Origin of the sequence: Azospirillum palustre, from assembly GCF_002573965.1 — a bacterium.
Taxonomy (GTDB): domain Bacteria; phylum Pseudomonadota; class Alphaproteobacteria; order Azospirillales; family Azospirillaceae; genus Azospirillum; species Azospirillum palustre.
In genome coordinates, this window is the sequence record NZ_PDKW01000043.1 from 1 (window position 1) to 180,366 (window position 180,366).

171 protein-coding genes, 3 tRNA genes and 2 pseudogenes are annotated in these 180,366 nt (G+C 67.3%); 77 read left to right on the plus strand and 99 right to left on the minus strand.

The window, feature by feature from the left end; translation table 11 throughout:
* Positions 1 to 285 precede the first annotated feature (285 nt).
* The 6 genes from CRT60_RS22370 (at position 286) to CRT60_RS22395 (ending at position 6,870) form a co-directional block, all read left to right on the plus strand.
* Positions 286 to 1,542: a helix-turn-helix domain-containing protein gene (locus CRT60_RS22370; protein ID WP_098738798.1), complete on the plus strand. Its 1,257-nt coding sequence runs from the start codon at positions 286 to 288 to the stop codon at positions 1,540 to 1,542.
* 152 nt (positions 1,543 to 1,694) lie between these two features.
* A complete protein-coding gene (ispG, locus tag CRT60_RS22375) occupies positions 1,695 to 2,864 on the plus strand; it encodes a flavodoxin-dependent (E)-4-hydroxy-3-methylbut-2-enyl-diphosphate synthase (RefSeq protein WP_098738799.1) in 1,170 nt (389 codons plus the stop codon).
* A gap of 37 nt (positions 2,865 to 2,901) precedes the next feature.
* On the plus strand, positions 2,902 to 4,233 hold the full coding sequence (hemA, locus tag CRT60_RS22380) for a glutamyl-tRNA reductase (protein ID WP_098738800.1): 1,332 nt from the start codon (positions 2,902 to 2,904) through the stop codon (positions 4,231 to 4,233).
* Complete coding sequence (prfA, locus tag CRT60_RS22385; RefSeq protein ID WP_098738801.1) at positions 4,208 to 5,293, plus strand: peptide chain release factor 1; 1,086 nt, start codon at positions 4,208 to 4,210, stop codon at positions 5,291 to 5,293. The genes hemA and prfA overlap by 26 nt, the downstream gene beginning before the upstream one ends.
* A 4-nt stretch (positions 5,294 to 5,297) precedes the next feature.
* Positions 5,298 to 6,146, plus strand: a complete 849-nt coding sequence (prmC, locus tag CRT60_RS22390) for a peptide chain release factor N(5)-glutamine methyltransferase (RefSeq protein ID WP_098738802.1) — start codon at positions 5,298 to 5,300, stop codon at positions 6,144 to 6,146.
* A gap of 283 nt (positions 6,147 to 6,429) precedes the next feature.
* Positions 6,430 to 6,870, plus strand: a complete 441-nt coding sequence (locus tag CRT60_RS22395; RefSeq protein ID WP_098738803.1) for a DUF4167 domain-containing protein — start codon at positions 6,430 to 6,432, stop codon at positions 6,868 to 6,870.
* 26 nt (positions 6,871 to 6,896) lie between these two features.
* On the opposite strand, the gene CRT60_RS22400 is transcribed toward CRT60_RS22395, so the two are convergent.
* Both CRT60_RS22400 and CRT60_RS22405 read right to left on the minus strand, forming a co-directional pair.
* Entirely contained in the window at positions 6,897 to 7,661 is a 765-nt protein-coding gene (locus tag CRT60_RS22400) for an MOSC domain-containing protein (RefSeq protein ID WP_098738804.1), read from the minus strand.
* A 127-nt stretch (positions 7,662 to 7,788) separates the two neighbouring features.
* Positions 7,789 to 8,340, minus strand: a complete 552-nt coding sequence (locus tag CRT60_RS22405; protein WP_098738805.1) for an NUDIX domain-containing protein — start codon at positions 8,338 to 8,340, stop codon at positions 7,789 to 7,791.
* 306 nt (positions 8,341 to 8,646) lie between these two features.
* Between CRT60_RS22405 and clpB the strand changes: the two genes are divergently transcribed.
* Positions 8,647 to 11,250 carry an ATP-dependent chaperone ClpB gene (clpB, locus tag CRT60_RS22410; RefSeq protein WP_098738806.1) on the plus strand — a complete coding sequence of 868 codons (2,604 nt, stop codon included), beginning with the start codon at positions 8,647 to 8,649 and terminating at the stop codon, positions 11,248 to 11,250.
* Positions 11,251 to 11,292: 42 nt separating this feature from the next.
* On the opposite strand, the gene CRT60_RS22415 is transcribed toward clpB, so the two are convergent.
* Entirely contained in the window at positions 11,293 to 11,928 is a 636-nt protein-coding gene (locus CRT60_RS22415; RefSeq protein ID WP_204562095.1) for a glutathione S-transferase family protein, read from the minus strand.
* Between the two features lie 225 nt (positions 11,929 to 12,153).
* Between CRT60_RS22415 and CRT60_RS22420 the strand changes: the two genes are divergently transcribed.
* Positions 12,154 to 13,536 (plus strand): aspartate aminotransferase family protein, encoded by a 1,383-nt coding sequence (locus CRT60_RS22420; protein WP_098738808.1) that lies wholly within the window; start codon positions 12,154 to 12,156, stop codon positions 13,534 to 13,536.
* A 27-nt stretch (positions 13,537 to 13,563) separates the two neighbouring features.
* On the opposite strand, the gene CRT60_RS22425 is transcribed toward CRT60_RS22420, so the two are convergent.
* Both CRT60_RS22425 and CRT60_RS22430 read right to left on the minus strand, forming a co-directional pair.
* On the minus strand, positions 13,564 to 14,802 hold the full coding sequence (locus CRT60_RS22425) for a class I SAM-dependent methyltransferase (RefSeq protein ID WP_098738809.1): 1,239 nt from the start codon (positions 14,800 to 14,802) through the stop codon (positions 13,564 to 13,566).
* Positions 14,803 to 14,885: 83 nt separating this feature from the next.
* Positions 14,886 to 16,019: an asparaginase gene (locus tag CRT60_RS22430; protein WP_098740978.1), complete on the minus strand. Its 1,134-nt coding sequence runs from the start codon at positions 16,017 to 16,019 to the stop codon at positions 14,886 to 14,888.
* Positions 16,020 to 16,098: 79 nt separating this feature from the next.
* Between CRT60_RS22430 and CRT60_RS22435 the strand changes: the two genes are divergently transcribed.
* Positions 16,099 to 16,683 (plus strand): RNA methyltransferase, encoded by a 585-nt coding sequence (locus CRT60_RS22435; RefSeq protein ID WP_098740977.1) that lies wholly within the window; start codon positions 16,099 to 16,101, stop codon positions 16,681 to 16,683.
* A 23-nt stretch (positions 16,684 to 16,706) separates the two neighbouring features.
* On the opposite strand, the gene CRT60_RS22440 is transcribed toward CRT60_RS22435, so the two are convergent.
* Positions 16,707 to 17,267 (minus strand): class I SAM-dependent methyltransferase, encoded by a 561-nt coding sequence (locus CRT60_RS22440; RefSeq protein ID WP_098738810.1) that lies wholly within the window; start codon positions 17,265 to 17,267, stop codon positions 16,707 to 16,709.
* A gap of 199 nt (positions 17,268 to 17,466) precedes the next feature.
* Between CRT60_RS22440 and CRT60_RS22445 the strand changes: the two genes are divergently transcribed.
* The 5 genes from CRT60_RS22445 to CRT60_RS22465 all read left to right on the plus strand — a co-directional run bounded on the left by CRT60_RS22445 (position 17,467) and on the right by CRT60_RS22465 (position 23,084).
* Positions 17,467 to 18,054 (plus strand): DUF1178 family protein, encoded by a 588-nt coding sequence (locus CRT60_RS22445; protein WP_098738811.1) that lies wholly within the window; start codon positions 17,467 to 17,469, stop codon positions 18,052 to 18,054.
* A gap of 366 nt (positions 18,055 to 18,420) precedes the next feature.
* Positions 18,421 to 18,723: a DUF485 domain-containing protein gene (locus CRT60_RS22450; RefSeq protein WP_098738812.1), complete on the plus strand. Its 303-nt coding sequence runs from the start codon at positions 18,421 to 18,423 to the stop codon at positions 18,721 to 18,723.
* Positions 18,723 to 20,444, plus strand: a complete 1,722-nt coding sequence (locus CRT60_RS22455; RefSeq protein ID WP_098738813.1) for a cation acetate symporter — start codon at positions 18,723 to 18,725, stop codon at positions 20,442 to 20,444. The genes CRT60_RS22450 and CRT60_RS22455 overlap by 1 nt, the downstream gene beginning before the upstream one ends.
* Before the next feature lie 269 nt (positions 20,445 to 20,713).
* Complete coding sequence (locus tag CRT60_RS22460; protein WP_098738814.1) at positions 20,714 to 22,594, plus strand: DUF294 nucleotidyltransferase-like domain-containing protein; 1,881 nt, start codon at positions 20,714 to 20,716, stop codon at positions 22,592 to 22,594.
* A 10-nt stretch (positions 22,595 to 22,604) separates the two neighbouring features.
* Positions 22,605 to 23,084: a 3'-5' exonuclease family protein gene (locus CRT60_RS22465; protein ID WP_098738815.1), complete on the plus strand. Its 480-nt coding sequence runs from the start codon at positions 22,605 to 22,607 to the stop codon at positions 23,082 to 23,084.
* Positions 23,085 to 23,099: 15 nt separating this feature from the next.
* On the opposite strand, the gene CRT60_RS22470 is transcribed toward CRT60_RS22465, so the two are convergent.
* The 4 genes from CRT60_RS22470 to CRT60_RS22485 all read right to left on the minus strand — a co-directional run bounded on the left by CRT60_RS22470 (position 23,100) and on the right by CRT60_RS22485 (position 25,378).
* A complete protein-coding gene (locus tag CRT60_RS22470; RefSeq protein ID WP_098738816.1) occupies positions 23,100 to 23,954 on the minus strand; it encodes a carbon-nitrogen hydrolase family protein in 855 nt (284 codons plus the stop codon).
* Positions 23,951 to 24,214, minus strand: a complete 264-nt coding sequence (grxC, locus tag CRT60_RS22475) for a glutaredoxin 3 (protein ID WP_098738817.1) — start codon at positions 24,212 to 24,214, stop codon at positions 23,951 to 23,953. Before grxC ends, CRT60_RS22470 begins: the two co-directional genes overlap by 4 nt.
* A 117-nt stretch (positions 24,215 to 24,331) precedes the next feature.
* Positions 24,332 to 25,099, minus strand: a complete 768-nt coding sequence (locus tag CRT60_RS22480) for a ComF family protein (RefSeq protein WP_098738818.1) — start codon at positions 25,097 to 25,099, stop codon at positions 24,332 to 24,334.
* 12 nt (positions 25,100 to 25,111) lie between these two features.
* On the minus strand, positions 25,112 to 25,378 hold the full coding sequence (locus tag CRT60_RS22485; RefSeq protein WP_098738819.1) for a flagellar biosynthetic protein FliQ: 267 nt from the start codon (positions 25,376 to 25,378) through the stop codon (positions 25,112 to 25,114).
* Between the two features lie 111 nt (positions 25,379 to 25,489).
* Between CRT60_RS22485 and CRT60_RS22490 the strand changes: the two genes are divergently transcribed.
* Positions 25,490 to 26,401 carry a methyltransferase domain-containing protein gene (locus CRT60_RS22490; RefSeq protein WP_098738820.1) on the plus strand — a complete coding sequence of 304 codons (912 nt, stop codon included), beginning with the start codon at positions 25,490 to 25,492 and terminating at the stop codon, positions 26,399 to 26,401.
* Between the two features lie 19 nt (positions 26,402 to 26,420).
* On the opposite strand, the gene CRT60_RS22495 is transcribed toward CRT60_RS22490, so the two are convergent.
* From CRT60_RS22495 to CRT60_RS22505, 3 genes are all read right to left on the minus strand, one after another.
* Positions 26,421 to 27,191 carry a sulfite exporter TauE/SafE family protein gene (locus CRT60_RS22495; RefSeq protein ID WP_098738821.1) on the minus strand — a complete coding sequence of 257 codons (771 nt, stop codon included), beginning with the start codon at positions 27,189 to 27,191 and terminating at the stop codon, positions 26,421 to 26,423.
* 178 nt (positions 27,192 to 27,369) lie between these two features.
* Positions 27,370 to 28,290 carry a replication protein RepA gene (locus CRT60_RS22500; RefSeq protein WP_098738822.1) on the minus strand — a complete coding sequence of 307 codons (921 nt, stop codon included), beginning with the start codon at positions 28,288 to 28,290 and terminating at the stop codon, positions 27,370 to 27,372.
* Positions 28,291 to 28,620: 330 nt separating this feature from the next.
* The gene (locus tag CRT60_RS22505) at positions 28,621 to 29,460 is read right to left on the minus strand and encodes a universal stress protein (RefSeq protein WP_098738823.1); all 840 of its coding nucleotides are present in this window, start codon (positions 29,458 to 29,460) and stop codon (positions 28,621 to 28,623) included.
* Between the two features lie 521 nt (positions 29,461 to 29,981).
* On the opposite strand from CRT60_RS22505, the gene CRT60_RS22510 reads away from it, so the two are divergent.
* Complete coding sequence (locus CRT60_RS22510) at positions 29,982 to 31,727, plus strand: putative bifunctional diguanylate cyclase/phosphodiesterase (protein WP_098738824.1); 1,746 nt, start codon at positions 29,982 to 29,984, stop codon at positions 31,725 to 31,727.
* Between the two features lie 30 nt (positions 31,728 to 31,757).
* Here CRT60_RS22510 and CRT60_RS22515 read toward each other — a convergent pair whose 3' ends face one another.
* The 6 genes from CRT60_RS22515 to CRT60_RS22540 all read right to left on the minus strand — a co-directional run bounded on the left by CRT60_RS22515 (position 31,758) and on the right by CRT60_RS22540 (position 36,760).
* Positions 31,758 to 32,249, minus strand: a complete 492-nt coding sequence (locus CRT60_RS22515) for a protease complex subunit PrcB family protein (RefSeq protein WP_098738825.1) — start codon at positions 32,247 to 32,249, stop codon at positions 31,758 to 31,760.
* A gap of 7 nt (positions 32,250 to 32,256) precedes the next feature.
* Complete coding sequence (locus CRT60_RS22520; RefSeq protein WP_098738826.1) at positions 32,257 to 33,438, minus strand: M20 aminoacylase family protein; 1,182 nt, start codon at positions 33,436 to 33,438, stop codon at positions 32,257 to 32,259.
* Between the two features lie 81 nt (positions 33,439 to 33,519).
* Positions 33,520 to 34,155, minus strand: coding sequence for a glutathione S-transferase family protein (locus CRT60_RS22525; protein WP_098738827.1), 636 nt, complete (start codon positions 34,153 to 34,155; stop codon positions 33,520 to 33,522).
* A 117-nt stretch (positions 34,156 to 34,272) separates the two neighbouring features.
* A complete protein-coding gene (locus tag CRT60_RS22530) occupies positions 34,273 to 34,527 on the minus strand; it encodes a DUF1272 domain-containing protein (RefSeq protein ID WP_098738828.1) in 255 nt (84 codons plus the stop codon).
* A 131-nt stretch (positions 34,528 to 34,658) separates the two neighbouring features.
* Positions 34,659 to 36,320 carry a response regulator gene (locus CRT60_RS22535; protein ID WP_098738829.1) on the minus strand — a complete coding sequence of 554 codons (1,662 nt, stop codon included), beginning with the start codon at positions 36,318 to 36,320 and terminating at the stop codon, positions 34,659 to 34,661.
* A gap of 65 nt (positions 36,321 to 36,385) precedes the next feature.
* A complete protein-coding gene (locus CRT60_RS22540; protein ID WP_098738830.1) occupies positions 36,386 to 36,760 on the minus strand; it encodes a response regulator in 375 nt (124 codons plus the stop codon).
* Between the two features lie 233 nt (positions 36,761 to 36,993).
* Between CRT60_RS22540 and CRT60_RS22545 the strand changes: the two genes are divergently transcribed.
* From CRT60_RS22545 to CRT60_RS22575, 7 genes are all read left to right on the plus strand, one after another.
* Positions 36,994 to 37,560 carry an invasion associated locus B family protein gene (locus CRT60_RS22545; RefSeq protein ID WP_098738831.1) on the plus strand — a complete coding sequence of 189 codons (567 nt, stop codon included), beginning with the start codon at positions 36,994 to 36,996 and terminating at the stop codon, positions 37,558 to 37,560.
* A 78-nt stretch (positions 37,561 to 37,638) separates the two neighbouring features.
* Positions 37,639 to 38,808 carry a dual-specificity RNA methyltransferase RlmN gene (rlmN, locus tag CRT60_RS22550; RefSeq protein WP_098738832.1) on the plus strand — a complete coding sequence of 390 codons (1,170 nt, stop codon included), beginning with the start codon at positions 37,639 to 37,641 and terminating at the stop codon, positions 38,806 to 38,808.
* Positions 38,809 to 38,880: 72 nt separating this feature from the next.
* Positions 38,881 to 39,174, plus strand: a complete 294-nt coding sequence (locus CRT60_RS22555; RefSeq protein WP_244592703.1) for a hypothetical protein — start codon at positions 38,881 to 38,883, stop codon at positions 39,172 to 39,174.
* Positions 39,175 to 39,450: 276 nt separating this feature from the next.
* Complete coding sequence (gene sdhC, locus CRT60_RS22560; protein WP_098738833.1) at positions 39,451 to 39,840, plus strand: succinate dehydrogenase, cytochrome b556 subunit; 390 nt, start codon at positions 39,451 to 39,453, stop codon at positions 39,838 to 39,840.
* Between the two features lie 11 nt (positions 39,841 to 39,851).
* Positions 39,852 to 40,247, plus strand: coding sequence for a succinate dehydrogenase, hydrophobic membrane anchor protein (gene sdhD, locus CRT60_RS22565; protein WP_098738834.1), 396 nt, complete (start codon positions 39,852 to 39,854; stop codon positions 40,245 to 40,247).
* A gap of 5 nt (positions 40,248 to 40,252) precedes the next feature.
* Positions 40,253 to 42,037 carry a succinate dehydrogenase flavoprotein subunit gene (gene sdhA, locus CRT60_RS22570; RefSeq protein ID WP_098738835.1) on the plus strand — a complete coding sequence of 595 codons (1,785 nt, stop codon included), beginning with the start codon at positions 40,253 to 40,255 and terminating at the stop codon, positions 42,035 to 42,037.
* 26 nt (positions 42,038 to 42,063) lie between these two features.
* Positions 42,064 to 42,840, plus strand: a complete 777-nt coding sequence (locus CRT60_RS22575; RefSeq protein WP_098738836.1) for a succinate dehydrogenase iron-sulfur subunit — start codon at positions 42,064 to 42,066, stop codon at positions 42,838 to 42,840.
* A 66-nt stretch (positions 42,841 to 42,906) separates the two neighbouring features.
* Here the strand turns inward: CRT60_RS22575 and CRT60_RS22580 are convergent, their stop codons facing one another.
* Positions 42,907 to 43,104, minus strand: coding sequence for a hypothetical protein (locus CRT60_RS22580; protein WP_098738837.1), 198 nt, complete (start codon positions 43,102 to 43,104; stop codon positions 42,907 to 42,909).
* 232 nt (positions 43,105 to 43,336) lie between these two features.
* Between CRT60_RS22580 and CRT60_RS22585 the strand changes: the two genes are divergently transcribed.
* Entirely contained in the window at positions 43,337 to 44,185 is an 849-nt protein-coding gene (locus CRT60_RS22585) for a branched-chain amino acid aminotransferase (RefSeq protein WP_098738838.1), read from the plus strand.
* Here the strand turns inward: CRT60_RS22585 and CRT60_RS22590 are convergent.
* A complete protein-coding gene (locus CRT60_RS22590; RefSeq protein WP_098738839.1) occupies positions 44,161 to 44,466 on the minus strand; it encodes a hypothetical protein in 306 nt (101 codons plus the stop codon). The two genes, CRT60_RS22585 and CRT60_RS22590, sit on opposite strands and share 25 nt — an antisense overlap.
* Positions 44,467 to 44,551: 85 nt before the next feature.
* Positions 44,552 to 45,184, minus strand: a complete 633-nt coding sequence (locus CRT60_RS22595; protein ID WP_042701266.1) for a S24 family peptidase — start codon at positions 45,182 to 45,184, stop codon at positions 44,552 to 44,554.
* Positions 45,185 to 45,346: 162 nt separating this feature from the next.
* On the opposite strand from CRT60_RS22595, the gene CRT60_RS22600 reads away from it, so the two are divergent.
* The 6 genes from CRT60_RS22600 to CRT60_RS22625 all read left to right on the plus strand — a co-directional run bounded on the left by CRT60_RS22600 (position 45,347) and on the right by CRT60_RS22625 (position 51,445).
* Positions 45,347 to 45,751 (plus strand): hypothetical protein, encoded by a 405-nt coding sequence (locus CRT60_RS22600; protein WP_098738840.1) that lies wholly within the window; start codon positions 45,347 to 45,349, stop codon positions 45,749 to 45,751.
* Positions 45,748 to 46,146 (plus strand): hypothetical protein, encoded by a 399-nt coding sequence (locus CRT60_RS22605; RefSeq protein WP_098738841.1) that lies wholly within the window; start codon positions 45,748 to 45,750, stop codon positions 46,144 to 46,146. Before CRT60_RS22600 ends, CRT60_RS22605 begins: the two co-directional genes overlap by 4 nt.
* Entirely contained in the window at positions 46,125 to 47,666 is a 1,542-nt protein-coding gene (locus tag CRT60_RS22610) for a portal protein (RefSeq protein ID WP_098738842.1), read from the plus strand. The genes CRT60_RS22605 and CRT60_RS22610 overlap by 22 nt, the downstream gene beginning before the upstream one ends.
* Positions 47,659 to 47,958, plus strand: a complete 300-nt coding sequence (locus tag CRT60_RS22615; RefSeq protein ID WP_244592704.1) for a Bbp19 family protein — start codon at positions 47,659 to 47,661, stop codon at positions 47,956 to 47,958. The genes CRT60_RS22610 and CRT60_RS22615 overlap by 8 nt, the downstream gene beginning before the upstream one ends.
* A gap of 44 nt (positions 47,959 to 48,002) precedes the next feature.
* Positions 48,003 to 48,818, plus strand: coding sequence for a capsid assembly protein (locus CRT60_RS22620; RefSeq protein ID WP_244592705.1), 816 nt, complete (start codon positions 48,003 to 48,005; stop codon positions 48,816 to 48,818).
* A gap of 242 nt (positions 48,819 to 49,060) precedes the next feature.
* Positions 49,061 to 51,445: an EAL domain-containing protein gene (locus tag CRT60_RS22625; protein WP_098738843.1), complete on the plus strand. Its 2,385-nt coding sequence runs from the start codon at positions 49,061 to 49,063 to the stop codon at positions 51,443 to 51,445.
* Here CRT60_RS22625 and CRT60_RS22630 read toward each other — a convergent pair.
* Together CRT60_RS22630 and CRT60_RS22635 are read right to left on the minus strand one after the other, a co-directional pair.
* The gene (locus CRT60_RS22630) at positions 51,431 to 51,961 is read right to left on the minus strand and encodes a metallophosphoesterase family protein (RefSeq protein ID WP_098738844.1); all 531 of its coding nucleotides are present in this window, start codon (positions 51,959 to 51,961) and stop codon (positions 51,431 to 51,433) included. The genes CRT60_RS22625 and CRT60_RS22630 overlap by 15 nt on opposite strands.
* A gap of 77 nt (positions 51,962 to 52,038) precedes the next feature.
* Positions 52,039 to 52,275 (minus strand): DUF4170 domain-containing protein, encoded by a 237-nt coding sequence (locus CRT60_RS22635; protein ID WP_098738845.1) that lies wholly within the window; start codon positions 52,273 to 52,275, stop codon positions 52,039 to 52,041.
* A 238-nt stretch (positions 52,276 to 52,513) separates the two neighbouring features.
* Here CRT60_RS22635 and CRT60_RS22640 point away from each other — a divergent pair, with 238 nt between their 5' ends.
* Positions 52,514 to 53,212, plus strand: coding sequence for a cytochrome b/b6 domain-containing protein (locus CRT60_RS22640; protein ID WP_098740981.1), 699 nt, complete (start codon positions 52,514 to 52,516; stop codon positions 53,210 to 53,212).
* Positions 53,213 to 53,455: 243 nt separating this feature from the next.
* Positions 53,456 to 54,577 carry a cytochrome-c peroxidase gene (locus CRT60_RS22645; RefSeq protein WP_098738846.1) on the plus strand — a complete coding sequence of 374 codons (1,122 nt, stop codon included), beginning with the start codon at positions 53,456 to 53,458 and terminating at the stop codon, positions 54,575 to 54,577.
* A 75-nt stretch (positions 54,578 to 54,652) separates the two neighbouring features.
* On the opposite strand, the gene CRT60_RS22650 is transcribed toward CRT60_RS22645, so the two are convergent.
* Positions 54,653 to 55,090 carry a c-type cytochrome gene (locus tag CRT60_RS22650; RefSeq protein ID WP_098738847.1) on the minus strand — a complete coding sequence of 146 codons (438 nt, stop codon included), beginning with the start codon at positions 55,088 to 55,090 and terminating at the stop codon, positions 54,653 to 54,655.
* A 383-nt stretch (positions 55,091 to 55,473) separates the two neighbouring features.
* Between CRT60_RS22650 and CRT60_RS22655 the strand changes: the two genes are divergently transcribed.
* Positions 55,474 to 56,679, plus strand: coding sequence for an aspartate transaminase (locus CRT60_RS22655; protein WP_098738848.1), 1,206 nt, complete (start codon positions 55,474 to 55,476; stop codon positions 56,677 to 56,679).
* Positions 56,680 to 56,761: 82 nt separating this feature from the next.
* Here CRT60_RS22655 and CRT60_RS22660 read toward each other — a convergent pair whose 3' ends face one another.
* On the minus strand, positions 56,762 to 57,310 hold the full coding sequence (locus CRT60_RS22660) for an NADPH-dependent FMN reductase (RefSeq protein WP_098738849.1): 549 nt from the start codon (positions 57,308 to 57,310) through the stop codon (positions 56,762 to 56,764).
* A 343-nt stretch (positions 57,311 to 57,653) separates the two neighbouring features.
* On the opposite strand from CRT60_RS22660, the gene CRT60_RS22665 reads away from it, so the two are divergent.
* The 3 genes from CRT60_RS22665 to CRT60_RS22675 all read left to right on the plus strand — a co-directional run bounded on the left by CRT60_RS22665 (position 57,654) and on the right by CRT60_RS22675 (position 59,928).
* Positions 57,654 to 57,851, plus strand: coding sequence for a hypothetical protein (locus tag CRT60_RS22665; protein WP_098738850.1), 198 nt, complete (start codon positions 57,654 to 57,656; stop codon positions 57,849 to 57,851).
* Between the two features lie 326 nt (positions 57,852 to 58,177).
* Positions 58,178 to 59,473, plus strand: coding sequence for a tyrosine-type recombinase/integrase (locus tag CRT60_RS22670; RefSeq protein WP_098738851.1), 1,296 nt, complete (start codon positions 58,178 to 58,180; stop codon positions 59,471 to 59,473).
* Complete coding sequence (locus tag CRT60_RS22675) at positions 59,470 to 59,928, plus strand: hypothetical protein (protein WP_143273361.1); 459 nt, start codon at positions 59,470 to 59,472, stop codon at positions 59,926 to 59,928. The genes CRT60_RS22670 and CRT60_RS22675 overlap by 4 nt, the downstream gene beginning before the upstream one ends.
* Before the next feature lie 745 nt (positions 59,929 to 60,673).
* On the opposite strand, the gene CRT60_RS22680 is transcribed toward CRT60_RS22675, so the two are convergent.
* Positions 60,674 to 60,922: a helix-turn-helix domain-containing protein gene (locus CRT60_RS22680; RefSeq protein WP_098738853.1), complete on the minus strand. Its 249-nt coding sequence runs from the start codon at positions 60,920 to 60,922 to the stop codon at positions 60,674 to 60,676.
* 163 nt (positions 60,923 to 61,085) lie between these two features.
* On the opposite strand from CRT60_RS22680, the gene CRT60_RS22685 reads away from it, so the two are divergent.
* Positions 61,086 to 61,859 (plus strand): hypothetical protein, encoded by a 774-nt coding sequence (locus CRT60_RS22685; RefSeq protein ID WP_143273362.1) that lies wholly within the window; start codon positions 61,086 to 61,088, stop codon positions 61,857 to 61,859.
* A 55-nt stretch (positions 61,860 to 61,914) separates the two neighbouring features.
* Here the strand turns inward: CRT60_RS22685 and CRT60_RS22690 are convergent, their stop codons facing one another.
* The 10 genes from CRT60_RS22690 to CRT60_RS22740 all read right to left on the minus strand — a co-directional run bounded on the left by CRT60_RS22690 (position 61,915) and on the right by CRT60_RS22740 (position 70,758).
* Positions 61,915 to 62,211, minus strand: a complete 297-nt coding sequence (locus tag CRT60_RS22690; RefSeq protein ID WP_098738855.1) for a hypothetical protein — start codon at positions 62,209 to 62,211, stop codon at positions 61,915 to 61,917.
* Between the two features lie 438 nt (positions 62,212 to 62,649).
* The gene (locus tag CRT60_RS22695; protein WP_161958114.1) at positions 62,650 to 63,615 is read right to left on the minus strand and encodes a hypothetical protein; all 966 of its coding nucleotides are present in this window, start codon (positions 63,613 to 63,615) and stop codon (positions 62,650 to 62,652) included.
* Positions 63,612 to 63,785, minus strand: a complete 174-nt coding sequence (locus CRT60_RS36700; protein WP_204562096.1) for a hypothetical protein — start codon at positions 63,783 to 63,785, stop codon at positions 63,612 to 63,614. Before CRT60_RS36700 ends, CRT60_RS22695 begins: the two co-directional genes overlap by 4 nt.
* 475 nt (positions 63,786 to 64,260) lie before the next feature.
* Positions 64,261 to 64,803: a recombinase family protein gene (locus CRT60_RS22710; protein WP_098738859.1), complete on the minus strand. Its 543-nt coding sequence runs from the start codon at positions 64,801 to 64,803 to the stop codon at positions 64,261 to 64,263.
* Between the two features lie 779 nt (positions 64,804 to 65,582).
* On the minus strand, positions 65,583 to 66,035 hold the full coding sequence (locus CRT60_RS22720) for a terminase small subunit (RefSeq protein WP_098738861.1): 453 nt from the start codon (positions 66,033 to 66,035) through the stop codon (positions 65,583 to 65,585).
* 340 nt (positions 66,036 to 66,375) lie between these two features.
* Positions 66,376 to 66,672, minus strand: coding sequence for a hypothetical protein (locus CRT60_RS22725; RefSeq protein ID WP_098738862.1), 297 nt, complete (start codon positions 66,670 to 66,672; stop codon positions 66,376 to 66,378).
* Positions 66,669 to 68,879 carry an AAA family ATPase gene (locus CRT60_RS22730; RefSeq protein ID WP_161958115.1) on the minus strand — a complete coding sequence of 737 codons (2,211 nt, stop codon included), beginning with the start codon at positions 68,877 to 68,879 and terminating at the stop codon, positions 66,669 to 66,671. The genes CRT60_RS22725 and CRT60_RS22730 overlap by 4 nt, the downstream gene beginning before the upstream one ends.
* Positions 68,880 to 68,907: 28 nt before the next feature.
* Positions 68,908 to 69,213, minus strand: a complete 306-nt coding sequence (locus CRT60_RS36280; protein WP_161958116.1) for a hypothetical protein — start codon at positions 69,211 to 69,213, stop codon at positions 68,908 to 68,910.
* Between the two features lie 182 nt (positions 69,214 to 69,395).
* Positions 69,396 to 69,623: a helix-turn-helix transcriptional regulator gene (locus tag CRT60_RS22735; protein ID WP_193548458.1), complete on the minus strand. Its 228-nt coding sequence runs from the start codon at positions 69,621 to 69,623 to the stop codon at positions 69,396 to 69,398.
* A gap of 373 nt (positions 69,624 to 69,996) precedes the next feature.
* Positions 69,997 to 70,758: an SDR family NAD(P)-dependent oxidoreductase gene (locus CRT60_RS22740; RefSeq protein ID WP_098738865.1), complete on the minus strand. Its 762-nt coding sequence runs from the start codon at positions 70,756 to 70,758 to the stop codon at positions 69,997 to 69,999.
* A 187-nt stretch (positions 70,759 to 70,945) separates the two neighbouring features.
* On the opposite strand from CRT60_RS22740, the gene CRT60_RS22745 reads away from it, so the two are divergent.
* Entirely contained in the window at positions 70,946 to 71,368 is a 423-nt protein-coding gene (locus CRT60_RS22745; RefSeq protein WP_098738866.1) for a YkvA family protein, read from the plus strand.
* On the opposite strand, the gene CRT60_RS22750 is transcribed toward CRT60_RS22745, so the two are convergent.
* The 7 genes from CRT60_RS22750 to CRT60_RS22780 all read right to left on the minus strand — a co-directional run bounded on the left by CRT60_RS22750 (position 71,365) and on the right by CRT60_RS22780 (position 78,780).
* The gene (locus tag CRT60_RS22750; RefSeq protein ID WP_244592706.1) at positions 71,365 to 72,306 is read right to left on the minus strand and encodes a DMT family transporter; all 942 of its coding nucleotides are present in this window, start codon (positions 72,304 to 72,306) and stop codon (positions 71,365 to 71,367) included. The genes CRT60_RS22745 and CRT60_RS22750 overlap by 4 nt on opposite strands.
* A 246-nt stretch (positions 72,307 to 72,552) precedes the next feature.
* A complete protein-coding gene (locus CRT60_RS22755; RefSeq protein ID WP_098738867.1) occupies positions 72,553 to 74,346 on the minus strand; it encodes a sensor histidine kinase in 1,794 nt (597 codons plus the stop codon).
* 179 nt (positions 74,347 to 74,525) lie between these two features.
* Positions 74,526 to 75,485 (minus strand): bifunctional Delta(1)-pyrroline-2-carboxylate/Delta(1)-piperideine-2-carboxylate reductase, encoded by a 960-nt coding sequence (gene lhpI / locus CRT60_RS22760; RefSeq protein ID WP_098738868.1) that lies wholly within the window; start codon positions 75,483 to 75,485, stop codon positions 74,526 to 74,528.
* A 46-nt stretch (positions 75,486 to 75,531) separates the two neighbouring features.
* A complete protein-coding gene (locus CRT60_RS22765) occupies positions 75,532 to 75,933 on the minus strand; it encodes a lipopolysaccharide assembly protein LapA domain-containing protein (RefSeq protein ID WP_098738869.1) in 402 nt (133 codons plus the stop codon).
* 63 nt (positions 75,934 to 75,996) lie between these two features.
* Positions 75,997 to 76,278, minus strand: coding sequence for an integration host factor subunit beta (gene ihfB, locus CRT60_RS22770; RefSeq protein ID WP_085090428.1), 282 nt, complete (start codon positions 76,276 to 76,278; stop codon positions 75,997 to 75,999).
* A 270-nt stretch (positions 76,279 to 76,548) separates the two neighbouring features.
* The gene (locus CRT60_RS22775) at positions 76,549 to 77,823 is read right to left on the minus strand and encodes a pentapeptide repeat-containing protein (protein WP_098738870.1); all 1,275 of its coding nucleotides are present in this window, start codon (positions 77,821 to 77,823) and stop codon (positions 76,549 to 76,551) included.
* A 6-nt stretch (positions 77,824 to 77,829) separates the two neighbouring features.
* The gene (locus CRT60_RS22780) at positions 77,830 to 78,780 is read right to left on the minus strand and encodes a hypothetical protein (protein WP_098738871.1); all 951 of its coding nucleotides are present in this window, start codon (positions 78,778 to 78,780) and stop codon (positions 77,830 to 77,832) included.
* 280 nt (positions 78,781 to 79,060) lie between these two features.
* Here CRT60_RS22780 and CRT60_RS22785 point away from each other — a divergent pair, with 280 nt between their 5' ends.
* Together CRT60_RS22785 and CRT60_RS22790 are read left to right on the plus strand one after the other, a co-directional pair.
* The gene (locus CRT60_RS22785; protein ID WP_098738872.1) at positions 79,061 to 80,203 is read left to right on the plus strand and encodes a Do family serine endopeptidase; all 1,143 of its coding nucleotides are present in this window, start codon (positions 79,061 to 79,063) and stop codon (positions 80,201 to 80,203) included.
* A gap of 70 nt (positions 80,204 to 80,273) precedes the next feature.
* The gene (locus CRT60_RS22790) at positions 80,274 to 81,056 is read left to right on the plus strand and encodes a hypothetical protein (RefSeq protein WP_098738873.1); all 783 of its coding nucleotides are present in this window, start codon (positions 80,274 to 80,276) and stop codon (positions 81,054 to 81,056) included.
* 53 nt (positions 81,057 to 81,109) lie between these two features.
* On the opposite strand, the gene CRT60_RS22795 is transcribed toward CRT60_RS22790, so the two are convergent.
* Positions 81,110 to 81,361: a hypothetical protein gene (locus CRT60_RS22795; protein WP_098738874.1), complete on the minus strand. Its 252-nt coding sequence runs from the start codon at positions 81,359 to 81,361 to the stop codon at positions 81,110 to 81,112.
* A 556-nt stretch (positions 81,362 to 81,917) separates the two neighbouring features.
* On the opposite strand from CRT60_RS22795, the gene CRT60_RS22800 reads away from it, so the two are divergent.
* Together CRT60_RS22800 and CRT60_RS22805 are read left to right on the plus strand one after the other, a co-directional pair.
* A complete protein-coding gene (locus tag CRT60_RS22800) occupies positions 81,918 to 82,103 on the plus strand; it encodes a hypothetical protein (RefSeq protein ID WP_143273364.1) in 186 nt (61 codons plus the stop codon).
* Between the two features lie 150 nt (positions 82,104 to 82,253).
* Complete coding sequence (locus CRT60_RS22805; RefSeq protein WP_098738876.1) at positions 82,254 to 82,472, plus strand: hypothetical protein; 219 nt, start codon at positions 82,254 to 82,256, stop codon at positions 82,470 to 82,472.
* A gap of 12 nt (positions 82,473 to 82,484) precedes the next feature.
* Here CRT60_RS22805 and mtnA read toward each other — a convergent pair whose 3' ends face one another.
* Positions 82,485 to 83,576 (minus strand): S-methyl-5-thioribose-1-phosphate isomerase, encoded by a 1,092-nt coding sequence (gene mtnA, locus CRT60_RS22810; RefSeq protein WP_098738877.1) that lies wholly within the window; start codon positions 83,574 to 83,576, stop codon positions 82,485 to 82,487.
* A gap of 183 nt (positions 83,577 to 83,759) precedes the next feature.
* Between mtnA and CRT60_RS22815 the strand changes: the two genes are divergently transcribed.
* Positions 83,760 to 85,424, plus strand: coding sequence for a sensor histidine kinase (locus CRT60_RS22815; protein ID WP_098738878.1), 1,665 nt, complete (start codon positions 83,760 to 83,762; stop codon positions 85,422 to 85,424).
* Between the two features lie 99 nt (positions 85,425 to 85,523).
* Here CRT60_RS22815 and CRT60_RS22820 read toward each other — a convergent pair whose 3' ends face one another.
* The 3 genes from CRT60_RS22820 to CRT60_RS22830 all read right to left on the minus strand — a co-directional run bounded on the left by CRT60_RS22820 (position 85,524) and on the right by CRT60_RS22830 (position 88,456).
* The gene (locus tag CRT60_RS22820; protein ID WP_098738879.1) at positions 85,524 to 85,991 is read right to left on the minus strand and encodes a Dps family protein; all 468 of its coding nucleotides are present in this window, start codon (positions 85,989 to 85,991) and stop codon (positions 85,524 to 85,526) included.
* A gap of 198 nt (positions 85,992 to 86,189) precedes the next feature.
* Complete coding sequence (locus CRT60_RS22825) at positions 86,190 to 87,902, minus strand: methyl-accepting chemotaxis protein (protein ID WP_098738880.1); 1,713 nt, start codon at positions 87,900 to 87,902, stop codon at positions 86,190 to 86,192.
* A gap of 65 nt (positions 87,903 to 87,967) precedes the next feature.
* The gene (locus tag CRT60_RS22830) at positions 87,968 to 88,456 is read right to left on the minus strand and encodes a cache domain-containing protein (protein WP_098738881.1); all 489 of its coding nucleotides are present in this window, start codon (positions 88,454 to 88,456) and stop codon (positions 87,968 to 87,970) included.
* A gap of 624 nt (positions 88,457 to 89,080) precedes the next feature.
* Between CRT60_RS22830 and CRT60_RS22835 the strand changes: the two genes are divergently transcribed.
* The gene (locus tag CRT60_RS22835) at positions 89,081 to 91,120 is read left to right on the plus strand and encodes an elongation factor G (RefSeq protein ID WP_098738882.1); all 2,040 of its coding nucleotides are present in this window, start codon (positions 89,081 to 89,083) and stop codon (positions 91,118 to 91,120) included.
* 55 nt (positions 91,121 to 91,175) lie between these two features.
* On the opposite strand, the gene CRT60_RS22840 is transcribed toward CRT60_RS22835, so the two are convergent.
* Both CRT60_RS22840 and CRT60_RS22845 read right to left on the minus strand, forming a co-directional pair.
* The gene (locus CRT60_RS22840; RefSeq protein ID WP_098738883.1) at positions 91,176 to 92,411 is read right to left on the minus strand and encodes an argininosuccinate synthase; all 1,236 of its coding nucleotides are present in this window, start codon (positions 92,409 to 92,411) and stop codon (positions 91,176 to 91,178) included.
* 108 nt (positions 92,412 to 92,519) lie between these two features.
* Positions 92,520 to 93,065, minus strand: a complete 546-nt coding sequence (locus CRT60_RS22845) for an SH3 domain-containing protein (protein WP_244592707.1) — start codon at positions 93,063 to 93,065, stop codon at positions 92,520 to 92,522.
* Between the two features lie 238 nt (positions 93,066 to 93,303).
* Here CRT60_RS22845 and CRT60_RS22850 point away from each other — a divergent pair, with 238 nt between their 5' ends.
* Positions 93,304 to 94,293 carry a 2-hydroxyacid dehydrogenase gene (locus CRT60_RS22850; RefSeq protein ID WP_098738884.1) on the plus strand — a complete coding sequence of 330 codons (990 nt, stop codon included), beginning with the start codon at positions 93,304 to 93,306 and terminating at the stop codon, positions 94,291 to 94,293.
* Positions 94,294 to 94,335: 42 nt separating this feature from the next.
* On the opposite strand, the gene CRT60_RS22855 is transcribed toward CRT60_RS22850, so the two are convergent.
* The 4 genes from CRT60_RS22855 to CRT60_RS22870 form a co-directional block, all read right to left on the minus strand.
* Positions 94,336 to 94,794 (minus strand): MarR family transcriptional regulator, encoded by a 459-nt coding sequence (locus CRT60_RS22855; RefSeq protein ID WP_098738885.1) that lies wholly within the window; start codon positions 94,792 to 94,794, stop codon positions 94,336 to 94,338.
* Between the two features lie 122 nt (positions 94,795 to 94,916).
* Positions 94,917 to 96,464: a lysozyme inhibitor LprI family protein gene (locus CRT60_RS22860; protein ID WP_244592708.1), complete on the minus strand. Its 1,548-nt coding sequence runs from the start codon at positions 96,462 to 96,464 to the stop codon at positions 94,917 to 94,919.
* A 118-nt stretch (positions 96,465 to 96,582) separates the two neighbouring features.
* Positions 96,583 to 97,239, minus strand: coding sequence for a PAQR family membrane homeostasis protein TrhA (gene trhA / locus CRT60_RS22865; RefSeq protein WP_161958117.1), 657 nt, complete (start codon positions 97,237 to 97,239; stop codon positions 96,583 to 96,585).
* Positions 97,240 to 97,412: 173 nt separating this feature from the next.
* A complete protein-coding gene (locus CRT60_RS22870) occupies positions 97,413 to 97,682 on the minus strand; it encodes a ribbon-helix-helix domain-containing protein (protein ID WP_098738887.1) in 270 nt (89 codons plus the stop codon).
* A gap of 152 nt (positions 97,683 to 97,834) precedes the next feature.
* Here CRT60_RS22870 and CRT60_RS22875 point away from each other — a divergent pair, with 152 nt between their 5' ends.
* Both CRT60_RS22875 and CRT60_RS22880 read left to right on the plus strand, forming a co-directional pair.
* Positions 97,835 to 98,026 carry a hypothetical protein gene (locus CRT60_RS22875; protein WP_098738888.1) on the plus strand — a complete coding sequence of 64 codons (192 nt, stop codon included), beginning with the start codon at positions 97,835 to 97,837 and terminating at the stop codon, positions 98,024 to 98,026.
* A 190-nt stretch (positions 98,027 to 98,216) separates the two neighbouring features.
* On the plus strand, positions 98,217 to 98,831 hold the full coding sequence (locus tag CRT60_RS22880) for a Hint domain-containing protein (RefSeq protein ID WP_098738889.1): 615 nt from the start codon (positions 98,217 to 98,219) through the stop codon (positions 98,829 to 98,831).
* A 614-nt stretch (positions 98,832 to 99,445) separates the two neighbouring features.
* On the opposite strand, the gene CRT60_RS22885 is transcribed toward CRT60_RS22880, so the two are convergent.
* The 4 genes from CRT60_RS22885 to CRT60_RS22900 form a co-directional block, all read right to left on the minus strand.
* On the minus strand, positions 99,446 to 100,336 hold the full coding sequence (locus tag CRT60_RS22885; RefSeq protein ID WP_098738890.1) for a LysR family transcriptional regulator: 891 nt from the start codon (positions 100,334 to 100,336) through the stop codon (positions 99,446 to 99,448).
* A gap of 255 nt (positions 100,337 to 100,591) precedes the next feature.
* The gene (locus CRT60_RS22890; RefSeq protein WP_098738891.1) at positions 100,592 to 102,043 is read right to left on the minus strand and encodes a DHA2 family efflux MFS transporter permease subunit; all 1,452 of its coding nucleotides are present in this window, start codon (positions 102,041 to 102,043) and stop codon (positions 100,592 to 100,594) included.
* A 108-nt stretch (positions 102,044 to 102,151) separates the two neighbouring features.
* Positions 102,152 to 102,886, minus strand: coding sequence for an aspartate/glutamate racemase family protein (locus tag CRT60_RS22895; protein ID WP_098738892.1), 735 nt, complete (start codon positions 102,884 to 102,886; stop codon positions 102,152 to 102,154).
* Positions 102,887 to 102,940: 54 nt separating this feature from the next.
* Positions 102,941 to 103,732: an enoyl-CoA hydratase/isomerase family protein gene (locus CRT60_RS22900; protein ID WP_098738893.1), complete on the minus strand. Its 792-nt coding sequence runs from the start codon at positions 103,730 to 103,732 to the stop codon at positions 102,941 to 102,943.
* Positions 103,733 to 103,920: 188 nt separating this feature from the next.
* Between CRT60_RS22900 and CRT60_RS22905 the strand changes: the two genes are divergently transcribed.
* From CRT60_RS22905 to purH, 4 genes are all read left to right on the plus strand, one after another.
* A tRNA-Gly gene (locus CRT60_RS22905) sits at positions 103,921 to 103,995 on the plus strand.
* A gap of 147 nt (positions 103,996 to 104,142) precedes the next feature.
* Complete coding sequence (locus tag CRT60_RS22910; RefSeq protein ID WP_098738894.1) at positions 104,143 to 105,438, plus strand: RsmB/NOP family class I SAM-dependent RNA methyltransferase; 1,296 nt, start codon at positions 104,143 to 104,145, stop codon at positions 105,436 to 105,438.
* 165 nt (positions 105,439 to 105,603) lie between these two features.
* The gene (locus CRT60_RS22915) at positions 105,604 to 107,271 is read left to right on the plus strand and encodes a heparinase II/III family protein (protein WP_098738895.1); all 1,668 of its coding nucleotides are present in this window, start codon (positions 105,604 to 105,606) and stop codon (positions 107,269 to 107,271) included.
* Positions 107,272 to 107,542: 271 nt separating this feature from the next.
* On the plus strand, positions 107,543 to 109,147 hold the full coding sequence (gene purH / locus CRT60_RS22920; protein ID WP_098738896.1) for a bifunctional phosphoribosylaminoimidazolecarboxamide formyltransferase/IMP cyclohydrolase: 1,605 nt from the start codon (positions 107,543 to 107,545) through the stop codon (positions 109,145 to 109,147).
* Positions 109,148 to 109,191: 44 nt separating this feature from the next.
* On the opposite strand, the gene CRT60_RS22925 is transcribed toward purH, so the two are convergent.
* The 5 genes from CRT60_RS22925 to CRT60_RS22945 all read right to left on the minus strand — a co-directional run bounded on the left by CRT60_RS22925 (position 109,192) and on the right by CRT60_RS22945 (position 113,857).
* Complete coding sequence (locus CRT60_RS22925) at positions 109,192 to 110,088, minus strand: RNA polymerase factor sigma-32 (protein ID WP_098738897.1); 897 nt, start codon at positions 110,086 to 110,088, stop codon at positions 109,192 to 109,194.
* Positions 110,089 to 110,388: 300 nt separating this feature from the next.
* Positions 110,389 to 111,384 (minus strand): metallophosphoesterase family protein, encoded by a 996-nt coding sequence (locus CRT60_RS22930; protein ID WP_098738898.1) that lies wholly within the window; start codon positions 111,382 to 111,384, stop codon positions 110,389 to 110,391.
* Between the two features lie 190 nt (positions 111,385 to 111,574).
* Positions 111,575 to 112,075, minus strand: coding sequence for a CarD family transcriptional regulator (locus CRT60_RS22935; RefSeq protein WP_014248912.1), 501 nt, complete (start codon positions 112,073 to 112,075; stop codon positions 111,575 to 111,577).
* 367 nt (positions 112,076 to 112,442) lie between these two features.
* Positions 112,443 to 112,772: a ferredoxin FdxA gene (gene fdxA, locus CRT60_RS22940; protein ID WP_098738899.1), complete on the minus strand. Its 330-nt coding sequence runs from the start codon at positions 112,770 to 112,772 to the stop codon at positions 112,443 to 112,445.
* A 140-nt stretch (positions 112,773 to 112,912) separates the two neighbouring features.
* Complete coding sequence (locus CRT60_RS22945; protein WP_098738900.1) at positions 112,913 to 113,857, minus strand: LysR family transcriptional regulator; 945 nt, start codon at positions 113,855 to 113,857, stop codon at positions 112,913 to 112,915.
* A gap of 195 nt (positions 113,858 to 114,052) precedes the next feature.
* On the opposite strand from CRT60_RS22945, the gene CRT60_RS22950 reads away from it, so the two are divergent.
* On the plus strand, positions 114,053 to 115,270 hold the full coding sequence (locus tag CRT60_RS22950) for a YbfB/YjiJ family MFS transporter (RefSeq protein ID WP_098738901.1): 1,218 nt from the start codon (positions 114,053 to 114,055) through the stop codon (positions 115,268 to 115,270).
* Between the two features lie 152 nt (positions 115,271 to 115,422).
* On the plus strand, positions 115,423 to 115,833 hold the full coding sequence (locus tag CRT60_RS22955) for a CBS domain-containing protein (protein ID WP_109048118.1): 411 nt from the start codon (positions 115,423 to 115,425) through the stop codon (positions 115,831 to 115,833).
* 41 nt (positions 115,834 to 115,874) lie between these two features.
* Here CRT60_RS22955 and CRT60_RS22960 read toward each other — a convergent pair whose 3' ends face one another.
* Positions 115,875 to 116,594 carry a TerC family protein gene (locus tag CRT60_RS22960; protein ID WP_098738903.1) on the minus strand — a complete coding sequence of 240 codons (720 nt, stop codon included), beginning with the start codon at positions 116,592 to 116,594 and terminating at the stop codon, positions 115,875 to 115,877.
* Positions 116,595 to 116,832: 238 nt separating this feature from the next.
* On the minus strand, positions 116,833 to 117,090 hold the full coding sequence (locus CRT60_RS22965; RefSeq protein ID WP_098738904.1) for a hypothetical protein: 258 nt from the start codon (positions 117,088 to 117,090) through the stop codon (positions 116,833 to 116,835).
* 345 nt (positions 117,091 to 117,435) lie between these two features.
* Between CRT60_RS22965 and nhaA the strand changes: the two genes are divergently transcribed.
* The 3 genes from nhaA to hemN all read left to right on the plus strand — a co-directional run bounded on the left by nhaA (position 117,436) and on the right by hemN (position 120,774).
* On the plus strand, positions 117,436 to 118,638 hold the full coding sequence (gene nhaA / locus CRT60_RS22970) for a Na+/H+ antiporter NhaA (protein WP_098738905.1): 1,203 nt from the start codon (positions 117,436 to 117,438) through the stop codon (positions 118,636 to 118,638).
* Positions 118,639 to 118,828: 190 nt separating this feature from the next.
* Entirely contained in the window at positions 118,829 to 119,263 is a 435-nt protein-coding gene (locus CRT60_RS22975; protein ID WP_098738906.1) for a DUF4112 domain-containing protein, read from the plus strand.
* Between the two features lie 83 nt (positions 119,264 to 119,346).
* Positions 119,347 to 120,774, plus strand: a complete 1,428-nt coding sequence (gene hemN, locus CRT60_RS22980) for an oxygen-independent coproporphyrinogen III oxidase (RefSeq protein ID WP_098738907.1) — start codon at positions 119,347 to 119,349, stop codon at positions 120,772 to 120,774.
* Between the two features lie 104 nt (positions 120,775 to 120,878).
* On the opposite strand, the gene CRT60_RS22985 is transcribed toward hemN, so the two are convergent.
* Positions 120,879 to 121,595 carry an EF-hand domain-containing protein gene (locus CRT60_RS22985; protein WP_098738908.1) on the minus strand — a complete coding sequence of 239 codons (717 nt, stop codon included), beginning with the start codon at positions 121,593 to 121,595 and terminating at the stop codon, positions 120,879 to 120,881.
* A gap of 275 nt (positions 121,596 to 121,870) precedes the next feature.
* Between CRT60_RS22985 and CRT60_RS22990 the strand changes: the two genes are divergently transcribed.
* Positions 121,871 to 122,323, plus strand: a complete 453-nt coding sequence (locus tag CRT60_RS22990; protein ID WP_098738909.1) for an SH3 domain-containing protein — start codon at positions 121,871 to 121,873, stop codon at positions 122,321 to 122,323.
* Positions 122,324 to 122,447: 124 nt separating this feature from the next.
* Entirely contained in the window at positions 122,448 to 123,371 is a 924-nt protein-coding gene (locus CRT60_RS22995; RefSeq protein ID WP_098738910.1) for an ImuA family protein, read from the plus strand.
* Here the strand turns inward: CRT60_RS22995 and CRT60_RS23000 are convergent.
* Complete coding sequence (locus CRT60_RS23000; protein ID WP_098738911.1) at positions 123,365 to 123,547, minus strand: hypothetical protein; 183 nt, start codon at positions 123,545 to 123,547, stop codon at positions 123,365 to 123,367. The genes CRT60_RS22995 and CRT60_RS23000 overlap by 7 nt on opposite strands.
* A 360-nt stretch (positions 123,548 to 123,907) precedes the next feature.
* Here CRT60_RS23000 and CRT60_RS23005 point away from each other — a divergent pair, with 360 nt between their 5' ends.
* Together CRT60_RS23005 and CRT60_RS23010 are read left to right on the plus strand one after the other, a co-directional pair.
* A complete protein-coding gene (locus CRT60_RS23005) occupies positions 123,908 to 124,606 on the plus strand; it encodes a tRNA-uridine aminocarboxypropyltransferase (RefSeq protein ID WP_280177240.1) in 699 nt (232 codons plus the stop codon).
* Positions 124,607 to 124,739: 133 nt separating this feature from the next.
* Positions 124,740 to 125,318: a tyrosine phosphatase family protein gene (locus CRT60_RS23010; protein WP_098740985.1), complete on the plus strand. Its 579-nt coding sequence runs from the start codon at positions 124,740 to 124,742 to the stop codon at positions 125,316 to 125,318.
* Positions 125,319 to 125,363: 45 nt separating this feature from the next.
* On the opposite strand, the gene CRT60_RS23015 is transcribed toward CRT60_RS23010, so the two are convergent.
* The 3 genes from CRT60_RS23015 to CRT60_RS23025 all read right to left on the minus strand — a co-directional run bounded on the left by CRT60_RS23015 (position 125,364) and on the right by CRT60_RS23025 (position 127,881).
* Positions 125,364 to 125,996: a 2OG-Fe(II) oxygenase gene (locus tag CRT60_RS23015; RefSeq protein ID WP_098738913.1), complete on the minus strand. Its 633-nt coding sequence runs from the start codon at positions 125,994 to 125,996 to the stop codon at positions 125,364 to 125,366.
* Positions 125,997 to 126,074: 78 nt separating this feature from the next.
* Positions 126,075 to 126,731: a 2OG-Fe(II) oxygenase gene (locus CRT60_RS23020; protein WP_098738914.1), complete on the minus strand. Its 657-nt coding sequence runs from the start codon at positions 126,729 to 126,731 to the stop codon at positions 126,075 to 126,077.
* Positions 126,732 to 126,888: 157 nt separating this feature from the next.
* On the minus strand, positions 126,889 to 127,881 hold the full coding sequence (locus CRT60_RS23025; RefSeq protein WP_098738915.1) for a mitochondrial fission ELM1 family protein: 993 nt from the start codon (positions 127,879 to 127,881) through the stop codon (positions 126,889 to 126,891).
* Between the two features lie 173 nt (positions 127,882 to 128,054).
* Here CRT60_RS23025 and CRT60_RS23030 point away from each other — a divergent pair, with 173 nt between their 5' ends.
* Complete coding sequence (locus CRT60_RS23030; protein WP_098738916.1) at positions 128,055 to 128,615, plus strand: Lrp/AsnC family transcriptional regulator; 561 nt, start codon at positions 128,055 to 128,057, stop codon at positions 128,613 to 128,615.
* 30 nt (positions 128,616 to 128,645) lie between these two features.
* Here CRT60_RS23030 and chrA read toward each other — a convergent pair whose 3' ends face one another.
* The gene (gene chrA, locus CRT60_RS23035) at positions 128,646 to 129,965 is read right to left on the minus strand and encodes a chromate efflux transporter (protein WP_098738917.1); all 1,320 of its coding nucleotides are present in this window, start codon (positions 129,963 to 129,965) and stop codon (positions 128,646 to 128,648) included.
* A 178-nt stretch (positions 129,966 to 130,143) separates the two neighbouring features.
* On the opposite strand from chrA, the gene CRT60_RS23040 reads away from it, so the two are divergent.
* Positions 130,144 to 131,091 (plus strand): dienelactone hydrolase family protein, encoded by a 948-nt coding sequence (locus tag CRT60_RS23040; RefSeq protein WP_167421802.1) that lies wholly within the window; start codon positions 130,144 to 130,146, stop codon positions 131,089 to 131,091.
* Between the two features lie 45 nt (positions 131,092 to 131,136).
* Here CRT60_RS23040 and greA read toward each other — a convergent pair whose 3' ends face one another.
* Together greA and carB are read right to left on the minus strand one after the other, a co-directional pair.
* Positions 131,137 to 131,610 carry a transcription elongation factor GreA gene (gene greA / locus CRT60_RS23045; protein WP_063633617.1) on the minus strand — a complete coding sequence of 158 codons (474 nt, stop codon included), beginning with the start codon at positions 131,608 to 131,610 and terminating at the stop codon, positions 131,137 to 131,139.
* A gap of 96 nt (positions 131,611 to 131,706) precedes the next feature.
* A complete protein-coding gene (gene carB, locus CRT60_RS23050; RefSeq protein ID WP_098738919.1) occupies positions 131,707 to 134,955 on the minus strand; it encodes a carbamoyl-phosphate synthase large subunit in 3,249 nt (1,082 codons plus the stop codon).
* A gap of 261 nt (positions 134,956 to 135,216) precedes the next feature.
* Here carB and CRT60_RS23055 point away from each other — a divergent pair, with 261 nt between their 5' ends.
* The gene (locus CRT60_RS23055) at positions 135,217 to 136,047 is read left to right on the plus strand and encodes a PAS domain-containing protein (protein WP_098738920.1); all 831 of its coding nucleotides are present in this window, start codon (positions 135,217 to 135,219) and stop codon (positions 136,045 to 136,047) included.
* A 10-nt stretch (positions 136,048 to 136,057) separates the two neighbouring features.
* The gene (locus tag CRT60_RS23060; RefSeq protein WP_098738921.1) at positions 136,058 to 136,432 is read left to right on the plus strand and encodes a hypothetical protein; all 375 of its coding nucleotides are present in this window, start codon (positions 136,058 to 136,060) and stop codon (positions 136,430 to 136,432) included.
* A gap of 77 nt (positions 136,433 to 136,509) precedes the next feature.
* Here CRT60_RS23060 and CRT60_RS23065 read toward each other — a convergent pair whose 3' ends face one another.
* The 5 genes from CRT60_RS23065 to CRT60_RS23085 form a co-directional block, all read right to left on the minus strand.
* Positions 136,510 to 137,127 (minus strand): cytochrome c3 family protein, encoded by a 618-nt coding sequence (locus CRT60_RS23065; protein WP_098738922.1) that lies wholly within the window; start codon positions 137,125 to 137,127, stop codon positions 136,510 to 136,512.
* Entirely contained in the window at positions 137,124 to 137,648 is a 525-nt protein-coding gene (locus tag CRT60_RS23070; RefSeq protein WP_167421804.1) for a nitrate reductase cytochrome c-type subunit, read from the minus strand. Before CRT60_RS23070 ends, CRT60_RS23065 begins: the two co-directional genes overlap by 4 nt.
* A gap of 14 nt (positions 137,649 to 137,662) precedes the next feature.
* Positions 137,663 to 140,164 (minus strand): nitrate reductase catalytic subunit NapA, encoded by a 2,502-nt coding sequence (napA, locus tag CRT60_RS23075; protein WP_098738924.1) that lies wholly within the window; start codon positions 140,162 to 140,164, stop codon positions 137,663 to 137,665.
* Between the two features lie 94 nt (positions 140,165 to 140,258).
* Positions 140,259 to 140,525, minus strand: a complete 267-nt coding sequence (locus CRT60_RS23080; RefSeq protein WP_098738925.1) for a chaperone NapD — start codon at positions 140,523 to 140,525, stop codon at positions 140,259 to 140,261.
* A 24-nt stretch (positions 140,526 to 140,549) separates the two neighbouring features.
* The gene (locus CRT60_RS23085) at positions 140,550 to 140,744 is read right to left on the minus strand and encodes a periplasmic nitrate reductase, NapE protein (RefSeq protein ID WP_098738926.1); all 195 of its coding nucleotides are present in this window, start codon (positions 140,742 to 140,744) and stop codon (positions 140,550 to 140,552) included.
* Positions 140,745 to 140,998: 254 nt separating this feature from the next.
* Here CRT60_RS23085 and CRT60_RS23090 point away from each other — a divergent pair, with 254 nt between their 5' ends.
* From CRT60_RS23090 to CRT60_RS23100, 3 genes are all read left to right on the plus strand, one after another.
* Entirely contained in the window at positions 140,999 to 141,742 is a 744-nt protein-coding gene (locus CRT60_RS23090) for an MgtC/SapB family protein (RefSeq protein ID WP_098740986.1), read from the plus strand.
* Positions 141,743 to 141,953: 211 nt separating this feature from the next.
* Complete coding sequence (locus CRT60_RS23095) at positions 141,954 to 143,930, plus strand: sensor histidine kinase (protein WP_280177241.1); 1,977 nt, start codon at positions 141,954 to 141,956, stop codon at positions 143,928 to 143,930.
* A gap of 293 nt (positions 143,931 to 144,223) precedes the next feature.
* Entirely contained in the window at positions 144,224 to 146,161 is a 1,938-nt protein-coding gene (locus CRT60_RS23100) for a sensor histidine kinase (protein WP_244592710.1), read from the plus strand.
* On the opposite strand, the gene CRT60_RS23105 is transcribed toward CRT60_RS23100, so the two are convergent.
* The 5 genes from CRT60_RS23105 to msrA all read right to left on the minus strand — a co-directional run bounded on the left by CRT60_RS23105 (position 146,155) and on the right by msrA (position 150,618).
* Positions 146,155 to 146,781, minus strand: coding sequence for a pyridoxamine 5'-phosphate oxidase family protein (locus CRT60_RS23105; protein ID WP_098738928.1), 627 nt, complete (start codon positions 146,779 to 146,781; stop codon positions 146,155 to 146,157). The two genes, CRT60_RS23100 and CRT60_RS23105, sit on opposite strands and share 7 nt — an antisense overlap.
* Positions 146,778 to 147,278: a DinB family protein gene (locus CRT60_RS23110; protein ID WP_098738929.1), complete on the minus strand. Its 501-nt coding sequence runs from the start codon at positions 147,276 to 147,278 to the stop codon at positions 146,778 to 146,780. Before CRT60_RS23110 ends, CRT60_RS23105 begins: the two co-directional genes overlap by 4 nt.
* A gap of 83 nt (positions 147,279 to 147,361) precedes the next feature.
* A complete protein-coding gene (locus tag CRT60_RS23115; RefSeq protein ID WP_098738930.1) occupies positions 147,362 to 149,293 on the minus strand; it encodes a DNA translocase FtsK in 1,932 nt (643 codons plus the stop codon).
* Complete coding sequence (locus tag CRT60_RS23120; protein ID WP_098738931.1) at positions 149,290 to 149,823, minus strand: PAS domain-containing protein; 534 nt, start codon at positions 149,821 to 149,823, stop codon at positions 149,290 to 149,292. Before CRT60_RS23120 ends, CRT60_RS23115 begins: the two co-directional genes overlap by 4 nt.
* 153 nt (positions 149,824 to 149,976) lie before the next feature.
* Complete coding sequence (msrA, locus tag CRT60_RS23125) at positions 149,977 to 150,618, minus strand: peptide-methionine (S)-S-oxide reductase MsrA (RefSeq protein ID WP_098738932.1); 642 nt, start codon at positions 150,616 to 150,618, stop codon at positions 149,977 to 149,979.
* A gap of 144 nt (positions 150,619 to 150,762) precedes the next feature.
* On the opposite strand from msrA, the gene CRT60_RS23130 reads away from it, so the two are divergent.
* Entirely contained in the window at positions 150,763 to 151,224 is a 462-nt protein-coding gene (locus CRT60_RS23130; protein ID WP_098738933.1) for a hypothetical protein, read from the plus strand.
* 9 nt (positions 151,225 to 151,233) lie between these two features.
* On the opposite strand, the gene CRT60_RS23135 is transcribed toward CRT60_RS23130, so the two are convergent.
* From CRT60_RS23135 to CRT60_RS23170, 8 genes are all read right to left on the minus strand, one after another.
* A complete protein-coding gene (locus CRT60_RS23135; protein ID WP_098738934.1) occupies positions 151,234 to 152,070 on the minus strand; it encodes a TrmH family RNA methyltransferase in 837 nt (278 codons plus the stop codon).
* A gap of 33 nt (positions 152,071 to 152,103) precedes the next feature.
* Positions 152,104 to 152,682, minus strand: coding sequence for a YqaA family protein (locus CRT60_RS23140; RefSeq protein ID WP_085090362.1), 579 nt, complete (start codon positions 152,680 to 152,682; stop codon positions 152,104 to 152,106).
* Positions 152,683 to 152,826: 144 nt separating this feature from the next.
* The gene (locus tag CRT60_RS23145) at positions 152,827 to 153,405 is read right to left on the minus strand and encodes a YgjV family protein (protein ID WP_098738935.1); all 579 of its coding nucleotides are present in this window, start codon (positions 153,403 to 153,405) and stop codon (positions 152,827 to 152,829) included.
* A gap of 251 nt (positions 153,406 to 153,656) precedes the next feature.
* Entirely contained in the window at positions 153,657 to 154,793 is a 1,137-nt protein-coding gene (locus CRT60_RS23150; RefSeq protein WP_098738936.1) for an acyltransferase family protein, read from the minus strand.
* 138 nt (positions 154,794 to 154,931) lie between these two features.
* Positions 154,932 to 155,324, minus strand: a complete 393-nt coding sequence (locus tag CRT60_RS23155) for a winged helix-turn-helix domain-containing protein (RefSeq protein ID WP_098738937.1) — start codon at positions 155,322 to 155,324, stop codon at positions 154,932 to 154,934.
* Between the two features lie 158 nt (positions 155,325 to 155,482).
* Positions 155,483 to 156,493 (minus strand): glucokinase, encoded by a 1,011-nt coding sequence (locus CRT60_RS23160; RefSeq protein WP_098738938.1) that lies wholly within the window; start codon positions 156,491 to 156,493, stop codon positions 155,483 to 155,485.
* 38 nt (positions 156,494 to 156,531) lie between these two features.
* Positions 156,532 to 157,941 carry an alpha,alpha-trehalose-phosphate synthase (UDP-forming) gene (gene otsA / locus CRT60_RS23165; RefSeq protein ID WP_098738939.1) on the minus strand — a complete coding sequence of 470 codons (1,410 nt, stop codon included), beginning with the start codon at positions 157,939 to 157,941 and terminating at the stop codon, positions 156,532 to 156,534.
* A gap of 467 nt (positions 157,942 to 158,408) precedes the next feature.
* Positions 158,409 to 159,350, minus strand: a complete 942-nt coding sequence (locus CRT60_RS23170) for an N-formylglutamate amidohydrolase (RefSeq protein ID WP_098738940.1) — start codon at positions 159,348 to 159,350, stop codon at positions 158,409 to 158,411.
* 206 nt (positions 159,351 to 159,556) lie between these two features.
* On the opposite strand from CRT60_RS23170, the gene CRT60_RS23175 reads away from it, so the two are divergent.
* Positions 159,557 to 159,631, plus strand: a tRNA-Val gene (locus CRT60_RS23175).
* Positions 159,632 to 159,813: 182 nt separating this feature from the next.
* Entirely contained in the window at positions 159,814 to 160,665 is an 852-nt protein-coding gene (locus CRT60_RS23180; protein ID WP_098738941.1) for a transporter substrate-binding domain-containing protein, read from the plus strand.
* A gap of 163 nt (positions 160,666 to 160,828) precedes the next feature.
* On the opposite strand, the gene CRT60_RS23185 is transcribed toward CRT60_RS23180, so the two are convergent.
* Together CRT60_RS23185 and CRT60_RS23190 are read right to left on the minus strand one after the other, a co-directional pair.
* Positions 160,829 to 160,904: transfer RNA gene (locus tag CRT60_RS23185), tRNA-Ala, on the minus strand.
* A 161-nt stretch (positions 160,905 to 161,065) separates the two neighbouring features.
* Positions 161,066 to 161,455, minus strand: a complete 390-nt coding sequence (locus CRT60_RS23190) for a TIGR02300 family protein (RefSeq protein WP_098738942.1) — start codon at positions 161,453 to 161,455, stop codon at positions 161,066 to 161,068.
* Between the two features lie 402 nt (positions 161,456 to 161,857).
* On the opposite strand from CRT60_RS23190, the gene aroA reads away from it, so the two are divergent.
* The 3 genes from aroA to rpsA all read left to right on the plus strand — a co-directional run bounded on the left by aroA (position 161,858) and on the right by rpsA (position 165,807).
* Positions 161,858 to 163,207 carry a 3-phosphoshikimate 1-carboxyvinyltransferase gene (gene aroA / locus CRT60_RS23195; protein WP_098738943.1) on the plus strand — a complete coding sequence of 450 codons (1,350 nt, stop codon included), beginning with the start codon at positions 161,858 to 161,860 and terminating at the stop codon, positions 163,205 to 163,207.
* Between the two features lie 46 nt (positions 163,208 to 163,253).
* Complete coding sequence (cmk, locus tag CRT60_RS23200) at positions 163,254 to 163,910, plus strand: (d)CMP kinase (protein ID WP_161958155.1); 657 nt, start codon at positions 163,254 to 163,256, stop codon at positions 163,908 to 163,910.
* 190 nt (positions 163,911 to 164,100) lie between these two features.
* Positions 164,101 to 165,807 (plus strand): 30S ribosomal protein S1, encoded by a 1,707-nt coding sequence (rpsA, locus tag CRT60_RS23205; RefSeq protein ID WP_042694362.1) that lies wholly within the window; start codon positions 164,101 to 164,103, stop codon positions 165,805 to 165,807.
* A gap of 119 nt (positions 165,808 to 165,926) precedes the next feature.
* Here the strand turns inward: rpsA and CRT60_RS23210 are convergent, their stop codons facing one another.
* Positions 165,927 to 166,382, minus strand: a complete 456-nt coding sequence (locus tag CRT60_RS23210; protein WP_098738945.1) for a PRC-barrel domain-containing protein — start codon at positions 166,380 to 166,382, stop codon at positions 165,927 to 165,929.
* A gap of 766 nt (positions 166,383 to 167,148) precedes the next feature.
* Between CRT60_RS23210 and CRT60_RS23215 the strand changes: the two genes are divergently transcribed.
* The 4 genes from CRT60_RS23215 (at position 167,149) to CRT60_RS35820 (ending at position 177,267) form a co-directional block, all read left to right on the plus strand.
* Positions 167,149 to 170,889, plus strand: coding sequence for a vitamin B12-dependent ribonucleotide reductase (locus tag CRT60_RS23215; RefSeq protein WP_098738946.1), 3,741 nt, complete (start codon positions 167,149 to 167,151; stop codon positions 170,887 to 170,889).
* A 256-nt stretch (positions 170,890 to 171,145) separates the two neighbouring features.
* Positions 171,146 to 173,398 carry a putative bifunctional diguanylate cyclase/phosphodiesterase gene (locus tag CRT60_RS23220; RefSeq protein ID WP_098738947.1) on the plus strand — a complete coding sequence of 751 codons (2,253 nt, stop codon included), beginning with the start codon at positions 171,146 to 171,148 and terminating at the stop codon, positions 173,396 to 173,398.
* A gap of 363 nt (positions 173,399 to 173,761) precedes the next feature.
* Positions 173,762 to 176,455 (plus strand): pyruvate, phosphate dikinase, encoded by a 2,694-nt coding sequence (ppdK, locus tag CRT60_RS23225; protein ID WP_098738948.1) that lies wholly within the window; start codon positions 173,762 to 173,764, stop codon positions 176,453 to 176,455.
* A gap of 527 nt (positions 176,456 to 176,982) precedes the next feature.
* Entirely contained in the window at positions 176,983 to 177,267 is a 285-nt protein-coding gene (locus CRT60_RS35820) for a hypothetical protein (protein WP_143273366.1), read from the plus strand.
* A gap of 184 nt (positions 177,268 to 177,451) precedes the next feature.
* Here CRT60_RS35820 and CRT60_RS37575 read toward each other — a convergent pair whose 3' ends face one another.
* The 4 genes and pseudogenes from CRT60_RS37575 to sucD all read right to left on the minus strand — a co-directional run.
* Positions 177,452 to 177,583: a hypothetical protein gene (locus tag CRT60_RS37575; RefSeq protein WP_280177242.1), complete on the minus strand. Its 132-nt coding sequence runs from the start codon at positions 177,581 to 177,583 to the stop codon at positions 177,452 to 177,454.
* A gap of 237 nt (positions 177,584 to 177,820) precedes the next feature.
* Complete coding sequence (locus tag CRT60_RS23230; protein WP_098738949.1) at positions 177,821 to 179,443, minus strand: calcium-binding protein; 1,623 nt, start codon at positions 179,441 to 179,443, stop codon at positions 177,821 to 177,823.
* A gap of 21 nt (positions 179,444 to 179,464) precedes the next feature.
* Positions 179,465 to 179,578: pseudogene (locus CRT60_RS37815) on the minus strand (hypothetical protein); the annotation flags it as partial.
* A gap of 53 nt (positions 179,579 to 179,631) precedes the next feature.
* Positions 179,632 to 180,360: pseudogene (gene sucD, locus CRT60_RS23235) on the minus strand (succinate--CoA ligase subunit alpha); the annotation flags it as partial.
* Positions 180,361 to 180,366 lie beyond the last annotated feature (6 nt).

Sequence of the window (180,366 nt, forward strand, 5' to 3'; positions counted from 1 at the left end):
CCCGGTAGCTCGTCAGGCTCATAACCTGAAGGCCGCAGGTTCAAATCCTGCCCCCGCAACCAAATCGACAAGAAGCCCGCCCTGCTCACGCAGGGCGGGCTTCTTGCTTTTCGGAGTGGAGCCCCGCACCCACTTGTCACGACCCGCGTTCCCTGACCCGTGGTCATTGCGGTTGCGCCGTGGGGGCGGCATGTCGTACCCATTTCGCAAGTTGCATCCACGCGGATGCCCCCGCTGCGCATGCTTTTCCGGCGTGTGCACAAGCTGCGAGCAGATGGCGAGCCCATGGCCAAGCGCAAGGTTTTCGACGATTTCGATCCGGCTCCGTCCGGTCCCTCCGTCTCCGAGACTCTGCGTGCGACGCGGATGGCGCATGGCTATGACCTGCGCGACGTCGCGACGATGCTGCGCATCCGCTATCCTTACCTGCTGGCGATTGAGGAAGGGCGGTATCAGGAGCTGCCGGGCAGCACCTACGCCATCGGTTTCCTGCGCTCCTATGCCGAGTGCCTGGGTCTCGACCCGGACATGGTCGTCACCCGCTACAAGGAGGAGGCTGCCGGCAGCGTCCGCCGACAGGAATTGTATCTGCCGACTCCGGCGGCCGAAGGGCGGGCATCGGGTGGAACGCTGCTGCTCGGCACGCTGGTGCTCGCCGGCATCGTTTATGGCGGCTGGTACTATCTGTCGGCGACCGACCGGTCAGTGGCGGACCTCGTTCCGACTCTGCCGGACCGTCTGGTCTCGCTGCTGGACGGCGTGCCGGCCAAGCCGGCCGAGCAAGTGGCCGACCAGTCTGCAACGTCCAGCCAGCCCGGCGCTGAACCCGCCGTCCCGGCACCAGCGATCACGACGCCGACCCAGACCACAGCCCAATCTCCGGTGAACACTGCCCCAGCCAGCCCAACCCAGGCTGGATCGACACCCGCGACTTCGGCACCGTCCGCAACACCGTCCACCGCTGGCAAGCCGCCGCAGACTGCCGCGTCTACCGCCACGCCAGCGCCGGCAACTCCGCAGGGTGGTGCGGCCAAGCCGCAGGCAGGGACTGCTGCCGCCGGGCTACCGCCGGCCCAGTCGCCATTGCCCTCCGCCAACGCGCCCGCTGCCAACCAGACGGGTGGGCAGGGCATCGTCAATGTGCCGGCCCCTCCGGCCGAGGACGACGACGAGGCGTCGCCGCAGGATCCGACTCCGCTGAACGCCGCGGTAGCCCCTCCGGCCGCGCCCGCGGTTCCGGCTGCGTCGATCCCGGCCAACGGCAAGGTTTATGGCACTCTGAACACCAATGCGAAGCTGATCCTGAAGGCGACGCAAGAAAGCTGGCTTCAAGTGCGTGATGGCAGTGAGATTGTCTTCACCCGCGTGTTGAAGCCGGGCGACACCTTCCGCGTTCCCGACAAGCCCAACGTGAAGATCCGCACCGGCAACGCTGGCGGTCTGGTGGTGATGGCCGACGGCGGTGAAAGCCCGCCGCTGGGCTCCGTAGGGCAGGTGCTGCGCGACGTCGCCATCGACGGCCATGGGGTCGTGCGGCGCTGAAACCGGTCGGTGCGGGCGTCAGCCATGCGTCCGCGGCGCCCCACCAACCCTATCCCTTGAATCCCCGGCGCCGGAGCGCACTTCTGGCCTGATGCCGGCTGCGCTAGGATGCGGCACCCGGTTCCGTTTTGCTGTCCAGAGGCTGACCTGAGATGACCGTGCGCGCCTACCGCCAGATCCTTCGCCGCAAATCGCGCCAGATTCGCGTCGGCAATGTGCTTGTCGGCGGTGATGCGCCGATCTCGGTCCAGACCATGACCAATACGCCGACCACCGATGTGAAGGCCACGGTGGAGCAGATCCAGGCGGCCGAACGGGTGGGGGCCGACATCGTCCGCGTCTCCTGCCCCGACCGCGACTCGGCTCTGGCGCTCAAGGACATCGTGCGGCAGGTGAAGGTGCCGATCGTGGCCGACATTCATTTCCACTACAAGCGCGCCATCGAGGCGGCGGAGAGCGGAGCCGCCTGCCTGCGGATCAACCCCGGCAACATTGGCTCGGCCGAGCGGGTGCGCGAAGTGGTGAAGGCGGCCAAGGATCATGGTTGTTCGATGCGCATCGGCGTCAATGCCGGCTCGCTGGAGCAGGATCTGCTGGAGAAATATGGCGAGCCCTGTCCGGAGGCGATGGTCGAAAGCGCGCTGAACCACGCGAAGATCCTGGAAGACAATGATTTCCGCGAGTTCAAGATCTCGGTGAAGGCCTCGGATGCCTTCCTGGCCGTCGCCGCCTACCAGGGCTTGGCGGAGGCCTGCGACTATCCTCTGCACATCGGCATCACCGAGGCGGGCGGCCTGCGCGCCGGAACGGTGAAGTCGTCGATTGGGCTGGGCATGCTGCTGTGGTCCGGCATCGGCGACACGCTGCGCGTATCGCTGTCGGCCGATCCGGCGGAAGAGGTCCTGGTCGGCTACGACATCCTGAAGTCTCTGGGGCTGCGCCGGCGCGGCGTGACCGTCATTTCCTGCCCCAGCTGCGCCCGGCAGAATTTCAACGTTATCAAGACGGTGGAGCTGCTGGAGCAGAAGCTGGCCCACATCACCACCCCGCTGACCCTGTCGGTGATCGGCTGCGTCGTGAACGGCCCGGGCGAGGCGCGGGAAACCGACATCGGCCTGACCGGCGGCGGCAACAACACCCATCAGGTTTATCTGTCCGGCGTCACCGACCACCGGCTGAAGGACCAGGACATCGTCCAGCATCTGGTCGGGCTGGTCGAGAAGAAGGCGGCGGAGATCGAGGCGGCGAAGGCCGCCGCGGAGGCTGCCGAAGCCGAAACCACCCGAGAAACCAAGCGAGACGTGGCCCCCGCCGCGGAGTAAGCTGCCCGGAATTCGGGCAGGGACAGCGATCCGCGGCGTGACCACCACCTCCTACCTCGTCATTTGTGCCAGCCACCGGACCTGCTCCGGCGTCGTCCGCGACCGCCTGTCTACCGACGAGGCGGAAGTGGCGGGAATGCTGGAGCGGCTGCGTGCCGTGGGGGTGGGGCAGGCGCTGTGGCTCAGCACCTGCGACCGGGTGGAGGTGCAGGCGGTCCATGAGCGCCCGAACGAGGCGGCCCTGGCGATTGCCGAGGTCATGGCCGACCGCGCCGGCCTGTCGACATCCGATCTGGCGCCGCAGCTTTACACCCGCACCGGCATCGACGCCGTGCGCCACCTGTTCGCTGTGGCCTGCTCGCTCGACAGCCAGATCGTTGGCGAACCCCATATCCTGGGCCAGTTGAAGGCGGCCCACCGCAGCGCTTCCGGTGCGGGGCTGACCGGACCGGAACTGGAAGCGGTTCTGCAGGCCGCCTATGCAGCCGCCAAGCGGGTGCGCAGCGAGACGCCGATCGCGGAGGGCGCCACCTCGCTGGCCGCGGCAGCCATCCAGGTGGCGCGCGACCTGCACGGCGACATCAGGCGCTGCGGCGCTCTGCTGGTGGGAATGGGCGACATGGGCGCCCTGGTTCTGGAGGGGCTACGCGAGGCCGGGCTGCCGCGGCTGACCGTCGCAGCGCCGGTGGATCGGCGGGCGGAAGCGGCGGCGCGGCGGCTCGACGGGCATTTCGCCCCCTGGGCCGATCTGGAGGCGGCGATGACCGGCGCCGATATCCTGGTGACCGCGGCCGGTCTTGGGCGCTATATCCTGACCGCTCCGATGATGGAGGCGGTGTTGAAGCGCCGTCGCCGCCGGCCGGTCTTCGTGGTCGATGCCGCCATTCCGGCCGACGTTGATCCAGCGGTGGCGGGTATGGACGGCGCCTTCGTCTATGACCTGGCCGATCTGGAGCGGGTGGCGCTGCAGGGCCGGGTTGGGCGCGAGGCGGCGACCCAGGCGGCATGGATGATCGTGGACGAGGCGGTTGCCGCTTTCGCCCGCGACCGTGCGGAACGCGCCGCGGTGCCCGCGGTCGCGGCGCTTCGTAGCCATTTCGAAGCGGAGCGGCGGCGCCTGCTGGCCGGGCATGCCGATCTGGATGCGGCGTCGGCGACGCGGCTGCTGGTCAACCGCCTGCTGCACGCCCCATCGGAGGCGCTGCGGGCGCTCGCTGCCGATGGCAGTGGCGAGGGGCTGGCCGAACGGGCGGCGGCGGAACGGCTGATGTTCCGCCTGTTCGGGCTGGATAGGCTGACCGCTGCCGCATTGGAAGAGAACGAACGGGATAAGGACGAGCGACGTGAGCCTGGACGAGAAGTTCGATAAGGTGATGGCCCGGTACGACGAGCTGCGCGACACGCTTGCGGCCGGCCTTGTCGAGTCCGGCGACTTCGCCCGGCTGTCCAAGGAATATGCCGACGTCACCCCGATTGCCGAGGCCATCGCGGAGTTGAAGAAGGGCCGCGCCGAGGCCGCCGATCTGGCGGAAATGATCGCGGCGATGATGGGCGATCCCGGCGCCGACCCCGAGATGAAGGCGATGGCGGAGGAGGAATTCCACGTCCTGACCAAGCGCATCCCGGATTTGGAGCGCAAGGTGCAGATTTCGCTCCTGCCCAAGGACGAGGCGGACGAAAAGAACGCCATCCTGGAGGTGCGGGCGGGGACGGGCGGCGATGAGGCCGCACTGTTCGCCGCCGAGCTGTTCGAGATGTACCGCCGCTATGCCGGCCTGCATGGCTGGCGCTTCGAGGCGATGGACGTCAGCGAGACCGGCATCGGTGGCTACAAGGAGGCCACCGCCAACATCACCGGCCGTGGCGTGTTTGCCCGGCTGAAATTCGAGTCCGGCGTCCACCGCGTCCAGCGCGTGCCGGCAACCGAGGCACAGGGTCGCATTCACACCTCGGCCGCCACCGTCGCCGTGCTGCCGGAGGCGGAGGAGGTGGACATCCACATCGACGAGAAGGATCTGCGGATCGACGTCTTCCGCTCCTCCGGTCCCGGTGGCCAGTCGGTCAACACCACAGACAGCGCCGTGCGCATCACCCACCTGCCGACCGGGCTGGTGGTGAGCCAGCAGGACGAGAAGTCGCAGCACAAGAACAAGGCCAAGGCGCTGAAGGTGCTGCGCGCCCGGCTGTACGACCGCGAGCGGGCGGAGAAGGACGCTGTCCGCGCCGCCGACCGCAAGAACCAGGTGGGCAGCGGCGACCGTTCGGAACGCATCCGCACCTACAATTTCCCCCAGGGGCGGGTGACCGACCATCGCATCAACCTGACGCTCTACAAGATCGACAAGGTGATGGCCGGGGAGGCGCTGGATGAACTGGTCGACGCCCTGATTGCCGAGGACGAGGCTGCCCGGCTGGCGGAGCTGGGGTGATCGCATGAACCTCCGCACCCTGCGTGCCCAGGCCGAGGCGCGGCTGCGCGAGGCCGGCGTCGATACGCCGGAACTCGACGCCCGCTATCTGCTGGAGCATGCGTTGACCCTCACCCGCACCGAATTCGTTACGAAGGCGGAACAGCTTATCCCCGATGCCGATGCTGCCCATGCCCTGGCGTTGGTGGAGCGGCGTGCGGCGCGGGAGCCGGTGGGGCGCATTCTGGGGCACCGGGAGTTCTGGACCATCGATCTCGCCCTCAACCCCGACACGCTGGAACCGCGGCCGGACACCGAGACGGTCGTGGAGGCGGTTCTGGCCGCCATTCCCGACCGGAAGGCTCCGCTGCGCCTGATCGATTTCGGAACCGGAACGGGTTGTATCCTGCTGGCGCTGCTGTCGGAGCTGCCGAATGCCACCGGTGTCGGCGTCGATCTGAGCCCGCTGGCGGTGGAGGCGGCAGCCGGGAACGCCGACCGCAACGGGCTGGCGAAGCGCGCCCGCTTCCAGACCGGCGACTGGGCCAAGGGGATCGAAGAGCGTTTCGACATCGTGGTGTCGAACCCGCCCTACATTCCCAGCGCCGACATTGCCACGCTGGAGCCGGAGGTGCGGGAGCACGACCCGCTTCGCGCGCTGGACGGCGGGCCCGACGGGCTGGAGCCCTACCGCATCCTCGCCGCCGAATTGCCGCGTCTGCTGGTCCCCGGCGGACTGGTCGCGTTCGAAGTCGGGCAGGGCCAGGCGGAAGACGTGGCGGCGCTGGTCGGGGCGCAGGGGTTGGGAGACACCGCGATCCTGTGTGACCTTGGTGGGGTAAAGCGCTGTGTCAGGGCTCGGAAGAGCCTGTGAGGCGGCTGCCCATCCAAAAAAACGGTTGGATCGGCAGGCTTTGGCGGGTAGTGTGCGGTACACGACCGCGAACCTGAGGCCTGCGGAGCAAGAATCTCGGATGGTTTTCTGCCGAGCGCTGACCGCCATGGCCTGCCGCACGCGATGCGGACGCGTCGTTTGAACCCCGTGAGCGACCCATGGAAATCGTCCATGGCGGGCTCGGTGGCCGGGCCGCAAGGCCGGATGGCCGCCGGAGCGTTCCGGGGACTGCGCTTCTCTTGCATGGGGCCTTAAGAGCCGAATGAGACAGGGACCGAACTCCAGGCGTTCGCGTGGTCGTGGCAACAGCGGCGGCGGGGGCAGCGGCGGTGGTGGCGGCGGCGGGGGTGGCAGTGCCGGCCGGCGCCAGAACGTTCCGCTGCGCCACCAGACCTTCGACAGCAACGGCCCCGACGTCCGCATCCGCGGCAATGCGTGGCAGGTGCAGGAAAAGTATCAGGCGCTTGCCCGCGACGCGATGTCGTCCGGTGACCGGGTGCAGGCGGAAAATTACCTGCAGCATGCGGAGCATTACCTCCGCATCATCAACCAGATCCAGGAATCGGAAAACCGCCAGCGCGGTGGGCAGCCCGGCAATGGGCACGGCCACCAGCCGCAGATGTCTTCGCATGGTGGCGACGAGGACGAGCAGCCGGCCGAGGATGAGACCGACGGCGAGGAACGGGCGGCCGTGAACGCCTGATATGTGACGCTTACCTGAGGTGACGTTTATTCGGCCGGCGTGACCGGGTCGCCCACTGCGATCCGGCCGCCGCCGGTCACCCGGGCGCGCAGCAGCATTTGGTTGTGGCCATAGCCGCGTTCCATGATGTTCGTCAGGCTGAGGTCGGCGACGCCGGTATCCGGGTTCACATCGTTCCCGGGCGTGCAGTCGAGCGCCTCCACCACCTCCAGCGTTGCCGCACCGACGGTCAGGGTCCTGCCGACCCAGCCGCGCTCCGCCCAGGGATCGATGCCGTCCACCAGCAGGTTGGCGCGCAGGCGGCGGGGATCGACCGGCTGCTTGGCGATCCGCTCCTCCAGGTCGCGCAGGCTGGCGAGGTTCAGCAGCGTGACCGACGGTTCCTCGCTGTTGCCGAAGCCGCCCTGCTGCGCTTCGATCAGGCGGGGCATGCCGGGGACGATCCCCGCCAGATAGGCGGCGAAAAACTGTTCCAGCAGGTTGCGGCCCATCGGCTGGTCCAGCCGGCCGCGCGACACCTGCCGGCCGCTGCGGCGGATGATCAGCGCCTGCGTCGCCTCGTCGAACTCGCTCTGTAAGGCCGCCAGCTTTTCCGTACGATCCAGCGTGAAGAAATCCGACGGCAGGCGCCAGCCCTCCGTCTCGGTATCCAGCGCGGCCGGGCCGTGCAACAGCCCGTAGCGGCGGTCGAGCGGAATCGCCTGACCAACGGTCAGATCGATGGCGGGAAGATCCTGGCCGCTCATCCCCTTGACGGGATAGCGGCGGATGACGGTCAGTGTGGCGTTCATTGCACTGCACAATGAAAGGGCTGGAGCGTCCCTGTCAACCGATGCGGTGCCTATTTCTCACGCTGCGGCTGGGGTATGGCAGGCCGGATCGCCCGAACTGCCCGCTCCACCCCGTAATCTGGTGCCGCTACCAGCGTTCGGCGACGGGCCGGCGGCCAAGAAATTCCTCCAGCCGCCGTCCGGTGGCCGGCGACAGGTCGGTCGGCAGCCGGTCGAGCGGGAAAAATCGGGTTTCGACGATCTCCACCCCGTCGGCCTTCGGTTTGCCGCTCCAGCCGCGCACGACATAGACTGCCACATGGTCGCTCGCTCCGTTGCGGAAGCGGGCATAGATGGCGAAAGGCTGAGCAGGGCGGTCGGCGATCAACCCGACTTCTTCCCGCACCTCGCGCCGCATAGCGTCGACCAGCGTCTCTCCCCGCCCGACACCGCCTCCGGGCAGGTGCCAGCCATCGACGTAGCTGTGCCGGATCAGCAGGACGCCGGGCGATGCCGGGTCCGCCTCGTCCAGGATTATCGCTCTCACCCCCATGGTCAGCGGCCGTGCCAGCCGATGCCAGACCCCGCGCAGGCTCCAGGCGAGACGAAGCAGCCGGCCCGTCATGCTTCTCGGAATTGGCTGGCCGGCGGATGCCGGTGTCGTGCTGGTCGGGGAACCGGAGGCGGCCAGATCGGTCATGATGAAATCCGGAACGGGGGCCCTTGGAAGGCGGAAAGGCGGGATGGCGGCAGTCTAGCCGCGGCCGGGAGGGATGGTGTAGGGGGCAATCGGCGGGTCGCGTGCTACCTCTTTTTCCCGGTCCTAGCCGGTCTGGAGGAGGCAGGTGTGGCCGCGTTTCTCCACCGATAACCTTTCTACGCAGATGGTCTTGCATGGCCTTCGGCCTTGCCTACATCTTCGGCAGCATCCTTGCGGATCGCACAGTTGCGTGGATCACGTTGACCGGGCTGCCTCGCGGACGGTCGACAGGAGAAGGGGAGCATCATGGATTTCGAGCAATACACCGAGCGCAGCCGCGGGTTCATTCAGGCCGCGCAGACCCTGGCCGTGCGCCGTGGGCATCAGCGCCTGACCCCGGAACATCTGCTGAAGACGCTGCTGGACGACAAGGAAGGGCTTGCCGCCAACCTGATCCGTGCGGCGGGCGGCGATGCCAAGGCGGCCCTGTCGGCGGTTGATGCCGAACTGGACAAGCTGCCGAAGGTCGAGGGCAGCGGCGCCGGCCAGCTCTACCTGACGCCCGAACTCTCCCGCGTCTTCGAACAGGCGGAGAAGGTCGCCGAAAAGGCCGGCGACAGCTTCGTCACCGCCGAACGCATCCTGCTGGCGCTGGCCATGGCCGACGGCACCCCGTCGGGCAAGGCGTTGAAGTCCGCCGGCGTGACGCCGCAGGCGCTGAACACCGCCATCAACGACATTCGCAAGGGCCGCACCGCCGACAGCGCCAGCGCCGAGCAGGGCTATGACGCGCTGAAGAAGTACGCCCGCGACCTGACCGCCGCGGCGCGCGATGGCAAGCTCGATCCGGTCATCGGCCGTGACGAGGAAATCCGCCGCACCATCCAGGTGCTGGCCCGCCGCACCAAGAACAATCCCGTGCTGATCGGCGAGCCTGGCGTCGGCAAGACCGCCATCGTCGAGGGGCTGGCCCAGCGCATCGTCAAGGGCGACGTGCCGGAAGGCCTGAAGAACAAGCAGCTTCTGTCGCTCGACCTCGGCGCGCTGGTGGCGGGCGCCAAGTATCGCGGCGAGTTCGAGGAGCGGCTGAAGGCCGTGCTGTCGGAAATCCAGGCGGCGGCCGGCGAGATCGTCGTCTTCATCGACGAACTGCACACGCTGGTCGGTGCCGGCAAGTCCGACGGCGCGATGGACGCCTCCAACATGCTGAAGCCCGCGCTGGCGCGTGGCGAGCTGCATTGCGTCGGCGCCACCACGCTGGACGAGTTCCGCAAATACATCGAGAAGGACGCGGCGCTGGCGCGGCGTTTCCAGCCGGTCTTCGTGTCGGAGCCGACGGTGGAGGACACCATCTCCATCCTGCGCGGCCTGAAGGAGCGCTATGAGGTCCACCATGGCGTGCGCATCACCGACAGCGCCATCGTGTCGGCGGCGACCCTGTCCAACCGCTACATCACCGACCGCTTCCTGCCAGACAAGGCGATCGACCTGATCGACGAGGCGGCGAGCCGCCTGCGCATGGCGGTGGACAGCAAGCCGGAAGCCATCGACGAACTTGACCGCCGCATCATCCAGCTGAAGATCGAGCGGGAGGCGCTGAAGCGCGAACAGGACTCCGCTTCGCGCGACCGTCTGGTCAATCTGGAGCGGGAGCTTTCGGATCTGGAGCAGGAGTCGGCCGAGCTGACTGCCAAGTGGCAGGCCGAGAAGGACCAGTTGCAGGGCGCGCAGAAGATCAAGGAGGATCTGGAGAAGGCCCGCACCGAACTGGAGACGGCGCAGCGCGACGGCAATTGGGGCCGCGCGGGCGAGCTTGCCTATGGTGTCATTCCCGGTCTGGAGAAGGCCCTGAAGGATGCTGAGGAGCATGCTTCCAGCCGCATGCTGAACGAGGAGGTGCGTGACAGCGACATCGCCGCCGTGGTCAGCCGCTGGACCGGTGTTCCGGTCGACAAGATGCTGGCCGGCGAGCGCGAGAAGCTGCTGGCAATGGAGGACAAGCTGCGCGGCCGGGTCATCGGCCAGGACGAGGCCATCGTCGCCGTGTCCAACGCCGTGCGCCGGGCGCGCGCCGGGTTGCAGGACCCGAACCGTCCCATCGGCTCCTTCCTGTTCCTCGGTCCGACCGGCGTCGGCAAGACCGAGCTGACCAAGGCGCTGGCCGAGTTCCTGTTCGACGACGAGACGGCGATGGTCCGGCTCGACATGTCGGAATATATGGAGAAGCACTCCGTCGCCCGCATGATCGGCGCGCCTCCGGGCTATGTCGGCTATGAGGAAGGCGGGGCGCTGACCGAGGCGGTGCGCCGCCGGCCCTATCAGGTCGTGCTGTTCGACGAGGTGGAGAAGGCCCACCCCGATGTCTTCAACGTGCTGCTCCAGGTGCTGGACGACGGCCGACTGACCGACGGGCAGGGCCGCACGGTCGATTTCCGCAACGTGGTCATCATCATGACCTCCAACCTCGGCTCGCAGGCGCTGGCCGAGCAGGCGGAGGGCGAGGACAGCGCCGCCGTGCGCGACGAGGTGATGGAGGCCGTCCGGGCTCATTTCCGGCCGGAGTTCCTGAACCGCCTGGACGAGATCCTGCTGTTCCACCGGCTCGACCGCCGGCATATGGGCGGCATCGTCAAGATCCAGCTCGGCCGCCTGACGAAGATGCTCGCCGACCGCGAGATCACGCTGACGGTGGACGAGGCCGCGACCGAATGGCTGGCCGAGTCCGGCTACGACCCGGTCTACGGTGCCCGTCCGCTGAAGCGGGTGATCCAGCGTGAGTTGCAGAACCCGCTGGCGACCCTGATCCTCGAAGGCCGCATCAAGGACGGTCAGACGGTGGCGGTCGGTGCCGAAGGCGGCTCCCTGACCATCGATGGCCAGCCGGTGAGTGGGCTGGTTCGCAAGGCGTAAGGGTGAAGGCCCTCTCCCAACCGTGGGAGAGGGCTTTTTGCCTCAGTAAAATGGCGCCTCCAACCCTTCCGCCTCGAAAGCGGCCTTCACCGCCGGACGTTCCAGAACGCGGGCGAGGTAAGGTCCCAGATTTCCCAGCGTGCGTGCCGGGCGTCCCATGAAGCGGGTCCAGCGGCACAGCATGAACAGGTACGGGTCCACGGCGCTGTACGTGTCGCCCAGCAGCCACGTACGCCCTGCAAGCGCGCGGTCAAGCCCATCGAAATGACCGTTCAGCCGGGTTTCGGTCGCCGCCTTGAAGGCGGCCTGCGCTTGCGTGCCCTCGACGTAACGCTCGGGGTAGAAGTACAGCAGCATCTCGGCCTGGACGCTGTTGGTCAGATAGACCAGCCATTTGTAGAACTCCGCCCGCTCGGGCGTGCCGACCGCCGGGGCCAGTTTCGCCTCCGGATGGCTGTCGGCCAGATGCAGGCAGATGGCGGCGGCCTCATACAGCACCAGATCGCCGTCCACCAGCGTCGGCACCCGGCCATGCGGGTTCAGCGCCAGATAGGCGGCACTCTTGTGCTCCGCCTTGTCACGGTCGAGCAGCCGCAGTTCGAAAGGGTCGCCGATCTCGCGCAGCAGGATGTGCGGCGCCATCGCGGCCGTGCTGACCATACCGTAAAGCGTGCGCAAAGCGGCTCCTCCCTCTCGTCGTTCCGGTCAAGCTGTCCCATCCGATTTCACGTCCCGCCAGCGTCTTGCGCGCATGGCACGGATGACGGCGAAGCGGGTTTGTCGAGTGGCGAAACTGTGCGTATGATCGGCGATACTGTTTAACAAATCGAACACCCTGCGGTGAGCCGCTATGGCCATCCGGGGTGAACGAACCCGACAAGACCGAACAGGAAGACCCACTCCATGACCGCTCCGGGCAGCACCGTCGGCAACTCTGCCGCCAGCCGCGACAAGGCCTTCGTCCTCCATCCCTATACCAACCTGCACGCCCATGAGACGCAGGGGCCGATGATCATCGAACGTGGCGAAGGCATCCACGTCTTCGACGATGGCGGCAAGGATTACATCGAGGGCATGGCCAGCCTGTGGTGCGTCTCGCTCGGCTGGGGCGAAGAGCGGCTGGTCCAGGCGGCGACCAAGCAGATGCGGCAGCTGTCCACCTATCACATCTTCGGTCACAAGTCGCACGAGCCCGGCATCGATCTGGCTGAAAAGCTGATCGGTCTGGCGCCGGTGCCGATGTCCAAGGTCTTCTTCGCCAATTCCGGCTCGGAGGCCAACGACACTGCGATCAAGCTGATCTGGTACTACAACAACGCGCTCGGCCGGCCGGAGAAGAAGAAGATCCTGTCGCGTCAGCGTGCCTATCACGGCGTGACGGTGGCGACCGCCAGCCTGACCGGGCTGCCCAACAACCACCGCGACTTCGACCTGCCGATCGCCCGCATCATCCACGGCGATTGCCCGCACCATTACAGGAATGGGCTTGAGGGCGAGAGCGAGGAAGCCTTCGCCACCCGTCTGGCCGAACAGCTGGAGGCGCTGATCCTGGCCGAGGGGCCGGATACCATCGCCGCCATGTTCGCCGAGCCGATCATGGGCGCTGGCGGCGTCGTGGTTCCGCCCGCGACCTACTTCGCCAAGATCCAGGCGGTGTTGAAGAAATACGACATCCTGCTGGTTGCCGACGAGGTGATCTGCGGCTTCGGCCGCACCGGCAATTTCTGGGGCAGTCAGACCGTCGGCATGCAGCCGGACATCCTGACCTGCGCCAAGCAGCTGTCGTCGGGCTATCTGCCGATCTCCGCCGTGATGGTGAGCGACGCCATCTATCGCGCCTGTGTCGACGAAAGCCGGAAGATCGGCACCTTCGGCCATGGCTACACCTACTCCGCCCACCCGGTGGCGGCGGCGGTGGCGCTGGAAACGCTGAACATTTACGAGGAGCGCGACATCGTCGGGCATGTCCGCTCGGTCGCCCCGGCCTTCCAGTCGCGGCTGAAGGCGCTGGCAGACCATCCGCTGGTCGGCGAGGCCCGCGGCATCGGCCTGATCGGTGCGCTGGAACTGGTGGCCGACAAGGCGACCAGGACGCCTTTCGATCCGCCCGGCCGCGCCGGCGCCCTGGTTAACGGCCTGGCCCAGGACAACGGCCTGATCGTCCGTGCCATGGGAGATTCCATCGCGCTCTGTCCGCCGCTGGTGATCTCCGAGGCGGAAATCCACCAGACCTTCGACCGGCTGACCAAGGCGCTCGACGCCGCGGTGCCGGTTCTGCGGGGGTAAGGGCCGGCCGGGGGTGGGGCTTGCGCCCTATCGCCGCCGCAGATGCATCTTGCCCAGGCCGCCCAGCGCGTCGAACAGCTGGCGGAACTGGGTGAGGAACTGCTCCCAGGTGACCTTGGCGGTCGGTTCGATGGCGGCGTGCAGGGCGCCCAGGCTGGTCCTGCCGTCGACCCTGGACAGGATCGGGCCGGCCAGACGGGGCAGGGGAAGCGACACCACGCTGCCCATCAGGTCGAATTCCAGGCTGCCGCCGGGCGGAACCGCCTTCGCCACGGTCTTGCCGTCGATGTCGCGCAGGACCGGGATCACCTCCGGCCCGTCCGGCTGGATGTGGGCGGCCGGCAGATCGGCCGGGCGCAGCAGATAGGCGATGTGCTTGGTGAAGGCGCCGGTGACGCGCTCGGTCCAGGCGGCGCGTTCCAGCATGCCCAGCCCCGCCAACTGCTTCAGGATGCGGGAGTCCTTGACCCACAGCGACGGCTCGTAGCGCAGCGGGTCTATCAGCGTCGCGACGGCGAGCCCGGCGCTGTCCGCCAGTTCGGCCAGCTGCGGCACGCTGTAGGGGCGGTCGCAGCTGTGCAGCAGCAGGTCGTAGAGGTTGGCGTCGGCCAGCCGGTGGTCGCTGATGTGCGGGTTGTTCAGCAGCCAGTTGGTCGGCGGCAGAGCCTGGATCAGCCGGCGGGCCAGCGCCACCTTCTCGGCCGGCGGCAACCCCTCGGTCATGCCGCGCAGCGCCTCCTGCATCGGATAGACGCCGGTGCGGCCGTAGGGGGCGTAGACCATGATGCCGATGCCGCCGCCGGGCGCCAGCGCGCCGGCCAGCGAGCGCAGGCCGGCCGATGGGTCGTCCAGATGGTGCAGCACGCCGCAGCAGTCGATGTAGTCGAACGGCCCGACTTCCGCTGTAATCCCGCCCAGATCCAGCAGCGACCCGCGGTGGAAATCGATGTTGGTCAGGCCGCGCGCCTTGGCCCGCGCCTCGGCGACGGCGCGGCTGGCGTCGGACAGGTCGATGTAGGCGATGCGGCCGGGATTGCCGGCATCGGCCATCTGCTGCGCCAGCATGATGGTGCCGTCCCCCGTGCCACCGCCGGCCACCAGAACCCGCAGCGGCCTGGAATGGTCGATCCGGCCGCCGAAGACATGCTGGACCAGCTCGTCCAGGTGGCTGGGCGAGCCGGTGATCAGCCGTCCGGCCTCGTCGGCCGGATTGCGCGCCGGATAGGGATAGGCTTCATACTGGGCGCGCAGGTCGTCGATGCTCATGGGAACCGCTCAACGGGGGGAAATGGCGCGGCGACCATAGCACCGCATCCGCACCCGCTGCATCCGCCTGATTCGGGCCTTTCTCAGCCCGGCCAGCCCTCTGCCGGCCGCACCTCGCCCACCCGCGTGCCGGCGCGGTTCAGCAGCGGGGCGGTCAGCAGCTGCGGCACACGGGCCCATTGCGCCTCGGTCAGCGCCCGGGTCGAGCGGATCAGGGCGGCCAGCGCCACCTCGCGGGCGCGGGCGGCACCGTCCTCGATCTTCAGGGCGATGCCGATGCCCTGCTCGGGGATCACGGCGCAGCCGACGCCCTCGGCCCCGCCCTTGACCAGCACGGCGCCGCCGGCCGCCTCCATCAGTGCGGTGTCGAAGGTTCCGGTGCCGCCGATCAGGAAGGGGTGCTTGCCCCAGGCAACGGCGATGCGGGTGACGGCATCGGCCCGGGCGTCGGGCAGGTCGACCGGGTCGGCGATGCGGGCCATGGCATAGGCGATGGCGCCCAGCGGCATGCCGATGGTGGGGATGGAACAGCCATCGACGCCCCAGGGCGCGCTGAACAGGTCCTGTCCGGTCATCTGCTCCATCACGCCCAGGATGCGCTGCTGCACCGGGTGTTCGTAGCGGACATAGCCCTTCAGCCGTTCGCCCTTGTGCCTGGCGGTGGTCAGGAAGCCGCTGTGCTTGCCGGAGCAGTTGTTGTGGAAGGCGGTCGGCGCCTCGCCGCGGCGGACCAGATCCTCGGCGGTGGCGGGATCGTAGGGGATCTGCGCGCCGCATTCGTAATCGTCGAGCGTCAGCCCGACCCGTTCGGCCCAGGACCGCACCAGTTCGGTGTGGCGCGCCTCGCCATTGTGGGAGGAGCAGGCGAGCGCCAACTCCTCATCCCCCAGCCCGAACGCGTCGAGCGCGCCGCTTTCCACCAGCGGGATCGCCTGCAGCGACTTGATGGCGGAGCGCGGGTAGACCGGCGCATCGATGTCGCCCCAGCGCGCCAGCACATGGCCGCCGGCATCGACGATGCAGGCGCGGGCGCGGTGGACCGACTCCACCAGGCTGCCGCGCGTCACCTCGACGGTGATCGGGCTTTCCGCCGGGCCGGACAGGTCGGCACGGCCCTCGGCGCTCTCGCCAGGCCGGTGGCCGTCATGGGGGGAATGGCCGTGGTGGTGATCCCCACCGCAGCAGGAGGAATGGTCGTGAGGATTGTCTGGGCTCATGCCGGCAAGCTTGCCTCGGGCGGGCTGCGGCGGCAAGCTCCCGCCCGGTCATATCCTTACCAAGATCAGCGGGCTCTTCATGCGTGGCTATTTCGGAATCGGGGTGGAGCGGATCAGCAAGCCGGGCAATGTCGGCAACCTGATGCGCACCGCCCATGCCTTCGGCGCCTCCTTCTTCTTCGCCATCGATCCGGAGCCGGACCTGCGCGAGACGAAGCTGGTCGATACCTCCGGCGCCACGCTGCACCTGCCGCTCTACATCCACGAGCGGGTGGCCGACTTCACCCTGCCCAGGGACTGCATGCTGGTCGGGGTGGAACTGACCGACGACGCGGTGGAACTGCCCAGCTTCCGCCACCCGTCGCGCGCCGCCTATGTGCTGGGGCCGGAGCGCGACAGCCTGTCGCCCGCCCTGCTGGCGCGCTGCGACCATGTGGTGAAGATCCCGATGTCCTTCTGCATCAATGTCGGCGTCGCCGGGGCGCTGGTGATGTACGACCGCATGATCTCGCTCGGCCGCTTCGCCGAGCGCCCGGTGCGTCCCGGCGGCCCGCTGGAGGGGCCGGCCCAGCACAAGCATGGCAAGCAGATCATGCGCAAGGAGGACCGCCGCCGCCGCATCCGCGGGGAGCAGAAGCCGGTCGCCGACGACAGCGACGAGTGAGTGCGACGGGTAAGGATGCGGGATCAGAGCGGCAGCGGATCGTCCCCGGCGACGGCGCAGATCCGCTGCACCACCGCGGGCTTGGGCACCGACAGCTCGCCCTGTTCGAAGGCCACCACCTGAAGCCTGCCGTGCACTGCCTCCAGCAATTCGCCCCGCCGCAGCAGGAAGTCGGGAGAGGACGGGCGGCCGAAGCGGGCATTGCCGTCGGCGAAGGTCTCGTAGATCAGCAGGCCGCCCGGCTCCAGCGCCGCCAGGATGGCGGGGAAGAGCGGGCGGTGCAGGTAGTTGGTGACGACGATCCCGGCGAAGGTGCCGTCGACCGGCAGGCAGTTGGACGAAATCCCCGAGTCGCTGCTTTCCAGGTCTGCCTGAACGAGGGTGACGTTCGCGCCGTCCTCCAGGTCGGCGACGCCGCCGAGGTCGCGGTCCAGCCCCACCACCGGATGCCCGAGGCGATGGAACAGGCGCAGATGCCGTCCGCCGCCGCAGGCGAGGTCGAGCACCCGCCCGCCCGCCCGCACCAGCGGGGCGAATCGCTCCACCCAGGGGGAGGGCGGCGACAGCGGATGAGGTGTGGGCATGGGGAAATTCCCTTATCCGGACTTTTTTCGATGGTGTCGGGGACGATATCACAGGAGGTATGCGTGCATGGACCGTCCGGCGTTTGACGGCGCGGCCCGGCCGTGCTGAATTAGGGCGATTCCCGAGTCGCGCCGCAACCCGGACCGGCGTGCCCGGACTTGTGTTTCCTGCTGCGGGTCAGTTGGGGCTTGTGGGGATATGATCCTCTTCGCGTTGAGATGCTCGGCCGACCACCAGTTCGAAGCGTGGTTCCGCAATGGTGCCGCCTATGACGAACAGGCGGCGGGCCATCAGATCGCCTGTCCGATCTGCGGCGACACCGTGGTCGGCAAGGCGCCGATGGCCCCGCGCATCGCCAAGGGCGTCGCCAAGGCCGCCGACCGTGCCCGCGAACAGGCCGAGGCCGTCGCGGCGGACGCCCCGTCGACGCCGCCGCCGGCCGCTCCCGCCAATGCGGTGCCGGCCCCCCTTCCGGCGCCGATCCCCGCGCCGGTCCCGCTGCCGAACGCCGCCGACGTGGTCGCAGCCCTGCCGCCGAGCCTGAACGACGCCCAGCGCGAGGCGGTGGCAGAGGTGATGCGGCAGCTGACCGAGGTGCGGCGCAGTGTGGAGAAGAACTGCGACTATGTCGGCGACCGCTTCGCCGAGGAGGCGCGGCGCATCCATTACGGCGAGACCGACCCGCGCGGCATCTATGGCGAGGCGTCTGACGAGGAAGTTTCCGAACTCCACGAGGAAGGTGTGACATTTCACCGCATCCCCTGGATTCCGCGCACCGATTCCTGAAGGGCAGCCGGTCCCGGCAGGGTGGCGCCACTGCGCGGTCCTGCGACTGATCCCCAACGAAACCGTTTGAAAAGCTGACTGTTTGGAAGGCGCGCCCGGCAACGGGGGCGCCTTTCCCGTATGGCGCTACAGCCTTGCCCAGGCTTGATTTTTCGGGGCCGTCCGCCCCCTCGGCGCCCACCCCATCGACCAAGGTAGGGGGTGCGCCAAACAATGATCTGTATCAAACAATTGGGCAGGTCAAGGGCGTACGAATTACGGGAAGAAACCCGGACGCGACCGCCCGGACGGCAAATGCCCGCTGATCCCGAAGACGATGTCTGGATGGATCGCGAAAGATTGCCGGCACTCGATGAGGGGACGCACATGAGTCAAAGCGCACAAAGGATTGTGAACAATCCAAAGTTCCAGGAACTGGTGGCGAAACGGTCCGCTTTCGCCTGGACTTTGTCGATTGCCATGCTGGTCATTTATTTCGGTTTCATCCTGCTGGTGGCGTTCGGGAAGTCGTTCCTGGGCACGCCGATCGGCTCCGGTGTCACGACCTGGGGCATTCCCATCGGCGTCTTCACCATCGTGTCCGCCTTCATCCTGACCGGCATCTACGTGCATCGGGCGAACGGCGAATTCGACGAGCTGAACCGCCAGATCCTGGAGGAGTCGAAGTGATGCGCGCCATCCACTCCCGCATTGCGGCCGGTGCGGCTGCTGCAACCGGGGCGGCGCTTATGCTGCCCACCGGCGCCATGGCCGACGCCATCGGCGGTTCGGTGCAGAAGCAGGCGACCAACTGGTCGGCCATCCTGATGTTCCTGGCCTTCGTGGTATTCACGCTGGGCATCACCTACTGGGCGGCCCGCCGCACCAAGTCGGCCAAGGACTTCTACGCTGCCGGCGGCGGCATCACCGGCTTCCAGAACGGCCTCGCCATCGCCGGCGACTACATGTCGGCCGCGTCCTTCCTGGGCATCGCCGGTCTGGTGTACGCCTCGGGCTTCGACGGCCTGATCTATTCGGTGGGCTGGCTGGTCGGCTGGCCGATCGTGCTGTTCCTGATCGCGGAGCGGCTGCGCAACCTCGGCAAGTATACCTTCGCCGACGTTGCCTCCTACCGCTTCCAGCAGACGCCGATCCGCACCCTGTCGGCTTGCGGCTCGCTGGCCACCGTGACCTTCTACCTGATCGCCCAGATGGTTGGTGCCGGCAAGCTGATCCAGTTGCTGTTCGGTCTCGACTATCTGGTCGCCGTCATCCTCGTCGGCGTCCTGATGATCGGCTACGTCACCTTCGGCGGCATGCTGGCAACCACTTGGGTGCAGATCATCAAGGCGGTGATGCTGCTGTCCGGCGCGTCCTTCATGGCCTTCATGATCCTCGCCAAGTTCGGCTTCAGCCCCGAGGCGATGTTCAAGGCCGCCGTCGAGATCCACCCGAAGGGTCTGGCGATCATGTCGCCCGGCACGCTGGTGTCCGACCCGATCTCGGCGATCTCGCTGGGCATGGCGTTGATGTTCGGCACCGCCGGTCTGCCGCATATCCTGATGCGCTTCTTCACGGTGTCGGATGCCAAGGAAGCCCGCAAGTCGGTCTTCTATGCCACCGGCTTCATCGGCTACTTCTACATCCTGACCTTCATCATCGGCTTCGGCGCGATCCTGATGATCCTGGCTCCCGACGCCAACGGCGCCTACCCGTTCCTGACGGCCGGCCCGGCGGCCGGTGCCAAGGCGGCGATCACGGCGATCATCGGCGGCACCAACATGGCGGCCATCCACACCGCCCATGCGGTCGGCGGCGACCTGTTCTACGGCTTCATCTCGGCGGTCGCCTTCGCCACCATCCTGGCGGTGGTCGCGGGTCTGACCCTGGCCGGCGCCTCGGCGGTCTCCCATGACCTCTACGCCTCGGTCTTCGCCAAAGGCCGTGCCAACGAGGCGGACGAAATCCGCGTGTCGAAGATCACCACGGTCGTCATCGGCATCGTCTCGATCATCCTGGGCGTCGCCTTCGAGAACCAGAACGTCGCCTTCATGGTCGGTCTGGCCTTCGTCATCGCCGCTTCGGCCAACTTCCCGATCCTGCTGATGTCGATGTTCTGGGGCAAGATGACCACCCGTGGCGCCGTGATGGGCGGTGCGCTCGGCCTGATCTCGGCGATCGTCCTGCTGGTCTTGGGGCCGACCGTGTGGAAGGCCGTGCTGGGCAATCCGGCGGCGATCTTCCCCTACGACAACCCCGGCTTCTTCACCATCCCGCTCGCCTTCGCCGGTATCTGGTTCTTCTCGATCACCGACAACAGCGCGCAGGCCCAGAAGGAGCGCAAGGACTTCGAAGCCCAGTACATCCGGTCGCAGACCGGCCTGGGTGCCGAGGGTGCCTCCGCCCACTAAGCGGTTGTCCATCAAGCGATCAGGCGTTCGAACGAACAGGGCGGAGCAATAAGAACAGGGAAGGGGCCGCGTCTCGCACCGCGTCCCTTCCCCCCTTCGGGGAAGGCTCAAGCCCGTGCGGTGACCGAACCACGCCGCCAAATGTCGCACCCGCTTCCGGCCTCGGGCCCGGCGGGTGTATCCTCGAAAGCGCCTCCGGATCCGGTCCGGAGGCGCTTTTTTATGCCCGCTTTTCCCGATGCCCCGCCCTCCTGTGACGGAGCCTGCCCGTGCAGCACGCGATGCCGACCGCCTCCCCGGACTTCGATTTCGGCCAGCCCCCCTTCGACCTGCTGACCGACGATCAGCGGACGGCGCTGGCGGGGGCGCTGGACATCGCGCTCTACCCGCGCGACGCGGTCCTGCTGTCGCGGGAGGAGCCGACCGATGCGATGTTCGTCGTGCTGCGCGGCACCGTGCAGGAACGCCGCGGCGGCGAGGTGGCGGCGGTCCATGGACCCGGCGACCGTTTCGGCTTGCAGGCTCTCTATGGCGCCGCGGGTGCCGGCGCTGGCGGCAGCACCGCCCGGCGTTTCGTCGCGGCCGAGGAGTGCGCCTGCCACCTGATCCCGCGTCCCGCACTGGAAGCGCTGGCGGCGGAGAATTCCGAATTCGGTGCCGCCATCGTCGGCGATTTCGCCCAGCGCATGCGCGATCTGGCGGCGTTGCGGTCGAACCGCGAGATGGCGGCGCTGACCATGGCGCGCATCCGGCAGGCTTATCTCCACCCGCCGCTGTTCGTCGACGCCGCCGCCAGCCTGCGCGATGCGGCCGAGGCGATGCGGCAGAACCGCGCCAGCAGCGTGCTGGTGCGCGGAGCGGATGGGTCCGTGGGCGGAGCGGTGGGCATCCTGACCGGCACCGACCTGCGCGACCTCGTGGTGCTGGACGGCCGGCCGGTGAGCGAGCCGGTCGGGCCGCTCGCCCGCTACGGGCTGCTGACGTTGGACCGCGACGACCTGCTGTTCAATGCGCTGGTGCTGATGACCAAGCATGCGGTGCGCCGGGTGGTGGTGACGGAGAAGGGGGCCATCGCCGGGCTGTTGGGGCAAAGCGACCTGCTGGCGGTGCTGTCCAACCATTCCCAGGTCATCGGGTTGCAGGTGGAGCATGCCACCGACCCCGCCGACCTGCGCCGGGCCAGCCGCTCCATCGTCGAGCTGATCCGCACCCTGCATGCCACGGGGGTCAAGGTCTCCTTCATCGCCGATCTGGTGACCGAGCTGAACCGACGAATCTTCCGCAAGCTGTTCGAACTGCTGGCCCCGCCGGACCTGCTGGCCAACAGCTGCCTGATCGTGATGGGCAGCGAGGGGCGCGGCGAACAGCTGCTGAAGACCGACCAGGACAACGGCCTGATCCTGCGCGACGGCTTCGACTGTCCCGACCTGGCCGACATCGCTGCCGACTTCAGCCGCCATCTGGTGGAGTTCGGCTATCCGCCCTGTCCCGGCAACATCATGGTGTCGAACCCGGACTGGACGCGGCCGCTCGCCGGCTACAAGGACGCGCTGTTCAACTGGGTCCACCGTCCGGACGAGGCGGCGCAAATGAACCTCGCCATCTTCTACGACGCCGCTCCGGTTGCCGGCGACGCCACGCTGCTGGCGGAGGCGAAGGACTATCTGCTGAGCCGGTTGCAGGACAACCAGATGTTCTTCACCCAGTTCGCCCGTCCGGCCCTGTCCTTCGACACGCCGAGCGGCCTGTTCGCCACCCTGTTCGAACGGCGCCGGGCGGAAGCGGTGGACATCAAGAAGGCCGGCATCTTCCCCATCGTCCATGGCGTGCGGGCGCTGGCGCTGGAAAAGCACCGGGCGGAAACCAACACGGTGGAGCGCATCCAGGTGCTGGCCGAACTGGGGGCGCTGGACCGCAAGATGGCTGCCGATCTTGTGGAGGCCTTCACCATCCTGTCGACCATCCGCCTGAAGGCGCGCGTCGATCTTCCCGATGACGAGCCTGAGGGGGAGGGAGAGGAACTGGCAATCGACAACCTCGTCCACCCCGACCGGCTGGGCAAGCTCGACCGCGACCAGTTCAAGGACTGTCTGGCCCTGGTGAAGAGCTTCAAGGAGCTGATCGCCCACCATTTCCGCCTGAACCATTGAGGCGGCGACCATGGCGCACTCCGATCACACCAACGCCGACCGCCGGGAGCATGTGGCGGTCCATTGCGAGGCGACCAGCTTCGACCCCGAGTCGGCGAGGCCGCTGACCTTCGCCGCCATCCGCATCCGCGGCCCCCGCATCCTGACCGGCAGCGCCCTGCTGCTCCATCCCGGCAGCGACACCGGAATGGCCGAGGCCGGCGACCTGTTGCATGCCTTCATCGGCGGCCGGCCGCTGGTCGGCTATTACCTGGATTTCTCCGTCGCCATGGCGGAACGCCTGACCGGCCGCCCGCTGCCGGAGGAGCGGACGGAGGTGTCGAGCCTCTATTACGACCGCAAGATCCGCAGCCTGTCGAAGCAGGCGGTCGATCTGCGGCTGGACAGTCTGGTCCATGACCTCGACCTGCCGGTGCGGCCCGACGGCGCCTTCGGCATCGCGCTGACCGCAGCGATGGCGTGGCTGCGGCTGACGCAGGACGGGCGCTGAGGAGACGCGGACGGGTCAGAACCCGATCCGCTCCACCTCGAAGGCACGGTCGTGGGTCAGCGACGGCACCATGCCGCGGGCTTCCGCGATGCGGTCGAGGTCGAGGTCGGCGGTGATGAAGCCGACATCGGTGCCGGCATCGGCCAGCACCTCGCCCCATGGCGCGATCAGCAGGGAATGGCCGTAGGTCTGGCGGCCCTGGTCGTGGCTGCCGGTCTGGGCCGGGGCGACGACGAAGCAGCCGGTCTCGATGGCGCGGCTGCGCAGCAGCGTGTGCCAGTGGGCGCGGCCGGTCGGCACGGTGAAGGCGGCCGGCACCGTCAGGATCGACGCCCCCGCCTTGGCCAGCGCCCGGTAGAGATAGGCGAAGCGCACGTCGTAGCAGACGGTCATGCCGATGCCGCCCCACGGGCTGGAGGCGACGACCGCCCGCTCGCCCGGCCGGAAGGTGGCCGACTCGCGATAGGATTCGCCGTCCTTCAGCGTGACGTCGAACATGTGGATCTTGTCGTAGGAGGCGACGACCCGCCCCCCGGCGTCGAACAGATAGCTGCGGTTGGCGGCGCGTCCGTCTTCCAACAGGACATGCAGGGTGCCGCCCAGGATCCAGGCTCCGGTCTCCCGCGCCAGATCGGCGAAGAAGGGAATGCCGGGATGCTCCGCCTCGCTGCGGACTCGCTGCATGGTCTTGTCGCGGCCCTGGACGATCCAGCCGACATTCTCCGGCAAAGCGATGAGGTCCGCCCCGGCATCGCGGGCACGGCGGACGAGATCGCCCGCCGCCCGCAGGTTCGGCTCAAGCTCCGTGCCGGCATTCACCTGGACGCAGGCGGCCCTCAGCACGCCGGTGCCCGCGGCGCCCCCGCTCACGCGGCGATGCCGAGCAGCGGGTCGAGCTTGCCGGCGCGATCCAGCGCGTGGATGTCGTCGCTGCCGCCGTACGGCTTCCCATCGATGAAGACTTGCGGGACGGTGGTCCGGCCTTCCGACCGCTCGATCATCTCGCTGCGGCGGCCCGGCTGGGCGTAGAGGTCGATTTCCTCGTATGTCACGCCCTTGCCGTCGAGCAGGCTCTTGGCCCGCATGCAGTAGGGACAGAAGGGCGTGGTGTAGATGACGACGTCGGCCATGCCACTGGGCTCCTTTTGGACGTGGAGAAACTATAAGGTCAACCCACGAGGGGCGCCAGACGTTGCAGCCCGCGTGCGACGCCGGTCAGCGTCGCCGGCCGCGGCCCTTTTCAAGCGTCAGCGCTGCACCACGCGTGCCAGGGTCAGCACGTCGACCCGCCCCGCCCCGGCGCGCAGCAGGACCCGCGTGCATTCCGCCAGCGTCGCCCCGGTGGTCATCACGTCGTCGATCAGCACCAGCCGCTGTCCCGTCACCTGGTCCTTTGCCGATTGTCCCGGCCGCAGGCGGAAGGCGCCCTTGACGTTGCGGTGGCGCCCCTGGCGGTCCAGCCCGCCCTGGGTCGGGGTGGAGCGGTGGCGTTGCAGCAGGTCGGGCGTGGCGGGAACGCCGCTGTGCCGCGACAGCGCCTGCGCCAGCAGTGCCGCCTGGTTGTAGCGGCGGCGGAACAGGCGGCCGCGGTGCAGCGGCACCGGCAGCAGCCGGTCAGCATCCGCCAGCAATTCCTTGCCGGCGCGCGCCAGCCAGACGCCATAGGATTTGGCGGCATGGATGCGGTCGCCATGCTTGAAGCCAAGGACCAGCGGCCGGCTGCCGTCGTCATAAGCCAGCACGGCGCGGGCGCGGGCGAAAGGCGGCGGGGCTGCCAGACAGGCGCCGCACAGCGCGCCCTCCTGCGCCTCATACTCGAAGGGAAGGCCGCAGCAGGCGCACAGCGGCGGGGCGATGAAGGTCAGCTTGACCCAGCAGGCCGCACACAGACCACCCTGCCGGTCCACCGCCTCGCCGCAACCGAGACAGCGCGGCGGCAGCAGCGCGTCCAGCAGCAGGGCTGCCGCACTGGTTGCGATGCGGCCAAGTCCGGCGAGAGGGGCGGGCGCCTGCATCGGCTGGTCCCGTCACTGCAACAGCGCGATGCGCTCGAAGATCACCGCCGTATAGTCGCGCAGCGCCAGATAGATCGCCGGACCGGTGGCGAACAGGATCAGCAGGGTGGCGAAGAACTTCAGGTCCTGCTGCAGCGACGATTCGTTGATGTTGGTGGCGCTCTGGAACAGCATCAGTCCAGCCGACAGCAATGCCGTGATGCCCAATGTCGGCAGCGAGATTTTCAGGATGACCATCAGCGCTTCATGACTGACGGAAATAGCCTCGTCGATGCCCATTCCGATGCCTGTCCGGTTTTCCTCCCATTCGGGAGCACTGCTGTGGAAAAGGTGGCTGTGCTGCGAGTGTAGCACGGTTGTCGCGCCGCCGGGCTGGGGTATAGTGCGGCCATGACAAGCCCCGACAGCATGACCGTCTTCGACCGTGCGCTCGTCCGCCGCCGCCGCGACCGCGCCGTCGCCGAATTCACCGACCACGCCTTCCTGTTCGAGGAGATCGCCGACCGCCTCGCCGACCGGCTGGAGGACGTGATCCGTCCCTTCCCGCTGGCGCTCGACGTCGGCTGCCACGACGGGGCGATGGGCCGGATCCTGAAAGGCCGCAAGGGGATCGAACGGCTGGTCGCCTGCGACCTGTCGCCGGAGTTCGCCCGTGCCGCGCTCGCTCCCGGAAATCCCACGGTCACCGCCGCCATCGCCGCCGACGAGGAGTTCCTGCCCTTCGCCCCCGGCAGCTTCGATCTGGCCGTCAGCAATCTCAGCCTGCACTGGGTCAACGACCTGCCGGGCGCCCTGGTTCAGATTAGGCAGGCGCTGAAGCCCGACGGCTTCTTCTGCGCCTCCATGCTGGGCGGCCAGACCCTGGCCGAGCTGCGCCGCTGCCTGTACGAGGCGGAGATGGAGGTGTCGGGCGGCGTCTCCCCCCGCGTGTCACCCTTCGCCGAGATCAAGGATGCCGGCGGGTTGCTGCAACGTGCCGGCTTCGCCCTCCCGGTGGTCGACAGCGACGTGATCACCGTCACCTATTCCGACGCCTTTGCCCTGATGCGTGAACTGCGCGGCATGGGCGAGACCAATGCCGTGCTGGCGCGCCGCAAGGTTCCGGCAACCCGCTCCATGCTGTTCGACGCGGCACGGCGCTATGCCGAGCTTTATGCCGAGCCGGACGGGCGCATCCCGGTGACCTTCGAAGTGCTTTATCTGGCCGGCTGGTCGCCGCACGAGAGCCAGCAGCAGCCGCTGAAGCCCGGCAGCGGGCAGGTTCCGCTGGGGGACGCGCTGAAGGGCGGCGGTATCCACTGAAACAGGCTGAGGGGCTGGTTTACGCAACCAGCTTCCAGGCCATCCAACCCAGCACCCCGGCGTTCACCAGCATGATCGCCGGGGCGACGCGGGCGACCGCGGTGCGCCAGGTGCGGCCGGCGATGTGACCGGCCAGCCCAACCGCCAGCAGGCTCGGCACCGTGCCGAGCGCGAAGGCCGCCATGCCGAGTGCGCCGGTCAGCGCACTGCCGCTCGCCGCCGCCACCGCGATGGCGCCATAGAGCATCCCGCAGGGAATGAAGCCCAGTGCCACCCCCAGCCCATAGCCGCGCCAGCCCGTCGGGTTGCCGAACAGCGGCCGGGCGAGGCCGGACACCCGCTCGCTCCACCAGCGCTGCACCCGATTGCCGCCGAGTGACGGCGCCTTGGGGAGCCAGGACAGGACCCCGCGCGCGGCGTAGCCGAGGAAGAACAGCGCCGCCAGCGCCAGCAGCGCCACCGACAGCCAGCGCAGTCCCGGCAGCGCCCCGACATGGCCGGCGACCGAGGCCGACAGCGCGCCGACCAGCGCATAGGTCGTCGCCCGGCCAGCATGATAGGGCAGAACCGCCGCCCCGGTCAGTCGCCGGAACTCCGACATTGCCGACAGCGGCACCCGCTCCAGCCGCGCCGACACCTGGGCCAGGACGAAGGGGCCGCACATGCCGGCGCAATGGGTGGTGCCGCCGACCAGTCCGGCGGTCAGCAGGGCAAGCAACAGCCCGCCGTCGCGGTCGATGACCACGGCGCACTGGTTCAGTCCGGCATCCAGCAGCGACAGGGCGTCCAAGGCAAAGCCTCTCCGGTTCGGGAACTGGCGGCGATCTTAGGGGGAGAGGAGGGGCCCCCCAATGACGTGGGTCAATGGCGGGCGGGCTTGCCAGGGTGTGGGGGAAAGCGACCGGGGGGAGTTCGGCCAGGGAGAGTTCGGCGGAGAATTTCAGTGCCGGTCGCTTAACCCCACGCCGTTACGCCAGCAGGCGGGCGATGGGCGGGCGGCTGGGATGGAGGACGACGCCGTCGTCGGCCGGTTCGACCTTCGCGTCGGGATAGGCGGCCAGCGCATATTGCAGGGCCTGGACGAAGCGCGGCTTGAAATGCTTCATCTGGTCATAGCCGGCACCGAACTGCGCATAGAGCGACGGCCAGGAGATCGGCTGCGGCCGGCTCAGCGAATGCAGCCGGTAGGCGAGCCAGACATAGAGGTCGAGGCTCAGGGAGCGGTCCTTCAACTGCCGCACCGCCTCCTCCAGCAGGGGAACCGGATGGTCGCGCAGGGCCTGGAAGAAGGTCTCGTCCAGCTGGACCACGTCGTTCCACAGCGTGCCCTGGCGGTCGTCGCCGAGAGCGTCGTGGAAAATCAGGCCGCGCTTGACGATGCCGCCCTTCTCGAAGACGTCGGCGTTCTCGCCGTCCCAGAAGAACTTCAAGGAGCAGGCGGAGATGCGCAGCGACTGTTCGCGGAAGCCGCGGAAGGTCTCGCCGCCGACGCTGATGCCCATCCGGGTCAGCCAGTCGCGCATGGAGCGGCCGAGTTCGACTTCGCGGCGGCCGGTGCGCACCGCCTGGGTTTGCAGATAGATCAGGATCATCCGCGCCCGCGCGCCATAGGGCACGCCGAACAGCTTCATCTTGCCGTTCACCTTCAACCGGCCCGGTTCGACCAGCAGCGTCACCTGATGGCCGCGCTTTTCCCAGGGCATGTCGTCGGCCAGCTTCTTGTGCGGCAGGCTGGTCAGGCAGAAACCGCTGTAGGTGATGCCGAGATGCTGGTTCTCGTCCGCCAGGATGTCGGCGGCGATGTCCACCAGTGTCCGCTCCTCGGGCCGAACCAGGGCGCGTGCCTTGTCCCGGCCATGCTCGATCACGAGCCTGTGTATGTCGCCCATAGCAGCCTCACCCAGATGTTGTGGCATCCTGGTGAGCGGCGGCCGATGGAGTCAATGTGGGGTTAGGCGACCGTGCTAGTCGATGGGTAGTTGTTAGACTTATTAGTTGAGTCGCCGCTTGTCCCCATGGGGAAACCCCGAGTCGCGCCGCTTTTCCCCACGAATCCGCCGCTTTTCCCCAAGGGGATCAGGGTGGACAAAGAGGCGCGGTCGCTTTTCCCCACGGGCTGCGAGCGGCGACTCGCGACGGTTGTGACGGGACTCGGGGGGACGCGGTCGGTCGCTTAACCCCACGGATGGGAAAGAGGGCACATGAAGGTGCCCACCCCCTTAATGGCTCATCAGCACCGGAACGGTCATGTGCTGCAACATGAAGCGGGTCATGCCGCCCAGCACCAGTTCACGGAAGCGCGAACGGCCGTAGGCGCCCATCACCAGCAGGTCGCAGCTTTCGTCGGCGGCCATGTTCAGCAGGGTGTCGCCGGGCTCTACCACATCGGTCGCGACATGGGTGGCCTCCACGCGGCAGCCGTGGCGCGACAGATGGCGGGCGATGTCGGCGCAGGGCTCGTCGCCCAGGCCGTTCGGGCCGGGCTTCGGATTGGCAGCCATCACCACGACGCGCTTGGCGGCGGTCAGCAGGGACATGGCGTCGCCGATTGCGCGCGCCGCCTCGCGGCTGCCGTTCCAACCGACCAGAACCCGCTCGCCGATGCTGGAGAAGCGGCCGGCATAGGGCACGACCAGGAGCGGCCGGCCGCATTCGAACAGAAGGTCCGCCGGCTGGGCGACGAGCTGGTCGCGGTCACGGTCCGGATCGGGCTGGCCGACCACGACCAGATCGGCATAGCGGCCGCGCACCGCGGCGGCGATGGTCGGATCGGCTTCCTGCGCCAGCCATTCGGATCGGTCGGTCACGCCGTGCAGGCGCATGACGTCGTCGAAGGCCGCCTGCATCCGGTCCGTCTGGTCCTTGCGGCTCTGGCGGCGGCTTTCGCGCAATTCCTGCGGGATTTCGGCTTCGATGTAACCGGGGAACACCGTGTCGGTGAAGGCATAGAGTGCGGTCAGGTGCGCATCGCACCGCGCTGCGAGCCGTGCTGCAAGGTCGAGACGCGCTGCGGACGCGGGCGTATCGTCGACGACGACCAGGAAGTCCTTGAGAGCCATGGCGTGGTTCCTGCCCAGAATGGTGATGGCTGCCCGTCATTGAGGGCTTTGCATCATGGGATTGTCGGTAAGGCGGCGCCGGGTCAGGCGACATCCTCGACCTCGTTGTCCCCACTTGTCTTGGCAGTATAAATCCGCGCTTGTCCGCCGATGTCCTTCCATTACAGGGCACAGCCATGCCTTCGCTGCGTTCCTGCACCGCACAAGACTGGTCGTCCGCCGAACATTCGACTTGGGATGCAATCGCAGGCCGCAGACACCCCGATAAAGAACGAAATCCATTCCTCTATTCGCACAGTGAGGAACAGAAAATCAGGATTGTGCGTTTGGCGATGGTGCAACCCGCGCTTGAATGAATACTATGATATGCCCATGGATATGCAGCCGTGTCTCCGATGGATGGGCTATAGAAACGTTCAAGCTCTGTTGCACTAAGGCAGCTTTGGTTTTGACGGGCGGGTGACACTTCGCGTAAGTGTTGGGTATCGATTTCCTGATGAGTACCCCACTCTATCCTCGCCATGAGTCCTGATCCCCGAATCACCGCGCTGGCCGACGCTTTATCGGGTGCCACATCCGGCGCGCCGGGGCTCGACGCCCTGCGTCAGATTCTCGACGCCATGACGGTGAAGGTGGCGTTGATGGACCCGCAGAGGCGGCACATCTACGCCAACCGCGCCTATCTGGAGATGATGGGGACAACTCTGGAGAAGGCGGTCGGCACCACCATCGGCGACCTGCTGGGGCAGGACCAGCTGCGCAACACCGTCGGGGCGGCCAAGCGCGCGCTGGCGGGCGAGACGGTGCAGACGGAAGGCTGGATCACCCAGGCCGACGGCCAGCAGCGTTACGTCACGCGGCTTCATGCGCCGCACCGGGCGGAAGACGGCGCCATCGCCGGCTATTTCGTCATCCTGCAGGACATGACCGAACGCCGGCAGGTGCAGGACGACCTGTTCCGCCTCGCCTATTACGACCCGGTGACCGGGCTGGCCAACCGCCTGATGCTGCTGAAGCACATGGCGGACTACCGCAACATGGGCGAGCCCTTCACCCTCGTCATCCTGGACATCGACCGCTTCGCGGAAATCCGCAGCAGCATGGGCCAGGGCTTCGCCAACGAGGTGCTGGACGGTCTGGCCCAGCGGATGGCGGCGCAGGCCGCCGCCTTCGACCTGATCGCCCGCGTCAGCGACCATGCCTTCGCCATGCTGGCCGGCGGTGCCTGCGACCGGCCGGTGCTGGAGGGCGCCATCGAAGAGCTGGCGTCGGTGGTGCGCTCCGCCCGTTCCAGCTCGGGCGGCACGGTGTTCCTGTCCGCCAGCATCGGCGTCGCCATCGCGGCGCCGACCCACGAGCGTCCCGACGACGTGCTGCGCGATGCCGAGATCGCCACCGCCCGTGCCCGTGAACAGGGCGGCGGGCGGCAGGCCTGGTTCGACCCGGCGATGCATTCCCATGTGGTCGAGCAGGTGCGGCTGGAGCACGACCTGCGCAGCGCGTTGGACAGCGGCAGCGACCTTTGGGTCGCCTATCAGCCGATTGTGGAGATGGTGACCGGCGGGCTGGCGGGGTTCGAGGCGCTGATGCGCTGGAACCACCCGGAACGCGGCAACATCCCGCCCGGCATCTTCATCCCCATCGCCGAAAGCACCGGTCTGGTCGTGTCGCTCGGCACCTGGGTGCTGCGACAGGCCTGTCTGCAGATCGCGGAGTGGCAGGACCGCCGTGAACCGGGCTCCGCCCCGCTGTTCATGAGCGTCAACCTGTCGACCCACCAGCTGTCCGACCCCAACTTCGTCCAGGTCGTGCGCGAGGTTCTGCGCGAAACCGGGGTGGAGCCGTCCTGGATCAAGCTGGAGCTGACGGAAAGTGCTGTGATGGACAAGGCGGAACAGTCGATCCGCCTGCTGCGCGATCTGCGGGCGCTGGGCATCAAGCTGTCCATCGACGATTTCGGCACCGGCTATTCGTCGCTGTCCTACCTGCACAAGCTGCCCATCGACAGCCTGAAGGTCGACCGCTCCTTCGTCTCCGCCATGCACCAGTCGGAGGAAAACCGCGCCATCGTCCGCATCATCATGGATCTGGCGCGCCTGCTGGGCTTCGACGTCATCGCCGAAGGCATCGAGACCAGCGCCGACGCCAATCTGCTGCGGGCGCTGGCCTGCGACTATGGCCAGGGCTACCACTTCGCCCGCCCGCTCCCGTCGGCGGAAGCCGGCAAGCTGGTCGGCGGGGAGTTGCCGTGGCAGATGCCGCGGTGAGGGTGGCGGTCTGACGCCACCCTCCGCCTTCTACTTCCCCCGAACGAACTTCGGCGTCCCCGCCGTGCCGGGCAGAAGGCGGATGGCGTAGGGGCTGGTGCGCATCTGCGCCACCGCCTGGGCGGGGCCGGGCACCATCTCGTGATAGCCGACGATCAGGTCGGCGCCCTTCTGCTGCACGCTGTCGATGGCGACGCCGTAGCCGGCGCTGTCGCGCGGCCCCAGGAACACCGCCACCGCCATCCGCCCGCCGGGCAGGGAGGACGGGGCCGGCTCGCCGACCCGTGCCCACAATGCCGACCATTCGCCGCTGTCGCGGGCGACGACATAGGCGCGCTCGGCGGCGCTGCTGTGGTCGCCCTGCCAGACGGTGCCGGCCTCCGCCTGCGCCGGCAGCAGGTTGCCGTCGGCGCGGTCGTTGCCGCCCTGGCAGGAGGTCAGCAGAAGGGCGGGGGCCAACAGCAGCGGGATCAGACGGGTAATTGGATGTGGGGTCAGGCGGGGACGGGACGGCAGCTTCATGGGACGGTCAGGCGCTCCGCGGCAGGATCGTCTCGACCAGCGACGCCCAATAGCTGGCGCCGGTGGTCAGGATCGCGTCGTTGAAGTCGTAATGCGGGTTGTGCAGACGGCAGGAGGACCCAAGATGCGCGCCATGGCCGAGCCAGATGTAGGCGCCCGGCCGCTCCTTCAGCATGTAGCCGAAATCCTCCGCCGCCATGGTCGGGTCCGGCGCCCAGACCACATTCTCCTCGCCCACCACCTTGGCGGCGGCGGCGGCGGCGATGCGCGCCTCCGGCTCGCTGTTGACCGTGGCGGGATAGCCGGGGCGGAAACGCAACTCCGCCGTGGCACCCAGACCTTCGGCGATGCTGGTGACGAGGCGGCCGAACTGCTCCTGGATGCGGCTGTGGTTCTCTTCGGAGAAGGTGCGCATGGTGCCGCGCATCCGCGCGCTGTCGGGGATGACGTTGGCCGCGGTCCCGGCCTCCACCACCGTGATCGACACGACCGCACTCTCGGCCGGGTTGGTGCCGCGGCTGACCAGGCTCTGCGCCGCGGTGACGATGTGGGCCGACACCAGGACCGGATCGATGCCGCGATGGGGCATGGCGGCGTGGGCGCCGTGGCCGGTCACATGGATTTCGAACTGGTTGGCCGCGGCCATCACCGGGCCGGGATGCACGGCGATCCGGCCGGCCGGAAGCTCCGGCCAATTGTGCAGGCCATAGACCTGCTCGCAGTCGAACTGCTGGAACAGCCCGTCGTCGATCATCCGCTTCGCCCCACCCAGCCCTTCCTCGGCCGGCTGGAAGATGAAGTGGACGGTGCCGTCGAAGTTGCGGGTCTCCGCCAGATAGCGGGCGGCACCCAGCAGCATGGCGGTGTGCCCGTCATGGCCGCAGGCGTGCATCCTGCCGGCATGGCGCGAGGCATGGTCGAAGTCGTTGGCCTCCGGCATCGGCAGCGCGTCCATGTCGGCGCGCAGCCCGATGGTCCGGCCGCTGTCGGTGCCCAGCCCCGTCAACGTGCCGACCACGCCGGTCCCGCCCAGGCCGCGATGCACCGCGATGCCGAACTCCGCCAGCTTCGTCGCGACGATGTCGGAGGTGCGCTTTTCCTCGAACCCCAGTTCCGGGTGGGCGTGGATGTCGCGCCGCCACGCGGTCATGTCGTCCTGGAAGGCGGCGATGCGGTTGTTGATCGGCATGTCTCTGACGTCTGGTTGGAACGGCCGGAGGACGTTCGGGGAAAACCGGGTGAGGAAGGCTGAGGGTCGAGGACCATCCGCTCAGCCGGAAGCGGCCAAATCGGGAACCGACATTCCGCGCTGGACCGCCGGCCTTGCGGCGACGGTGTCGTGCCAGCGCTTCAGGTTGGGGAACCGCTCCAGCAATCCGCCGCCCGCCACCGCCGCGGCGGCGATGAAGGGGAAGCAGGCGATGTCGGCAATGGAGTAGGAGGCGCCGGCCAGATGCTCCGCCGCGCCTAGGCGCTCCTCCAGCGCCGCATAGCAGCGCATCAGCTCGCCCTTGTACAGGTCGATGGCATGGGGGATGCGGTCGGGGGAGCGGGCGGCGAAGCGCTGCATGTCGATGGCGGTGGGGCCGAGGTCGCTGATGCCCAGCATGAACCAGCTCATTGCCTCGGCCCGCTCATCCTCATCCTCGGGCAGCAGCCGGCCGGTGCGCTCGGCGAAATGCAGCAGGATGGCGCCGGAGCCGAACAGGCGCCGCACCCGGCCGCCCGGAAGCTCTTCCGCCAGCGCCGGGATCTTGGTGATCGGGCTGACCGCCAGGAAGTCCGGCCGCTTGTTCTCGCCGGCGGCCAGATCGACACGGTGGACGGTGTAGGGTAGTCCCAACTCCTCCAGCAGGATGGAGGCCTTGCGTCCGTTGGGCGTGGGAAAGCTGTAGAGCGTGAGCATGCTGCGACGGTCCCTGCGCTCCGTCCGGGGGCGGGTCCCCGGGAGCGATGGCGCCAGTCTGGCCGATTTGCGCGGCGAACGCCAGCGACAGCACTGCCGATCCGGGCCTTCCATCCGTCAGGACTGGAACAGCGGGGCGCAGCCGTCCGGCTTCACGATGCGCGTGGCCGACGGCGGGTTGGCCGCCAGCTTCGCCGCCGGGCGGATCGGCCGCCGCACCAGCTCTCCCCCGCAGTTCGGGCAGCGCTCCCCCGGCAGCCGGGCGCGGCAATCGGCGCAGAAGGTGCATTCGAAGGAACAGATATAGGCGTCCGTCGCCTCGGGCGGCAGGTCGCGGTCGCAGCATTCGCAGTTGGGGCGCAGGTCCAGCACGGCACGGTCTCCGGTTCGGGGGATGTGCCAGGAAGAATAGCGGGCTTCGTGCGCCGGGGTCAGTGGCGCTAATGACGATGATCGTCAAAATCCTGCCAAAGCGACACGCGCTCCCGTGCCCTCCGGGGAGGCTACATCGCCTCCGCCCGACGGCCGAACAGGGCGCGCAGCTTGCGGCCGATGGCGCCGCCCAGCATGCCGTGGCCGCCCCCCGCCTTCGGGAACCAGCCGGGGTCGTCGGTCTGGAAGCGGCGGACGACATGCACGAAGGCATCAACGACGTCGGGATCGAAGTCGCGGCCAGACCGTTCGACGATCCAGGCCATCGCGTCCTCCACCGCCCAGGCGCTGCGATACTGGCGGCTGGTGATCAGCGCGTCGAACACGTCGGCCACCGCCATGATGCGGGCGCCGATGGGGATGGCGCTGCCGCGCAGACCCTCCTGATAGCCCGATCCGTCGTAGCGCTCATGGTGGTAGCGCGCGATCTCCGCCGCAATGGACAGCAGCGACCGGCCGCGCAGCGGCACCGCCGCCTCTGCCAGGATGCGGTGGCCGATCTCGGTGTGGCGCTGGATCATCTGCATGTCGATGCCGGTCAGCTCGCCCGGCATGCCCAGCGTCTCGTCCGACACGCTCAGCATGCCGACATCGTGCAGCAGGGCCGCCAGCCCGACCTTCTCGACGAAGTCGGCATCGAGCTCGTCCCGGAACTTCTCGCGCTGGTGCAACTCGCGGGCGATGGAGCCCACCAGCTTCTCGATGCGCTGAAGGTGGCCGGTGGCGGCGTTGTCCTTGTATTCGGCCAGCGCACCCATCGCCAGGACGGTTGCCTTCTGCGAGGTGTTCAGCTCCTCGATCAGCAGGGCGTTTTCGAACGCGATGGAACATTTGTTGCGGAACAGCTCCATCAGCTGCCATTCGCGGGCGGTGCCGTCGTTGCGCCCCTCGACATAGATCATGCCGGTGATGCCGCCGTTGGCGCGCAGGCGCAGCGCGCAGAAATCCGGCTCGATGATCGTCTCGCTGCTGGGCGACAACCGCTCCAGCGCCGCCTCCACCCGCGGTTCGCCAAGCTCCGCGACCTCCACGTCCTTCCACTTGGCGAAGCGGCCGGTGGAGGCACGCACGCGGATCTTGCGGTCGCGCGGCAGCGTATCGCCCTGGATGCACAGAAGCGCATGGTGGCCGATGCCGAGCAGCCCGACGACGCGCGGCAGGATGTTGGGGAACAGCACGTCGGGCGTGCGCATCTCCAAGAGGCCGGTGGTCGCCACCAGCATGCGGGCCAGCCCCTTGCGTCCCGCCGCCAGCGCCTGGAGGCTGGCGAAGGTGCGCAGCTGGCCGGCAACGGCGGTGCGCAAGGCGCGCGGCGTCAGGTCCGCCTTGACCCGCCAGTCGCCGACGTCGTTGGCGGCGATGGCCTCATCCTCGCGTCCGGTATCCCCGCTCCCGGTTTCGTCCTCCCGTTCATCGGTGCAGACCAGGATGCGGGTGCGCTGGTTGCCCAGTTCGCGCCGCAGGTAGGCCACCAGCTCCAACCCGGCTTTCGGGCCTTCCAGTGCGGTCTCCAGCAGGATCAGGGCGGTGTCGGGATGCCGCTGCAGGGCGTCGCGCGCCTCGGCGGCGGAGGTGGCGCCGGTCAGGTCAACCCCGGCGCCGTCGATCGACAGCCCCTCCACCGCCGACCGTGCCTTGGCCAGCAGCGACGGATCGGAATCGACGACCAGAACCTTGAACGGTGGTTTGGCGACCGGATCGGCCATCTCCGGCCGTGCATCGTCGTGGAGCATGGCATTCCCAGCGGTTGCGCGCCTGCGATGCGCGTCCGGCAAAGTAATCCCATTGCGTAATTCATTCAACCGGCGACAAGTGCCGCCAACACCTCCGACGCCAGCAGGCTGGGGTTGACCGGCTTGGAGATCACCCGCGACACGCCCAGCTTGGCGAAGGCGGCGGAGGTCAGTTGGGCAGGCACCTTGTCGTCGATGGCCGACAGGATGACCACTGGCATCTCCGGGCGCAGCGTCCGTGCGGCCTTGATGACCTCGAACCCGTCATGGTCGGGCATGATGATGTCGGTGAGGACGAGGTCGAACTGTTGGACGTAAAGGATGCCGATGGCTTCCGGGGCGCTGGCGCACAGGGTCAGGTCATGGCCTTCGCGGGTCAGGATCGCGCGGATCAGGTTGCGCGTGACCGGATCGTCGTCCACCACCAATAGCTTGGCCATGCCAGTCCCCGTCGCGTTCATGCCGGGCGCAGATATAGCGTGAACCCCCGGTTACGCCAGCGGCAAGTTTATGACCCCCCCATTGTGCTTATGCGTGTCAAAATGTCACGCGGCGAGCAGGGCGGCCTGTGAGAAACGAACCTGCACCGGCCCGGCGGTCTTGGAATGGTCAGTCCGTTTGGGGTAGTGTCCGCCCGCACCCCACGGACCAACAACGAGCAGACGCAAGACCGATGTTGCTTCCCAACGCCGTCCGCCGATTTGCCGGGGCCGTCTTTGCCGGTTCTGTCGTCTCTTCCATCCTCGCCGCCGGTTTTCTGGCCGCCGGCGTGACCGCCGCGCCGGCCGCCGCGGCCGACCCGCGCCATCTCGGCACCTTCAAGGACTGGAACGCGTTCCTGTTCGAGGAGAAGGGCCAGAAGGTGTGCTACATCTCCAGCCAGCCCAAGAAGTCGGAGCCGAAGGCGAAGCGCGGCGACATCTACACGCTGGTCACCCACCGCCCGGCGGAAAAGGCCCTTGACGTCGTCAGCGTCATCGTCGGCTATCCGTTCAAGAAGGGCAGCGAGGCCGAGGTCAGCATCGACGGCAAGGACTTCAAGCTGTTCACCGACGGCGAGACCGCCTGGGCTCGCGATGCCGACGCCGACCGCGCCGTGACCGCGGCGCTGCGCAACGGCAAGCAGATGGTGGTGAAGGGCGTGTCCGGCCGCGGCACCAAGACGACCGACACCTACAGCCTGGCCGGTGTCGGGCAGGCCTATGACGCCATCAACGAGGCCTGCGGCGTGAAGCGCTGATCGCCGCAGCGGATTACTTGGTCTTTTTGCCTTCGAGTCTTTTGACTCCGCGCGCGCATGGCCCTATGTAATGGGGCCATGAGCGCCTCCAATCATGCTTCCGCCTTCGTTCTGCCGGCGACCGATGCCGACGGACGCAAGAACCTTGTCGGCCTGTCCCGCGAAGAGCTGGAAGCCGAGATGCTGTCGATCGGCCTGGAAAAGTTCCGGGCACGCCAGCTCTGGCACTGGCTCTATCACCGCGGCTCCACCGATTTCGCCGAGATGACCACGCTGGCCAAGCCGGTGCGGGAAAAGCTGGCCGACGCCTATATCGTGGCGCGGCCGACGGTGGTGAAGGATCTGAAGTCGGCGGACGGCACCCGCAAGTGGCTGCTGCGCATGCCCGACGGGCAGGAGGTGGAGAGCGTCCACATCCCCGAGGAGGACCGCGGCACGCTCTGCGTCTCCTCCCAGGTCGGCTGCACGCTGACCTGCCGCTTCTGCCACACCGGCACGCAGCGTCTGGTGCGCAACCTGGACTCCGCGGAGATCCTGGCGCAGGTGATGCTGGCGCGCGACATGCTGGGCGAATGGCCGGCGCCGCCCGACGGGCGCATGCTGTCCAACATCGTCATGATGGGCATGGGCGAACCGCTGTTCAATTACGACAACGTCGCCAAGGCGTTGAAGATCGTGATGGACGGCGACGGCATCTCGATCTCCAAACGGCGCATCACGCTGTCGACCTCCGGCGTCGTGCCGATGATGGAACGCTGCGGCCAGGAGCTGAACGTCAACCTCGCGGTCAGCCTGCATGCGGTGACCGACGAGCTGCGCGACATCATCATGCCCATCAACCGCAAATATCCGCTGCGCGAGCTGATGGACGCCTGCCGGAATTATCCGGGCCTGTCGAATGCCCGCCGCATCACCTTCGAATATGTGATGCTGAAGGGAATCAACGACACGCCGGCCGATGCGCGGGCGCTGGTCAAGCTGCTGGAAGGCGTTCCGGCCAAGATCAACCTGATCCCCTTCAACGAATGGCCGGGCGCCCCCTACGAGCGGTCGACGGCAAAGGCGATCCAGGTCTTCGGCGACATCGTCAACAATGCCGGCTATGCCAGCCCGGTCCGCACCCCGCGCGGCGAGGACATCATGGCCGCCTGCGGCCAGCTGAAGAGCGCCAGCCTGCGCCTGACCGCCGCCGAGCGCGCCGCCATCGCCAACGTCATCGCGGAAAAGGACGCGGCGCTGGCGTCGTAAGGGCGGCTTCCAGACAGCGCGTGCCCTCCGGGAATTGCGGAGGGCGCCGCGCTGTGACAGGGTGGCGGCCCCTTGCCAACCAGAACCGGCCAACGCATCGGCATGCCTGCCCCCATCGAGGACATCATCGCCAAGGCGATCAAGGACGCCGACAAGTCCTTCTTCAACGAGGATTACGCCAAGCAGGCGAAGGCCGTGACCGCCGCGCTGAAGAAGGCGGGGTACGAGGTGGCGCCGCTAAAGCCGCCGCCCGGGCTTGTCGAATGGGCGAAGGACAACATTCCGTTCGGCCGTCTTCGTCCGACTGAACTGATTACGCAGATGTACTCGATGATGGTCGAGAACGTGCGGCGCTTCGACAAGTAGCGGGACCTCAAGCGCGACAGCCTCCGACTGGCCGCTTTCGCTGGTAATACCACAGGACCCGAAGGCCGTTTCTTTTCAGCCACTTCCCGCGCTGCGCCAAAATCGTCACACCAGCACTTTGGGCCACCCCCCGCCGTTGACTCGGATGCTGCGTGAGCGTAATTCATTGCGCCAACCAATAGGACGGGACAGCCGTCTCAAAAGGGCACGCACCACCCAGCCGCCGCGGCAATCGTCATGTTGCGCCGCGTCCGGCCGCGAACAGAGGACGACGCAATGGCAAACGGCAGCGGTCGGCCGCTCTCCCCGCACCTTCAAGTCTACAAACTCCCGTTGACCGCAGTCATGTCCATCACGCACCGCATCACGGGCGTCGGGCTGGCTGTGGGCACGCTTCTGCTGGTCTGGTGGCTGGTCGCCGCCGCTGCCGGTCCGGAAGCGTTTGCGCGCGCGCAGGGCTTCATCGGCTCCTTCTTCGGCCTGCTGCTGATGTTCGGCTGGTCGGCGGCGCTGTACTACCACCTGTGCAACGGCATCCGCCATCTGGTCTGGGACGCCGGCAAGTCGTTCGAGCTGACCGATGCCGACCGCAACAACAAGGTCGTCCTCGGCGCGACGGCAGTGCTGACCGTACTGACCTGGATCGTCGGCCTGGCCGTGTGGTGAGGAGATAAGACATGGCGTCCAATAGCAAGACCCTCCGCTCGCCGTTGCAGGTCGCACGCGGTCTGGGTTCCGCCAAGCATGGCACCGAACACTGGTGGTCGCAGCGTCTGACCGCGATTGCCCTGGTCCCGCTGACCGTCTGGTTCGTCTTCGGCGTCATCCGTCATCTGGGTGCCGATCACGCCGCCTTCATTGCCTGGATGAAGTCGCCCTTCTCGGCCGTGATGATGATCCTCACCGCCGTGGTCACCTTCCACCACGCCCAGTCCGGGCTCCAGGTGGTCATCGAGGACTACGTGCATGCCGAATGGCAGAAGATGGCGCTGATCATCGGCGTCAAGTTCCTGTCCTTCGCCCTGGCGGCCGCCTGTGTGCTGGCCGTCGTGAAGATCTTCATCGGAGCCTGACGACCATGGCGACCGCCTACAACATCATCGACCACACCTATGACGTCGTCGTCGTCGGCGCCGGCGGCGCCGGTCTGCGCGCGACCTTCGGCATGGCCGAAAAGGGCCTGAAGACCGCCTGCATCACCAAGGTGTTCCCGACCCGCTCCCACACGGTGGCGGCGCAGGGCGGCATCTCGGCCGCTCTCGGCAACATGGGCGAGGACGACTGGCGCTACCACATGTACGACACCGTGAAGGGGTCGGACTGGCTGGGCGACCAGGACGCCATCGAGTACATGTGCCGCGAGGCCATCCCGGCGATCATCGAGCTGGAGCACTACGGCGTGCCCTTCTCGCGCACGCCGGAAGGCAAGATCTACCAGCGCGCCTTCGGCGGCATGACCGCGCAGTACGGCAAGACCCAGGCCTACCGCACCTGCGCCGCCGCCGACCGCACCGGCCACGCCATCCTGCACACCCTCTACCAGCAGTCGCTGAAGCATGAGGCGGAGTTCTTCGTCGAATACTTCGCGCTCGACCTCATCATGGAGGACGGCGTCTGCAAGGGCGTGCTGGCCTGGAACCTGGACGACGGCACGCTGCACCGCTTCCGCGGCCAACTGGTGGTGCTGGCGACCGGCGGCTACGGCCGCGCCTTCTTCTCGGCGACCTCGGCCCACACCTGCACCGGCGACGGCGGCGGCATGGTGCTCCGCGCCGGCCTGCCGCTGCAGGACATGGAGTTCGTTCAGTTCCACCCGACCGGCATCTACGGCTCCGGCTGCCTCATCACCGAGGGCGTGCGCGGCGAGGGCGGCTATCTGACCAACTCCAACGGCGAGCGCTTCATGGAGCGCTATGCCCCGTCGGCCAAGGATCTGGCGTCGCGCGACGTCGTGTCCCGCTCGATGACCATCGAGATCCGCGAAGGCCGCGGCGTGGGTGAGCACAAGGATCACATCCACCTGCACCTTGAGCATCTGCCGCCGGAGATCATCCACCAGCGCCTGCCCGGCATCGCCGAGACGGCCAAGATCTTCGCCAATGTGGACGTGACCAAGGAGCCGATCCCGGTCCTGCCGACCGTCCACTACAACATGGGCGGCATCCCGACCAACGTTCACTGCGAGGTTCTGTCGCCGACCGCTTCGAACCCGGACCAGGTGGTGCCCGGCCTGATGGCGATCGGCGAGGCCGCCTGCGTGTCGGTGCACGGCGCCAACCGCCTGGGCTCCAACTCGCTGCTCGATCTGGTGGTGTTCGGCCGTGCGGCCGCCATCCGCGCCGCCGAGATCGTCCAGCCGGGCAAGGCTCCGTCGGTCAAGCCGGATGCTTGCGACAAGGCGCTGGAGCGGTTCGACCGCATCCGCAACGCCAAGGGCACGATCAAGTCGGCCGACCTGCGGCTGGACATGCAGCGGACGATGCAGAACAACTGCGCCGTCTTCCGCACCGGCGAGGTCCTGGACGAGGGCGTCAAGAAGATCGACGCGGTCTATGCCAAGAAGGGCGAGATGGCGATCTCCGACCGTTCGCTGGTCTGGAACTCCGATCTGGTCGAGGCGCTGGAACTGGACAACCTGCTGGGCCAGGCGGTCGCCACCCTGCACTCCGCCCAGAACCGTCCGGAAAGCCGCGGCGCCCATGCCCGCGAGGACTATCCGAACCGCGATGACGAAGGTTGGATGAAGCACACCGTCATCTGGGTCGCGGACAATGGCGAGACGAAGATCGATTACCGCCCGGTCCACATGTACACCCTGACCGACGAGGTCGATGTCTTCCCGCCCAAGGCCCGCGTGTACTAAGGCCCGCCGGATAAAGGAAATCAGCCATGGTTGAATTCAACCTGCCAGCCAACTCCAAGGTCGGCGTCGGCAAGACCGTCAACGTCGCGAGCGGCGCCAAGCGGGCCAAGACCTTCAAGATCTACCGCTGGAACCCGGACGACGGCCAGAACCCGCGTGTCGACAGCTATGTGGTCGACCTCGACAAGTTCGGGCCGATGATCCTCGACGCGATCATCTACATCAAGAACCAGGTCGACAGCACGCTGACCTTCCGGCGCTCCTGCCGTGAGGGCATCTGCGGGTCGTGCGCGATGAACATCGACGGCACGAACACGCTGGCCTGCCTGAAGGCGATCGAGGACGTGCCGGGCGACGTCAAGATCTACCCGCTGCCGCACATGCCGGTGGTGAAGGATCTGGTCCCCGACCTGAATCACGTCTATGCCCAGCTCGCCTCGATCAAGCCGTGGCTGCAATCGCAGTCGCCGGCCCCGAGCCGCGAGCGGCTGCAGTCGCCTGAGGACCGCGCCAAGCTGGACGGCCTCTACGAGTGCATCCTGTGCTTCTGCTGCTCGACCTCCTGCCCCAGCTACTGGTGGAACGGCGACCGGTATCTCGGCCCGTCGATCCTGCTCCAGGCCTATCGCTGGATCGCCGACAGCCGCGACGAGATGACGGGCGAGCGCCTCGACAACCTTGAGGACCCGTTCCGCCTCTACCGCTGCCACACCATCATGAACTGCACCAAGGCGTGCCCGAAGGGTCTGAACCCTGCCAAGGCCATCGCCGAGATCAAGAAGCTGATGGTTGTGCGCCGCTGATCGCGGGTAAGCGTTTGCGACATGGAAAAGGCGCCCCCTCGGGGGCGCCTTTTTCGTTTCCGGTGCCTAGACGAAATCCGGGTCGGTCGGGCGCGATGGCGGAAGGTCGTTGCCGGGAACCGGGCTGTCGGTGGTGCCGGGGCCGCCGGGATCGGGCAGGTCGGGGTTGTCGGTGCCTGGCAGATCGACGCCGGGAATGTCCTCGTGCGGGCCCGGGAATGGGTTGGGCGGGGCGGCGCTGAGGCCGGGATCGGTGGTCGGCATGGGATGCTCTCACTCTGTTGGGCGGTCGCGGTTGCTCGCTCTTCCCTATCAACGGCCGAAGCCGCAATCCGCTCCATCGCACGGGACGATTGCGTCCGCACCGGTTGACCGATGGCGGCGAGGGGGTATGCTCTTCGGGCGATCACCAACGACGACGAACCACGAATGGGCGGTGCCGGCCGGCGGCGCCCAGCGTAGGAACACATTTTCTTTCTAGGGAAGGACCAAAATCATGGGCGGCATGGCAGGCCAGGCGTGGAACTGGATCCAGGGCGAGTGGGTGGAAGGCAATCCGCCGATCGTCGGACCGCTGTCCCACACGCTGTGGCTCTCTTCGACGGTCTTCGACGGCGCGCGCGCCTTCCAGGGCGTGGCCCCCGATCTGGACCTGCACTGCGCCCGTGCCATCCGGTCCGCCCAGGTGATGGGGCTGGAGCCGATGGTCACCGCCGGTGAGATCGAAGAGCTGTGCTGGGACGGCATCCACCGCTTCCCCAAGGAGGCGGAGTTGTACATCCGTCCGATGTTCTACGCCGACGACGGCTTCGTCGCCCCGGCGCCGGAGAGCACGCGCTTCGTCCTGTCGATCTACGAGGACCCGCTGCCGCAGCCGACGGGTTTCGCCGCCTGCATCTCCACCCGCCGCCGGCCGATCCCGACCATGGCCCCGACCGAGGCCAAAGCCGCCTGTCTCTATCCGAACGCCGGGCTGGCGCTGACCGAGGCGCGCAAGCGCGGCTTCCAGAACGCCATCATGCTGGACGTCATCGGCAATGTGGCCGAGTTCGCCACGTCCAACATCTTCATTGCCAAGGACGGGGTGGTGCGCACGCCGGTGCCGAACGGCTGCTTCCTGAACGGTATCACCCGCCAGCGCGTCATCGGCCTGCTGCGCAACGACGGCGTGACGGTGGAGGAATGCACCCTGACGCCGCAGGACGTTCTGGATGCCGACGAGGTCTTCTCCACCGGCAACCACGCCAAATGCGTGCCTGTGATCAAGGTGGAGGACCGCGGCCTCGCGGCTGGACCGCTGTTTCAGAAGGCGCGGGCGCTCTACTGGGAATACGCGTTCCGCTGATCGAGCAGCGCCACCGCCGCACGGCGGTGATGGGCCAGCGTGGCGGCCAGCCGGGCCAGCCACGCGTCGGTCCGGCAGGTCGCGGCGGTCAATGCGCCGCGGCGCCGGGCAGTGGCGAGGCGTGCTTCCGCCGCGAGCGTGCTGTGCAGGCGGAGCGTTGCCGCGCGTTTGACGGCGTTTGCGCGGCCTGGACCGCCGAGCAAAGCGGAGCGAAGCTCCTGCTTCGGCGGCTTGGCGTCATGGGTGCGGTGAAGGCTGTCCAGGCGGGCGGCTCGGTCCATGGAATGGACGGTAGCGCCTGTTGGGATGTGCGGTAAAGGGAAATTTTCCTAGGATCGCGCGCCGGGTGAGGAGGTGTCTACCCCCTCACTGGCTTGCCCAGATGATCCGCGCCATCCAGGCGACGTCCGACAGCGGGATGCTGCGGTCGGGGTGGGCGCGGTTGATCGACAGCAGTTCGATCTTGGTCGCCGTCTCGCGGATCAGTTGCTTGGCCATCACCTCGCCGCCCTTGGTGCGGACGACGACGCGGTCGTTGCGGCGGATTTGCGCGGCAGGCGAGACGATGATGGTGTCGCCATCGCGATAGACCGGCTCCATGCTGTCGCCGGAAATCTCCAGCGCATAGGCATGGGGATCGCCCAGGCTGGGAAACAGCAGCTCGTCCCAGCCGCTGCCCGCAGGGAAGCCGGCATCGTCGAAATAGCCGGCCGACCCGGCCTGGGCATAGCCGATCACCGGAACCCGTTGCAGCGGGGTGGTGCCGGCGCCGTCGCCGACCAGCGACACGAATTCCGACAAGGAAGCGCCGGTGGCGTCCAGCACCTTGGAGATGCTTTCCGTCGACGGCCAGCGCAGCTTGCCGTCGTTGGTGGTGCGTTTGCTCTTGTTGAAGGTGGTCGGGTCCAGTCCGGCGCGCCGCGCCAGCCCGGAGGCGGAGAGCCCGTGCTGTGCCGCGAGGCGGTCGATGGCCCGCCAGATGTCCGTATGTTTCAGCATGGGACGATAATCTCATAAAGTGGCGACAGCGTCCCTAGGAACTTTTTCATAAAACCATTGACCGCAGGCAATGGGCGGAACATAACGCAAACAGAAGGCGCGGCTGCGACACAGGTCCGGCGTCTCTCTTCCCCAAAAATCCGAAGCCGCAAGGAGACCAGCATGCTGAGTCCGGCCGCTCCCGCTTTGCCTGCAACCCGCGTTTCCCGGACCGTTCCGCTGAAGCCGGAGCCCTACAGCGTCGAGGGCGAACCCTTTGCCAACGCGGAGGAGGCGTGGTTCTGGGCGGTGCAGGCGCATGATGCCAAGACGGCCGGGGCACGGGTCATCGCCGGCTGTGGGCAGGTCGCGCGGCCCTGCGAGCCGCAGGACCTTCTTCAGGTGGTCGACCGCCTGTACCGGGCGCGCAAGCTGGTGCGCGACCACCTGCATGTGCTGGTCCATTACGGGCGCCGCCAGAGCGCGCCGGAACCGGACCGCTTCCGCGAACAGCGCGCCCATTCGCTGTGGCAGGAGGCGTTCACCGTGATCGCCCCGGCGCTGCGCAAAAAAGGCATTGCGCGATGAGCGCGCCCCCCTGGACCGCGGCCTGGATCGTCTATCGCGGCGAAGCGCCCCTGTGGTGGCTGCGGTTGCTGAAGCCGGGCTTCCGCCACTGCCTGGCCCTGCTGACCGACGGTCGGCGCTGGGTGGCGGTCGATCCGCTGGCCGGCTTCACCGACATCGCGGTGCTGGACCTGCCCGCCGACTTCGATCTGCCGGGCTGGTACCGCGCCCAGGGGCTGACGGTCGACGCCGCCCCGCTGCGCCGCCCGGCCGGCCCCGCTCCCTGGGGGCCCTTCACCTGCGTCGAGGCGGTCAAGCGCCTGATCGGCCTGCGCGCCCGCCGGGTGCTGACCCCCTGGCAACTGCACCGCCATCTGACTGGAGGAGACCGCGCATGCCCGCATCCGCAGCCGTGAAACCGCCCGCCCGGCGAAAGGGTGACCTGTCGGAACCGGAAGCCCTGCTGGAGCGCTACCGCGTCGCCCGCGAACGGCGGGGCGTGTGGGAAAGCCATTGGCAGGAATGCTACGACCATGCGCTGCCCAACGGGCGGCCCTTCCGCGGCGGCGGCACGCCGGGCGAACGCCGGGTCGACCGGCTGTTCGACGGCACCGCTCCCGATGCGGTGGAGCAGCTGGCCGCCAGCCTGCTGTCGGAACTGACGCCGCCCTGGTCGCGCTGGTTCGGTTTCCAGCCCGGTCCCACCCTGACCGGGGCGGAGCGCGACCGGGTCGCTCCGCTGCTCGACCGTGCCGCCGGCATCGTCCAGGCGCATTTTGACCGCTCCAACTTCGCGGTGGAGATCCATCAGTCCTTCCTCGATCTCGTCGCCGTCGGCACCGCCAGCCTCCTGATGGAAGAGGCCGCCCCCGGCGCCCCGTCCAGCCTGCGCTTCACCGCCGTGCCGCTGGCCGAGGCGGTTCTGGAGGAGGGGCCGGACGGACGGCTCGACGCCACCTTCCGCCGCAGCGAGGCGACGCTGGCCCAGATCCTCCAGCGCTTTCCCGGTGCCGACCTGCCGGACGAGGTGCGGAAGCAGGCGGCCGGGGATCCCGACAGCCGTTTTCCCCTGGTCGAGGCGGTGCTGCCCGACGGTACGGCCTATCGTTGGGGCGTGGTGCTGGACAGCGGGCTGGCCGAGCCGTCCTGGCTGGCGCAGGGGCGCTTCGCCCAGTCGCCCTTCGTCAATTTCCGCTGGCTCAAGGCGCCCGGCGAAACCTATGGCCGGTCACCGGTGATGAAGGCGCTGCCCGACATCAAGACCGCCAACAAGGTGGTGGAGCTGGTGCTGAAGAATGCCTCCATCGCCGTCACCGGCATCTGGCAGGCGGATGACGATGGGGTGCTGAACCCCACCACCATCCGGCTGGTGCCCGGCACCATCATCCCCAAGGCGGTCGGGTCCGCCGGCCTGACGCCGCTGGCCAATCCCGGCCGGTTCGACGTGTCGCAGCTGGTGCTGGACGATCTGCGCGGCCGCATCCGCCATGCGCTGCTGGTCGACCGGCTGGGGCCGGTGGAATCGGCGCGGATGACCGCGACCGAGGTGCTGGAACGCTCGGTCGAGATGGCGCGGCTGCTGGGCGCCACCTATGGCCGTTTGCAGGCGGAGCTGATGACGCCGCTGGTGCTGCGGGCGGTGTCGATCCTGCGTCGGCGCGGCGAGATCCCCGACATCACGGTGGACGGCCGGCTGGTGGAGTTGCAGCACCGCTCCCCGCTCGCCCAGGCCCAGGCCCAGCGCGACGTGCAGGCGACCCTGCGCTGGCTGGACAGCGTCAAGGCGCTGGGACCGGAGGCGGAGGCCACGGTGGACGCGGCGGCGACCGCCCATTGGCTGGGCGAGGCCTTCGGCGTGCCGGCCAAGCTGATGCGGGCGCAGGTTGCCGGCGCCGGGCTGGACGCCGGGGCGGGTGCCGGTGGCTCCAATGGCTGACCGCCCGATGGCTGACCGCCCGATGATCGAGCAGGCCGGCTGGGACTGGCTGGAGGCGACGCTTCCCGCCGATCCGCAAACCGCTGCGGCAGCGGACGCCGACCCGGCGCCCAGCTTCGCCCGCTGCTTCGCCGGAAGCGACGGAGGGCGGGTGCTGGCGGTGCTGCGGGCGATGACGCTCGACCGCGCACTGGGTCCCGACGCGCCGGAAGCGGCGCTGCGTCACCTCGAAGGACAGCGCCAGCTGGTCGCCACCATCCTCGCGCTGGTTGCGCGGGGACGGGCCGGCTGACCGGCGGTTCTGCCGCCCCTTTTTCCCCTTCCTTGCAGGAGTTGATGATGGCCGACACTCTGCTGACCGAATCCGCCGCTTCCGCCGACACGGTGCCGCCGCTGCCGGTTCCGGAGAAATTCCGCGATCCCAAGACCGGCGCCCTGCGGGTCGAAGCCCTGCTGAAATCCTATCTGGAGCTGGAGCGCCGCCTGTCGTCGCAGGGCCAGTCCCGGCAGGCACTGCCGGACACCGCGTCCGCGTTGCCTCCGCAGGCCGCTCCCGTCGATCCGGCCAACGTCGATTTGGCCAGCTTCGATTTGACCGCGCTCGACCCGGCACAGCGCCGCCGGCTGCTGGGCGCGCCCGAGACGCCGGACGGTTACAGCATCGCCTGCGACCATGGCCTGTTCCAGCCCGACCTGGAAATCAACGGCCGCCTGCACGAAGCCGGCTACACGGCGGATCAGGCCCAGCTTCTCTACGATCTCGCCGCCGAGCGGATGGTGCCGCTGATCCAGACCATGGCCGCCGAATTCCAGGCGGAGCGTGAGGTCGAGCGGCTGGTCTCCCGGTTCGGCGGAGAGGAGCGCTGGCGCGAGGTGTCGCGGCAGCTCCTGGCCTGGGCCGGCAAGACCCTGCCGCCGGCCGCGGTGGAAGGGCTGGCGACCACCTACGAAGGTGTCATGGCGCTCTATGCGATGATGACCGGCAGCGAGCCGGCGGCGCTCTCGATGGCCGGCAACCGCGCGGGCGGCGGCGAGGGAGAGGCGGAATTGCGCACCCTGATGCGCGACCCGCGCTATTGGCGGGACCGCGATCCTGCGGTGATTGCCCGCGTTACCGAGGGCTTCCGGCGCCTTTATCCCGGCCAGGGGTGAGGTGAGGCGGTGCCGGCCGTTCTCCCCCGCCGCTCGCTGTCCGGCGGGGGAGTGGCAGGGGGGACCGGAAGGCGGAGCAGAGACAAAGCGTCGCAGCATGCAACCTTCGTATAGGTTGGACAGACGTATCTTGCGCGTGCGAAGAAAAATTGCGTTGCACGACTGAAACGAAGTCGTCACCTTCCCTTTCACATGACTAACCGTCCGTTTATCGAACGGACCAGAGAGCGACGCCAGGCCCGATGACGCTGCGCCGCAAGATCCGCTGGCTGACCTGGATCGGCCTGATCGGCTGCCTGATGGCGGCGATCCCCGCGCTCTACCTGCTGCGGCAGGGCATGATCGCCGAGCGGGGCCAGCTTGCCGCCGCCCTGGTGGAGTCCGCCGGGCTGCTTCTACAGGATCTGGAACGGTCGGCGGCATCGGGTGCGATCTCCGGCGACGAGGCGCGCGACCGGGCACGGACGGCCCTGCTGGCCCTGTCGGCCAAACCCTTTCATGTCAAACTTTTCACGGACGGCATCGTCCCGCCGAACTGGCCGGCCATCGACCGTGCGGTGACGGCGGAGGGGCGCTTCGAAGCCTGGGGCTGGACCATCGCCGCCGCCGGCGACATCGGCGACCTCGACCGCGATTTCCTGATCGAGGCATCGGGCTTCCTGTTGTTCCTGGCGGCGTTGCTGGTGCTGAGCTGGCCGGGATCGCTGTTCCTGTCGCAGCATGTGGTCGGGCCGCTGGAAGCGCTGTCGGACCGCATGCGGCTGCTGACGGAAGGACGGACCGACATCGACATTCCCGGCCGCGACCGCCGCGACGAATTCGGTGCGATGGCCCGCGCCATGGAGTTCTTCCGCCGCTCCGCCATCGCCCTGATCGAGCGGGACGAGCGGCTGGCCGGCATCATGAACAATGTCGGCGAGGCGATCCTGCTGGTCGACGCCCGCGGTCGCATCGAGGAGCATAACCCCGCCGCCGTCGCCCTGTTCGGCGTGCCTGCCGGAGAACTGCGGGGTCGGCTGCTGTCCACGCTGTTCGCCGCCGCCGACCGGGCGCGGATCGATGCGCTGCTGGCCGGAATGGCTGCCGACACCGGCGTGCCCGAGCCGGTGCGGGAGGAGGCGCTGGGGATCGAACGGGCTGGAATCGGCGAGCGGATCGACGCCTCGCTCAGCGTGTCGCCGCTGGTGGTGCAGGGGCGGCGTGGCTTCGTCTGCGCGCTGGCCGACGTGACCGAGCGGGTGCGTCACGAACGCGAACTGATGCGGCTGGCCACCCGCGACCGGCTGACCGGGCTGCCCAACCGCGCGATGATCGAATCGCTGCTGGAAGCGGCGGTGGAGCGCAGCCGCCGTTACCGGCGCCCCTTTGCCGTGCTGTGCCTGGACCTGTCGCGCTTCAAGCTGATCACCGACACGCTGGGCCATCAGGCCGGCGACGCGCTGCTGCAGGAGGTTGCGCAACGGATCGTCGCCTCGGTGCGCGCCGCCGATCTGGTCGGCCGCATCGGCACCGACGATTTCGCCGTGCTGCTTGACGAAATCCGCGACGCCGACGAGGCGGCGGCGATTGCCGGGCGCATCCTGGACGCCTTCGACGCGCCGGTCACCCTGCCGGGCTGCGAGCATTATGTCCGTCCGGCGGTCGGCATCGCCGTTTACCCGACCGATCTCGCCGGGGTCGGCGCCGCCGACGGACGCAGCGACGGCGACGACCCGCAGGCGCTTCTGCGCGCGGCCGAGACGGCGCTCTACGCCGCCAAGCGGATGGGGGGACGCCGCCATGCCTTCTTCCGCCCGGAACTGGCCGAACAGGCGCGGCGTCAGCTGGCGCTGGACGGCGATCTGCGGGCGGCGCTGGCGCTGAAGCAGTTCCGCCTGCATTACCAGCCCAAGGTGTCGCTGATCGATTACTCGCTGGAAGGGTTCGAGGCGCTGCTGCGCTGGGAGAAGCCGGGGGAAGGGCAGGCTCAGGGAACCATGATCCCGCCCGGCGAGTTCATCCCGGTGGCCGAGGAGACCGGCTTCATCGTCCCGCTCGGCGACTGGGTGCTGGACGAGGCCTGCCGCCAGATGCGCGAATGGCTCGATGCCGGGATGGAGCCGGTGCCGGTCGCCGTCAACATCTCGCCCAAGCATCTGCGCAACCGCAGCGCCGAGGATTTCCGGCGCATCATCGACCGTCACGGCCTGCCTCCCGGCCTGATCGAGCTGGAGATCACCGAAGGCGCGGTGATGCAGGATCTCGATCATGCGCTGGCGGTGCTGGCGGCGTTGAAGGCGATGGGGATCCGGGTCGCGGTGGACGATTTCGGCACCGGCCATTCGTCCTTGAGCTATCTGAAGCGGCTGCCGATCACCACGCTGAAGATCGACCGCTCCTTCATCAACGGCGTGCCGAACGAGCGCGAGGATGCCGGCATCGTCTCGACCATCATCGCCATGGCCGACATGCTGGGTCTGCATGTGGTTGCCGAAGGGGTGGAGAAGACCGAGCAGGCCAACTTCCTGCGCCACCACAACTGCACCCAGGTCCAGGGCTGGCTGACCGGCCGCCCGGTGCCGGCCGACGCCGCCTGCCGTCTGCTGATGGAGCGTTTGCGGCAGACGGCTGCGTTAGGGGCTGCCTGACACCGGCACCGCCTTGCGCCGCGGGCGGGGGACCGTCAGTTCGGCCAGGGTGACCGGGCGGAAATTCCAGACATCGACGCCGACGTCGATCTGTCGGGGCTGCGGCTTCAACTGGCCATGGCTGTGGCCGTGCAGGTTCAGCGCCTTGCGGTGCATGCCGTTCCAGGTGCGGAAGGCGTAATGGCACATCACCAGATCGATGCCGTCCAGCGTCTGTTCGGCGTAATGCCCGACGCTGGCCCAGCCGGGCAGCGCCAGCGTTTCCGGGCCGTCGTTGTTGCCGGCGATCAGATGCTTGGTGCCGTTCAGCCGGCCGAGCAGGGCGGCCATGGCGTCGGGCTTCATGTGCAGGGCGAAGTCGCCGAGGTGCCAGACCTCGTCGCCGGGGCCGACGGCGGCGTTCCAGTTCGCCTCCATCGCCGCGTCCATCTCGGCGGTGGATTCGAAGGGACGGCGGAAACGGCCGCGGGCGCCGCCATGGCCGAAATGGGTGTCGCTGGTGAAGTATACGGTCATCGACCGGTCAACGCCGGCGCGCCGCCGGCGGTTCCCGCAGTTGGGATCCTCCGTTGGGCGCGCCGCCGGATCCCAACTCAGTGCTTGTGATCGCCCGCCGCCGGGTCGAGGAAGCGGTGCAGATGGACGATGTAGTAGCGGGTGTGGGCGTCGTCGATGGTCTGGCCGGTGGCGCCGCGCCATGCCTTGTAGGCGTCCTCATAGCTCGGGAAGATGCCGACGATGTGCAGCTTCGACGGATCGACGAACTGGTCCGAGTCCGGACGCACGAGTTCGCCGCCGAACACGAGGTGGAGGAGCTGTTTGTCGGGCATGGCGGGGTCCTTATAACCGGGGTGATTGGGGAGTTATGGCTGTCTTTGCGCCGGCAGGCCGGCTGATGCGTCGCATTCTCATATCCGTCGTCCGGGCGGCGCTTCAAGCCTGTTGACACATCCATCGACCTTTGCCAACACGGGACCGCGGCGTTTTCAGGATCAGGATAAAGAATCCGTCCATTTGCCGCAGATGATGGGGGCCGAAAACATGGCCGAACACTGCGAGGATCGAGCGATGGCAAGTGGTCATACCGCGACTCGGGAGAAACATGGACGGGAGCTGCGGGTTTGGGACCTGCCGACCCGCCTGTTTCATTGGGCGCTTGTGGCCGCGGTGGCGGTCGCGATTCTGTCGGCCGAGCTTGGTGTGCTTGCCGTTCATATGTTGGCAGGCGAAACAGTTCTGATCCTCGTGCTGTTTCGGCTGGTCTGGGGCGTGGTGGGCAGCCAGACCGCCCGCTTCGCCGAGTTCGTGAAGGGACCGGGTGCGATCCACGACTATCTGAAGCGCTCCCGCGCGGGTGGGGAAGCCGCCTTCACCCTGGGCCACAACCCGCTGGGCGCGCTGATGGTGGTGGCGCTTCTGCTGGTTCTGCTGGTCCAGGCGGGCAGCGGCCTGTTCACCAGCGACGACATCCTGGTCGACGGTCCGCTGGTGCCGTTGGCGTCCGGCGCCACGGTGGCGCTGCTCAGTTCGCTGCACCGGCTGCTCGCCAACGGCATCTTCGTGCTGATCGGGCTGCATGTGGCCGCGGTGTTCTTCTATCTGCTGGTCAAGAAGGACAACCTGATCCGTCCCATGCTCACCGGTCGCAAGCCCCTGCCGGCGCGGCTGGCGGCGACGGAGCCAAGCCGTGCCCCGGCGGCGCTGGCGCTGGCGATCCTGGCGGTGTCCGCCGGACTGGTCTTCCTGGTGCTGCGCGCCGCCGGCTGAAACCGTCGGCCGGTCCTGCCGGGCTATCCTGCCAGGGCGCCCTCTGAGGCATATGCCATTGGTTGTGTGCGACAATGCGCCGTCTGGGGTTCGACGCCTTCTAGTCTAGAATGGCTCTAGATTGATCCGCACAAAACGCCACGAAACCAATGATGCCGGCCCGATTTCCCGGATCGATCGACCTTTGCCTGGATAAAGCTTCAGGTTGTGGTGGGATGTCGGCCGGCCGGGGGACCGCCAGTCATGCACGCACACACCGGACACCGGCCGACCGCCGGACTGAAAGGCCTTCTGATCGCCGCCACCGCCGCCTTGGGCATCCTTGCCGCCATCGCCGGCACCGCGACGGCCGCCGATCCGCCAGTCGCCAATCCGCCGGCTGCGGGCGGCGACGCCCTGATGGGCCGCGCGCGCGAGCTGTTCAAGCCGTTGCCCGCCACCCTGCCAGTGGTTCGCAACAACGCGGTCACCCGCGAGAAGATCGAACTGGGCAAGATGCTGTTCTTCGATCCGCGCCTGTCGGCCAGCGGCATCTTCTCCTGCAACAGCTGCCACAATCTGGGGCTCGGCGGTGTCGACGGGCTGGAAACCTCGGTCGGCCATGGCTGGCAGAAGGGGCCGCGCAACGCGCCGACGGTGCTGAACGCCGTGCTGAACGTTGCCCAGTTCTGGGACGGCCGCGCCGAGGATCTGAAGGCCCAGGCCAAGGGGCCGATCCAGGCCGGTGTGGAGATGAACAGCACGCCCGACCGCGTGATGGCGGTGCTGAACAGCATCCCCGCCTATCAGGCCAAATTCGCCGACGCCTTCCCGAACGAGAAGAACCCGGTCAGCTTCGACAATGTCGCCATGGCGATCGAAGCGTTCGAAGCGACGCTGACCACCCCCGCCGCTCCCTTCGACCAGTATCTGGAGGGCAAGGCCGATGCGCTGACCGACACGCAGAAGGCCGGGCTTGAGCTGTTCATCGACAAGGGCTGTTCCGGCTGCCACAACGGCGTCAATGTCGGCGGCCACGATTACTTCCCCTTCGGCGTCGTGACCAAGCCGGGTGCGGAGATCCTGCCGCCGGGCGACAAGGGCCGCTTCGCCGTTACCAAGACCGCCGACGACGAGTATGTCTTCCGCGCGCCCACCCTGCGCAACGTCGCGCTGACCGCCCCCTATTTCCATTCCGGCAAGGTGTGGGACCTGCGCCAGGCGGTCGCGGTGATGGGGTCGAGCCAGCTCGGCGCCACCCTGTCCGACCAGGAGATCGACAAGATCACCGCCTTCCTGACCGCGTTGACCGGCCAGCAGCCGCGTGTCGACTACCCGCTGATGCCGGCCAGCACGCCGGCCACGCCGCAACCCGTTTTCAAGTAAGGCTCTGAAAGACCGGCCAAAGAAAAAGCCCTTCCCCACGGCGGTGGGGAAGGGCTTTTCCGCCGGAATCGCCGCTTATTCGGAACGGTAGCGCTGGTGGCAGGCCTTGCAGCTGTCGGCCATCGTGCCGAACGCCTTGGCCGTCGCGGCCTTGTCGCCGGAAGCGGCGGCAACCTTCAGGGCCTGGGCGGAGGCCTGGAGGCCCTGCGCCTTGGCGGTGAAATCGGGGAAGTTGGCCCAGATCACCTCCTTGGCCGCCGTCTTGCCCTTGTCGGAGCCGGGCGGGAACAGGCTGGGGATCCTGGCGGCGAAGGCGTCGATGCGATCGGTGACCGGACCGATGGCGGCGAGGTCGCCCTTGCCCACCGCGTCCTTGATCTCGCCCATCGCCTTCTTGTAGTCCTCGAACCCGGCCTTGCGGGTCTGGATCACGTCCTGGGCCAGAGCAACGCCGCCGGTCAGCATCAGCGCGGTCGACGCCGCAAGCACGATACGGGAAAACACGGTTCTCATCCCTTCGTTGAATTTTGTCCCCAACGCCAGACCTTACACACCGCAACACCAAAGCTGTCAAGAGAAGCGGGTAGGACGGTGCAGTGCCGTCATGGCGTTCATTTGTGCTGTAAGAAATAATGCTGCGAAGGATAGAGGGTGGAGTTTGCCGCTGCTGCGGGTTCGACCCGTGGAGGGGCGGGAATACGCGCGGACGCGATCCGGTACGGCACCGCCACAGGGCGGAAAAACCAACGAATCGCACGGCTTTCACCGGCCGACCGGCCTTGCAACCGGGGTAGAGCGGAAGTAAGGTCCGGCCTCGCGCCTTCCACCCGGAGGGGCAGGCGTCTCGACGACGTCTCCGCCACACCGTCTCCATAGCCCTGAGGGGGCCCATCGCCATGTCGATCATCGCGTCCCGCCTGTCCCGCATCAAGCCGTCGCCGACCATCGCCGTGACCAACAAAGCCCGCGAACTGAAAGCGGCCGGTCGCGACGTCATCGGCCTGGGTGCCGGCGAGCCGGATTTCGATACCCCCGACAACATCAAGGCCGCCGCCATCAAGGCGATCGAGTCCGGTGACACCAAATACACCGCGGTGGACGGCACGCCCGCTCTGAAGAAGGCGATCTGCGCCAAGTTCGAGCGTGAGAACGGCCTGAAATACACGCCGGAGCAGATCACCGTCGGCGTCGGCGGCAAGCAGGTGCTGTACAACGCCCTGATGGCGACGCTGAACCAGGGTGACGAGGTCATCATCCCGGCGCCCTATTGGGTCAGCTATCCGGATATGGTCGAGCTGGCGGAAGGCACGCCGGTTGCCGTTTCCTGCCCGGCCGAGCAGGGCTTCAAGCTGCAGCCCGCCGATCTGGAAAAGGCGATCACGCCGAAGACCAAGTGGCTGATCCTGAACTCGCCGTCGAACCCGTCGGGTGCGGCCTACACCCGCGCCGAGATGAAGGCGCTGACCGACGTGCTGGTCAAGCATCCGCATGTCTGGGTGATGACCGACGACATGTACGAGCACCTGCTGTATGACGACCTGGAGTTCGTCACCCCGGCCCAGGTCGAGCCGTCGCTGTACGACCGCACCCTGACCGTCAACGGCGTGTCGAAGTCCTACGCGATGACCGGCTGGCGCATCGGCTATGCCGGCGGCCCGAAGGAACTGATCAAGGCCATCGGCGTCATCCAGAGCCAGTCGACCTCCAACCCGACCTCCATCGCCCAGGCCGCCGCCGTCGAGGCGCTGAACGGTCCGCAGGACTTCATCAAGGAGCGTGGCGAGGCCTTCCGCCAGCGCCGCGATCTGGTGGTGTCGATGCTGAACCAGGCCAAGGGCCTGCATTGCCCGAAGCCGGAAGGCGCCTTCTACGTCTATCCGTCCTGCGCCGGCACCATCGGCAAGACGACCCCGGACGGCAAGGTGATCGAGACCGACGAGGATTTCGTCACCTACCTGCTGGAGTCCGAAGGCGTTGCCGTCGTCCAGGGTTCGGCCTTTGGCCTCGCTCCGCACTTCCGCATTTCCTACGCGACCTCGACGGAAGCGCTGGAAGAGGCGTGCAAGCGCATCCAGCGCGCCTGTGGCAACCTGCGCGACTGATCGCGTCAGCAGGACCTGAACGAGGAAAGGGCCGGCTCCGCAAGGGGCCGGTCCTTTTCCTTTGGACGCTACGTCGCGGCGATCATCCTGTCGTGATCATCCTGTCAATGGCGCCGAGCGTGAATTTCAGCACCGCTTCGTCGGCCAGCTTGCCGTCCTTGATCTTGTCGCCGACGCCGCCGATCACGACCTGTGGGCCGCCCAGCAGCTTGGCCGGAAGCGCCAGCAGCGTGTCGTTCACCTGCTGGTGCGCCCGCACGCCGCCGGTGAAGGCGGGAGAGTTGGAAATCACCAGCACCGGCTTGCCGATCAGTGCCGACTTGCCATAGGGGCGCGAGGCCCAGTCCAGCGCGTTCTTCAACACGCCCGGCATGCCGTAATTGTATTCCGGCGTGACGATGACGACGCCGTCGGCATCGGCGATGGCCTGACGAAAGGCATGCACCTCCGCCGGGGCGTCGGGCGTATCGATGTCCTGATCGTAGAGCGGCAGGCGCAGGTCGCGGATGTCCATGCTGGCGCCGGCCGGCAGGGCGTCCTGCAGTCCGCGCAGGATGGCCAGCGAGTTGGAGTTTCTGCGCAGGCTGCCGGGCAGGCCCAGCAGTTTGGCACGCACCGTTGCATCGGTCATGAAGCGGTTGCCTTTCCTGTAGTCTTCGATCTGTTGTCTTACGGGCAATTGCCGGTCCCGGTCCAGTCGATGGAGTTGCGGGACGGACCCAATGGCGCTGAAATGGTCGGTGCAGGCCCGGCTTTCCAACAGGCCCGGCTTTTTCCAACAGGCCATGGCCGCGCTGCCATCGGGGCAAGCCCGGAAGGGCAGTGCGTCCCGGCTGTGACCATCTTGGGCTGCGACTGTTGATTGGCTGGATGACTACCCACTTAGAGGCCACACAAAGGGTAGGACGCGCCACCGGGCGCAGCCATCGGATTCGGGCTTCGGTTCTGACAGATCGGAAAAAAGGGGAGGCGACATGGCGACGCGGCGACTGGATCGGGACGATCACGTCCGGAAACATCTGGCGCTGATGCTGCAGGAATGGCAGGAGATGACCGGCCGCGACATGGCGACCGCCACTGCCGACCAGCGGCTTCAGCACTGCACCACCCAGCTGATCGATCTTCTGGGCGAGGCGGAACGCGCCGACGAAGCCGCCATGGCGGAAGTCTGAAGGCATCGCCTCGTCCAAAGGCACCATATCGACGGTTGCAGGAGCGGCCCCGACCCCGGCAGGGGGAGCCGTCCCTGACCAATGGGATGTCGTTACTGCGGCGCCATGCGGATGGCGCCGTCCAGGCGGATGACGTCGCCGTTCAGCATCTCGTTCTCCAGGATATGCGGGCTGTAACATGCCAGCACGCGGCATAACGCATAGCCATTGATTTTCCTTAGGTTATCGACTTTCGGTAGCACATTGGGTAACATGCCGTCTCCCCGGCAAACACGGTTTTTGTTACCCAATCTGTTACCCGCAGCCGTTACCCAAGGATCGGGACCATGCCCAAGGTGAAGCTGACCGCAAAGACGGTCGAGAACGCTAAGCCCCCGGCGCCGGGTGCGCGCCTGGAACTCTTTGACGCATCCATGCCGGGGTTCGGTCTCCGAATCGGTGACACGAACAAGTCTTGGTTCGTGTTCTACCGGCATGCGGGGAAGCAGAAGCGCCTGACCCTCGGGCACTATCCGGCCCTTGAGCTTGGCAAGGCCAGAGAGAAGGCCGCCGCCGCTTTGGCGGCTGTGGAGGCTGGCAACGATCCGGCCGCAGAGAAGAAGGCCGCCAAGGATCGGGCGAAAACAGCACAGGCGCAGAAGGAGGCCACCGGCTACGCTCCCGGTTCCTTCGGCGCATTGGCCGACCTGTATTTCCGCCAGGAATGCCCCGCTCTGCGCAGGGGCAAAGAGGTGGAGGCGATTATCCGGCGGGAGGTGTTCCCTTCATGGAAGGACAGGCTGCTTGCCGATCTGCGTCGCCGCGATCTGGTGTCGCTGCTGGACCCCATCACCTCCGCCGGCCATGTCCAGAAGGCGCACAAAGTCCGGGAGATTGCCCTGCGCATCGTGAATTGGGGCGTTGACCGCGGCGATCTGGAGGCGAACCTCCTTGCGAGCCCTAGCCGCGGGCGGAAGCGCGGAGGCTCCCTCCAGCGCCAGAGCCGGGACCGCGTGCTCACCAATGAGGAATTGCGGGACGTCTGGCGTGCCTGTGATGAGATGACCGGTCCCTTCCCGGACATGGTCAAGGCGCTCATCCTGACCGGTCAGCGAAGGGACGAGGTGAGCGGCATGCAGCGCGGCGAACTGGACCTGGAAGCGGGCGTCTGGACGATCCCCTCTGACCGGTACAAGACCGGAATCGTTCATGTCGTGCCCTTGGTTCCGGCCGTGTGCCTGATCATCAAGCGGCAGCCCCGTGTCTCCGACAAGTTCGTGTTCACCACTGTCCCCGATGCTGGGTTCACCGGCTACAGCTGGGCGAAGGCGGTGCTCGATAAGAAAATCAACGAGCGCAGACAGGAGGCCGGGCTGGAGGAAATCCCGCGGTGGACACTGCACGATCTGCGCCGCACGCTCCGCACCGGGCTTTCCGAACTACGTGTTGGGGGAGACGTCGCCGAGCGGGTTATCGGGCATGTCATTGGGGGCGTGAAGGGGGTCTATGACCGGCACGCCTACCTGGACGAGAAGCGCGACGCGCTGGAGCGATGGGCGGCCAAGGTGGAGAGCATTTTGAACCCGCCTCCGTCGAACGTCGTGCCTCTTCGCGCTGCCGGCGCCGGCCAAGCCGGAGAGTGATCGCTGAGTTGCTGGGAGCTTTGCCGGTTGATGCCCTCCTTGTGCGCGGCCATGCTGAAGCCGAGCCTAAGGAGATCACCATGCCCGTGAAGCCCCGAAAACCGGCGGCAGGTCGAAAGCCGCGCTCTGATGCGAAAGTGGATCCGATGATGATCCCGCCGGAGCTGCAAGAGTTCATCCTGCGCAGTCGAGAAATAGCTCGCGCCCATGCTGTCGACGCTCTGATTTCCGCGGCCGGTGCGTACAGGGATGAGATTGATCGGCAGGACAATCTGCATCGCGCCCGGCTTCGCCAGCGCGAGGAGACCATGATGCTGGCCGCGGAGGATTTGCTCGCGACGAGACGCCCGCTCGCGAACCTGACGCACGCTGACTTGGACCTCTACCGGCGGAGCATGGAAGCCGCGGCCAAGCGCGATCTGCATGCCTCCGCTCCCAAACGGCCGGCATCGTGAGGCTGAACGCCAAGCCTATCGGCTGACGTGGAACTGTCGCTCGACCTGTTCGGCCGGGTGCGCGCCCAGGGCGAAGGCGGGAGCGAGTTCGGGTTCACTGGGAAGCAAGGGCTGCTGGAGGAGCCGGACCTCAGAACCCCCATCAACGCGAAGAAGCGTAAGCGAGCGCTCTATGGGAGGTGACGAATTCCCCACAACTTTATCAGGTCTGTGGATAAGTCTTATCCACAAGATTTGCGGGAATTCTGTAAATGTTCCGCAATGCCTCTGAGGGGCAGCAGCTATAGTGCAGATGCGGACGCGGTGGCGGAATGGCCGCCACCGCCGCCGCTCTGCCGGGAGACAGAGGATGTCAGATATCCTCAAGCTCCTGATCCTGCTGTTGCAGGTGGTCAAGGCTGTCCTTGATTACCTGAACCGCTGATCGGGCGGGCGAGCAGGGGAGTCGCGATCCCCTGCTCGCCTTCCCCGAAGATAGACGGATTCCGGCGACCTAACAACCATCTCTGGCGTTATAGCGTTATAGCGTTACGACGTTTTGGCACTATGGCGTTATGGCACCGAAATCCCTTGTGCGCGCGACCATCGTCAGCGCAAGGCTGATCGGGAACGCCACACGGCGGGACTGATTGCCGAATTGCTCGCGGCTGTCCCGGATGACGCGGCAACGCGCCTGACCGTCGACGAGCGCTACAAGGACTTCATCACTGCGGCGCTGCTGCGCTGATCGAGCGCTCCACAGAACCTATCCACCGGCTTTCTGGCTGTTGATACGGACGCCTGGGCCGCCGACGCCCTGATAGGCCCCCGCCGGGATGAACTCGACGCCGGCCGCTTCAAGGGCTGCCTGAATCGCGGCAAGGGTCCGCGCATAGATGCTCTCCCCGCGCTCCAGGCGGGTAATCGTTCCGGGGGCGACACCGGCCAGGGCAGCCAGTTCGCGGACACCGAGCCCAATCCCTGCACGGGCCATCTTGCATTGTTCGGGGGTCATCCGGAACCTTGTTACAGTGTGTCAAAGTTTTCATTGACCGTCACAGTCAATGATTGGCACACTGTATCAAGCTTGATGCAGCGCATCAAGGCGACCGGACGGGGAGCTTCCACCTTCCCCGTTCGGCCTGACCACAACCCGAGCTACTGAGGAGCTGCGGACCATGGCTGGTTCCGAGAATACCATGACTTTGCCCGGCTGCATCAACGGACTGCCCAAGCGCGGCACCCGGCCGGGCGCCCACCCCGACGCCGAGTTGCTGTTCGCCTGGGACGCCTTCACCAACGCCGTGACGGCCTACCAATGCGCCCAGGAGGGTGAAGAAGGGCTGTACGCGGACATCGCCTTCAACCTCGGCCTGCGCATCGAGCAGTTCCGCCCCAAGACCAGGGACGGGATGGCGCGCCAACTCCGCTACCTGCTGACCCAGTACCTCGACTGTGAAGACGCTTGGGACGTCATCGTCTTTGGAGAGGACGTAACGCCCGACATGCAGGAGATCCTCGACAACGTTCATCACGTCGGGATGCTCTGGCGCATGATCGATTCGATTGACGGTCCGGCGGAGCGCATCGCCCGAGCGGCAAAGAGGCAGAGCGCGGCGCAGCAGGCATCAACCCTCGTGCCGGCGCTGGGGATGACCTTCGCTGATGCCAGCGCCCGAGTGCTCGCCCTGCTGGGCGAGCATCAGGCCGCCGCCGGGGCCAGCCCTGATGACCCGCCTGATCATCTCGTGGTGGAGGCGTCCGAGCTTCGGCGCGCCGTGTTCACCGTGCCGCCCCAGACGCCGGCCGATGCGCTGGCCGTGCTGAACCTGCTGGCAGACGGCGGCGCCGGTCTGGCCGATGGCAATCGCGTGGAGGGGCAGGAAACCGCCGTGACCCTGCTGCGCGACTTCGTGGCGCGACAGGCCGCCCCCGATCCGCAGGGGCGGTGATCGTGCCGGCGCCGAGGGCTTGTGCACCTATCGGCCGGTCCTCGGCACCGCCCCGCTATTTGCTCCGCTGGTGCTGCACCCTCCAGGCGTCACGCCGCCGCCTCCAATCCTCTTCCTCCATGTCGCGCTCGTGGGCTTCAACCGCATAGCCGGACAACGTGTCCACCGCTTCATCGAGGCGGCGACGATCCCATAGCTTGGTGCGGCCAAAGGTGATGGGATCCGGCCAAGTCCCGTCCTCCACACCCACGCCGAAGCCGTTGACGGTCAGGCCCAAGTAGGAGGCGGCTTGTGCGCGGGTTAGAAGGCGCGGCCAGTTTGGGAGGCCGGCCAGATCGGGATCGCGTGCCATGTTCCCTCATCACTGTCGGGGGTTGCTCGGTCGCTCGATCTCCAACGCGCTGGCGACCAGCTACGTCCTGCATCCGGTCGAGAGACCGTCGCCGCCCATGGCCGGTGGCGACACGCAATCAGCAAGTCGGCCCCCGTTGCCGCTCCACCCACCCCCGGAGTGACCATACCGGGAGGGGGCTTTGCGGCAACGGGGGCCGCCCCGCCTATTCGATGCGGTTCCCTTGCGCATCGAATCCGAAAGCCGAGGAGTGCAGCTCCCTACTCGGCAAAAGCTCTATCGAAGGCACCGTGTTGCGCTGCCCCGCCGTGAGGTCGATGCCTTCGCGCGCCGCGGCCCCCGACGAACGGACTGTCCGTCGGCTCGCGCACCGCGCCACCGGCGGCCCCGGCGACGGCCTGCGCTTCGCCCGCGCCGCTCGGGCGCTGGGATCGTTGCTCACCAGCCATTGCCCCCGCCGGCCGGGGCCAGCATGGCGAGAAGCGCATGCAGCTGCTGAGACGATGGCGCCTGCGTGCCCACACCCGCCGGAGCCGGCGCGGCTGCCGTGGGGCGGAAGGACGACAGGCTGTTATTCGTGAAGAACTGGTGCTCCCCGCCCTGGCCGTAGGCGTAGGGGTCGCCGGTGTAGGCTCGGTATTGGCGCCCCGGAGACGCCGGCGCGGGGGCTGTGCCAGTGGCAGGGGCCGCGTTGCCGCCGAACGCCGAGCTATACGCGAACTGATCGGCGCCGCCATGCCCGCCAAGGCCCCCGCCCGGCCCGCCTGCGCCCGTACCTGCCATTCCGCCCGGCGCGCTCATGCCGCCGAGGGAGCCCACAACCGAATAGTCGTCCGGGCGAAAGCCAGCGAGCGATGCGAGCATTCCGATTGGAAGCCGTGTTGCGGCGCTCAACGCGCCCATGCCAAGCGCCGTGGGGCTCCAGCCAAGCGCCCAATCGCGTGCGTAGGTGCCGGCCAGCAACCCTTCGGGACTGGCGACGGTGCCGGGCGTGAGGCCGAGGAAGCCGAGCCCCCAGGAGTTGGGGGCGAAGTCCTGCGTCGACCGGCCGTCGCCGCCGAAGGCATAGCCGTTGAGACCGCGCGCGGCCATGTCGTCGGCAGAAAGGCTCGTGCTGGTACGGTTCCAGCCTCCACCGAACCCGCCACCCCCGGGGCCGCCACCTTCGGACTCCCCGCCGCCCCCGTCACCCGCCCCACCGCCGCCGCCGGGGCCGTCGCCGCCGCGTTCCCAGAAGCCCAGAAGGCCGGTGCGCGGGTTAACCGTGCCAGGATGGCCCAGCGCCTGCGCAATCTTCGGCACCTGATCGGGCTGAACGTGGATGAGGACGCTGTCGCGCCCCTGGCCCATCGCCGCCAGCTTCTTCGCGACCTGGGGGGCCTCCATGCTCAACAGACCCTTCATCGCCCCACCTCCCCGCCCATCTGGGCCGGTCGCATGTGCGCCTTCGTCTGCATGGGCCGGGCCGTGGAGCCAAAGGGGAAATTCTTGACGCTCGCGGACACTTCCGCATCGGGCACGCCGCCGGAAAGTTCCAGGATTGGGCCGTCGTGAAGATGGACTTGGATGGTCATTAGGAGGTGAACTCCATCGAGGGGAACTCGGCGCCTCACGACGCTGATCAGCATCTTGTACCACAACACAGACGTGACCGCAAAATATGGCACACGCTTGTTGTGCAACGGGGCGAGAAGGCCCGGATCTGCGCATCGACAGCGAGACCGCAGGATGCCCGTAGAGCGCGCTGGCCGGATTGCCGCCCCATCCCAGCAGACGCCACGGCAGAACGCACCAGCGAAGCGCCAGCGCGACCGTAGGGCCATGCGCCTTGGTGGACTTCGTCCGGCTGGATCTGGTCGCGATGGACGGGCCGTAATCTCGCCCCGGAGGCGAATTTTTCAGAGCGCCCCCTGCCTCCGCTCCGCCTACCCCCGGCGGGGGGCCATGCCGGGGGGGGGTATTTGGGGATTGGCGCCCAGGCCGCCGGCAGCCCCCTCGACGTCCGGCCAAGGCATGCCCGGCCGGGTCGCGGTCAAGGTGGCGCCCCGCTCACTGCCCCAGGACGCGGTACACGCTGGCGCGGCCGATGCCCAGGCGCTTCGCGATATCCGTCGCGCCCAGCCCTTCCACGTCCCGCAGCCGGCGCACCTCGTCCGCATCGATCTCCGGCTTGCGCCCCTTGTACACCCCGGCGGCCTTGGCCTTGGCGATGCCCTCCAGCTGGCGCTCGCGGCGCAGGTTCGTCTCGAACTCGGCGAACACGCCCAGCATGTCAAGGAAGGCTTTGCCCGCCGCGGTGCTGGTGTCGATAGGCTGTTCGGTGGCCCGGAGGGACCCGCCCCGCGCCCGCAGCATGCGCACGATGTCCTGAAGATCGCCGATGGACCGGGCGAGACGGTCAACCCGCGTCACGATCAGCTCGTCGCCTTCGTGGATGAAGTCGAGGATGCCCTCCAGAACCGACCGGCCTTCGCGGCTGGTGCCGCTGACCTTCTCGGATCGGACCACCTCGCACCCGGCGGCCTTCAGCGCCTCCAGCTGCACCGTGAGATCCTGATCCGTGGTGCTGACGCGCGCGTAGCCGATCTTCATGGTGCCGCCCCTATGTGTCTCGTTTGCCTCTAGACCCTCTCTTTGTATCGTCTCGCAAACTGCAAGTCAACCCAAACGAGACGCGGAAACCTTGAGCTTGGCTGTCTCACGGATCCGTCTTCTCGGGGTATACCGAAACGAGACGCCGCCCTCGGTGCTGGCTGTGCGCGTGACGCAACGGCGACGCCCGGCTTGGTCCTGGTGCTGCGCCATCCCGGTGGGATGGCCCTGCTCGATGCCGCGGCCATTCCGCCAAACAGACCGCGTCGACTGTTACCGTCAGGAAGGCCAACCCAATCCCGGCCTCTGGAGACACCTATGCGCCACCAAGACCCTACGTTCCTGACCTTGTCCCCGATTGAGATCAGCCGGCAGGCCGCCGAGCTGCGCACAACCGAGCAGTTGATCCAAGCCGTTCTGTCCGAACGTGTGCGCGACATTGAAGGCCTCCGGATCGTCATCCAGGGCCTGTATAGGCGAGGCCCTGAAAAGCATCAAAAGCCCCGTTCAGCGCGTCAATGACGGCAGGCAGGTCGGCACCCTCCTACTGCCCCACTTCGACCACAGCGATGGTGCCCGCCGGCCATCAACGGGTAAGGGGCGCCTGGCCGGGCAGGATTTCTCAGGACGCGGGGCGTTGTGGCAGTGGGAACTACAATTGGGCCGCGAACTGGCCGCCCTATTCCGGCGGGGGTCTTGCTTCTCAAGCATCGCGTCCGATGAGGGCCTGTTTCCGCAGATTGGCCGCGACTGCCGCCACGGCCAATCCTATCCCAAGGTCAGTTGAGGGGTTCCTGCGGGGTGTCCTGTTCGGCCGTGACCGTGCCCAAGTATTGCACGAGGGCCTGAAGCTGGGTGGCACTCAGACCATCCAGCGGGCTCTTAACCTCCATCGTTCGGTCCACGAACATGCCCAGCTCTTTGCCGATCAGTTCCAAGGCGCGGTTCATGGCATTGAGGTTGCCGGCGGCCTGGGCGCCATCGACGTTCGCCACGAGCTTCTGCATCACCCAAGCCCGATCCGCCGCGATCTCCTGGACCACAGCGCGCTCGGAGGCCGCCCGCAGTTCAGCGATGCGCTCCTTCACGTCATCGCGCTTCTGAAGCTTGCAGGCCTGGGCCGCCGCGTTGTTCGGCCCATACCCGGCTTCCACCGCCGCTTTGGTCCCGTTCAGCCCTCGCGCAACATTCTGGGCGAAACGCTCATGCAGGGTGTTCGTCAATGCAGCCATCTTGTTCCCCTTTCCTTCATTTCACCGCGACCGCGGCGGATTGATGAGATGTTACAACATAACGAATTGGTGATAGCGGAGCGGTCCAATCCTCGGCCGTTAAGGGGCGCCGCGCGACGCCCAACGGGCGTGAGCGCCCCTAGGGGGTATGGGGGAGGGGGGAGGTCCGCCTTGGAGCACCCTCGGAGCACCAGCAAAACCGCCAGATTGCGCCAGCCTTGGAGCACCGTGGAGCAAACCTTGGAGCAAGCCTCGGAGCATAGCATTTCCGCCATTTTCGCCGAGCCTTGGAGCGCCTTGGAGCACTACGGAAATCATGCTCCGCGGCCTCCGTGGGCACCTACTCCGCTCCTGAAATATCGGGCGAAATGCGTTTGCGATACTCGCCAATCTTCAAGAACTCGCGGTGCGCGGCGGCAGGGTCGATACCGTCGCGTACAATCAGCGTGTGGAAGTCGATGAACATGCAGGCCACCTTGCCGGCGAGGTCCATCGCGTGCCTGTCGCTGAACGTGCACCCCGCGCTCATCGCATACCCGCGCGACCACCGCGCCCTGTCGGGCCACGGGCCGACCGCAACCCGTTCCGGCATGCCAGGATCCCACGCGACCATCCATTTATCGATGCCCAGGCTCATGCTTTGGCAGCTCCTTCTTCCCAGGCACTCAGGACGATTCCCGAACGTGGTTTTCGCCTCTCGTCCCGAAAGACGACGCCGTTCTTGATCACTCCGGCGTTGAACAGGCGGTCCTTGGCGTCTTCGAGTTCACGAAAGCTTAGGCCGGCAGCGGCCGGCAATGTGCGGATCATCTTCGGCGCATAGTTGATCGCGGTCTTGCCGTCCGAGGTGTTCCGCTTCTGCGCCCTGAGTTGGCCAAGGGCGTCCAGGAAAACCTTGTCCGCATAGGATGCCCGCTCCGCCCGGTCAGTGGGCAAGGGCGTCTCGGGGACATCGGCCAGCACGTCATCATCCACCTCGAATACGCCAGCGCGCCAACGCAGGTTGACGCCGGTTTCGCTCGCAGCGTAGTTCGCCTTCTTGTTCTGAAGGACGCGGGCATCGCGGTCGACGGCGCTCCCCTTGTCCACATCCGGACGTGTCAGATACCAGCGGGCGCGGACGGTATTGTTCCAGGCCGTGTTGCCACCGTCGCCGCGGCCGGTCGCCATGCCGTCCCGCGACGGGTGCGCCAGCAGCAGGACAGCTCCGCCGCCCCATTGATCCATCAGCCGAGCGATGTTTCCCAGGATCCGGCTGATGAACAAGCGCACTTCCGTGCGAATATTCTCGTTACCGCCGAAGGTATCCGCCGCCGTGTCGATAATAACCAAGTTCGGCTGCACCATGTTGATGGCACCAATAAGCTTCTTGTATAGCTTGGTTTCCAAGAGCTTGCCGTCCCGGTCGAAAACGCAGAGTGCGTTGTCCTTGGCGACACGCGATATCAGCTTCATCCCGGATAAATCTTTGAAGGTACAGCCATAGTGCGCCAAGCTATCGCCCATCCTGCGATGAAGCTCGTTCGCTTCGTCTTCGCAGAACAACCCGACCACACGGCACTTTCTGACGTCCATGCCGAGCCACTTCTTCTCCGTGACCGAGGCAACGGCGAGCATGACGGCGAGGATCGTCTTGCCTAGGCCGCCGTCCCCATATAGGGCGCCCACGTAGCCAACAGGCAGCCAGCCAGGGACAATCCACTCCCGTTCTGGTATGGGCACCCCCTCCCACTGTGTCGGGTCGATAAGCTCCAGCTCGTCGTCTTCTTCGGGCAACAACTCCATCAGGTCGTCCGGCAGCTCGTCCGGGAACTCACCGGCAGCGACCGGGAAGCCGTGTTCTTGGGCGACGTCGCGCACATAGCCCCACCCGACCTCGAACGGCGGCTTCATGCGCTCCCAGTCGCTGACCACTTCGACCGGGTCATTGCCGGCGACGGTCGCGTTGCCTTCCCAGCGTTGCGCCCATTCCTCCCAGACCTCCATGGCCCGATCAGGATCGTCGGCACCGGCGGCCTTGATGGCGCAGCCCATGCGCAGATAGTCCGTGCGGTTCGGGAACCGATCGTTGTCGTTCGGGATGGTGGCGACGGCGGCAGCCAGCACATCGAGGCTGGGCGCCAGCAGGTCATCCTGCACGATGGCCGCCCGGTCCGTGACTTCCGCACCGCTGCCTTCCTCCCGGATGTCTGCGCACCCTCCGGCACTATCGAGCAGATCGCGCAGCTCGGCGAAGAACTCGTCGATTTGAGCGTGCGTGACGGGAGAGAGCGCCGCGGCGCTGCGGCCGACCGGATGCGTGTCCCAACTGTAGGGGCGCTGGGTGATCGGGTGGATCCCGGCCACGACATATTGCTGCCCTTGGCCCAGCATCTCCACCAGATGTTCGCGGCCATCCGGTCCCTTGAACCACAGCCGGCGGCGGACCATGGGGGTCTGGCCTTCGGCCAGCCGGTAGACCAGCAGCACCTTGGGCGCCCGGCCGGTGCGCGCGGGCGCGGGGCCGAGCACCCGATCAGCGAGCCCTTGGCACAGGTCGCGCAGATCGGGGCAGGTAACGTCCAAGTCGAGACCGGGGAAGCGCGCCGCCCGAAGGCCCAGGTTGGCGCCATGGCCTTCCCAGGTCTCGGCGTCGCCGCGGGTCGTCTCGTGCTTCTGCCAGTTGGAGAAGCCGAACCAATACCCACCACGGCCTTGGATGCCGGGCACCTTGCCGCGATCCTCGGGGCGCAGCTTCGTGCCCTCGGATAGCGGGGCGCCGGGCGGCACGACGGACACCAGATCCGTGAAGCCGGCATCGAACCATGCGCTATACGGGATCGTGAGCGCGGTGCTCGTTGTCATGGCGAATGGTCCTTCGGCGCAAAGGAGGTCAACGGCGCGGGCATGATGCGGCGCCCCTTTGCGGGTTGGAGGATGAGCGAGTGGCGCGGCGTACATATTCGTCCCAGCTCTCGCGCTGGCCGTCCGGATGGTAGACGGTGCCGCCATGGCGGAGGATCACAGGGCGGCTTTCCAGCCCGTAGACCGTAACCGGCCGGGGGCGGTCCTCATCGAAGTTCCAAGCCAGAACGGGAACATCATCGTTGAGGTAAATGCCACATACCACCGCCCAACCCCCCGCGGCGGGGATGATGGTCTGACGGGTTGCGCGCTCCGAAGGGCTCTTGTCGAGCATTGTGGTCTCCATCTCGGGGATGCTGGCCGTCATCACGACGGGCAGGAGGGGCGAACACGGCGGCATGGGCCGCCAGCGCGGCACGATGGGAGGGCGCCCGTCGGGAGCGGATCGCTGGTAACGGCCGCGATGCGGGCTGCCAGGAACGGTGCAATGTGCGGGTTCGCAGGCATTGCCCGACCTCACAACAGCATGGCCTCCAACTCAGGGTCCAAGCCCTGGCTGGGTGAGTTGCGAGCCGTCGCACGGGAGACGATCCACTCATCAACTTCGCTTTCAATCCACCCAACCGAGTTGGGGCCGAGTGGAACCCGCTTAGGGAAATGTCCAGCTTTTTCGAGGCGATAGACGTGCATGCGCGAGTAAGGCACGCGCTCCTTGAGCTGCTTGAAGCGGATGATGCGGGGCATCTTGCAGATCCTTTTGCGACGGAGGCTCATGGCATGAGGGGGACACAGGCCGTGGAACCCCGCGGAATGGATTGGGGATTCGTCAGCCCGGACCCTGATGCTTCGCTGAGCCTGAGTGCGCGGGTTCGCAGGGGCGCGCACGCATGCGCGGTGGCCTGTCGATAAGGACTGCCGTGAGGCCCTGAAGCTTCGCTGAGCTAGGGCGCACCAGTCATCAACCTATATGGCTCTTTTTTGCGTAGACGTCAACATCTAGTATCACGGCGTAACAACAGCTTAACTCTAGCAAGCAGATACTGTTACCCGTTTGTTACCCAATTAGGTGAAACGGCCCCGTTGCGAGGCCGTTTCCGAACTGAATTTACAGACTAAGTCATTGAAGCGCCATGCGGATGGCGCCGTCCAGGCGGATGACGTCGCCGTTCAGCATCTCGTTCTCCAGGATATGCTGCACGAGGCGGGCATATTCCTCCGGCGTGCCGAAGCGCTTGGGGAAGGGGACGGTGGCGGCGAGGCTGTCCTGGACCTCCTGCGGCATGTTCAGCAGCATCGGCGTGCCGATCAGGCCGGGGGCCACCGTCATCACGCGGATGCCGTGGCGGGCGAGATCGCGGGCGGCGCAGATGGTCAGGGCGACGATGCCACCCTTCGACGCGGCATAGGCGGCCTGCCCGATCTGCCCCTCATAGGCGGCGACCGAGGCGGTGTTGACGATCACGCCGCGCTCGCCGCTGTCCAACGGGTCCAGCTTGGCCATGTCGGCTGCGGCCAGCCGCAGGATGTTGAAGCTGCCGATCAGGTTGACCTCGATCACCGACCGGAAATTCTCCAGCGGCATCGGGCCATCCCGGCCGACGATGCGCTGGGCGGGCGCGATGCCGGCGCAGTTCACTGCGATGCGGGCCGGCCCATGGGCCGAGCGCGCCTGATCGAGCGCCCGCTCGGCCGAAGCGCCGTCGGTGACGTCGCAGACCATACCCAGCCCGCCGATTTCATGCGCGGTCTTCAGCACTGCGTCCTCGTTGACGTCCAGCACGGTCACCTTGGCGCCGAGCCCGGCCAGATGGCGTGCCGTCGCCGCCCCCATGCCCGAGGCGCCGCCGGTGACGATTGCGGACAGTCCCTGGATGTTCATGGCATCTCCTCCTTAATTGCGACCGGTCCGCGCATGGCGCCGGCCTTGTGTCCAACAGGATGCGGTCGCACTTGTTGTTTACCGGATGGCCGCCGAACCATACCACACCGTATGGTGGGAGACATCATGCCGATGCCGCAGTCTGCCATCTGCGAACGGGCCAATTCCAAAAGGGATTCTCGCGTCCATGACCGCATCGTCCGTCTCTCCCTCCCTTGGCCGCTCTCTGGGCACCGCGCTGACGGTTTCCGATCCCGACCGGGTCGAGCGGGACGAACGGCTGGTCCGCCGCCGCTTCTGGCAGAAGCTGCGCGCCAACCTGCATCGCGTTCCCTTTCTGGAGGAACTGCTGGCCGCCTATTTCTGCGCGACCGATCCGGCGACCCCATACCGGGCCAAGGCAATCCTGCTGGCGGCGCTGGCCTATTTCGTGCTGCCGGTGGATGCAGTGCCGGATTGGCTGCTGATCGCCGGTTTCACCGATGACGCCGCGGTGCTGGCCGCCGCCGTGCAGACCGTGCGCACCAACCTGACCCCGGGCCATTGGCTGCGGGCGAAGCAGACATTGCGTGCCGAAAAGGGCAGTGAGGAGATGGAAAGCACCGCCTAATCGGGCTTCGACCGCGCCATCTTGCGGCCGTCCGCCGCGTCGCGGTGCATGGTGTAGAGGGCGGAACCGGCGATCACCAGGGCACCCACCCAGCCCCACAGGTCCATGGTCTGGCCGAAGACGATCCAGGCGACGATGGCGGTGAAGGGCAGACGGGCATAGTCGTAGGGCATCATCGCCGAGGATTCGGCCAGCGACAGCGCCTTCGTCATCGCCAACTGCCCCAGTGTCAGGATGCCGCCCAGCAGCGCCAGCCAGCCCAGCGTGCCCAAGCTCGGCCAAGTCCAGACGAACAGCGCCGGTACCAGGGCCATCGGGGTGACCAGCAGGCCGAGGAAGGTGACGATCACCGGAGAGCTGTCCTTCCGGCTGAGCAGCCGCATCTGCAGGACGGTGCCGGCGGCGGCGATGCAATGGACGAACAGTGCCAGAAAGGCCAGATCGATCGGCGCCGCTCCCGGTCTCAGCACGATGATCACGCCGATCAGGCCGGCGCAGACCGCGGCCCAGCGCCGTGGCCGCACTCGCTCACCCAGGAGCAATGCCGCTCCCGCCGCCACGAACAGCGGGATGGCGAAGCTGACCGCCGTCGCGGTGGGCAGCGGGATTTGGGAGATGGCGTAGAACCAGGCGCTCATGGCGCAGAGCGTGGTCAGCGCCCGAGTCACATAGGGTCCGAGCCGCCGCTCCGCCAGCACTGCCCGGCAGGCGGGCGCGCCGGCCGTCAACGCCCAGGGCAGCATCCACAGCAGGCTGAACAGGTTGCGGAAGAACACGACTTCCAGCGGGTCCATCACCGTCGAGGCCCACCGCACCGCCGTGTTGCCGATTCCGAACAGCAGTGCCGACAGCAGCATGAAGACGGCGCCGAGCAGAAGCCGGTTGGACGGCGCCCGCAGGCGGGGGGCGGCGTCCATGGAAGAGGCGGAGACGGTCACGGTCATCGTCCCTGGCAAGCCGTTGGCGGATGGTCCGGTCCGGCTCGCAGGAGGCCGTTAGCGCAAACATGGATCCGTCAGGATCATCTGCGGTCGGACCACCCGCGGCCAGCGCCGCGACAACGATCCTCCGAAGGAAACCTCGCCAGCGCAAGCAAAATACGAGAGTGAGGCGTTATTATACTCCCGTATGACGAGTGGTGGTTCGGAAGTTGCGAAGTTCGGACTCTTCCTCGGTAGGGCAGCCTATTCCGGGCTGCCACCAACGGTGAAGCGGTGCGGCAGGCTGATCGTGAAGCGCACGCCGGGATCGGTGTTCTCAATCGACAGGATGGCGTCCAGCTGTTTGGACAGGGTGTGGATCAGCCGCATGCCCAGGCTGCGGCTGCGGCGCCAGTCGAAATCGGGCGGCAGGCCGACCCCGCGGTCGCCGACGATCATCTGCAAGGTCTCACCGTCCCGCCGCAGCCCGACGACGATGACGTTCGTGTCTTCCGGGGCTCCGTCGGGAGCGCCGGCCTGCGATCCCGCTGCCGCGCCGACCATGGTGGAGGCAAGCGGCCGGTAGGCGTGCTTGATGGCGTTCATCACCAGTTCGTTGGCAAGCAGGCCCAACTGCACCGCATGGTCGGTCGGCACCTCCACCGGTTCCACCACCAGCTCCAGCCGCCAGTTGCCGCCTTCGGAGCGGGCGGAGCGTTCCAGCTCCCGGCACAGCTCGGTCAGATAGTCGTGGAAGGGGATGAAATGGACATCGTCCACGCGGTAGAGCAGACGGTGGATGTCGGCGATGGCCTGGACGCGGCGTCCGGCTTCCAGCAGATGCTCGCTCAACTGCGCATCGCCGACCGCCTGCCCCTGAAGGCTCAGCAGGCTGGAGACCACCTGCAGGCTGTTCTTGATCCGGTGGTTGGCCTCGCGCATCAGCAGATCCTTCTGCGCCAGCACGGCGTCGCGCTCACCGATGGTCCGCTCCAGCGAGGCGGTGCGGTCGCGCACCCGCCGCTCCAGCTCGCGCTGAACCTGCCGGGCGGCACCGGCCTGCCGGAAGCCGAAGACCGACAGGGCGGCCAGCGCCATGGCCGCCGCCGCCGCCAACCCGGCATAGGGGGCGATCAATCGCTGCCAGGATGCCAGAATCGGTGCCAGATCCAGCCGGACGACCACATGGACGGGCCAGCTGTCGACCCGGCGGTGGGCGACGATGGTGGCAACGTCGCGGGCGACGCCGCCGTCCGGCTCGACCTCGATTGCCCGGCGGGCGGTATCGGACAGCGGGGTGGGCTCGGCGGAGCTGTCGGGCTCGCGCACCAGCACGTCGAGACTGCCGGCCCGCACCAGGATGGTCACCGGCTCGTGCGGGAGGTCCAACTCCTTGTAGAAGCCGGACAGGTAGGACGGATCGATGGTGACCGAGGCGATGCCGCGGAAGCCGCCATTCGGTTCGGACAGCCGGCGGCTGAGCAGGAAGGTGGCCTTGTTGGTCACCCGGCCGATGATGCGGGGGCCGACATGGGGCTGATCGACCAGGCGGCCCTGCTGCGCGTTACGCTGATGGAACAGGAAGATCTCGCGGTCGGACGCATCGGAATAGGGAGCCGGGAAGGCTGCCGTCGTCAGCCGCAGCAGTCCCGTCGCATCGTTCAGCCAGATGGCGTCCAGGAAGGGCAGCCGGGCGCGCTGGGCGTTCAGCTTGTCCCACAGGACGCGCGACCCCGCGACTTCGGTCCAGGGCCGGTCGGCGCTTTCCTGGGCGGCGTATTCCACCAGCAGGTCGGCGGCATCGAACAGGCGGGCGGCATGTTCCGCCAGGACACGGACGGCCGCCCGTGCGCGTTCCTGCGCCCCATCGATGGCCCGTTCGCGCGACTGCACCCCGACGACCACGGTAACCACGGCGAGGAACAGGAAGCCGCAGGCGGCCAGCCAGCCGATGGCGGCCTCCAGCCTCGGCTTGCGGAAAGGCAGCGCGCCGTCCGCAGCAATGCGTTCGGAACCGGTGGACTCGTTGGAAAGCGGGGGGAGGGCGGGGCCATTCAATCGGCCGTTCCTTTCCCTTCGATGTGGATCGCCATACAGGTTGTCGGGCGGGTGGGCAGAATCGTGGAATAGTAGCGCACGGTCAGCTGCCAGTAACCTTATCTTTCGTAGACTCAAGGTTACGCTTGGCGCCGGCTAGGCCGGCCCGGCGGCCGAAGCGATTCAAAGGCCGAACGGCTTCAGCGGATCGAATCGTTGTGCAGCACCATCTCCGTCGCCAGCCGGGCGGCGCACAGGTCGGCCAGGGCGGTGCCCACCGACTTGAACAGGGTGATCTGGTCGTAGAAACGCCGGCCGGCACGTTCGCCGCGGCCAAGTTCGAACAGGTCGCCGGCAATGTCGTCGGCGGTCAGCACGCCGGAGGCCAGCGGCTGCGCGATGTCACCGGCCTCGGCCCGCGTGCGGTCGCGGCAATCGACGAAGACACGCGCGCGGCGGATGCACTCGTCATCGACCTCCCGCATCTCCGGCGTCACGCCGCCCAGCAGGTCCAGATGCTGGCCCGGCTGCAGCCAGTCGCCACGGATCAGCGGGCTGTGCGACGCGGTGGCGCAGACGACGATGTCGGCGCCACGCACCGCCCCTTCAAGGTCGGCGGTCGCCTCGATGCGGAATTTCGGCCGGTGGAAACGCGCGGCAAGCTTGCGGGCCTTCTGGGGATCGCGTCCCCAGACCAGCACATGGCGGAGCGGCCTCACCGCGGTGTGCGCCTCCACCAGTTCAAGGGCCAGCGGACCGGTGCCGACCACCAGCATCCGGTCGGCATCCGGCCGCGCCAGATAGGAGGCGGCGAGTGCGGAGGATGCGGCGCCGCTGCGCCGGCCGAGCGTGGCGGAGGAGTCCATCAGAACCTGGGGCACACCGGTCTTGCCGTCGACCAGCAGATAGACGCCCTGGGTTCGCGGCAGGTCACTGCCGGCATTGTCGGGAAAGACGGTGTCGATGCGCAGCCCGATTGCCTGATTCACCTGCCAGGAGGGGGCAAGCAGCAGTGCGGCGTCGCTGGCGCCATAGGTCTCGACCCGATGGCGGTGGGCCGGCGGAGCCTCCACGCCGGCGCGGAAGGTCTGCCGCAGGCGTTCGACCAGCATGCGGTGGTGCAGAACGGATCGAAGCTCGGCGCCGCTGACGGTGCGCATGGAACCCCCTCCCGCCGGCCGGCATCGTGTTCCGCCCCGATGACGCTCAGTGAACGGTCGGCGCGCTGCCCTGGGCGGCCGCGACCGGCAGGGTGGAGCCGGGCAGCGTGCCTGAAACCGGGCCGGAAACCGGACGGGTGCTTTCGGCCAGGCGCTTCTCGGCGGCGGCGGCGCGGGCCTGCGCCTCCTTCAACTCACGCTCCAGATACAGCACGCGGTTGCCCTCGCGGCGGGCGCGGCGGCGATGGCGGCGCTGGCTGTTCCAGACAATGAAGCCGCCGGCAACGAAGCCCACCACCAGCGCGATCAGTGTGGCCAGATACACCGGCGTTTCGAGCGTGAAGGGCAACGGCCACAGCGACAGGGTCACGATACCGCGGTTGGAGATCGCGAACAGGATCGCGACGAGGGCCACGGGAATGGTGACGATCCAGGAAAGATGGCGCAAGGCTAAGGTTCCTTGAGAGTGATACGGCCGGAATACGGCGCTGGGACATGGCCGGACCGGCGCTCACTCCGTGTTCAGACGCTCGCGAAGCTGCTTGCCGGTCTTGAAGAAAGGAATGCATTTCTCGCCGACGTCAACCGATTCCCCGGTCCGGGGGTTGCGACCCGTGCGCGCGTCCCGCTTCTTGATGGAGAAGGCGCCGAAGCCGCGCAGCTCCACCCGGTCGCCCCGCGCCAGCGCCTCGGTGATCTCGTCGAAGATGGTGCCGACGATCTTTTCGATGTCGCGCTGGTACAGGTGCGGGTTCCGCTCCGCCAGCCTTTGGATCAGTTCCGACTTGGTCATGACCGTTGACGTTCCCCCATTCGATGCGGGCACATTATGGTCGGATTGCGCCGCGCTTGGGACAGCAGCGTGCCACCGGGCGAATAAGGCGTCAAGCCCCACCCGCGGTGCTAAGCCGTTACGACACAATCGTTTTTCCGAACGGTGGAAGGTGTTCTGCCACCGAAGAGCCTGTCCCGATCAGGGCGCCCGGCGGCAATCTCCGGCACGGATCGTGACGGAAATTTGAAAGCAATCAACGGCTTCGCGAAAGAAAACCCGCGCACCGGCTCAGGTTCCGCTCAGCCGCGTTCCTTCCAGGATGGCGCCCTCCAGCACCGCCGACGAGCGGTCGCAGCCGGTCAGGTCGGCCAGGGTCAGGTCGCTGCCCTTCAGGTTGGTCTGGGCCAGCGAGGCGCCGGCCAGCCGCGCCCGCACCAGCGATGCGCGCATCACCTTGGCCCCGGCGCTGACCAGCAGCATGCCGAGATTGGCACCGTCCAGCCGGCTGTCGATCAGGATGGCGCGATCCAGCTTCACCCCGCGCAGATCGGCGCGGCTGAGATCGGCGGACCGCAGGTCGGCGCCGTCGAACTGGGCGGCCTGCAACTGGGCGCCGTTCAGCCGGGCGTGGCGCAGCCGGGCGCCACTGCCCTTGGCCAACGTCAGGATCTTGCCCGTCAGGTCCGCCCCTTCCAGGTTCAGCCCGGTCAGGTCGAGCTGGCAGCCCTGCTTGCCGCTGGTGCCCAGCCAGATCATGTGCTGGCGCAGCATGCTGTCCAGCTGGTCCACCGGCAGGGCCGGCAGTTCGTCTGCGACGGATTCCTCCGGTTCGGGCTCCGCCGCAGGGGGCTGGAGCGGTGCCTGCCGGGCGGCATGGGCCTGCTCGTCGGTGCGGATCGCCTGCTCCAGACCTTCGGCATCCAGGCTCGCCCCCTCCAGGATGGCGCCGCGCAGATCGGAGCCGTTGAGGTCGGCCCCGCGCAGATCGGCGCCGGAGAAGTTGGCCCCGCGCAGGTCGGTGCGGTCCAGCCGGGCGCCGGACAGCCGGGTGTTGGTGAAGTCCGCCGCCTGGGCGAAGCTGCCCGACAGCTTGGCCCGCGCCATGTCGGCGTTGGTCAGGCGGGCCGACGCCATGTCGGCGGGACCGGGGTCGAAGCCCACCACCTTCAGTTCGCCGGCGCTGTTGCGGTTGACCATGCTGCCGTCGCGCAGGTCGACCTCCACCATGGTGGCGCCGTCGAGCTTGGCGCCGCGCACGTTGGCGCCGCGCATGTCGGTGCGGAACAGCCGCGCTTCCGACAGGTCGGCCCCGCGCAGGTCGGCGCCATACAGGTCGGCATGGTCCAGCACGGTGCCGCGCAGGTCGGCGTCGCGCAGGATGGCGCCGGCCAGATGGGCGCCCGTCAGGTTACGGCCGGCCAGCGACAGGCCGGACAGGTCGAAGAAGGGCAGATTGGCGCGGGCGCCGTTCGGACGCCCTTCGGCGAATCGGACATGGCGCTCGCACACGCGGTCGAGCTGGTCCTGGGTCAGGCGGATGCGGGATTTGCCGTCTTGCGCCATGGCCGGTCACGCGAACAGGGCGTCGATGTCGGCCTGGGAGATCCCGCCTCCGCCCGAATCGGCAGCCGGAGGGGGCGGCGGAGCCGGCTTCGCGACAGGAGGCGGGGGCGGGGGTGGCGGGGGTGGAGGCGGTGGTGGGGAGGGCTCCACATCGGCCGGCAAAGGCTCGGCCCGCTCCGCAACCCCCGGCACGCTGTCGAACAGCGCGTCGATGGCGTCCTGGGTGACTTCCGGCCCGCCCAGCTGCGGTCCGTTCAGCAGATGCGCGTCTGGCCGGGTGTCGCCCAGCTTGCGGTGCGAGGACACCTCGCCCGACGCATGCTGCTGGGGGTCGACGGCCAGCCGCTCGACGCCCCAGATCTCGATCATCGTGTTCACGCGCTCTTCGATGTAGCGCAGCGTGTTGACGACCTTGGTGGTGCGCTGGCCGGTGATGTCCTGGAAGGAGCAAGCGGTCATGATCTCGATGCACCACGCCTCGACCGCGTCGATCCGTTCGGCCAGATCCTCGTCGTCGCGCGGGATCGACATGGTGATTTCCTGAATCTTCTCCGTCGCGTTCAGGATGTCGGTGGTGGCGCGTTCGGTGGCGGCGACGATCTCGTCCAACTCGCCGGTCGCCGCCTCGATGCGGTTGGACCCGGTGTCGGTCGCCTTCAGGGCTGCGATGTCGCTGCGCGCCTCGCGCACCACCTGGGTGATGGCGGTCAGCTCCTGCTGGATGCGCGGATCCTCGCCGGGGGCGAAGGCGGTGAAGGCGCTGGGCGATGTACCGCTCAGCCGGTCGACCTGGGTACCCAGCTTGTCCACCAGCCGGTGGAACTCGTCGGAGGCGACGACGCGGCTGCGCCGGTCGCGCATGCGCAGGAAGGCCCGTCCCCGCGCGGTCTGCGACAGGGCCTCTTCCATCTGCAGATACTCTTGCTCGGTCAGTTCGAGCAGTGACCCGCCGCTCATAGCGCTCAACCCGTTCCTCGACAGCCGCGCCTTTCCGGCATCTCCGGAGCCGCGCCGACCGTCGTCCTATACCACCGTATTTCTTTACCGGGAGTTTCCGACGCCACCACGTTATCATCGATGCAGCGGATTTGGCGGACAGGGCACGGCCATGGCGGCCGGCTCGGCTCTGAACGCCGTCGGACGGCCGACAGGCTTGAACAGACTTCGTTTTTATCCCAAATCAGCCCGATCGGTGGCCATCTCTCCTTAGAAATTCCCAAAAGGAAAGGAACAGTCCATGAAGACGGCGGTGCGTCCGGTGATGTTTGCGGCGGCGGTCGGGATCGCGGCGCTGACCGGCGGCGCGCTGGTGGCACCGGCCGACTCGGCGCTGGGCCGGATCGGTTCCGCCATCGGCCTCGGCGCCTCGCCGGCCGAAGCGGCGCTGCCCCTGGGCGCGGTCGGCGGCGGCACCATCGCCCCGATGCTGGAGCAGGTGACGCCGGCCGTGGTGAACATCTCGGTGCTGAGCCAGGCGCCCCAGGCCGAAAACCCGCTGCTGCGCGACCCGTTCTTCCGCCGCTTCTTCAACCTGCCGGACCAGATGCCGCAGTCCAAGCCGCAGGTCAGCGCCGGGTCGGGTGTGATCATCGATGCCCGCAACGGCTATGTCGTCACCAACAACCATGTGGTGGAGAACGCACAGGAGATCGCGGTCACTTTGAAGGACCGCCGCCGCCTGCGCGCCAAGCTGATCGGCCGCGACGCCGCCACCGACATTGCGCTTTTGCAGATCAAGGCCGACGGGCTGGCCGCGCTGTCGATCGGCGACTCGGACCGCACCAAGGTCGGCGATTTCGTCGTCGCCATCGGCAACCCGTTCGGACTCGGGCAGACAGTGACCTCCGGCATCGTCTCGGCAATGGGCCGCAGCGGGTTGAAGATCGAAGGCTACGAGGATTTCATCCAGACCGATGCCTCGATCAACCCCGGCAACTCCGGCGGCGCCCTGGTCAATTTCCAGGGAGAGCTGATCGGCATCAACACCGCCATCATCGGCCCGGCCGGCGGCTCGGTCGGCATCGGCTTCGCGGTGCCGGTCAGCATCGTCCGGTCGGTGGTGGAACAGCTGCGCGAATATGGCGAGGTGCGGCGCGGCCGGCTGGGCGTCGCCATCCAGGACCTGACACCCGACCTTGCGGAAAGCATGAGCCTGAAGGGCGACGAGGGCGCGCTGATCGCCAAGATCGAGCGCGGATCGCCGGCCGACAGCGGCGGTCTGCGCAGCGGCGACGTGGTGATCGCGGTCGATGGGCGGCCGGTGCGCAGCGCCACCGATTTCCGCAACCGCATCGGCCTTCTGCGGGTCGGCACGCCGGTGCAGTTGACGGTGATGCGCGAGGGCGGGCAAAAGTCGGTCACCGTCCGAACCCAGCGTTGACTCCACCCCAGCGTTGCCCCCCAACGTTGGCCACAGTGAATGGACCGTCGAGGAGCCACCCCGTACCGGCATGATGCGTTCGAACCCTCCCCGCCGCCCGGCCGCTCCGCCGGCGCCCACGCCCGGCCGCAGCGCGGCCCAGCGGCAGCGCGAGATCGCGACGCTGCTGATGCGGCTCGACGCCATGCTGAAGCAGTCCGCCGAACTGGCCCAGACGGCGCGCGAGCGGGTGTCGGTCGGCGGACTGGCCCGCTATCGCCGCTTCAGCCGGCGGGTGCGCGACTTCTTCGCGCTGGCCGCCCTGACCCAGGAGCGGCTGGACGCGGCGCCGGAGGAGATGGAGGATCTGATCGACCCCATGACCACCGCGCTGGAGCGTCTGCACGCCCGCATGGTGGTCCAGTTCGTGGAGGGCAGCGCCGCCTTCTTCGCCAGCTTTGCGCGGGTGAAGGCCCTGCCCATCGGCACCCATGAGATGTGCGGTGTGGAGCTGCGCGGCGTCCTGGAAATCCGCAAGTTCCTGGACGACCCGCTCTATGAGGGGGAGCGCGGGCAGGCCCTGCGCGGCGAGGCCGACCGCATCGCCGCCTTGATCCGGCGGGTGATGGACCGCATCCCGCCGCTGCCCGATTTCGGCGACGAACCCAGCATCGGCCCGCGCGGCACGCTGAACAGTCCGCTGAAGGGCCCAAACGCCCATCTGCCGCCCGGCCGCGCCGCCGCCCGCCCGTCTGCCGACCGCTTGGCCGCCGCCCGTCCGAGCGGCATGCCGCCGGCCGCCCCGCTGGCCCCGAACCCGAGCACCGAGGTTCGCTCCCTCAGCCTCGACCAGTTCGAGGACGACGAGGAGTAGGGAGGGGAGGGAGCAGATCAGCCGCCCCGTCCCCCCTCTGCACCCCTGGGCGCTCAGCGCCGGTGCCTGCCCTCGTCCGCCGTCAAGGCGCCGACCGCCGCGCCGGCGGCACCGCCCAGCAATCCGCCATAGACGGCGCTGCCGCCGGTGACGGCACCGATGGCCGCACCGCCGGCCGCACCGATGGCGCCGCCGGTCAGCGCGCGGTTCTCGCGATGGTTCAGGTTCGAACAGCCGCCGAGCAGGGTCGCGCCGATCATCAGCGCCATCGCCCCGGTGGTGAATGTCCGCATGGTGGTCTTCATCGGTCTCTTCCTTCGAACACAGGCACGTCGATAAGCCGACCGCCACCCTGTCGTCAGGCCGGGAACTGGCGGTCAAGCTTATGTTTGGTGAGTGGCGGCGGTCCTTGCTGTGACCATTTGGGGGTATCGCTCTCATCCGGTCGGGGCGCTCCACTCCTTTTGGATTGCAGGCGGCACGGAAGATTGGGCGGATGTGCGGCATAGACCATGCGGCGTGGCGTGCAGGCCAATTCCGGTGTCCGGTATCAGATATAACGCCATTTTCGTTATGGTTACCAAATGGTGTGGTAAGACCACGTAAATTGTGTACGGACGTTTGCAAATAGTTTGAAATTTTTCGATGAAAAATCCTTGTGAATTGCCTGGGAAACCCTTTAGGACCTCATCCATTACCCCTTGGGGAAGACAGAGATCGGCTCCGGCTGCGGGCGTGCAGACGTCCAATGCCGAAAGGCCGACACTGGGAAGACCAGAGATGACAATCGACGATAGCGACTTAGACAGGAATCGGCCGCTCCGCTCGCCATCCGACTCTCCGATGGGGCGGATCGTCGAGATGGCGTTCAGCGGCCTGTGGGTGATCCGGCAGCGGGGCGCCCTGGCGGAGGTCGGCGGCCGGCTCTGCTGGCCTGACCGCGCTTCGCTGGAGCAGGCTGCCGCGCGGGCCGGCATTCCGCTGTCCGCCGATGTTGTGCACACCGGCCGCCTCGATACCGACTGTTTCGACACCGGCCGCCGCTAGCCGGCCACCGATGGGGACGGTCCATTCACCTTCCGGGGGATGGAACAACGACGAACGGACAGTTGCACGGGCGGCAGGCTGCTCCCAATATCCGGAGGATCGGCAAAAGTCAGAACCGGCCGTCCCGCAATCTCCGTTTCATTGGGGCCTATGGAAGACATCGACCGCCAAAGAGCGCTTGCCTATTTCGAAAGGCTGGGAAAAGAGCGGGTTCGACTCTATACCGCCATCGACTGCGACCGTTATCTCGGTGACTGGCAGGTGCGTGAATTGGCCGATCAGTGGCTTGATGCCAAGAATGCGGAAGACAGGCCGCGCCAGTTGGGATGGCCGCTGCTGCGTCGGCTGCTGTCCAATCGCCGCTCCTGACCCATTTCCCCCTCACCCCCGCTCCGGAAACAGCCCCAGCAGACCTTCGCGCGAGGCGGCGCAGACGCCGCGCTCGGTGATCAGGCCGGTCACCAGCCTTGCCGGCGTGACGTCGAAGGCGTAATTCGCCACCGGGCTGCCGTCGGGTGTGACGCGCACCGTCTCGATCCGGCCATCGGCGGTGCGGCCGGTCAGTTCGCTCACCTCGCGGCCGTCGCGCTCCTCGATGGGAATCTCCCGCACGCCGTTGGCGATGGTCCAGTCGATGGTCGGCGAGGGCAGCCCGACATAGAAGGGCACATTGTTGTCGTGGGCGGCCAGCGCCTTCAGATAGGTGCCGATCTTGTTGCAGACGTCGCCGGTCGCGGTGGTGCGGTCGGTGCCGACGATGCACAGATCGACCCTGCCATGCTGCATCAGGTGGCCGCCGACATTGTCGGCGATCACGGTGTGGGGAACGCCATGCTGCTTCAGTTCCCAGGCGGTCAGGCTGGCGCCCTGGTTGCGCGGCCGCGTCTCGTCCACCCAGACATGCAGCGGGATGCCCTGTTCGAAGGCGGCATAGACCGGGGCGAGCGCCGTTCCCCAATCGACGGTGGCGAGCCAGCCGGCGTTGCAGTGGGTCAGCACATTCACCGGCTCCCCCGGTGCCTTGCGTTCCGCCGCGGCGCGGATCAATGCTGCGCCGTGCAGACCGATGGAGCGGTTGATCTCCACATCCTCGTCGGCGATGGCCGCGGCCTCCGCCTCGGCTGCGCCGACGCGTTGCGACTCGGGCAGGGGGACCAGCCGGCCGCGCATGCGCTCCAGCGCCCAGCGCAGGTTGACGGCGGTCGGGCGGGTCGCCAGCAGGGTGGCGCAGGCCTGTTCCAGCCCGTGGTCGCTGGCGTCGGTTCGCAGGGCCAGCGCCACGCCATAGGCCGCCGCCGCACCGATCAGCGGGGCGCCGCGCACCAGCATGGCGCGGATGGCGTGGGCGGCTTCTTCCAGGCTGGTCAGGCGGACGACGGCGAAGTCGTGCGGCAGCCTGGTCTGGTCGATGATGGCGACGACACCCTCGCCGTCCGGCCAGATGGTGCGATAGGCCGTCCCGTCGATCCGCATAAAACTATCCTCCCCATGCCTGCCGGAGTCTTGCCAAGTCCTCACCAACGCGGGATGACTTTGTCGGCACCCCACAATAGGTGGTGGCCGCTGCCGCTTCAACACGGGTAGCGTTCGGCGGAACCGTCACCCGCCGGGCGGTGTTACCGTTTCCGGCTAAGAATGAAGTGGCCGTATCTCCAGATGGTTTCCGACACGATGCCGTTGCGCGCGCTGCGTTCCCAATCCTCTCCGCTTTACCGGCTGCCCGGTTCGGCGCTGGTCCTGATCGCCTGCACCGCCGCGGTTCTGCTGACCATCGGGCTGTCGGCCGTCTTCGCCTGGCGCGACCGCAACGAGGCGGTCCAGCAGGCGACCGGCGTCGCCGGCAACATCGGGCTGCTGGCGGCGGAGCATGCCGCCCGTCTGATCGAGTCGGGCGACCTTCTGCTGACCCAGGCGGCGACATTGGCCAGTCCGGCCGGCACGCCGCTGCCCGACGATGTGGCGACCCGCGACCGCATGGCCTTGCTGGCGGCCAGCGCTCCCCATGTGGTCGGGCTGGAGATCCGCGATGCCGCTGGCGCCCTGCGGCTGTCGAGCCTGCCGGACGCAGCCCCCGGCGCCGGCATGCCCGCGCTGAAGCCGAATGGCATGACCATCGGCAGCGGCCGGATGGGCAGGCGCGCGGTGGTTGTCCTGGCGCAGCCTCTGCCGGGCGGTACGGCCGCCAGCGGTGCCGCGCCGCGCGGCTGGGCGGTGGCGGGGCTCGACGCGCGGGCCTTCCGCGATGTCTACCGCGCGCTCGACGTCGGCTACGGCCACAGCATCTCCATCATGCTGGCGGACGGAACGCCGCTGCTGCGCGAGCCGGAGGGCGGCGGCACCACGGGCGGCAATCCCGGGGATGAAGCCGCCAGCCACGCCGACGACATCACCGTGGCCCGTCCGATCGGCGACACCGGCCTGTCGGCCGCGGTCACCATCACCACCGAAAGCGTCCTGCGGCGCTGGAGCGAGCGCCTGTGGATTTACGCCGCCTTCGCCGCTGCGGCCTGCGCGACTGTGGCGGTGATCGGCGCGCTCGCCATCCAGCGCGCCCGGAAGGAACGCGAGGCCGAGGACGCCCTGCAACACGCCTACGACACGTTGGAGGAAAACGTCCATCAGCGCACCGCCCAGCTGGAGCGGGCCAACGCCCAGCTGGAAGCGGCGGTGACCGACAAGGAGGTGCTGCTGAAGGAGGTTCAGCACCGGGTGAAGAACAACCTTCAGGTCATTTGCAGCCTGCTGCGCCTGCAAGCCGCCCGCATCGACGAGAGGGCGCGGCGCGGTTTCGACGAGAGCCTGCGCCGCATCCAGACCATGAGCCTGCTGCACGAGCTGCTCCACCGTTCGGCCGAGCCGGCGCACCTCAATTTTGCCGACGCCTTGCGCCAGATGTGCGACGGGCTGGTCCGTTCCGACAACCCGACGGCCGCCCGGCTGGAGCTGGAGGCGCAGGACTGGATCGTCGATGCCGACCGCGCCACGCCGCTGGCCATCGCCACCAGCGAACTGGTGTCCAACGCCCTGCTGCACGCCTTCCCGCACGGCCATCCGGGCACGGTGCGCGTGCTGCTGGAGCGCGAGGAAAACGGCATGCGGCTGATCGTGCGCGACAACGGCGTCGGGCTGCCCGCTGGCATGCCGAGCCAGCACAAGCGCCCAAGCCGCGGCGGCGCCAGCAGCGGGCTCGGCCTGAATCTGGTGCAGGCGCTGTCGCACCAGGCTGGCGCCACGTTGAAGATCGAGCGCGACGGCGGGACAATCTTCACCCTGACCATTCCCAACCTGCCGGTCCGCCAGCACGCCAAGTCAGCGGCGTAAGGAAAGGGATCGGACCGAAAATGGAAAGGGCCTCCCCATCCTGCCCGACGGGGAGGCCCTGATCCTGTGCGGCCGACCGCCTTGCGGCCGGTGCGGTGACTACTCCAGCATGCTGCGCAGCATCCAGGCGGTCTTGTCGTGGATTTGCAGGCGCTGGGTCAGCAGGTCGGCGGTCGGCTCGTCGCTGCCCTGCTCGGCCAGCGGGAAGACGCCGCGGATGGTGCGGGCGGCAGCTTCGTGACCTTCGACCAGCTGGCGGATCATGTCGTTCGCCTTGGGAACGCCCGCCTCTTCCTTGATCGAGGCCAGCTGTGCGAACTGCGAGAAGCTGCCCGGCGCCGGATAGCCCAGGGCGCGGATACGCTCGGCGATCTCGTCCAGCGCGGTCCACAGCTCCGTATACTGGGTCATGAACATGGTGTGGAGCGTGTTGAACATCGGACCGGTGACGTTCCAGTGGAACGAATGGGTCTTGATGTAGAGCGCGAAGGTGTCGGCCAGAACCTTGTTCAGCCCTTCGGCGATGGATTTGCGGTCTGCGTCCGAGATCCCGATGTCGATCTTCATGCTTCGATCCTTGTTGTTGGGTCCTGCATCATACCCCGGCTCTAGCGCGGCCGTAAGCCGCCGCCGCCCCCGCGGCCCCGGGACAAGAGCTTGGGCGCAGGCGGATCGTTTCAAGTCCGATGCGACCAAACTTCGCGGGCAAACTTTGCGGGCAGGGGATGAGTCCCGGGCGCGTGCCTCCCCCTCTGCCCGTTCTTCTCAGCCCGCCCGAAGCCGGCCGATGAAGTTCGTCACCTCGCGGTTCAGCGTCACCGCCTGACCGTCCAGCAGTTCGGCGGCGCGCAACACCTCGCCGGCGGCGGTGCCGGTTTCCCCGGCGCTGGTGGAGACGGTGGCGATGGTATGGGAGACCTCGGCGGTGCCGGCGGCGGCCTCCTGCACGTTGCGGGTGATCTCCTGGGTGGCGGCGGCCTGCTGTTCCATGGCCCCGGCGATGGAGCCGACGATCTCGTCGATGCCGACCACCGTTTCGCCCACCCCCTTGATCGCGGTGACGGCGGCTCCGGTCACGCCCTGCATGGTGGCGATCTGGGCGCCGATCTCCTCGGTGGCCTTGGCGGTCTGGGTGGCGAGGTTCTTCACCTCGCTCGCCACCACGGCGAAGCCCTTGCCGGCCTCGCCCGCCCGCGCCGCTTCGATGGTCGCATTCAGCGCCAGCAGGTTGGTCTGGGCAGCGATGGAGTTGATCAGGCCGACGATCTCGCCGATGCGGTGGGCGGCGTCGGACAGGCCGACGACATGGGCGTTGGTCTCCTCCACCGCCCGCACCGCGCCGCGCACCATGTCGAAGGACCGGCGGACCTGATCGCCGATCTCGGCGATGGAGGCCGACATCTCCTCCGTCGCGGCGGCGGCGGTCTGGACGCTGGTGCCCGCCTGGGCGCTGGCGGCGGCGACGGTGGCGGCCTGCCGGTTGGCGCTGTTGGCGCGCTCCAGCATGCCGGCGGCGTTGCTGCGCACCTGATGGGCGCCGGAACCGACCAGCTGAACCACTTCCGCCACGCGGACTTCGAACAGGTCAGCCAGCTCCTGGATGGCGCGGCGCTTCTCCGCCTCGGCTTCCGCCTTCTGGCGCTGCTGGTCGGCGGTCAGCCGCTCCACCTCGCGGGCGTTGGTCTGGAACACCTCCAGCGCGCGGGCCATGGCGCCGATCTCGTTGCGCATCCAGCCGCCTTCGACCACGGTGTCGAGCTGTCCGGCGGCCAGATCGGCCGTGTTGCTCGACAGCCGCTGCATCGGCCGGGTGATGGAGCGGGCGAGCAGCAACCCGGCCGCCATCATCGCCAGCAGCAGCCCGCCCATCACCAGGGCGAACTCGCGGCGGGCCGATGCGGCGGCATCGCGGGTGGCCTGGGTGGCGGCGGCGGTGGAGCGGCCGATGGCCGCCTGCGTCTCCATCACCTTGGCGGTCAGGGCGGCGAACTGGTCGTCGGTGTGGGCCATCATCGGGATGCCGATCAGGCGGTCGATGGCCGCCATCTGGTTCATCTCGTCCACCGCCTTGGCATAGGCGCCGATCCGCACCGACACCTCGTCCAGCATCGCCCGCTCCGCCTCGACCAGCGGCATTGCCCGCAGTTCGGCAATGGCGGCGCGCGCCTTGCCCAGGTTGGCGGCGATGGCGTCGCGCATGGCCTGGAGCTTCTTCTCTTCGATCCCGGACCCCGACAGGGCCAGATGCCGGGACACGTCGCTGTGGATGACGTAGGCGATGGCGACCAGCCGGTCGATGCGGCCCAACTGTTCCGCCGCCTCGCGGTGGATGGCGTCCACGGCGCCCAGGGCCTGTTCCGACTGGCGGTCGGCCAGCGCCAGCGCCGCCACCGTCAGGACGATCCCCATCAGGGGGGCCGCGAACACACGTCCTGCCACCGGCAGGCCGGACAGACGCGCAAAGACACCGCCGCTCATGCTCACCCCCAACTGTTCCGTCCCCAACGGCCTTCCTGGCCGCTCACCGCCTTATGCAGCAGCCGTCACTTGTAGATGCCGACATAGGCGACCAGTTCCTGGCCGGGCACGCGCTTCACGTAGGTGATCTTCGATTCGATCCTGTTGCTGGCGGGGTTCAGCCAGCGATACTCGACCCAGCCCTCGCCCTCGCCCTTGTCCTTGGCGACGGCAAGCACGTCCTGGACGATGAAGCGGCCGTCCGGGTCCTTGACGTTGATGACGCTCTGTCCGACGCCGGCCGGACGCGGCGGGTAGACCTTCCACACGCCGGCGAAATCGATGACGTTGACGTAGATCTCACCGTGCTTGTAAGGACCGTCGGCGTTGAACGCCTTGGCGGCCTCGTCCAGGCCCTGGGCGGCGATCAGGTCCGCCGCCTTCAGGGTGATGGACTTCGCGTCCTCCTGCGTCGGCTTGGCCTGTTCGGCGACGGCCGGGCTGGACAGCGGGGCGGAAACGGCAGTCCCGACGGCAATCATGGCGACCGCCAGCAAACGAAACCACAGGCGCATGTGCACTTCCCCAAGGATTGCGGGGCGGACGGCAAACGCCGGACGCCCCTGACGTGTTTTGTCCGGCCGTCATCGCTTTCGCATGCGGCCATTATCCCATAAGGCTACTAGCAGAAGGTTTCATGCGTTTGTCCGCCCCATTTCGGCGCGATCATATTGCATTGCAGCATAGCAATATTACGAATGAATGGCGCGTGCCTGCATCCTTGGGAGGTATCGCCTTGCATTTAAAGGTATTATCCGTGCGGCTGGGTCGGCCGGACAGGGATGGGCGGGTCATCCGCGCACCGATGCGGCCTATCGACGCATCGGTTGCTCTCGAAGCCCGTGCGTGACGGTTTGCCGCCCCTTTTTTCCATCGACAGCCGCGCCGTTCAGGTGGAGCATCGAAAGTCCGATGCGGGCGTCCCGCCGGCTCCGGACCAGATGCGTTTTCCAGCGCCCGTCCGCCGCCGCCCGTCGCCTGATCCGGACGCAATCTTCTCGAAGTGCCAGGTCTTTAAAGTGCCAGTCTGAAGTGCCACACGCGAACGGGCCGCCCCGGCGGCCGGCGCCGGAGGCCCCTTTCCCGCCCTGGCCCCGTCCCCCGGTCACGACAGCCCGAAGCTTCGACGGGAGGTGTGAATGCCGCATACGCAAATCCGGACGGCGCGCTGCGCGGCGCTGGTCGGCCCCTATCTCGCCGGCAAAACGACACTGCTGGAAAGCCTGCTGTTCGCCGCCGGGGCCGTCACCCGCAAGGGCAGCGTGCGCGACGGCAATGCCGTGGGCGACAACTCGCCGGAGGCGAAGGCCCGGTCGATGAGCACCGAGCTGAACGTCGCCTCCTTCGATTACCTGGGGGAACGCTGGTCGATCCTGGACTGTCCCGGTTCGGTGGAACTGGCGGGGGAGGCGCAGGCGGCGCTGATGGTCGCCGACATCGCCATCGTCGTGGCGGAGGCCGCACCGGAGAAGGCGGTGCTGCTGGCCCCGCTGTTCAAGGTGCTGGACGATCACCGCATCCCGCATCTGCTGTTCATCAACAAGATCGACACGCTGGGCGATATCAGGGTGCGCGACGTCGTCGCCGCCTATCAGGAGGTCTCGACCCGCAAGCTGGTGCTGCGCGAGGTGCCGTTGCGCGAGAACGGCCAGATCACCGGGCTGGTCGATCTGGTCAGCGAGCGCGCCTGGCGCTTCAACCCGCACAAGCCGTCCGACCTGATCGCCCTGCCCGACGGCGCCCGCGACTGGGAGGCCGAGGCGCGGCAGGCGATGCTGGAATCCGCCGCCGACTTTGACGACGGACTGCTGGAAAAGCTGCTGGAGGACATGGCTCCCGACAGTGCCGAGCTTTACGAGACGCTGGCGCACGAGTTGGCCGACGACCTGATCGTGCCGGTCTTCTTCGGGTCGGCGGAGAACGACAACGGCATCCGCCGCCTGCTGAAGGCCCTGCGGCACGAAGGGCCGGAGGTTGCCATCACCGCGGCCCGCATCGACATCCCGGCCGACGCGGCGGTGGCGGCGCAGGTGGTGAAGACGATGATGGGGTCCCATGCCGGGAAGCTCAGCCTCGCCCGTATCTGGCGCGGCACCGTCACCGACGGCATGACGCTGGGGGCTGAGCGGGTGTCCGGCATCTTCCAGCAGTTCGGCCGCGACCAGACCAAGGTGCCGCAGGCCGTTGCCGGCGACCTCGTGGCGCTCGGCCGGCTGGAGAAGGCGGCGACCGGTGACCGGCTGACCGAGAAGGCCAATCTCGGCCCGCCCGCCGACTGGCCGGCCGCCGCCCCGCCGGTGCATGGGCTGGCGCTCCGCGCCGAGAACCGCAATGACGAGGTGAAGCTGTCCGCCGCCCTGCAGAAGCTGCGGGAGGAGGATCCGTCCCTGACGCTCGACCAGTCGGCCGAGACCGGGGAACTGGTGCTGTGGGGCCAGGGCGATGTACATCTGAAGCTGGCGATGGACCGGCTGCGCAGCCGCTTCAACGTCGCGGTGAAGGGCCAGCCGCCGCAGGTGCCCTACAAGGAGACGATCCGCAAGGGCACCGGCCACCATGCCCGCTTCAAGCGCCAGACCGGCGGCCATGGCCAGTTCGCCGACATCCATGTCGAGATCCGGCCGCTGCCGCGCGGGTCGGGCATCCAGTTCGAGGATGGGGTGGTCGGCGGCGCCGTACCGCGCCAGTACATTCCGGCGGTGGAGGCCGGCGTGCGCGACGCGGCGGTGCGCGGGCCGCTGGGTTTCCCGGTCGTGGATTTCGCAGTGGTGCTGACCGGCGGCCAGTTCCATGCCGTCGACAGTTCCGACATGGCCTTCAAGACGGTGGCGCGGCAGGCGATGGCCGATGCCCTGCCGACCTGCGAGCCGGTTCTGCTGGAGCCGATCCTGACCGTCACCATCGCGGTGCCCAGCGCCTTCACGCCGAAGGTTCAGCGTCTGGTCAGCGGACGGCGCGGCCAACTGCTGGGCTTCGATGCGCGGCCGGGCTGGCCCGGCTGGGACGAGGTGAAGGCGTGCATGCCCCAGGCCGACATGCAGGATCTGATCGTGGAACTGCGGTCGCTGACCTTCGGCGTCGGCAGTTACAGCGCCGAGTTCGACCGGCTTCAGGAGGTGGTCGGCAAGGCGGCCGACCGGGCCGTGGAAATCCGCCGCGACCTGCTGGCGGCACAATAGACGGAGGAACGCTCCCCCGCCCGGCTGGCGGGCGGGGGAGTGGTTCCAGCCTTACTTACCCGATCTTCTGCTTGGCCATCGCGCCCAGACGCAGGCGGAGCGCGTTCAGCTTGATGAAGCCTTCCGCGTCCTTCTGGTTGTAGACGCTGTCCTGCTCGAAGGTCACATAGTCCATGCGGTACAGCGAGTTGGGCGACTGGCGGCCGACGACCGTGACGTTGCCCTTGAACAGCTTCAGACGGACGGTGCCGTTGACCAGCGACTGGGTCTGGTCGATCAGCGCCTGGATGGCCAGACGCTCCGGGCTCCACCAATAGCCGCAATAGATCAGCTCGGCGTAGCGCGGCATCAGCTCGTCCTTCAGGTGGCCGGCGCCACGGTCGAGCGTGATGCTCTCCATCGCGCGGTGCGCCACCAGCAGGATGCTGCCGCCCGGGGTCTCATAGACGCCGCGCGACTTCATACCGACATAGCGGTTCTCGACAAGATCGAGACGGCCGATGCCGTTCTCGCCGCCCAGGCGGTTCAACTCGGTCAGCAGGGCCGCCGGCGACAGCGCCTTGCCGTCGATGGCGACCGCATCACCGTTCTTGAACTCGACCTCGATGTAGGTCGGGGTGTCCGGCGCCTTTTCCGGGGCGACGGAGCGGGTGTACATGTCCTCGTCCGGCTCGACCCACGGATCCTCCAGCGCCTTGCCCTCGTACGAGATGTGCAGGAGGTTGGCGTCGGTGGAGTAGGGGGCCTCGCCGCGCTTGTCCTTCGCGATCGGAATCTGGTTCTTCTCGGCGTAGTCCAGCAGCGTGGTGCGGCTGTTCAGGGTCCATTCGCGCCACGGCGCGATGACCGTGATGTCCGGGCGCAGGGCGTAATAGCCCAGCTCGAAGCGGACCTGGTCGTTGCCCTTGCCGGTGGCGCCATGGGCGACGGCATCGGCGCCGACCATGTTGGCGATCTCGATCTGGCGCTTGGCGATCAGCGGCCGGGCGATCGAGGTGCCGAGCAGGTAGGTACCTTCGTAGAGCGTGTTGGCGCGGAACATCGGGAAGACGAAATCGCGCACGAACTCTTCGCGCAGATCGTCGATGAAGATGTTTTCCGGCTTGATGCCCAGAAGCTCGGCCTTCTTGCGGGCGGGCTCCAACTCCTCGCCCTGGCCGAGGTCGGCGGTGAAGGTCACCACCTCGCAGGAATAGGTTTCCTGCAGCCACTTCAGGATGACCGAGGTGTCGAGGCCGCCCGAATAGGCGAGCACCACTTTCTTGATCTGTTTGCCGGACGCGCCGCTCATGGGACTGCTCTTGCAGTAGAGAAAGGTAAGGCCGCGACCGTACGGCCTTTCCCGCCCGCCTTCAAGCCCTGCCGGCGCCGATCTGTCCCTGGGAATGACAGGGACCGGCTACTCGATCTTCTCGCCGGGGTAGGTGCCCCAGAAATCGGCGCGCTTCATCCAGCCGCGATAGCCCTTCACATCGACCTCGCACCACTCGTCGCGGCACTTCTTCAGCGATCCGATGACACCGGGTTCCGCCCGCGCCACCACGCCGCTGTCGCCGCGCGGCGACTCATGGATCGCGCGGGTCTGGCCGACGATCAGAATGCCGCGGCGTCCCGACAGCGCGCTCTGGTGCACCCAGCCTTCCGCCCCCTCCCAATCGCGGATGCGGCGCCAGGTGTCGAATTCCTGGACGATCTCCACCGGCATGTCCTTGCGCTTGAACACCCATTCGATGGGGTAGCTGCCGTTGGGGCCGGAGCGCAGGTTCACCTCGCCGACGCGCACGGTGACGAAGCGGGGGATCGGCAGGCCCGACGCGTGGGTCGGGTCCTTTCCCTCCGCGGCGAGCGCCGTGCCTCCGCCCGTAACCGTGCCACCCGCGAAAAGCCCCGCCCCTAACCCCGCGATCAGGACCAGAGCGGCGAGGACGGAGCGGCGGACAGGCATGGCGGCACCGGAACAGGGATAGGGGAGGGCAAATTGGGCCGCACTATAGAGACCACCCGTTCGATAGGGCAAGCGCCGCCACCCCCATCGGACGGTGCGGCCAGCTTGCCGCAGGGTGGCCTTTCGCGACGGACTTCTGGACAGTCCAACGACCGCTTGGTATGGCAACCATGGACCGGAGCAGCCTGTGCCGAGACCGTCAGATGCGGGCAGCCGGGGCAAGGGAGGACCAGCACCGATGACCGACAAGAAGAAGCCGCTCGTTGTCGTCACCCGCAAGCTGCCGGACGTCATCGAGACGCGCATGATGGAGCTGTTCGACACCCGGCTCAATCCGGACGACGTGCCGCTCACCTCTGCCCAGATGCAGGACGCGATGAACATCGCCGAGGTGCTGGTGCCCACGGTCACCGACCGCATCGACCGCGCGCTGATCGAGGCCGCCGGGCCGCAGCTGCGGCTGATCGCCTCCTTCGGCACCGGTGTCGACCACATCGACCTGAAGGCGGCGCGCGAGCGCGGCATCGTCGTCACCAACACCCCCGGTGTCCTGACCGAGGACACCGCCGACATGACCATGGCGCTGCTGCTGGCCACCGCGCGCCGCGTGGCGGAGGGTGAGCGTCTGGTCCGCTCCGGCCAGTGGACCGGCTGGGGTCCGACCACCATGCTGGGCCACCGGATCAGCGGCAAGCGGCTGGGCATCCTGGGCATGGGCCGCATCGGCTCGGCGCTGGCCAAGCGGGCGCGCGCCTTCGGCATGTCTATCCACTACCACAACCGCCGCCGCGTCCATCCGGAGCTGGAGCAGGAACTGGAGGCGACCTACTGGTCCAGCCTGGACCAGATGCTGGCGCGGATGGACATCGTGTCGATCAACTGCCCGCACACGCCGGCCACCTACCATCTGTTGTCGGAACGCCGGCTGAAGCTGCTGCGCCCGCACTGCTACATCGTCAACACCTCGCGCGGCGAGGTGATCGACGAGGTGGCGCTGACCCGTATGCTGTCGAAGGGCGAGATCGCCGGCGCCGGCCTGGACGTGTTCGAGCATGAGCCGGCGGTCAACCCGAAGCTGCTGCGGCTGGACAATGTCGTCCTGCTGCCGCACATGGGCTCCGCCACCATCGAAGGCCGCATCGACATGGGCGAGAAGGTGGTGATCAACATCAAGACCTTCACCGACGGCCACGCCCCGCCCGACCGCGTTCTGGAAGCCCTGCTGTAAGACGCGGTTCCCTTCCCCTTCGGACAGGGGAGGGGGGCCGGTTCAGGACGCGGAGGCCTCCAGCGGGGCGGCCTCCCGTGCCGGGACCTCCTGCAGCTCCGCCTCCAGCCTTGCCTTGGCGGCGGCGGCCAGCTGCTCGTCGGCCTGGATGCGGGCCATGTCCTCCGGCGCGACGGCACCGGCGGCGATCACCAGCTCGGCGAAATCGGACAGATAGACGCTGCCCTTGACGGTGCGCTGGACCAGCACGTTGCGCTTGTCCTCGGCATCGCGCTTGCGCTTGACGAATCCCAGCACCGACAGACGGTCGAGCGCACGGGTGACAGCCGGCTTGGAAATGTTCAGCAGGGCAGCCAGACCGCGCACGGTGTGCGGCGGGTCGGTCAGATAAACCTGGAGAAGGATCGCCAATTGCCGCGCCGACAGGTCCGGCGCGTCCTTGCGGACGCTGGCGACCAGCGCGGTGCGCCACAACCCGAGCGCCTTGAGGTTCCGTGCCATGCCTCCCCCCGGAAAGCCGCGTGCGGTTCCGCAACCGCAGCACGCGCCGCGAAGTGTCGCTTACCCGAACGATGCAGGCAAGACTTTCGCGTTCCCGGGAGAAGGACGGCGCCGCTGCCTGCCTACTTTCCGTCCCGCTTCAGCACCACCGGTTTGGCCGTGCCGGTGACCAGCAGGTTTCCGCCGGTGAGCGGAACGACGGTCAGGCTGCTGCCGGCCGACACCGGGGCGAGGCTGACCGCTTGGCTGGCGGCGTTGGCGGCAGGCTTCACCCCGCCGGGGATCTCCTTGGGATCGAAGAAAGCGTCCTCTCCCTGGCCGGCGACGTCGTAGCCCGTGCATTCGCTGCCGACGCAGATGCTGGTCTCGTCGATGCGCGCCTTCCCGGCGGGAGCGTTGAAGGGCGCGTCGTCAGCCCCGCCGCCGCTCCAGCTCCAACTGCCGCGCAGCCAGTCCGGCAGGCGGGTGTCCTTCTGGACCTCCAGATTGTCGGTGATCAGGCCGATGCCGCCATTCAGCCCCTGGGCGGCCACCGCCTCGGCAATCTTGCGGGCTTCGGCGGCGGGAATGCCGTAGCGGGTGGCGATCTGCGGCGTCCAGGCCGTCACCGCACCGTCCACCGCCTTGCGCAGGCTGTCGCCCCAGCCGGGCGCAAACCAGCGCGGGTTGGACCAGCCGGAGGCATCCTTGACCAACTGGGGCAGTTGCGGGGCATCTGCGCCCTGATCGGCGCCCTGATTGGCGACGAACAGGCGCGGATCGACCGCCGACTTCATGCGGTCGATGCCCATCTGGCGGTAGGTGGCGAAGCGGATCGTGCCGGTGCGGTTGGAGGCCGCTTCCAGCATCGGGGCGAGCAGGTTGTCAACCGCCTTCCAGGCGGGGGTGGCGAGCAGGGCCTTGTCGTCGGGGCAGGCGGGATAGGCGCCGAAATTGTCGCGGTTGCTGCCATAGAGCGGCTCCATCGCCTTCCAGGCCGCCGCTCCGCGCTTCTCCATCACCGAACAGGGCCACGCCATCTCCACCTCGTCGCTGACGACGCGCAGAGCGGTGAGGAAACCGTCGTCGGTGGCGAGATCGACCCCGGATGCCGTCTCGCGGGCATAGGAATCCTCAATGCCGGCGATGGCCTCACGCAGCAGCGCCTCCGCCTTCGCGCGGTCGGGGGAGGGGCCGAAGCGCAGCAGGTAGGCGTTCCATCCCTTGCCCAGCCCGCCGCGGATTTCGGCAAGCCGTTTGGCGGCGCCGGCCGGATCGCCGGCGATGCCGTCGACGATGGCGGACATCGCGGCGACTGCCTTCGGCATCGAGTCGGACAGCGCGGTGCGCCGGGCATCCAGCACCGGGCCGAGGCAGGGGCCGGGGGCTGCCGCGGTCGCACACTGGTTGCGCTGCGCCAGCCAGGCCCGCTGTTCCGTCCGCAGCCGGTCACGGTCGGCGGCGGCGGACAGATCCTGCAGCGCCTTGTAGAGGCCGGCGATCTCCCGGTCGGCATCGGCCAGCTTGGGATCGGCGCAGATCGCCTTTTCCACCGGCGTGGAGGCCGCCTTGCAGTCGAAGGACGGTTCAGCCCTTGCGGCCCCGCCGACGACCATGATCGAGAGCGCCGCCGCAGCCCCCGCAAGCATTGCGCCGCCGATGGACGGCTTCCCGTTTTTGCGCGTGTCCATAACCGTTCGGTTTTTCTCTGCCCGGCCCATCATGCCTTCCTGGGACTGTGATCCGCGGAAGATACGGAATCCGTTGCGGCTTGTCCTCTGCCTCCCTGGCAAATCCAGGGAGCGACATTCAAAGAAAAGCGACTGCGATTGCGGCGAAATGGCAGCTGGCCGCAGCCAGCACGAACAGGTGCCAGACGGCGTTGTTGTAGGGCATGCGATCCATCAGGTGGAAGACGACGCCGACGGTGTAAACCAGCCCGCCGGCGACCAGCAGCCACAGGGCAGGCGCCGACAATGCCGATCCGAGCGGTTCCAGCGCCGTGACCACCGCCCAGCCCAGTCCGAGATAGAGCGCCATCCCCAGCCGGTTGAAGCGACCCGGAAAGCGCAGCTTCAGCGCGGCGCCGAAGGCGGCCCCGCCCCAGACGGCGCCACCCAGCCAGATCCCTTGGCCCATCCCTTGGCCCAGCCCAAGCGTGAAGGGCGTGTAGGTGCCGGCGATCATCACGAAGATCATGGCATGGTCGATCCGCCGCAGCATCGCCTTGCCGAAGCCGGGCGGGGCGAGGTTGTAGGCGGCCGAGGCCGTCAGCATCCCCACCAGACCCAGGCCGTAGACGGTCAGCGCCAGTGCCGTATGGACCGGCACGGCGCCGGAAAACACACCTTCATTCAGCAGCCAGACGAAACCGGTGAGGCCGGCGATGACGCCGACGGCATGGACGACCGCATCGGCCCGCTGTTCACCGACGCTGTAGACGGGAAACTGGTGGGCATCCGGCATTGGCACACCGCTTCGGTCGACGCGAAAGAGAGAAGTCGGCCGCCGGAATGGGGCCTGCGTCGAACATGGTGTGCCGGCAGCGGCCACGCCAGCGGTCCTGTCCGATGGAAAGAACCCGGCGGGCGCGGCTTCGGAGAACCGCTTATGCCTGACGGAACGGCCGCGTTACGCCGTTACTCCGCTGCGAAGGCCACGGCCGCGGTGTGGCGGTGGCGCGGCATCGGCTCCGACAGGTTGGCGGCCTTGCGGAAGTAGCACAAGGCATAGACACGGACGCAGCCGGTGAGATTGTCGCAGTCCTGGCGTTCGGCATCGATCTTCGACACCAGTTCGCTCATCGTCATGAACTCGCGGGCGCAGATTTCCTCAAGCGACTCCCACTCCACCGGCATCAGCTTCATGCTGGTCCGCTTGCCGTTCACCCTGATGTTGCGCATGTGCATGGGAGAGCCCTCCGTTGCTGATGCATAAATGGGTATGCGAAACGGCGGGGTGTGTGCTGTGAAGTTTTTCACAGGGAAAATGACCCTCCGAGCGGGGAGCCGTCGAAGGGCCGGGCGGGCATCATGGGATCGACATCGGATCGGGGGACGGCATGACGCCAAACGAAGCCTTGCGTGCGATCATGAACGAGGCGGCGGCGGCACGTTCCGCCCTGTGCGAGAACGAACTGGTCATCCGTCTGGACAACATCCTCGCCATTGCCCGCGAAGCGCTGGAGTGGCAGGACGGGGACGAAATGCCGCAGCCGTCATGGAACGAAGGCGGCGGTTGCCCGGAGCGGTGAGGGGGAGGTCGCGGTCACGTCCAAGGTGCTGAGACAATTGGTCACGGGTGGTCGTAAATCTGCACAACTTCGCACACCTACGAATTGCATAGGGGAGTAACCTTCCGGACTTACCACCGTCGTTCCCAGTCTGGAAAATCAGGAAGGGCAGGCGGAGGGTTTCTCAAACCGAAATGGGACTTCCCAGGCAATGGTTCCGATCGCGACTCCGACCTGCATCCTCCGCGGCACTTACGTTCGTTCCATGTTCGGCGATGTGCCCGTCGAAAGCCTGAAGATCGGCGATATGATCAAGTCGTCGGTGACCGGTGAGTTCCGTTCGATCCGTTGGATCGGCCGGCGTCTGCTGGCGGGCTCGTCCCTCGATACCGAGCATCTGCGCAAGGTCCATCTGCCGGTGCGGATCGCCCGTGACGCCATCGCCCAGAACATGCCGTCCCGCGATCTCTATATCTCCCCGAGCCACGCGCTGCTGATCGGCGAGTACGGAGTTTCGGCCCGTCTGCTGATCAACGGCTCGTCGATCCGGCAGGTGGATGCGATGGAGGAGATCGAGTATTTCCACATCGAACTCGACAGCCATGACGGCATGTACGCCGAAGGGCTGCCGGTCGAGACCTATCTCGAAGCCGACAACCGTCAGGCCTACGACAACGCTGCCGAGTATGAGGCGCTGTATCCGGGAGACGATCCGCGCATTCAGGACCCCTGTGTGAAGATCGACATCCCGCTGGCCGCCCTGGAGCAAATCCGCAAGAACGTGAACAAGCACGCCGAGCAGATCGAAACGGCCGAACTGGCCTGAAGCCGAACTTGGCCGGCCTGTGGGCCGATTGTCGATTGTAAGTGAGGGGCCGTCCTGTGGGGCGGCCCTTTTGCATTGGCGGAGGCATGTCGAGCGAGCGGGCGGCGTTCTGCATGCCTCCGGTTCGACCGGGCGCCCCATCCCCGGTGATGACCTGCCGCTGGGAATGATGCCCTGGGCAAAGACGGACCTCGACTACCGGCCATCTTGCAGCCGGCGATCACAGCCAGCCGGGACCATGCAGATTGTGGCCCCCAGCGTAGCCCAGCCCTGTGCACAAAAAAACCGCCGCTAACCCGATGGATTAGCGGCGAGTTGAACAGGGAGGCTTCACGTCTGGGAGACGCTGGGTCCGAGGACCCAACCCCGGAGGGGAGACCTCCGGGACGAAACATCAGATGCTGCGTCGCAACATCCAACGATCAAAATTTGACCATTCTGCTGCCAACTTTCCAGGCACAAATGTATAAATCTACCATGCAAGACACGCATGGCTTCTGAAGTCCCTTAGGAAGCTAATAAAAATGCCAAAAACGACAGCGCCGCTCCGGTAAGTTGGAGCGGCGCTGTCGTTTTTGGCAATTCTCTTACGGGATCACTAAAAATGTTCGTGGTCAGAACGGAGTTTCTGCCACTTTTTTAACCAGGAAGTCGCGGAAGACGGCGATGCGCTTGGAATGGCGCAATTCTTCGGCATAAACGAAGTAGGCGTCGACCTTCGGCCCGTCGACATCCGGCAGGATCCGCGTCACGTCCTTGGAGAAGCTGTCGACCAGGAAGTCGGGCAGCGCGCCGATGCCAAGCCCGCTCTCCACCGCACGGTAGATGGCGTAGACGCTGTTGACCTGCAGGATCGGTTTCCGGTTGGGCGACGGATCGCCCATTTCCATGATCCAGTTGACGTTGGGGATCGGTGCCCGCACGTCGGGCGGATAGGTGATCAGATCGTGGTTGTCCAGCTCCGCCAGCGTCTTCGGCGAGCCCTTCTTCTTCAGGTAGCTCTGGCTGGCATAGAGGTGGAAGCGGATCGACATCAGGTGCCGCTGGATCAGGTCCGGCTGGCGCGGCGTGTTCATGCGGATGGCGATGTCCGCCTCGCGCATCGCCAGATCCAGCTCGTCGTCATCGATCAGCAGCGTCAACTGTATGTCGGGGTAGATCGACATGAACTCGTTGATGCGCGGCGTCAGCCAAGTCGATCCGAAGGCGACGGTCGTCGTCACCCGCAGCGGGCCCTTGGGATGCTCCCGGCTTTCGGTCAGCATCGCCTCGGTCATCGACAGTTTGGCGAAGACGTCGCGGGCGGTGCGGTGAAGCAACTCGCCCTGTTCGGTCAGGATCAGCCCACGGGCGTGGCGGTGAAACAGTGGAACGCCCAGGCTTTCCTCAAGCGCGCTGATCTGGCGGCTGACCGCCGACTGGCTGAGGTTCAACGTCTCGCCGGCGTGCGTGAAGCTGCCGGCTTCGGCCACCGCGTGGAAGACCCGAAGCTTGTCCCAATCCATCATGCTGTCCCGCCCCGATGCGCAACCGCCCGGAGCCTCCCATTTATCTTGAGGACGGCGCATGGCCGCCATGCATGTTTATAGCGGGAACGCGCCCGGAACGCACGCGCTAGTAAAAGCGATTCGCACGAAAATTAATCATGATCACCGGAGTTATTCTCATCCGAAGTCACAGCGATCCGGGCATATCCGTATAATGGATAGGGATGTTTGCGATGCTCGGAAACGGGGCGGCGGTCGTTCGCCCCCGTTTTGCTAATCCGCGGCGTCGGTCAGGGCGGCGGCCTTGACCGTCGCGCTGCGGGCATCGCCCTCCGGCTTGTCCGGACCGCGGTGGCCGATATGTCCGCTGATTTCGTCGCCAGCATCGGCGGGCAGGCGCCAGAAGGGCAGGCTGGAGGCGCAGGCCATCAGCCCCACCGTCAGGAAGGCGGGAACGAAAGAGGCCGGGGTCAGCGTGCCGCTCCACTGCACGGTCAGGTGAAGCGTGGTGGCGCCGACGGCGACGCCGAGGCTCATCGACAGCTGCTGCATCACGCTGGCCAGCGTGTTGGCGCGGCTTGTCATCGGCTGCGGCACCTCGGCATAGCTCAGCGTATTCATGCCGGTGAATTGCAGCGACCGGAAGAAGCCGCCCAGCAGCAAGGCGCCGAGGATCACCAGATGCGGCGTGTCGGGGCGGAAGGCGCCGTAGCTGGCCAGGATCACGCCGCTGACGATGGAGTTCAACGTCAGCACCGGACGGAAGCCGAAGCGGCGCAGGATCGGGCCGGCCAGCGCCTTCATGGTCAGGGCGCCCGCCGCCCCGGCGAAGGTGAGGGCGCCCGACTCGAAGGCGGTCAGGCCGAAGCCGATCTGCAGCATCACCGGCATCAGGAAGGGCACCGCGCCGATGCCGATGCGGAACAGGGTGCCGCCCAGCACCGACGCCCGGTAGGTTTGCAGCCGGAACAGCGACGGGTCCAGCACCGGCCGCGCCACCTGCCGGGCATGGCGCAGATAGGCCAAAGTCGCCAGCAGCGCCACCGCCAGCAGGATCGCCACCGCAGTGGCCGGCAGCAGGTCGCGCCCGACATTCTCGAAGCCGAACATGAAGGCGGCCAGCGCGACGGAACTCCACAGGAAGCCGCGGGCGTCGAACGGGTCGCGCTGCTCCTCCTTCAGGTTGGGGATCAGCGCCAGCACCAGGGCGATGCCCACCAGCCCGATCGGCACGTTGATGAAGAAGATCCAGCGCCAGGAGGCGTAGGTGGTGATCGCCCCGCCGACCAGCGGACCCAGCGCCGGCCCGATCAGCGCCGGCAGGGTCATCCGCGCCATCGCCGTCACCAGCTGGTCCTTCGGCACGGTGCGCAGCAGGATCAGCCGGCCGACCGGCACCATCATCGCCCCGCCCATGCCCTGGAGGATGCGGGCGGCCACCAGCTCCGCCAGCCCGTTCGACAGGCCGCAGGCGATGGACCCCGCCATGAAGACGCCGATGGCGCTGGCGAAGACGGTGCGGGCGCCGTACCGGTCGGCCGCCCAGCCGCTGACCGGCAGGAACACCGCCAGCGCCAGCATGTAGGAGGTCATCGCCAGACTGAGCCGCAGCGGATCCTCGCCCATCGACTGCGCGATCCCCGGCAGGGCGGTGGCGATCACCGTCGAGTCGAGATTCTCCATGAACAGGGCGCAGGCGATGATCAGCGGGGTGACGCGCGACATGACGGACCGTCAGGCAGGAAGCAGAACCCTACGAATGTGAGGCGTCCCGCCGCATTGACCATCGCCCATGCGAAAGCCCTGCCATGCGTAAGCGCGGTCAGAGACGGATCACCCGGCCGCGGAGACGAAGTCCACCGCCGCCTGCGTGTGCAGCCGCGTGGTGTCGAACACCGGGAAGCCCGGCAGGTCGGGCTGGTCGATCAGCAGGAAGATCTCGGTGCAGCCCAGGATCACGCCCCCGGCGCCGCGGCGGCGCAGATCCTCGACGATGCGCAGGTACTCGGCCTTGGAGTCGGGGCGGAGGTCGCGCCGCACCAGCTCGTCGAAGATGATGCGGTCGACAAGGGCCCGGTCGGCCTCGTCGGGCACCAGAAGCTCGACGCCGAAACGGTCGCGGAACCGTTCCGCCAGCAGGTCGGACCGCATGGTCGCCGCGGTGCCGAGCAGGCCGACCCGCTGCAGCCCGGCCTTCGCGATCGCCTCGCCCGTCGGGTCGGCGATGTGGATGAAAGGGATGCTGCGGCCGGCCATGATCGGCTCGACCACCCGGTGCATGGTGTTGGACACGCAGATGACCAGATCGGCGCCGGCCCGCTCCAGCGCGTCGACCTTGCCTGAGAGATAGCGTTCGGCGCCGTTCCAGTCGCCGGTGCGGACGAAATGCTCGATGTTGCCGAAATTCACGCTGACGATGACGATCTCGCCGTTGTCCCAGCCGCCCAGCCGGGTATTCAGCCCGTCGTTGAGAAGACGGTAATATTCCCCGGTGGCCTGATTGCTCATGCCGCCGAGCACACCGATGGTCTTCTGCGGCAGGGGGCGGACGGTTGGATGGATCGTCATCGCGGTGTTTCTCCTTATTGGCTCGTTCCTGAACAGGCCGCCAGCCTTATCACGTCACCGTCCGCTGAACACCGGCTTCCGCTTTTCCAGGAACGCGCGGTAGCCCTCGCGGAAATCCCCGGTGCCGAAGCAGCGGTAGCATTCGGCGATCTCGGCCTCGGTCAGCGGTGCCGGATCGGACAGGCGGCGGACATAGCGCTTGTGCAGGGTCGCGGCCAGCGGCGCGCCGGCGGCGATGCGCTGGATCGTGGCGGCGATCTCCGCTTCGAAGCCTTCATCCGGGACGATGCGGTGGACGAGCTTCTTGTCCTTGGCCTCCGCCGCACCGAAGATGCGGCCCTCCAGCAGGATTTCCAGCGCCGCCGGACCGCCGGCGACGTCGGCCACCAGCTTCAGCTCCGTCGGTCCCATGGAGATGCCGAGCCGGCTGACCGGCACACCGAAGCGGCTGCTCTCCGAACAGACCCGCAGGTCGCAGGCCAGCGCCACCGCAAGGCCGATGCCGCAGCAGGGGCCGTCGATGGCGGCCAGAACCGGATGGCGCAAGGCACGCAGGCCATCCAGCCCTTCGTCCATCAGATCGCCGTAGCTCGCCCCCTGTTCGGGGCTGTTGCGCTCGCTCTCGAACTCCGAGATGTCGGCGCCGGGGGAGAAGGTGCGGGCGCCGTTGGCGCCGGGACCGCCGCGCATGACGACGACGCGGACTCCGTCATCGGCCTCCAGCGCGCCCAGGTGCCCGATCAGGGCGTGCCACATCGGCTTGTCGAAGGCGTTCAGCTTGTCCGGGTTGGACAGGGTCAGGGTCGCGACGACTCCATCGCGGGTCAGGGTGATGGTGCCGGCCATGCCGCAGTCTCCATCCGTTGCCGTATGGCCGCGTACCATAGCGCCCTGTTGCCGGGACGCAAGGCGCCCGGTGCCGCGGTGCGGAAAGGGCAGGGGAGGCCGTCGCGAAAAAAGTGAGGGGAGGGTGAATTTTCCTCTTGCGGCGGAGGCCGTGTTTCCGTAGAAAGCGGCTCCCGGACGACGGGAGCGCGGGCGTAGCTCAGGGGTAGAGCACAACCTTGCCAAGGTTGGGGTCGAGGGTTCGAATCCCTTCGCCCGCTCCAGTTCTCCGGTAAAAGCGAAGATCAAAGGGCCGGGCGGCAACGCACCGGCCCTTCGCTTTTCCGGCCTCCGCGGCCCGGCAACGGGCTTTTGAAATCGCTGGGTATCCCGTATCGACACTGGCCGTCCGGCGCGCTAGATCCATACACATGACCGACACTTCCCTCGCCGCCCGCGGCGTTGCGCTCGACTTGCTGCGCGACGTGCTGCGCAAGTCCGTCCCCTTCGACGACGCGTTCGACGCGCATCCCGAACTGGCGGCGTTGCAGCCGCGCGACCGCGGCTTCGTCCGCCTGCTGGTCGCCACCGTCCTGCGCCGTCTGGGCCAGATCGACGAGATGATCCAGGCCAGCCTCGCCAAGCCGGGCCTGCCCAAGGCGGCCATCCACGACATGCTGCGGCTGGGCACGGCGCAGCTGGTGTTCCTGAACACCCCCGCCCACGCCGCCGTCGACACCGCGGTGGAACTGGCGGCAGCGCGCAACGCCGCTCCCTACAAGGGGCTGATCAATGCCGTGCTGCGCCGCATCGGGCGCGAGGGGGCGGAGATGGCGGCGCGGCAGGATGCCGGGCGGCTGAACACGCCGGACTGGCTGTGGCTGTCCTGGCGCTCCGCCTACGGCACTGCCCGCACCCGCGGCATCGTCGAGGCGCACCTGCACGAGGCGCCGCTCGACATCACGGTGAAGTCCGATCCGGAGGGCTGGGCGGAACGGCTGGGCGCCACCTTGCTGCCGACCGGATCGCTGCGCCGTCCGACCGGCGGGTCGGTGACCGAGCTTCCGGGCTTCGAGGACGGGGAATGGTGGATCCAGGATCTCGCCGCCTCGCTGCCGGCCAAGCTGTTCGGCGATCTGGCGCGCAAGCGGGTGTTCGACCTGTGCGCCGCCCCCGGCGGCAAGACGGCGCAGCTGGTGGTGCGGGGCGCGCGGGTCACCGCCATCGACCGCTCGGCCCGCCGGCTTGAGCGGGTGACGGAGAACCTGAAGCGCCTGCGCCTTGAGGCCGATGTGCTGGCCGCCGACGCCACCACCTGGGAGCCGGAGGAGCCGGCCGACGCCGTGCTGCTCGATGCGCCCTGCTCGGCTACGGGTGCGATCCGGCGCCATCCCGATATCCTGCGGGTCAAGACGCCCGACGACATAGCCAAGCTGGCCCGCGCCCAGTCGCGGCTGCTCGCCCGCTCGGTCGAGCTGGTGAAGCCCGGCGGCACGCTGATCTACTGCACCTGCTCGATCCAGCCGGAGGAGGGGGAGGTGCAGATCGCCCGCCTGCTGGAACAGGACAAGCGGATGGAGCGTTGGCCTGTGACCGCCGACGAGCTCGGCGGCCTGTCGGAGCCGATCAACGAGGTGGGGGAGGTTCGCAGCCTGCCGGGCATGCTGGCCGATCTCGGCGGGATCGACGGCTTCTTCGTGGCACGCCTGCGCCGACGCCAGGGGTGAAGCCTTTTGCGGTCCGCACCGCGGGATAAATCCCAGCCCTGCCTTGCGGTGCGGGCGGCGAATTGATACGACACGAGCCATGCTTCCGTCCGCGTTCTCCCGCACCGCATCATCACCCTCCGCCGGCTGCCGACGCCGCTTGCGGTCCTGAAGGAGTCGGCGCAGATGGGCGACGGGAACGGACGGTTTCGCAGTGGCATGGCGCGCCTTGCCTATGGGAACCCCCTCTACGCCCTGATGCTGGGCGGCAAGGCGCCGGGCGCGCTGGCGGTGATCCCGCCCGATCCCTGGCCGGGCGATACCGATAACGGCAACGCCATGCTGGCCGGCCGGATGAACTTCGCTGGCCAGCCGGTCATGGTCGACCCCAACGGTGCGCCCAACTGGCGGCCCCAGGGCGTCAGCCCCGGCTGGCTGCGCGCCGCCCACGGCTTCGAATGGCTGCGCGACCTGCGCGCGGTCGGCGGCGACACCGCGCGGCGCCGGGCGCGGGTGCTGGTGTGGTCCTGGCTGGACCAGAACGGCGGCTGGCATTCGCAGAGCTGGGCACCCGACGTGCTGGGCATGCGGCTGTCCAGTTGGATCGGTCTGCATGATTTCTACTGCGCGTCCGCCGACGACGAGTTCCGCGCCCGGGTGTTCGAGAGCATGGCCCGCCAGCTTCGCCACCTGCTGCGGGTGGCGCCGGCCAAGCTGGACGGCGAGCGGCTGATCGGCGCGATCAAGGGCCTGCTCTACGGCGGCTATTGCCTGCCCGACCAGGACAAGGCGGCGCGGGAGGCGTTGCGCCTGCTCGACAAGGAGCTGCCCCGCCAGATCCTGCCCGACGGCGGCCATGTGGAGCGCAACCCGTCGATCCAGATGCGGGTGCTGCGCGACCTGATCGACATGCGCGCCGTCTTGCGCGTCGCGAAGGAGGAGGTGCCGGAAACCCTCCAGCACGCCATCGACCGCATGACGCCGGCCCTGCGCTTCTTCCGCCATGTCGATGGCGGGCTCGCCCTTTTCAACGGCGGGCGGGAGGAGGAGCCGGCGCTGATCGACACGGTGCTGGCCCAGGCCGATGCCCGCGGCCGCCCGCTGAAAAGCGCGCCGCACACCGGCTTCGAGCGTCTGCTCGCCGGGCGCACGCTGGTTCTGCTCGACACCGGCGCGCCGCCGCCGGCCGGGCTGGACCGCACCGCCCATGCCGGCACCCTGTCGATGGAGGTTTCCGTCAACAAGGAGCGGCTGATCGTCAATTGCGGCAGCCACCCGTCCCAGCGCGGCCCGTGGCGCGCGGCGCTGGCCGGCACCTCCGCCCACTCGACCATGGCGGTCGCCGACACCAATTCGTCGGAGGTACTGGAGAAGGGCGGGCTCGGGCGCCGGCCGACGCATGTCAGCTGCGAACGCCAGGAATCGGACGGGGCCATGCTGGTGGTGGCAACCCACAACGGCTACAGCAAGGGCTTCGGCCTGCTGCACCGCCGCCGCGTCTATCTGGCCGACAATGGCGAGGATCTGCGCGGCGAGGACACGCTGGAACCGGTGATTGGCGCCACGCCCCAGCCGCAGCCCTACGCCATCCGCTTCCACCTTCACCCCAATGTCCAGGTCGTTCCGGTTCAGGCGCAGGGCAATGGCGGCAACGATCAGGTGCTGCTGCGTCTGCCCAGCGGCAATGCCTGGCGCATGCGGGTGACCGGCGCCGTGCTGGAGGTGGCGGAGAGCGTCTATCTCGGCAGCGGGGAGGAGCCCCGCCGCACCCGGCAGATCATGATGCAGGGACAATGCGGACCCGAAGGGCTGACGGTGAAATGGGCCTTGCGCCGCGAGCGCAAGGCGGCGTAAATCGCGCCCATCCGCGGTGGCCGGGCCTATTCCCTTCGGGAGGGGCGTGGAAACACGGATGAACACGGGATTTTGGGGCACGGACGACCACGGGACTCTTCACGCCGTGCTTATCCATGTCCGTCCGGGCCGGGATCGGCCGGGCGGACGCGGATAAGCACGGCTGAGCGGCATTTCCGTGGTCGTCCGTGCTTTTCTTCTTCCGTGCTTGTCCGGGTCTCCCCGGTTGCCTGCGGCCTTATGCAATTCCCGCAGCGATCAGGATGACGCCATGAGCCCGCCCAAAGCCAACCATGCCCCCGCTCCCGACAAGGTCCGCATCGCCCGCGCCCTGATTTCCGTGTCCGACAAGGCCGGTCTGGTGGAGCTGGGCAAGGCGCTCGCCGCCCGTGGTGTCGAGATCCTGTCGACCGGCGGCTCGGCCCAGCGTCTGGCTGAGGCTGGCGTGCCGGTCAAGGAGGTCTCCGACCACACCGGCTTCCCGGAAATCATGGATGGCCGCGTCAAGACCCTGCATCCGCGCGTCCATGGCGGCATCCTGGCCCGCCGCGACATCCACGCCGACGCGATGGCGCAGCACGACATCCCCGGCATCGATCTGGTGGTGGTCAACCTCTACCCGTTCGAGGCAACGGTCGCCAAGGGCGCTGCCTATGACGACTGTGTCGAGAACATCGACATCGGCGGGCCGGCGATGATCCGCGCCGCCGCCAAGAACCACGATTTCGTCGCCATCGTCACCGAGCCGTCCGACTACGAGGCGGTGATGGACGAGCTGGCGACCCATGACGGCTGCGTCACACTGGCCCTGCGCCGCAAGCTGGCCCAGCGCGCCTATGCCCGCACCGCCGCCTACGATGCCGCCATCTCCACCTGGCTGGCCGGCCAGCTGGGCGAGACCTTCCCGCCGCGCACCACCCTGTCGGGCTCGCTTGCCCAGACCCTGCGCTATGGCGAGAACCCGCACCAGCAGGCGGCCTTCTACGTCACCGGCGAGAAGCGTCCGGGCGTCGCCACCGCCGTGCAGTTGCAGGGCAAGGAGCTGTCCTACAACAACCTGAACGACACCGACGCCGCTTTCGAGCTGGTGGCGGAGTTCGGGCAGCCGGCCGTCGCCATCATCAAGCACGCCAACCCCTGCGGCGTGGCGCAAGGGTCGAACCTGCTGGAGGCCTACAAGTCGGCCCTGCTGTGCGATCCGGTCAGTGCCTTCGGCGGCATCATCGCCGTCAACCGCAGCCTGGACGCCGAGACGGCCGAGGAGATCTCCAAGCTGTTCGCCGAGGTGGTGATCGCCCCCGACGCCGACGAGGCCGCCCGCGCACTGCTGGCGACCAAGAAGAACCTGCGCGTGCTGCTGACTAAGGACGTGCCGAATCCGGCCGAGCCCGGCATGATGATCAAGCAGCTGTCGGGCGGCTTCCTGTTGCAGAACCGCGACAGCGGCCGCATCGACCCGGCCGAGCTGAAGGTCGTCACCAAGCGCGCGCCGACCGAACAGGAGCTGGCCGACCTGCTGTTCGCCTTCCGCGTCGCCAAGCACGTCAAGTCGAACGCCATCGTCTACGCAAAGAACGGCGCCACTGTGGGCGTCGGTGCCGGCCAGATGAGCCGTGTCGATTCGGCCCGTATCGCCGCCATCAAGTCGGGTGAAGCCGCCAAGGCCGCCGGCCTGTCGGAGCCGTTGACCAAGGGCTCTGTGGTTGCGTCGGACGCCTTCTTCCCCTTCGCCGACGGCCTGCTGGCCGCGGCGGAAGCGGGGGTGACGGCGGTGATCCAGCCGGGCGGCTCGATCCGCGACAACGACGTGATCGCCGCCGCGGACGAGAAGGGTCTGGCGATGGTGCTGACCGGAATGCGGCACTTCCGGCATTGATGATGTGAAACGGGCCCTCTCCCCTCAGGGGGGAGGGCTCTTTCTCACGCCTCGGCCAGCAGGTCGTCGGAATCCTCGACCCGCTTCAGCATCGACTGCCGCAGTTTCAGCAGCGCCCGGTGCTCCAGCTGGCGCACGCGCTCCTTGCTGACGCCCAGTTCGCGGCCAAGTTCCTCCAGCGTGGCGCCTTCCTCGCGCAGGCGGCGTTCGCGGATGATGGTGCGTTCGCGTGGGCTCAGTTCACCCAGCGCCTCCGCCAGCCATTGCGACCGCGTGCTGGCGTCGCGCATGCCGATCACCACATCCTCGGGCGAGGGGCGCTGGTCGGCCAGGAAATCCTGCCAGTCGTCGTCGGAGCCGTCGGCCACCGGCGTGTTCAGCGACTGGTCGGAACCGGACAGGCGCATCTCCATCGCCTCGACCTCGGATACCTCGACCTTCAGTTCGCCGGCGATCCACTCGCGGCCTTCCCTGGTCAGGGGCGCACCGCTGCCGTTCTGGGTGGCGCTGTCGATCTTGGCACGCAGCCGGCGCAGGTTGAAGAACAGGGATTTCTGCGCGGCGGTGGTGCCGGTCCGCACGATCGACCAGTTGCGCAGGATGTAGTCCTGCATGGCCGAGCGGATCCACCAGGCGGCGTAGGTGGAGAAACGCACCTCGCGGTCGGGTTCGAAGCGGCTGGCCGCCTGCATCAGGCCGACATTGCCCTCCTGGACGAGATCGCCCATCGGCAGGCCGTAATTGCGGAACCGCGATGCGGTCGCCACCACCAGACGGGTGTATGCCCGGACCAGGTGATGCAGGGCGCGTTCGTCGTTGCCCTCACGCCATTTTCGGGCGAGATCGAATTCGTGGTCGCGCGACAGCAACGGCTCGCGCATGGATGCCTTGATGAAGCTCAGATTTGCACGCTGAGTCTCCGGATCGTCGATGTATGCCATCCGTCCCTTCCTTCCCGTCTGGGCGGCATCGTGTTCCTTCGCATATCCCCGTACTATCGGGTCTTCGCCGCTTTGCCGCCTGCCCCCGGTCGATGCCGTCGGGTTAAGACAACAAGCATGAGCGCGCCCTGTTGCGAAATCATACGCAGGTGTAGGGGGAGCGGATCACCGGAGAGGCAAAGGAATTTTTCCGGCGACCCGTTTATGGGTGGCCGGTGAGGGACGGAGAGCGGAAACTCTTCACTGTTATTGCGCGAAGTTATGGTCGGACGGAGCGATCCGGCAGAACCTGAGGTTGGGTCAGGCCTGGAAAAGGTCCAGCATCTCACCGAAAGAATCGAAGCAGGCGCAGACGAGGTAGCCACCGCGGCCGCAGCCGCCGTCGAGCGTCACCGTTGCCGGTCCGACACCGACGCCGGGGCTTTCCGGCATCCAGTTGGGGTCGTAGCCGCGCACCAGACGGCTGAAACCGCCATAGGGCTGCTCCAGCCGGGCGAAGCCGGCGCTGCCCCACCAGAAGGCGTCGCCCTGGCCGGTCAACGGGCGGCGGGGATCGATGCCGGAATTGACCAGCAGCAGGCTTCCGCCGCCGCGGCTGCTGCCGGTCCAGCCCTCGCCGTCCCCAGCGTCCTTCGAAAGCCCGTCGGAGGAGCCGTCATCCGCAGCCCCGCCCTGCGAGGCCGCGCCGCCGGTGTAGGCTGCACGGCGCAGCGCGTTGAACAGCTGTTCATGACCGGGTCTCGCGGCCACCGCCTGCCGGAGTTCACGCGTCCAGCGGCCCAGCATCACCGCTCCGCCGCGTGCCGCCGCCATGCCGGCATCGAGATGACCGCCATAGGCCGCCAGCGTCGGCGCAACGCCCTGGCGCAGCATCCAGTCCAGCACGGTGCGCGGGTCGGGAGCGAAATGGAGTTGCAGCAACTTCTGCCACATCTCCTCCTGCTGGCCGCGCAGGTAGACGATGTCGGACGCGATCATGCCCGGCATCGCCAGCAGGGCGATGCGGAAGGCAAGCAGCCGGTCGATGGTTTCCACCACCTGCTCGCCGAAGCCGATCATGTTGCCGAGATAGACCAGCCGGTCGCCGGGGCGGAAGCGCTGGCCGATGGCCTGATGGATCAAGTCCAGCCGGTCCGGCTGTGCGTGGATGGCGCCGATGGCCCAGACCCGGCGCGGCCGGCCGAGCGACGTGAAACGGCTGTCGTCCTCAAGGGCACCGACAAGGGCGCCGGCACCGGGGCCGGCAGGTCGGTTGGTCCGGCGGTTGGGAAGACCAAGGCGCGGCGGCAGACCCAAACTCGATTCCCTTCGGCGTCGTTCGCGAAGTCGTTCCGACGCTGTCCGCCGGAAGGCGGCCGGAGTTTAGGCGTGTCATGCCGTGGAAACAAAGGCGAAAAACGAGACGGGCGCGCGGCGTGACGTAGCAGCCGCGCGCCCGTTCGTGTCACGGACGTATATAAGGAGCCCGAAAAACCGGGACCCGGAATCAAGCGGCCTTGGACAGCACCGATTCCAGACGCTCCGTCGCCTTGGTCTCGTCGATCTTCTCGACGGCGGCCAGTTCGCGGGCCAGACGCTCCAGGGCGGCCTGATAGATCTGGCGCTCGCTGTAGGACTGGTCGGACTGGTCGGCACCGCGGTACAGGTCGCGCACCACCTCAGCGATGGACACCGGATCGCCGGAGTTGATCTTGGCCTCATACTCCTGGGCGCGGCGGCTCCACATGGTGCGGCGGACGCGCGAACGGCCCTGCAGTGTCTCCAGCGCGACCTTGATCCGGTCCTTGGAGGACAGGCGGCGCAGGCCGGCGTTGCGGGCCTTGGTAACCGGAACCTTGAGCGTCATGCGCTCTTTCTCGAACGTGATCGCGTAGAGTTGAACCTCGAGTCCGGCAATGCTGTGGGTCTCGATCCCTTCGACCCGACCGACGCCATGAGCCGGATAAACGACGAAGTCACCGGCTTCGAAGTCAAGCTTGTTCGACATGTGGATTGGCTCTCACTTCTCGCGATCACGCCATTTTGCCGCCCCGGTGGAAGGGACGAAAAAGGACCCCGGACGATTATGGCGCCGTGGGGATGGGACCCATCCACGACGATCACAAAAGCCACAGGTCCTGGAACGATGGGAAAACCGGCAATGGCGCGAAGGCCGGCTCCGGGCGCGCATTATAGCGATGTTACGCCCGAGTTACAAAGGGAACGCGCAATCCATCGGGCGGAAATCGTCCATCGCCCGGCCATGGCCGCCCCGTCGATTTTGCATAGCAACATCGATTGGTGCAATCGGTTGATGTGGCCCGACTCGAAAAATCCTACTCGGATCGGGGGCCGGGCCGCATCGTCACTCGGTCTCAGCCCGCCTTGGGTGAGAAATACTTCTCGAATTTGCCGTCCACACCCTTGAACTCGTCGGCGTCGGCTGGCGCGTCCTTCTTGCGGGTGATGTTCGGCCATTGGCCGGAATAGTCGCGGTTCATCTCCAGCCACTTGGTCGCGCGGTCGTCGGTGTCGGGGACGATCGCCTCGGCCGGGCATTCCGGCTCGCACACGCCGCAGTCGATGCACTCGTCCGGGTGGATGACCAGCATGTTCTCACCCTCGTAGAAGCAATCCACGGGGCAGACTTCGACGCAGTCGGTGTACTTGCACTTGATGCAGCCGTCGGTGACGACGTAGGGCATGATCTCTTCTCCGCTGTTCCGGCCCGCGGTGCCAGCCGCGCGTCCGTGGTCCCGCTATCGCCCATCGGGGCCGGTCGGAGCCGTTTCCCAGGAATAGGGCACGCGCATGGCACAGGGCCGGATGGCCAACCCGCGCCTGCCTAGCACGCCGCCGATGAGCCGTTCAACCCTGCGCGTGATGTGGGCGACGCTGTCGCACCCTGCATTGCGCCATTCACGGCGATGGCCGGGCCGGGGGCTTGCGAGAACGCCTCCATGAAGGCGCGCAGGCTGGCGGTTTCGATGGCGTCGGAACGCCGCACGAACTGGGTCGGCATGCGGGCCAGCGCGTCGGGCAGCGGCCGGGCCGCCAGCAGGTCGCGCCAGGGATTGCGCTCGACGACGGCGCGCGGGATGACCGTCACCCCCATGCCGGCGCCGACGCAGCCCAGGATGGCGTCCAGCGCCCCGAACTCCATGACCCGGAAGGGCACGCGACCGGCCTCGCGCATCGCCATCTCCGCCCGGCCGCGATAGGCGCAGGCCCGGCCGAAGGCGATCAGAGTGCGGCGCGCGGACTCGGTGGTCAGGCCGGCAGCCGGTTCGGCCAGCACCAGCTCCTCGTCGAAGATGCGCCGGGCGATCAGCTCGGGGTGGGCGACCTCACCGCCGACGAAGGCGCCGTCCAGCCGTCCCGCCAGCACGTCCGCCAGCAGAGTCTCGGTCGGGCCGGGGGTGATGGTCAGATCCACGTCGGGATGGTCGCGGTGGAAGCGGGCCAGGACCGGCGGCAGGCGCACCGCGGCGGTCGATTCCATGCTGCCCACCGCCAGCCGGCCGCCGCGCCCGGCCGCTTCCGCCACGGCGTCGCGGGCCTGGGCGACCAGCCGCAGCACCCGGTCGGCATAGCCGCTGAGCACCCGCCCGGCCGGCGTCGGCTCCATCCCCCGGCTGAGGCGGAGGAACAGGTCGACGCCCAGATCCTCCTCAAGCCGCTTGATCCGCGCGGTGACGTTGGACTGCACGCAGTTCAGCGCCTCCGCCGCCCGGCTGACGCTTCCGGTGTCGGCGACCGCCTTCACCACCCGCAAACCGGCCAGATCCATCGCGAGGCCTCCTTCCACTTCCTGTGCATGGCACCCATCACTGAAAGTGGAGCTTATCATCAGAACATTTCATTGGAAATGAGGGCGGGGCCGCGGCCATGATGGACGCCAAATCAATTGGCCCACCGGACGGTTCGTTCTGTCGAACAGTTCCCGGTCAAAGGAGCCGGCCGAAAAAACGAGAGGGCGTGGATCATGGTGCGGGTGCTGGTTGGCGGCCTGATCGGGCTTGCCATCGCAATGGGTGTCGCGCGATTCGCCTTCACCCCGATCCTGCCGGCGATGCAGGAGGCCACCGGGCTGCGGGCCGACGGGGCGGGGCTGCTCGCCTCTCTGAACTATCTGGGCTATTTCGTCGGCGCGTTGGGCGCCGGGCTGGTGCCGCATGGCGCCACGCGGACGGCGGTGTACCGGCTGTCGCTGCTGGTCAGCGTCGCCACAACCGCGGCGATGGGGTTGGAACTGGGCGATGCCGGGCAGGCGATGCCGGTTTGGCTGGTCCTGCGCTTCCTGTCGGGGGCCTCGAGCGCCGGCATCTTCATCCTGGGCATCGCCATGGTGTTGGACACGCTGACCCGCCGGGGCGGCGAACGCTTCGCCGGCTGGCTCTACACCGGGGTGGGGCTGGGCATTGCATCGTCGGGTCTGTTCGTCGCGCTGTTCGGCGAGCGGCTGGGCTGGGCCGGCGACTGGCTGGCCCTGGGGGCGATCTGCGCGGTGCTTGGGCTGATGCCCGGCCTCTGGGTGCGCGACCCGCCGCAGCCGCCGCAGTCCGTCATGGCCGGGGCGGCGGGAGATGCCGGTCCGGCCCGGCGGGGTGGGCTGTCGGCGCCGCTCCTGCTGCTGACGCTCGCCTATTTCCTGGAAGGCGGCGGCTACATCGTGTCGGCCACCTTCCTGGTGTCGATCCTGAAGACCGATCCCGGCACCGCCGCAGTGGGCGAGGCTGCCTGGATGGTGGCCGGGCTGGGGGCGATGGGCGCCGGGGTGTTCTGGGCCGCGGTCGCCCGCCGGTCGAACAGCTGGTGCTCGCTGATCCTGGCGCACCTGACCCAGGCCGTCGCCATCCTGCTGCCGATGACCGGATCGCCGACAGTGGCGGTCATTTCGGCGCTGCTGTTCGGCGGCACCTTCGTCGGCATCGTCTCCCAGGCTTTCGCGCTGGGGCGGCAGCTGTCGGCCGGTGCCTCGGCCCGGGTGGTCGGGGCGCTGACCGCCGCCTATGGGCTTGGGCAGATCATCGGGCCGCTGCCGGCCGGGCTGGTGGTGACCCGCACCGGCAGCTTCAATGCCGTGCTGCTGGGGGCCGCTGCCGTGGTGGTGCTGGGCGCGCTGCTGCTGGCGCTGGGCATGGCGATCGCCGGTCGGCAGTCGTCGGCGGGGTCGGCATTCGCCTCGCCCAAAGCGTCATGAGGGGAAATGCGTCATGAGGAGAAACGCTTCGTAAGTATTCGAAAGGTCTGCCTGCGACAATCGGCGCCGGATTTGCTGCGATGCCGTTGTTCTCCCCGATCGTTTGCTTTGGCTACAGTCTGGTCCACAACAACCAGATCCCGGGGGAGTCGATGAAACGCAAGCTGGTTCCGGACGTCGTGAAGTCGCAGGAACTGATCCTGGTGCCGGAGGATACCTCCGTCGCCACGGTGTCGAAGATGATGGCCGACAAGAACATCGGCGCGGTGCTGGTGGTGGACCACGGCGCCCTGATCGGCATTGTCACCGAGCGCGACCTGAACAACAAGGTGCTGTCCAAGGATCTCGACCCGTCGTCGGTGGAGGTCGGTGCGGTGATGACCCGCAACCCCGACAGCCTGCCGCCCGACGCCGACGCGGTCGATGCGCTGAAGCTGATGCATGACAAGCATTACCGCCACCTGCCCATCACCCAGGGCAAGCGCGCGGTCGGCATCGTTTCGATCCGCGACCTGTTCAAGGTCGCCTACGAGCACCTGATGGCCGAACGCGCCGAGGCGTGACGGGGGAAGGGGCGTCGTGACCGGCGCCCCCTTTCCCTCCGTCAGTGCGCCACGCTGCGCTTGCGCCGGGCCAGCAGGTTCAGCGCCTCCACCAGGGTGGAGAAGGCGATGGCGAAGTACAGGTAGCCCTTGGGGATGTGGAAGCCCAAGCCGTCCGCCACCAGCGCCACGCCGACCAGCAGCAGGAAGGACAGCGCCAGCATCTTCACCGTGACGTGACGGTTGACGAAATCGCCGACCGGGCCCGAGGCGAACAGCATCACCGCCATGGCGATGACGACGGCGGCGACCATCACCGGCAGATGGTCGGACATGCCGACCGCGGTGATGACGCTGTCGAGCGAGAAGACGATGTCCAGGAACATGATCTGGACGACCACCGAGGTGAAGGTGGCGTGCTTGGGCGCCGATCCGCCCTCCTCATGGCCTTCGACGGTGTGGTGGATTTCCAGCGTGCCCTTGGCCAGCAGGAACAGGCCGCCGAGGATCAGGATCAGGTCGCGGCCCGACACATCCCAGCCGGCGACGGTGAACAGCGGCTGGGTCAACTGCGCCACCCAGGCGATGGAGGCCAGCAGCGCCAGGCGGGTCAGCAGGGCCAGCGCCAGCCCGACGCGCCGCGCGCTGTGCTGCCGTTCGGGCGGCAGCTTCGACGCCATGATCGAGATGAATATGATGTTGTCGATGCCCAGCACGATCTCCAACGCGGTCAACGTCAGAAGGCTGGCCCAGACATTCGGGTCGGAGAGCAGGTCGAGCATGTAGGGGCGGGGCTCCGGCAGTCAGATGGCGGCAATCGGGTGGCGGTGGCCAGATGGGTGCAACCGACAGGCTTCACGCCGGCACCGCGGGGCGCCAGCGTGACCGCGACCACATGAGGTCGGCCCCGGCCCGCTGCAAGGGGCCAGTTCCATTTTCCCGCCTCTCTGCTCCTCCGACTTGCCGGCCTTTTACCGGCGTCTTACCGCCCTTTTGCCGCCGGTCCCGGGTCGGTGCGTTTCATCTCCAGAAGGTTGCCGCCCGCTGTCCTGCCGCCGTGCCGGGGATGCGGCCGAAAGGGGCCGGGTCGGCGTGCTCCACCTCGTGCCGCTCGACGGTCCGTCGGGTGGCCGTCCTGCTGTCGGTCCGCTCGCTCCAGGCGCGTCGGCGGATCGCCATCTGAAGTCGGCAATCCTGGGAGCAGTAGAAGGGAGCCGGGCCGCGGGCGGACGTGCGGACGAAGGGCCTGCCGCAGCAGGCGCAATAAAGTGTGGTCATGGTCGTTTCCTCCGGAACGGGCGGCCGTTTGCCGGCCTTGCCCAGAGCCTTGCGGCTGATCGTCCAACGGATGACCGGCCTTCGGCTCTTCTGATGCTGTTGGATGAATTGTGTCGGCTGTTCTCGGGCATTGCCAGCGATCAAAAGACATAAGCCCGCATGACCTCAAGTATTCGAGGCCGAAATTTGGAATGACAGCAGCAGCTTAGATCCACAGGCGCGTCAATTCGCCGCGATGCTCTGGCATTCGTCCGTACAGGGATTTTTCGGCGTCGGCATCTTTTAACGGAAGCCTGACGGTGCCATCTGTTCCTTTCGACCAATTGACCGGAAAGACGAGACGCGATGACGCTGAGACGCCTCGCCACCTTCCTGAAAACCGAAAGCGCCAGCGGCGTGGTCCTGATGATTGCGGCGGTGCTCGCCCTGCTCTGGGCGAACTCGCCGGCGGCCCCGCTCTACGATGCGATCCTGGCGATGAAGGTGGCGGTGACGGCCGGCGGCGTCGGGTTGGACAAGCCGCTGATCCTGTGGATCAACGACGGACTGATGGCGATCTTCTTCCTGCTGGTCGGGCTGGAGATCAAGCGCGAGGTGCTGGAGGGCGAGCTGTCCAGCCCGGCCAAGGCGATGCTGCCCGGCATCGCGGCTTTGGGCGGCATGGCGGTGCCGGCGCTGGTCTATTGCCTGTTCGCCCAGGCCGAACCGGGCGCCCTGCAGGGCTGGGCGATCCCGGCCGCCACCGACATCGCCTTCGCGCTCGGTGTGCTGGCCCTGCTGGGCAACCGGGTCCCCAGCAGCCTGCGCGTCTTCCTGCTGGCGCTGGCGATCATGGACGATCTGGGCGCCATCGTGATCATCGCCATCTTCTACAGCCACGGTCTGGTGCCGCTGGCGCTGGGCCTGGCGGCGGCATCGGCGGTCGGCCTGTGGCTGCTGAACCGGGCCGGAGTGCGGTCGCTGACGCCCTATCTGGTGCTGGGGCTGATCCTGTGGGTGTGCGTGCTGAAATCGGGCATCCACGCGACGCTGGCCGGCGTGGTGCTGGCCTTCGCCATTCCCCTGCGGGCGGACGACCGCGCCGGCAAGCGAGCGCCGGACGCGCCGCTCCATCGGCTGGAACATGCGCTGCACCCGTGGGTGGCCTTCCTGATCATGCCGGTCTTCGCGCTCGCCAATGCCGGCGTGCCGCTCGACGGCATCACCCCTGCCAGCCTGCTGGAGCCGGTGCCGCTGGGCATCGCGCTCGGCCTGTTCCTGGGCAAGCAGGCGGGTGTCTTCCTGGCGGTGTGGATCGCCGTGCGGACCGGCGTGGTCGAGCGGCCGGCCCGCGCCAGCTGGGGCCAGATCTACGGCGTCGCCGTGCTGACCGGCATCGGCTTCACCATGAGCCTGTTCATCGGGACGCTGGCCTTCGCCGATCCGCATCATGCGGTGGCGGTGCGGCTGGGCGTGCTGACCGGCTCGCTTGCCTCGGCACTGGCCGGCTATGCGCTGCTCCATGCCGCCGGCAGTGCGCGGGCGCGTGAGGTGGCGCGGGCAAGCTGAGATCCGCCGGGCAGGAATCGCCCATCATAGGAGCGCCTATGCGAGCGCCGTCGGCGGCAGGCCGGCATGGTGTCTGCTGGATTCGCGAACTTTGTGCCCGGAGGGTGGAACCGCCGGGGGGATCGGTGGGTTCTTCCCTTGCGGGGAGTCGCGCTGCTGGCGCGGGACCGCCTGATCGGGGGGACATGCGATGATCGACGCCATCCGCACACGCCGGCACGCCGTTGCCGAAGCGCCGCCGCCGGGCGCCACAGGCGGTTCGGTCCCCATCGATTTCCAGCGGCTGGAGCGGCTTCGCCGCCTGACCCGGTTGATGGACACCCGCTGGCGCATTCCCTTCACCCGCATCCCCATCGGGCTGGACGGCATCGCCAGCGTGGTTCCGGTCGCCGGCGACACGGTGACGGCGTTCGTTTCCGCCTACATCATCATGGAGGCCGCCCGCTTCGACCTGCCGAAGACGCTGGTGGCCCGCATGGTCTTCAACGTGCTGCTGGACTGGGCAGGCGGCTCGGTCCCGGTGCTGGGCACCGTGTTCGACATCGCCTTCAAGGCCAACCGGATGAACCTGAACCTGCTGCACGAGCATCTGGAACAGCGTCTGGCCGCCGCCGCGAAGCGCTGAAGCGGCAGCCGCCGAAAGGTGGCTCTTTCCGATCTTGACGTGGATCAAGGCAGGGGTGGGGTGGCTGCGGCACTCTGTCGCTCATGAACGCCATCACCGCCCTGGCCGTTTCGCCGGCCCCCGCCAACCCGTCCCATTCCCATGGTGTCGCCCACGGTGTCGACGCCGCGCTGCTCGCCAAGTATGACGGGCTGCGGGTGCCGCGTTACACCAGCTACCCGACTGCGCCGCACTTCACGCCAGAGGTGAACGGCGACGTTTACGGTGGCTGGCTGGAGGCGATCGAGCCGTCCCGCTCGGGATCGCTCTACCTGCATGTCCCCTTCTGCCAGAAGATGTGCTGGTACTGCGGCTGCCACACCAAGATCGTCGCCCGCTACGAGCCGATCGCGGAGTATCTCGACCATATGCGGCGCGAGATCGCCATGGTGGCCGACCGCATTCCCGGCCGTCTGGCGGTGCGCCACATCCATTTCGGCGGCGGCACCCCGACCATGATGAAGCCCGACGATTTCGAGGCGATGATCGCGCTGCTGCTCAGGCGCTTCGACGTCGCCGACGATGCCGAACTGGCGGTGGAGATCGATCCCCGCACCCTGACGGCGGAGATGGCGTCTGCGATGGGCCGCGCCGGGGTCAACCGCGCCTCGCTGGGCGTGCAGGATTTCGACGAGACGGTGCAGCAGGCGATCAACCGCGTCCAGCCGCGCGCCGTCACCGAGCAGGCGCTGGCCTGGCTGAAGGATGCCGGCATCGCCAGCGTCAACCTGGACCTGATGTACGGCCTGCCGCACCAGTCGGTGGAGAGCGTCGCCCGCTCCGCCGAGATTGCGCTGGAGATGGCGCCCGACCGGCTGTCGGTCTTCGGCTATGCCCATGTGCCGTGGATGAAGACCCACCAGAAGAAGATCGACGAGTCGGTTCTGGCCGGTTCGCTCGGCCGCTGGGAGCAGTTCGCCGCCATCGCCGACACGCTGTCGGCCGCTGGCTACAGCGCCATCGGTCTCGACCATTTCGCCCGCCCCGGCGACGAGCTGGCGGTGCAGCAGGAGGAAGGACGGCTGGGCCGCAACTTCCAGGGCTACACCACCGACGATGCCGAGACTTTGCTGGGCTTCGGCTCCTCCTCCATCGGCGCGCTGCCGCAGGGCTACGTTCAGAACGCCGTGCCCTTCGACCATTACGCCACCGCCATCGAGGAGGGCCGCCTGCCCACCGGCAAGGGCATCGCGCTGACCCAGGACGACAAGGTGCGGCGCGACCTGATCATGCGGCTGATGTGCGACCTGTCGGTCGACACCGCCGCCATCGCCCGGGCCCACGGCTTGCCCGAGTCCGCCTTCGACGCGGAGTTGGAGGGCATGGCCGATCTGGTCGCCGACGGCGTCGCGGTGGTGGATGGCCGCCGAATCCATGTGCCGGAGAGCGCCCGTCCGCTGATGCGCATCGTTGCCGCCCGCTTCGACACCCACCTGTCCAAGGGCGCCGGACGGCACAGCCGGGCGGTTTGACGGCAATCGGAGAAAGTTGGGCGGAGAAAGTCGGGCAAAAGAAAAGGCGGCCGGCGCCACCCGCCGACCGCCTTTCCCCGTGCCGCGCATCCGAACCCACAAGGCTACGCGGCAACCTCGTTGATGCCCTGCATCAATGTCCGCAGCATGTCGCCGCTGAGGCGGTTGGATGTGACGCCACCCGTCTGCTGCTGCATGCCACCATAGGCGGCCATCCGTTCCTGTTCCGACACATAGCCGTCCTTGTTGGTGTCCAGCGGGTCGTAGCCGGTCGTGCCGCCGGCCGCCGCAGTACTTGAAGACGCGGTACCGGAAGACGAGGCTGACGATGTCGAAGACGTGCTGCCGCTGTCCGAAGCGCTGGCGGTGCCGCCTGCCATACCGGCATCATTGGCGGGCGGGGGTGGGGGCGGCGGGCGGTTGGCGTCGGCCTGTTTCAGCGCGCTGCTCAACTCGTCCTGGGAAATCGACCCGTCTTCGTCGCTGTCCAGGCTGGAATAGAGGGTCTGGGCGAACTGCTGCTGCATCGCGCTCGCCTGCTCCTGCGCCGCCAGCAGGGCGCTGCCGCTGCCATAGTCGAACTGGCTGGCGAAGGAGCTGAACTCGGTCGTGCTGAGCGAGCCGTTGCTGTCGCTGTCCAGGCTGCCGATCAGGCCATCGACGGCTGATGACAGCTTCCCGCTGTCGGAGGCGGCCGAGGTGCCGCCGAGCGCGCCCAGCAACTCGTCCTTGGACAGCGCCGAGTCGCTGTCGGCATCCGCCTTGGAGAAGAATTTCTGAAGCGTCGCCGCGCTGTTGGAACTGCCGAGGGAGGAGATCATGGCCGGATGCCCCCGTTAAGGTGCCGTCGTGATGGTCAAGATACGCGGGGCAGCCTAGGACTCCTGCGCCGAACGGCGCCGGAAAAGATCGGATTTGAGATAATTCTTCAAGACCGGGAGGCGTGCCTCAAAAAGCGCATAGCGAACCTGGCTGCGCTGCGGTGGCGAAGAGGAGGCTGCGTCCTGTATGGTCGCGCCGAAGGTCCACAACCCACCCGTTTACCCTCTCCGTTCGTCCTGTTCCTGCAAAGCACCGTTCCATCTCAAGGTGAGCGATGATCCGGCGTCTGCGTACCCTTCCCTTGATGGTGGCCCTGGCCACGCTGATGGTTCCCGGCTGCATGCCGTACCAGCGGACCCCCAATCCGCCGACCGTGCGGACCGCGCCCGATACCGGAACCGGGCTTGAGCCGATCTATGGGGAGTGGCAGGTGGACAAGCCGACGCCGGCCTATGCCCAGCCGGCGGGCGGCTCGGGCGTCATCGCCACGCTTGGGGCGGGTCAGGCGGTCACCACGCTGGGCCGGGTGCGCAACAGCGACTGGGTGGCGGTGAAGGTCGGCGGCTCCACCGCCTATGTCCGGCTGCATCTGCTGAGCCTGAAGGGCAACACGCCGCGCGGCACCCGCGGCACCTCCACCACTCTGGCCAAGCCCGTCGACAATGCCGGCCCGACCATCAAGGCCGCCCCGCGCGGCAAGATCGGCGCAGCGCCAATCGCCAACTGATCCCAGCGACAGCTGACTTCAGGACAGGCGACCCGAAAACAAGACAGGAGTCGCAGGCTCCCCCTCGATGCGCGTTCATGATAGAACGTATCAGGAACATATGCCTGTCGAACGGAGCCGAGTCATGCCTGTGCCATTGTCCTCCCCCCCATCTGCGGATGCGGCGCCGCGCGACCGTGCCGGACTGCTGGCCGACCTGCGCGCACGCATCCGGCGGATCGAGGGGGCGGGCGGGGAAGGGGGGCGGACCCTGGCGTTCGGCATCGACTCGGTCGACGGCCATCTGCCGGACGGTGGGCTGCCGCTTGGCTGCCTGCATGCGGTGGCTGCGGACGCCCCGGGGGCGGGCACCGGATTCGCCGTGGCGCTGCTGGCCCGGCTGGCGACCCCGAAAAGGCCGGCGCTGTGGATCCTGCGCGGGCGCGACCTGTATGCCCCGGGGCTGGCGGCCTATGGGCTGACGCCCGACCGGCTGGTCGCGGTGCGGGCGGTGCGGCCGGTCGATGCGCTGTGGGCGATGGAGGAGGCGCTGCGCTGCTCCACCCTGTCGGCGGTGCTGGGCGAGCTGGAAGGACTGGACCTGACCGCCAGCCGGCGGCTGCAGCTTGCCGCCGAGTCTTCGGGGGTGACCGGCTTCCTGATGGACGCGAGCGCCGGGGCATCGGACGGGCGTAACCTGCGGGTGGCGGGCGGGCGGGCGGAAGGGCTCAGCGCCGCGGTCACCCGCTGGCGATTGGATGCCGTCCCCAGTCTGGATGAGGAGGGGGATGCGGCGCCACGCCCGGCCGGAGGCCCGCCGGGGCTGGGAATGCCGCGCTGGTCGGTCATGCTGGAGCGCTGCCGGGGCGGGCGTCCAGGCCGCTGGACCCTCGCCTGGGACGGGCAGGGCTGGCACGACGTGGGGAAAGAGGATCGAAGCGGCCTTCGGCAGACCGCAGGACGCGAGGCGGGCCTATGGCCGGCCGGGCATCCGATGTCCGACACCCGACAGAATCGTTTGTCGGATCACCGCAAACCGGCCGTCACCAAGCTGACTGCCGGTCAGTAGTCGGTCGCCCAGTCGGGCTCGCGGCGGCCGGGCTGCTCCGACCCTTCCGGCTCGGTCATCCAGCGCGGGTCATCCGCGTCCATCGGGGCATAGAGCGGGAGCTGGCGGGCGAACTCCGCGCTGTCGGCATCGCGGCGCTGCTTCAGCAGGCGGTCGGCAAGGTGGGCGGGCAGCATGGCAGGTCTCCTTCTGAGCGCCGGATGGCACCGTGGATCAGCCTGACTAAGGCCGGTCCTGGCCCACCCGTCGTCCTGTTTGCCTGGATAATAACTACGCAAGTTCCAGGCCAGCTGTTAAGCGCGTCACACGAGTTCCATGACACACGACTAAGTCTCTACAAACGGTTTATACGAAGCCACTTGAACCCACATGAACAGGTATGACACGAGGGAGTCTTGAGAGGGGATCTGTCGTACGCGCCGTGGCGGCCATCGCTCTTCGGTGAGCATCGCCGTCCTCGATGTGAGATGTGTTCCCTTCCGCGTCGTTCCAACCCATATTCGCGGACAATCCCCTTCAAGGAATGCGTACCTCCCATGCACAGCGCCTCCATACCCGACTCCTGCCCGAAATGCCTAAAGCCTAATCATCTGTGCATTTGCGAGGCAGTGCAGCCGATCGACAACGGCGTCTTCCTGCTGATCCTGCAGCATCCGCAGGAGAAGCGGGAAAATCTCGGCACCGCCCAGATCGCCCATCTGCAATTCACCAACTCGATGGTGAAGGTCGGGCTGAGCTGGCCGGGCCTGAAGCGCATCCTGGGGCGCGAGGTCGATCCCAGGCGCTGGGGCGTTCTGTATCTCGGTCCGGTGAAGGATGGCGGCGCTCCCCGGCCGGAGGTTGCGGTGGTCGACAAGAACGGCCAGCCGCTGCGCGACAGTGCCGGGATTCTGGGCGATCTGGAGGGGATCGTCATCCTGGACGGCACCTGGAGCCAAGCCAAGACCTTGTGGTGGCGCAATGCCTGGCTGCTGAAATGCCACCGCATCGTGCTGAATCCGCAATTCCGCTCCCTTTACGGGCAGGCACGCAAGGAACCGCGGCGCGACAGCGTCTCCACCCTGGAGGCCGGCGCCTTCGTGCTGTCGCGGCTGGAGGGCGACCAGAGCATCATGGACACCGCGCTGAAGCCCTTCTCGCTGCTGCTGAAGAAGCTGCGCGGCCCCCGTCCGCGTCCGGCGCGGCCGGCCGATGAGGCCGCCCGGGCCGAGGGGGAGGCCGGCGGAGAGGAGTGATGGCCGGGCACCGGCACCGAATGTGATGATCTCGTACACGAACGGTTGTCGGGTTGACGGCGGCGGGGCGGCGGGTGCCAAATGCGGCTCCCCAGCCCCTGTGTTTTCCCCTCCGCAATCGAACGAGAGAATGATGGCCAGCGATTTTGTGCCTTTCGGCCTGACGGTCTGCGGTCTCAGCGAGCTTTGCAATTTCGGCGGCGGCAAGGTCAGCCATGTGCTGTCGATCCTCGACCCCGACATGACGGAGCCAAGCGAGTTCGGCGATTACGGCGAGCATGAGCGGCTGGAACTGCGCTTCCACGACATCATCGAACCGACCCGCGGCCAGATCGCGCCGGAGCGGTCGGATGTGGAGCGCATCCTGGCCTTCGGCCGCGATCTGCTGGCGGAACCGGTGGACTGCCGCCATCTGCTGGTCCATTGCCATGCCGGCGTGTCGCGTTCCACCGCGGCGCTGACCATGATCCTGGCCCAGGCGCGTCCCGATCGTCCGGCGGCCGACGCGGTGGGGGCGGTGGTCGCCATCCGCGCCCAGACCTGGCCCAACCTGCGCATGATCGAGTTCGCCGATGAAATCCTCTGCCGCGGCGGCGACCTGATCGACGCCGTCCGCCAGCGTCACCGAACGCTCGGCAAGCAGCGCCCCGAACTGGTTCAGTTCATGATCGACAACGGCCGCATCCGCGAGGTCGAGGATCTGATCGACTGAGGGGGTGGATTCAGCCCCTCAGCCCGTCCCTGCAACAGCCGGTACTCAATACCCTGCCGGCTGGCCGCCGAAGACGCCCTTCGCCCAGGCGCCGATGCGGTGACGCCACTGTTCGTGCCAGATATAGACGCCGCCCTTGACCCAGTTCATCTGGATCGCACGGCGCTGGCCTTCGAAGGGATAGTGGCCGTGCCAGGAGGTGTCGCTGCGGCGGAAGCACATCAGGGTGCCTTCCTCCGGCGGAACCTCGGCGGCGTAATCTTCCAGGTTCTGGGAGCGCAGGATGCGCAGGCGGCCGCCGGTCGCCTCCCAGGGCGGGTTCATGTAGATCAGCACGGTGATGACCTTGCTGGCCGAATCCGGGTGGATCTTGCCGTCGGTCGGCCGGCACATGCCGCGCGCCGTGAACATGGTCGGGTATTTCGACAGATCCACATCGAACTTGTCGGAGAAGGCCTTGCAGACCTCCGGCCCCTTCAGTTCGGCGATCATCCGGTCGAAGCTCGGCCCCTGGGGGAAGACGCCCAGCGGGATCGAGCCGGGCTTGTCCACCTTGGGATAGTCGCGGTGCAGCTCTTCCAGATACTCCCGCTTCACGAAACCCGGAACGCACAGGAAATCATAGGGATCGTGCTGCAGGGGGGTAGCGCGGAACTTGTCCAGATCAAGCATGGACATGGGTACGGGACTCCCAAAGAGCGTGCCGACGGTGGCTTTGCCCCCCAAAACCGGCGTCACTTAAACATGGCGGAAGTTTTATGCAACAGGTTTGTCGGGGAAGCACAATTCTTGCCGCGCCCGCCATTCGGGACCGACATAGTTCACGATGATCGATTTGCGCACCCCGTCGATCGAACGTTTCTCGAAGCCATGCCAAGTGTTGCTTCCGGGGATGAAGATCAGCCCCTCATTGAAGGCGTAGGGCGCGCGGGCGACGACCGTCCGGCTCTCGTCCAGCACGTCGGTGCCCCAGTGCGAACAGTTCGGCCCCTTCGAGAGATAGATCAGCATCGTGTATTTCTTGACGCCGATGTCGGTGTGCGGCTCCAGCCAGAAGCCCTCGGTGTCCTGGCAATATTCGATGCGCAGGCTGGTGCCGGTCAGGTCGACGTTGCAGGCCTTCTGGATCGCGTCCACCACCGGGCGGCTCTGGAAGGCCTGGGCCACCGTCTCGCACACCGCGTACCTGGCGCGGTTCTCCTCGCCGAAATAGGTGCGCGACGCGTTGTTCGTCTCGCGCTTGCCATAGGTGTCGGACACCGGGGGCGGACCCCAGGGCAGTTCGGCGATGGCGTCGGCGGACTCCTCCGGCAGCGCCTCGGACAGCAGCCAGTGATTATAGGGCTGGTCGAACAGCCGGCTGTTTTCCAGGCAACGCAGGAAAGAGGCGGAAACGGCGTCGGGAGTGGTCATGGCGGCGGAAGTTCCGGATGGAAGGACGGCCCCGGACCGTGTTTGTCGGAACGGCCGGTTTGCCAGCGCTTATGGCATGGCCGGCGACCGAACTCCGCAGCAAACCGGTCATACCAGCGGGGTGCGCGCATTGGTCGCGCCGCACCCCGCCCTCCCGTTACGACAGGCCGAATCGCCTGCGGTGGGCGGACAGACGGCGGCGCACCTCTTCGGCAACAACCTCCGTCTCGTTCAGCGGTGCATAGTTCCAATGGTCCAGGGAACCGTCGAAGGGCCGTGCGATGCCGTCCCGGTACAGACCGTCATGGAAGGCGCGGAACTTGGGCGATCCGCCCTCCAGCTCGATCACATAGACCGGCTTGCCGGTCGAGCAGGCCTCCGAAATCATCGACACGCTGTCGCAGGTCACCACCACGGCGTCGGCGAGGCCGAGATAGGCGAAGTAAGGATTCTCGCCGCTGCCGTCCCACACCTCCGCCGGCAGGCCGGACAGGCGGGCGCGCAGGATCGCCTCGTTGTCGGCACCGGTGCGGCGCGACGGGGTGACCATCAGCCCGGCACCATGGGTGCGGGTCAGGTTGGCCAGCCGTTCGGCCACATCGCCCATGATGGTGGGCGTCAGTCGGTAGACGCCGTTGTCGCCGCCGATCAGCACGGCGATGCGCGGGTGCGGCAGGTGCGCCAGACGCGGGGCGAAGCGTTCGGCCGCGTCGGCCAGGATGGCGGGGGTCACCCGGTGCAGGGCGCCGCGGGTCACCAGCACGTTGTCTGCGCGCAGCTTGTCGTGGCGCGGCACGACGATCAGGTCGAAGTGACGCGGGTTCATCACCGGATCCTGGATCTGGACGGTGAAGGTTCGGCCGCCCGACTGCTGGCGCACCGCCAGAGAGACGGCGATGGACTGACGCCCGGTGCCGATCAGCAGGTCGGGCCAGGGCGGCTCCACCGGATCGCCGTTGGGGCCGGCGGCGAATCGGTTGCCGATGCGCCAGTAGGGGGTCAGCTGGCGCCAGGGCGTGCGGAGGTGGACGCGCTTGACCACCGGCGTCAGGCCGAGCGACTCCGCCAGACCGATGCACTGGTTTTCCATGCCGGCCTTGCCGTCCGACACAACCCAGCAGGTCAGAGGCGCGCTGGTCAGAGGTTGCATGAGAACCCGGATCGTTGAAGCTTCGAAGGGAGGGGAGCCCTCAGGCGGGAGGGCTGCGGCGAAAAGACCGTTATCGGGGTTGCTCGCCCTTGCGGGGGTTTCCGTCTTGGCGTAGACACCATGCCCGTGTAATATCCTTTCTCCAAATCATCCCCGGAGCGACCGAGTAAACCATGCGGCGGGTCAAACTCGACCGAATTGACCGTCGAATTCTGCGCGATCTGCAGAACGACGGCCGGATGACCAACGTGGAGCTTGCCCGACGTGCCGGCATCTCCGCTCCGCCCTGCCTGCGCCGCGTCCGCGCGCTGGAGGAGGCGGGATTCATCCGTGGCTACCATGCCGACGTCAACCCCGATGCACTGGGGTTCGGCGTCACGGTGTTCGCCCAGGTCGGCCTCAGCAGCCAGGCCGAAGCGGACCTAAAGAAATTCGAGGAGCTCGTCAACAGCTGGCCGCTCGTGCGTGAGTGCAACATGCTGGCCGGCGAATATGATTTCGTGCTGAAGATCGTGGCGGAGGACTGGGACGACTACCAGCGCTTCCTGACGACCAAGCTGACGGCGGCGCCCAACGTCGCCCATGTGAAGTCGGCGCTGTCGATCCGCACCAGCAAGCATACCCCCGGCGTTCCCATCGACGTCGATTCGCCCGACATCCCGGAAGGGAACGAGGACGACGAGGACGAGGAATACGTCGAGGACGAGACGCCCGCCCGCGCCACTCGGCGCTGAGCGGGCCCAGCTCGCTCGACTCTGCTCGTTCTATAAGGAAGATGCGGCGAGTGCCTGGATCAGGCCCGCCGCCGCTCCCCCCGCCACCACCCAGTGGATGGCCACCCCCCGGCGGGTCAGCGCGTAAAGTGCTGTCAGCATGATCGCCCAGGCCCAGATCAGGCTGCCGGCCGTATGCTGTCCGTCCGGCAGCAGCACCGCCATTCCCAGATAGACACCCAGGTTCAGGATCACCCCCACCACCGCCGCGGCGATGGCGGCCAGCGCCCCTGCGGCCAGGCGGTTGTGGATCAGGCGCTCCAGATAGGGGGCGCCGGCGAAGATGAACAGGAAGCAGGGCAGGAAGGTGACGTAGGTCGTCAGCGCCGCCCCCAGCGTCCCCGCCAGCGCCGGCGACAGCGCGCCCGGCCGGTTCCAGCCGGCGAAGAAGCCGACATATTGCGTGACCAGGATCAGCGGCCCCGGCGTCGTCTCGGCCAGCGCCAGCCCGTCGATCATCTCCCGTGGGCTGAGCCAGCCATAGCTGTCCACCGCCTGTCCGGCGATGTAGGGCAGCACGGCATAGGCGCCGCCGAAGGTGATGAAGGCTGCCTTGGTGAACAGTATCGCGACGCCCCGCCAGGGATCGGCGCCGAAGGCCAGCAGGACCGCCCCCACCGGCACCGCCCACAGAACCAAGCCCAGCCCGAGCAGGGGCAGCAGCCGTCCGGCCTTCGGGGCGGGCTCCGCCGTCAGGTCGGTGGTGGAACCGCCGTCGGAGCCATCGTCGCCCGCCGGATGCGGGTGGGCGAACCAGTGGCGGCCCGTGCGCGCCGCCACCCCGCCGATCACCGCCGCGACGCCGACCACCAGCGGGAAAGGCAGGTGCAGCAGCGCCAACGCCAGGAAGGCGGCCCCGGCCAGGGCGACGGCGGCCGGCCCCTTCAGCGTGCGGCGGCCCAGGCGCCAGACCGCGGCGGCGATGATCGCCACCACCGCCGGCTTGATGCCGTCGAACAGCGCGCCGACCAGCCCGGTGTCGCCATGGGCGGCGGCGATCCAGGACAGGGCCAGCAGCACCAGCGCACCCGGCAGCACGAACAGCCCGCCCGCCACCAGCCCGCCGCACCCGCCATACATCCGCCAGCCGATGTAGGTGGCGAGCTGCTGCGCCTCCGGCCCTGGCAGCAGCATGCAGAAGTTCAGCGCATGCAGGAACCGGGTCTGGTCGATCCAGCGGCGGCGTTCGACCAGCTCGCTCTGCATCATCGCGATCTGCCCGGCCGGACCGCCGAAGCTGGTCAGACCCAGCCGCAGCCAGTAGAGGCAGAAGGCACCGAAGGACGGGAGGGGTGAAGGGGAATCGCTCATCGTCCCGCAGCCTAACTCAAACGCGGCGGCAGGGCAGCTTTCGCCATCGGGTTGGAGAGTGGGTGTGCGGGCGGGGACAAATGCCGGGCGCCCATGGCCTTCCGCATCGCGGAGGTTTAATATTGCAACCGCGAGCGCCGCCGTCGGGGCAGGCGCCGGAGGTCGGGGACGCTGCAGAATGAAGGCTTCCACCCGCGGTCTTGCGGCTGTGTTGGGGGCGGTGCTGTATGCCGGTGCCGGGGGGATCGCGGCGGGCGTGATCGCGGTTGGGGGGCTGACCCTGTCGGCGGCGCCCGCGCAGGCCGCGGTCGGCGTCCATGCCGAGGAGATCGTGCGCTTTCCGTCCGTCGACGGGGATTTGACCGGCAGCACGCCGACGATGCTTAGCGGTCGGCTGCTGCGCCCGGCGGGCAACGGCCCACACCCGGCGGTGGTGATGCTGCATGGCTGCGGCGGCCTCTATGCCCGCAATGGCCGGGTGTCGCCGCGCCATGTCTGGTGGGCCACCCACCTGCAACGGCAGGGCTACGAGGTGCTGATGGTCGACAGCTTCGGTCCGCGCGATGTGGAGGAGGTCTGCACCACCGCGCTGAAGGACCGCACTGTCCGCGCCACGGTGGAACGCAAGCGCGATGCCTGGGCGGCGCTGGCCTTCCTGCGCAAGCGGCCGGAGGTCGACCATGACCGCATCGGTCTGATCGGCTGGTCGCAGGGAGCGAGCACCGTGATGGTCGCTTATGGCGCCGGCGAGGATGGACCGGCCGGCGCCGAGGAGGGCGGCTTCCGCGCCGCCGTCGCTTTCTACCCCGGCTGCAAGGCGGCGTTGAGCAAGGAGGACTGGCAGCCCGACGGCCCGCTTCTGCTGCTGGTCGGCGGCAAGGACGACTGGACGCCGCCGGAGAGCTGCGTCGAGCTGGCGGGTCGCGACGGGGTCAAGGGCAAGGTGGATCTGGTGGTCTATCCCGATGCCTATCACGGCTTCGACGCGCCGGACGCGCCGGTGCGCAAGCGCAAGGATCTCGCCACCGCCCCCGGCGGCACCGCCCATGTCGGCACGGACGAAGACGCCCGCTCGGACGCGATCCGGCGGGTGAACGACTTCTTCAGGGAAAAGCTGGGGGGATAAGGGGGCAACCGCCCTCTCCCGGGATGGGAGAGGGCGGTCGAAACGTCAACGGAACTCGACCGAAACGATCTCGTACAGCTTGGAACCACCGGGGGTGGACACCTCGACGCTGTCGCCGACTGACTTGTTGATCAGGGCGCGGGCCAGCGGCGCCTGGATCGACAGGAGGCGGTTCTTGATGTCGCTCTCATCCTGGCCGACGATCTGATAGGTCGTCTCCTCGTCCGTGTCCTGATCGGCCAGGGTCACGGTCGCGCCGAACTTCACGGTGTTGCCGGTCAGCTTGGCCGGGTCGATGACCTCGGCACGGCTGATCTTGTCCTCCAACTCCAGCACGCGGCCTTCGATGAAACTCTGACGTTCGCGCGCCGCGTGATACTCGGCGTTTTCCGAAAGGTCGCCATGTTCGCGGGCTTCCGCGATGGCTTTGATGACCGCCGGGCGTTCGGTGATCTTAAGGTGCTTCAATTCCTCCTGGAGGCGGTTGAAGCCCGCCGCTGTCATCGGAACTTTTTCCATGTTCGGTCCATCACCGCTTGCAGTCGTTCGACCTGTCCAAAGCGACATCAAGGACGAAGACGGCGCGGAGGAGGTCCGCCGCGCCGTCGTCCGTCCTTAATACGATCCGCTAAGGTACGACTGCAACGGGGCGACTTCAAGGCTGCCGTTCCGGAGTGCGGCAATCGCTTCCACCGCTGCGCGTGCTCCTGCCACCGTCGTATAGTACGGAATGTTGTAGGTCAGCGCGGTGCGACGCAGGCTGAAGCTGTCGGACAGGGCCTGGGCGCCTTCCGTGGTGTTGATGACCAGATGCACGTTGCCGTTGATCATGGCGTCGACGATGTGCGGCTGGCCTTCGACCACCTTGTTGATGGTTTCCGCGGGCACGCCGGCATCGCTCAGCACCTTGGCGGTGCCGGACGTGGCGAGGATGCGGAAGCCCATCTCGTGCAGCTTCTTGGAAATCACCGCCAGCGCCGGCTTGTCGTGGTCCTTGACCGAGACGAAGACGCTGCCCTTGACCGGCAGGGTGACGCCGGCACCGAGCTGCGCCTTGGCGAAGGCCAGCGCGAAGTTGTGGTCGAGGCCCATGACCTCGCCCGTCGACTTCATCTCCGGACCCAGAACGATGTCGACGCCGGGGAAGCGGGCGAAGGGGAATACCGCTTCCTTTACCGCGGTGTGCGGCGGCGTCGGGCCGTTCAGCGTGAAGGCGGACAGCTTCTCGCCGGCCATGATGCGGGCCGCGATCTTGGCGATGGCGGTGCCGGTGGCCTTGGCGACGAAGGGCACCGTGCGGCTGGCGCGCGGGTTGACCTCCAGGATGTAGACGGTGCCGGCCTTGACCGCGAACTGCACGTTCATCAGGCCGACCACCTTCAGCGCATGGGCGAGCGCGTCCGACTGGCGGTTGATCTCGGCGATGATGTCGGCCGGCAGCGTGTAGGGCGGCAGGGCACAGGCGCTGTCGCCGGAATGGATGCCGGCCTCCTCGATGTGCTCCATCACGCCGGCGACATAGACGTCGGTGCCGTCGCAGACAACGTCGACATCGACCTCGATGGCGTCCTGGAGGTAGCTGTCGATCAGCACCGGGTTCTTGCCCGACACCTGCACGGCGGTGCCCATGTAGCGCTGGAGCCCGGCCATGTCGTGGACGATCTCCATCGCCCGGCCGCCCAGCACGTAGGACGGACGGATGACGACCGGGAAGCCGATGCGGCTGGCGACGGCCTCCGCCTCTTCCAGCGAGCGGGCGAGGCCGTTGGCCGGCTGCTTCAGGTTCAGCTCGTGCAGCAGCTTCTGGAAGCGCTCGCGGTCCTCGGCCAGATCGATGGCGTCGGGCGAGGTGCCGAGGATCGGGATGCCGGCGGCCTCCAAGGCGGCGGCGAGCTTCAGCGGGGTCTGGCCACCGAACTGCACGATGCAGCCCAGGACGGTGCCGTTGCGCTGCTCGACCCGCACCAGCTCAACCACGTCCTCGGCCGTCAGCGGCTCGAAATACAGGCGGTCGGCGGTGTCGTAGTCGGTGGAGACGGTCTCCGGGTTGCAGTTGACCATGATGGTCTCGATGCCGGCCTCCTGCAGGGCGTAGACGGCATGGACGCAGCAATAGTCGAACTCGATGCCCTGGCCGATGCGGTTCGGACCGCCGCCGAGGATGACGACCTTGCGCTTGTCGGTCGGGTCCGATTCGCACTCCGCCTCGCCGGTCCCGTCGGTCTCGTAGGTCGAGTACATGTAGGGGGTGGCCGACGCGAATTCGGCGGCGCAGGTGTCGATGCGCTTGTAGACCGGGGTGACGCCGGCCATGCGGCGGGATGCTGCGACCGCGGCTTCGGTGGTCTTGGCCAGTTCGGCCAGACGGGCGTCGGAGAAGCCCATCTGCTTCAGCTTGAGCCAGCCGGCCTTGTCGGTCGGCAGCCCGTCGGCGCGGATCGCCGCCTCACGGTCGGTGATCGCCTTGATCTGCTCAAGGAACCACGGGTCGTACTTGGAGACGGCCTGCACCTCGTCCACGGTGAAGCCGTGGCGGAAGGCCTGGGCGATCACCAGCAGGCGGTCGGGGGTCGGGGTGGCGAGCGCGCCGCGGATGGCGGTGCGGTCAGGGTTTTCGTCCCCGCCGATCTTCACCTCGTTGAAGCCGGTCAGGCCGGTCTCCATCGAGCGCAGGGCCTTCTGCACCGACTCCTGGAAGGTGCGGCCGATGGACATCGCCTCGCCCACCGACTTCATCGAGGTGGTCAGCAGCGGCTCCGAGCCCTTGAACTTCTCGAAGGTGAAGCGCGGCATCTTGGTGACGACGTAGTCGATCGTCGGCTCGAAGCTCGCGGGCGTGGTGCCGGTGATGTCGTTGGTCAGCTCGTCCAGCCGGTAGCCGACGGCCAGCTTGGCGGCGATCTTGGCGATGGGGAAGCCGGTGGCCTTCGACGCCAGCGCCGAGGAGCGCGACACGCGCGGGTTCATCTCGATGACGATCAGGCGGCCGTTGGCCGGGTTGACCGCGAACTGGACGTTCGAGCCGCCGGTGTCGACGCCGATCTCGCGCAGCACGGCGATCGAGGCGTCGCGCATGATCTGGTATTCTTTGTCGGTCAGCGTCAGCGACGGCGCCACGGTGATCGAGTCGCCGGTGTGGACGCCCATCGGGTCGATGTTCTCGATGGCGCAGACGATGATGCAGTTGTCGGCGCCGTCGCGCACGACCTCCATCTCGTATTCCTTCCAGCCCAGCACCGATTCCTCGATCAGCACCTCGCCGACCGGGCTGGCGCGCAGGCCGCCGCGCACGATGTCCTCGAACTCCGCCCGATTATAGGCGATGCCGCCGCCGGTGCCGGCCAGCGTGAAGCTGGGACGGATGATGGCCGGCAGACCGACGAGCTCCAGCGCGTCCATCGCCTCGTCCAGCGTGCGGACCATGCGCGACTTCGGCGACTCCAGGCCCAGCTTGTCCATGGCGTCGCGGAACAGGATGCGGTCCTCGGCCTTGGCGATGACGTCGCGCTTGGCGCCGATCATCTCCACGCCGAGCCGCTCCAGCGTGCCGTCGTCGGACAGCGCCATCGCCGTGTTCAGCGCGGTCTGGCCGCCCATGGTCGGCAGCAGGGCGTCGGGACGCTCCTTCTCCAGGATCTTGGCGACGACCGCCGGGGTGATCGGCTCGATGTAGGTGGCGTCGGCCAGACCGGGGTCGGTCATGATGGTGGCCGGGTTGGAGTTGACGAGGATGACCCGGTAGCCTTCCTCGCGCAGCGCCTTGCACGCCTGAACGCCGGAATAGTCGAACTCGCAAGCCTGTCCGATGACGATCGGACCCGCGCCGATGATGCAGATGGATTTGATGTCGGTGCGTTTGGGCATGGGTCCGCTTCTCTGAAATGTGGTCAGCCGAAAACCCCCCGGCACCGGGGGACCGGAGACGGAGAGCGGGATGGGCATGTCGTGCAAGGCCCCCTTATAGGGGGTTCCGGGCCGGGGGGGAAGGGGTGGCATGGATGTCACCCTCGCATGACTGAATCTCGGGCACGGCACCGCCGCCCCATGCGGGTCTTGAACCGCGGGGGAAAGGGACGCATCAATTCCCCTTCTCCCATTTCGCATACCCATTGGAGATACGCCCCGATGAGCCACGCATTCGCCAAGGACAGCCGCGCCTGCGCCGCCTGCGTCTCGTGGGGCGGCGAGCGCGCGCTGTCGGAGGACAATACGCTGGTGCATGTTGCCCGCCACGGGGTGGAGGGCGAATGCCGCACCGCCAGCAGCCAGGACTACCGCCGCATCACCAAGGGCTATCACACCTGCACCGCCTGGGCGCCGCTGCCGATGCTGAAGAAGCATGGCGGCCGGATCGGCCATACGCCGGCGGGACAGGCGCACACGCTGGTCACCGCCGCAGCCTCGCGGCCCATTCCGCAGCCGGTCTCCCAGCCGGTGCCGGCGGCAGCGGCCTTCGCGTCGGCGCCGGTGGCGACTCCGGTGCTGGACCTGCCGCCGCCGCCCTGCCGGGCCGACGTGATCGATGTGGAGCAGACGCCGCAGGTCCGCATCCTCTACACCCACTGGGTGAGGCTGAAGCGCAAGCGCCGCATGCCGCTGGCAAGCGAGATCGACACCGCCCAGGTGCGGGAAAGCGTGCCGCGCACCGCCCTGATGGAGCCGACGGCCGACGGCAGCGATTTCGTCTACAAGTCCTGTGGCCGCGCCCTGCAACGCCGGCTGGCCGAGCGGCCGACGACGCGGCGGGTGACCGACTGCCACCCGGAGCAGGCGGCGCAGCGCTGGCTGTCCGACCTGCGCACCTGCCTGGAAAGCGGCGAGCCGCGCTGCCTGCTGGTGCGCGACGACCCGATGCTGCCGGGGGCGAAGTTCGTCGAGCTGCTGCTGCCGCTGGCCGACGTCGAGGGCGGGCCGGCGACGCGGGTGCTGGCCTACCGCCATGTGCCGGGTGGTTGAGGGGGCGGCGATGGGCGACACGCAAAGCGGAGAAGGACCGAAGGGAGAAGGGCCCGGTCCGGAGATCGTCGGCGTCTGGCCGGCGGCGGTGTGGATCGTCGTCGGTGCCGGGCATTACCTGAACGACCCCGACCATTTCGTCGGCTGGAAGGGTGCCCTGTATTTCGTGCTGGGCACCGGACTGGTGGCGCTGGTCGGCGGCATCGCCAGCCTGTCGGCCCGCCGTACCGTCGCCGGCATCCAGGAACGCCTGCTGAAGGAGGTCCGCCACCGCCGCGATTGGGCGAGCTGGTGGGTGGCGCTGGGCTTGCGCGGGCTGGTGGGCTTGGGCGAGGCGGTGCTGGTGACGCTGCTGGCGCTGTCGGCGGTGGCGCTGCTGGGGTGAGGCATCGTCGATAAATACCCTGGAAACGCAAACAGCCCCGCTCCTTCCGGAGACGGGGCTACTTCTTGCTCGGATCCTTACTTCTGGCTGGTCTTCATGCTCCAGCCCGGCTCGATCCCCTGCATGTCGGGCAGGTGGTGGGCGATGCCCTTGTGGCAGTCGATGCAGGTGTTCTGGCCGGTGAACAGATAGGTCTCGTGCATCTTCGCGGCGCGCGGATTCTGCTTGGTGATGTCCATCGAGTCCGCGCTGTGGCAGTTCCGGCATTCCAGCGAGTTGTTCGACTTCAACCGCGCCCATTCGTGCTCGGCCAGTTCGCGGCGCTTGTCGAGGAACTTCTCGCGGGTGTCGATGGTGCCGAAGATCTTGCCCCAGACCTCTTTCGACGCCTGCATCTTGCGGGCGATCTTGTCGGTCCATTGGTGCGGGACGTGGCAGTCCGGGCAGCTGGCGCGCACGCCGGACCGGTTGGTGAAGTGAATGGTCTGCTTCAGCTCCTCATAGGGATTGTCCCGCATCTCGTGGCAGCTGATGCAGAAGGCTTCCTTGTTGGTGGCCTCCAGCGCGGTGTTGAAGCCGCCCCAGAAGACGACGCCGGCGATGAAGCCGCCCAGCGTCAGGAAACCCAGACTGAAATGGACGCTGGGGCGGGCGAACAGCCGCCACAGGCACAGCACGGCGTCGCGGATTTTCATTTCTGGCCGCCTTGGGCATGGCCCAGGACCGAGTCGAAGTCTTGGAAGCTGTTGGGAACGATCGGCTGGGCGTCGGTCTGCGGCACATGGCACTGGGTGCAGAAATAGCGGCGCGCCGCCACCGTGCCCAGCGTCTGGCCGTCACGGTCCTGGAAATGGGTGACCGACAGCATCGGCGCCTGCGAGCCGGCCGTGTTGCGGCGGTCGTGGCAGGTCAGGCACTTGTTGATGTTCAGGTCGATCTGATAGTCGCGGATGGCATGCGGGATCAGCGGCGGCTGGTCGGCATAGTTGCGCACGCGCTTCTGGTCGTCGGTGATCTCGCGGTGGGTCGCCTCGGCCGGGACATCCGTGGTGATCGGATGGTTGGTGGAGGGGACCTTGATCCCCCCCACGGTGCCGGTGGCGTCCGCCATCACGACGGGCTTGTCGGCGGCGACAACACCGGAGGTGACGCCGATGGTCAGGGCCGGGATGCCGGCCAGCAGCGCCAGCGCGGCGATCAGGAAACGGGTCTTCATGATGCCGGCACTCCTCAGGCGTTCGCGACGGGCGTGATCTTGACCGCGCATTTCTTGTAGTCGGTCTGCTTGCTGATGGGATCGGTGGCGTCGAGCGTCACCTTGTTGATGAGGACCGTGTGGTCGAAGAAGGGGACGAAGACCAGGCCGCGCGGCGGCTTGTTGCGCCCGCGCGTTTCGACCCGCACCCGGACCTCGCCGCGCCGGGAGGTGACGCGCACCTCCTGCCCGCGCCGGACGTTGAGTTCCTTGGCGTCGTCGGGGTGCATGAACACCACGGCGTTCGGGAAGGCCTTGCGCAGCTCCGGAACGCGGAGCGTCATCGACCCGCTGTGCCAATGCTCGATCACGCGGCCGGTGCTGAGCCAGAAGGGATAGTCGGTGTCGGGCGCTTCGGCCGGCGGCTCGTAGGGCAGGGCGAAGACGTTGGCCTTGCCGTCCTTGTTGCCGTAGAAGCGCATGCCCTCGCCGGCCTTGACGTACGGGTCGGAGCCTTCGCGGTAGCGCCACTTGGTTTCCTTGCCGTCCACCACCGGCCAGCGCAGGCCGCGTTCCTGGTGGTACTGCTCGAAGGGCGCCAGATCGTGGCCGTGGCCGCGGCCGAAGGAGGCATATTCCTCGAACAGGCCCTTCTGGACGTAGAAGCCGGCGTCCTTGGCCTCCTGGTTGTTGTAGTTCTGGTCGAGGTCGGAGAGCGGGAAGCGGTCGACCTGACCGTTGCGGAACAGCACCTCGTACAGGGTCTTGCCGCGCAGCTCCGGCTTCTTGTTCAAGAGATCCTCCGGCCACACCTCCTCGATGCGGAAGCGCTTGGAGAACTCCATGATCTGCCACAGGTCGGACCGCGCGCCGTCGGGCGCATCGACAAGCTGGCGCCACAGCTGGGTGCGGCGCTCGGCGTTGCCGTAGCCGCCCTCCTTCTCCACCCACATGGCGGTGGGCAGGATCAGGTCGGCGGCCAGCGCCGTCACGGTCGGGTAGGGATCGGAGACGACGATGAAGTTTTCCGGGTTGCGGTAGCCGGGGAAGGTCTCCTTCGCCGTGTTCGGGGCCGTCTGCATGTTGTTGTTGCACATGACCCAGTAGGCGTTGAGCTTGCCGTCCTTCAGCATGCGGTCCTGCTGGACGGCGTGGTAGCCGACCTTGTCGGGGATGGTCCCCTCCGGCAGCTTCCAGATCTCCTCGGCGTGTTTGCGGTGCTCGGGGTTGGTCACCACCATGTCGGCCGGCAGCCGGTGGGAGAAGGTGCCGACCTCGCGCGCGGTGCCGCAGGCCGACGGCTGTCCGGTCAGCGAGAAGGGGCCGCAGCCGGGCTGGGAGATTTTGCCGGTCAGCAGGTGGATGTTGTAGACGAGGTTGTTGGCCCAGACGCCGCGGACATGCTGGTTGAAGCCCATGGTCCAGAAGGACACGACCTTCACCTTCGGGTCGGCATACAGCTCGGCCAGCGCCTCCAGCCGGTTCTTCGGCACGCCCGACAGCTCATGCGCTTTGTCCAGCGTGTAGGGTTCGACGAATTTGGCGAACTCGTCGAAGCTGATCGGGTCGGAGTCGTTGGCCTTGTCGGCGTTCTTCGCCTTCTTCTCCAAAGGGTTGTCGGGACGCAGGCCATAGCCGATGTCGTCGCGGCCGCGCTTGAAGTTGCAGTGCTTCTCGACGAACTCCTTGTTCACCCGGCCGGTCTTGATGATGTGGTTGGCGATGTAGTTGAGGATCGCCAGGTCGGAGCCGGGGGTGAAGACCAGGCCGATGTCGGCGAGGTCGAAGCTGCGGTGCTCGTAGGTCGACAGGACGGCGACCTTGCAGCCGGGGTGGCTGAGGCGGCGGTCGGTGACGCGCGTCCACAGGATGGGGTGCATCTCCGCCATGTTGGAGCCCCACAGCACGAAGGCGTCGGCCTGCTCCATGTCGTCGTAGCAGCCCATCGGCTCGTCCATGCCGAAGGTGCGCATGAAACCGGCCACCGCCGACGCCATGCAGTGGCGGGCGTTCGGGTCGAGGTTGTTGGAGCGCAGGCCGGCCTTCATCAGCTTGGAGGCGGCATAGCCCTCATAGATGGTCCACTGGCCGGAGCCGAACATGCCGACGGCGGTCGGACCCTTCTTCTTCAGGGTCTCCTTCCATTTGGCGGCCATGATGTCGAAGGCGGCGTCCCAGCTGATCGGCTCGAACTCGCCATCCTTGTCGAACTTCCCGTCCTTCATGCGCAGCAGCGGCTGGTTCAGCCGGTCCTCGCCATACATGATCTTGGACAGGAAATAGCCCTTCACGCAGTTCAGGCCGCGGTTCACCTCGGCCTTCACGTCGCCATGGGTGGCGACGACGCGGCCGTCCTTGACGCCGACCATCACACCGCAGCCGGTGCCGCAGAACCGGCAGGGTGCTTTCGACCAGGTCAGTTTGGCGCCTTCGCCGGTCAGGATGTTGGCGGCGGACGCGGGCAGCGAGATTCCGGCCGCCGCGGCGGCGGCAGCGGCGGCTTGCGCCTTCAGGTAATCGCGGCGGGACAGAAACATGAGGAGGACTCCAGGTTCGGAGGAAATTCGGTCGGGAAAAGGCGGAAACGGCGCGCCTGGGTGAGGATCCGGGTGACGGCCCAGGGGAGGGGCGTCAGGCTGCGTCGATCGCGTCCGCGGGTTCGTAGTGGTGGTAGACCATGGTGGTGGTGTGAACGCCGGGAATGGCGTTCAGCAGGGCGATGCGGTCGACGACCTCGGCCGCGCTGGCGGTGACCAGCGTCACCACCGCCTTGCCGTTCTCCGCGGCACACCACTCCAGCCCGGCGACGGAGGCCGCCGCCTCGCGCACCGCGTCGGTGCGGTCGGGGCTGTGCTGTATGACGAGGCTGGAGATGTGGACTTCGGGGGCGCGGGGCATGTCGGTCCTGGCGGAGCGCTGGGCTCAGTGGGTGAGGAGCTGGTACATCCAGATCGAGAAGCCGTAGGCGGAGACGGTGCCGACGGCGATCACCGGCCAGACCAGCACTGCCAGCGACAGGAACATCAGCCCTTCGGCCCGGCGGGTCGGGGCCGGTGCGGAGTCGGTCGCCTTCCGGTCGGACGGATGGGACAGGACGGGGGAGGTGATGGGCCTCATGGCGGCACTCTCGGTCGGAGCGGGAACAGGTCGAACCGGTCCCGGTGCCAACCCTTGCGGATGGTCCTTAGGTACTGGTTTTCGGCCCTTAGTATCGATACTTTCTGGCGGGCGGGAATTGACTCAGGTCAACTGGGGCCATTTGCGGCCTGTGACGGAATGGTGCCTTCCGCCGCGCGGGCGCCACGGGCCGGGCTGCGCTAGACTGCGGTTGAGGTCTTCATCCGAAGCCTCGATCGGGAATGGAATGGGCCATGGATTTGCTGCGCTCCTACTGGTCGCCGGCCGAGTTGGCGACCAATGGATTGATCCTGCTGCATCTTTTGGGAGCCTTGGCGGTCGGGCTGCTGCTGGGGTACGAGCGCAGCTATCACGGGCGGGCGGCCGGGATGCGGACCTACGGGCTGGTCTGCCTGGCCTCGGCCGCGCTGACGGTGGTCAACGCCTACTCCTCCATGTGGTATGGCGGCATTGGGACGCAGGGGGCGCCGCACGCGGCCGCCCTGGCCGGCGATCCGACGCGGGTGATCCAGGGCATCGTCACCGGCATCGGTTTTCTCGGCGCCGGGGTCATCATGCGCGAGGGGCTGTCGATCCGCGGCCTGTCCACCGCCGCATCGATCTGGGCGACCTCGGCCATAGGCATCGTCATCGGGCTCGGCTTCTATGCGGTCGCCATCGCCGCGGCGCTGTTGACCATCCTGGTGATGAGCCTGTTGCGGCCGGTCGAACGGTTGCTGCCCCACCAGTCGGTGGTCCACCTGACGCTGGTCTTCCCACGCGACAAGGCTCCGCCGCCGGAGGAATTGCGGGCGCAGGCCAAGAAACATGGGTTCGAAGTGGTCGACTGGGCCTTCCACCTCGCCAACGGCAGCGGCCAGTTCGAATGCCAGCTGGTGCTTCAGGGCAGAGGCGACCCCGATCCGATGGCGCTCGTCAGCGCCCTTGCCTCTACCGACACGGTGGTGGAGTTCAAGCTGTCCCCTTCACGCATCTGACGACGGCCGGGAACCAGAAGAGTTGGAAGGACGAAATGCATACAAGCTTAATCTTTTCCTAAAACTTTATCTTTATCGATAGCCGGCGATGATGAAGGACGCGAACAACGGCAGGGAATGGCGGGGCTGGAATCGCCGCCCTTCTGCCCGGCAGAACGGCCGTGATGGGCGCAATGCCGGTTCCCCGACCTCATCCGCTTCCTGTCGTCGGATGGCGGGGCCGATCGCCCTGCTGACGGCGCTTCTTCTGTGGTTCGCCGGCACAGCCGCCGCCACGGTCTCCGGCGTAGAGCCGCTTCGGCTCGGGCCAGCCACCGCCAGCGCCACCCTGGCCGGTCATTTCGCCCGGCTGGTCGATCCCGACCGCAAGCTCGACTTCGCCGCCATCCTGAAGGCCGACGCCGATGGGCAGATGGAACCGCGTGAGGATTTCCGCGGTGTCGGCCAGACCCGCGACATCCATTGGTACCGTTTCGACCTGATGCGTGAACCCGGTGCGCCGGCGGACTGGCTGCTGGAGATGGGCGAAGCCTATATCGACCATCTCGATCTCTTCATTCCGAAGGCGGGCGGAGCCGCGGGCCGGCCGCAGGATCCTGCGGCCTACCGGCTGGTCCGGCTGGGAGACTTCGTTCCCTTCAGCCAGCGGCCGATGAAGACCCGGCTGCACAGCCTGCCGCTGACCCTTCCGGAGGGAAAGCCGGTCTCGCTTTACCTGCGCGTCGATTCGGTCAGCGCTATCCGCCTGTCGGCACGGCTGTGGTCTCCCCCCGCCTATGTCGGCCACCAGACCAAGGATCTGCTGTTCCAGGGGTTTTTCCTGGGTGTGCTGGGCATTCTGGTCCTAGGTTACGTCGCGCTGGGCCTGCTTCTGCGTGACGGGGCGCTGCTGTCCTACACCGCCTATGTCGCCACGGTCTTCTGCTATTACCTGTTCGCCAACGGCATCGGCGCAGCCCTGCTGCCGGATCTGCCGGGCTGGCTCATGAACATGCTGGTGGGCGGCAGCGGGTTCCTCGGCTTTGCCACGGCACTGATCATGTGGGTCTATATTCTTGATTTGCAGACCAGGGCGCCGAAGCTGGCGCGTTGCTATCAGGGGCTGGCCCTGCTGGTTCTGCTGGCCTTGCCGACGACGGTTTCACCGCTCTACGCCCTGACCAACCCGGTGGTGACCCTGTCGGCGCTGGTCGTGGTGGTGATCGCACTGGTGCTGACCGCACGCATGGCCTGGCTGAACCCGAGCGATCTCAGCCCGCGCTTCTATCTGGCCAGCACCCTGGTGTCGCTGACCGGGCTGATCATGGCCCAACTGATCCTGCGCGGCGTGCTGCCTGCCGATTTCTTCATCGCCGATCCCTATCAGGTCGCCTCGATGGTGGCGGTGCTGGTGCTGGGCACCGGTCTGGCCCTGCGCATCGGCAGGCTTCAGGCGGAGCGGCTGCGCGCCCGCGAGGAATCGGCCTTCGCCACCAAGCGGGCGGAGGAGCAGCGCAGCTTCGTCGCCATGCTGTCGCACGAATTCCGTACCCCGCTGGCCGCCATCGACAGCGCGGCGCAGATGATCGAACTGTCGGGCGCGGTGGAGTCGCCGTCGGCGCTGACCCGCCTGCAACGCATCCGCAGCACCACCCACAAGATGGCCGAGCTGGTGGATCTTTTCCTGTCCTCCGATGCGCTCGACCAGGGGGCGCTGGCGCTGAAGCCGGAACCGGTGGCACTGGGCCAGTTGATGGACGAGGTGCTGGGCGGCCTGACGGGGACGGAAGCGGAGGAGCGGCTGGAGCTGTCGATCGACGCGCCCGACCGCCCGATGCTGGTCGATGCGCCCTTCCTGGGGGTGGCCATCGGCAATCTGGTGCAGAACGCGCTGCGCTACTCGCCGGCGGACACAGCCGTCCGGGTGAGCGCCTTCGATGATGGAGGCGGCATCGTCATCCGCGTCGCCGACCGGGGCCTCGGCATGACCCCGGAGGAGGTGGAGCGAATCGGCTCGATCTATTTCCGCGCCTCGTCGTCGCGCGGAACCAAGGGGTCGGGGCTGGGGCTCTACATGACGCAGAAGATCGTCGCCGCCCATGACGGAACCCTGACGGTGGAGAGCGTGCGCGATCAGGGCTCCATCTTCACCATTCGGTTGCCTGTGACGGATGGACCGCCGGAAGCCGGCCATCCCCCTGTCGCATGATCGTTTCTGATAGCTGCTCGCATTGCGTCCAAAGCGTCTTTTGTTATCCTATTCCTTCAGGCTTATCACTTTTGTGTGTGATTTCGAGCCTTTAGACGTGGGAGGGGACGATTGTCGACCGGACTTCCAAGCGATGGCTCCCGCCTGTGATCTGCCGGACAGATCTGCTGGCTCCGGCTTTCCGGCATATCCGGCTTTTCGGCCTGATCCTGTGGCTTTTTGCGTTCGTTGCGGCACTTGGCCTGCCGATGGCCGGATGGGCGCAGGGTGGGGCGAAGACGGGGACGCAGACGGTGGCTCCAGCCGAAGTGCAGGCGGCGGAGCCCCTGCCTTTGACGGTGTCGACGGACCGTGCATCGCTTGCAGGCCATTTTGCCCGGCTGATCGACCGGGATCATGCGCTCGGCTTCGGCGATGTGCTGAGGGCCGATGCGGAGGGGCGGTTCGAGCGGCAGACAGTCTTCCGCGGGGCAGGGCAGACCCCCGATATCCATTGGTACAGGTTCGATCTGCTGCGTGAGGCCGGCGCACCGGCCGATTGGATCATTGAGCTGGGCGAAGCCTACATCGATCACCTCGACCTTTATGTTCCCGATCGGGCCATGGCCGGCGATGCGGCCGGCTACAGCATCATCCGCATGGGCGATTTCGTTCCCTTCAGCCAGAGGCCGATGAAGACCCGGCTGCACACCACGCGGCTGACCCTGCCGGAGGGTAAACCGGTTTCCCTCTATCTTCGTGTCGAGTCGGTCAGTTCCATCACCATGCGGGCGGCGGTCTACGCCGTGCCGGACTATGCCGGCCTCCAGGTGACGAACCTGCTGTTCCTGGGTGTGTTCTTCGGTGTGCTGGCGATCCTGATCATGGGGTATGTGTCGCTGGGAATGCTTCTGCGCGACAGGGCTTTGCTGGCCTTCACCGGCTATGCGGGAAGCGTCTTCGTCTTCTACCTGTTCTCGGGCGGGATCGCGTCGATCCTGCTGCCCGATATGCCCGGGTGGCTGCAGAATCTGGTGGTCGGCAGCAGCGCCTTTCTCGGTGTCGCCGCATCGGCCTCGATGTGGGACCGCATCCTCGACCTGCGGGTCCGTCATCCGCGTCTGCACTGGTTCTATGTCGGCATCCGCTGGATGGCGCTGCTGTCGCTTCCCAGCGCCGTCTCCTGGACCTATTCGATCACCAATCCGGTTGTGCTGCTGTTTGCCACGGTGGGGACACTGGCCGGCGCCGTCCTGTCGATCGTGCAGGCGGTCAGGAATCCCGCCGACACCAGCGCCCGCTATTACGCTGTCAGCGGGCTGATCGCGATCGCCGGCAACACCATGACCCAGTTCACGGTGCGCGGAACCCTGCCGGTGGATTGGCTGTTCGCCGATCCCTATCAGATCGCCGTGCTGGGGACGATGCTGTGCCTGGGGACCGGTCTGGCGCTGCGCATCCGCGACTTGCAACGCGAGCGGGTGCGGGCGCAGGAGGAGTCGGCTTTCGCCACCAAGCGGGCGGAGGAACAGCGCACCTTCATCGCCATGCTGTCGCATGAGTTCCGCACCCCGCTGGCCGCCATCCAGGGAGCGGCCCAGATGATCGAGCTGTCGGGCGAGGTGCGGGTTCCATCGATGCAAACCCGTGTGCGCCGCATCGTCGAAACCACGCGGCGGATGTCCGACTTGGTGGAACTGTTCCTGTCGGCGGATGCGCTGGACCAGGGGGCACTGGCGCTGAAGCCGGAGGTGGTGCCGCTCGACCTGCTGATGGACGAGTCGCTGGACGGGCTGGCCGGAGCGGAGAATGAGACCAGGCTGTCGGTGACGGTCGAGCCGACAGACCGGATGTTGCGGGTCGACCTGTCCTTCCTCGGGGTGGCGGTCACCAATCTCGTGCGCAATGCGCTGCGCTATTCGCCGCCCCAGACGGCGGTCAGGGTGACGGCGCACCTGGCGGGGCAAGACCTTGTCATCCGCGTCGCCGACCAGGGCCACGGCATGAGCCCGGAGGAGGTCGAGCGGATCGGCTCGATCTATTTCCGTGCCTCGTCCTCGCGCGGAACCAAGGGGGCCGGTCTCGGGCTTTACATGACGCAGCGGATCGCCGCCGCCCATGGCGGTGCGCTGACGGTGGAAAGCACGCTCGGTGTCGGATCGGTCTTCACCATCAGGTTGCCCGCAGTCGGGGAGCCGGAGAGCGACGATGTCGCCGTCCCGTCGGGGGCTGACCCGTTGACGGTTCAATAGAGCGTTTTCGGGATCCGCTCGGCCAGCGACCGGTCATAGGCGTCGCCGCCTTCGCGTCCGGCGCTGGCCTCTGCCAGCAAGGCCCCCGCCGACGGCAGGCTGCTGCGCTCGATCCGCACCGCCGGGTCCCACAGGCGGGACCGCAGCAGGGCGCGGCCGCATTGGAAGAACACCGACTCGATGGTGACGACCAGCACCGACTTCGGCGGCTTGCCGTCGACGGCGAAGCTCTCGCACAAGGCCGGGTCGGTGTCGATCACGGCGCGGCCGTTGACCCGCAGCGTCTCGTTTAGTCCCGGCACCAGGAAGAGCAGACCGACCCGCGGATCGGCCAGGATGTTGCGCAGGCTGTCGATGCGGTTGTTGCCGCGGCGGTCGGGGATCAGCAGGGTACGGTCGTCCGCCACCCGGACGAAGCCGGCTTCGTCGCCACGCGGCGAGGCGTCCAGACCATCCGGCCCGCTGGTGGCGAGAACGAAGAAGGGCGACGCCTCGATCAGTGCGCGGTAGCCGGGGGTCAGCGCCGGCACTTCCTTGGCGATGGAAGGAGCGGCCGGCTCGCCATAAAGAGCTTCCAGAGCCGCGAGGTCGGTGATGGGCCTGCTTCCTGTCTGACTCATTTCGTCTCCAGCAGAAAATAGACGAAGTCGATCGACGGCGCGTCCAGCCCGAACTGGCTCAGCAGCGTGTGGGCCTGCCCGCGATGGTGGGTCTGGTGGTTGAAGATATGGGTGACGATCTGGGCGAAGGGCAGCTCATGTGGTGTGCCGGCCATGCTGCGGTAGGAGAGGACCGACTCGAACCGTTCCGCCGGGGTGGCTGCCAGGACGCGCAGGATGCGCTCGTCCTCCGCCTCGCGGGCGGTGCGCAGGCCGGCGAAGCCGTCATGGAGGATTTCATCGAGCGACGACGGCTTCGGCCCCTCTCCCTCGATCCGCTCCAGCCACACCCGGTCGGCGACCAGGATATGGTTCAGCGTGCCGCGGACAGAGCCGAAGAAGGCTCCACGATCCTCACGGAACTGAGCGTCGGACAGCTGGGCCGCAACCTCGTACAGGCGGCGGTTGGCCCAGCGGTTGTAGCGGGCGAGGGTCTCGAAATGGGGCTTCGGGTCCATGGGGAGCCTTTTGCTTGCTTACCGTCGTCTCCCAACCGGAGGAGCCCTCTTCACAGGGGAAGAAAGCTCCTCCGGAGGACCGATCACACGCCTGCGCGCTTAGCCGACAGGCCGGCGTGGGACAGCAGGACTTCGCGCTTGCCCTGGTGGTTGGCGGGACCGACGACGCGCTCGGTCTCCATCCGCTCCACCAGACGGGCGGCGCGGTTGTAGCCGATCTGGAGCTGGCGCTGGATGAAGCTGACCGACACCTTGCCCTCGCGGACCACGAGGTTGACGGCCTGCATGTAGAGGTCGTCACCGGTGGCGACCGAACCGCCGTCCTCATCCTCAACCGCGGCGGCTTCCTCCTCCTCCTCGGTGATGGCGGTGACGTAGTTGGGGGCGCCCTGAGCCTTCACATACTGGACGATCTCCTCGACCTCCGAATCGGAGACGAAGGGACCGTGGACGCGGGTGATGCGGCCTCCGCCCTGCATGTAGAGCATGTCGCCCTGGCCCAGCAGCTGCTCCGCCCCGGCTTCACCCAGGATGGTGCGGCTGTCGATCTTGCTGGTGACCTGGAAGCTGATGCGGGTCGGGAAGTTGGCCTTGATGGTGCCGGTGATGACGTCGACCGACGGACGCTGCGTCGCCATGATCAGGTGGATGCCGGCGGCGCGCGCCATCTGGGCGAGGCGCTGGATCGCCGCCTCGATCTCCTTGCCGGCGACCAGCATCAGGTCGGCCATCTCGTCGACGATCACGACGATGTAGGGCAGCGGCGTCGGTTCCGACGGCGTCAGGTCGAAGACGTTCTCCGGCTCGCCCGGCGCCGGGGTGCGGCGGGGCATCTTCTCGCCGTTGGCGATCATCTCGGCCATGCGGGCGTTGTAACCCTCGATGTTGCGCACGCCGAGCTTGGACATCGCCTCGTAGCGGCTTTCCATCTCGCGCACGGCCCAGCGCAGGGCGACCACCGCCTTCTTGGGATCGGTGACGACGGGCGTCAGCAGGTGCGGGATGCCGTCATAGACCGACAGCTCCAGCATCTTGGGATCGACCATGATGAAGCGGCAGCGCTCCGGCGGCAGCCGGTAGAGCAGCGACAGGATCATCGTGTTGATCGCCACCGACTTGCCCGAGCCGGTGGTGCCGGCGACCAGCAGATGCGGCATGCGGGCGAGGTCGGCCACCACCGGTTCGCCGCTGATGTCCTTGCCGAGCGCGATGGCGAGCTGGGCCGTGGTGTTGCGGAAGGCGTCGTGGTCGAAGCTTTCGCGCAAATAGACCATCTCGCGCACCGGATTCGGCAGCTCGACGCCGATGACGCTGCGGCCGGGGACGATGGCGATGCGGGCGGTGACCACGCTCATCGAGCGGGCGATGTCGTCGGTCAGGTTGATGACGGTGGCCGACTTGGTGCCGGGCGCCGGCTCGAACTCGTAGAGGGTGACGACCGGGCCGGGGCGGACATCCATGATCTCGCCGCGGACGCGGAAGTTCTTCAGGACGGTTTCCAGCATCCGCGCGTTGCGGGCCAGAACCGATTCGTCATGCTGCTGCACCGGGCGCGGCGGCGGGGTCTGCAGCAGCGAGACGGTGGGCAGCGAATAAACTGCGGGATAGTCCGCCGGCGCGGCCGAGGCGGCGGGCGCGCAGGGCGCCACCGGGGCTGCGGCGGGGCCGGGGATGGCGGTTGCCGCCTCCGCCGCCGGGGCGGCTTCGCACGGGGCTGCGGCTGCCTCCGCCTCCGCCGGGTCGCGCGCCTCGTAGGCCCATTCGACGCCCGACAGGAAGGCGAAGCCGGCGACCACCGCCAGGGCTTCGTCCGACAGGTTGGTGGAATAGACGGTCCCGGCGCGCGGGGTGCCGGGCAGAACCTCGACATCCCACATCACGCGGCCATCGGGGCGCGGGTTGGGGACGAGATTGAACGGGCGGCCGTTCAGCGCGCACCAGAGATTGAACTCGTCGGCGGTCACCACCCCCGCCTGGGTCGGCGGGGCGGCGAGATGCGGCATACGCGGGCTCATGCCGTGGCTCCGGGCTTCTGAACGGTGAGGGGGACGGGACCGGAGGAGGAGCCGCCCGGCAGGGGAGGGCGTGCCGCCAGCTCGCGCGGCGTCATTTCATAGGCGGCGACCAGCAGCTTGTCGATGCTGACGCCGTCGCTGGACATCGGCAGCACCAGCCGTTCGAAGCTGCGGGTGCGCCCGCCGAAGACCGCGGTGTGGACGCGGGCGACAGGCAGCCGTTCGCGGCGCACCGTCTCGTATTCCGGCTGAAGCAATGCCCGCTGTTCCGGCGGCAGGTCGTCCAGCGTGGCGCCCAGGCGCGACTGGCCGAAGGCGGTGGCCAGCGCCTTGCCGTAATAGGAATAGACGAAGGTGCCGGCTTCCTCCCCGATCACCTCGAAGACGGCGATGTTGTCCTTCCATGGCCGCAGGTCGGCCGGGGCGATGCTGCTGGGGACCGGCGGCCGGCCGGCGACGGATTTGGTGAGCCAGAATTCGAGCAGGCCGCTGAGATACGGCGTCGCCAGCTCGGTTCTTTCCTTGGTCATGACAATCGCAGCTGGACGGGCGGCGCTCCCGCGGGATGATGCCGCCGGAGCTTTCAAGAGCCGCCCGAACCATACCCGCAAGGGCCGGTGTGGCGCAACCGCAAGGGCTAAGCCCGTCAGGGGCGCCACACTCCGGCTTTTACCCGCGCTTCATCAGGCGGCGCAGGTGACGCCGGTGCCGCCCAGGCCGCAGTAGCCGTTTGGATTCTTGGCGAGATACTGCTGGTGGTAGCCTTCCGCGAAGTAGAAGGGCGGAGCCTCGCGGATCTCGGTGGTGATCGGGCCGTAGCCGGCCTGGGCCAGCCGCTCCTGATAGGCCGCCAGCGTCGCTTCCGCCGCCGCCTGCTGGGCGGGGCTGTGGATGTAGACGGCCGACCGGTACTGGGTGCCGACGTCGTTGCCCTGGCGCATGCCCTGGGTCGGATCGTGCGACTCCCAGAAGACGCGCAGCAGGTCCTCCGCCGTCACCATCGCCGGGTCGTAGACGACGCGCACCGCCTCGGTATGGCCGGTGCGGCCGGAGCAGACTTCCTCATAGGTCGGGTTCGGGGTATGGCCGCCCTGATAGCCGACGGCGGTCACCCAGACGCCGGGAACCTGCCAGAATTTGCGCTCCGCCCCCCAGAAGCAGCCGAGCCCGAGGTCGATGACCTCCAGCCCCGGCGGATAGGGACCGGTCAGGCGATGGCCGTTGACATGGTGCTGTTCGGGAACCGGAACGGGTTGGCTGCGGCCGGGCAGCGCCTCCTCCGGCGTCGGCAGCGTCGCCGGCTTGCGCAGAAAATGCCCCAGCATGGTCGGGTCTCCCATTAGTGACGATCCGTTGGAGTGACCTCTTATGTCGGGTGGCGGCCGGGCTGCGGCAAGTCGGTGAACCTTCGGAGGGGTTCGCGCGTTTGACCCTGTATCGCGCGAGGATCTTTGAGAAGGAGAGCCATCATGGCCAGCACCACCGACGAGCGCCTGATCCAATCCCTGATCGACCATGGCCGCCGCAACGGTAACCGGCTGAGCGCCGAGGCGCTGGGCGGCATCCTGCCCGTCGACACGATGACGCCGGAGGAAACCGCCGCGGTGATCGAACGGGTCGAGGCGGCCGGGGTCGAGGTCGAGCTGGACGATTCCCGCCTGATGCAGGGCCGGCCCAATCCGGCGCTGGCCCGGCAGACCGGTGAGTATCACCGCGGCGACGGTGTCGTCGACATGGCGAACCCGGCCGCCCCGGCGGTGTCGGCTCCCGGTGCGGTGCCGTCGCGCCACGGCTGGGCCGACGATATCGCGAATGGCCATGCCGGCGGCCATCATGCCGCCGTTCCCAGCTGGACGCGCAATGGCGTCGAGCTGCTGCCGCTGGCGTCCGTCGCCCTGGTGGCGGTGGTGCTGATTGCGGCGCTCGGCTGAAGGCAGCCCTTACCCGGCGGCCAGCGCGTGGATGAGGATGGCGGCGGTGGCGGCGACGTTCAGCGACTGGACGCGGCCGCTGCCGGGGATGGTCAGCACCGCCTCGCAGGCCGCCAGCGTGGCCGGCGGAATGCCGTCCTCCTCGTTGCCCAGCACGACCGCCGGCGGCTTCGCCCCCTGCTTGCCGCGCCATCCGGTCAGGGCGCCGGCATCGACGGTCGGCCGGGTCTGGTCCAGTGCCGTCCCGAACACCCGGTGGCTGGCGCGCAGCCGCTTCAGCACGGCCGGCAGGGCGGGCGCGCGCTCCAGCGCCACCCACTCGAACCCGCCCTCCGCCACGCGATAAGCGGCCTCGGACGGCAATGCCTGGCCGGGATGGTCGGAGACCAGGACGCGGGGCAGGCCGAAGAAGGCGGCGGTGCGCAGGATTGCGCCCAGATTGTGCGGGTTGCCGACGCCGTCCAGGATTAGCAGCGGCTCCGTCGCCCGGCGCGCGGCCTCGGTGTCGAACAGCGGCAGCGTCCGCGGCGCCATCAGCGCCACCACGCCGCCGTGCAGAACCGTGCCGGCGACTTTCGCCAGCTCGTCCGCCTCCACCATGCGGTAGGGCTTGCGGGCCGCCGCCATCGCCTTGCAGAAGGCGCCCACCGCCGGTTTCAGCCGCTCGTCGAAGAACAGGCGCTCCACCCGCTCCGGTTCATGGGTGAACAGGGCGGAGACGGCGGACAGCCCGGCCACGCGGAACAGCTTGCGCGATTCGGTGGGCTCCGGGGCGGACGGGATGGCGGGGGCGGCGGTCCGGGAACGGGCGCGGCTGGGATGGGGCGGGCGCCCGCGCGGAGGCATGGAAGTCCTGTCTATCTGGAAGAGGGTGGCGGCTTACAGAAGCTTGACCACCAGGAAGCCGCCGATCAGCGCCACCGCGAACACGCTGGTGACGAGCGTCAGCCGCTTTTCGATGAAGGCGCGGATCGGTGGGCCGAAGAAATACAGCAGAGCCGCGACCAGATAGAAGCGGATCGACCGCGAGATGATCGAGGCGCCGATGAACACCCACAGCGGCAGATGCGCCACGCCGGCCGTGATGGTCAGCAGCTTGTAGGGGATCGGCGTCATGCCCTTGATGATCAGGATTTCCGCCCCGTACTCGACGAAGGTGTGGCGCAGCTGTTCGAACTTGTCGGTCAGGTGGTAGAACTCGATCACCCAGCGGCCGATCGTCTCGTACAGGAAATAGCCGATCATATAGCCGGCGATGCCGCCGACCACCGAGGCCAGCGTGCAGATCGTCGCCAGCTTCCACGCCGCCTTGCGGTTGGCGATGACCATCGGCACCAGCAGCAGGTCCGGCGGCAGCGGGAAGAAGGAGCTTTCGGCAAAGGACACCCCGGCCAGCCAGGCGGTCGAATCCTTCGACGCGGCCTTGGCCATGGTCCAGTCGTAAAGACGCTTCAGCATGAATGGGCCGTCCTTCGTCGCTGCCGTTGCGGTGCACGAGGCCTCTTTTAGGCGCGACGGTGCCGGTGCGCCAGTGCCCAATTCGACCGCCTCCGGACAGGGAGAACCCGTCCGGAGGCGTTAGCCCGTTCCAGTGAAGCCGGCTCAGGCGGCAGCAGCGCCGGAGGGCAGCGCGTTGGCATTTGCGGCGGGCACCGCTGCCGGAGCCTGGTCCTTGCGCAGCGCGCCGCGCAGGCGCAGCAGGTTGGCGGCGGCACAGAAGGCGTCCGAGGCCATGGCGAAGGGCGACATCACCAGCGCGTTGTGGCTGACCCAGAACCCACCGGCCACCAGCAGAAGAATGCGCATGCGCACCGCGTCCGACTGCCAGCGGGCAAGGGTGGAGAAGGTGATGCCCAGGCTGGACAGCGCCGAGGGCAGGCCGGACCAGGTGAACAGCGCGATGGCGGCGATGCCCGGCACCGTCGCCGCGAAGATCGTCGTCTGCCAGCGGCTGCGCCCTTCCGGCAGCGCGGCCAGCGCCTGCGCCACCACCAGCAGGCAAAGCGCCGCGGCGGTGTGCGCGCCCAGCAGCACATAGTGGGTGATGAACATCAGGTTGGTGGCAGCCTGCCCGGCCAGCAGGGCGCGGCGCTTCTTCATCAGCGGCCACAGGCACGAACCGGCGAAGGCGGCAGCACCGAAGGCGTCGGCGGCCGTGACGGGCAGGGGGAGGGACAGCATGGCGGGGGATCGGCTCGGGCAAAGGCACGGCGGTGCGGCGCCGCGGCTGCGGCCCGTCCGGATGCCGGAGGAGGATGGGGAAAACGGTTGTTGCCGTTCGGTCACGCTGGAGCCGAGCGGCAACAGGGCCATATGTACGGCGCCTTGCCGTGCCGTACCATCGGGCTTCCGGTCGCCCTGGGCTGCACCCCGCGCATGGAAGAAAAACGGACGGCGCGCCGCCAAATCGGCCGGTCGGGCGAATGGCGGAATCAGGCGGCCATCCGCAATGGCTGTTGCGGTTCGACCATGTATTTCCGCCGCATCTTCATGAACGGTTGTTCGATGGCGAAATAGGTCAGCGTGGAGAGGGCGATCGACGCCGGCAGGACCACGACCGTGCAGGTCAGCAGCGCATTGATGTGCGGATTCGGCACCAGTTGAAGGACGTCCCCGTATCTTCCGATCTGGGTTATGACGATGAAGTTGGTCAGATAGATGGAATAGGAGATCGATCCGATATAGGCCGCCATCCGCGACAAGGCGGCGGAACCGGGCATGCGGACGGACAGATAGGTTATGATGACAAACGCCCAGCCGGCGGCCTCGACAGTCGGCCAGACGGTCTTCCAGGTGGCGATCACCGGATAGCCCCCGGCCCGATGGAAAACCGTGATCAGGGTCAGCATCGACAGGATCGCGGGCAGGAAGGCCCGGCCGAGCCACAAGGCGCCCTGCGGGGTACCGCTCCAGCGGCGCAACGCCACGGCCGCGATCATGCCGATCAGGAACTGGTCGATGCGTCCGACGATGGTCCAGTAAGCGATCGCGCGGGAGTTCGCGCCGAACTGATCGGCGATGAGCCGATAGACGAATGCGCACAGGATCATCAACGCCAACTGGCGGCATCCCTGCCGGTTCAGGATCGACAGCAGGAATGGGAAGATCAGATAGAACTGGAACTCGACGGCGACCGTCCAGAACAGGCTGGTCGCCACCCCGTAGGTCGCCTTGTTCCCGGCGTTCAGGAATGGAACCGCCATCTCAAGAATTCTGGCAGGATCGACGGCATCCGGGGTCATGGCGATGCCGACCAGGAGAAGCCAGGCATAAAGGGGATATATTCGTAGCAGGCGGTTCCGCAGGAAGCCGAGGTAAGCGACTTCGCGGCCGTTTGCTCCCCATGTGAAGATGAAGCCGGACAGAACCATGAACAGGGCGACGCCGCTGTGTCCTTCCACCACCATTGCCAGCAATGGATTTTTCGTGTGCACCCAGCCTTCGATCAGGTTTCCGCCTGCCGATTGTGGAAGCAGCTGAAATGAGTGGTAGTATAGGACGATAAGGGCGGCAAATGCACGGAGATGGTCAAGCCGCGGAAGATATGAGATATTGACGGACTTTTCCATTATTCTGCTTTTTCGAAGTCTGCTTCGGGTTCGATATTTTCTAGATTGGTCTGCACGATTCTTTTTAGCGAAAATCGTGTCGCGCCATAAAGCCACGGCTCTTTCCGCCGACGGTCGCCCGAATCGGGAGCCGGTGGCCTAGGTCGTGCCATCGGTGTTGGTGTCGGGGCCGGTGGCCTGTAGCCCGCCCGTGTCCTCCTTCAGCACCTCGTCCAGCCAGCGCAGATGCGGTTCGGCGACCTTGCGCGCCTCTTCCTGGGTCTGGCGGTAGCGGGCGACCATTTCCTGGCCCAGCGGGGTCAGGCCGGCGCCACCGCCCTCGCGTCCGCCGACGCTGGTGCGGATCACCGGCTCGCGGAAGGCGGTGTTCATCGTCTCCACCAGGAACCAGGCGCGGCGGAAGGTCATGTCGAGCGACCGCGCTGCGGCCGAGATCGAGCCGGTGCGGTCGATGGCCTCCAGCAGGGCGATCTTGCCGGGGCCGATGGCGCCCGACGGGTGCAGGAAACGGACACGAAGGTCGGCGGCCATGATGTTCCGATGCGAATCCGAAAAAGGATGGAACAACCATGTGGGGGCCGCCGCCACGGTTCAAGCGACAAGTCGCGCAGGAGGGGGAAGCCGCCGACGGAGTGCGCAATCGGTCGCACCCCATCGGCGGTTTCCCATGATTTTCCCGCCCTTGGGCCTTATTCCGTCCCGGCGGCCTCGGCGAGGCCCAGGAAGGCGGGCAGTTCGTGGGTGATGACGTAGGTGGGGATCGGCGCCAGGAAGTCGCGCATCCGCCCCTTTTCCATGAAGCGCTTGCGGAAGCGGGAGTGGGTGAACAGCGTGCCCAGCTTCGGCACGATGCCGCCGGCGATGTAGATGCCGCCGCGCGCCCCCAGCGTCAAAGCGAGGTTGCCGGCGACGGTGCCCAGCATGGCGCAGAACATCTCCACCGCCTCGACGCAATGGGCCTCGCTGCCGTTCAGGGCGTTGTCGGCCACCTGCGCAGGCGTGAGGGTGGCCGGCTCCCGCCCGTCCAGGATCGACAGCGCGCCGTAGAGGTTGACGAGGCCGGGGCCGGACAGCACCCGCTCGGCCGAGACATGCTCGAAGCCCTTGCGCAACTGGCCGAGCACGGCGCTCTCGCGGTCGCTGATCGGCGCCATGGTGACATGGCCGCCCTCACCCGACAGGGCGGTCCAGCGGTTGTTGGCGCCCGGCACCAGACCGGACACGCCCAGCCCGCTGCCCGGCCCCAGCACGCCGACGACGGCGCCGGCCTGTGGCGCGCCTTCGCCGATCTGGCGGCGGTCCTCCTCGGCCAGACGCGGCACCGACAGGGCGACAGCGGTGAAGTCGTTGATGACGACCAGCCCGTCCAGCCCCAGCGCGTCCCGCACCCGGTTGACGGAGAACTGCCAGACCAGATTGGTCATGGCGATGCGGTCGCCGGTGACCGGCCCGGCCACCGCGAAGGCGCCGCGCCGCGGCCGGCCGGGGGTGCCGACCGCCGCCAGCCCGACCGCCGTCAGATAGGCGGTGGCCGCATCCTCGATCGAGGCGTAATCGGCACAGCGCAGCACGCGGGTGTCGCGGACGATGCGGCCGTCGATCAGGCCGAAGCGGGCATTGGTGCCGCCGATGTCGGCAACCAGAATGGGGGCGGCGTTACCGGCGGTGCCGGGAATGGCGGGGGAGAGATCGGCGGCCATGGATCCGGATCTGCGCTGTTGGTGGGCCGAGCGGATGCTCAGGTGACCGGAAAGTCATACGGTGCCCGCGTCAATGCGTCTACATAGCTTTCGCGCCACCAGTTGATGTCCTGCCGCCGCAGCGTCTGCATCAGGGCGGCATGGCGTTCCTTTCGCTCGCCCAGCGGCATGGTCAGCGCCCGCTGCAACGCGTCGCCGACGCCCTCGATGTCGAACGGGTTGACGATCAGCGCCTCGCCCATCTCGTGGGCGGCACCGGCGAACTGGGACAGCACCAGCACGCCCGGATTGTCGGCGTCCTGGCAGGCGACATACTCCTTGGCGACGAGGTTCATGCCGTCGCGCAGCGGCGTCACCAGCCCGACATTGGCCAGCCGGTAGAAACCGGCCAGCACGCGCTGGCCGAAGCTGCGGTTCAGGTAGCGGATCGGTTGCCAGTCGAACTCGGCGAAGCGGCCGTTGATGCGGCCGGCCATTTCCGACAACTCGCGGCGGATGGCGATGTATTCCGGCACATCCTCCCGGCTCGGCGGGGCGACCTGGAGGAAGGAGACGCGGTTGCAATGCTCCGGGTAGCTTTCCAGGAGTTGTTCGAAGGCGGCGAAGCGCTGCGGCAGGCCCTTGGAATAGTCGAGCCGGTCGACGCCGATGATCAACCGGCGTCCCACCAGGCTTTCGCGCAGCCGTTCGGCCTGGCGCGAGCGGCCGGCGGTGCGGGCCAGGCTTTCCAGCGCCGGGGTGTCGATGCTGATGGGGAACACCTTCGCCATCAGGGTGCGGCCGAAGGCGCGGATCATCGCCGTGCCGTAGGCGCCGCGTTGTTCCACCGTGCCGTCGGTCTCGGTGCGGATGTAGTCGCAGAAGCCGCGCAGGTCGGTGGCGGTGTGGAAGCCGACCAGATCATAGGCGCACAGCTCGCGGATCAGGTCGCGGTGGTTGGGCAGGGCGGTCAGCAGCTCCGGCGGCGGGAAGGGCGTGTGCAGGAAGAAGCCCATGCGCTGCGAACAGCCGCGGCGGCGCAACTCGTCGCCGAAGGGGATCAGGTGATAGTCGTGTACCCAGACCATGTCGTCCGGGCGCAGCAGCGGCTCCAGCTTGTCGGCGAAATAGGCGTTGACCCTGGAATAGCCCTCGCGCGTGCGTCGGTTGACCGAGATCAGGCCCAGGCGGTAGTGGAACAGCGGCCATAAGGTCTGGTTGGCGAAACCGTTGTAATATTCCTCATGATCGCGGCGGCCCAGATCCAGCGTGGCGTAGGTCAGCTTGCCGGCCTCCGTCTTGGTCGGCTCCGCCTGGGACTCGCCGTCGACGACCGTTCCGCTCCATCCGAACCAGATGCCCCCGGTCTTCTTCAAGGCTGCCAGGATGGCGACGGCGAGACCGCCTGCGGCCTGCTTGCCCTCTTCCATAAGGGCGACCCGGTTGGATACGACGACGAGCCTGCTCACGATCTTCTTCTCCTTATTGGCCGCCGGCAGGGCGTTCCGCAGTCCGCACCTTCAGCGCCGCCGTGGCGGACACCCGGTATTGGACCACTGCGAAACGACAAAGGGCGGCCTTGGTTCCGAACCCCCGCCGTCACGCTCACGATAGCGGTCCGAAGGTGCGGCGCCCCTTGTCCTTTAGGGCAGACTATTTCACGAAAGGTCATGCTGCGATGCAGCAAATCCGACTGGACCCTATCCGGTTCGCGGTATCTCCTGTCTCGATTAACACGATGTAATGAATGAGAAATTCTTTTTGGGCTTGAAGGCGAGGAGCCACGCGCTCATATTGTGCAGTGCGGCAACGGTCGCGCCTCGGCGTGGACGTTGGCGTAACGCACTTCTTGGGCGTTTCCTCCCTAGACTAAAGGCCGCGGGTCCGCCCGCGGCCCTTTTTTTGGCCCGATGGACCGTTGGGCAGAGAGTCGGGGTCAGCGCGGACCCAGCCCGTCGGGCGGGAGCAGGCCCAGCGTGTCGACTAGTTCGGTCATGTGGCGGGCCAAGGTGCCCAGATAGGGCAGGCGGGTCAGCGCCGCCTCGTCCATGTAGAGGTCGCGGGCGATTTCGATCTGAAGCGTGTGGATGCCCTGGCGCGGCCGGCCGTAATGGCGGGTGGTGTAGCCGCCGGCATAGGGGTTGTTGCGGCTGACCGCATAGCCCAGCCCACGCAGGTAATCCTCCGCCGCGTCGATCACCGCTGGGGCGCAGGCGTTGCCGAAACAGTCGCCCAGCACGATGTCGGGGTGGGTGCCGCCGCGCCCGCCTCCCCGTCCAGCGGTGGTGACGCTGCCCGACGGCATGGAATGGCAGTCGATCAGCAGGGCATGGCCGAAGGCGTCGCGGGTACCGTCCACCAGTTGGCGCAGCGCGTTGTGGTAGGGGGTGTAGCAGCGGCTGACGCGGTCCAGCGCCTCGGCGAAGCGCAGCTTGCCCTTGTAGATGTCCTCGCCGTTGGCGACCACGCGGGCGATGGTGCCCAGCCCCGCCGCCACCCGGGGGGAGCGGGTGTTGACATAGGCCGGCAGCGGATCGGCGAACATCTCCGGGTCCAACTCGTAGGCCTCGCGGTTGACGTCCAGATAGGCGCGCGGGAACAGGGCGCGGATCAGTGGCACGCCGAAGCCTGGGGCGAAGGCGAAGATCTCGTCGACGAAGCAGTCCTCCGACTTGCGCAGCGCCCGGGCATCCAGGCGGGACGAAGCGAGGAACTCTGCGGAATACGCGTTGCCGCTGTGCGGCGACGCCAGCACGAGCGGCAGCCTCTGGCTCTGCGGGGCCAGAATTTCGAAGGCCGGGGCGTTGGGCAGCGGAGCGTTGGCGGCCGGGTCGGCACCGGCACCAGCGCCGCGTTGCGCGTCGAAGGAGGCGTCCATGATCGAATGATGTAATGGACGCCGGCCCCGGTGTCACGGAACCTCTGTCACGGAATCCTCTGTGATGGGGCTGGCCGTCCTGCCGCCGGCGGATAAAAAAGCGGATGGGTGGTACGAAAGGGCTTGCGTGTCGGCAAGGAGGTCGGTATACACCCGCCCACGCCGGACGGAACGACGCCAAGCGTTTCTCCACCGGTCGCTACAGTGGGCGGTTAGCTCAGCGGGAGAGCACTACGTTGACATCGTAGGGGTCACTGGTTCAATCCCAGTACCGCCCACCATTCTGAAGGCCGCGAACCGGAACGGGTTCGCGGCCTTCGCCGTTTCGGGGCTGCTTTTGGGGCTGCCGCACCTCTTCGGCGGCTGCATATCTGAACTCTGCCCGTCCGGACCGCAGCCCCTCGCCACAATCCTCCCTGCGCCGTACCATCCGGTCGGCAAACAAAGCATCGGGAGGATCTTCATGCCTGTCCATACCCTGCGCCGCAGCGGCCGGAGCCTTGCCGCAGCCGTCGGCGCGGTGCTGGTCTGTGCCGTCACCGCCCTGTCGTCCGCCGGTGCGCTGGCGCAAACCGCTCCGTCGGCATCGGCCACGTCACAGCCGGCCGAAAGCTCGCGCCTGGATGCCGTTCTGTCGGCCGGTACGCTGCGCGTCGGCACCACCGGCGACTACAAGCCCTTCACCTACCTGAACCCGCAGACCCAGAAGTTCGAGGGCATGGACATCGACCTCGCCGAAGCGATGGGCAAGGCGCTGGGCGTGAAGGTGGAGTTCGTGAAGACCAGTTGGAGCAACCTGCTGCCCGACCTGTTGGCGGACAAGTACGACATCGCCGTCGGCGGCGTCTCCGTCACGCTGGAGCGGCAGAAGAAGGCGCTGTTCACCGATCCACTGATGCGCGACGGCAAGACGCCGATCACCCGCTGCGAGAACAAGGACCGCTTCCAGACCGTCGCCGACATCGACAAGCCCGGCGTCCGTCTGATCGTCAACCCTGGCGGCACCAACGAGAAGTTCGCCCGCGCCAACATCCGCACGGCCCAGATCGAGGTGCATCCGGACAACGTCACCATCTTCGACCAGATCGTCGCCGGCAAGGCCGACCTGATGATCACCGACGCGGTGGAGACGCGGCTACAGCAGAAGCTGCATCCGGAACTGTGCGCCGTCCATCCGGACCAACCCTTCGATTTCTCGGAGAAGGCCTTCCTGCTGCCGCGCGACATCGTCCTGAAGCTGTGGGTCGACCAGTGGCTGCACCAGACCGTCGCCACCGGTCAGTACCAGGCGGTGTTCGATCGCTGGTTGAAGTAGCTGGTCCCGGCAGCTGGAGATGCCGTCGCGCCATCCGCCGCGCGGCGGCATTTCCAGGCGGCCGGATGGAGTTCCGCAACCATGCACCGAACCGGCGTTTTATGCGTTGCCCGGTGCAAACGAACCAAGGGCCCGCGATTGCTCGCCGGGCCCTTGATCGATTTGGTGGAGCCAATCGGGATCGAACCGATGACCTCTACAATGCCATTGTAGCGCTCTCCCAGCTGAGCTATGGCCCCTTAACTCTGGGGGCCGGTCGTTTCCGTCCGGCCTTGGTGGAGCGGGATAATAGTCAGGCAGCGGAGTGATGCAAGCGGAAAATTCGTCCTTTCGCGCTTTTTTCACCACCCCGCCGGCCGTCCCGTCCTCACCGGAAAGCAGTCACCGGGAAGGGCGCCGGTCAGCGCTCCTCCTCGTCCTCGCCTTCGACGTCGACGACCTCGTCCATGTCGTCCTCGCCGAGTTCGGACGTGTCCTCGATCAGGACATCGTCCTCGTCCTCGGCGGTGTCGTCGGCTTCCTCGATGTCGTCGACCGACATTTCGTCCTCGGCATCCTCCAGCTCCGGAGTCTCGGCCTCGGTCTCGACCTCTTCCTCGTCCTCGGCCACGACAGCCACCTTCTTGGTGTCGTCGACCGGGGCCGGACGGGCCTTGCGGGACTTCAGCAGAGCCTCGGGATCGAACTGCGCGCCACAGCTCGGGCAGACCGGCGGGTCCTTGCGCATGTCATAGTAACGAGCGCCACAGCTCGGGCAGATGCGCTTGACGCCCCATTCGGGTTTGGCCACGCCACGTCCTCCGTCACAAAAATCAGGGGGGTTCTCAAGAGGCGCCCTTTGCCACGCCCTGCGGCGCTTGTCAAAAAAAAGATGAGACGAGCCTGCCGCCGTGGCGTCGCAGCACCGGCGGGAAAGTGGTATCCCGCCCGGGCAGGAGTTGCCTTTACACAGCGTTAACCATAACTCGCTACAACGGACCTGCACACCGTGCAACTCCTCCATTTGGTTTCCTCCTTGAACTCGGGGCCGCTTTCGGGCGGCCTCTTTTCATTTGCGCAAGGCGGAGGCTGCCGGGCGGGCGGCCGGGACGCTCATGCGGGCAGCGATTTGGCCCCTCTCGCATCGGGGCGGGGGCTGTGATAGGAACGGCGGCCACAACCGCTTCCCGTTCCGATCCGAAGGACCCGTCCCATGACGCACGCAAGGCCGCTGCGCTCCACCACCACCGGCGCGATCCGGGGCAGCATCCGCGTGCCCGGCGACAAGTCGATCTCGCACCGGTCGCTGATGCTGGGCGCCATCGCCGTGGGCGAGACGGTGATCCACGGCCTGCTGGAAGGCGAGGATGTGCTGCACACCGCGGCTGCCATGCGTCTGCTGGGGGCCGAGGCGGAGCGGAGCGACGACGGCCAGGGAGGCGGCGTCTGGCGCGTGCGCGGCGTCGGGCTGGGCGCGTTGCAGGAACCGGCGCAGGTTCTCGACATGGGCAACAGCGGCACTGCCGCCCGCCTGCTGATGGGGCTGGTCGCCGGCCATCCGATCACCTGCGTCTTCACCGGCGACGCCTCGCTGAACAAGCGGCCGATGGCCCGCGTCACCAAGCCGCTGGAGGAGATGGGCGCCCGCTTCGTCGGCCGCTCCGGCGGACGTCTGCCGCTGACCGTGGTCGGCAGCGGCGAGCTGGTTCCGATCACCTACCGCCTGCCGGTGGCCTCCGCCCAGGTCAAGTCGGCGATCCTGCTGGCCGGCCTCAACACCGCCGGCGCCACCACGGTGATCGAGGCGGAGCCGACCCGCGACCACACCGAACTGATGCTGCGCCATTTCGGCGCCACCGTGACCACCGAGCGGCTGGAGGACGGCGCGCTGGCCGTCACCGTCACCGGCCAGCCGGAGCTGACCGGCCGAACCATCCATGTGCCGGCCGATCCCAGCAGCGCCGCCTTCCCGGCGGTCGCCGCCCTGCTGCGGCCGGGCTCCGAACTGCTGCTGAACGACGTCGGCATGAACCCGCGCCGCACCGGCCTCTATGACACGCTGGTGGAGATGGGCGCCGACATCGCCTTCGAGAACCGCCGCGATCAGGCGGGCGAGCCGGTGGCCGACCTCCGGGTGAGGCACAGCGCCTTGAAGGGCATCGTGGTGCCGGCGGATCGCGCGCCGAGCATGATCGACGAATACCCGGTCCTGGCCGCTGCCGCCGCCTGTGCCGAGGGCACCACGGTGATGCTGGGGCTGAAGGAACTGCGGGTGAAGGAAAGCGACCGCCTTGCCATGGTGGCGGAAGGGCTGACCCGTTGCGGCGTGTCGGTCGAGGTCGGCGCCGATGACAGCCTGACGGTCCATGGCACCGGCAAGCCGCCGAAGGGCGGCGCCACCGTCCTCACCGCCATGGACCACCGCATCGCCATGAGCTTCCTGGTTCTGGGCATGGCGACCGAACAGCCGGTGTCGGTCGACGACGGCGCCTTCATCGACACCAGCTTCCCCGATTTCGTCGGGCTGATGAACGGGCTCGGCGCCGCGATCGTGGAGGCGTAAGGCCATGACGCAGCCGCTTTCCAACCAGGGCGCTCCGGCCAGGACCGTGGTCGTCGCCATCGACGGACCGGCCGCCAGCGGCAAGGGCACCCTGTCGCAGCGCATCGCCGATGCCTTCGGCTTCGCCCACCTCGACACCGGCGTGCTGTACCGCGCGGTCGGCGTTTCGGTGCTGCGGGCCGGCGGCGATCCGGCCGACAATGCGGCGGCGGCGCATGCGGCCTATGACCTGCACCCCGAACACCCGATCCTGCGGGAGGTGGCCCTGCGCACCGACGAGGCGGCGCAGGCGGCCAGCAAGGTGGCGGCGGTGCCGGAGGTGCGGGCGGCGCTGCTCGATTTCCAGCGGCGCTTCGCGACCCACCCGCCGGGCGGCGCGCCGGGGGCGGTTCTGGACGGGCGCGACATCGGCACGGTGGTCTGCCCCGATGCCCAGGCCAAACTGTTCATTACCGCTTCGGTGGAGGTCCGGGCCGAACGGCGACTCAAGGAGTTGCAGAGACGGGGGATTCCGGCTATATCCTCCGATGTCCTGGAGGACATGAAGACTCGTGATGCGCGCGACAGCCAGAGAGCGGTGGCCCCGCTCCGTCCGGCTGCCGACGCTTTTGTGCTTGATACGTCCGCTCTCGATGCCGATCAGGTGTTCTCGATGGCGGTCGCCCACATCGGTTCGAAAACCGGTCTGAAGCCCACGGCGTAACGCCGCCGCTTCCGACTTCCGTTGACGGGCCGCCGGTGGCGGCGCGAACGGGTCCGACTCCCTCCAAGGAAAACCATCAACCAAGTCGCCGGGCGTGGTGCCCGGCGCGGCGGTTCGGTCGAGGTCCCACCCGTTTTGCCGCGGGCGGGACCGGAACGGGGCTGCTTTCGCGCCACCTTTAGGAGTTTCAATGGCACAGTCACTGGCCCGCACGGTCGAAAAGGAAAGCTTCGCGTCTCTGCTTGAAGAGTCGCTGGGCGCGGCCGAGTCGCTCGAAGGTACGGTCGTCAAGGGACGCGTCGTCGCCGTCGAGAACGACATGGTCACCATCGACGTCGGTCTGAAGTCGGAAGGCCGCGTCGCGCTGAAGGAATTCGCCGTTGCCGGCCAGCCGCCCGAGCTGAAGGCGGGCGACACCGTCGAGGTCTACCTCGAGCGGATGGAGGACAAGAACGGCGAGGCGATGCTGAGCCGTGAGAAGGCGAAGCGCGAAGAAGCCTGGGCCCTGCTGGAGAAGTCGTTCAACGACCAGACCCGCGTCACCGGCGTCATCTTCGGCCGCGTCAAGGGTGGCTTCACGGTCGACCTGTCGGGCGCCGTTGCCTTCCTGCCGGGCAGCCAGGTCGACATCCGTCCGGTCCGCGACATCTCCCCGCTGCTGGGCACCCCGCAGCCGTTCCAGATCCTGAAGATGGACCGCTCGCGCGGCAACATCGTCGTGTCGCGTCGCGCCGTGCTCGAAGAGAGCCGTGCGGAGGCCCGTTCGGAGCTGGTGGCCAACCTCAAGGAAGGCCAGATCCTCCAGGGCGTCGTCAAGAACATCACCGACTACGGTGCGTTCGTCGACCTGGGCGGCGTCGATGGCCTGCTGCACGTCACCGACATCGCGTGGCGCCGCATCAACCATCCGTCGGAAGCCCTGCAGATCGGCCAGACCGTCACGGTCCAGGTCATCCGCTTCAACCCGGAAACCCAGCGCATCAGCCTGGGCATGAAGCAGCTCGAAGCCGACCCGTGGGAAGGCGTCGAGGCCAAGTATCCGGTCGGCGCTAAGTTCAAGGGCCGCGTCACCAACATCACCGACTACGGCGCCTTCGTGGAGCTGGAGCCGGGGATCGAGGGCCTGGTCCACGTTTCGGAAATGTCCTGGACCAAGAAGAACGTCCATCCGGGCAAGATCGTGTCGACTTCGCAGGAAGTCGAGGTCATGGTCCTGGACGTCGATCCGCAGAAGCGCCGCATCAGCCTCGGCCTGAAGCAGTGCCTGGACAACCCGTGGGAGACCTTCACCGACAAGTTCGGTCCCGGCACCGAGCTGGAAGGCGAAGTCAAGAACATCACCGAGTTCGGTCTGTTCGTCGGCCTCCCGGGCGACATCGACGGCATGGTCCACATGTCCGATCTCGACTGGAACAAGTCGGGTGAAGAGGCGATCGCCGAGTACAAGAAGGGCGACCGCGTCAAGGTCAAGGTTCTCGACGTCGACGTCGAGAAGGAGCGCATCAGCCTCGGCATCAAGCAGCTGGCCAGCGACCCGTTCGAGTCGGCCACTGCCGGCCTGAAGAAGAACGAAGTCGTGACCTGCACTGTGACGCAGGTGACGGACGGCGGCATCGAAGTGACCGTCGGCGAGGGCTACACCGGCTTCATCCGCAAGTCGGACCTGTCCCGCGACCGTTCGGAACAGCGCCCGGACCGTTTCGCCGTCGGCGAGAAGGTCGATGCCAAGGTCACCCAGATCGACCGCGCTTCCCGCCGCATTTCGCTGTCCATCAAGGCCCGCGAGATGGAGGAAGAGAAGCAGGCGATGGCCGAGTTCGGTTCGTCCGACTCGGGCGCCTCGCTGGGCGACATCCTGGGTGCCGCTCTGAAGCGCAAGCAGCAGAACGACGAGTGATCGCCCGATGCCATTCTCTTCGGCGGCAACGTCGGGGAGGGGGCTTAGCTATCTCCCGGTAGGGTAAGAGAAAGGCCGCGTCCCGTTTGGGGCGCGGCCTTTTTCGTTGCTTCATTTTGCTAATGCCGTCGCGGTTCCGGGCTGCGGGTCAGCGATGTGATGCTGTCGTCGTAGCGGAATTCGGGCATGTCGCGGACGCTGGCGGCCGTCACCTCGCGCAGATGGATCGCCTCGGTGCCGGTGCGCAGGTCGGCCAGCGTAAGATCAGCCGCGATGTCCTTGCCGCCGAAGCCCAGAATGCCGCCGGAATGGATGACGATGTATTGGGCCTCGCCCTTGTCGTTGAGGATCACGTCGGTGACGGTGCCGATCTTCGACCCGTCGGCACCGAGGACGCTGCGGTCCATCAACTGGTCGACGCTGGGGCCAGTCTTGCGTTCCACCGCCGCACCAACGGCCGGAGTCGAGCCGTTGATGATGACGCTCTGGGCAGCCGCGCCCTGCGGAGTCGCCATGCCGACAAGCAGTGTCAGTGCCGGCAATGCCAACCACATCTTGTGGGTGATCTTCAGCATGGGCGCTTCTCCTCCCCCAAGGTTCTATGGGATCGCGCGGGATCCATCTGGGCTCCACCGGTCTTAACCGGAGACCCATGAAATAGTTGCGGGGAGGCCGTCCTTACCCCTCTTCCGTGTCGATCCCCAGGCCGACCGGCGGCGACTCGGGGGCTCCTCGGGCCCGCTTTTTCGAGTCGCCCCTTGGATTCCGCCAATTTGCCACGAGTGGAGGCGCAGCGAATCGGTGGTGTGTGCAATGAGGCACAGGCAACAAGATGTTGATTTTTACTGCAACGAAGCGCTGGTGATCGGCTGTGTTTTGCGCTCTAATCGGGGCGTGGCGCCGTCCGATCCAGCATCGGCGGTGATTTGAGTGCCTACAGTTTGTGCCTCACGACCGCGATGCGGTCCGCCACCGCCCCCGAAAAAATTGCTTGGCAGGCGGGAACAGGATCCCCGGCGACGGGTTGAACACCACAAGATCAAGGTTTTGAGGGGTTCGGTGATGTCAACCACAATATCTAGCAGAGTGGGGCTTGCTTGCCCCGGTCGCGCTGGCTAGGATGCCGCTCACGTGACCCGGCCGGCCTCCAGCGGCGGCCCCGGTCGGCAGCACAGCGGCGACGGCGGACAGACGGGCATCGAGCCCCCTGTTTGTACGGCGCCATCTGCGTTGCCGGGCCGGACGGCGGATGAAGACCGCCGGCCGCTTCGACAGGACGGGTCGCACCATATTTCCATTTGAGCGCGCCGCGGCGGGCTCCAAGCAAGGGACAGTCTCATCATGCGGATTGAGCGTCGTTTCACGCACGAAGGCCAGGACGCCTACGCCAGCCTCGGTTTCCGCCAGGCGACCAGCGAGATCCGCAACCCGGATGGGACGATCGTCTTCCAGCAGACCGGCATCGAGGTGCCGGACAACTTCTCGCAGGTCGCCAGCGACATCCTGGCCCAGAAGTATTTCCGCAAGGCCGGTGTCCCCGCAGCGCTCCGCGCCGTGGAAGAGAACACCGTCCCGTCCTGGCTGTGGCGCAAGGAAGCGGACCAGGAGAAGCTCGCCGCCCTGCCGAAGGAAAAGCGTTTCGTCGGCGAGCATTCGGCCCGCCAAGTCTTCGACCGTCTGGCCGGCACCTGGACCTATTGGGGTTGGAAGGGCGGCTATTTCGACACCGAGGCCGACGCGCACACCTTCTTCGACGAGATGCGCTTCATGCTGGCCGCCCAGATGGCGGCCCCGAACAGCCCGCAGTGGTTCAACACCGGCCTGCATTGGGCCTATGGCATCGACGGTCCGAGCCAGGGCCACTTCTACGTCGATTTCAAGACCGGCCTGCTGACCTCGTCCGCCTCGGCCTACGAGCATCCGCAGCCGCACGCCTGCTTCATCCAGTCCGTCGCCGACGATCTGGTGAACGAGGGCGGCATCATGGACCTGTGGGTGCGTGAGGCCCGCCTGTTCAAGTACGGCTCGGGCACCGGCTCCAACTTCTCCCGCCTGCGCGGCGAGGGCGAGAAGCTGGCCGGCGGCGGCAAGTCGTCGGGCCTGATGAGCTTCCTGAAGATCGGCGACCGCGCGGCCGGCGCCATCAAGTCGGGCGGCACCACCCGCCGTGCGGCCAAGATGGTCACGGTGGACATGGACCACCCGGACATCGAAGGCTACATCGACTGGAAGGTGAACGAGGAGCAGAAGGTCGCGGCGCTCGTGACCGGCTCCAGGATCTGCCAGAAGCACCTGACCTCGGTGATGGCCGCCGCCCAGTCGGGCCTGGACCCGAAGGAGAACAAGGAGCTCAAGAAGGCGATCCTCGCCGCCCGCAAGGATCAGGTGTCGGAGAACTACATCCAGCGCGTGATCCAGTTCGCCGGTCAGGGCTTCACCTCCATCGAGTTCAAGACCTATAACACCGACTGGGATTCGGAAGCCTACCTGACGGTCTCCGGCCAGAACTCCAACAACTCCGTGCGCATCTCCAACGAGTTCGTGCAGGCGGTGCTGGACGACGCCGACTGGAACCTGATCGGCCGCACCAACGGCAAGGTGGTGAAGACCGTCCGCGCTCGCGACCTGTGGGACAAGGTCGGCTACGCCGCCTGGGCCTGCGCCGATCCGGGCGTGCAGTTCGACAGCACCATCAACGAGTGGCACACCTGCCCGGCCTCGGGGCGCATCAACGCCTCGAACCCGTGCTCGGAATACATGTTCCTCGACGACACCGCCTGCAATCTGGCGTCGCTGAACCTGATGTCGTTCCGTCTGAAGGACGGTTCCTTCGACGTCGAGGCATTCGAGCATGCCTGCCGGCTGTGGACCATCGTGCTGGAAATCTCCGTGCTGATGGCGCAGTTCCCGTCGAAGGAAATCGCCCAGCTCTCCTACGAGTTCCGCACGCTGGGCCTCGGCTTCGCCAACCTCGGCGGCCTGCTGATGGCGTCCGGCCTGTCCTACGACTCGGACGAGGGCCGCGCCTACTGTGCCGGCATCTCCGCCGTCATGACCGGCGTCGCCTATGCCACCTCGGCCGAGATGGCGCAGGAGCTGGGCACCTTCCCGGGCTTCGAGGCCAATCGTGACCACATGCTGCGGGTCATCCGCAACCATCGCCGCGCCGCCAACGGCGAGATGAACGGCTATGAGGGGCTGGCGGTCGAGCCGGTGCCCTTCGTCGCCGACCTCTGCCCCGACCAGGAGCTGGCGCTCGCCGCCGTCCGTGTGTGGGACGAGGCGCTGGAACTGGGCGAGGCCCACGGCTATCGCAACGCCCAGGCCACCGTGGTCGCCCCGACCGGCACCATCGGTCTGGTGATGGACTGCGACACCACCGGCATCGAGCCCGACTTCGCTCTGGTGAAGTTCAAGAAGCTGGCCGGCGGCGGCTACTTCAAAATCGTCAACCGTCTGGTGCCGGAGGCGCTGAAGACGCTCGGCTACACCCCGGACCAGATCGAAGAGATCGCGCTCTACGCCGTCGGCCACGGCACGCTGAAGAACGCCCCGGGTGTGAACCACGAGGCGCTGAAGGCCAAGGGCTTCACCGCCGAGCTGCTGGAGCGGCTGGAGGGCAACCTCGCCACCGCCTTCGACATCAAGTTCGTCTTCAACCGCTGGACCATCGGCGCCGATTTCTGCACCCAGACGCTGGGCATCCCGGCCGAAACGCTGGACGCCCCGGGCTTCGACCTGCTGAGCCACATCGGCTTCACCAAGGCGCAGATCGAGCTGGCCAACACCTTCTGCTGCGGCGCCATGACCCTGGAGGGTGCGCCCTTCCTGAAGGACGAGCATCTGTCGGTGTTCGACTGCGCCAACCCCTGCGGCCGCATCGGCAAGCGCTTCCTGTCCTGGGAATCGCACATCACGATGATGGCGGCGGCGCAGCCCTTCATCTCCGGCGCCATCTCCAAGACCATCAACATGCCGAACACGGCGACGGTCGACGAGTGCAAGGACGCCTACCTGATGTCCTGGCGCCTGGGCCTGAAGGCGAACGCGCTCTACCGCGACGGCTCCAAGCTGAGCCAGCCGCTGCAGGCCGCCCTGCTCGACGACGAGGAGGATGGCGAGGCGGTCGAGGCGATGATCGAGGCGCCGGCCGCCGTTCGCGCCCAGATGGTCACCGAGCGCATCGTCGAGAAGGTGATCGAGCGGGTGGTGGAGCGGAAGAGCAGCTCGCGCGAGCGTCTGCCGCACCGCCGCAAGGGCTACACCCAGAAGGCCAATGTCGGCGGCCACAAGGTGTATCTGCGCACCGGCGAGTATGAGGACGGCCGCCTGGGCGAGATCTTCATCGACATGCACAAGGAAGGCGCCGCCTTCCGGTCGCTGATGAACAACTTCGCCATCGCGGTGTCGATCGGCCTGCAGTACGGCGTGCCGCTCGAAGAGTTCGTGGAGGCCTTCACCTTCACGCGCTTCGAGCCGTCGGGCATGGTGACCGGCAACGACACCATCAAGATGGCGACGTCGATCATCGACTACATCTTCCGCGAGATCGCCATCTCCTACCTGAACCGCACCGATCTGGCGCACGCCACGCCGGAGGATCTGGTGCCGTCGACGGTCGGCAGCGGCGACAAGCAGGGCGACCTGCCGGACACCCAGGTGCAGCCGTCCGACATCGTCCGCCGCATTGCGTCGACCGGCTATGTCCGCAACAACCTGCGCGTCCTGCATGGCGGCCAGACCCAGCGCGCTAGCGCCGCGGCGGCCTTCGCCGCCACCGGCACCGACACGGCGGCGGTCAGCGTCACCGCCTCGGCCGGAACCCAGGCGTCCGCCCAGGCGGCCATGTCGGCCAGCCCGGCGGTTGCCGCCGCCACTGTGCAGGGCCATGTCGCCGCCACCGCGGCCACCGGCACGGCCTATGGCGGCAGCACCAGCGACCAGCGCTTCGACCGCATCCGCGAGGCCCGCGCCCGTGGCTATGAAGGCGATCCCTGCGGCGAGTGCGGCAACATGACCCTGGTCCGCAACGGCACCTGCCTGAAGTGCGACAGCTGCGGGTCGACCACCGGCTGCAGCTGATCCCAAGGACGGCGCTCCCGCCGGGGGCGCCATCCGAAGGCCAATGACGATGGGGAGGGAGTGGGAAACCGCTTCCTCCCTTTTTGTTGTGCGCGAACGGTTTCAGCGATGGCGGATTAGAACCGTTCTTGTGTGGTTGCAACAAGTTGGCCGACGTGTGACGAGCCTTGACCGTGCCGCGTGTGTTCATGTTAGCTGACTCTCCCAGGGGCGCCGATGCGGCGTTCCTGAAGCATGTCCGGAGGGATCAGGGGTCATGGATTCGGCCGCAACCGCGCTGGACGACCGTCTGCCGTCCGATCGCCTGTTGCGGGCAACCGCCACGCAATGGAACGCTGCCTTGGTCTGGACATCGGCCGACGGCACCATCGTCGGTGCCAACCCCGGCTTTGCCCGGCTGGCCGGCCTCCCTCTGGAGACGCTGGTCGGCCGCACGCTGCCCAGCCTGCTCGATCTCGGCGGATGTGACTGGCAAGCGGTGTGGGACGGTGCGCGGGAGGATCCTCCGCCGCCCGGTGCCGGCGCCTTGCGGATCCTCCGCCATGATCCGGTCCCGGTCGATCTGTTTTGGCAGCATCTGACCGACGGGGACGATGAGCTGCTTCTGTGCGAGATGCGCAACTTCGACGAACGTGAGCGGGCGGAGGCAGTGGCCCGCCTGCAGCAGAATGTTCTGGAACTGGTGGCGACCGGCCGGTCGCTGAAGCAGGTCCTGGATTTCCTCTGTCGGCAGGTGGAGGCCTGCGCGCCGGATGTCGCCTGTTCGGTGATGCTGCGGGATGACGAGAACCACATGCGGGTTGCCGCCGCCCCGTCGCTGCCCGCCGGCTACACTGCCCACATCGACGGGCTTCCCATCGAGCCGGACGTCGGCTGCTGCGGCAGCGCGATGAGCGCGGGTGAGGCGGTGATGTCCGTCGATATCGCCGGCGATCCGCGCTGGGCCAAGCGTCGCGACCTCGCGCTGGCCCATGGGCTGGCAGCCTGCTGGTCCAACCCGATCAAGGGGCGGGACGCCCGCATGCTGGGCAGCTTCGCGCTCTATTACCACCATCCGCGCCCCGTTGCCGCTTTTCATCGCCGGCTGGTGGAAGCCTGCGTGCATCTGTGCGCGCTCGCCATCGAACATGACCGGGCGCGGGCGGAGATCAACCGGCTGGCCTACTTCGACACGCTGACCGGGCTGCCCAACCGCCAGCTTCTGGCCGACCGCGCCACCGCGGCGCTGGCGCTGGCCGGGCGCACCCGGCAGCCGGTGACGCTGATGTTCCTGGACATCGACCGTTTCAAGACCATCAACGACTCGCTGGGGCATGCGGTCGGCGACCGTCTGCTGGTGGAGGTGGCGACCCGGCTGAAGCCGCTGTTCATCGAGGGCGACACGCTGGCCCGGCTGGGCGGCGACGAGTTCGTGGCGCTGCTGCCGGGCTGTGACGCGGCACACGCCTCGCTGCTGGCCGAGCGGGTGCTCGCCGCCCTGGCGCTGCCGGTGACGGTGGCCGATCTGACGCTGACCCCGACCGCCAGCATCGGCATCGCCGTGCATCCCGACGACGGCATGGATTTCGACACGCTGCTGCGGCAGGCCGACGCGGCGATGTACCGGGCCAAGCAGGCGGGCCGCAACCGCTGCCACTTCTTCCGCCGCGACATGAACGAACAGGCGGTGCGCCGGCTGGAGATGGAGGCGGCGCTGCGCGAGGCGCTGGACCGGCAGGAGGCGGGCTGTCCGCAGGACGAGGCACCGTTCGAGCTTTATTACCAGCCCCAGTTGCGGTTGAAGCCGAACTGCCTGCACCGGGTGGAGGCGCTGATCCGCTGGACCCACCCGCGCTGGGGAGCGGTGTCGCCGGTGGAGTTCGTGCCGCTGGCCGAGGAGTGCGGGCTGATCGACCGGCTGGACAGCTGGGTGTTGCAGACGTCGGTGGCGCAGCTCGGCCGCTGGCGCGCGGCGGGGGTGCCGGTGCCCGGGCTGGCGGTGAACGTCTCCGCCGTCCGCTTCGCCCGCGGCGACCTGCCGGATCAGGTCCGCGCCGTGCTGGCCACCAACGGCATCCCGGCCAACGATCTGACGCTGGAGATCACCGAACGGCTGATGATGACGGAGGAGATCGGCGTCCATGACGCGCTGGATGCCCTGCATGCGCTGGGCGTCACCCTGTCCATCGACGATTTCGGCACCGGCTATTCGTCCCTGAGCTATCTGAAGCGTTTCCCGGTCGCCGAACTGAAGATCGACCGCAGCTTCGTCAAGGAGCTGGACATCGACGCCGCCAACCGGCCGCTGGTCCGCGCCATCATCCAGATCGGCGAGGCGCTGGGCCTGACCGTCGTCGCGGAGGGGGTGGAGCGTGAGGCCCAGCACCGCATGCTTGAGGCGGAAGGCTGCGCCATCGGCCAGGGTTATCTGTTCGCCCGGCCGATGCCGTCGGCGGCGCTCGTGAACTGGCTGGCAGGGGAGGGCAAGCACTTGGTCGAATGTCCGGCCGACGCTTGCTTCAGCATCTGAAACATTTGCAGGGGAAATGGTCCCGTTTTTCTTTGGATTAACGGGGTACTTCCGGAGCAATTCACCGTTCGAATCGGTATTATGCGGATCCGCCGGAGTAATGGGGATGCGGGCAAGGATCTGGGCAATACGATATAGCCGCAACGCTCCTTTGCCGGCGAAGCGCAGGTCATCCTGTTCTAGACCACGCGACTGTCTTGTGTCCCAACGTTTGGGGCGATAGAAGGTCCACTCAGCGGCATGTGCGGTCAAGCAAACTGACCACGGGGTTTCGCCCGGCGGATTTCCGCAGGGTGGAACGGTCGTTGGAGACAAGGGGAGCACCCGCATGCCGGACGACCATGGGGCGAGAGGAAATCCGCAATGGCGAGCCAGGGTGAATCCAAGTGGGTCTACAGCTTCGGGGCCGGTGCCACCGAAGGACGGGCCGAGATGAAGAACCTGCTGGGCGGCAAGGGCGCCAATCTGGCCGAAATGGCCAATCTTGGCCTGCCCGTTCCGCCGGGCTTCACGATCACCACCGAGCTGTGCACCTATTTCTACGCCAACGGACGCTCCTATCCGCCGGAGCTGACGGCGCAGGTGAACGCCGCCATCACGCGGCTGGAAACGGCGATGGACGCCAAGTTCGGCGATCCCGCCAACCCGCTGCTGGTGTCGGTCCGGTCCGGCGCCCGCGCGTCGATGCCGGGAATGATGGACACCGTCCTCAACCTGGGCCTGAACGACGCGACCGCCGCCGGCCTTGCCAAGCGGTCGGGCGACGGCCGCTTCGCCTACGACAGCTACCGCCGCTTCATCCAGATGTACTCCAACGTCGTGCTCGACGTTGAGCATCACCATTTCGAGGACATCCTCGACAACCACAAGCGCGACAAGTCCTACAACCTCGACACCGACCTGTCGGCCGAGGATTGGCAGGCGGTCATCGAGGACTACAAGAAGGCTGTCGAGCGCGAGCTGGGCCGGCCCTTCCCGCAGGACGTGCAGGAGCAGCTGTGGGGCGCCATCGGCGCCGTCTTCGATTCGTGGATGAACGCCCGCGCCATCACCTACCGCAAGCTGCACGACATCCCGGCCGCCTGGGGCACCGCGGTCAACGTGCAGTGCATGGTCTTCGGCAACATGGGCAACGACTGCGCCACCGGCGTGGCCTTCACCCGCAACCCGTCGACCGGCGAGAACGCCTTCTACGGCGAGTATCTGGTCAACGCCCAGGGTGAGGACGTCGTCGCCGGCATCCGCACGCCGCAGCACCTGACCATCGCCGGCAAGATCGCCAACAAGTCCGACCTCCCCGCCATGGAGGAGGTGATGCCGGAGGTGTTCAACCAGCTGAACGAGGTCCGCCTCAAGCTGGAAAAGCACTACCGCGACATGCAGGACATCGAGTTCACCGTCCAGCAGAACAAGCTGTTCATGCTGCAGACCCGCAACGGCAAGCGCACGGCGCCTGCGGCGCTGAAGATCGCGGTGGATCTGGCGAGCGAGGGCGTCATCGACCGGAACGAGGCGGTCCGCCGCATCGATCCGGCCTCGCTCGACCAGCTGCTGCACCCGACGCTGGACCCCAAGGCCGACCGCAAGATCATCGCCAAGGGCCTGCCGGCTTCCCCCGGTGCGGCGTCGGGCAAGGTGGTCTTCACCGCCGACGAGGCCGAGCAGATGGCCGGCAAGGGCGAGTCGGTGATCCTCTGCCGCATCGAGACCTCGCCTGAGGACATCCACGGCATGCACGCCGCCCGCGGCATCCTGACCAGCCGCGGCGGCATGACCAGCCACGCGGCGGTGGTGGCCCGCGGCATGGGCCGTGCCTGCGTGTCGGGCGCCGGCGACCTGCGCATCGACTACAAGACCAAGCAGATGTCGGTCCGTGGCGTCGCGGTGAAGGAAGGCGACATCCTGACCATCGACGGCTCCACCGGCGAGGTGATGCTGGGCGAGGTGCCGACGATCCAGCCGGAGCTGTCGGGCGACTTCGCCACCCTGATGGGCTGGGCCGACAAGATCCGCCGGATGAAGGTCCGCGCCAACGCCGAGACCCCGCTGGACGCCCGCACCGCGCGGAAGTTCGGCGCCGAGGGCATCGGCCTGTCGCGCACCGAGCACATGTTCTTCGACCCGGAGCGCATCCTGGCCGTCCGCGAGATGATCCTGGCGGAGGACGAGGCCGGCCGCCGCAAGGCGCTCGCCAAGCTGGAGCCCTTCCAGAAGAAGGACTTCGTCGAGCTGTTCACGATCATGGCCGGCCTGCCGGTGACGATCCGCCTGCTCGACCCGCCGCTGCACGAGTTCCTGCCGAACACCGAAGAGGACATGGCCGAGGTCGCCGAGGCCACCGGCACCGACCCGCTGCGGGTGCGCCACCGCACCATCCAGCTGCATGAAGCGAACCCGATGCTGGGCCATCGCGGCTGCCGTCTGGGCATCTCGTACCCCGAGATCTACGAGATGCAGGCCCGCGCCATCTTCGCCGCCGCCGCCGAGGTTGCCAAGACCACCGGCGAGGCCGTCATTCCCGAAGTGATGATCCCGCTGATCATCACCCGCAAGGAGTTCGACATCCTCAAGGCGGTGATCGATCGCGCCGCGGAGCAGGTGAAGGCCGAGACCGGCGTGACGGTGGAGTATCTGACCGGCACGATGATCGAGATCCCGCGCGCGGCCCTGAAGGCCGGCGAGATCGCCGAATCGGCCGAGTTCTTCAGCTACGGCACCAACGACCTGACCCAGACCACGCTGGGCCTGTCGCGCGACGACGCCGGCAGCTTCCTGCCGGAGTACCAGCGCCAGGGCATCCTGGAGCAGGACCCGTTCCAGTCGCTGGACGTCACCGGCGTCGGCGAACTGGTGGAGATCGCCACCGAGCGCGGCCGCAAGGTCCGTCCGGACATCAAGCTCGGCATCTGCGGCGAGCATGGCGGCGACCCGGCCTCGATCTCCTTCTGCGAGAAGGTCGGTCTGACCTACGTCTCCTGCTCGCCCTACCGCGTGCCGATCGCCCGTCTGGCGGCGGCGCAGGCGGCGCTGAACAGCGACACGGTCAAGCGCGACTGAGCCGAACCGGGTAGCTGAAACGACTTCGGCCCTCTTCCCGCAAGGGAAGGGGGCCGTTTCGTATCGGGGCGGTGTTGGGCGGGTGGAACAGTGTGGAACAGGTTTCGGGGGACTGTTCACTGTTTCATGTGGGGCGTCCGGCAGGGGCGGCGGCGGTGGGATGGAACGTTTGGAACAGTTTGGAACGGTTTTCCGGGGGCTGTTCACTGTTCCATCCGGTGGGGCAGGTGCGCGGGAGAATGGGCGCAAGGGGGCGTGGCACCAGTGGCGATGCATGCAGGACACTCCTCGGGCGGTTGAGGCTTATAGTCCTATCATGGAGAGCGGCCGGCGGTAAGGGCGCGCGGAAAAACGGGTTGGCTTGTCGCTTGCCCCAGCTACGCTGGACGATGTCAGCGGCGCTTCGTCCCCCAAGCCAGATACCCAGAGTAGTGATGCCGGATTGTGTCACGTCATAGACATGGCACTATAACGGGAGCGCAATCCCTAGCGTACTACAAGGTTATTTGGAGACATTCGCACCAAGCATGACAAAACCCGCCACGAATATTCATGTTGCCTTTGTCGATCAAGAGGTTGAAATGCTTGATATTCGCATAGACCAAGTTGGACGGATCGTAAAAGGAGAGGGTGTCGGGCGTTATATCAAAATAATTGACGATTTCAAAAGCACAGGGGGATTTCTAATCTTAGATGATGAAGATCAGAGTATGAGTCAATGTTTTGATAGTTGGGTTGAGAATAGCACTGACCTAAAACAGTTTTTTGAAGAATCTGGATGGGAAATTGAGTGGATTGCTGAAGGATTATAGATTCTCCTAATGTAAGGTTGATTTGATGAAATAGGGATGGATCGCTACCAGCTCGCGTGCACCGTCTCGGCGAAGACGGCCACGGCTATGGCCGAGGAATTCACGAGGCTTTCCGTAGCGCTTCTGAGACGAAGCACCGTACGCTCTACGGGATTGAAAGGACCGATATAGCTGCGGATCGCGATCAGATCAGCAATGGCGGCGCAGGACGCTCCTCTGCCGTGCCCCAGCCATTGAGCCAGTCGGCGACGTCGCGCAGAGGAGTCGTCTGGCCGGCGGCAACCTGTGCCCGCGCCTCGGCATCTGCGGCGAGCATGGTGGCGACCCGGCCTTGATCTCCTTCCGCGAGAAGATCGGGCTGACTGACCTACGTCTCCCGCCCGCCCTACCGCGTGCTGATCGCCCGTGCGGCGGCTTAGGCGGCGCTGAACAGCGATACGGTCAAGCGTGACTGATCAAGCGGGACTGAGAGCGATGCATGCCGACGGTCACCGGTCGTGACCGTCGGCATGAGGACGCCCCGGTGAGGATGCTGCCTTCCCGGGGCGTTGCTTCATAGAGTGACGAACCAGGAATCCGATACATCGGTTGCTCGGATTCCCTTGAGGGTGATGGTGTTGAACGTGTCGAACGTGATAATGGCGTCGCCAGTGGCGTTGGCGTTCACTGTATAGGCCTGGCCTTCGGTCAAGCCTATCAAATCGCCTTGGGAGACGTTGAAATCCCGCAGCATGTCATTGCCGCTTCCAGTGGCGAAGACGAATAGGTCCGCTCCGGCTCCGCCAACCAGAGAGTCGTCACCGAGGCCGCCTATCAGCGTATCGTTCCCGTTGCCACCGGACAGCGTGTCTTTGCCGTCGCCGCCATCCAGCCGATCATCGCCATTACCCCCTTGCAGGGTGTCGGCGTACATGCCGCCGGTCAGCCAGTCGTTGCCATCCCCACCGAGCAATTCCACCGCAGAAACAGCATTGGCCGCGGTCGCGCTGTCGTTCCCGATGCTGCCGCTGAAATGCTCAATCGACGCCGAAAGGTCGAGCGTGACGCCACCGGCGTAGCGCGCATACACCGTGTCGACACCGTCGCCTCCATCCAGCAGGGCGGTGGCGGTGTCGACATAGAGACGGTCATCCCCGGCTCCGCCAAACAGGACATTGCTGCCACCGCCGCCAACCAAAACGTCGTTGCCGTCGCCGCCGTACAGTGTGTCGTCGCCGGCATCGCCTCGCAGCGTGTCGTCGAAGCTGCCGCCGATCAGCAGGTCACTCCCGTCGCCGCCGTTGATCTCGACCGGCGTGGCAGCGTTGGTGCCGGTCAAGGTATCGTTGCCACTGCCGCTGAAAACCCGCTCGACACCACTGGCGGTAAGGTCGAAGGTGAGATTACCGGTACCCTGGACATAGACGGTATCGAAGCCGTCGCCGCCGCTCACCAATCCGTCGGCAGCGTCAATATAGAGGACGTCATCGCCATCTCCGGCGATTAGGGTGTCGCTGCCGTTGCCGCCGGTCAGCGTATCGTTGAAAGCGCTGCCAACGATGCGGTCGTCGCCGTCTCGTCCGTTGATCGCCAGACCGACGAGGGCGCCCACCCCGATCATGTTGTCGTTACCGGCGCCGCCGTAGGCCTGCTCGATGCTGCATACTGCCAGATCAAGGCTTACGCCAGCACCACCCTGGACGACGGCGGTGTCGAAGCCGGCACCGCCTCGCAGCAGGACATCGGCCGCGTCGAAGTAGAAGCGGTCGTCACCGTCGCCACCGATCAACGTGTCGGCTCCATCGCCACCGGTCAGCGTGTCGTTTCCCGCACCGCCGACAATCAGGTTGTCCAGCGCATTGCCGGTGCCGGCAAAGCTGCCGGAACCGGTGAAGACCAATCGCTCCAGATTGGCGCCGAGAGAGTAGCTGCCTAAGGTGGTCCGCACCTCGTCCAGGCCTTCATTGAGCAACTCCCGGATGACGTCGCGTGCGCTGTCTATGAAATAGAGGTCGTCGCCGACGCCACCGAACATTGTGTCGTTTCCGGTGCCGCCATCCAGCGTGTCGTTTCCGGTATTGCCGGTCAGCCGATCATCGCCAGCGCCGCCGAGGATATAGTCGGAGCCGCCGAGGCCATCGATTGTATCGTTTCCATTCCCGCCAAACAGAAGGTCATCCAGATTGCCACCGATCAAGCTGTCGTTGCCATCCAGACCATAGATGCGATTTGGATTTGACGTTCCGGTCAGCGAATCGTTGCCGGGGGTTCCGGTGAGGGTGGTGTAATGGGAAGGCTCAATGCCGGTGGCACTGAACTCGCGGGTCTGGATGCCGTATCCGGATCCGTCCGGTCCGGCCCAGGCGGCGACGAAGCCACCATCGGGCCCGGAGGAGCCGTGCGGCCGGCGATGAAGCCGACGACCGGCTTCTTGGTGCCCGAGGCCTTGATGAACTCGGCGCCGCGGACTTCGGCGTCGCCGCCGATCTCGCCGATCATGATGATGCCCTCGGTCTCCGGGTCCTTCACGAACAGCTCCAGGCTGTCGACGAAGTTGGTGCCGTTGACCGGGTCGCCGCCGATGCCGATGCAGGTGGTCTGGCCGAGACCGGCCGCCGTGGTCTGCGCCACCGCCTCATAGGTCAGCGTGCCGGAGCGCGACACGATGCCGATCTTGCCGCGCTTGTGGATGTGGCCCGGCATGATGCCGATCTTGCACTCGTCCGGCGTGATGATGCCGGGGCAGTTCGGGCCGATCAGGCGGGTGGCGGAACCGCTGAGCGCGCGCTTGACGCGGACCATGTCCAGCACCGGGATGCCTTCGGTGATGCAGACCACCAGCGGGATCTCGGCGTCGATCGCTTCCAGGATCGCGTCGGCCGCAAACGGCGGCGGCACGTAGATCACGGAGGCGTTGGCGCCCGTCTTCTCGACCGCCTCGGCGACGGTGTCGAAGATCGGCAGGTCGAGGTGCTTGGCGCCGCCCTTACCGGGCGTGACGCCGCCGACCATCTTGGTGCCGTAGGCGATCGCCTGCTCGGAGTGGAAGGTGCCCTGGGCTCCGGTGAAGCCCTGGCAGATCACCTTCGTGTTCTTGTCGACGAGAACAGCCATGTTACG

Excerpts from the sequence above, each read along its gene's own strand:
- CRT60_RS22370 (WP_098738798.1), top strand. The coding sequence starts at position 286 with ATGGCCAAGCGCAAGGTTTTCGACGATTTCGATCCGGCTCCGTCCGGT.
- ispG (WP_098738799.1), top strand. The coding sequence starts at position 1,695 with ATGACCGTGCGCGCCTACCGCCAGATCCTTCGCCGCAAATCGCGCCAG.
- prmC (WP_098738802.1), top strand. The coding sequence starts at position 5,298 with ATGAACCTCCGCACCCTGCGTGCCCAGGCCGAGGCGCGGCTGCGCGAG.
- CRT60_RS22395 (WP_098738803.1), top strand. The coding sequence starts at position 6,430 with ATGAGACAGGGACCGAACTCCAGGCGTTCGCGTGGTCGTGGCAACAGC.
- CRT60_RS22400 (WP_098738804.1), bottom strand. The coding sequence starts at position 7,661 with ATGAACGCCACACTGACCGTCATCCGCCGCTATCCCGTCAAGGGGATG.
- CRT60_RS22405 (WP_098738805.1), bottom strand. The coding sequence starts at position 8,340 with ATGACCGATCTGGCCGCCTCCGGTTCCCCGACCAGCACGACACCGGCA.
- clpB (WP_098738806.1), top strand. The coding sequence starts at position 8,647 with ATGGATTTCGAGCAATACACCGAGCGCAGCCGCGGGTTCATTCAGGCC.
- CRT60_RS22420 (WP_098738808.1), top strand. The coding sequence starts at position 12,154 with ATGACCGCTCCGGGCAGCACCGTCGGCAACTCTGCCGCCAGCCGCGAC.
- CRT60_RS22425 (WP_098738809.1), bottom strand. The coding sequence starts at position 14,802 with ATGAGCATCGACGACCTGCGCGCCCAGTATGAAGCCTATCCCTATCCG.
- CRT60_RS22430 (WP_098740978.1), bottom strand. The coding sequence starts at position 16,019 with ATGAGCCCAGACAATCCTCACGACCATTCCTCCTGCTGCGGTGGGGAT.
- CRT60_RS22435 (WP_098740977.1), top strand. The coding sequence starts at position 16,099 with ATGCGTGGCTATTTCGGAATCGGGGTGGAGCGGATCAGCAAGCCGGGC.
- CRT60_RS22440 (WP_098738810.1), bottom strand. The coding sequence starts at position 17,267 with ATGCCCACACCTCATCCGCTGTCGCCGCCCTCCCCCTGGGTGGAGCGA.
- CRT60_RS22445 (WP_098738811.1), top strand. The coding sequence starts at position 17,467 with ATGATCCTCTTCGCGTTGAGATGCTCGGCCGACCACCAGTTCGAAGCG.
- CRT60_RS22450 (WP_098738812.1), top strand. The coding sequence starts at position 18,421 with ATGAGTCAAAGCGCACAAAGGATTGTGAACAATCCAAAGTTCCAGGAA.
- CRT60_RS22455 (WP_098738813.1), top strand. The coding sequence starts at position 18,723 with ATGCGCGCCATCCACTCCCGCATTGCGGCCGGTGCGGCTGCTGCAACC.
- CRT60_RS22465 (WP_098738815.1), top strand. The coding sequence starts at position 22,605 with ATGGCGCACTCCGATCACACCAACGCCGACCGCCGGGAGCATGTGGCG.
- grxC (WP_098738817.1), bottom strand. The coding sequence starts at position 24,214 with ATGGCCGACGTCGTCATCTACACCACGCCCTTCTGTCCCTACTGCATG.
- CRT60_RS22480 (WP_098738818.1), bottom strand. The coding sequence starts at position 25,099 with ATGCAGGCGCCCGCCCCTCTCGCCGGACTTGGCCGCATCGCAACCAGT.
- CRT60_RS22485 (WP_098738819.1), bottom strand. The coding sequence starts at position 25,378 with ATGGGCATCGACGAGGCTATTTCCGTCAGTCATGAAGCGCTGATGGTC.
- CRT60_RS22490 (WP_098738820.1), top strand. The coding sequence starts at position 25,490 with ATGACAAGCCCCGACAGCATGACCGTCTTCGACCGTGCGCTCGTCCGC.
- CRT60_RS22500 (WP_098738822.1), bottom strand. The coding sequence starts at position 28,290 with ATGGGCGACATACACAGGCTCGTGATCGAGCATGGCCGGGACAAGGCA.
- CRT60_RS22505 (WP_098738823.1), bottom strand. The coding sequence starts at position 29,460 with ATGGCTCTCAAGGACTTCCTGGTCGTCGTCGACGATACGCCCGCGTCC.
- CRT60_RS22510 (WP_098738824.1), top strand. The coding sequence starts at position 29,982 with ATGAGTCCTGATCCCCGAATCACCGCGCTGGCCGACGCTTTATCGGGT.
- CRT60_RS22515 (WP_098738825.1), bottom strand. The coding sequence starts at position 32,249 with ATGAAGCTGCCGTCCCGTCCCCGCCTGACCCCACATCCAATTACCCGT.
- CRT60_RS22520 (WP_098738826.1), bottom strand. The coding sequence starts at position 33,438 with ATGCCGATCAACAACCGCATCGCCGCCTTCCAGGACGACATGACCGCG.
- CRT60_RS22525 (WP_098738827.1), bottom strand. The coding sequence starts at position 34,155 with ATGCTCACGCTCTACAGCTTTCCCACGCCCAACGGACGCAAGGCCTCC.
- CRT60_RS22535 (WP_098738829.1), bottom strand. The coding sequence starts at position 36,320 with ATGCTCCACGACGATGCACGGCCGGAGATGGCCGATCCGGTCGCCAAA.
- CRT60_RS22540 (WP_098738830.1), bottom strand. The coding sequence starts at position 36,760 with ATGGCCAAGCTATTGGTGGTGGACGACGATCCGGTCACGCGCAACCTG.
- CRT60_RS22545 (WP_098738831.1), top strand. The coding sequence starts at position 36,994 with ATGTTGCTTCCCAACGCCGTCCGCCGATTTGCCGGGGCCGTCTTTGCC.
- rlmN (WP_098738832.1), top strand. The coding sequence starts at position 37,639 with ATGAGCGCCTCCAATCATGCTTCCGCCTTCGTTCTGCCGGCGACCGAT.
- sdhC (WP_098738833.1), top strand. The coding sequence starts at position 39,451 with ATGGCAAACGGCAGCGGTCGGCCGCTCTCCCCGCACCTTCAAGTCTAC.
- sdhD (WP_098738834.1), top strand. The coding sequence starts at position 39,852 with ATGGCGTCCAATAGCAAGACCCTCCGCTCGCCGTTGCAGGTCGCACGC.
- sdhA (WP_098738835.1), top strand. The coding sequence starts at position 40,253 with ATGGCGACCGCCTACAACATCATCGACCACACCTATGACGTCGTCGTC.
- CRT60_RS22575 (WP_098738836.1), top strand. The coding sequence starts at position 42,064 with ATGGTTGAATTCAACCTGCCAGCCAACTCCAAGGTCGGCGTCGGCAAG.
- CRT60_RS22580 (WP_098738837.1), bottom strand. The coding sequence starts at position 43,104 with ATGCCGACCACCGATCCCGGCCTCAGCGCCGCCCCGCCCAACCCATTC.
- CRT60_RS22585 (WP_098738838.1), top strand. The coding sequence starts at position 43,337 with ATGGGCGGCATGGCAGGCCAGGCGTGGAACTGGATCCAGGGCGAGTGG.
- CRT60_RS22590 (WP_098738839.1), bottom strand. The coding sequence starts at position 44,466 with ATGGACCGAGCCGCCCGCCTGGACAGCCTTCACCGCACCCATGACGCC.
- CRT60_RS22595 (WP_042701266.1), bottom strand. The coding sequence starts at position 45,184 with ATGCTGAAACATACGGACATCTGGCGGGCCATCGACCGCCTCGCGGCA.
- CRT60_RS22600 (WP_098738840.1), top strand. The coding sequence starts at position 45,347 with ATGCTGAGTCCGGCCGCTCCCGCTTTGCCTGCAACCCGCGTTTCCCGG.
- CRT60_RS22605 (WP_098738841.1), top strand. The coding sequence starts at position 45,748 with ATGAGCGCGCCCCCCTGGACCGCGGCCTGGATCGTCTATCGCGGCGAA.
- CRT60_RS22610 (WP_098738842.1), top strand. The coding sequence starts at position 46,125 with ATGCCCGCATCCGCAGCCGTGAAACCGCCCGCCCGGCGAAAGGGTGAC.
- CRT60_RS22615 (WP_244592704.1), top strand. The coding sequence starts at position 47,659 with ATGGCTGACCGCCCGATGGCTGACCGCCCGATGATCGAGCAGGCCGGC.
- CRT60_RS22620 (WP_244592705.1), top strand. The coding sequence starts at position 48,003 with ATGATGGCCGACACTCTGCTGACCGAATCCGCCGCTTCCGCCGACACG.
- CRT60_RS22625 (WP_098738843.1), top strand. The coding sequence starts at position 49,061 with ATGACGCTGCGCCGCAAGATCCGCTGGCTGACCTGGATCGGCCTGATC.
- CRT60_RS22630 (WP_098738844.1), bottom strand. The coding sequence starts at position 51,961 with ATGACCGTATACTTCACCAGCGACACCCATTTCGGCCATGGCGGCGCC.
- CRT60_RS22635 (WP_098738845.1), bottom strand. The coding sequence starts at position 52,275 with ATGCCCGACAAACAGCTCCTCCACCTCGTGTTCGGCGGCGAACTCGTG.
- CRT60_RS22640 (WP_098740981.1), top strand. The coding sequence starts at position 52,514 with ATGGCAAGTGGTCATACCGCGACTCGGGAGAAACATGGACGGGAGCTG.
- CRT60_RS22645 (WP_098738846.1), top strand. The coding sequence starts at position 53,456 with ATGCACGCACACACCGGACACCGGCCGACCGCCGGACTGAAAGGCCTT.
- CRT60_RS22650 (WP_098738847.1), bottom strand. The coding sequence starts at position 55,090 with ATGAGAACCGTGTTTTCCCGTATCGTGCTTGCGGCGTCGACCGCGCTG.
- CRT60_RS22655 (WP_098738848.1), top strand. The coding sequence starts at position 55,474 with ATGTCGATCATCGCGTCCCGCCTGTCCCGCATCAAGCCGTCGCCGACC.
- CRT60_RS22660 (WP_098738849.1), bottom strand. The coding sequence starts at position 57,310 with ATGACCGATGCAACGGTGCGTGCCAAACTGCTGGGCCTGCCCGGCAGC.
- CRT60_RS22665 (WP_098738850.1), top strand. The coding sequence starts at position 57,654 with ATGGCGACGCGGCGACTGGATCGGGACGATCACGTCCGGAAACATCTG.
- CRT60_RS22670 (WP_098738851.1), top strand. The coding sequence starts at position 58,178 with ATGCCCAAGGTGAAGCTGACCGCAAAGACGGTCGAGAACGCTAAGCCC.
- CRT60_RS22680 (WP_098738853.1), bottom strand. The coding sequence starts at position 60,922 with ATGACCCCCGAACAATGCAAGATGGCCCGTGCAGGGATTGGGCTCGGT.
- CRT60_RS22685 (WP_143273362.1), top strand. The coding sequence starts at position 61,086 with ATGGCTGGTTCCGAGAATACCATGACTTTGCCCGGCTGCATCAACGGA.
- CRT60_RS22690 (WP_098738855.1), bottom strand. The coding sequence starts at position 62,211 with ATGGCACGCGATCCCGATCTGGCCGGCCTCCCAAACTGGCCGCGCCTT.
- CRT60_RS22695 (WP_161958114.1), bottom strand. The coding sequence starts at position 63,615 with ATGAAGGGTCTGTTGAGCATGGAGGCCCCCCAGGTCGCGAAGAAGCTG.
- CRT60_RS36700 (WP_204562096.1), bottom strand. The coding sequence starts at position 63,785 with ATGACCATCCAAGTCCATCTTCACGACGGCCCAATCCTGGAACTTTCC.
- CRT60_RS22710 (WP_098738859.1), bottom strand. The coding sequence starts at position 64,803 with ATGAAGATCGGCTACGCGCGCGTCAGCACCACGGATCAGGATCTCACG.
- CRT60_RS22720 (WP_098738861.1), bottom strand. The coding sequence starts at position 66,035 with ATGGCTGCATTGACGAACACCCTGCATGAGCGTTTCGCCCAGAATGTT.
- CRT60_RS22725 (WP_098738862.1), bottom strand. The coding sequence starts at position 66,672 with ATGAGCCTGGGCATCGATAAATGGATGGTCGCGTGGGATCCTGGCATG.
- CRT60_RS22730 (WP_161958115.1), bottom strand. The coding sequence starts at position 68,879 with ATGACAACGAGCACCGCGCTCACGATCCCGTATAGCGCATGGTTCGAT.
- CRT60_RS36280 (WP_161958116.1), bottom strand. The coding sequence starts at position 69,213 with ATGCTCGACAAGAGCCCTTCGGAGCGCGCAACCCGTCAGACCATCATC.
- CRT60_RS22735 (WP_193548458.1), bottom strand. The coding sequence starts at position 69,623 with ATGCCCCGCATCATCCGCTTCAAGCAGCTCAAGGAGCGCGTGCCTTAC.
- CRT60_RS22740 (WP_098738865.1), bottom strand. The coding sequence starts at position 70,758 with ATGAACATCCAGGGACTGTCCGCAATCGTCACCGGCGGCGCCTCGGGC.
- CRT60_RS22745 (WP_098738866.1), top strand. The coding sequence starts at position 70,946 with ATGACCGCATCGTCCGTCTCTCCCTCCCTTGGCCGCTCTCTGGGCACC.
- lhpI (WP_098738868.1), bottom strand. The coding sequence starts at position 75,485 with ATGCGCACCGTCAGCGGCGCCGAGCTTCGATCCGTTCTGCACCACCGC.
- ihfB (WP_085090428.1), bottom strand. The coding sequence starts at position 76,278 with ATGACCAAGTCGGAACTGATCCAAAGGCTGGCGGAGCGGAACCCGCAC.
- CRT60_RS22775 (WP_098738870.1), bottom strand. The coding sequence starts at position 77,823 with ATGGCGCAAGACGGCAAATCCCGCATCCGCCTGACCCAGGACCAGCTC.
- CRT60_RS22780 (WP_098738871.1), bottom strand. The coding sequence starts at position 78,780 with ATGAGCGGCGGGTCACTGCTCGAACTGACCGAGCAAGAGTATCTGCAG.
- CRT60_RS22785 (WP_098738872.1), top strand. The coding sequence starts at position 79,061 with ATGAAGACGGCGGTGCGTCCGGTGATGTTTGCGGCGGCGGTCGGGATC.
- CRT60_RS22790 (WP_098738873.1), top strand. The coding sequence starts at position 80,274 with ATGATGCGTTCGAACCCTCCCCGCCGCCCGGCCGCTCCGCCGGCGCCC.
- CRT60_RS22795 (WP_098738874.1), bottom strand. The coding sequence starts at position 81,361 with ATGAAGACCACCATGCGGACATTCACCACCGGGGCGATGGCGCTGATG.
- CRT60_RS22800 (WP_143273364.1), top strand. The coding sequence starts at position 81,918 with ATGGCGTTCAGCGGCCTGTGGGTGATCCGGCAGCGGGGCGCCCTGGCG.
- CRT60_RS22805 (WP_098738876.1), top strand. The coding sequence starts at position 82,254 with ATGGAAGACATCGACCGCCAAAGAGCGCTTGCCTATTTCGAAAGGCTG.
- mtnA (WP_098738877.1), bottom strand. The coding sequence starts at position 83,576 with ATGCGGATCGACGGGACGGCCTATCGCACCATCTGGCCGGACGGCGAG.
- CRT60_RS22815 (WP_098738878.1), top strand. The coding sequence starts at position 83,760 with ATGGTTTCCGACACGATGCCGTTGCGCGCGCTGCGTTCCCAATCCTCT.
- CRT60_RS22820 (WP_098738879.1), bottom strand. The coding sequence starts at position 85,991 with ATGAAGATCGACATCGGGATCTCGGACGCAGACCGCAAATCCATCGCC.
- CRT60_RS22825 (WP_098738880.1), bottom strand. The coding sequence starts at position 87,902 with ATGAGCGGCGGTGTCTTTGCGCGTCTGTCCGGCCTGCCGGTGGCAGGA.
- CRT60_RS22830 (WP_098738881.1), bottom strand. The coding sequence starts at position 88,456 with ATGCGCCTGTGGTTTCGTTTGCTGGCGGTCGCCATGATTGCCGTCGGG.
- CRT60_RS22835 (WP_098738882.1), top strand. The coding sequence starts at position 89,081 with ATGCCGCATACGCAAATCCGGACGGCGCGCTGCGCGGCGCTGGTCGGC.
- CRT60_RS22840 (WP_098738883.1), bottom strand. The coding sequence starts at position 92,411 with ATGAGCGGCGCGTCCGGCAAACAGATCAAGAAAGTGGTGCTCGCCTAT.
- CRT60_RS22845 (WP_244592707.1), bottom strand. The coding sequence starts at position 93,065 with ATGCCTGTCCGCCGCTCCGTCCTCGCCGCTCTGGTCCTGATCGCGGGG.
- CRT60_RS22850 (WP_098738884.1), top strand. The coding sequence starts at position 93,304 with ATGACCGACAAGAAGAAGCCGCTCGTTGTCGTCACCCGCAAGCTGCCG.
- CRT60_RS22855 (WP_098738885.1), bottom strand. The coding sequence starts at position 94,794 with ATGGCACGGAACCTCAAGGCGCTCGGGTTGTGGCGCACCGCGCTGGTC.
- CRT60_RS22860 (WP_244592708.1), bottom strand. The coding sequence starts at position 96,464 with ATGGACACGCGCAAAAACGGGAAGCCGTCCATCGGCGGCGCAATGCTT.
- trhA (WP_161958117.1), bottom strand. The coding sequence starts at position 97,239 with ATGCCGGATGCCCACCAGTTTCCCGTCTACAGCGTCGGTGAACAGCGG.
- CRT60_RS22870 (WP_098738887.1), bottom strand. The coding sequence starts at position 97,682 with ATGCACATGCGCAACATCAGGGTGAACGGCAAGCGGACCAGCATGAAG.
- CRT60_RS22875 (WP_098738888.1), top strand. The coding sequence starts at position 97,835 with ATGACGCCAAACGAAGCCTTGCGTGCGATCATGAACGAGGCGGCGGCG.
- CRT60_RS22880 (WP_098738889.1), top strand. The coding sequence starts at position 98,217 with ATGGTTCCGATCGCGACTCCGACCTGCATCCTCCGCGGCACTTACGTT.
- CRT60_RS22885 (WP_098738890.1), bottom strand. The coding sequence starts at position 100,336 with ATGGATTGGGACAAGCTTCGGGTCTTCCACGCGGTGGCCGAAGCCGGC.
- CRT60_RS22890 (WP_098738891.1), bottom strand. The coding sequence starts at position 102,043 with ATGTCGCGCGTCACCCCGCTGATCATCGCCTGCGCCCTGTTCATGGAG.
- CRT60_RS22895 (WP_098738892.1), bottom strand. The coding sequence starts at position 102,886 with ATGACGATCCATCCAACCGTCCGCCCCCTGCCGCAGAAGACCATCGGT.
- CRT60_RS22900 (WP_098738893.1), bottom strand. The coding sequence starts at position 103,732 with ATGGCCGGCACCATCACCCTGACCCGCGATGGAGTCGTCGCGACCCTG.
- CRT60_RS22910 (WP_098738894.1), top strand. The coding sequence starts at position 104,143 with ATGACCGACACTTCCCTCGCCGCCCGCGGCGTTGCGCTCGACTTGCTG.
- CRT60_RS22915 (WP_098738895.1), top strand. The coding sequence starts at position 105,604 with ATGGGCGACGGGAACGGACGGTTTCGCAGTGGCATGGCGCGCCTTGCC.
- purH (WP_098738896.1), top strand. The coding sequence starts at position 107,543 with ATGAGCCCGCCCAAAGCCAACCATGCCCCCGCTCCCGACAAGGTCCGC.
- CRT60_RS22925 (WP_098738897.1), bottom strand. The coding sequence starts at position 110,088 with ATGGCATACATCGACGATCCGGAGACTCAGCGTGCAAATCTGAGCTTC.
- CRT60_RS22935 (WP_014248912.1), bottom strand. The coding sequence starts at position 112,075 with ATGTCGAACAAGCTTGACTTCGAAGCCGGTGACTTCGTCGTTTATCCG.
- fdxA (WP_098738899.1), bottom strand. The coding sequence starts at position 112,772 with ATGCCCTACGTCGTCACCGACGGCTGCATCAAGTGCAAGTACACCGAC.
- CRT60_RS22945 (WP_098738900.1), bottom strand. The coding sequence starts at position 113,857 with ATGGATCTGGCCGGTTTGCGGGTGGTGAAGGCGGTCGCCGACACCGGA.
- CRT60_RS22950 (WP_098738901.1), top strand. The coding sequence starts at position 114,053 with ATGGTGCGGGTGCTGGTTGGCGGCCTGATCGGGCTTGCCATCGCAATG.
- CRT60_RS22955 (WP_109048118.1), top strand. The coding sequence starts at position 115,423 with ATGAAACGCAAGCTGGTTCCGGACGTCGTGAAGTCGCAGGAACTGATC.
- CRT60_RS22960 (WP_098738903.1), bottom strand. The coding sequence starts at position 116,594 with ATGCTCGACCTGCTCTCCGACCCGAATGTCTGGGCCAGCCTTCTGACG.
- CRT60_RS22965 (WP_098738904.1), bottom strand. The coding sequence starts at position 117,090 with ATGACCACACTTTATTGCGCCTGCTGCGGCAGGCCCTTCGTCCGCACG.
- nhaA (WP_098738905.1), top strand. The coding sequence starts at position 117,436 with ATGACGCTGAGACGCCTCGCCACCTTCCTGAAAACCGAAAGCGCCAGC.
- CRT60_RS22975 (WP_098738906.1), top strand. The coding sequence starts at position 118,829 with ATGATCGACGCCATCCGCACACGCCGGCACGCCGTTGCCGAAGCGCCG.
- hemN (WP_098738907.1), top strand. The coding sequence starts at position 119,347 with ATGAACGCCATCACCGCCCTGGCCGTTTCGCCGGCCCCCGCCAACCCG.
- CRT60_RS22985 (WP_098738908.1), bottom strand. The coding sequence starts at position 121,595 with ATGATCTCCTCCCTCGGCAGTTCCAACAGCGCGGCGACGCTTCAGAAA.
- CRT60_RS22990 (WP_098738909.1), top strand. The coding sequence starts at position 121,871 with ATGATCCGGCGTCTGCGTACCCTTCCCTTGATGGTGGCCCTGGCCACG.
- CRT60_RS22995 (WP_098738910.1), top strand. The coding sequence starts at position 122,448 with ATGCCTGTGCCATTGTCCTCCCCCCCATCTGCGGATGCGGCGCCGCGC.
- CRT60_RS23000 (WP_098738911.1), bottom strand. The coding sequence starts at position 123,547 with ATGCTGCCCGCCCACCTTGCCGACCGCCTGCTGAAGCAGCGCCGCGAT.
- CRT60_RS23005 (WP_280177240.1), top strand. The coding sequence starts at position 123,908 with ATGCACAGCGCCTCCATACCCGACTCCTGCCCGAAATGCCTAAAGCCT.
- CRT60_RS23010 (WP_098740985.1), top strand. The coding sequence starts at position 124,740 with ATGGCCAGCGATTTTGTGCCTTTCGGCCTGACGGTCTGCGGTCTCAGC.
- CRT60_RS23015 (WP_098738913.1), bottom strand. The coding sequence starts at position 125,996 with ATGTCCATGCTTGATCTGGACAAGTTCCGCGCTACCCCCCTGCAGCAC.
- CRT60_RS23020 (WP_098738914.1), bottom strand. The coding sequence starts at position 126,731 with ATGACCACTCCCGACGCCGTTTCCGCCTCTTTCCTGCGTTGCCTGGAA.
- CRT60_RS23025 (WP_098738915.1), bottom strand. The coding sequence starts at position 127,881 with ATGCAACCTCTGACCAGCGCGCCTCTGACCTGCTGGGTTGTGTCGGAC.
- CRT60_RS23030 (WP_098738916.1), top strand. The coding sequence starts at position 128,055 with ATGCGGCGGGTCAAACTCGACCGAATTGACCGTCGAATTCTGCGCGAT.
- chrA (WP_098738917.1), bottom strand. The coding sequence starts at position 129,965 with ATGAGCGATTCCCCTTCACCCCTCCCGTCCTTCGGTGCCTTCTGCCTC.
- CRT60_RS23040 (WP_167421802.1), top strand. The coding sequence starts at position 130,144 with ATGAAGGCTTCCACCCGCGGTCTTGCGGCTGTGTTGGGGGCGGTGCTG.
- greA (WP_063633617.1), bottom strand. The coding sequence starts at position 131,610 with ATGGAAAAAGTTCCGATGACAGCGGCGGGCTTCAACCGCCTCCAGGAG.
- carB (WP_098738919.1), bottom strand. The coding sequence starts at position 134,955 with ATGCCCAAACGCACCGACATCAAATCCATCTGCATCATCGGCGCGGGT.
- CRT60_RS23055 (WP_098738920.1), top strand. The coding sequence starts at position 135,217 with ATGAGCCACGCATTCGCCAAGGACAGCCGCGCCTGCGCCGCCTGCGTC.
- CRT60_RS23060 (WP_098738921.1), top strand. The coding sequence starts at position 136,058 with ATGGGCGACACGCAAAGCGGAGAAGGACCGAAGGGAGAAGGGCCCGGT.
- CRT60_RS23065 (WP_098738922.1), bottom strand. The coding sequence starts at position 137,127 with ATGAAAATCCGCGACGCCGTGCTGTGCCTGTGGCGGCTGTTCGCCCGC.
- CRT60_RS23070 (WP_167421804.1), bottom strand. The coding sequence starts at position 137,648 with ATGAAGACCCGTTTCCTGATCGCCGCGCTGGCGCTGCTGGCCGGCATC.
- napA (WP_098738924.1), bottom strand. The coding sequence starts at position 140,164 with ATGTTTCTGTCCCGCCGCGATTACCTGAAGGCGCAAGCCGCCGCTGCC.
- CRT60_RS23080 (WP_098738925.1), bottom strand. The coding sequence starts at position 140,525 with ATGCCCCGCGCCCCCGAAGTCCACATCTCCAGCCTCGTCATACAGCAC.
- CRT60_RS23085 (WP_098738926.1), bottom strand. The coding sequence starts at position 140,744 with ATGAGGCCCATCACCTCCCCCGTCCTGTCCCATCCGTCCGACCGGAAG.
- CRT60_RS23090 (WP_098740986.1), top strand. The coding sequence starts at position 140,999 with ATGGATTTGCTGCGCTCCTACTGGTCGCCGGCCGAGTTGGCGACCAAT.
- CRT60_RS23095 (WP_280177241.1), top strand. The coding sequence starts at position 141,954 with ATGGCGGGGCCGATCGCCCTGCTGACGGCGCTTCTTCTGTGGTTCGCC.
- CRT60_RS23105 (WP_098738928.1), bottom strand. The coding sequence starts at position 146,781 with ATGAGTCAGACAGGAAGCAGGCCCATCACCGACCTCGCGGCTCTGGAA.
- CRT60_RS23110 (WP_098738929.1), bottom strand. The coding sequence starts at position 147,278 with ATGGACCCGAAGCCCCATTTCGAGACCCTCGCCCGCTACAACCGCTGG.
- CRT60_RS23115 (WP_098738930.1), bottom strand. The coding sequence starts at position 149,293 with ATGAGCCCGCGTATGCCGCATCTCGCCGCCCCGCCGACCCAGGCGGGG.
- CRT60_RS23120 (WP_098738931.1), bottom strand. The coding sequence starts at position 149,823 with ATGACCAAGGAAAGAACCGAGCTGGCGACGCCGTATCTCAGCGGCCTG.
- msrA (WP_098738932.1), bottom strand. The coding sequence starts at position 150,618 with ATGCTGGGGCATTTTCTGCGCAAGCCGGCGACGCTGCCGACGCCGGAG.
- CRT60_RS23130 (WP_098738933.1), top strand. The coding sequence starts at position 150,763 with ATGGCCAGCACCACCGACGAGCGCCTGATCCAATCCCTGATCGACCAT.
- CRT60_RS23135 (WP_098738934.1), bottom strand. The coding sequence starts at position 152,070 with ATGCCTCCGCGCGGGCGCCCGCCCCATCCCAGCCGCGCCCGTTCCCGG.
- CRT60_RS23140 (WP_085090362.1), bottom strand. The coding sequence starts at position 152,682 with ATGCTGAAGCGTCTTTACGACTGGACCATGGCCAAGGCCGCGTCGAAG.
- CRT60_RS23145 (WP_098738935.1), bottom strand. The coding sequence starts at position 153,405 with ATGCTGTCCCTCCCCCTGCCCGTCACGGCCGCCGACGCCTTCGGTGCT.
- CRT60_RS23150 (WP_098738936.1), bottom strand. The coding sequence starts at position 154,793 with ATGGAAAAGTCCGTCAATATCTCATATCTTCCGCGGCTTGACCATCTC.
- CRT60_RS23155 (WP_098738937.1), bottom strand. The coding sequence starts at position 155,324 with ATGGCCGCCGACCTTCGTGTCCGTTTCCTGCACCCGTCGGGCGCCATC.
- CRT60_RS23160 (WP_098738938.1), bottom strand. The coding sequence starts at position 156,493 with ATGGCCGCCGATCTCTCCCCCGCCATTCCCGGCACCGCCGGTAACGCC.
- CRT60_RS23170 (WP_098738940.1), bottom strand. The coding sequence starts at position 159,350 with ATGGACGCCTCCTTCGACGCGCAACGCGGCGCTGGTGCCGGTGCCGAC.
- CRT60_RS23180 (WP_098738941.1), top strand. The coding sequence starts at position 159,814 with ATGCCTGTCCATACCCTGCGCCGCAGCGGCCGGAGCCTTGCCGCAGCC.
- aroA (WP_098738943.1), top strand. The coding sequence starts at position 161,858 with ATGACGCACGCAAGGCCGCTGCGCTCCACCACCACCGGCGCGATCCGG.
- rpsA (WP_042694362.1), top strand. The coding sequence starts at position 164,101 with ATGGCACAGTCACTGGCCCGCACGGTCGAAAAGGAAAGCTTCGCGTCT.
- CRT60_RS23210 (WP_098738945.1), bottom strand. The coding sequence starts at position 166,382 with ATGCTGAAGATCACCCACAAGATGTGGTTGGCATTGCCGGCACTGACA.
- CRT60_RS23215 (WP_098738946.1), top strand. The coding sequence starts at position 167,149 with ATGCGGATTGAGCGTCGTTTCACGCACGAAGGCCAGGACGCCTACGCC.
- CRT60_RS23220 (WP_098738947.1), top strand. The coding sequence starts at position 171,146 with ATGGATTCGGCCGCAACCGCGCTGGACGACCGTCTGCCGTCCGATCGC.
- ppdK (WP_098738948.1), top strand. The coding sequence starts at position 173,762 with ATGGCGAGCCAGGGTGAATCCAAGTGGGTCTACAGCTTCGGGGCCGGT.
- CRT60_RS35820 (WP_143273366.1), top strand. The coding sequence starts at position 176,983 with ATGACAAAACCCGCCACGAATATTCATGTTGCCTTTGTCGATCAAGAG.
- CRT60_RS37575 (WP_280177242.1), bottom strand. The coding sequence starts at position 177,583 with ATGCTCGCCGCAGATGCCGAGGCGCGGGCACAGGTTGCCGCCGGCCAG.